The sequence below is a fragment of the Serratia rubidaea genome (assembly GCF_016026735.1).
GTDB lineage: Bacteria > Pseudomonadota > Gammaproteobacteria > Enterobacterales > Enterobacteriaceae > Serratia_B > Serratia_B rubidaea.
This window is the reverse complement of record NZ_CP065640.1, coordinates 1,602,100-1,832,785: the sequence shown is the minus strand read 5'-3', so window position 1 is coordinate 1,832,785 and position 230,686 is coordinate 1,602,100. Positions and strand designations below refer to the sequence as shown.

Here is a 230,686-nt window from a genome sequence, read left to right as displayed (position 1 = left end):
CCAAAACCGCTGCGGAGGCCGTATTCGCCGCCCGGCTGGCGCGCGAAGCCCTTGGCACCCACTGGGTGAAACTGGAAATCCACCCGGACGTGAAATACCTGCTGCCCGACCCGATCGAAACCTTGAAAGCCGCAGAAACGCTGGTCAAAGAGGGCTTCGTAGTACTGCCCTACTGCGGCGCCGACCCGGTGCTCTGCAAACGGCTGGAGGAGGCAGGCTGCGCCGCGGTGATGCCGCTGGGCGCGCCGATCGGCTCCAACCGCGGGCTGCGCACCCGCGATTTTCTGGAGATCATCATCGAGCAGGCCAAAGTGCCGGTGGTGGTCGACGCCGGCATCGGCGCGCCGAGCCACGCGCTGGAAGCCATGGAGCTGGGCGCCGACGCGGTGCTGGTGAATACCGCAATTGCCGTCGCCCGCGATCCGGTACAGATGGCGCAGGCTTTCCGCCTGGCGCTGGAAGCCGGCGAGCTGGCGCGCCAGGCAGGCCTCGGCCACAGCCAGCGCGGCGCGGTCGCCTCCAGTCCGCTGACCGCATTTCTCAGCCAATCGGCGGAGGTGGGCTAATGACGGAAGATTTCTCGCAACGCTGGCAAACGTTTGACTGGGACGATATTACCCTGCGCATCAACGGTAAAACGGCGCACGATGTGGAGCGGGCGCTGAACGCGGAGAAACTGACGCGGGACGATTTTATGGCGCTGATTTCGCCGGCGGCGGCCCCCTATCTTGAGCCGCTGGCGCAGCGCGCCCAGCAGCTGACCCGCCAGCGCTTTGGCAACGTGGTCAGTTTCTACGTACCGCTCTATTTATCCAACCTGTGCGCCAATGACTGTACTTACTGCGGCTTTTCCATGAGCAACCGCATTAAGCGCAAGACGCTGGATGCCGACGAAATTGCCCGTGAATGCCGCGCCATCAAGGCGCTGGGTTTCGAACACCTGCTGCTGGTCACCGGCGAGCACCAGACCAAGGTCGGCATGGACTATTTTCGCCGCCACCTGCCGCAGATCCGCCCTCAGTTCAGTTCGCTGATGATGGAGGTGCAGCCGATGTCACAGGAGGAGTATGCGGAGCTGAAAACGTTAGGATTGGACGGGGTGCTGGTTTACCAGGAAACCTATCATCCGGCGGCCTATCAGCAGCATCATCTGCGCGGACAGAAACAGGATTTCCACTGGCGGCTGGCCACGCCGGATCGTCTGGCGCGCGCCGGGATCGACAAGATCGGGCTGGGTGCGCTGATCGGCCTGTCCAACAGCTGGCGCACCGACTGCTATCTGTTGGCGGAGCATCTGGCCTACCTGCAACAGACCTATTGGCAGAGCCGCTATTCAATTTCGTTCCCGCGTCTGCGGCCGTGCGCCGGCGGTATCGAGCCGGCGTCGCTGATGGATGAAGCCCAGCTGGTGCAGCTGATTTGCGCCTTCCGGCTGTTTGCTCCTGACGTAGAGCTTTCGCTGTCGACGCGCGAATCACCGCACTTCCGCGACCACGTGATCCCGCTCGCCATCAACAGCGTCAGCGCCGGCTCCAAAACGCAGCCGGGCGGCTATGCCGATGACGTACCGCCCGAGCTGGAACAGTTTGAACCGCACGATGGCCGCACTCCGCAGCAGGTCGCTCAGGCGATCGACAAGGCCGGGCTGCAGCCGGTGTGGAAAGACTGGGACAGCTATCTGGGACGCGCGCCGCAATAGCCGGCAACGTTTTCAACCGCCGCAAGAAAGTGCCGGAAGCGACGCGCAGTCTCGGCCAACAGCGCTGGCCGGCGCCAGATATCGGCGTAGAGTGGCGACGTTGGCTATCACTCCCGAAGCCAACCGGGGTTATCTTCCCCTCTTGATAACCCCGCCTTACCAACCCCGGAGCGTATGGCCAGCGCGCCATGCGTCTCCGGCTCCTTAATAATCCCACGCCGATCGACAGGCAAAAAAAAACCGCCCCCGAAGGAGCGGCTTATCAATACTGGCCCGGCGTACCGGGCCGCGGCATTAACGCGATTACTCGTCGTCGCTGCCGTTGAGGCCTGCATTCAGCAATTCAGCCAGGTTGGCAGTCGCTTCTTCCGCGCTCACCTGCGGAACAACCGGTGCTTCGCCCTGTGCACGACGACGCATGCGATCCTGGTGATAAGCGTAACCGGTACCGGCTGGGATCAGACGGCCCACGATGACGTTCTCTTTCAGGCCACGCAGTTCATCACGCTTGCCGGCAACCGCCGCTTCGGTGAGAACGCGCGTCGTTTCCTGGAACGATGCGGCAGAGATGAAGGACTCGGTCGCCAAGGAAGCCTTGGTGATACCCAGCAGGTCGCGTGCGAAGGTTGCCCCAATCTTGCCGTCAGCTTCCAGCTGGCGGTTGGCAATCTTGACGCGGGACACTTCAGCCTGTTCGCCTTCCAGGAACTCAGAGCCACCAGCGCTAACGATGGTGCCTTTACGCAGCATCTGACGAACGATAACTTCGATGTGCTTATCGTTAATCTTAACGCCTTGCAGACGGTAAACTTCCTGCACTTCGTTGGTGATGTAACGGGTAACCGCATGCACACCACGCAGACGCAGAATGTCGTGCGGCGACTCTGGACCATCGGAAACCACATCACCACGTTCGACGCGTTCGCCTTCAAACACGTTGAGCTGACGCCATTTCGGAATCATCTCTTCGTAGGCATCGCTGCCGTCCAGTGGGGTGATAACCAGGCGGCGTTTGCCTTTGGTCTCTTTACCGAACGAGATAATGCCGCTGATCTCAGCCAGGATTGCCGGCTCTTTCGGACGACGGGCTTCGAACAGATCCGCAACGCGCGGCAGACCACCGGTAATATCCTTGGTACCGCCGGATTCCTGCGGAATACGCGCCAGGGTGTCACCGGAACCGATCTGCACGCCGTCTTCCAGCTGAACAATCGCTTTACCCGGCAGGAAGTACTGAGCCGGCATATCGGTGCCCGGGATCAGAACGTCGTCGCCATTGGCGTCCACAACTTTCAGCGCCGGACGCAGATCTTTACCGCCCGCGGTACGTTCTGCAGAATCCAGAACCACCAGTGATGACAGGCCGGTCAGTTCGTCGGTCTGACGAGTAATCGTCTGGCCGTCGATCATATCGGCGAAGCGAATGAAACCGCTCACTTCACTGACAACCGGCATGGTGTGCGGATCCCAGTTCGCAACGGTTTCACCGCCGGTCACTTCCGCGTTGTCGCCTTTCGCCATCACGGCGCCGTAAGGCACCTTGTAGCTCTCTTTGGTACGGCCGAATTCGTCGATCAGCTTCAGCTCGGTGTTACGCGAGGTGATAACCAGCTTATCACTGCTGTTGACAACAAACTTGGCGTTGCTCAGCTTGATGCTACCGCTGTTTTTCACCTGGATGCTGGATTCAGCAGCCGCACGCGATGCCGCACCACCGATGTGGAAGGTACGCATCGTCAGCTGGGTACCCGGCTCACCGATGGACTGTGCTGCGATAACGCCGATGGCTTCACCCTTGTTGATGATGTGGCCACGCGCCAGGTCACGACCATAGCAGTTGGCACACACGCCGAAGTCGGTTTCACAGCTAACGACGGAGCGAACCTTCACGCTGTCAACGGAGTTCTCTTCTAACAGATCACACCATTTCTCGTTCAGCAGGGTGTTACGCGGCACCAGAATGTCCGCCGTACCCGGCTTCAGGACTTCTTCCGCGGTCACACGACCCAGTACGCGCTCACGCAGCGGCTCTTTCACGTCGCCGCCTTCGATGACCGGAGTCATCAGGATGCCGTCGTGCGTGCCACAGTCGTCTTCGGTCACTACCAGATCCTGCGCAACGTCAACCAGACGACGCGTCAGATAACCGGAGTTTGCGGTTTTCAGTGCGGTATCCGCCAGACCTTTACGCGCACCGTGCGTGGAGATGAAGTACTGGAGTACGTTCAGACCTTCACGGAAGTTCGCGGTGATCGGCGTTTCGATGATGGAGCCGTCCGGCTTCGCCATCAGACCACGCATACCGGCCAGCTGACGAATCTGAGCGGCGGAACCACGCGCACCGGAGTCGGCCATCATAAAGATGCTGTTGAAGGAAACCTGCTGTTCCACTTCGCCGTCACGGTTAACCACGTCTTCTACCGACAGGTTTTCCATCATCGCTTTAGCAACGCGTTCGTTGGCCGCAGCCCAGATATCGATAACCTTGTTGTAGCGTTCGCCGGCGGTAACCAGACCCGATTGGAACTGCTCCTGGATCTCGGCAACTTCGGTTTCCGCTTCTTCGATGATCTCGGCTTTCTTCGCCGGGATAACCATGTCGTCGATACCTACGGAAGCACCTGAACGGGCTGCGTAAGCAAAACCGGTGTACATGATCTGGTCAGCAAAGATAACGGTCGGCTTCAGGCCCAGGATGCGGTAACAGGTGTTCAGCATCTTGGAGATCGCTTTCTTGCCCAGCGGCTGGTTAACGATAGCGTACGGCAGGCCCTTCGGCACGATCATCCACAGGATGGCGCGGCCGATGGTGGTGTCCACCAGGCTGGTCTGCGTCGTCCACTCGCCTTCCGCATCTTTCACTTCTTCAGTGATACGCACTTTAACGCGCGCGTGCAGAGAGGCCAGGCCAGCGCGGTAAATACGCTCGGCTTCTTTAGGACCGTTCAGCACCATGCCTTCGCCTTTGGCGTTAACACAGTCACGGGTCATGTAGTACAGACCCAATACAACGTCCTGAGACGGAACGATGATTGGCTCGCCGTTCGCTGGAGACAGGATGTTGTTGGTCGACATCATCAGCGCACGCGCTTCCAGCTGGGCTTCCAGCGTCAGCGGTACGTGAACAGCCATCTGGTCACCATCGAAGTCGGCGTTATACGCCGCACAAACCAGCGGGTGCAGCTGGATGGCTTTACCTTCGATCAGTACCGGTTCAAAAGCCTGGATACCCAAACGGTGCAGGGTTGGTGCACGGTTCAGCAGTACCGGGTGTTCGCGGATCACTTCATCCAGGATATCCCAGACGACGGCTTCTTCGCGCTCAACCATTTTCTTGGCGGCTTTGATGGTGGTGGCCAGGCCACGCAGCTCCAGCTTGCCGTAGATGAACGGTTTGAACAGTTCCAGCGCCATTTTCTTCGGCAGGCCACACTGGTGCAGACGCAGGTATGGACCAACGGTGATAACGGAACGGCCGGAGTAGTCAACACGCTTACCGAGCAGGTTCTGACGGAAACGACCCTGCTTACCTTTGATCATGTCGGCCAAAGATTTCAGAGGACGTTTGTTGGAACCGGTGATCGCACGACCGCGACGGCCGTTATCCAGCAGCGCATCTACCGCTTCTTGCAGCATACGCTTTTCGTTGCGCACGATAATGTCCGGCGCGGCCAGATCCAGCAGGCGCTTCAAACGGTTGTTACGGTTGATAACGCGACGATACAGATCGTTCAGATCGCTGGTCGCGAAACGACCGCCATCCAGCGGAACCAGCGGACGCAGATCCGGCGGCAGTACCGGCAGCACGGTCAGGATCATCCACTCCGGCTTGTTGCCGGACTGTACGAACGCTTCCAGCAGCTTGATACGCTTGGTCAGCTTCTTACGCTTGGTTTCGGAGTTGGTTTCGTTCAGCTCTTCGCGCAGAGTTTCACACTCTTGCTCCAGATCCATGTTTTTCAACAGGGCCTGGATCGCTTCCGCACCCATCTTGGCGTCGAATTCGTCACCGAACTCTTCCAGCGCGTCCAGATACTGCTCTTCAGTCAGGATCTGACGACGCTCGAGGTTGGTCATACCGCCTTCAACCACCACGTAGGATTCGAAGTACAGTACGCGTTCGATGTCACGCAGCGGCATATCCAGCAGCAAACCGATGCGGGACGGCAGCGATTTCAGGAACCAGATGTGCGCAGTCGGAGAAGCCAGTTCGATGTGGCCCATGCGCTCACGACGCACTTTGGTCTGGGTCACTTCAACGCCGCACTTCTCACAGATGACGCCGCGGTGCTTCAAGCGCTTGTACTTACCGCACAGGCACTCGTAATCTTTTACCGGCCCGAAGATACGGGCGCAGAACAAACCGTCACGCTCTGGTTTGAACGTACGGTAGTTAATGGTTTCCGGCTTTTTAACTTCACCGAACGACCACGAACGGATCATGTCTGGCGATGCCAGAGCAATCTTGATCGCATCAAACTCTTCGGTCTTAGTTTGCGCTTTCAGAAACTTCAATAAGTCTTTCACGGATTGGCTCCTGTCGGAGTTAAACCTGTTGGGAAGAGGCAAACATCGCCTCTTCCCGTGTGACCTGAACAACCACGCTCAGGCTCCTAGGCGAGGAGCCTGAGGCTGAAAGCCGATTACTCGTCTTCCAGTTCGATGTTGATACCCAGCGAGCGGATCTCTTTCAACAGTACGTTGAAGGATTCCGGCATGCCCGGTTCCATACGGTGGTCGCCATCCACGATGTTTTTGTACATCTTGGTACGGCCGTTAACGTCATCCGACTTAACGGTAAGCATTTCCTGCAGGGTATAAGCTGCGCCGTATGCTTCCAGCGCCCACACTTCCATCTCACCGAAGCGTTGGCCACCGAACTGCGCTTTACCACCCAGAGGCTGCTGCGTAACCAGACTGTAAGAACCGGTTGAACGAGCGTGCATTTTATCGTCGACCAGGTGGTTCAGCTTCAGCATGTACATATAGCCTACGGTTACCTGACGCTCAAATTGCTCGCCGGTACGGCCATCGAACAGCGTGATCTGACCGGAGGTCGGGATACCGCCCATTTCCAGCAGTTTCTTGATTTCAGTCTCTTTCGCACCATCGAACACCGGCGTTGCGATCGGCATACCTTTTTTCAGGTTCTCCGCCAGGCGCAGCACTTCTTCATCGCTGAAGGTGTTCAGGTCAACTTTCTGGCAAACGTCGTCACCCAGGTCGTACGCTTTCTGGATGAATTCACGCAGTTTGGCCACTTCCTGCTGCTGCTTGAGCATCTGGTTGATCTTCTCACCAATGCCTTTCGCCGCCATACCCAGGTGGGTTTCCAGGATCTGACCGATGTTCATACGTGATGGTACGCCCAGCGGGTTCAGTACGATGTCTACCGGCGTGCCGTTTTCATCGTAAGGCATATCTTCGATCGGGTTGATCTTGGAGATAACACCTTTGTTACCGTGGCGACCTGCCATTTTATCACCCGGCTGGATCTGACGTTTAACCGCCAGGTACACCTTGACGATTTTCAGCACGCCAGGTGCCAGATCGTCGCCTTGGGTGATCTTACGACGCTTGGCTTCCAGTTTCTTCTCGAAGTCGGCTTTCAGTTCGTCGTACTGCTCGGCCAGCTGTTCCAGCTGGTTTTGCTTCTCTTCGTCGGTCAGGCCCAGTTCCAGCCAGCGATCGCGCGGCAGTTGGCTCAGCTTGTCAGCTTCAATGCCGCCGGCAACCAGCACCGCGTGGATACGCGCAAACAGACCGGCTTCCAGGATCTGCAGTTCTTCAGTCAGGTCTTTCTTCGCCTGCTTCAGCTGCATCTCTTCGATTTCGAGCGCACGCTTGTCTTTTTCCACGCCATCGCGGGTGAAGACCTGCACATCGATAACGGTACCGGAAACGCCGTTCGGCACACGCAGAGAAGAGTCTTTCACATCGGACGCTTTCTCACCGAAGATCGCGCGCAGCAGTTTCTCTTCCGGCGTCAGCTGGGTTTCACCTTTCGGCGTCACCTTACCTACCAGAATGTCGCCGCCGGTCACTTCCGCACCGATGTAGACGATACCTGACTCATCCAGTTTAGAGAGCGCTGCTTCACCCACGTTCGGGATATCGGCGGTGATCTCTTCAGGCCCCAGTTTGGTGTCGCGCGACACGCAAGCCAGTTCCTGGATGTGGATGGTGGTGAAGCGATCTTCCTGGACGACGCGTTCGGACACCAAGATGGAGTCTTCGAAGTTGTAGCCGTTCCAAGGCATGAACGCCACACGCATGTTCTGACCCAGCGCCAGCTCACCCAGATCGGTAGACGGACCGTCTGCCAGCACGTCGCCGCGCTCGATTGGTTCGCCCAGGTTCACACACGGCATCTGGTTGATGCAGGTGTTCTGGTTGGAACGGGTGTACTTGGTCAGGTTATAAATGTCGATGCCTGCTTCGCCCGGGTACATCTCGTCTTCGTTAACTTTGATAACGATACGGGAAGCATCCACGTACTGGATCACACCGCCGCGTTTGGCAACGGCGGTAACGCCGGAGTCAACCGCTACTGCGCGTTCCATACCGGTACCGACCAGCGGCTTGTCAGCACGCAGGGTTGGCACCGCCTGACGTTGCATGTTCGCACCCATCAATGCACGGTTGGCGTCATCGTGTTCCAGGAATGGAATCAGAGAGGCACCAACGGAAACAACCTGCTGGGTGGATACGTCCATATAGTCAACCTGATCGCGGCTGAACAGGCTGGATTCGCCTTTGCTGCGGCAGGTGACCAGGTCTTCCACGAAGCGGCCGTCATCATCCAGGTTGGAGTTAGCCTGGGCGATAACGAAGTTGCCTTCTTCAATGGCAGACAGGTAGTTGATTTCATCGGTAACCACGCCGTCACGCACGCGGCGGTACGGGGTTTCCAGGAAGCCATACTCGTTAGTCTGTGCGTACACGGACAGGGAGTTGATCAGACCGATGTTCGGACCTTCCGGGGTTTCGATTGGACATACACGACCGTAGTGGGTTGGGTGTACGTCACGCACTTCGAAGCCGGCGCGCTCACGGGTCAGACCGCCCGGACCCAGTGCGGAGATACGACGCTTGTGCGTAATCTCGGACAGCGGGTTGTTCTGGTCCATAAACTGGGACAGCTGGCTTGAGCCGAAGAACTCTTTCACCGCCGCCGAAATCGGCTTGGCGTTGATCATGTCCTGAGGCATCAGGGTGTCCAGATCGCCCAGAGACAGACGCTCTTTCACCGCACGCTCAACGCGCACCAGACCTACGCGGAACTGGTTCTCAGCCATTTCGCCCACGGAGCGGATGCGACGGTTGCCGAGGTGGTCGATATCGTCCACTTCGCCTTTACCGTTACGGATGTCGATGAGCTTCTTCATCACGTCGATGATGTCTTCCTGGCTCAGGATGCCTGAACCTTCGATGTCATCGCGCAGCAGAGAGCGGTTGAACTTCATACGGCCGACCGCGGACAGATCGTAGCGGTCTTCGGAGAAGAACAGGTTCTCGAACAGGCTTTCCGCCGCTTCACGCGTCGGTGGCTCGCCAGGACGCATCATGCGGTAGATCTCAACCAGCGCGCTCAGGCGGTCATTGGTCGGGTCGACACGCAGCGTCTCGGAGATGTAGGCGCCGTGATCCAGATCGTTGGTGAACAGCGTTTCGATACGCTTGTGGCCAGACTGGCTCAGCTTCGCCAGCAGATCCAGCGACAGCTCCATGTTGGCGGCGCAGATCAGTTCACCGGTATTGGTATCGATGTAGTCTTTGGCGACCACTTTGCCCGCGATGTACTCAACCGGCACTTCGATGCTCTGGATATCGTCTTTTTCAAGCTGACGGATATGACGAGCGGTGATGCGACGGCCTTTCTCAACGTAGATTTTGCCGTTGGCTTCAATATCGAACGACGCGGTCTCACCACGCAGACGCTCTGGAACCAGCTCCATCTGCAGCTTGTTGTCGCGGATTTCGAAAACAACTTTCTCGAAGAACAGGTCAAGGATCTGCTCTGAGGTGTAGTTCAGCGCGCGCAGAATGATCGAGGCCGGCAGTTTACGACGGCGGTCGATACGCACGAACAGGTTGTCTTTCGGGTCAAACTCGAAGTCCAGCCAGGAACCACGGTAAGGGATGATGCGTGCGTTATACAGCACTTTACCCGACGAGTGGGTTTTACCCTTATCGCTGTCGAAGAATACGCCAGGACTACGGTGCAGCTGGGATACGATAACCCTCTCAGTACCGTTAATAACAAAGGTACCGTTTTCGGTCATGAGCGGAATTTCGCCCATGTAGACTTCTTGTTCCTTGATGTCTTTGACCGTACCTTCTGGTGCTTCTCGCTCATAGATAACCAGGCGCAGTTTGACGCGCAGCGGTGCGGAGAACGTCACACCACGGATCTGGCACTCTTTGACGTCGAACACCGGCTCACCAAGACGGTAGCTAACGTATTGCAGCTCCGAATTGCCACTGTAGCTCTGGATTGGGAACACAGAACGGAATGCGGCTTCAAGGCCGTACTGCCCTTCTGGATCTTGCTCGATAAACTTCTGGAACGAGTCAAGCTGGATAGAAAGGAGATATGGTACATCCAACACTTGTGGACGCTTACCAAAATCCTTACGAATACGTTTTTTCTCGGTATAGGAGTAAACCATAGGGTTCCTCAGCTCGCTGAAAAGTAGAACCTCTCTGTCCGTCCGATTAGGACAGTTCATGCAACACTATTTTGTCGACCGGAAAGCGGGAACACTTTCCGCAATACCTCTTGCTATCACTCTTAAACCATTTCATTGCCACTGCCCCCAGAACTCCTGGAGCGCACAGCCGCAGTATATTAAGTCGTCGATAGAAACAAATATTGGGAGGCAAATCCAGCAGCCAAACAGTGTGAAACGCTACTGGCGCCCTACAGCGCAAAAAGGCTGGTGACTAAAAAGTCACCAGCCATCAGCCTAATCGCTTAGGCTGCAACCGGAAGGGTTGGCTTATTTAACTTCAACTTCAGCGCCAGCTTCTTCCAGAGATTTTTTCAGAGCTTCAGCGTCATCTTTGCTCACGCCTTCTTTCAGAGCGGCTGGAGCAGATTCAACCAGGTCTTTAGCTTCTTTCAGACCCAGGCCGGTAGCGCCACGTACTGCTTTGATAACAGCAACTTTGTTAGCGCCTGCAGCTTTCAGGATAACGTCGAATTCAGTTTTCTCTTCAGCAGCTTCAGCAGCACCGCCAGCAGCAACAGCTACAGCAGCAGCAGCAGAAACACCGAATTTTTCTTCCATAGCGGAAACCAGCTCAACAACGTCCATTACGGACATAGCAGCTACTGCTTCCAGGATTTGGTCTTTAGTGATAGACATAACAATTGTTCCTAAGATTCAGAAATAGTTTAAATACGTTAGCAAAGGCTAAGAAAGAGCGGCTTATGCAGCTTCTTTCTGATCGCGCACAGCAGCCAGAGTACGAACCAGTTTGCCGGCAGCGGCTTCTTTCATGGTCGACATCAGGCGTGCGATTGCTTCTTCGTAAGTTGGCAGCGTTGCCAGGCGGTCGATTTGCGCCGCAGGGATCAGCTCACCTTCAAAGGCCGCAGCTTTAACCTCGAACTCTGCATTCGCTTTCGCGAACTCTTTGAACAGACGAGCAGCAGCGCCCGGGTGTTCAGTAGAGAATGCAATCAAGGTTGGACCGACAAACGTGTCTTTCAGGCATTCGAATGGAGTGCCTTCAACAACGCGACGCATCAGGGTGTTGCGAACAACACGCATGTAAACGCCAGCTTCACGACCTGCTTTACGCAGTTCAGTCATTTTACCTACGGTAACGCCGCGGGAATCCGCAACAACCGCAGACAGCGCGCCTTTGGCTACTTCGTTGACTTCAGCAACAATCGCTTGTTTGTCTTGAAGATTTAATGCCATTAGCTTTTTGCTCCTGGATTAGCCGGGGAACATTCCCCGGAACTCACTTCACTTAACCGCTGCCGAAACAGCAGGTTAAGCGGCTTAACACGGTGAGCAGAATCCAGCAAAGACATTCTTTTATAAAAAATTTCTTTAGGCTCTGTCACCGTCTACGCAGGAAAATTAAGTATCTTACGATACACCTGCGGTCTTGGACGGAGGCCTGGATTAGGCCAGGCTCCAACCGAAAATTCTTCTGTTCCGCCGAACATACGGCAGAACCTTGGGGCATAAGATTCTAGGCGAAAATATACCCCAAGTCAAAGCGATTAATCGTCTAAACGATTAGCTCGCTACAGCAGTCAGGCCGCTCTGATCGATAGCAACGCCAGCACCCATGGTGGTGGAGAGGCTAACTTTCTTGATGTAAACGCCTTTAGCCTGAGATGGTTTCGCTTTTTTCAGCGCGACCAGCAGGGCTTCCAGGTTTTCTTTCAGCTGAGCTGCATCGAAATCAACCTTACCGATAGTGGTATGGATGATGCCGTTTTTGTCGTTACGGTAACGAATCTGACCTGCTTTAGCGTTTTTCACTGCTTCAGCAACGTTCGGAGTAACGGTACCCACTTTCGGGTTTGGCATCAGGCCGCGTGGACCCAGAACCTGGCCCAGCTGGCCAACAACGCGCATTGCATCTGGAGATGCGATAACAACGTCAAAGTTCATTTCGCCTTTTTTGATCTGATCGGCCAGATCTTCCATGCCTACCAGCTCTGCGCCAGCTGCTTTAGCAGCTTCAGCGTTAGGGCCTTGAGCGAAGACGGCAACGCGTACGCTGCGACCGGTGCCGTGTGGCAGAACGGTAGCGCCGCGAACGTTTTGGTCAGATTTACGCGCGTCGATGCCCAGGTTAACGGCAACGTCTACGCTTTCTACGAATTTAGCGGTGGCCAGCTCTTTCAGCAGAGCAACAGCTTCGGTGATGTCATACTGTTTAGTAGCATCAACTTTGTCACGGATCACGCGCATGCGCTTGGTCAGCTTAGCCATCTATTAATCCTCCACTACCAGGCCCATGGAACGAGCAGTACCTTCGATGGAGCGAATCATCGCTTCAACGTCGGAACCAGTCATGTCCGCAGCTTTGGTTTCTGCGATTTCACGTACCTGAGCACTGGTCACTTTACCGACTTTGTCTTTGTTCGGCTTGCCAGAACCAGACTTGATACCAGCCGCTTTCTTCAGCAGTACTGCTGCTGGCGGAGTTTTGGTAACGAAGGTGAAGGAGCGATCAGAATAAACGGTAATAACAACCGGGATCGGCAGGCCTTTTTCAATGCTGTCAGTCTTAGCATTGAACGCCTTACAGAATTCCATGATGTTAACACCTTGCTGACCCAGAGCTGGACCGACTGGCGGGCTCGGGTTAGCCATACCAGCTGCAACCTGCAGCTTAACGTAGGCTTGTACTTTCTTGGCCATTGAAATTTCCTCGTATGGGTAGTATCGCCTCGTCAGAGGCTCCCCGTGTTTTACCTCGCTCAAGCCAATGAGCAAGGCCTCTAAAAACAAAAGGCGCGAAATTATAGTTTAATTTCGCGCCTCATACAAGACGTAAAGCCGGGATAGCTGATGATTAAACGATCAGCCTTTCTCCACCTGGCTGAAGTCCAGTTCTACCGGCGTTGCACGGCCGAAGATGGATACGGAAACCTTCAGGCGGCTCTTTTCGTAATCCACTTCTTCCACCACGCCGTTAAAGTCAGCGAACGGACCGTCGTTAACGCGCACCAGTTCACCCGGCTCGAACAGCGTTTTCGGACGCGGTTTGTCGCCAACCTGCTGCAGACGGTTCATGATGGCATCAACTTCTTTGTCGCTGATTGGCGCCGGACGATCCGACGTACCACCGATAAAGCCCATCACGCGCGGAACGCTGCGTACCAGGTGCCAGCTCGCATCGTTCATCACCATTTGAACCAGCACGTAGCCCGGGAAGAATTTACGCTCGCTCTTGCGACGCTGGCCGCCACGGATCTCAACCACTTCTTCCGTAGGCACCATGACGTCGCCGAACAGCTCTTCCATATCGTGCAGTTTGATATGCTCGCGCAGCGATTGCGCTACGCGACCTTCAAAACCAGAAAACGCCTGAACGACGTACCAACGTTTTTTTGGAGCTTCAGACATTTTAGAACCTCAGGCCAGTAATAAACGATACCAGACGGACCAGAACGCCATCCAGCCCCCACAGAATCAATGACATCACGGCAGTTACCGCGGCAACGATCAACGTGGTGTGTAGCGTTTCCTGGCGCGTTGGCCAAATCACTTTACGTACTTCGGTACGCGCTTCGCGCGCGAACGCTACGGTAGCTTTACCTTTGGCCGTCATCAGGGCGATGGCGCCCGCAATAGCAATCACCACAACCACAGCCAGCGCACGCAGCGGCAGGCTGAAATCGCGGTAATAATAGTTACCGACAATAGCCACAACCAACAGAACGGCGACGATTAGCCACTTCATCACTTCCAGGCCGCGCCCGCTCCCTTGAGCCTCGGTATTCGCACTCATAAACCAACCTGTCACTTATGATTCAGAACAAACAACTTTGCCTCGCATTGCGAGGCAAACCAAACCGATTAGATGCTCTTCAAACAGCATTCGGTGTTTTACGCGATGACGTACCCTGTCAATACGCTTTTAAGAGCCCATCTCACCAATGATTATGAACGTAAAATCGCTGATGAGATAGGTTCTAGTTCACAGCGTAGAAAAAGGGCATCAAATGATGCCCTTTTACCGCGTGTCGCGTCAAATGTTATCAGCGATTAAGCGATAACTTTAGCAACAACACCCGCGCCTACGGTACGGCCGCCTTCACGGATTGCGAAACGCAGACCGTCGTCCATTGCGATTGGGTGAATCAGAGTAACTTTCATGTTCACGTTGTCGCCTGGCATTACCATCTCTACGCCTTCTGGCAGTTCGATGGTACCGGTCACGTCAGTTGTACGGAAGTAGAACTGTGGACGGTAGCCTTTGAAGAACGGAGTATGACGGCCGCCTTCGTCTTTGGACAGAATGTACACTTCAGATTCGAACTGGGTGTGCGGCTTGATTGAACCTGGCTTCGCCAGTACCTGACCACGTTCGATTTCTTCACGCTTGATACCACGCAGCAGAACACCTACGTTCTCACCAGCACGGCCTTCGTCCAGCAGTTTGCGGAACATTTCTACGCCAGTACAGGTAGACTTAACGGTGTCTTTGATACCTACGATTTCTACTTCTTCACCAACTTTGATGATACCGCGCTCTACACGACCGGTAACAACGGTACCACGACCGGAGATGGAGAATACGTCTTCGATTGGCAGCAGGAACGGCTTGTCTACAGCACGCTCTGGCTCTGGGATGTAGCTGTCCAGCGCTTCTGCCAGCTCAACGATTTTCGCTTCCCACTCGGCTTCGCCTTCCAGCGCTTTCAGCGCGGAACCACGGATTACCGGCAGGTCGTCGCCTGGGAAGTCGTAAGCAGACAGCAGTTCGCGAACTTCCATCTCTACCAGTTCCAGCAGCTCTTCATCATCTACCATGTCGCATTTGTTCATGAATACGATGATGTAAGGTACGCCTACCTGGCGGCCCAGCAGGATGTGCTCACGGGTCTGAGGCATTGGGCCGTCAGTCGCTGCTACTACCAGGATTGCGCCGTCCATCTGCGCTGCACCGGTGATCATGTTTTTCACGTAGTCGGCGTGCCCTGGGCAGTCAACGTGCGCGTAGTGACGAGTCGGGGTGTCATACTCAACGTGAGAAGTGTTGATGGTGATACCACGAGCTTTTTCTTCTGGCGCGTTATCGATCTGGTCGAATGCGCGAGCAGCACCGCCGTAGGTTTTAGCCAGTACGGTAGTGATTGCAGCGGTCAGCGTTGTTTTACCATGGTCAACGTGGCCGATAGTACCGACGTTAACGTGCGGTTTTGTACGTTCAAACTTTTCTTTAGACATCGATTGTCCCTCTAAGACACGGATAAATCGGTGGTATCACCACATCAACCAAGCTTAATGCTTGCTGAATTCAGAACAGAAAGAGAATCAGGGGACGAGAAAATAAGAAGTGGTGCTGATAGGCAGATTCGAACTGCCGACCTCACCCTTACCAAGGGTGCGCTCTACCAACTGAGCTATATCAGCACATCTTGGAGCGGGCAGTGGGAATCGAACCCACATCATCAGCTTGGAAGGCTGAGGTAATAGCCATTATACGATGCCCGCATCCTGGAACTCGGCTACCTGATTTTTCTGTAGATATTTGGGATGGGGAAAGGACGGTTGGTCGCTGGCTTCCTCACCCTTCGTTTTGTACAGCCTGTAAACATGCTGTGCAAACCGGTTTTCCTTCCTCGCCCGGCATTCATACTGCCTGCCGTGCGGTTTAACCTTGTTGCCAAGGTTAAATATGGTGGTGGGGGAAGGATTCGAACCTTCGAAGTCTGTGACGGCAGATTTACAGTCTGCTCCCTTTGGCCGCTCGGGAACCCCACCAGATTTTTAAACTACAAGGTACTTGATGGTGCCGGCTACCGGAATCGAACTGGTGACCTACTGATTACAAGTCAGTTGCTCTACCTACTGAGCTAAGCCGGCATCAAGTGCAGCGCATTCTAGGTAGAGAGCGCGGGCTATGCAACAAAAAAATTGCGTTCTGCGTACTTTCGCTCACAAAACAGCCGATTTTTGCATTTTGCAGCGGATTCAGCTCGCTCCGCGCGCAAATAACCATCAAGTGCCATGACCATTCTCTATAATTTTATCCGTTTTTTGCAAGCCTTGAGCCGATATTTCTGCCTGTCGGCCGTTTCAGTGCGATCAACAGGCAGCACCTCCCCGCCCTTCGATACTTGCACCACCAAGGGTCACGCCGCCCCATAATGATGCAAGCGCGCAAACGCCTGCGGCCCCGCGAAGGTATCAGCGATGACTCCATTGGGTTGGCGCGCTTATTGCTTGCATGTTTTACCCGCATTAACCAAGGAGTTGTTGATGAAAATCGTACCGATAAATGCCAGTACGCTGCCGGTCTATCGCAGTGAGTTGGCAGCTCTACTGCTGGATGCCGTAAAAGGGGGCGCATCAATCGGCTATACCGAGGACATTACGCCAGAAGAGGCAGCCAACTACTTTCACGGCCTGCGCCCGGCTCTGGCAAAAGGCGATCTGCTGTTATGGATTGCCAGAGACGAAAGCGGCGTTACCGGCTGCGTGCAGCTGGAACTGTGCCAAAAACCTAATGGACGCAACCGTGCAGAGGTCCAAAAACTCCTGGTGCACAGCCAGGCGCGTCGTAAAGGCATCGGCCGTACCCTGATGAAGACCGTGGAAAATACGGCGCTGCAGCAGCAGCGTGGCCTGCTCTATCTCGATACGCAAGCCGGCAGCGTAGCCGAATCGCTGTATCGCGCCATGGGATATCACTGCCTCGGAGAACTGCCGGACTACGCCGCCACGCCCGACGGTTATTACCATCCTACCGTGATTTATTATAAGCGCCTGTTCGCGGTCAATCCTGCCTCCCGCTCCCTGGCCAGCTGAGCCTCACGCGGTATCATTGCCTGATGATACCGCCATGCAACGCACGCATTCACAAGTGCGCGCCCGTTCGCACAATTACCATTCTCTCAGCGTAATCGGCAACAAAGTTGAAAAAAGTCTACGCCAAAAACGAAGCTGTCTATAATATGCAGCTTGTTTATTATCTGGAGTTGGCGTCCGGCGCCTTTCCCAACCTGCGTTAACAGGCAGAATTTGGCTTATGATAAAAAGAGAGCAGTCTTTAGCAACGCCGTATCTACAGTTCGATCGTACCCAATGGGCTGCGTTGCGAGATTCAGTGCCGCTGACGTTATCAGAAGAAGAAATTGTTAAGCTAAAAGGGATTAACGAAGATCTCTCTTTAGAGGAAGTGGCGCAGATCTACCTCCCCCTGTCGCGACTGTTGAACTTTTACATCAGTTCCAATCTGCGCCGCCAGGCCGTTCTGGAGCAGTTCCTTGGCACCGACGGGCAGAAAATCCCCTATGTGATCGGCATCGCCGGCAGCGTCGCCGTAGGTAAAAGCACCACCGCCCGCTTACTGCAGGCGCTGCTTAGCAGCTGGCCGGAACACCGCAGCGTTGAACTGGTCACCACCGATGGCTTCCTGCACCCTAACAAAGTGCTGAACGAACGCGGTCTGATGAAGAAGAAAGGCTTCCCGCAGTCTTACGATATGCATAGCCTGGTGAAGTTTGTCTCAGAAGTGAAATCAGGCGCTAAACGCGTCACCGCACCGGTTTATTCACACCTGATTTATGACGTCGTACCCGACGGTAATAAAGTCATTGAACAGCCGGATATTCTGATTCTGGAAGGTCTGAACGTACTGCAGAGCGGTATGGACTACCCGCACGATCCACACCACGTCTTTGTCTCGGATTTTGTCGATTTCTCTATCTATGTCGACGCGTCTGCCGAACTGCTGCAAACCTGGTATATCAACCGCTTCCTGAAGTTCCGCCAAGGGGCGTTCTCTAATCCAGACTCTTATTTCCATAACTATGCCAAACTCTCCGAGAGTGAAGCGGTGAAAATCGCGACTCAGCTATGGAATGAGATTAATGGACTGAATTTACAGCAGAACATTTTACCGACCCGCGAGCGCGCCAGTCTGATTATGACGAAAAGCGCGAATCACGCCGTCGAGCATGTGCGCCTCAGGAAATAGCCTGTTTGCAGGGGGCAGCCTTGTCCCCTGCAAACAACAGCATTACTCGGCGCTGCGTAATGAGATCTCACCGCCGATAAAGGGTTTAATCACCCCATCTTGCTCAAGCAACAGCGCCCCCTGCTGATCGATGCCGCGTGCGATGCCAAAGATCTGCTGCTCGCCGATCAGGAGTTTTACCGGACGATCGATAAAGTTATCCAGCTCACGCCAACGTGTAATGAAAGGTGCCAGCCCCTCGCTTTCGAACTGCCGTAATGACTGACGCATCTCGTTAAGCAACGTGGCGGCAAGCTCGTTGCGGTCGATAGCGATCCCGGCCTCCTGCAGGTTAATCCAGCCCTGATTAATACTGTCGCTATGCGTATCGCGCATTGCCAGGTTGATGCCGGCGCCGATAACGATCTGCGCCGCATCGCCGGTTTTACCGGTCAGTTCGACAAGGATGCCGGCCAGTTTACGATCGTTCAGGTAAAGGTCATTCGGCCATTTCACCCGAACTTTTTCTGCGCCCAAACGCTGTAGCACCTCGGTCATCACGATACCGATCACCAGGCTCAGACCAATCGCCGCCGCCGGGCCCTGCTCCAAACGCCAAAACATCGACAAATAGAGATTGGCGCCAAACGGAGATACCCACTGGCGCCCGCGCCGACCTCGTCCCGCCTGTTGATATTCAGCCACGCAGGCATCGCCGGATTGCAGACTGCCGATACGATCGAGCAAATACTGGTTGGTTGAGTCCACCACCGGCAGTACGGTCACCTGCTTTTCATCCAGCAACGCAGCAATACGCTGCGCTTCCAGGAGTTGAATCGGCGCCGGCAGGCTGTAGCCTTTCCCCGGGACGGTAAACACGTCTACGCCCCACTCTCTGACGGTTTGAATGTGCTTGTTAACCGCGGCACGGCTCATGCCCAGATATTCACCCAGCTGTTCACCCGAATGGAAATCTCCATCGGCCAGCATGGCGATGAGCTTTAATGGAACCGTCGTGTCTCTCATGAAATAGCCTCTACGGCGTCTACTTCTCCCGTCGCCGCAATAAAGCGCACTTCAGGTTCAAGCCAGACGCTAAACGTCTCTGCAACCGTGTTGCGTACATGACGCGCCAGCGCAACGATATCCTGGCTGACGGCATTATCCTGGTTAATCAATACCAGCGCCTGCTTGCTATGCACTGCAGCGCCGCCAATACGATAACCTTTTAACGCACACTGGTCGATCAGCCACCCCGCCGCCAACTTCACCCGGCCATCCGCCTGCGGGAAGTGCGGCATGCCAGGATGAACGGCTAACAGCTCTGCCGCATGCTCCTTCTCCACCACCGGATTCTTGAAAAAGCTGCCGGCGTTGCCGGTTTCTCGCGGGTCGGGCAGTTTACTGCGACGCATCGCGCAAACCGCATCAAATACCTGGCGCGGCGTTACCGTCTCTTTATCCAGCTTGGTCAGATCGCCATAGCTCAATAGCGGTTGCCATTGCTTATTCAGCCGTATACCCACGCCAACAATGATATGGCCGGTTTTGAACTGATGTTTGAAAATACTTTCCCGGTAGCCGAAGTTGCAGCGTTCGGGCACCATCCTGTCAATCTCGCCGGTCGTCAGATTAAGCAGGTCGACGTATTCACAGACATCTTTCCATTCAACGCCATAAGCGCCGATATTTTGAATAGGCGCAGAACCAACACAGCCAGGTATCAGGGCCAGATTTTCCAAACCGTGCATGCCACCGTCGAGCGTTCTTTTTACCAGTTCATGCCAGCTTTCACCGGCACTGACATGGAGATGCCAGCTATCCTCTTCTTCCCTGACCTTAATGCCGTGCAGGCGGTTAATCATGACCGTACCAGCAAAATCTTCTAAAAACAGGACATTACTGCCCTCTCCAAGAACCAGCAGCGGCTCTTGACGTTTTTTCGTCTTCTGCCAGACCTTAATCATTAGCTCAATGTTTTCAGCAATGACCAATTGCGCTGCGTTAACCGGGAGCGCAAAGGTATTGTGATTTTTTAAAGACGCGCTTTCACTAGACATGATATTGAATACCCATTCCGGAATAAATTGTACTTAGTCTACTCGAATAAAATCTTGTGGCTATTATTTGTTTTTTAACAATGCGTGCCGCATCGCCAAAATCATGAAACCGAATGCAGCAACGGGCAGGCTATCTGGATGAAAGATCGCAATAAATTCAATGATGCGGCGATGGGAAATGCGTTTGATCGTAAGAGAAGAAATAACAAAAACACAGGGAAACATATAAATACATTGCTTATTAGCATAGTAATTTATTGCAGGTTTATATGTTACCCCAATAGATGAACATCTAATGAATAAACAATAACCCAACCATATGTATTATTACTAAGTCGTCATAAGGGATATTATCGGATATTTATTGATGCCAAACGCAAAAAGCCTCATGCTTTCGCATGAGGCTTTCTACTTTATTTGATGCCTGGCAGTGTCCTACTCTCGCATGGGGAGACCCCACACTACCATCGGCGCTACGGCGTTTCACTTCTGAGTTCGGCATGGGGTCAGGTGGGACCACCGCGCTATTGCCGCCAGGCAAATTCTGTTTTATCCCGACCGCTACTCCGTAGCCATCAGAACCAATCTCGGAACTTCACTGAAAATTCAAACCAATCTCTCTAAAACACCTTCGGTGTTGTAAGGTTAAGCCTCACGGTTCATTAGTACTGGTTAGCTCAATGCATCGCTGCACTTACACACCCAGCCTATCAACGTCTTAGTCTTAAACGTTCCTTCAGGGGACTCAAGGTCCCAGGGAAGACTCATCTTGAGGCAAGTTTCGCGCTTAGATGCTTTCAGCGCTTATCTTTTCCGCACTTAGCTACCGGGCAGTGCCATTGGCATGACAACCCGAACACCAGTGGTGCGTTCACTCCGGTCCTCTCGTACTAGGAGCAACCCCTCTCAATCTTCCAACGCCCACGGCAGATAGGGACCGAACTGTCTCACGACGTTCTAAACCCAGCTCGCGTACCACTTTAAATGGCGAACAGCCATACCCTTGGGACCTACTTCAGCCCCAGGATGTGATGAGCCGACATCGAGGTGCCAAACACCGCCGTCGATATGAACTCTTGGGCGGTATCAGCCTGTTATCCCCGGAGTACCTTTTATCCGTTGAGCGATGGCCCTTCCATTCAGAACCACCGGATCACTAAGACCTGCTTTCGCACCTGCTCGAGCCGTCACTCTCGCAGTCAAGCTAGCTTATGCCTTTGCACTAACCTCACGATGTCCGACCGTGATTAGCTAACCTTCGTGCTCCTCCGTTACTCTTTGGGAGGAGACCGCCCCAGTCAAACTACCCACCAGACACTGTCCTCACCCCGGATCACGGGGCCGAGTTAGAACATCAAACATTAAAGGGTGGTATTTCAAGGATGGCTCCATGCAGACTGGCGTCCACACTTCAAAGCCTCCCACCTATCCTACACATCAAGGCTCAATGTTCAGTGTCAAGCTATAGTAAAGGTTCACGGGGTCTTTCCGTCTTGCCGCGGGTACACTGCATCTTCACAGCGAGTTCAATTTCACTGAGTCTCGGGTGGAGACAGCCTGGCCATCATTACGCCATTCGTGCAGGTCGGAACTTACCCGACAAGGAATTTCGCTACCTTAGGACCGTTATAGTTACGGCCGCCGTTTACCGGGGCTTCGATCAAGAGCTTCTCCTTACGGATAACCCCATCAATTAACCTTCCGGCACCGGGCAGGCGTCACACCGTATACGTCCACTTTCGTGTTTGCACAGTGCTGTGTTTTTATTAAACAGTTGCAGCCAGCTGGTATCTGCGACTGGCTTCAGCTCCATCCGCAAGGGACTTCACCTACGCGCCAGCGTGCCTTCTCCCGAAGTTACGGCACCATTTTGCCTAGTTCCTTCACCCGAGTTCTCTCAAGCGCCTTGGTATTCTCTACCTGACCACCTGTGTCGGTTTGGGGTACGATTTCGTGTTACCTGGAGCTTAGAGGCTTTTCCTGGAAGCTTGGCATCAACTACTTCTGCACCGTAGTGCATCGTCATCACGCCTCAGGGTTAACAAGCGACCGGATTTACCAGGTCACTCCCCCTACACGCTTAAACCGAGACAACCGTCGCTCGGCTAGCCTAGCCTTCTCCGTCCCCCTTCGCAGTAACACCAAGTACAGGAATATTAACCTGTTTCCCATCGACTACGCTTTTCAGCCTCGCCTTAGGGGTCGACTCACCCTGCCCCGATTAACGTTGGACAGGAACCCTTGGTCTTCCGGCGAGCGGGTTTTTCACCCGCTTTATCGTTACTTATGTCAGCATTCGCACTTCTGATACCTCCAGCAACCCTCGCAGGCCACCTTCAACGGCTTACAGAACGCTCCCCTACCCAACAACGCCTAAGCGTCGCTGCCGCAGCTTCGGTGCATGGTTTAGCCCCGTTACATCTTCCGCGCAGGCCGACTCGACCAGTGAGCTATTACGCTTTCTTTAAATGATGGCTGCTTCTAAGCCAACATCCTGGCTGTCTGTGCCTTCCCACATCGTTTCCCACTTAACCATGACTTTGGGACCTTAGCTGGCGGTCTGGGTTGTTTCCCTCTTCACGACGGACGTTAGCACCCGCCGTGTGTCTCCCGTGATAACATTCTTCGGTATTCGGAGTTTGCATCGGTTTGGTAAGCCGGGATGGCCCCCTAGCCGAAACAGTGCTCTACCCCCGAAGATGAGTTCACGAGGCGCTACCTAAATAGCTTTCGGGGAGAACCAGCTATCTCCCGGTTTGATTGGCCTTTCACCCCCAGCCACAAGTCATCCGCTAATTTTTCAACATTAGTCGGTTCGGTCCTCCAGTTAGTGTTACCCAACCTTCAACCTGCCCATGGCTAGATCACCGGGTTTCGGGTCTATACCTTGCAACTAGACGCCCAGTTAAGACTCGGTTTCCCTACGGCTCCCCTATTCGGTTAACCTTGCTACAAAATATAAGTCGCTGACCCATTATACAAAAGGTACGCAGTCACACCCCGAAGGATGCTCCCACTGCTTGTACGTACACGGTTTCAGGTTCTATTTCACTCCCCTCGCCGGGGTTCTTTTCGCCTTTCCCTCACGGTACTGGTTCACTATCGGTCAGTCAGGAGTATTTAGCCTTGGAGGATGGTCCCCCCATATTCAGACAGGATAACACGTGTCCCGCCCTACTCATCGAACTCACGACCTGTGCATCTTCGTGTACGGGACTATCACCCTTTACTGTGCGACTTTCCAGACGCTTCCACTGACACACAAGCCGATTCAGGTTCTGGGCTGTTCCCCGTTCGCTCGCCGCTACTGGGGGAATCTCGGTTGATTTCTTTTCCTCGGGGTACTTAGATGTTTCAGTTCCCCCGGTTCGCCTCCTGCCACTATGTATTCATGACAGGATAGTGTGTCGAAACACACTGGGTTTCCCCATTCGGGTATCGTCGGTTGTAACGGTTCATATCACCTTACCGACGCTTTTCGCAGATTAGCACGCCCTTCATCGCCTCTGACTGCCTAGGCATCCACCGTGTACGCTTAGTCACTTAACCTCACAACCCGAAGATGTTTCACTTCGCGCTGCAAACATTTGAGAGACTCTATGACAGGTTACTCCTTATCCCAAACTTCTACGGAGGGACAAGTTTCAGCCGTCATGTTTCAATTTTCAGCTTGTTCCAGATTGTTAAAGAGCAAAATACTTCGCAGCATACTGTCGCCAATATACTCTGAAGTATTGATATTCGGACTTATATGGTGGAGCTAAGCGGGATCGAACCGCTGACCTCCTGCGTGCAAGGCAGGCGCTCTCCCAGCTGAGCTATAGCCCCATATAATCGCGTGCAATACCTTTGTTATTACCAACTCGCAAAGAGTTAATTCTTTCTTAGGCAAGGCATGCGACCGGGAAGTTTACGTCGGTAAACGACCGGGAGCATAACGCAGCATAAGGAAGAATTTGGTAGGCCTGAGTGGACTTGAACCACCGACCTCACCCTTATCAGGGGTGCGCTCTAACCACCTGAGCTACAAGCCTATAAAGGTATTTCTGCTCGTTACTTTTTCATCAGACAATCTGTGTGGACACTGCACAGTCAGGATATCTTTAGGTAAGGAGGTGATCCAACCGCAGGTTCCCCTACGGTTACCTTGTTACGACTTCACCCCAGTCATGAATCACAAAGTGGTAAGCGCCCTCCCGAAGGTTAAGCTACCTACTTCTTTTGCAACCCACTCCCATGGTGTGACGGGCGGTGTGTACAAGGCCCGGGAACGTATTCACCGTAGCATTCTGATCTACGATTACTAGCGATTCCGACTTCATGGAGTCGAGTTGCAGACTCCAATCCGGACTACGACGTACTTTATGAGGTCCGCTTGCCTTCGCAGGTTCGCTTCTCTTTGTATACGCCATTGTAGCACGTGTGTAGCCCTACTCGTAAGGGCCATGATGACTTGACGTCATCCCCACCTTCCTCCAGTTTATCACTGGCAGTCTCCTTTGAGTTCCCGGCCGAACCGCTGGCAACAAAGGATAAGGGTTGCGCTCGTTGCGGGACTTAACCCAACATTTCACAACACGAGCTGACGACAGCCATGCAGCACCTGTCTCAGAGTTCCCGAAGGCACCAATCCATCTCTGGAAAGTTCTCTGGATGTCAAGAGTAGGTAAGGTTCTTCGCGTTGCATCGAATTAAACCACATGCTCCACCGCTTGTGCGGGCCCCCGTCAATTCATTTGAGTTTTAACCTTGCGGCCGTACTCCCCAGGCGGTCGATTTAACGCGTTAGCTCCGGAAGCCACGCCTCAAGGGCACAACCTCCAAATCGACATCGTTTACGGCGTGGACTACCAGGGTATCTAATCCTGTTTGCTCCCCACGCTTTCGCACCTGAGCGTCAGTCTTCGTCCAGGGGGCCGCCTTCGCCACCGGTATTCCTCCAGATCTCTACGCATTTCACCGCTACACCTGGAATTCTACCCCCCTCTACGAGACTCTAGCTTGCCAGTTTCAAATGCAGTTCCCAAGTTAAGCTCGGGGATTTCACATCTGACTTAACAAACCGCCTGCGTGCGCTTTACGCCCAGTAATTCCGATTAACGCTTGCACCCTCCGTATTACCGCGGCTGCTGGCACGGAGTTAGCCGGTGCTTCTTCTGCGAGTAACGTCAATTGATGAGCGTATTAAGCTCACCACCTTCCTCCTCGCTGAAAGTGCTTTACAACCCGAAGGCCTTCTTCACACACGCGGCATGGCTGCATCAGGCTTGCGCCCATTGTGCAATATTCCCCACTGCTGCCTCCCGTAGGAGTCTGGACCGTGTCTCAGTTCCAGTGTGGCTGGTCATCCTCTCAGACCAGCTAGGGATCGTCGCCTAGGTGAGCCATTACCCCACCTACTAGCTAATCCCATCTGGGTTCATCCGATGGTGTGAGGCCCTAAGGTCCCCCACTTTGGTCTTTCGACGTTATGCGGTATTAGCCACCGTTTCCAGTGGTTATCCCCCTCCATCGGGCAGATCCCCAGACATTACTCACCCGTCCGCCGCTCGCCGGCGAGGAAGCAAGCTTCCTCCCGCTGCCGCTCGACTTGCATGTGTTAGGCCTGCCGCCAGCGTTCAATCTGAGCCATGATCAAACTCTTCAATTAAAAGCTTGATTCGCTAAGTTAATAGCTGTTGCTCAAAGATTTACTGCATGAATTTTACTTCAGTTAGTCACTCTTCAAGACTTGATATTTTTTTGCATCCAAAGATGCTGGATATCGTCTTGTGAGTGCCCACACAGATTGTCTGATAAATTGTTAAAGAGCATCGCCAGAGATAATTCTCATCGGCGCGGGCTGCGTATACTACGCCTTTCGCCCGGAGAGTCAAGCGTTTATTTCGCTTTCCTCTCGCTGACCCGGCGGCTTGTCAGTCGTTGTTCCCGGTCAGTGGAGGCGCATTATAGGGAGTTCTCAGAACGCCGCAACCCCTAATTTAAAAAAACTTTTCAACTGCCTTCTTTTTCAACAAAACGCTGCTCAAGGCAGCGTTTTTGTCGCTTTTCATACTAAAGCTGGCGGAATTCCTGGGCAAAACGTTCGACCTCACGCCAATCTGTATACTCTACTTCTTTACTGCTATCCGTTTCTCCCCCCGTCATACGCATAATGAACTGAATCATAATACGGTCGAACCAGCGGTAACGCGGATAACGCAGCGCACCGGCAAAGACTGCGCACTGTTTGGGTTGCCACGGCGAAGCGAGCAGGAACTTACGCGTATAAGGGTTAGTTTGCGGCGAACGTTTGTCCGGCTTGCGCGCCGTCAGATTGACGGAGAAGAAAGCGCTCGACATATGGTTCAAACGTTCGGCATGGCGTTTTACAAACTTATCCAACGCAGGATGAAAATGCCCGTAGCGAATCGAGGCGCCAATCATGATGCGTTGATACTGCCCAAGGTCGATGCTTTCCGCCTGAAGCAGGTCAACCACATCGCAGCACATCGCCTCTTGCAGCTTACTCGCAATATAAGAGGCAATGGCGTGAGTCTGCCCATCGCGACTCGAATAGAGAATCAGTGCCTTCATGGCGTTACTCCTTATCCAGGATCATTCACGCCAGAAGGTCGGCGTAAACAGAACCAGCAGTGTGAAAACTTCAAGGCGCCCGAACAGCATCGTCAACACCAGTATCCACTTCGCCGGCGGCGGCATGGTCGTAAAGTTATCGGCGACAACTCCCAGGCCGGGGCCCAGGTTGTTCAGCGTAGCGGTCACGGCAGCAAAGGCGGAGAAATCATCCACGCCGGTGGCGATAATCGCCAGCATGCTGACAATAAACACCAGCGCGTAAGCAGAGAAGAAACCCCATACTGCTTCTAATATACGTTCGGGCAACGCGCGGTTACCCAGCTTAATGGTATACACCGCATTGGGGTGCACCAGTCTTTTTAGTTCTCGCGAGCCCTGTAGATACAGCAGCAAGATACGGATCACCTTCAGGCCGCCGCCGGTGGAACCGGCGCAGCCGCCGATAAAGGCGGAGCACAGCAGCAGCATCGGCAGGAACAACGGCCATTTGGCAATGCTGTCGGTGGTAAAGCCTGCCGTCGTCGCCATGGAAACTACCTGGAAAAACGCCTGATTGATCGTTTCCATACCCGACTGATAGACGCCGTGTCCCCACAGGATCACCGAACACACCACCACCAGCGTCAATTGCACAAAGATAAACATGCGGAATTCAGGATCGCGCCAATAGACCTTCAGGCTGCGGCCGCTCAATAGCGCAAAGTGCAGGCCGTAGTTACAGCCGGAGATCAACAGGAATACGGCGATAATGGTGTTAATCGTCGGACTGGCGTAATAGCCGATGCTGGCGTCGTGGGTAGAGAAACCGCCAATGGCGATGGTGGAAAAGCTGTGGCCAATGGCGTCAAACGCCGACATCCCTGCTCCCCACAGCGCCAGCGCACAGGCCACGGTCAGCAGCACATAAATCAGCCATAGGGTTTTCGCCGTTTCCGCAATCCTTGGGCGCATTTTATTGTCTTTCAGCGGCCCAGGCATTTCTGCACGGTACAGCTGCATCCCGCCGACGCCGAGGATAGGCAAAATAGCCACCGCCAGCACGATGATCCCCATCCCGCCCATCCACTGCAGCATCTGCCGGTAGAACAAAATGGCTTTAGGCAGCGAATCCAGCCCCACCAGCGTGGTGGCGCCGGTGGTGGTCAGGCCGGAAAAGGATTCGAAAAACGCATCGGTAAGCGAAAGATTGGGCCGCTCGGAGAACAGAAATGGCAACGCCCCCACGCTGCCCAGCACCGTCCAGAACAGCACCACGATCAGAAACCCTTCGCGCGGCTTCAGCTCATGCTTTTGCTTACGGTTCGGCCACCACAGCAGCAGGCCGATAGTTAGGGCAACAAAGAAGGTCTGCGTAAATGCCCGCCCCGCGCCATCGCGGTAAATCAACGCCACCAGTCCGGGGAGGAACATTGTCCCGGAGAATAAGATGACCAATACACCTACGATACGGGTTATGGCGCGAAAATGCATTTCACACGATCCTTAGCAATTTAATTGGAGGGAATTATTGCGAAATGGGGGTTAATTGCAAATTACCGCGACTCAGATCACGTAATTTATTCCCAAAGGCCACGGTTTCCGTTGCCGGCAGGGCCAGATGCAGTATGACATCCGCACCGTATTCGCCGTGCAGAATCCGTCCTTCCATTTGCTGCAGCAGATTCTCAACCAACGCCAGCTGCGCATAGTCGCATTGCAAAGTATATTCCAACTGCGGCACTTTGCTGACCAGCGGCAGCTGCTTTAACGCCTGCTGCACCCCGCTGCCATAGGCTTTGACCAAACCGCCGGTGCCTAATTTGATCCCGCCGTAGTAGCGGACCACCACCGCGGTAATTTCCCCCACGCCGCTGCCCATCAACTGGGCCAGGATCGGCTTACCCGCCGTGCCGGAGGGCTCGCCGTCGTCAGAAAAACCCAGCTGCTGCGAATCCCCCGGCGCACCGGCGACAAAGGCCCAGCAGTGATGCCGGGCCGTGGGATGTTCCTCTTTGACCTGCTGAATAAATGCTTTGGCAGCATCAACACCGCAGGTCGGCGCCAGTATCGTAATAAAGCGGCTTTTCTTTATCTCCTCACTGACGCTGACGCCGTCGGCAGGAACCGGGTATGCCTCCATCACGCCAAATGAAGATCGCGCGTCATGTTTTCCACCCGCTTGTCATGAATCACGACGTTATCTTCAATACGGATGCCGCCGTAAGCCTTCATCATATCAATGCGCTCCCAGGCAAAGTGCTTGGCGAACTCGCCGCTACGCCACGGCGCCAGCAGAGACTCGATAAAATACAGCCCCGGCTCAATGGTCAGCACCATGCCCGGTTGCAACACCCGCGTACAGCGCAGGAACGGATACTTGGCCGGCGCCGCCAGGTGGGTGCCGTTTTCATCCTGCATAAAGCCGGCGGCGTCATGCACCTGCAAACCCAGCGGGTGACCCAAACCGTGCGGCAGGAACGGGCAGGTAAGACCCTGCTCAACCATCGCCTCTTCGCTGATGTCATTCACCAGACGGTGTTTCTTCAACAGGCCGGCCAAACGCTGGTGCATCTGCACATGGTAATCGGTATAACGCACGCCGGGCTTCAGCGTATCGATCAACGCCAGCTGTTCAGCGTTGAGATCCTTAATCAGCGCGGCGAAGTCGCTGTCTCCGTCCGCCGCATAGGTTCGCGTCAAATCCGCCGCGTAGCCGTTATATTCCGCCCCGGCATCGATCAGGAAGCTGCGCATGTCGGACGGCGGCTGATGGTCAAGCGTGGTGTAATGCAGTACGGCGGCGTGTTCATTCAGCGCCACGATATTGCCGTAAGGCACGTCGGTGTCGCGGTGGCCGGTCGCGGTCAGGTAGGCCTGATTGATATCGAACTCGCTCATGCCGGACAGGAAGGCTTCACGTGCGGCCTTATGCCCCGTCACCGCCGTTTTCTGCGCGGCGCGCATGCAGGCCTGCTCATAACCGGTTTTAATCGACCGGTGGAAATCAAGGTAGTTCAGCACCGCCTGCGGATTGATATTGTCTGCGGCAATGCCCAGTTCCCGCGCCCGCTGCTGAGCGTAGCCAATATAGCCGACGCGCTCGCGCTGCGCGGGCAGAAGCTGGCCGATATCGCCGGCATTGGCCAACGGTATCAACTCGACAGACTGCGTCCAGAAACTATTCGGTAAAGGCTCGACGCTGTGCCAATAGTCTACCGGCGAGTAGAACCACAGCTTCGGCTTGTTAACGCCATCAATCCACAACCAGCAGTTCGGCACCGACGTCACCGGCACCCACGCTTTAAAATGCGCGTTGACCTTGAACGGATAGTGGTGATCATCCTGAAATACCCGCAACAACTCACCGGAATGAATCAGCAGCGCGTCCAGTTTATTGCGCGCCAACACGTCGCGCGCGCGGTTTTGCAGTTCATTCAGATGTTCGTTATACAAAGAAGCCAGCGTTTCCATCACAGTACCTTTATGCCCTTAGAACGGAATACGCCATCTTAACACACTGATTACGCACTCCAACCCCGCCACCTCAGGCATGCGAAACGCCTCGCAAACTGTTAACCATGCCGATCCGGCCAGATAAACCATCGCTATGGCCATCGGTGAAAAAACGATACTGCATCAGCCAGATGCACTAAAGCACATAAAATATAATAACTATAAAAATCAATTAAATATGATTATTCCTTGTGATCGGCGCAGCAAAAAATCAATTTCTGATTTGCATATTTTTAACATTAAAACCACACTCACTTTCATCTGGTCATACCAGATCATACGCGCTGATTCAGGAGATAGACATGCTCTACCAAGGCGAAACATTACAACTGCACGAGCTCGAGAACGGTATCGCCGAGCTGGTGTTTGATGCCCCAGGCTCGGTCAACAAGCTGGATACCCGTACCGTTGCCGCGCTGGGCGAAGCGCTCGACGTCCTGGAGAAACATGCCGGGCTGAAAGGGCTGCTGCTGCGTTCCAACAAAAACGCATTTATCGTCGGTGCCGATATCACCGAATTCCTGTCACTGTTCGCCGCCCCGGCGGAAAAACTGCAGCATTGGCTGGCCTACGCCAATTCTATTTTCAACCGCCTGGAAGATTTACCGGTGCCGACCATTTCCGCTATTAACGGCTATGCGCTGGGCGGCGGTTGCGAATGCGTGCTGGCGACAGACTTCCGCGTGGCAACGCCGGATGCGCGCATTGGCCTGCCGGAAACCAAACTCGGCATCATGCCGGGCTTCGGCGGCTCAGTACGTCTACCGCGTCTGCTCGGCAACGACAGCGCATTGGAAATTATTGCCGCCGGTAAAGACATCGGCGCTAAAGAGGCGCTGAAAGTCGGCCTGGTCGATGCGGTCGTCGCGCCGGAAAAACTGGCGGACGCCGCGCGGCAGATGTTGCAGCAGGCCATCGACGGACAGTTGGACTGGCGCGCCAGCCGCCAGCCGAAGCTGGAGCCGCTGAAGCTCAGCCCGATTGAAGCAGCGATGAGCTTTACCACCGCCAAAGGCATGGTGCTGCAAACCGCCGGCAAACACTACCCGGCGCCGATGACCGCGGTGAAAACCATTGAAGCCGCCGCCAAACTGGGGCGCGATGAAGCCCTGAAGCTGGAGACCGCCAGCTTTGTGCCGCTGGCGCGTTCCAATGAAGCGCGGGCCTTGGTCGGCATCTTCCTCAACGACCAGTTTGTGAAAGGTCAGGCGAAAAAACTGGCGAAAGACCATGCCGCGCCGAAGCAGGCCGCAGTGCTGGGCGCCGGCATTATGGGCGGCGGCATCGCCTATCAGTCCGCATTAAAAGGCGTGCCGGTGCTGATGAAGGATATCAGTGAGAAATCGCTGACGCTCGGCATGGGCGAAGCCGCCAAACTGCTGAACAAACAGCTGGAGCGCGGCAAGCTCGACGGCATGAAAATGGCCGGCGTGCTGGCAACCATTCAGCCAACGCTGGACTACGCCGGGATCGAACGCGCCCAGGTGATCGTCGAAGCGGTGGTGGAGAATCCGAAGGTCAAAGCCGCGGTGCTGAGCGAAGTGGAAAGCCTGATCGGCGAAGAAACGGTGCTGGCCTCCAACACCTCGACCATTCCGATCAATGAGCTGGCAAAATCGCTGCAGCGCCCGCAAAACTTTTGCGGTATGCACTTCTTTAACCCGGTGCACCGTATGCCGCTGGTAGAAATTATCCGCGGCGAGCGCACCAGCGACGACACCATTGCCGCCGTAGTGGCCTACGCGTCACGCATGGGGAAAACGCCGATCGTGGTCAATGACTGCCCGGGCTTCTTCGTCAACCGCGTGCTGTTCCCTTACTTTGCCGGCTTCAGCCTGCTGCTGCGGGACGGCGCCGATTTCCGTCAGGTCGATAAAGTGATGGAAAAACAGTTCGGCTGGCCAATGGGCCCGGCCTATCTGCTGGACGTGGTCGGCATCGATACCGCACATCACGCCCAGGCGGTGATGGCCGCCGGCTTCCCTGAACGCATGGGCAAAGATTACCGTGACGCGGTCGACGTGATGTTCGACAACCAGCGTTTCGGCCAGAAAAATCAGCTGGGGTTCTACCGCTATAGCCAGGATAACAAAGGCAGACCGCGTAAAGAGAACGATGAACAAACCGATACGCTGCTGGCGGAAGTCAGCCAGCCGCGGCAAAACATCAGCGCCGAAGAAACCATCGCGCGCATGATGATTCCGATGATTAACGAAGTGGTGCGCTGTCTGGAAGAAGGCATCATCGCCAGCCCGGCGGAAGCCGATATGGCGCTGGTTTACGGCATCGGTTTCCCGCCGTTCCACGGCGGCGTATTCCGCTACCTGGATACCATGGGCACGGCCCATTACGTTGAAATGGCGCAGCGTTACGCACATCTGGGCGCGCTGTACCAGGTCCCGGCCGGCCTGCGCGCCAAAGCCGAACGTAATGAAAGCTACTACCCGGTGACGGCGCCGATCGCGGATGTCTCCACTGGCCAACCGGCATGAGGTCATAAAGATGGAAAACGTAGTTATTGTTGACGCCGTCCGTACGCCGATGGGCCGCTCAAAAGGCGGCGCCTTCCGTCAGGTACGCGCCGAGGATCTGTCCGCCCACCTGATGCGTACGCTGCTCAGCCGCAATCCGGCGCTGGAACCCAGCGCGATTGATGATATTTACTGGGGCTGCGTACAGCAGACGCTGGAACAGGGCTTTAACGTGGCGCGCAACGCCGCGCTGCTGGCGGAAATTCCCCATACGGTGCCCGCCGTTACCGTTAACCGCCTGTGCGGTTCCTCCATGCAGGCGCTGCACGACGCCGCACGCGCCATTATGGTCGGCGATGCGCAGGTCAGCCTGATCGGCGGCGTCGAACATATGGGCCACGTGCCGATGAACCACGGCGTGGACTTCCACCCCGGCCTCAGCCGCTCGGTCGCCAAGGCTGCCGGCATGATGGGGCTGACCGCAGAAATGCTGGCCAAGATGCATGATATCAGCCGCCAGATGCAGGATGAGTTCGCCGCACGCTCACACCAGCGCGCCTATGCCGCCACGCAGGCCGGCCATTTTAAAGCGGAGATCGTCGCCACCACCGGTCACGATGCCGATGGCGTCCTGACGCGCTACGACTTTGATGAAGTGATCCGTCCGGAAACCACGGTGGAAAGCCTGGCCGCACTGCGTCCGGCCTTCGATCCACTGAACGGCACGGTGACCGCCGGCAGTTCCTCCGCCCTGTCGGACGGCGCTTCCGCCATGCTGCTGATGAGCGAATCGCACGCCAAGGCCTTGGGGCTGAAAGCGCGTGCACGCATCCGCTCGATGGCGGTAGTGGGCTGCGATCCGTCCATCATGGGCTACGGCCCGGTGCCTGCCAGCCGACTGGCGCTCAAGCGCGCCGGGTTGACCACGCAGGACATCGATCTGTTCGAACTGAATGAGGCCTTCGCCGCGCAGTCGCTGCCCTGCATCAAGGATCTGGGGCTGCTGGATAGCCTGGACGATAAGGTCAACCTGAACGGCGGCGCCATTGCGCTTGGTCACCCGCTGGGCTGCTCCGGTTCACGTATCTCCACTACCCTGCTGAACCTGATGGAACGGCGCGACGCGCAGTTTGGCCTGGCCACCATGTGCATCGGCCTGGGCCAAGGCATCGCCACCGTGTTCGAACGCGTATAACACACCCTTTGCCGGCCCGCCGGGCCGGCAGCTCAGTTTAGTTGCCGTGTTTCCCGCCTGTCAGGGGCGGGTTTTTTCTTCCCGTCGTTTCACCGGCAAAAAAATAGGGCGACTTACGCCACCCCTGGTTACGACCCGTACCGCATCCCGCTTAGATAAACGAGAAAGCATCGCCAAACATGCGCGAGGCCTGCGCACCGCGCTCTGCGCAGAAGCGCTCGCGGGCGATTTTCGCCATCTCGAAACGCCCGGCGATATAAATATCGTGCTCGGCCAGCGAACCGTAATCCTGCAGCACCGCACTCAATACCGTGCCGCTGCGGCCGCGCCATTCAGGGTCCGGCTGCTCCACCACCGGGATCACCTTCAGATTCGGATGCTGCAGCGACAGCGCTTCCAGCTCACTCAGATCGTACAGATGCTGCAGTTCACGGCCGCCCCAGTAAATCGCAATATCGCGATCCGGCTGCTGTTCCAGCGCGGTCAGCAAAATGGAACGTGCGTACGAGAAGCCGGTTCCGCCGGCGATCAGCACCAGCGGACGGCTGCCGTCCTCACGCAGCCAGGCGTCGCCATGCGGCACATCGACGGTAATCGCCTGCTCTTTCAAAATACGGTCCATCACCGCCATGGCGTACAGGTTCAGCTCAGAAGCGCCAATGTGCAGCTCAATATATTCCTGCTGCGACGGCGTGGAGGCCAGTGAGAACGGACGCTTGTCGCGCTCGTCCATCACCACCATCAAATATTGTCCGGCCTTGAATGAAAACGGTGCTTCCGGCACCAAACGTACCCGATAAACGGTATCGGTAATGGCCTCTACGGAGGTCACTTTACAGCTCAATATTGTCATGCGTTCCCTCTGTCGGGTCATCAATGCAAAACTGAGAACAGGGCGCTGACGCTACAACGTCGGCTCCCTGTCACTGAAGATTGCGAGTTCGTCCCAGATCTCATCGATGCGCGCACGCACCTTTTCATCCATCACGATCGGACGACCCCACTCGCGCTGGGTTTCCCCCGGCCATTTATTGGTGGCGTCCAGCCCCATCTTCGAACCCAGCCCGGAAACCGGCGAGGCGAAGTCCAGATAGTCGATCGGCGTATTTTCCACCATCACGGTATCCCTTGCCGGATCCATGCGTGTGGTAATCGCCCAAATCACATCATTCCAGTCACGCGCGTTGACGTCGTCATCGCAAACAATCACGAACTTGGTGTACATAAACTGACGCAGGAACGACCAAACGCCCATCATCACACGTTTGGCATGGCCCGGATACTGCTTCTTGATGGTGACTACCGCCAGGCGGTAGGAGCAGCCTTCCGGCGGCAGATAGAAGTCGACGATTTCCGGGAACTGTTTTTGCAGAATCGGCACAAAGACTTCATTCAACGCCACGCCCAACACCGCCGGCTCATCCGGCGGACGGCCAGTATAGGTGGAATGGTAAATGGCGTCACGACGCTGCGTCACATGTGTAACGGTGAATACCGGGAAATGGTCGATTTCATTGTAGTAACCGGTATGGTCGCCGTATGGCCCTTCCGGCGCCATTTCTCCCGGCTCAATATAGCCTTCGAGCACGATTTCCGCGCTGGCGGGCACTTCCAGATCGTTGGAAATACATTTGACGACTTCGGTTTTATTACCACGCAGCAGCCCGGCGAAGGCGTATTCGGACAGTGTATCCGGCACCGGCGTCACCGCGCCAAGGATGGTGGCTGGGTCAGCCCCCAGCGCCACGGATACCGGGAAGCGCTCGCCGGGGTGCGCCTGACACCACTCCTGGTAATCCAGCGCGCCGCCGCGGTGCGACAGCCAGCGCATAATCACCTTGTTCTTGCCCAGCACCTGCTGACGGTAAATCCCCAGGTTCTGACGCTCTTTCTCCGGCCCGCGGGTCACGGTCAGCCCCCAGGTAATCAGCGGTGCGGCGTCTTCCGGCCAGCAATGCATCACCGGAATGCGGCCAAGATCGACATCCTCACCCTGCCACACCTGTTCCTGACAGGGCGCCGATCCCAGGACTTTGGTCGGCATGTTCAGCACCTGCTTGAACTTCGGCATCTTGTCGAACAGATCGCGGAAGCCCTTCGGCGGCTCAGGCTCTTTCAGAAACGCCAGCAGCTTGCCCACGTCGCGCAACGCGCTGACGTCTTCCTGGCCCATGCCCATCGCCACACGGTTTGCCGTGCCGAACAGATTGCACAGCACCGGCATGTCATAGCCTTTCGGGTTTTCAAACAGCAGCGCCGGGCCGCCCGCACGCAGGGTGCGATCGGCAATTTCCGTCATTTCCAGATAGGGATCGATAGGCTGGCTGATGCGTTTTAGTTCCCCTCTCTTTTCCAGCAACGAGAGGAAATCGCGTAAGTCACGGTATTTCATACTGTTCATTATAACGGCCAGTGAGGCGGGCATTATAAGCCCTCTTCACGGTTGATGCTGCAATTTTGTTAAACAGCGCCGCGGCGCTGTCAGTGACAGTCGAACGGCACCAGCGCCTGCAGCGCCAGCGTATCCTGATGTTCCTGCGTCGCCGTGTTATGGCGAAACAGCTTGTACCCTTGGCCGCGCGCGCTGATATAGCTCAGCGTATTGTCGCGGACGTGCAGCAGACTGCCTTCGCGCAGCGCCACGACGGATTCGCTCGGGTTGACCGCACAGAACTCGGCCAGGCGTTCATCGCGCGTTTCCCCCATATGGCCGCTGATATGCGCATCGATATAGTGCGGATTAATCTGCAGCGGGAACAGCCCTAACGACGGCAGCACGACGCTGTTGCGTACCGGCATATCATTGGTGGTACGAATACTCGGCGTCGCAACATTGCAGCCAGCGCTCCAGCCGACGTACGGCACATGACGTTCACGCACCGCGCGCTGAATGGGGACGATCAGGCCATTTTCATGCAGCAGCTGGTTCAACAGCCAGCTGTTGCCGCCGCTGATCAGAATGCACTCCGCCTGTTCAACCGCTGCCGCCGGCGAAGCCGCGTGGTGAATGCTGGAGACGGGAATGCCCAGCGTCTGCGTCAGCTCCCGCGCGCGTTCATCGTAATCGCTGCGGATCAGCGCGTAAGGGATCAGCAGCGCAGAGGTGAGACGCCGGCGGGCAACCATCTCCAGCAGAGGCTCTTTGGCGTAGCCCAGCAGTTCCGCCTCGCCGGAAAGCTTACCGTTGCTCAGTAGAAATAGTTCCATTGCTGTCCCTTATCTTCAGAAGGATGAATAACATCACATAGACGCTCGCTGCGCTTTGCCATACTGCTCACGGTAACAAATTTTGTGCCCCCAGTTATACCCGGGCACGGCAGATATGTGTATGACAGCACGCCAAATGCTGCCGATTAAGCACGATCTGCGCCAGCGAGACTGGGTTTTCTCCGATTAACCCCGTTTCACTATTGTGGGGCTTGGCCTAGGTATCCGTAATGGCTTTTGCTATGCTTAACGGCTGACAGAAAGGCATGTGAAATTATGGAATCTTGGTATTTACTCTATTGTAAACGCGGCCAGCTCTTGCGGGCACAGGAACACCTGGAACGGCAGGCGGTGGGCTGTTTTAGCCCGATCATCGCGCTGGAAAAGATTGTGCGCGGCAAGCGCACCACGGTGAATGAACCGCTGTTTCCCAACTACCTGTTTGTGGCGTTCGATCCTGAGCGGATCCACACCACGACCATCAGCGCGACGCGCGGCGTCAGCCACTTTGTCCGCTTTGGTTCGCTGCCAACAACCATTCCACATACGGTTATCGAAGAGCTGCGCACCCATACCAGCGACACCTATGTTGACCCGGAAACGCCGCAGCCGGGCGATACCGTGCTGATTACCGACGGCGTGTTCGAAGGTCTGCAGGCCATTTATACCGAGCCGGACGGCGAAGCACGCTCGATGCTGCTGCTGAACCTGATTAACAAACAGGTGACGCAAAGCCTGGATAACAAGCAGTTTGAAAAGATGTAAACAAGGCGCCTGAGGTTGATGACAAAGTGGTCTGAGAGTCCGAGATACTCGGGCCTAGCGTAACGAGGGGTACTATGGGACACATCCCTGCGTCCCACTCTACGAGCCAACCTTACGGTTGTTCAAATTTGCTCCCGGCAAATTTGTCCGGCGGCTTCCGCCGCTACGACCCCATCACCACGCTCTCCCTAATAACAGGCTTTGTCAGCAGTCTGAGGCGCCGCAGGGCGCCTTTTTATCTTCCATCGGGCAGCCAATCAGCGCCGCATTGCTTCATCATGCAGCCACTGGGCCACGCGCTTGGCGAAATAGGTCAGCACGCCATCGGCGCCGGCGCGTTTGAAGCACATCAGCGACTCCATAATCGCCGGTTGCTCCTGCAGCCAACCGTTCTGGATCGCCGCCATATGCATCGCATACTCGCCGGACACCTGATAGGCGAACGTCGGCACGCCAAAGTTATCCTTCACGCGGCGCACCACGTCCAGATACGGCATACCCGGCTTCACCATCACCATATCCGCCCCTTCCTGCAGATCCTGCGCAATTTCCTGCAGCGCTTCGTCGCTATTGGCCGGATCCATCTGATAGGTTTTCTTGTTGCCGCCCTTCAGGTTGCCGCTGGAACCCAGCGCATCGCGGAACGGGCCGTAATAGCAGGAAGCATACTTGGCAGAGTAGGCCATAATCTGCGTATTGATCAGCCCCTGCTGCTCCAGGCTGTCGCGAATGGCGCCGATGCGCCCGTCCATCATATCGCTCGGGGCGACAATTTCCGCGCCGGCTTCCGCATGCGACAGCGCCTGACGCACCAAAATCTCTTTGGTGACGTCGTTAATCACATAGCCGTCGTTATCAATCACGCCGTCCTGACCGTGCGTGGTATAGGGATCCAGCGCCACATCGGTCAGGATGCCCAGCTCAGGCACCGCATCCTTCAGCGCGCGCACCGTGCGCTGCACCAGACCATCAGGGTTATAGGCTTCTTCCGCATGCAGGGATTTCTGCGCGGAATCAATCACCGGGAACAGCGAAATCACCGGCACGCCAAGTTTGGCAATGGCTTCCGCCTCTTTAACCAGCAGGTCGATGGACATCCGCGCCACGCCCGGCATGGAGCTGACCTCCTCCCGACGTTGGCTGCCTTCCATCACGAAAACCGGATAAATCAAATCGTTAACGCTCAGCTGGTTTTCAGCCACCAGGCGACGGCTGAAATCATGGCGACGCACGCGACGCATGCGACGCCCCGGGAAAGTGCCCGGAAACGCATAGCTCATACTCTTCTCCTGACTCATGCCAGCCGGAATAACCGGCGGGCGTTACGATCGGTTTCCTGCGCCAGCCACTGCGGATCTTCCTGGCGCCAGGTAGCCACCTGACGGACGATGTGGGGCAGAAAACAGGGTTCATTACGACGCGAAGCAGGTTTGGGCTGCAAATCCCGCGGCAACAGATACGGCGCGTCGGTTTCCAGCAGCAGCCGGTCGGCAGGAATGTTCGGCAGCAGCGCGCGCAGTTCCAGGCCGCGACGCTCATCGCAGACCCAGCCGGTAATGCCGACGGACAACCCCAGCGACAGACAGCTCGCCAGCTCCTCCGCATTACCGGTAAAGCAGTGCACGACGGCGGCGGGCAGTTTATCCAGCCAGGGTTTCAGCAACGCGACAAAGCGTTCATGCGCATCCCGGCAGTGTAAAAATACCGGCAGCTCCAGCTCTGCCGCCAGCGCCAGCTGCGCGCTGAACGCCGCCTCCTGCTCCTGCGGCGTAGAAAAGTTGCGGTTAAAATCCAGCCCGCACTCGCCGATGGCCACGACTTCCTCTCTAGCGGCCAACGCGCCTATCTGCTGCGCAACCTCGTCGCTCCAGCCGCTGGCCTGATGCGGATGCACGCCCGCGGTGGACCAGCAGAACCCGCGGTGATGCTGCGCCAGCGCGCTGGCCGCCTCACTCTCCGACAGGTCGGTGCCGGTAATCAGCATCCCCGTGACGCCGGCTTCTCGGGCGCGCTCAACCACCTGAGCGGCATCTTTGGCAAACTGCGAACTGGTCAGGTTAACACCGATATCAAACATGGCTTTTCCAAAACAGAAGCCGCCCATCTGGGCGGCTTGGCGATAACGATAAGGAGAACTCAGGACGTCGGGTGCTCTTCACCCTCATCCTCTTCTTCCGGCTGCGGCCGCCGCTTACCAACGTAGAAGCGGGCAAAGAAGATGCCGACTTCAAACAGCAGGTACATCGGGATAGCCAGCAGCGTCTGCGAGAACACATCCGGCGGCGTCAGCAGCATCCCCACCACAAAGGCGCCAACCAGCACGTAGGGACGCTTCTTCTTCAGGTCTTCCGGCGAGGTGACGCCGCTCCAGCACAGCAGAATAATCGCGACCGGCACCTCAAACGCCACGCCAAACGCCATAAACAGCGCCATGACAAAATCGAGATAGTTATTGATGTCGGTAGCAATCAGTACGCCGGCCGGCGCGGTTTTGGCAAAGAAGCCGAACGCCAGCGGGAACACGATAAAGTAGGCAAACGCCATCCCCAGATAGAACAGGACGCTGCTGGAAAACAGCAGCGGCATCATCAGACGGCGCTCATGCTTATACAGCGCCGGCGCGATAAAGGCCCAGACCTGGTACAGGATGACCGGCGCCGATACGAACACCGAGACAATCATCGTCAGTTTGATCGGGGTAAAGAAAGGCGAGGCCACGTCGGTGGCGATCATGCTTGCCCCGGCCGGCAGCTGCTTGATGAGCGGTGCAGAAACCAGCTGATAAATATCATTGGCAAAAAATACCAACGCAATAAAGATCACCAGCACGCTGATGATGGAGTTCAACAGCCGCTTACGCAGTTCAATCAGATGGCTGATAAGCGGTTGGGTATCTTCCACTGCCATGTTTTAACGGTCGCCATTAGGTGAGTGAGACGCTGGGGTATGCTCCGCAGCGGACGTGACGGGAGCCTTAGCTACGCTCGGCGCCGCGGCGACAGGCTCCTGCGCCGGTGCTTCCGCGGCCGGCGGCGTGGTTTTCGCGACGGCTGCCGGCGCGACGCCGTTCGCCGCCTCGCCGGTGATCACGTCGTCGTGCGCCGCCTCGGGTTCGTCGGTCCGTGGATTATGGATAGTGTTGGCATCGGCATCGGGCTGATACGAACGCTTCAGCGAGTCGGCCGCCTCTTTCAGCTCGTCCATCGACGCCTTCAGCTCCGGCGTCAGGTTCTGCAGGCCGGCCTTCTCCGCTTTCTTCAGGCTGTCCTGCAGCTCCTGCAGCTTCAGCTCCTGAGAAAGTTCGTTTTGCACCGACGCCGCCAGAGAGCGCAGCGCACGGATCCAGCCCGCAACCGTTCTTACCGCGACCGGCAACCGTTTCGGCCCCAGCACCACCAGACCAATCACCAGTACCAGCAGCAGCTCACTAAACCCAATGTCAAACACGGTTTATACCTGCTCTTTGTTCTTCGACTCTTCAGTTTTCGCTTCCGGCTGCTTATCCGCGATAGGCTTAGCCGTAAAGTCAGCGTCATGGCTGGTTTTTTCTGTCGTGTTGGTTGGCGAGGTGTTGTTGTCGTCGCCAATCGCCTTTTTGAAGCCCTTGATGGATGCGCCGAGATCGGAGCCCAGCGTACGGAGCTTATTGGTGCCAAACAGCAGCACCACGATCACCGCGATGATCAACAATTGCCAAATACTAATACCGCCCATTCCAATTACCTCTAGATTTACAGGGGTTATTCAACGTTGCCGCATTATACGGCAACTGTTAACCGGGTTACGAGTTCCCCGTCGACTTTTACATTGCGCTGACAGACGCCTATGAGGCCGACGAAAAACAGATTCAACTCGCGCGCTTCCAGCCCACGATCCAGGCGACGATCCCTCCGGCCATCATCCAGGCCGGCAGTACCTCGGTACCGCCCAGCAACAGAACGGAGCCGCCTACTAACAGTGTAGCGCCAACGCCGAACAAATACCGCGACTGCCCTTGCCGAACGCGCTGCGCCTGCATCTGATGGGTCAGCTTATCAACGCTTTGTTGCAACAGTTTATGCTGCTGCAGGCTATCATAAAATAATTCCGGCAGTTCAGGCAGCTTCTCCGCCCAGAACGGCGCCTTGTCTTTCAGGGCGCGGATCACCGCAGGAATGCCGACCTGGTCGCGCAGCCAGCTTTCCAGGAAGGGTTTCGCCGTGGTCCACAGGTCCAGCTGCGGATAAAGCTGCCGCCCCAGGCCTTCAACGTACAGCAGGGTCTTCTGCAACAGCACCAGCTGCGGCTGCACTTCCATATTGAAACGGCGCGCGGTGTTAAACAAGTTCAACAGCACGTTGCCGAATGAAATCTCCGCCAGCGGCTTTTCAAAAATCGGCTCGCACACGGTGCGGATGGCAAATTCAAAGTCTTCCACGTTGGTATCGCGCGGCACCCAGCCGGAATCAACGTGCAGCTCCGCCACCTTGCGGTAATCGCGATTGAAGAAGGCGATAAAGTTTTCCGCCAGATAACGTTTGTCGTCTTTGTTCAGCGAGCCGACGATCCCGCAGTCAATGCCGATATAGCGGGGATCTTCCGGATGCTCATAGCTGACAAAGATATTGCCCGGGTGCATATCGGCATGGAAGAAGCTATCGCGGAACACCTGAGTGAAGAACACCTGCACGCCGCGCTCGGCCAGCAGTTTCATATTGGTGCCCTGCGCTTCCAGCGTCGGAATATCCGACACCGGTATACCGTAGATACGCTCCATCACCAGCAGGCTCTCGCGGCAGTAATCGGAATAGACCTCCGGCACGTACAGCATCGGGCTGCCGTCGAAATTACGCCGCAGCTGAATGGCGTTCGCCGCTTCACGCAGCAGGTTCAGCTCGTCCAGCAGGGTCTTCTCGTACTCGCGCACCACTTCACGCGGGCGCAGACGGCGGCCGTCCGGCAACAGCTTCGGCACCCAGCCGGCCAGGCGGTACATCAGGCGCACGTCGGCCTTGATAATCGGTCCGATATCCGGCCGGATCACCTTCAGCACCACTTCCTTCCCGGTGGTTTTCAGGCGGGCGGTATGCACCTGCGCAATCGATGCCGAGGCCAGAGGTTGTTGTTCAAAGTCGTCAAACCACTCTTCCAGCGGCCCGCCCAGCGCCAGCTCGATATGCTTGCGCGCCAGCGCGCCGTCAAACGGCGCGACGCGGTCCTGCAACAGCGTCAGCTGGTCGGCAATGTGCGGTGGAAACAGATCGCGGCGCGTCGACATCATCTGGCCGAACTTGATCCATACCGGGCCCAGCTCCTGCAATGCCAGACGCAGACGCTCGCCCAGCGGCTGATCCTTGTGCTTGTTCGGCATCCAGAACAGCAGACGCCGGCCAAAGCGCAGCGGCAGGGTCAGACGCATTTTAGGGATCAACTCATCCAGGCCGTAGCTAAGAAAAACGCGAACGATAAAGTACAGGCGGCGTAATTCGCCAGGGGTCATCGCTTACCCTCCAACTTGTCCATGCGAGCCAACAGGGATTCCAGACTGCGGGCTGCGGCGTCCACCTCTTCGTTGAACCACACCACTTCCAGCGGCCCCGGCGCAACGCGCCACTCTTCGGTCAGCGTTTCCGCCACGTAGCGCTGCTGACGCTGCAGGCCGGACTTCAGCAGACAGGCGCCTTTGCCCATCACCTGAGTAATGCCCTGTGCGGCAATATCGCCGACGTAGGGCGCCAGCCACTCCGCCGGATCCCACTCCGCCAAATCAAGCAGCCCAACCAGCTGTTGCACCACCTGGATATCGCCCTCGACAATCAGCTCGCCGCTGCGCATCAACGGCGACAGCTGCTGGCGATCGCGCAGCTTGAGCAGCACCGGGATGCGCGTCTGCACCGTGCAATCGGCATCGTCTTCGGATTGCCCCAGCACGTCGACCCGCTGTTCGCTGAAAATCAGCACCAGCGGCGCAGAAAACTCCTGCAGCTCAATCCGCAGCACCTTGCCGGCCAAGCGCTGACGCGCGGCCTTCATGCTGCGATCACGGAACAGCAGGCTATTGAGCGACGTTTCCAACACGCCGGTCAGCAGCGGGGTTAACAGCATCGGCATGTCCATATCAGAACTTAAAGCCCCGGTGCAGCGCGACGATGCCGCCGGTCAGGTTGAAGTAGCTGACGTTGTCAAAGCCGGCATTCTGCATCATGCCTTTCAGGGTGTCCTGATCGGGATGCATGCGGATGGACTCCGCCAGATAGCGGTAGCTATCCGGGTCTTTCACCACCAGCTCGCCGATTTTTGGCAGCACGTGGAAGGAGTAGGCGTCGTAGGCCTTGCTCAGCGGCGCCAGCAGCGGCTTGGAAAACTCCAGCACCAGCAGACGGCCGCCCGGCTTCAGCACGCGAAACATCGAACGCAGCGCCTTGTCCTTATCGGTGACGTTGCGCAGGCCGAAAGAGATGGTGATGCAGTCGAAATAGTTATCCGGGAACGGCAGCGCTTCAGCATTGGCCTGCACGTAGTTGATGTTGCCGACGATGCCGCGGTCACGCAGCTTATCGCGCCCCATCTTCAGCATAGATTCGTTGATATCCGCCAGCACCACCTGCCCCTGTTCCCCGACCATGCGAGAGAACTTGGCGGCCAGATCGCCGGTGCCGCCGGCCAGATCCAGAACGCGCTGACCGCGGCGTACGCCGCTGCAATCAATGGTAAAACGCTTCCAGACCCGATGAATGCCGAATGACATCAGGTCATTCATTACGTCATATTTGGCCGCTACCGAGTGAAAAACATCGGCCACCATGGCCTGTTTTTCTTCACGCGCTACGGTACGAAAACCGAAATCTGTGGTTTCCTGCGATTGATCTGCCATTGTCTTGCCTGCTATTCAGTCAATTTTGTAGTTGTGGAGTGTACCAGAACCCCACGAAATACCCCACCTCGCCGCAGTGTTCATCCCTGCGACGCCGGGTCGGTAGCATCTTTTGCCTCTGCCCCCGGCAGCGCGCCGGCGGCGTCATCGGCCGCCTGAGCGTCTTGCCGCTCCTGCTCGCTGGCCTGCTGCGCCAGCTGCGGATTTATCGGCCGTTTCACCTCAACCCCCAAGGCGCGGAAGCCTTCGGTCTGACCGATAAGATTACCACGCCCTTCGCTGAGTTTGTTCATCGCCTGTCGATAGCTGCCCTGCGCCTTATCCAGACTTTGCCCCAGCGCCGACATATCATCGACAAACAGGCGCATCTTGTCGTACAACCGCGCCGCGCGGTCGGCAATGCGCTGGGCGTTCTGGCTCTGGTGCTCATAACGCCACAGGTTGGTGATGGTACGCAGCGCCACCAGCAGCGTCGTCGGGCTGACCAGCATGATATTGTGCTTCAGGGCCTCGCTGATAAGCTCCGGCTCGCGGTCAATGGCCAGCAGGAACGCCGGCTCCACCGGAATAAACATCAGGACGTAGTCCAGCGAGCGCAGCCCCGGCAGCTGCTGGTAATCTTTCCGCCCCAGCAGCCGGATATGCCCGCGCAGGGAGGCGATATGCTCGCTCAGCGCGGCCTCGCGCTCCGCCTCATCCTCGCTGTTGAAGTAACGCTCGTAGGCCACCAGCGACATTTTGGCGTCGATCACCACGTCCTTCCCCTGAGGGAGACGCACGATCACGTCGGGCTGCATGCGGCTCTGATGATCCAGCCGCACGTTCACCTGCGTTTCGTATTCATGCCCTTCCCGCAGGCCGGAGGCCTCCAGCACCCGGCTGAGCACCACCTCACCCCAGTTGCCCTGCGTTTTGTTATCGCCTTTCAGCGCCTTGGTCAGGTTGATCGCCTCACGCGCCATCTGCGCATTCAGCTGCTGCAGATTGCGTATTTCGTGAGTCAGGGTGTGGCGCTCCCGCGCTTCCTGGCCAAAGCTGTCCTGCACCTGGCGGCGGAAACCGTCCAGCTGTTCGCGCAGCGGCAGCAGCAGCCGGTCCAGGCTCTGCCGGTTCTGCTCATCCACCTTGCGGCCGCTGTGCTCGAAGATGCGGTTCGCCAGGTTTTCGAACTGGGTGGTCAGCCGCTGCTCGCTGTTGATCAGCAAGCGCTGCTTCTCTTCGGCCGCCATACGCGTCTCCTCCAGGCGAATCGTCACCTCGCGCAGCTCGGCCTCCTGCATGCTGTTGACTTCGCGCTGGGCGCGCAGCTCCTGATTGAGCTGCTCGCACTCGCCGCGCCAGTGTTCAAGCTGCTGCAGCTTTTCCCGCGCAGCGGCGAACTGCCCATGCAGATTACGCAGCTCCAAATCGTTTTGCCGCAGCTGCTGCTCCTGACGCTGCGCCGCCTCCTGACGCGCAGCAAGCTCCTGTTGCGCCTGCTGCAGCGACTGCTCCAGCAATCGCAGCTCCGTTTCGTGGTGCGCCTGGTTCTGCTGCAGCCGCAAATTGGCGATCAACCACCCCAGCAGCATGCCGATCACCACGCCGCCAATACCGTACACCAAGCTGGTATCCACCCTGCCTCCCGTTAAACCGTACCGTCCGGCGCATCGCGCCCGCTGCCCGTCACGTTAAGGGGAGACTGTATGGATGTCCAGTCAGAATTTTATCTGGCGCGCAATTATGCGCAACGCTGCGCAAACTAGGCAAACCACTGGCTTAACCACTTGATACCGAACGCGCCCGGCGCAAGAATGCCGAACGCCCAGATCATCGCCGACGTCAGGTTAGCCAGTTGGAAATAGCGCTGCGGCATGGCGCAGATGCCGCCGACCAGCGGCACCACCGCCCGCAGCGGGCCGAAAAAACGGCCGAAGAAAATGCCCAGCACGCCCCAGCGCTCAAAGAACGCGTGGCCGCGCACCAGCAGCTGCGGGTTGCGCGACAGCGGCCACATATGGGCCACGCGATCCTGATAGTGGTAGCCGACCCAGTAAGAGAGCCAGTCGCCAAAGAATGCGCCGGCCGCCGCCGCCGCCCAGATCGGCCAGAAAGCGATGCCGCTTTCCCCGATCAGCGCGCCCAGCGCCAGCAGGATCACCGTTGCCGGCAGCAGCAGGGAAAGAAATGCCAGCGATTCGCCGAAGGCCAGGAAGAAAATGATGGGGATGGCCCAGCCCTCGTGCTGCCGCACGACGTCGCTGACCCAGTGAATAACGTCGTTGAGACTCAAAGACGGGCTCCTTTACGGCGCAGTGTTAACATTCAGCCTTATGCTCGCCGGCGCAGGTTAAACCCCGGCTAAACGCGGCGATGATTGCCGCCGTCTCACAACGGCGGGCCACCGATATCGCTCCGGGCCGGCGTCACTCGAGGTAGCGCGCCTGCAGCGCGGCGCGCTGGTCGGCGCCCAGGCCATACTCTGCCTCCAGCCAGCGGTCGGTGCTGCCGTACTGTTCACGGATGCGGCCCAGCGCCGTCATCAGAAACTCTTCGCGGGCGCTCAGCACATAGGCGAACTGCGCCAGCGCAGACTCGTTCAGGCGCACCGACAGCTGATCCAGCATCTGTTCGCGGAAGGCGGCCAGCGTAGTTTCCGTCAGCAGGTAGTCTTCCACCACCGTGGCCTCGTCCGCCCCCAGTGCAAACAGCACCAGCGCGGAGCCGACCCCGGTACGGTCCTTGCCGACCGCACAGTGCTGCACAATGGCGCCTTCCGCCGGGTTGCTCAGCAGATCCGTCAGTTGCCTGTAAGCAGCGTTGCCAAACGGCAGGCGGCGATACAGCTCCAGCATAAAGGCGCGCGCATCGAACGTCGCCAGCGTCTCGCTGGTGAGCTTTTCCAGATTGGCGTTCACTTCATTGCTCAGCGGGTTGGCGGGAAAATGATGATACTGCGCGCCCTGCCACAGGATGTCAGGCTTGGCCTGCACCTCGTCGGTATCGCGGTAGTCCAGCACCGAGCGCACCGGGACGCCCGCCAGATAGGTGCAGTCGTTTTCCGTCAGGCGCTCCAGCGAACCGGAGCGGAACAGCAAGCCGCGCTTGATGCGGCGTCCGTCGGCAGCGCTGTTGCCGCCTAAGTCACGAAAGTTGATGCCGCCATCCAGGGGCGCAAGCGAGGGGTGGAGCAGAATTTGGGCGGTCATAGACATCCTCTTGATTATTGTCTGAGAAAGCGCCAACGCAGCGTGTAGACAAAGCGGGCGGACGCTGAAAGCTATACCCTAAATAATTCAAGTTGCGGCAACAGACAAGAGAGGATCGCCGAAAATGCGCAAAACTTTTCACCGCCGGCTGCGCCGCAGCTTGCTGGCTGACGGGGCGTTGAACAGGTAGCCAGGGGGAAACGGGCCGCGCGGCGGCCCGTAAAAAAACAGCGGATTACAGCAGGCGACGCGCCGCATCCACCACGATCTGCACCGCTTTGCTTTCGGTCTGTTTCATGGTTTCTGCATCAGGGATTTCCTGCTGGGTGCGGTTAACGATGACCCCGGCCACCATACCGGCGCGCAGGCCCTGGCTGGCGCACATGGTCAGCAGCGTGGCGGATTCCATTTCATAGTTCATCACGCCCATTGCCTGCCACTCTTCCATCGAGCCTTTAAAGCGGCTGACCACGCGGCCTGAATAAGTGTCGTAACGCTCCTGCCCCGGGTAAAAGGTATCGGAAGAAGCGGTGACGCCGATATGGGTCACGGCGCCGTTGTCCTTGGCCGCATCCACCAGCGCGGTGGTGCAGGCAAAATCGGCCACGGCCGGGAACTCCATCGGTGCAAAATGCAGGCTGGCGCCATCCAGGCGCACCGCCGCGGTGGTCACCAGCACGTCGCCGACGTTGATATCAGGCTGAATGGCGCCGGTGGTGCCGATACGCAGAAACGTACGGATCCCCAGCTGCGCCAGCTCTTCCACGGCGATGGAAGTCGACGGCCCGCCGATACCGGTGGAACACACGATCACCGCTTTGCCATCCAGCTCCGCGCGCCAGCTGGTAAACTCACGATGGGACGCCAGATGCACCGGGTTCTCCATCAGTTTGGCAATTTTTTCTACGCGCTGCGGGTCGCCGGGAACAATTGCCAGCTGAGCCCCTTGTAAATCGTTTTTGGTGAGGCCGAGATGAAAAACATCAGACTGAGACATACGAGACTCCTCATAAATTCAGGATTATTGGGAGGAACAAAAAAGCACTCTACTGAAAATTCTTGCCATTTTTAGTGACCAACATCACTACGAAAGAAGAAACAATTGTCGATCTACATATTTTATGTGATTCAAATCACACTAACGACCCCAAATAGCCACGTTTTCACTGGCTCAAGCATAGCCGACAAACGCCACAAAACGGCGATGACAAGCGGCCGTCTTGTTATCTATAGTTAATCTTTGCTCCGCTTCTCTCTTGGATGGAGACCGCCATGAAAACCGAACACGCAATGACACTCGCACCGGTGCAGGGAGGCTTCGCCCCTGCCGCCGAGCCGTTGGCCGAGACAACCATTTATACTGATGACCAGGGCATTCACGCCGGAGAAACCACCATTCCTTCTCAGGGCGACGACCTGCCGGCCTACATCGCCAAACCGGCCAACCATCAGGGACCTTTCCCGGTGGTGCTGGTGGTGCAGGAAATTTTCGGCGTCCATCAGCATATTCAGGATCTCTGCCGCCGGCTGGCGAAAGAAGGTTACCTGGCGATTGCCCCGGAGCTGTACTTCCGTCAGGGCGACGCTGCCGACCACAGCGAGATCGACGATCTGCTGAAAAATCTGGTCAGCAAAGTGCCGGACAATCAGGTGCTGGCGGATCTGGATCACGTCGCCCACTGGGCCACCCGACACGGCGGCGATGCCAGCAAGCTGGCCATCACCGGTTTTTGCTGGGGCGGACGCATTACCTGGCTGTACGCCGCGCACAATCCGCAACTGAAGGCCGCGGTCGCCTGGTACGGCAAGCTGGTGGGTGAGAAGACGCTGAATTCGCCCAAGCACCCGGTGGATATCGCCAGCCATCTGTCGACGCCGGTGCTGGGGCTGTACGGCGGTCAGGACAGCGGTATCCCGCTGGAGAGCGTGGAAAGCATGCGCCAGGCGATCCGCGCCGCCAACGCCGATGCGGAAATCGTGGTTTACCCGGAGGCCGGCCACGCCTTTAACGCAGACTATCGCCCCAGCTATAACGCCGAGGCCGCGCAGGACGGCTGGCAGCGCATGCTGGCGTGGTTTATTCAGCATGGCGTGGTGGGGGTGAAGTAAACGCCGTACAGACGCCTCCTTCACGCCAACAGCGGCAACAAAAAAGGGCGCCGCAGCGCCCTGAATCCTGTAGCCCGCAGGCTCAGGCGTTTTCACGCAGGCGTTGCGCCGCCAGCACCATATTCGCCAGCGACTGACGGGTTTCCGGCCAGCCGCGGGTTTTCAGGCCGCAGTCCGGGTTCACCCACAGACGCTCCGCCGGGATGTTCTGCGCCGCTTTGCGCAGCAGCGCCTCAATCCACTCCACGCTCGGTACGTTAGGCGAGTGAATGTCATACACGCCCGGCCCGATTTCGTTCGGGTATGCGAACTCTTTGAAGGCTTCCAGCAGATCCATATCGGAACGTGAGGTTTCGATGGTGATCACATCCGCGTCCAGCGCCGCAATGGAGTCCATGATGTCGTTAAACTCGCAGTAACACATATGGGTGTGGATCTGCGTGTCGTCGCTCGCCACCGCGGCGTTCAGTTTGAAGGCGTCCACCGCCCAGTTCAGATATGCCGCCCAGTCGGAGCGGCGCAGCGGCAGCCCTTCGCGCAGCGCCGGTTCGTCAATCTGGATGATGCCGATGCCGGCTTTTTCCAGGTCGGCCACTTCGTCGCGCAGCGCCAGCGCAATCTGTTTGGCGATGGTTTCCCGCGTAACGTCTTCGCGCGGGAACGACCAGCACAGAATAGTCACCGGCCCGGTCAGCATGCCTTTAACCGGCTTGTCGGTCAGCGACTGGGCGAATTTGGCCCACTCGACGGTAATGGCTTGCGGACGGCTGACATCGCCGATAATCACCGGCGGCTTCACGCAGCGAGAACCGTAACTCTGCACCCAGCCGTTTTGCGTAAACACAAAGCCGTCGAGGTTTTCACCAAAGTATTCCACCATATCGTTACGCTCGGCTTCGCCGTGCACCAGCACGTCCAGGCCCAGGCGCTCCTGCTCGACAATCGCCTGTTTGATGTGTTCACCGATGCTGGTGCGGTAGTTGCTGCCGTCCAGCCGCCCCTGTTTGAAATCAAGACGCAGGCCGCGGATCTCGGTGGTCTGCGGGAACGAGCCGATGGTGGTGGTCGGCCAGGCCGGCAGGTTGAAGCGTTGACGCTGCGCGTCGGCGCGCTGCGGATAAGGGCTGTTACGCTCGCTGTCCTGCGCAGTGACCGCCGCCAGACGCTGTTCTACCTGCGCATTATGCACCCGGCTGGAGTGACGACGGGCGCGGATTGGCGCGCTGTAGGCATCCAGCTGCGCCTGCTTGTCCGCATCCGGAGCGTTCAGCGCAGCGCTCAGCAGCGCCAGCTCCGCACATTTCTGCAGGGCGAAGGCAAACCAGCTTTTCACTTCGTCGTCGAGGCGCGTTTCCACGCTCAGGTCGATGGGGCTGTGCAGCAGTGAGCAAGAGGAGCCGATCCACAGCGGACGGCGGCCTGCCAGCGGCCGCAGGCTCTCGAACCAGCGGCTCAGATCGGCGCGCCATACGTTGCGGCCGTTAATCACCCCCAGCGACAGCAGCCATTCCTGCGGCAATGCGTCGTTCAGCGCCGCGATATCGTCATTGCCCGCCACCAGATCGACATGCAGCCCCTGTACCGGCAGCGCGCGGATGGTGTCCAGATTGTGGCCGACGCTGTCGAAATAGGTGGTCAGCAGCAGCTTTACCTGGCCCTGCAGCGCCTGATACGCCGGCTGGTAGGCGTCCAACCACGCCTGCGGCAGTTCCAGCACCAGCGCAGGTTCGTCGATTTGCACCCACTCCACGCCGCGCTTGGCCAGTTCCGCCAGCACCTGCTGATAAACCGGCAGAATAGCCGGCAGCAGCGTCAGGCGGTCAAACGCCTCGCCCTTCACTTTACCCAGCCACAGATAGGTCAGCGGCCCCAGCAGCACCGGTTTGATGTTATGCCCCAGCGCCAGCGCCTCGTCCACCTCGTCCAGCAGCTGCGTCCAGCCCAGTTGGAACTGCTGGCCCTGGTGGAATTCCGGCACGATGTAGTGATAGTTGGTGTTAAACCATTTGGTCATTTCCCCCGCCGCCGCCGGCTCGCCGGTGGGCGCACGGCCGCGGGCGATGCGGAACAGCGTATCCAGATCGACGGTACCATCCTGGTTGTGATGACGCGCCGGCACGTTGCCCAGCAGCAGGCTGGTGGTCAGTACGTGATCGTACCAGGCGAAGTCGCCGACCGGCAGCAAATCCACGCCGGCCTGTTGTTGCTGCTGCCAGTGACGCGCGCGCAGCTCACGGCCCACGGCCAGCAGCTCTTCCTGCGTCGAATTACCTGCCCAGTAGCTTTCCTGCGCTTTTTTCAGCTCGCGACGTAGCCCAACGCGTGGAAAACCCAGAGTGTGATTCAAAATTGTCATCGTCTTTTCCCCATTGTGGCCCAGACAAATGGGCACTTAGCCGTCTAGATGTTTACACATCCATAATCAACAGGTACTGTAGTCACCACAAGCGCAAATTATTCACTGTCACTGTGAAGGACTCTCATGATCGAACTTAAACACTTACGGACGCTGCAGGCACTGCGTAATACCGGCTCGTTAGCCGCCGCGGCCGCCCAACTCCATCAGACTCAGTCTGCCCTGTCGCATCAGTTCAGCGATTTGGAACAGCGTCTGGGCTTTAAGCTGTTTGTTCGCAAAAGCCAGCCGCTGCGCTTTACCGCCCAGGGGGAGATCCTGTTGCAGCTGGCGGAGCAGGTGCTGCCGCAGATCCAGCAGGCGCTGCAGGCCTGTCATGAGCCGCATCAGACCACGCTGCGCATCGCCATTGAATGCCACAGCTGCATCCAGTGGCTGACGCCGGCGCTGGACAACTTCCGCCTGCGCTACCCGCAGGTAGTGATGGATTTTAAATCCGGCGTCACCTTCGACCCGCAGCCGGCCCTGCAGCAGGGCGAGCTGGATCTGGTGATGACCTCCGATATTCTGCCGCGCAGCGGCCTGCACTATTCGCCGATGTTTGATTTTGAGGTGCGTCTGGTCCTGGCGCCGGATCACCCGCTGGCCGGTAAACCGCAGATCACGCCGGAGGATTTAAGCGATGAAACGCTGATGATTTATCCGGTGCAGCGTCAGCGGCTGGATATCTGGCGCAACTTCCTGCAGCCGGCCGGCATCAGCCCGGCGTTGAAAAACGTCGATAATACGCTGCTGCTGATTCAGATGGTGGCGGCGCGCATGGGCATCGCCGCGCTGCCGCACTGGGTGGTGGAGAGTTTTGAGCGTCAGGGGCTGGTGATTACCAAAACCCTGGGCGACGGCCTGTGGAGCCGGCTGTACGCCGCGGTGCGCGACGGCGAACAGCGCCAGGCGATCACCGAAGCGTTTATCCGTTCCGCCCGTCAGCACGCCTGCGATCATCTGCCGTTCGTGCGCGACGCCGCGCGCCCTAATGCCGTACCGCCCGTCGCCAAACCGCTGGCGCCGCAACCGTGAACGGCATAAAAAAACCCCGGCGATATCGTCCGGGGCGTTCAATCGTTAAAACTGCGCTTTGGGCGCCACCCAGCGGCGGTGCACCCACAGCGAAGCGCAAATCACCGCGCCGCCGATAATAAAGCTAGGCCAGTGCGGCTGCTGCTGCCAGATGGCCAGATTAACCAGCAGCCCGGCCGGCACATGCATGTTGTTCATGATGCCAAGGGTGCCGGCATCCACCTGCGTCGCGCCGTAGTTCCACATAAAATAGCCCAGCCCCGATGCCACGACGCCCAGCCAGAACAGAATGCCCCACTGCAGGCCGGTGGTCGGCAGCTGTTGCGGGTTGCCCCACAGCAGCCAGGCCGCAACGGCCACCACCAGCGCCCCCAGATAGAACCAGGAAAACGCGGTGTGCTGCGGCAGCGGATGCACTTCCATCAGGCGCTTATAGCCGACGATGCCAATGGCGAAGCTGATATTGGCCGCCTGCACCAGCAGCAGCCCCAGCCAGAAATGCTCACTCAGCTGGTGATAGCGGATAATCGCCGCCCCCAGCACCGCCAGCAGGGCGCTGAACATATATCCCCAGCGCAGGCGCCGACGGCTGAGCAGATCGTAGATCAGCGTGATATACAGCGGCGTCAGCACGGTAAACAGCAGGAACTCCGGCACCGTCAGATATAAAAAGGCGCGGAAGCTGAACAGGTACATAATGCCCAGCTGGCAGGCGCCCACCAGCATATACAGCAGGATCACCCGCCCCTTGATGTTGCGCCAGCGCAGAAACGGCAGGAACACCACGGCCGCAAGGCCGATACGAATCAGCACTGAAAACCAGCTGTCCACCTGACCCGCGAGATATTCGCCAATCAGGCTAAAAGAGAATGCCCATAAAATGGTAGTAATAACCAGCAATAGCACGACGGGAACTTCCTATGCACGGTAAAAACAGCGATTGTAACGGATGGCAGCGCCCAATGCGGCACGAATAAGGTTTACGTGTGAGCAATAATCCATCACGCGGCAATTTTACCGCTTTGCGTTAAGCTTAAACCAACGGGAGGAGTGAATGATGAAAGACAAACTCTGGGGCATCGTGCTCCTGCTGCTGGCGGCCGCACCGGCGGCGGCGGAAAACGGCGTCACAACGCTGAGCGGGCAGCAGCAGTTCCTCAATCAGCGTACGCAACAACAGCAGCAGCAACGGGTGCTGAACAATCAGCAGTTGGATCAGCGCCGCCTGCAGCAGCAGCGACAGTTTGACAACAATCAGCAGCGCCTGCGGCAAATGACGCCGAACGGCAGCCAGACGTTGCCGAACGGCAATCAGCCCCGCAATCCGTTCGACCGCACTACGCCGGCGGTGCCCACCGCCCCGCAGCCGGCCGGCGCGCGTTAATTAAAAATCTGCGCCGATCAGATCGATTCGGTCGGTGCAGATGCAATCCACGCCCCAGTCCAGCAGCTGCCGCGCCCGGTCAGGACGGTTGACGGTATACGCCAGAATCCGCAGCCCGGCCTGCTTCAGCGCCTGCACCCGCTCGGCGGTCAGCGCCCGATGCGCGATATGCAGCGACACGCAGCCCAGTTGATCGGTCAGTGCGCGCCAGTCATCTTGCCAGCGTTCCAGCAGCAACCCGCGCGGCAGCGTCGGCTCTGCCGCCTGCGCCGCCGCCAACGCCGCCACGGAGAAAGACGAAAGCAGCGGATCGGTCTGCCCCTGCCACAGCTGGCGCGCCGCCTGCGCCACCCGCCGTCCGGTTTCCTCATCCGCACCGTGGGTAGGTTTAATTTCAATATTGGCCATCATGCCGTACAGCCGGCAGCGCTGCGCCACCTCGGCCAGCAGCGGCAGCCGTTCGCCCTTAAACGCCGCGCCGTACCAGTTGCCAGCATCCAGCTGAGCCAGTTTGTCCCACGGCAGATCGCCCGCCACGCCCCAGCCGTTGCTGGTTCTGTCCAGCGTGTCGTCGTGCAGCAGGAAGACCTGCCCGTCCTGCGCCAGTTTGGCGTCAAACTCAATCATCTTATGACCGTGGCGCGCGCCGACGTCGATCGCCGCCAGGGTGTTTTCCGGCGCCAGAGAACCGCCGCCGCGGTGGGCGACAATGGGAGGGTAAGGCCAGGCTTGGGTCATCATTCCATCCGTAATCCGCGTTGAGTATCAAAAAGTGCCGCGCCTGCGCTGGCAGCTGTCAATATAACGCGCTGCCCGGCGCCGGCAAGTGCTGATGCGCCGGACGCACAATCGCCACCGCGTTTTTCATGCCCTGTTCCGAAAAACGGGTGTCACAAAATGGGCGATGACCCGGTTGCGGGCATTGATACACCGATGGCGTATTGCTATCGGCGGCGCGGGCTGCGCGCACCGCCGGCTGGGTTACAGCGAACGGCGCAGACGCGCCACCGCTTCCTGCATCTCCTGTTCGCTGGCGGTGGCGAACGACAGGCGGAACGTGGCGCGATCCGGACGGTTGGCGAAGAAGTATTCCCCCGGCACAAACACCACGCCGTTGGCCAGCGTGGCGTTCAGCCATTCGGTGGCGTTAAACGGCTGGCGGAAACGCGCCCACAGGAACATGCCGCCTTTCGGCATATCGAAGTCAATGACGTCGCCCAGCTCGCTGCGCACCAGCCCGGCCAGCAGTTCGCCTTTTTGCTGGTAGGCGCGACGAATGGTGTCAATCTGCGCCGGCAGGCGGCCAAGGCCCAGATAGCATTCGACGATGCTCTGCGACAGCGCGCTGGCGTGCAGATCCGCCGCCTGCTTGATAATCGCTACCTTCTGCAGCAGCAACGGCGGCAGGATCGCCCACCCCAGACGCAGGCCCGGCGCCAGAATTTTCGAGAAGGTCGAGGTGTAAATCACGTTGTCGGTATGCCCCAGCAGCTGCTGCGCCAGCTGATACAGTGTGGCGTTGCGTTCCTCGGTAAAGCGCAGCTCACCATAAGGGTCATCCTCAATAATCAGGAAGTTATGCTCCGCCGCCAGCCTGACCAGCTGTTCACGGCGCGCGGCGCTCAGCGTCAGGCCGCTCGGGTTGCCGAAGGTCGGCACCACGTACACCCCTTTGATGCGCTGCGTCTTCAGCAGCTCGGCCAGCTCATCCACCACCATGCCGTCGCTGTCGGACGATACCGACATCACCGTCGCTTCCGCCAGCTCCAGCGTCTGCAGCGCCGCCAGATAGGTCGGGCTCTCCACCACAAACACATCGCCCGGGTTAACCACGGTGCGCATCACCAGATCCAGCGCCTGCTGCGAGCCGGCGGTGACCATCACGTCTTCCGGCCGCGCCTGCACGCCGCGTTCAGCGCACAGCGTACAGATGCGCTCGCGCAGCAGCGGGCTGCCTTCGGTCAGGCCGTACTGGAAGGCGCTTTTCGGCTGTTCGGTAATCGCCTGTTGAGTGGCGATGCTCAGCCCTTCAAAATCAAACAGCGCGTCGGAAGGAATGCCGCCCGCCAGCGAGATGACGCCCGGCATTTTGCTTTGTTTGAGTAATTCACGGATAGCGGAGCTTTTGACGTTGATAATACGTTGGGCGAGAAGTCCTTCAGTGTTCATGATTTATCTTTTTATCTCGTAATCGGTAAGAAAAGGGGGCGCGCGACAGGCGCCCCGACGCCCCGGACAGTACCGGGGTCAGCCCCCCAGATAGGCGGAGCGAACGGCTTCGTTTGCTAACAATGCGGCTCCCGTATCTTCCAACACCACGCGGCCGTTTTCCAGTACATAACCGCGATCCGCCAGCTTTAACGCCTGATTGGCGTTCTGCTCCACCAGGAAGATGGTCATCCCCTCGGCGCGCAGCTGCTCAATGGTGTCGAAAATCTGCTGGATAACGATCGGCGCCAGCCCGAGCGACGGTTCATCCAGCAGCAGCAGTTTCGGCTGGCTCATCAGCGCCCGGCCGATGGCCAGCATCTGCTGCTCGCCGCCGGACATGGTGCCGGCGCGCTGTCCGCGGCGTTCCCGCAGGCGCGGGAACAGCTGGAACACCCGCTCCAGCCGCTGCAGATACTGCGGGCGGGCGGCGAAAAAGCCGCCCATCGCCAGGTTCTCCTCCACCGTCATGCGCGCGAACACCCGCCGCCCTTCCGGCACGATAGCCACCGCCTCGCGCATTATGCGCGACGTCGGCCAGCGGGTAATGTCCTGATCCAGCAGCGTGATCGTTCCCTCGCTGGCGCGCGGTTCGCCGCACAGCGTGCCCAATAAAGTGGTCTTGCCGGCGCCGTTGGCGCCAATCAGCGTAACGATCTCCCCCTGCCGGATGGTCAGGCTGACCTGATGCAGCGCCTGAATCTTTCCGTAATGGGCGCTGACCTGATTAAACGACAGCATCATGATTATGCTTCCCCTAGATACGCCCGGATCACATCCGGGTTATGGCGAATTTGTTCCGGTGTGCCCTGCGCCAACGGCGCGCCCTGATTCACCACATAGATCCGGTCGGAAATCCCCATCACCAGTTTCATATCATGCTCAATCAGCAGCACCGAGACCTGATGCTGAGTGCGCAGTTCGACAATCAGCCGATCCAGCTCGGCGGTCTCCTTTGGGTTCAGCCCCGCCGCCGGCTCATCCAGCATCAGCAGTTCAGGGCGCGTCACCATACAGCGGGCGATCTCCAACCGGCGCTGCTGACCGTAGGCCAGATTGCCCGCCGAGCGATTGGCCATCTCCAGCAGGCCGACGCGCTCCAGCCACAGCGCCGCCCGCTCGCGCGCGTCGGCCTCGGCGCGGCGAAAAGATGGGGTTTTCAGCAGCCCGGCGAACACGCCGCTCTGCAAATGCTGATGCTGCGCCACCAACAGGTTTTCCACCACCGTCATTTCGCGGAACAGACGCACGTGCTGGAAGGTGCGCACCACGCCCAACCGGGCGATCGCCTGGCCGGACAGCCCCGCCAGCTGGCGTTCCCGCAGGCGAATCGCGCCGCTGGTCGGGCGGTAAAAACCGGTCAGGCAGTTGAAGATGGTGGTTTTGCCTGCGCCGTTCGGGCCGATCAGCGAGACGATCTCTCCCTGATTCAGCGTCAGGCCGACATTGTTTACCGCCAGCAGGCCGCCGAAACGCATCGACAGCCCCTCGACCGTCAGCAAAGGTTGTGCGCTCATGGCTGCTCCTCCTTCGCCGCCTGGATATCCGCCGCCTTCAGCTTCATCTGCGGACGTTTCATCGGCAGCAGCCCCTGCGGACGCCAGATCATCATCAGCACCATTAGCGCCCCCAGCAGCAGCATGCTGTACTCGTTTAAATCCCTCATCATCTCCCGCGACACCACCAGCAGAATCGCCGCCAGAATCACCGCAAACTGCGAGCCCATGCCGCCCAGCACCACGATCGCCAGCACAAACGCCGATTCGGCGAAGGTGAAGGACTCCGGGCTGACAAACCCCTGCCGAGCGGCAAACAGCGTACCGGCAAAGCCGGCAAAGGCGGCGCTGATGGTAAACGCCGTCAGCTTGATTCTGGTCGGGCTCAGCCCCAGCGAACGGCAGGCGATCTCATCCTCGCGCAGCGCCTCCCAGGCGCGCCCCAGCGGCATGCGCAGCAGGCGGTTGATGACAAACAGCGTCAGCACCACCAGCAGCAGCGCCACCAGATAGAGGAAGATAATGCGGTCGCTCGGGTCATATTTCAGGCCGAAGAAGTTGTGGAAGGTATCCCAGCCGCCGTCGCGCGCGCTGCGGCTGAACTCCAGTCCGAACAGGGTCGGTTTCGGGATCTGGCTGATGCCGTTCGGCCCGCCGGTAATCTCGGTATTGTTCAGCAGCAGAATGCGCACGATCTCGCCGAAGCCCAGCGTGACGATCGCCAGATAGTCGCCGCGCAGGCGCAACACCGGGAAGCCCAGCAAAAAGCCGAACGCCGCGGTCACCATCCCCGCCAGCGGCAAGCTTTCCCAGAACCCCAGGCCGTAGTAGTGGTTCAGCAGCGCATAGGTGTAGGCGCCGATGGCGTAAAAACCGCCGTAGCCCAGCACCAGCAGGCCGGACAGCCCCACCACCACGTTCAGCCCCAGCCCCAGCATCACGTAGATCAGCGTCAGGGTGGCGATATCCACCGTGCCGCGCGACACCAGAAACGGCCAGGCGACGGCGGCGACAATCAGCAACGCCGCCAGCAGTTTCTGTCGCGGCGTGGTGCCGTCAAAACTCGGCAACACCCAAGACGGGCCGCTGACTTTACTCAGCCCCTGCTGCAACAGCGGGCGCAGCAGTTGGAAGACAAACACCAGCGCACAGCCGATGCCGATCCACATCCAGCGCACTTCCGCCGCGCCGCGCACCACCAGTTTGGTGCCGTCGAGGCCCAGCTGCATCCCCATCAGAAAAGCGGCCATCACAAACAGCACCGCCGCGGCGATCAGGGCGTTAAGCAGATTGAGTTTCATACCTTCTCAACCTCCGGACGGCCCAGAATGCCGGTCGGCATCACCAGCAGCACCACGATCAGCAGGGCGAATGACACCACGTCTTTATATTCGGTGCTCAGGTAAGCCGAGGTCAGCGCTTCGGCCACGCCCAGCACCAGGCCACCGATCATCGCGCCGGGAATGCTGCCGATGCCGCCCAGCACCGCGGCGGTAAAGGCCTTCATCCCGGCCATAAAGCCGATATACGGGTTAATCACGCCGTAGAACTGCCCCAGCAGCACGCCGGCCACCGCCGCCATCACCGCGCCGATCACAAAGGTCAGCGAGATCACCCGATCGGTGTTAATGCCCAGCAGGCTGGCCATTTTTAAATCTTCCGCACAGGCGCGGCAGGCGCGCCCCATGCGCGAATAGCGGATAAACAGCGTCAGCGCCAGCATCGCCACCAAGGTGACCAGCCAGATAGTGAGCTGCATGGTGCTGACGGTGGCGGCAAAGCCGTTGCTCTCCCCCAGAACCCAGCGGCCGGTCACCAGGCTCGGCAGGGCCAGATCGCGCGAACCCTGGGTCAGGCTGACGTAGTTTTGCAGGAAGATCGACATGCCGATGGCGGAGATCAGCGCGATCAGACGTTTGGAATAGCGCACCGGCTTATAGGCCACCCGCTCGATGCTCCAGCCGTAGGCGCTGGCGATGACGATCGACACCAGAAACGCCGCGCCGATCAGCAGCCAGCCGGCGTCAATGCCGAACATCATCAGCGCGGCGATGACGATAAACGAGACATAGCTGCCGATCATGTACACTTCGCCGTGGGCGAAGTTAATCATGCCGATGATGCCGTACACCATGGTGTAGCCGATGGCGATCAGGGCATAGGTGCTGCCCAGCGTCACCCCGTTGAACATTTGCTGCAGGAAGTAGAGAAACTGCTCAGACATACGCGGACCCTCGACTGCGCGTTGAGTGCAGGGCGCGGCAGGCCGCGCCCACGCTTGCCGGGATGCGCCTTCCCCCGGCAAGGCTGCAACGTGAAAGACGAAAGGTCGGTTATTTCACCGGCGTCGAGGTGCCGTCGGCGTGCCATTCGAAGACGCCGAACTCGAAGCCTTTCAGATCGCCCTTCTCATCCCAGCTCAGCGGCCCCATCACGGTATCCACCGACTTGGCTTTCAGATCCTTGACGATCTCCTCCGGCTCCCGGCTGCCGCTGCGCTCCATGCCGGTGGTCAGCGCCTGCAGCGCTGCGTAGGTGGTCCAGACGAACGGGCCGGTCGGATCCTGCTTTTTGGCCTTCAGCGCATCGACCACCGCTTTGTTGGCCGGCACCTGATCGTAACGCTTCGGCAGCGTCACCAGCATGCCTTCCGACGCCGCGCCGGCGATGTTCGACAGCGAAGAGTTGCCCACCCCTTCCGGACCCATAAAGCGGGTCTTCAGCCCGGCCTGTTTAGCCTGGCGCAGAATCTGCCCCATTTCCGGGTAGTAGCCGCCGAAGTAGACAAAGTCCACGTTCTCTTTTTTCAACCGGGCGACCAGCGTGGAGAAGTCTTTATCGCCGGCGGTGATGCCTTCGAACATTACCGGCTTCACGCCCGCTTTCTGCAGGCTGTCGCGCACCGCGCGCGCCAGGCCTTCCCCGTACTGCTGTTTATCGTGCACCACGGCAATCCGCTGCGGCTTCAGGGTTGCCATAATATATTTGGCGGCGGTCGGCCCCTGATCGGAGTCCAGCCCAGTAGTGCGCATGATCATCTGGTAACCGCGGGTGGTCAGATCGGCATTGGTGGCCGCCGGAGTAATCATGATCACCCCTTCGTCTTCATAGATATCCGACGCCGGTTGGGTGGAGGAGGAACACAGATGGCCGATCACATAGCGGATGCCGTCGTTGATCACTTTGTTGGCGACCGCCACCGCCTGCTTCGGATCGCAGGCGTCGTCATATTCGACCGCCACCAGCTTGTCGCCCTTGATGCCGCCCTTGGCGTTGATATCGGCGATCGCCTGACGCGCGCCGGTAAACTCCATATCGCCGTACTGCGCCACCGGGCCGGACATCGCCCCGACGACCGCCACTTTAATCTCTTCCGCCAGCGCGCCGTGGCTGATCGCCATGGCGATACCCGCGGCCAACCATGCCTTACCCTTGGTTACTTTCATCCGCATAATCCCCGTCTGTTGTTGTGTGTGAAGCTATCCGTTGTGTTGCCATGCCGACGCATTAGCGCTTTATTCATAAGTAATAATGACTTAGGCATTTAAACGGCAAGATATTGTTATAAGACCTTATTTTTCATGCCATTAAACAGGAATTTTCTTCTGCAAATCAACTTGACCATTCAGAAACAAGCGATGTAAACAGGATAAAGTATGGATGAAATGTGAGCTATTTCCTCCCTTATGCAGTGCGTTAAACCAGTTAACAATCTGTTTACTAATTTTTTACTCGGAAAATCACCGCGCTGAAAAACATTCTGCGAACCCGTCGTACAGAAAAAGTTACACATCGTGACCAGCAAGATCTATTACACTGACGCCATCGCTAATTTGTCCGGAAATGTTGCATGAAACTCACTATCGAACGGTTAACCGCGCTGTCCGCACAGGACCTGATCGACCTTGGAAAAATCTGGCCGCATCAAACGCCAGAGCAGTGGCAATCCTGGTTAAGCGACGGGCGGGCGTTGTTCGGCGCGCGTTTTAACGAACGCCTGTTAGGGGCGGTCAAGGTTTCGCTGGATGGCGACACGGCGCAGCTGCACGACCTGCTGGTGCGCGATGTTACCCGCCGCCGCGGCGTCGGCCTCTACCTGGTGCAGGATATGCAGCGCCAGCTGCCGCAGGCGACCCGCTGGCAGCTCTCCACCGCCGATCTCGCCGCCCGTGAACGCGGCGAGGTGGAAAACTTTATGCGCGCCTGCGGCTTCAGCGCGCAAGGCGATATCTGGCAGAAATGAAACGCTGGGCGGCGGCGCTGCTGCTGATTCTGCTGGCCCTTTGCGCCTGGTTCACCGGGCGCTATCAGGCGCTGTCCGCACCGCCGGTCTGGGATCAGCAGGCTTATCTGTGGCAACGGGTCTGGAGCGCGCAGCACGCGCCGGCGCTGGCCGCCAGCCGCGATCTGTTTTCCAGCCTGCGTATCCTCGCCCTGCAGCTGCATCCGCGCGAAGGGCTGCGGGTGATGCCGCTTGATAGTGCGCTGCTGAAACAGGACGGCCGCCCGCTGTGGCTGGTGGCGCGTCTGGACGGCTCGCAGCCGCAGTGGGATGAAGAACGATTGAATCACCGGTTGCTGCAGCTGTTGCAGCAATACCGCGCCGCCGGGCTGTCCGTAACCGGTATTGAGATCGATCACGACGCCGCCACCGCCCGCCTGCCGCAGTACCGCGATGCCCTCCAGCGCCTGCGCCGGCAGCTGCCGGCGGACGTACAGCTGAGCATCACCGCCCTGCCGGCCTGGCTTGCATCGCCGCAGCTGCCGTCCCTGCTGCAACAGGTCGACAGTTCGGTACTGCAGTTGCACGCCGTGCTCTCCCCGCAGCAGGGACTGTTCGACAGCCGGCTGGCGCTGCGCTGGACGCAGCGTTACGCTCAGGTGACCAGTAAACCGTTCCGCATTGCCCTGCCGGCCTACGGCATGGGGCTGGTCGGCGTGGATGCGCAGGGCGCGCAGGTGGAGAGCGAGGCCCCGCTGCGCGTCGTCGGCAGCCTGCGGGAACTGACGGTCGCGCCGCAGCGCATCGCCGATTTTCTACAGCAGCTGTCCGCACGCCCGCTGCCGCATCTGCAGGGCATCGTCTGGTTCCGCCTGCCGCTGGCCGGCGACCGCCGCGCCTGGTCGATGAAGACCCTGCGCAGGGTGATCCGCCAGCAGCCGCTAACCAGCCACTGGCAGGTAAAAATGCGCCCGCAGCCACAGCAAGATGGCCTGTATGATCTGATAATTGCCAATGACGGGCCGGCCGATGCGCCGTTGCCCGCGGCGATTACGCTGGCGGCCAGCGACTGTCTGGCCGCCGACGCGGTCGGCCATTACCGGCTGGACTCGACGGCCACGCAGCTGCGCTTTACCCGCACCGGGGACGATTTGGTGCGCGCCGGGCAATCACGCCCGCTAGGTTGGCTACGCTGCCAACATCTGACGCCAGGAGGCTTTCGTGTTACACCTTAATCTTCAGCGCATCCGGCCGCTGACGCTGAGCATCACCATCGCCGCCACGCTGGGCGCGCCGCTGGCGCAGGCCTGCGGCCCGGATTTCCCCAATCGCCTGCTGCTCGATCGCAACGGCACGCTGCTCTCAATGCCGGAAGGCAACTTCACCTTTGAAACCAGCCGGCTGACGCCAGTCGACCCTCAGCTGCCGCGCTGGCAGGCGCCGCCGCCGCCCGGCCCGATGAAGCCGATGCCCCTGTCGCCGGAAACCGTCGCCATTAAGCAGATGCGCGCTGCCAAAACCGTGGAAGAAGCCGACGCCGTCAATAGCCAGGCGCTATCCGCCGCCGCGCGCCAGTACACGCTGGGCGCCGTCGCCTTTGCCGCCCGCGATCCGCGCGCCGCAGACTATTTCCATCAGGTGCTGGCCCTGCCGGATACCGAGCAGGGAGCATGGGGGCTGCGCGCGCGCTACTCCCTCGGACGGCTGCTGATGAATGACTACGGCACGCCGGAAGATGCCAATGCTTCCGTCACGCCTGCGCGTCCGGACGCGGCGCGGCTGCAGCAGGCGCTGACCGCCTTTCAGCAGGTGATCGACCGCGTGAAAAGCGGCGGCGACGATCCGGACCAGTTGGCGCTCAGCAGCCTCGGGCAGCAGGCGCGCATCCATTTCTGGCTGGGGGATATCAAACGCGCCGCGCATCTCTATGCGCAGCAGGCGGCGCAGGGCGATGCGCAAGGCGGACAGTCACTGCAGTATGTCGCCAGCTATCTGGTCGACCCGCAGCACTTCGAGCAGTTAAAAACGATCGCCGCCGATCCGCTGGTGCAGCAGCTGGTTACCGTCGAGCTGTTTGCCCGCAGCAGCAACCTGCAGGCGCAGGATGACGGCAGCACTCCGCCGCGTTCGCAGCAGGTCACCCAGCGTTTACTGACGCTGCTGGACAGCGAGACCAAGAGCGGCTTCAACGGCAGCGACCGCCTGGCGGCGCTGGCCTACCGCGCCGGCAACTACCCGCTCGCCGCCAGCCTGTTGCGCCACGCCGGCGACTCCGGCCTCGCCTGGTGGCTGCGCGCCAAAATGGCGCTGCGCAGCGGCAGCCTGCAGGATGCCGCCGCCGCCTATGCTAAAGCGGCGGCCGCCTTCCCGGCGGATGAAAGCTGGGGCGAACAGCGCGGCGAAAATTATGCACAGGAAACCATCATCCCCGACTGCCGCATCGCCGGTGAACAGGCGATCCTGGCGCTGAACCGCGGCGACTATCTGCAGGCGCTGACGCTGCTGTACCGCAGCAAGGATCTGTATTGGGCCGACGTAGCCGACGTGGCCGAGCGGGTGCTGACGATTGATGAACTGAAGGCGTTTGTCGATAAACAGGTGCCGCCGCCCAGCCAGCCGATCAAGCCGGTGGAGCCGGACGTGTATAACGGTCAGGTGCTGACGCCTGATATCCAGCTGCGCGAACTGCTGGCCCGGCGTCTGATGCGCGCCGGGCGCTATCAGGAAGCGCAGAACTACTTCGCCGTGCCAAACTTCCGCGCCGCCGCCCAGCAGCTGGCGCAGCAGTTCAACATGGCGCGCCAGAGCAGCAACGCCAGGCTGGCGCGGGCGCAGGCTTACTATCAGGCCGCAACGCTGCTGCGCGAACAGGGGCTGGAGCTGACCGGTTATGAAATGACGCCGGATTACGCCATTTACGGCGCCGGCTACTCTTACCTGGGCGATGCCTTCGACACCCGTGAATTGACGCATAAAAGCTGGATCGGCGCGGCAGAAGCCGCCCGCGCCGCCAAGGCGTTGCCGCCGCAGGACAACCGCTTCCTGCACTATCGCTGGCAGGCGGTGGCGGCGGCGCAGAAGGCCGCGGATTTACTGCCGCCGAAAAGCCAGGCGTACGGCGCGGTGCTGTGCAACGCCGCCAGCTGGGTGATCAAGCGCGATGCCAAGACCGGCCGCGCGCTGTATAAGCGTTACCTGGCCAACGGCAAGCCGGATGCCGCCCTGAGTCAGTTTGGCGAGCATTGCCCGGCGCCGGACTTCAAGGCGTTAACCGCCAAATCCTGACCCGCGCCGGATTACAGGCATAAAAAAACCCGGCTTTGCCGGGTTTTTTGGCTGCATTAGCCGTTATGCTTCGATCGCCATTTTCAGTTTTTTCATGGCGTTCTTTTCTAACTGACGCACACGCTCTGCGGAAACGCCGTAGCGGTCAGCCAGTTCCTGCAGGGTGGACTTGTTCTCATCGTCCAGCCAGCGGGCGCGAATAATGTGTTGGCTACGCTCATCCAGACCTTCCAGCGCATAGGCCAGTTTATCGGCGGCGTTGCTCTCCCAGTTGTCTTCTTCGATGCCTTCGGCAAAATCAGACGTTTTGTCCTGCAGGTACAGCACCGGCGCCATCGCCTGGCCGTCGCGCGCTTCGTCGTCCGGCGTCGGGTCAAAGGTCATGTCCTGCGCCGCCATGCGGGATTCCATCTCGCGCACGTCTTTGCTGGATACGCCCAGCTCACGCGCCACTAGCTCGACTTCATCCTGATTGAACCAGCCCAGACGCTGCTTGGTTTTACGCAGGTTAAAGAACAGCTTGCGCTGCGCCTTGGTGGTCGCAACTTTGACGATACGCCAGTTACGCAGCACGTATTCGTGAATTTCTGCCTTGATCCAATGCACCGCAAAGGAAACCAGACGCACGCCGACTTCCGGGTTGAAACGGCGCACTGCTTTCATCAGGCCGATATTACCTTCCTGGATCAGGTCCGCCTGCGGCAGGCCGTAACCCGAGTAATTACGGGCAATATGAGCGACAAAGCGCAGGTGAGACAGGATCAGCTGCTTGGCCGCATCCAAATCGCCCTGGTAATGCAGCCGTTCAGCCAGCTCCCGCTCTTCCTCTGCTGTAAGCATCGGATAGGCGTTGGCGGCCCGAACATAGGCTTCCAAGCTGCCTTGGGGTACTAAGGCTAAAGTTTGCATTTCTTTGGTCATTCAAACCCTCTCTCTAATAAAACCGATCGTACAGGTGACGATACTGCTGCTGCAAACCACAACGCTGTTGCTGCCAAGCCTCTGCAAGGAGGTTTGTCGGTTGCCGATTGAGCCTGGTGAGTATCTGTTTGGCGGGGAGTCAGTGATTTACGGTGATCATTGCAAAACGGTTCCACACGCCGGGCACCTTAACATTTGCTGCAATATTTGACCGTGTTCTTCCCTAAAAGTTCACCGTTTTTTCGATCGCAATGTTCATGACAATACGCGATGAACTGACGGCCGGATAGGGAATTCGTGCGCTTGAGCAGAGGCGGGATCTTTGAAGATCCGAAGCGGCTCTTCTCCTGCGGCACGGCAAACGCAGCAGGAGAAGAGTATATCAAAAAATTTTTTACTGTGGTGTAAATCGGCGTAAATGTTGCACTGTGGCCAACCAGGCGGCAATCCAGCCGATCATCGCGGCGATGATCAACAGCAGCAGCGCCTCATCCCAGCCCAGCCCGTGCAGGGTAAAGGTCGTGCCGAACACCTTCGCCACGCCGGCCACCACCGACTCCAGCTGCCACACCAGCGCGCCGGACAAAATCAGCGACAGCAGCGCGCCGAAGAAGCCCAGCATCGCGCCGCCGTTCAGGAACGGCCGCAGAATAAAGCCGTCGGTCGCGCCGATCAGCTTCATCACGTTGATGGTGTCGCGCCGGCTGAAGATGCTCAGACGCACGCTGTTGCCGATCACCAGGAACACCGCCACCACCATCAGAATGCCGATAATCGCCGCTACTTGCCCCACCAGCCCGGTCAGCGCCGCCAGGCGGGCGAACCAGCTGTCGTCCATACGCACTTCATCCACGCCCTGCACCGCCGTCACGCGCTCGCGCAGCGTATTCAGGGTTTCCGAACTCTGGAAGTCCATTTTCGGCGTGATAATCGCCACCGCCGGCAGCGGGTTCTCTTCCAGCATATCCAGCGCCCCGCCGAAGCCGGACCAGTTGCGGAACTCGCCGAGCGCTTCTTCACGCGACAGATAATTGACCTTCTCAACGCCCGCTTCAGCCTTGATGGCGTCCAGCACCTTGACCGCGGCGTCATCGTCGAGCGATTTGTCGAGATACACCGTCAGCTGCGGCGTCGGATACCACTGGGTCGCCGCCGTGCTGACGTTCTTCCACACGATGTAGCACACGCTCGGCAGCGTCAGGGAGATGGCGATCACCATCACCGTCAGCAGGGTCGCCAGCGGCTGACGCAGCATATCCTTAATCGCATTCATCCACGCATAACGCCACTGTTCACGCCAGCCGCCGCGCAGCGCCTTGCTCTTGGCGGTTTTTTTACTGTTCGCCATGCTGCACTCCTCCTATCATACGGCCCTGGCTGAGCGTCAGAATGCGGTAATTACGGCGGGCGATAAGCCCGGTGTCGTGGGTCGCCATCAGGACGGTCACCCCGACGCGGTTAAACTCTTCAAACAGGCGCAGGATGCCTTCCGACAGCGCGTCGTCCAGGTTGCCGGTCGGTTCATCCGCCAGCAGCACCGCAGGTTTGTTCACCACCGCACGGGCGATGCCCACGCGCTGCTGCTCACCGCCGGACAGCTGGATCGGGAAGTTCTTCGCTTTGTCCAGCAGCCCGACCTTGTCCAGCGCCGCCGACACCCGACGACGGATATCTTCGCTGCTGGCGCCGGCGATAATCAGCGGCATCGCCACGTTGTCATACACCGTACGGTCCAGCAGCAGATGGTGATCCTGGAAAATCATGCCGATCTGGCGGCGCAGGAACGGCACCTCGCTGTTTCTCAGCCGGCTGATGTCATGACCGGCGAACCAGATGTGGCCGGCGCTCGGCCGTTCGATACCGCATATCAGTTTCAGCAGGGTACTCTTACCCGCCCCGGAATGGCCGGTCAGAAACGCCATTTCTGCCGGGCGCAGATGAAAATCCACCCCCTGCAACGCCTGACGCCCGCCCAGATAAGCTTTACTGACCTGTTCAAAGCGAATCATCCGTATTAATCCTCTCGGGCAAAAAGTGCCTCAATAAAATCGTCAGCCTTAAACGGCCGCAAATCTTCGATGCCTTCGCCAACGCCGATATAGCGAATCGGAATGCCGAACTGATCGGCAATGGCGAAGATCACCCCGCCCTTGGCGGTACCGTCCAGTTTAGTCAGCGTGATGCCGGTTAACCCTACGGCTTCATTAAATAATTTCGCCTGGCTGACCGCATTTTGACCGGTACTGGCGTCCAGCGTCAGCATAACCTCATGGGGGGCGTCCTCGTCCAGTTTTTTCATTACCCGGACGATCTTCTTCAGCTCTTCCATCAGGTGGGCCTTATTCTGCAGACGCCCGGCGGTATCGGCGATCAGCACGTCGACGCCGCGCGCCTTGGCCGCCTGCACCGCATCGAAGATCACCGAAGCGGAATCGGCGCCGGTATGCTGCGCCACTACCGGAATGTGGTTGCGCTCGCCCCACACCTGCAGCTGCTCAACCGCCGCCGCGCGGAAGGTATCCCCCGCCGCCAGCATCACCGATTTGCCTTCGGCCTGGAACTGACGCGCCAGTTTACCGATGGTGGTGGTTTTGCCGACGCCGTTAACCCCGACCATCAGAATGACATACGGCGTTTTACCGCTGACATCTAGCGGCCGATCGACCTTGGCCAGAATTTCGGACATTTCTTCCTTCAGCTTGCCGTACAGCGCTTCAGCGTCTTTCAGCTGTTTGCGGCTGGCGTGCTGGGTGAGGGAAGTGATGATTTTACTGGTGGTTTCAACGCCAACGTCGGCGATCAGCAGCTGTTCTTCCAGCTCTTCAAACAGATCGTCGTCGATCTTCTTGCCGCGGAACAGGCCGACAAAGCCGGAGCCCAGGTTCTGCTTGGTTTTTACCAGGCTGCGTTTCAGGCGCGCGAAGAAGCCCTCTTTGGTCGGCCGCTCCTGTTCCTGAGACGCCGCAGGCGCTACCGCCGCCACATCCGGCTCAGCCTCTTCCTGCTCAGCCTCGGCAACGGCTTCCGCCGCCGTGGGTTCAACCTCTATCACCGGCTCAGCTTCTGCAACCGGTTCAGCCTCTGCGACAGGTTCAGCTTCGACAACCGGCTCAACCTCTGCGACAGGTTCAGCTTCGACAACCGGTTCGGCTTCTGCGACCGGCTCAACCTCGACAACCGGTTCGGCTTCTGCAACCGGCTCAGCCTCGACAACCGGTTCGGCTTCTGCCACCGGTTCAGCCTCAACAACGGTTTCCGCTTCCGGCGCCGCATCCTTCTCCACCAGCAGTTCAGCGATGGCCGGCGCGGCCGCATCAACGCTCTCAACCGGTTTGGCATCGCTGGCTGCAGCGTCGTCGGCCGGCGCGTCCGGCTGAGGCATCACCGCTTCGACGATCTCGTCCTGCGTGTACACCGGCGCCGCCTCGGCGTCCTGTTCCTGCTGTTCTGCCGCCGGCGCGGCGTGCGCCGCAATCTCCGGCACATTTTCGGCAACCTGTTCGGTGCTGCCGTCCCACTCGCCCGGCAGATCGACGGAGGCGGCAGGTTCAGATTCCTGTGCGGGGAGCTTATCGTCCAGCGTGGTCGCCGGCGCAGGCGCTACCGCCGGCGCTTCAGATTCGGCCTGTTCAGCCTGCGGTTCCGGCTGTTTCTCTTCCTTCTGGCCGAAACCCAGCCAGGAGAAAAACCCACGTTTTTTTTCTTTTGCCATGCTGTGACCCTAACTCCGTACCAATGGCTGAATAACGAAAATAATTTAACCCCCGAGTCTATCACTTTCCCTCGCGGAGCAACACGCATCCGGCAGCTGAAAATCCGCCAACGGCCGTTGTTCGAAGCATCTTCACCGCCGCATCCCGCGGCATAAACCGCAAATTGCCAGACGGCGCGCTATTTCCCCGCGGCGCTCTCCCCGTTAGAATAGCGTTAACTTTTCTCGATCTGCGAAATTCATTAAGACTTTTTATGGCAAGACTATCGTCGCGGCCCGCGCCCCGCAAAGCGCAGACGGCCGCTGCCGGACAAATCCGCATTATCGGCGGCCAGTGGCGCGGACGTAAATTACCGGTGCCGAACAGCGCCGGGCTTCGCCCCACTACCGATCGGGTGCGTGAAACGCTGTTTAACTGGCTGGCGCCGGTGATCCAGGGCGCGCGCTGTCTGGACTGTTTTGCCGGTAGCGGCGCGCTGGGGCTGGAGGCGCTGTCGCGCTACGCCGGCAGCGCCACGCTGCTGGAGTATGAACGCCCGGTTGCCCAGCAGCTGGAAAAAAACCTGGCGTTGCTTAACGGCAACGGCCAGGTAATCAACACCAATGCATTGAGCTGGCTGGCAAACGCCGGTGAGGCCTATGATGTGGTGTTCCTCGATCCGCCGTTCCGCAAGGGGCTGCTGGCGCAGACCGTCGATCTGCTGGAGCAGCAGGGCTGGCTGGCCGATGAGGCCTGGGTGTACGTGGAGGCCGAAGCCGAAAGCGCCGCCGCCGACGTGCCGGCCAACTGGGCACTGTATCGAGAAAAGGTCGCCGGACAGGTGGCCTACCGTCTTTATATCCGTTCCGCCAAAGAGAAAACTGAAAATGCTGATTAATATGGGTCGCCTGCTGATGCTGTGCGTATGGGGCTTCCTGCTGACCAACCTGATCCACCCGTTCCCCAAGCCGCTGAAGTACTTTATCGACGTGGCGCTGTTCTTTATGGTGGTGATGCACGGGCTGCAGGTGGTATTGCTGAAATCCACCCAGCCGAAGGATCAGCCCATCAGCTACTGGCAGGAAGCCAAAATCTTTATCTTCGGCGTGTTTGAGCTGCTGGCCTGGCAGAAAAAACAGCCGCCGCTGAAGAAGAAGTAACTCCCCGCCTTTACTGCTCCGCGGTAAATGAAATAAAGCGCGTACCCTGCATCTTCAGGGTGCCGCGCGCACCGGGCGTTATCGGCTCATACTGTGGCTGCTTCAGCCGCACCACCAGGCTCTCGCCGCCGCGCTGCGGCTGGAAGGTCACCTCATAACGCATCGCCTCATTGACGATATGCTCGCGCTGGCGTGAACGGTTGGTGCTGGCCGCAAAGGCGCGTTTGTCGCTCACCACAACCTGCGTGGCGCGCACCGGCTCGCGATCGTTCGCCGCCTCCTGCTTACGCTGGCTGAAGTAACGCTGCGTCGCCAGTACGGCGATCAACGCCACCACGGCGATAAAAATCAGCGGAGGTTTACTCATCTCTTTCCCATTTCCTTTACCGCTAAAAGCGGGTAAACATAGCACTCAGTGGAAAACCTTAGCGCACAGCAACGTGCTTCTCTATAGCCGGACAAATAACGTCGCACGCCTGATTCAGGTATACACTGAAGAAGTGACGCAGGTGACATTTTTTGCGCCGCCCGATGGCGGCGCTGATGACTAAAAGGAAGATATATGAGTTGGCCATTCCTTGCCGTATTCTTTTCCGGTTGGTTATACGTTGACGCCGCCTATCGCGGTCCGAGCTGGCAGCGCTGGCTGTTCAAACCCATCACGCTGCTGCTGTTGCTGCTGCTCGCCTGGCAGGCGCCGGTGCTCGGCGCCGCCGGCTATCTGATCGTCTTTGGCCTGCTGGCCACCCTGGCGGGTGATGCCCTGCTGCAACTGCCCCGCCAGCAGATGCTGTACGCCCTCGGCGCATTCTTCCTTGCCCATCTGCTGTATGCCCTCAGCTTCGCCAGCCAGATGACCTTCAGCCTGTTCTGGCCGCTGCCGCTGGCGTTGCTGATTATCGGCGTACTGCTGCTGGCGACGCTGTGGACGCGCATTAGCGAACAGCGCTGGGCGGTCGTGGCCTACGTCGGCATGACGCTGCTGATGGTCTGGCTGGCCGGCGAGCAGTACTTCCTGCGCAGCACCGACTACGGTTTCTCGCTGCTGGCCGGCACCTCTCTGCTGTTGCTGGCAAGCATTGTCTGGCTGGTGAGCCACTACCGCAGCCGATTCCGCGCCGCCGACGCCATCGTCGCCTTCTGCTACTTTGCCGGTCACTTCCTGATCGTGCGTTCGCTGTATCTGTAAGCCTGCGGGTTCGCGCCGGCGACCCCGTGACTCAGTCCAGCGCCTTCAGGGTCAGGCCGTCCTCATCGCCGATGCGGTGGCGATAAACGTCGCCGTCACGTGAAAAGAACGCCAGCGTGGCGCCATCCGCCTGCAGCAGCGCGATGCCGTCCGGTGCGGGACGCCAGCCGGCCGCCGGTGCAGTCAGCAGCGTCTGCAGACACTGCTGCTCATCCTGCAGCTGATAGCCATTGGCGGCCGGCTGTTTGTCAGCCCGCAACGCGACCCGGCACTGCGTGTCGCCCCTGGCGACCTGCCATTCACCCGCCAGAGACTGCGCGGAAGGAAGAACCAGACTGCTGGCCATAGCGGCTCCTGTTGTTATGCAATATGTCATTATCGCGGCCACCACCGGGGTGACGCGCCTCCTGCGTTTGCTCATGCTCTGCTCACCGTAAACGTGGCGGGCGCGCCGACAAGGCCGCGCCCGCCTGCCGGTCAACCGGCAATGGCCAAATAACGGCCTAGACGATAAAGTCGGTGGCGACGTCCGCCTGCCCGACAATTTTCACCAGGAAGTCCGGCGTGCTATGTCCGCCAAAGTCCACCGCCAGATCGCTGACGTTGCTGGCGGCATCATAGGTTAACAGGGCTTCGCCCGCCGCGCCGCTGAAGTGGTCGACAAAATGAACCCCCTCGCCGCCTTTGTTAAAGTATGACAGATCGATTTTATCGATACCCTTCTGGAAGTCACGGATCCAGTCCGGCGCGCCCGGCGTGGAGTCGCTGACGGCGGAGAACACAAAGGTGTCGCTGCCGGCGCCGCCCCACAGTTCATCGGCGCCGCCGCCGCCGAACAGTACGTCGTTGCCCGCGCCGCCCTTGAGCACGTTATCCGCCTGGTTGCCGACCAGCACGTCATTGCCGGAACCGCCGATGGCGTTCTCAATGGTCACGCCCGCCGCTATCGACACATTGCCCTTCAGGCCGCCGACGTCGGAGAATGACTTCTCGTTCAGGTTGATACGCTGGTCGGCGCTATAGCCGGAAAAATCAAAGGTATCGTTGCCGCCGGCATCCCACACGGAGAAGATCACTTTTTCCGCGTTGCTGCTGGTGCTGAAGAAGTCGCGGTCGGTATTGGAGTTAAAGCCGTATACCGTATCGCCGGTGCGGGTGCTCATGTTGGCACCGTACAGGTGCTGGATCGCCGAAATGTCATCCAGCAGCGGGCCGGCGGCATAATGACCGCCGTTGTCGCCGCCGGTGTTGCTTTCGCTCCAGTAGCTCATCAGGCTGAACATGCGGGTATCTTCCGCATAGCTGGCGTCGCGATAGGAAGGGTTGCCCTGGCCGGCGTTGTAATCACCGGGGTGGCTCAGGCCCAGAGCATGGCCGATTTCATGGGTAAAGGTCTGGCGGCCGTAATCTTCAGACGCCGGGTGCTGAATATTGGACTGGTTGATGTTGTACCAGCTTTGGCCGGAGACGCTGCCGGAGCCCGGCAGCCAGGCATACGCCTGCGTGTCATAGTCGGTCTGGCCGTACTGATCCTGGCTGTAGTTGCCAAAGGTGATATTGGCTTTTTGCGTGCCGGACACCTCGGTAAAGGTGATATTGGCGACGTCAGACCAGGACTGCAGCGACAGTTTGGCCTGCTGCTGCTGTTCAGTGCTGAACTTGCTTAACCCGCGATCGCCGCCGCCGTTGGCGGAATTGAACTGGTAGTCGGGGAAAGAGAACGTCAATTTTACCGGCGTATCAAATACGCCTTTTCCATTCCAGGTTTGGTTAGTACGGGTAATATATAACCCGGCATCTTCCGTAGAAAATGAGTCCTTGCCATTAACTTGAATCCCATTACCGCGTTGGTGATAATGCAGTAAGTCATTCACCGCATCATAACCGGATTTGGCAGCGGCCAGGCTGGATTCATTTGTTTCTATCGCTTTTTTCTTCGATTGCATTGGTTCGATTCCACGCATTATTTGATCGTTAACGATCAAATAGATAAACATAACCTTCCCTGTTACTGCGTAATGACATCACGCAGATCCCTGGGAAGACGCGTACGCGCCAGTGATGGCTTGAATGTAGACGGAATTAATACATAACAATCAGTAAATAAGATCACCATCCCAAATGGTAATCGTTTCCAAGTATAGATAGCGATATTAAAAGGATCTCAGAATTAAAAACTTTTTAAATTCCATATGAAAGTGTTTTTATCTGGAAAAACAGGAAAACCACACATATGAAACATGAAAATCATGACAAGAAAGCGACAAAGGCCAATAAGAACGCCATATCGAGCGGCGAGTGTTTCATGCTGGTACTTTTCAGATCGCCTGAGTTTTTATTTACTCAAATGATGAATTGATCACAAATATTATTTCGCACACAAATTAATTAAACGCAAAATGGTCAATTAATACGATAAGAAATAAATATAGAAAGCAAAATAACGTCTAAGGAAATAATAAAAACTTCTGGATTGATCTGCATATTATTAGCATGCTAAATAAAATCATCTGATTAATTAACCACTCGCCGATGTGATTCCCCTTGACTCTGGAGTTGGCTCCAGGGTGTAGAGTCAGCCACGATAATGATCGTTAACTGCCTGGGGGCGTTATGCATACTCATCAAGACCATCAACACCACGAACATAACCATCATGACGGCGACTGCGGCTGCAACCACAGCCACGCCAAAAACCAACACGGCTGCAGCAGTGAAAAACCCGCGGACGCCGCAGGCCACGCCTGCAGCGACGGCCATCAACACACGCATCAGCACGGCGCAAGCTGCTGCGACAGCGGCGACCCGGATGAGGAAAGCGACAGGTTAAGCGCCGCTCCCCCAGCCGGCAGCCAACGTTTTAGCTGGAAGGTCAACGGCATGGATTGCCCAAGCTGTGCCAAAAAAATCGAAAACGCCGTCACCGCCGTGCCCGGCGTCGATAGCGCGCGCGTGCTGTTCGCCACCGAAAAACTGGTGGTGGATGCGCAGAACGATATCAGCCAGCGCGTGCAGGATGCGGTCGCGCAGGCCGGCTTTACCCTGCTGGGCATCGGCGGCCAGCCGCAGCCGGCGCCGGAGAGCGCATCGCGTTTTGCGCCCTACGCGCCTTTATTACTGCTGACGGCGCTGATGATCCTCAGCTGGGCGCTTGACCGCATCAACCCGCAATGGGGCAGCGTCGCCTTTATCGCCACCACGCTGGTCGGGCTGGCGCCGATCGCGCGCAAGGCGCTGCGTTTAATCCGTTCCGGCACGCCGTTCGCCATTGAAACCCTGATGAGCGTCGCCGCTATCGGCGCGCTGTTTATCGGCGCCACCGCTGAGGCGGCGATGGTGCTGCTGCTGTTTATGGTGGGTGAACTGCTGGAATCCTACGCCGCCAACCGGGCGCGCCGCGGCATCACCGCGCTGATGGCGCTGGTGCCGGAAGAGGCGGTGCTGCTGAACGGCAGCCAGCGCCGGCGCGTGCCGGTCGGCAGTCTGCGGCCGGGCGATGTGATCGAAATCGCCCCCGGCGCCCGGCTGCCGGCCGATGCCGAGCTGATTAACCCGTTCGCCAGCTTCGACGAAAGCGCGCTGACCGGCGAGTCCGTGCCGGTGGAGCGTCAGCAGGGTGAAAAAGTGGCGGCGGGCAGCCTGTCGGTCGACCAGTCCGTGCAGATGAAGGTAGTCTCCGAGCCGGGCAAAAACGCCATTGACCGCATCCTGCAGCTGATTGAAGAGGCGGAAGAGCGCCGCGCGCCGATTGAGCGTTTCCTTGACCGCTTCAGCCGCTACTACACGCCGGCCATCATGCTGCTGTCGCTGGCCGTGATTCTGCTGCCGCCGCTGCTGTTCTCCCAGCCGTGGGAAACCTGGATTTACCGCGGCCTGACGCTGCTGCTGATCGGTTGTCCGTGCGCGCTGGTGATTTCAACGCCGGCGGCCATCACCTCCGGCCTGGCGGCGGCCACCCGGCGCGGTTCGCTGATTAAAGGCGGCGCCGCCCTCGAGCAGCTGGGACAGGTGCAAACCATCGCATTTGATAAAACCGGCACCCTGACCGAAGGCAAGCCGACGGTCACCGACGCGCTGCCGATCGGCGCGCTGAGCGAACAGCAGCTGCTGACGCTGGCGGCGGCGGTCGAGGCCGGTTCGCACCATCCGCTGGCGCAGGCGATCGTTCGCCGCGCCGAACAATATGGCGCGCCGCTGCCGCTGGCCGATAACCGTCGCGCGCTGGCCGGCGTCGGCATCGAAGGGCAGCTTGACGGCAAAACGGTGCGCATCAGCGCGCCGGCCAAACTGGCGCCGGGGCTGCTGGATGCCACCTGGCAAACCCGTCTGGAACAGCTGGAAAATGAAGGGAAAACCGTGGTGGTGGCGTTGGAGGATAATCAGCCCGTCGGCCTGCTGGCCCTGCGCGATACGCTGCGCAGCGACGCACGACAGGCGATCGACGCGCTCGGTCAGCTGGGTATCAACGGCGTAATGCTGACCGGCGACAACCCGCGCGCCGCGGCCGCCATCGCCCGTGAACTGGGCATCGATTACCGCGCCGGACTGCTGCCGGAAGATAAGGTCACGGCGGTGACGGAATTGAGCCGGCAACGGCCGACGGCGATGCTCGGCGACGGCATCAACGACGCGCCGGCGATGAAAGCCGCCAGCATCGGCATCGCCATGGGCAGCGGTACCGACGTCGCGCTGGAGACCGCCGATGCGGCGCTGACGCACAACCGCCTGCTGGGCATTGCCGAGATGGTGCGCATCTCACGCGCCACCCACGCCAATATCCGGCAGAACATCACCATTGCGCTGGGGCTGAAAGGGATTTTCCTGGTCACCAGCCTGCTGGGCATCACCGGGCTGTGGCTGGCGGTGCTGGCCGACTCCGGCGCCACCGCGCTGGTGACGCTCAATGCAATCCGGCTGTTAAAAACCCGTCAGTGATCTTATTGTGCTCTGCGCTACGCGCGGAGCACAATAGCCGCATTAAATGTACGTACATACATGCTTTATTTATTATACCCTTGCGCTCTTACCATCAGAATACTCCGCTTTATTTCGCGTATTCCCATGCAAAGAGCCTGAACTATGAAACCCTTCAACTATAAAAACGTTATCTTCGTTCCCGTTGCTCTGTTTTCAGCTGTAACATTTGCGCAACAAACCACCCCTGAAGACACTGAACGGCTGATCGACAACGCCCAGCGTCCCGCCTTTGCCCAAGGCCCATTGCCGACGGCCAGCCGGCAGGACGCCACGCCGTCAGCCCAGCCGGCCGCCGCGCCTCTGCAGTCCACGTCGCAGCGGCACACGCTGCCTTTCTGGGGGGATGAAGCCCGCGCCCGCGGCTACGACCTGCCGGAAACCTTCGGTATCGGCATCAACCATATGAATATGCGGCAGAATATCGAGGTCAGCAGCATCAGTTTCTCCGGGCTGGGCTTGGGCTCCTTCCAGATTCCGGGCGACCTGTTTAACATCAAGGCCGAAAACAGCCGCGAAAAAAGTAAAACCGACACGATGCGCCTCGACGCCTGGGTGCTACCGTTCCTCAACGTTTACGGCATCGTCGGCCATACCCGCGGCAGCTCCCACTCGATCGTCTCCGTCGATGCCGACCCGAGCAAATACACCAATCCGATGGAAAGGATCATTGCCTCCAACGTGCACCGGATGAATAAGAGCGGCCAACTGAAAGATCTCGATTTCAACCTGGATTTTAAAGGCACCACCTACGGCGCCGGCTTTACGCTGGCCGGCGGTTACGAGAACTGGTTCACCACGCTGGACACCAACTACACCCGCACCGACTTCAATATTCTTGATGGGCAAATCTCGGCGCTCACCGTAACGCCGCGCGTCGGCTACCGTTTCCAGATGCCGGGCATCAGCGGCCCCAGCCATCTGAACCTGTGGGTCGGCAGTATGTATCAGGACGTGCAGCAAGAGTTTAAAGGCAGCCTGGGAGATCTGAGTATGCCGGCCGCCCTGCAGCCGCTGATCGAAATCGCCAACCAGCGCGGCGAAGGCCGCTTCCGCGTCAAGCAGCATCTGCAGTCGCCGTGGAACGTGCTGGTCGGCGCACAATATGAGATCACCAGAAACTTCAACGTGATGACGGAAGTCGGCTTTAGCGAGCGCAACAGCGCGATGGTTTCCGCTGAATACCGCTTCTGATGTGGCGCTGGCTTCCCCTTCTGCTGCTGGCGGCGCACACGGCGACCCACGCCGCACTGCCCAGCCGGCAGCAGATTGACGATTTATTGCGCCCGCTGGGCGCAGACAACCAGTTTGACCACCGGAAAGCCATCGACTGGGGCGTGCTGCCCGGGCCGTTTTATACCCCAGAGCTGGGCCTGGGCATCGGCACCGCCGTGGTCGGCATGTATCGCCCGGACAGCAGCGACAGCGTCAGCCAGAACTCCACGCTGGCGCTGAAAGGCTTTTTCAGTTCAACCGGCGCGTTCGGCATCGGGTTTGAAAACTACAGCTTCTTCGCCAACGACCAGTGGCGTTTTTTCACCACCGGCAGCATGAAAAATATGCCCACCTATTACTGGGGCACCGGCTATCAGGCCGGCCGGCGTGACGGCAACAAGGAAAAATATACCCAGCAGTCGCTGCAGGTCGCGCCTGCCGTGATGTACCGCATTGCCGACGCCACTTATCTGGGCCTCGGCTGGGACTTCTCCTCCACCCACGCCGACGATCCGGACAACGGCGACCATAGCCTGTTTCTGGCGGAAGCCGCCGGGCCGTCTTCGGTCAGCTCCGGCGTCAGCGCGCGTTTCAGCTACGACACGCGGGACTTTGTCGCCAACGCCAGCCGCGGGCAGTACTTCAACCTGACCTATACCCATTTCGCGCCCGAGCTGGGCAGCGACAGCCGCTTCGAAACGCTGGAATCCCAGTACAATCTGTACCATAGTCTGAGCGCCAAAAGCGTGCTGGCGCTCGACCTCTACGGCCGTTTCGCCAGCGGCGAGGTGCCGTGGGATCGCCTGTCGGAACTGGGTAATGACAACCGCATGCGCGGCTACTATCAGGGGCGCTACCGCGATCGCAACGCCTTCAGCGGTCAGCTGGAGTACCGCCGCAAACTCAACTGGCGGCACGGCTATGTACTGTGGGCCGGCACCGGCACCATGAGCCGCGACGCCGGCGATCTGGGACGCGGAAACTGGCTGCCGACCGTCGGCGCCGGCTACCGTTTCGAGTTTAAACCGCGGATGAACGTACGCCTCGACTTCGGCGTCGGACGTCAGAGCAGCGGGTTCTATTTTCAGGTGGGAGAAGCTTTTTAATGCGTTATTGCGCGCTGATATTCATCATATTTCTGAATATGGCACAGGCCAGCGCGGCGATGGAGACCATTGTCACGGCGCAGCCGACCCGCGTCACGCGTATCGACTGGCCGGTGGCGCCCCCGCTGTCCGCGCCGGACGGACTACGCCCGTGCTGCGCCTTCGGCTTCAATCTCAACGTGCAGGCGCTGGGCATCCCGGTGCCCTTTTACCAGTTGGACAATGTGGTGGAGGCCGGCCGGCTCGGTCATCACCGCTATAACGACAGCGCCTTCGGCGCCGTCAGCAATGTGCTGGGGCTGAGCAGCGAGCGGGACGGTCTGCTGTACACCCGCCGCGGCGGGTTTATCGATATCGCCCACGTGCGCGACACCGCTGACAATACCCTGTACCTGTTCAGCCAGATACTGCCGCGCCTCGGCCAGCGCTGGCACATTTCCCTGGGGGAAGAGCTGGCGCAGCGGCGGATTCAGCTCAACGCCTTTACGCCGCCGGATGACGCGGCGCAGCGCTATACGCTGGCGGCCTACCTGGCGGGGAAACTGGCGTATCAGCTGGCCGCCTGGCATGAAATCGCCCAGTGGTATGGCTACCAGTCCGTACCCGGTTTTTCCGAGGAGATTTCCGCCTTTTCGCCGGAGGATCTCTACTCCAATCTGCTGGGCGCGCGGCTGGCGATCGATGTGATTTTGCAGGGCGGCGCGGTGTCGGTCGGCAGCTATAACCGCGCGATGGAAACGCTGCTGCCTGCGGCGCTCAATCAGCTCGGGGCGGTATCCGCCACGCAGACCCGGCGACAGCTGGCCGGCATTGACGGCGACTGGTGGGACAGCCACCGGCGGGTGCCGGAGAAGTTTTTGGTACTGAAACGCAACTACGATACCGGCGACAACCGCCTGCCGACGCCGGTGCCGTTCGAACGCACCGCGCCGCAGCGCCTGATGCTGCCGCAGCAGCTCTACGGCATCTCATTGAGCGATATCGGGGAGTTACAGCTCTGGCCGGGCAGCGCCCCGCGTCATCTGCCGCCGCCGTCGCCGTACTATACGGCGGCAGACTTCAGCGACCTGGCGCTGCACGCCCGGGCGGAGGATGCGCGGCAGATACTGGAAAAGCGCTGACGGGCGGCACACCGGCCTCAGGCGGCGGTGCCTTTACGCAGCAGGTAGCGGTAAGGGGTCTGCTCCGTTTCCTGCGCCACCAGCGTATGCTCCATAAAACGGCAGAAGCCGGGAATATCGCGGGTGGTGGCCGGATCGTCGGCAATGATCAGCAGCGTTTGGCCATTGTCCATATGGCGCACGGTTTTACGCACCATCATGACCGGTTCAGGGCAGCGCAGGCCAAGCGCATCGAGCGTTTGGTCAGCCTGGGAAAAGATGTCACTCATGTTATTTATCTCGATCAACTACGATCGGCGAACGCTCGCCGGATCTCATAGCGCCATAGTTTACGCCGGTAGTTTTTCTGTGCAACATGCGTTAACGTTTGCGTGTATTTTAACCGCATTGTTGATTGCATTGGTTGCGCAAACGCGTATCATGCGGCGCGCGGCCGACAAAAAACGGCGGCGGCAATCCTTATTTATCCCCTCGCGCCGCGCGGGGTGAACATCGTTGGTATGGGTTCCCTCACCCCATTCATTCAAAAAGGTCAATTATGTACGCTTTTACTCCGCAACAGCGCACCGCCGCGTTGCTTTGGCTGTCGCTGTTCCACATCATCATCATTACCTCCAGCAACTATCTGGTGCAGCTGCCGATTACCATTTTCGGCTTCCATACCACCTGGGGCGCCTTTACCTTCCCGTTTATTTTTCTGGCTACCGACCTGACCGTGCGTATTTTCGGCGCGCCGCTGGCGAGAAAGATCATTCTGGCGGTGATGGTGCCGGCGCTGTTTATCTCCTACGTGATTTCCACCGTGACGTATCAGGGCGAGTGGCAGGGGCTGGCGGCGCTGGGACAGTTCAACCTGTTTGTCGCGCGCATCGCCGTCGCCAGCTTTATGGCCTACGTGCTCGGCCAGATCCTCGATGTGCACGTGTTTAACCGCCTGCGCCAGCGCAGCGCCTGGTGGGTCGCGCCCGCCGCCGCGATGTTCCTCGGCAATATCAGCGATACGCTGTCGTTCTTCTTTATCGCCTTCTACCAGAGCAGCGATCCGTTTATGGCCGCCAACTGGGTGGAGATCGCCCTGGTGGACTACAGCTTCAAGGTGATGATCTGCCTGCTGTTCTTCCTGCCGATGTACGGCGTGCTGCTGAATATGCTGCTGAAACGCCTCGCCGGCCGTCAGCAGGCGGGTGCGCTGCAGGCCAGTTAAGTTATGATGGCGGCCTGCGCAACGACGGAGGCCGCCAAGATGTTAACCACCCGCACTGCCACACTGGCTGAGATCCAGCAGCTCTATCAGCACATCCCTGAATTTAACGCCGCCCACCGCCTGCAGGATCTGCAGCTGCGCATCGGCGACGCGATGCATTACGCGCTGATTGCCGAGCTGGACGGTCAGCCGGCCGGTTTTAAACTGGGCTATCAAACCAGTGACGACACCTTCTACAGCTGGCTGGGCGGCGTGCTGCCCGCCTTTCGCCGCCGCGGCGTCGCCGGGCGGCTGCTGGAGGAGCAGGAGCGCTGGGCGCACACGCAGGGGTTCCGCCGGCTGACGGTGAAAACGCGCAACCAGTTCCGCGGCATGCTGATGCTGCTGATCGCTCGTCACTATCAGATTATTACGCTGGAAAAGAAGGGCGAAGTGGCTGATTATCGGCTATTACTGGAAAAAACGCTGTGACACAATCTGCCTTGCATTTTGCTGATGAATAGGTTGCGATCAAGCAAAGAGACACGCTATCCGTCATACTTCAGGTAACAGGAATTTTAGCGTTATGCGCTGCCCTGCATTTGCATGATTCAGGGTATAACCCGTGAAGAAAAGGAAGAAAGCCCAATGCGTAAAGTAGCAAAATTAATGGGTATCAGCCTGCTGGTACTTGGCCTGGCAGCCTGCGACGGCGACAGCAAAGACGCGGCGGCACCGGCCGGCGATGCCGCCAGCAGCAGCGCGGCCGCACAACAGGTGAGCCTGCTGGACGGTAAGCTGGCCTTTACCCTGCCGACCGGCATGTCCGATCAAAGCGGCAAGCTGGGCAACCAGGCCAACAATATGCACGTGTATGCCGACAGCACCGGCCAGCGCGCGGTGATCGTCATTCTGGGCGATAAAACCAGCGAGAGCCTGGAAACCCTGGCGCAGCGTCTGGAAACCACGCAGCGCGCGCGCGACGCCAACCTGCAGGTGGTGACCAATAAAGCCATCGACGTCGACGGCGTACCGCTGCGTCAGCTGGACAGCATCCTCAGCAGCGGCGGCGAGAAAGCCTATTCATCCATCCTGATCGGCTCGCTGGACAACCATCTGCTGACCATCCAGGTGACGCTGCCGGCGGATAATCAGCAGCAGGCGCAGACCGACGCCTCGGCAATTATCAGCACGCTGAAGCTCAAACCGTAATCCTCCGCGGGCCGGCAACGCCGGCCCCGTTTCCCTCAGGCTTACGCCAGCGCCTGCGCCAGCAGCGTAATCGGGTGTTCACAGCGCTTGCTGGTCGACATCTCAATCTGCCATTTGCAGGTTTCACAATCGGTCACCACCAAATCCACGCCGCTCTGCTCAATCTGCCGGAACAGCGACGCGCCGATACCCTGTGAAGTAGCGTAATTCTCCGATTTAAAGCCGTACGTACCGGCAATGCCGCAGCACTGGGAATCCAGCACCACCAGCTCCACGCCGGGGATCTGCCGCAGCAGCTCCAGGGTGTAGGCCGTCCAGCCCATTTTCTCCATATGACACGGCGTATGGTAGGCCACGCGCAGCGGCGTAGAGCGCAGCGGCAGCGTCCGGCCCTCGCTCAGCAGGCGGTAGAGATAGCGCGTCGCCAGCTCCACGCGGTCGCGCACCGCCGTGGTATCCACCCCCAGCAGGTGCGGATACTCGTCACGCAGAGTAAAGGTGCAGCTCGACGAGGTGGCCACCACCGGAATGCCCTGCTCCAGCACCGTCTGACGCAGCGATTCGGCGTTTACGGCGGCCTGCTTTTTCGCCTGATCGATAAAGCCGTTGGCGATCAGCGGCACGCCGCAGCATTTTTCCCGCTGCAGCAGCTGCACGCCGATCTCCATGGCGTTAAAGACGCGGATCAGATCCTTGCCCAGCTGCGGATGGTTATAGTTGACGAAGCAACCGTGGAAAAACGCCACCTGCTCGCCATAGCGCCGCTGCTGCTGCGCCTGCTGACGATACCAGCGGCGGAAGGTGCCGAACGAGTACTTCGGCAGCGTGCGGCGATGGTCGATTTTCAGCGCCTTGTCCAGCAGCTTGCGCACCGGCTTCAGGCCGGTGGCGGCGTTGACGATCGGCGCGAACGGCGTCGACAGCGAGCCCATGATATCGGTGTGACTGAGGATGGCGTCGCGCAGGCTCGGCGTGCTCTGGCTCAGCTCGGCGCGCGCCCGCTGGATAATATCGCCGATTTTCACCTCCGACGGGCAGGCCACTTCGCAGCGTTTGCAGTTGGTGCAGTACTTCAGCGCTTCGTCATACAGCGCCGGGTCCTTCAGCCGCAGGCGCTCGCCGTCCGGCCCCGCCTGCTTCGGCCCCGGATAGAGCGGATTGACCTTGGCCACCGGGCAATAGGTGGTGCAGACGGTGCACTTGATGCAGCTTTCAAAGCTGTTGTCGCTCGTCAGGCTCATGCGCCCTCCCCCTGTTCAACAATATTCCGGGCGGCATGCAGCGCCCCCAACAGCGATACGCCGGCGCCGCAGCCCTGCTGCAACGGGTCGTAGCCGCCGGTCACCGCGCCGATGGCGTACAGATTGTCCAGCGCCTGCCCCTGTCTGATGGCGCGCAGCCGCGCATCGGTGCGTACGCCAAACTGCAGGTAAGGCTGCGGTGCGAATAGATCGCGCCGGCACCAGTCGGCGCGTTCGGCGCTGTCGTAGACATCCAGCCCGAATACCGGCTCGCGGATGCCGTTGCTATCCGAACTCAGGCCGTTGCTGAAGAAACTGCCGCCGGCCAGCACCAGCTGCGACGCCCGCAGCGGAATATCGCCGTGGTTGCGGGTATACAGCGCCGTCACCCGTCCGCCGTCAAACTCGGCGCGCAGCGCGCGATCGCCGGGCATCAGCACGCCGCCCAGCTGCACCAGACGCTGGCGCAGCGCCTGATGCAGACGCATGCCCAACACCGAAGGCGGCAGGGTCGGCAGCAGATGCACCGGCTTACCCAACCTCTGCTGCAGCGTCTGCAGCGCCTGATCGTCTTCCAGCCCCAGACAGGCCGGCAGGAACACCGCCTCCGCCTCGTCCGCCAGCCGCCGGATCTCCTCCGCCAGCGCGGCGCCCTGTGCCGGCATGTCCAGCACGCGGGCGATATTGACCGCGCGAAATTCGCTGGGGTTATTGCGCAGACGGTCGAGCGCCGGCAGATGCAGCTGGCCAATGCGGACGTCAACGCCCTGCTGATTCTGCAGCGAACTGGCCGCCATCTGCGGCTGAAAATCCAGAAACCCTTCAATGCCCAGCACCGCAATGCTGCGCCACGGCAGCGGCGCGTCCAGCGGCGTGGTCGGCACCGCCTGCGGGCTGAGCCAGGTCGCCCGCCGCGTACCCAGCGGCGTAATGCGCAGGTGGTTCATCCGGCAGTCGCCCTGCATCGCCAGGCCGCAGCGCTGCAGCAGCTGCTGCGCTTCATCCGCCAGCGCCGCCACCTGCGGCGCTCCCATCAAAGAGTAAGGGTGCTGCGGCGCCTGCCGCGCCAGGGCCGGCAGCGCATCAAGCGGCGCCGCCACCGGCGTGCCGTCCGGCAGCTGCGCCAGTAAATCCAGCGAGCCGGAGGCGAAATAGAGCGCGTTCTGGCCGTTGCTCACCACCGCGCAGCGCTTGCCCAGCTCGCTCAGCCGCAGCGCACAGCTTAAGCCCGCCAGTCCGCCGCCGATCACCACCACGTCAAATTGCATCATCCGCCTCCTGTTTAACGTCGCCGCACGCGTCCAGCCCGCACAGCCCCTGATAGACCCAGCTGGTGAACTCGCTTTCGCGCAGCGCATCGCCCCAGGCGATGGGCCGCACGCCCTTCCAGCGTTCGTTCAGGAAGTGGGAGAGCTGGGCGATGGACTGCTGCGGCGTCGTGACGTTAAAGCGGGACAGCAGGCCGGCGGCGCGACAGGCGCACAGCTCACCCTGACAGGTGCCCATCCCCACGCGGGTGCGGCGGCGTAAATCCACCAGGTTATTCACCGTCAGCGACTCCACCGCGTAGCGCACCTCACCGGCGGTTACCGCTTCGCATTCACACACCAGGCTGGTATCAAGACGGTTTTCGGCCGGCACCAGAGCGGCGCGGTCGCCGTGACGATACACCGCCGAACCGCGGATGCTGGCCGGCAGCGACACCACGCGGCGCACGGTCTCCTCCGCCGACTGGCGCGAGCCGGGCAGCGCCTGTTCGGCGGTGGTGCAGCGGGCGCTGACGCCGAGTTTTTCGCACACCAGATCGGTGGCCCACTCCGCCATCAGCCGGTAGGTCATCAGTTTGCCGCCGGTGATGGTGATAAAGCCTTCCAGGCCGTCGCGCTGCGCGTGATCGAGCAGCACGATGCCGCGGCTGACGTTGCGCCCGGACGGGTCGTCGTCGCTGGCCACCAGCGGCCGCACGCCGGCGTAGGCGCGCAGAATGCGGGTTTGCGCCATCGCGGGCGCCAGCAGCGCCCCTTCGCGCATCAGCGTATCCACTTCCTGCGGCGTCACCAGCATGTTGTCGATCTGGTCGTAATCAATGTGCGTCGAGGTGGTGCCGATCAGCGAGATGGTATCGCCCGGCACCAGAATGTCGGCGTCCGCCGGTTTGCGGCAGCGGTTGATCACCATGTTATTGATGCGGTGGCCGAGGATCAGCAGCGCCCCCTTTGCCGGGAACATGCGCACGCGCAGATCGGCGTATTCGGCGATCTGCTGGCCCCAGATGCCGGCGGCGTTGACCACCACCTCAGCGCGAATTTCATACTGCCGCCGCTGCTGATGGTCGTAAACGCGCACGCCGCGCACGCGATCGCCCACGCGCAGCAGCCCCACCACCTGATGGTAGGTCAGGATCTGCGCGCCCTGTTCGCGCGCATCCAGCATGTTGGCCGCGGTCAGCCGGAAGGGATCCACCGTGCCGTCCGGCACCCGCACTGCGCCGATCAGCGCCGGGTTGGCCGCCGGCTCCAGGCTTAGCGCCAGCTGCGGGTCGATCGCCTGGGCGTCAATGCCGGCCTGCTGACAGGCCTGAATAAACTGCTGCTGATACGCCAGCGAATCCTGCGGCAGCGTAATGAACAGGCCATCGCTGCGTTCAATGCAGTGATGCGCAATACGCTTCAGGATACGGTTTTCTTCAATGCATTCGCGGGCGGACTCGCCGTCGGTCACCGCATAGCGCGCGCCGCTGTGCAGCAGGCCGTGGTTGCGCCCGGTGGCGCCGGTGGCGATATCGTGACGTTCCAGCAGCAGGCAGCGTATGCCGCGGCGCGCGCAGTCGCGGGCAATACCGGCGCCGGTCGCGCCGCCGCCTATAATGATGACATCCGTTTCAGTTACCGGTGCAGCGTGGCTCATTTCCACCCCCAATGACGCTGATGATGGGGCTATTGATCCACAGTTCGTGCGGGCTTTGTTTGATAAGGAACAATAACGAACATAAAACGAAAGAGAAATGTCCATAAAAGTCCACTTATGTGATCGCTATCACGACTTTTTTGCTTTTCTCTATTTCATAACGTTAACGAATCGCTCAAAATTCGCCGTTGTTTTATAAAAGTGTAACAAATGCGCCATCCATCACAGAGCCAACCAGGGGTTTTGTCTAGCATGGCGCTCGTTATAGAACAAAAAGCAACACCCAAACATCCGCTCAAACACGACTCAGAACGCCTGCTCTGAGCGTGTCATAACTGATAAAGCCATCGGAGGCGCTCATGTTGAGTATTTTTAAGCCAGCCGCACACATTGCTCGTGTGCCGGTCGACAAGGTAGATCCGCTCTATCGCCGACTGCGCTGGCAAATTTTTATGGGAATTTTCTTCGGCTACGCCGCGTACTATCTGGTGCGTAAGAACTTCACCCTGGCGATGCCTTATCTGATCGAAGAAGGCTTCAGCCGCGGCGATCTGGGCTTCGCCCTGTCAGGGATCTCCATCGCTTACGGTTTTTCCAAATTTATCATGGGCTCGGTGTCCGACCGCTCTAACCCGCGCGTCTTCCTGCCCGCCGGTCTGATCCTGGCCGCCTGCGTCATGCTGTTTATGGGCTTCGTTCCGTGGGCCACCTCCAGCATCGCCGTGATGTTCGTGCTGCTGTTCCTGTGCGGCTGGTTCCAGGGCATGGGCTGGCCGCCGTGCGGCCGCACCATGGTGCACTGGTGGTCGCAGAAAGAACGCGGCCAGATCGTCTCCGTCTGGAACTGCGCCCACAACGTCGGCGGCGGTCTGCCGCCGCTGCTGTTCCTGCTCGGCATGGCCTGGTTCAACGACTGGCACGCCGCGCTGTATATGCCGGCCTTCGGCGCCATTCTGGTGGCCCTGATCGCCTTCGGCCTGATGCGCGATACGCCGCAGTCCTGCGGCCTGCCGCCGGTGGAAGAGTATAAAAACGACTACCCGGACGATTACAGCGAGAAAGCGGAAGAAGAGCTGACCGCCAAGCAGATCTTTATGCAGTACATCCTGCCGAACAAGCTGCTGTGGTATATCGCGGTCGCCAACGTGTTCGTTTACCTGCTGCGCTACGGCATTCTGGACTGGTCGCCGACCTACCTGAAAGAGGTGAAGCACTTCGCGCTGGATAAGTCCTCCTGGGCCTACTTCCTGTACGAATATGCCGGTATTCCGGGCACCCTGCTGTGCGGTTGGATGTCGGATAAAGTGTTTAAAGGCAACCGCGGCGCCACCGGCGTCTTCTTTATGACGCTGGTGACCATCGCCACCATCGTCTTCTGGATGAACCCGGCGGGCAACCCGACGATCGACATGATCTGTATGCTGGTTATCGGCTTCCTGATTTACGGCCCGGTGATGCTGATCGGCCTGCACGCGCTGGAACTGGCGCCGAAGAAAGCCGCAGGCACCGCCGCCGGCTTCACCGGCCTGTTCGGTTACCTGGGCGGCTCGGTCGCCGCCAGCGCCATCGTCGGCTACACCGTGGACTTCTTCGGTTGGGACGGCGGCTTTATGGTGATGATCGGCGGCAGCATCGCCGCAGTCATCCTGCTGCTGCTGACCATGCTGAACGAGAAGAAACATCACGCAGAAGTTGCGGCCAAACGCGACTAATCGTCACGAAAATCATGCACTATCCTAAAAGGCCGCCGCACCGCGGCCTTTTTATTCCCACTCACTGGCAACGATGCCGCCCACGGCTACCCTGCCACTTAAGGAGAAGACTATGCGGACTCACGTTAAAGCCCTGCTGTCAGGGATTATTCTGGCGACAACCATGAGCAGCGCCGCCTTTGCCGCCGACAAGGTGGTGATCGCCCACCGCGGCGCCAGCGGCTACCTGCCGGAGCACACGCTGCCGGCCAAGGCCATGGCCTACGCACAGGGTGCAGATTTCCTCGAGCAGGACCTGGTGATGACTAAGGATGACGAACTGGTGGTGCTGCACGATCACTACCTGGACCGCGTGACCGACGTCGCCAAACGCTTCCCGGACCGCGCGCGCAAAGACGGGCGCTACTACGCCATCGACTTTACCCTGGCCGAAATCAAATCGCTGAAGTTCACCGAAGGCTTTGATATCAAAGACGGCAAGCAGGTGCAGAGCTACCCGGGCCGCTTCCCGATGGGTAAATCCGACTTCCGCGTCCACACCTTCCAGGAAGAGATTGAATTCGTGCAGGGCCTGAACCACTCAACCGGCAAGAACATCGGCATCTATCCGGAAATCAAGGCGCCGTGGTTCCACCAGCAGGAAGGGAAAGACATCTCCAGCAAAGTGCTGGCGGTGCTGAAGCAGTACGGCTACACCGGTAAGAACGATAACGTCTACCTGCAGTGCTTCGACGCCAACGAGCTGAAACGCATCAAAACCGAGCTGGAGCCGAAGCTGGGCATGGATCTGAAGCTGGTGCAGCTGATCGCCTATAACGACTGGAATGAAACCTACGAGCAGAACGCCGACGGCAAGTGGGTCAACTACGACTATGACTGGATGTTCAAGCCGGGCGCGATGAAGCAGATCGCCCAGTATGCCGACGGCATCGGGCCTGACTACCACATGCTGGTGGAAGCAGAGAAGTCCAAACCGGGCCATATCGTACTGACCGACATGGTGAAAGAGGCGCACGCCAACAAGCTGGCAGTGCATCCGTTCACCATCCGCGCCGACGCGCTGCCGAAGTACGTCACCGACGTCAACCAGCTGTACGACGTGATTTATAACCAGGCCGGCGTTGACGGGGTATTCACCGACTTCCCGGACAAAGGCGTGCAGTTCCTGCAAAAACAGGGACAACACCGGTAAAACGCAGGCTGGCCGACAGGTCAGCCATGCTATCGATGCCGGCCGGGGCGCGCCCCGGCCGCATCACTCAGGAGAGAAACATCTCGCGCAGATAGTGCGGCACCGCGTTATCCACGTTGGAGCCAATCACCTCCAGCTCCGGCAGCTTATCCTTCAGGCGCTGATGCGCGTCGCGCATAATGCAGCCTTTGCCCGCCATCGCCAGCATCTCCAGATCGTTCATGCCGTCGCCGAACGCGATGCACTCTTTCAGCGTGTAGCCGATAATCTTCGCCACTTCTTCCAGCGCATGCCCCTTCGACACGCCGCCGGCCATCACTTCCAGACAGGTCGGGAACGAGAAGCTGACGTTCACCCGGTCGCCCCAGCGCGCGTTAATCGCCGCTTCCAGCGGCAGCAGTTTCTCGTGGTCGTCACAGGTGAAGTACACCTTGCAGACGCCGTCGGTTTCCAGCAGGCCTGGCTCAAACAGCTGATATTTGAACACCGACTCGCGGAAGAACTCTTCCTGCTCCGGGCTGTTGCGGTTGATAAACCAGTCGTCGTTACGGTAGACGTTGGTGGTGATATCCGGGCTGTTATGCACGATGCCGTACAGATCGCGGGCGATATCGCCGTCCAGATTGTGGCTGAAGATCAGCTCGCCGGCGGTGTTGTGCACCCGCGCGCCGTTGGAGGTGATCATAAACGCGCTGATGCCGAGGTTATCGCGGATTTGCCCCACGTCGATATGGTGACGGCCGGTGGCAAACACAAAATGCACCCCGCGCTGCGTCAGCAGCTGCAGCGTCTCTTTGGCATAAGGTGACAACGTATGGTCAGGGGACAGCAGGGTGCCATCCAGGTCGGAAGCAACAACATGATACATAAATAGGTCAACCTCTAATGGAGTTGTCGGCGGCATCGGCGCCGCTGAAAGCGTGTTGAGCATAAAAACGCAGGATTGCGTTTAGTGCTTCGGCGCGCATAGCGTCCCGCTCAAACAGGATCTCATGGCGTGCGCCCTGGATAACCCGCGGTTTTCCCCCTTCGCAAGGGTGTCCCGCGTCTGACAGTGCCTGACAAAAAGCCTGGTGCGAACGGTTGTCGACCACCCGTTCCTCACCGGCCTGCAATAACAAGATTGGCGTGGCGATCTCTGCGGCCTCGGCAATCGCCTGTTGCCCGGCCTGAATACTTTCCCGCACCCAGTGGTAAGTCGGCCCGCCCACCTGCAGCTCCGGGTAGTCGGCATAGTAACGCACCGCGCGCCGGTAGCGCTCGCGGCTGTGGGTCAGCACGTTGACCATATACGGCAGCGGCCGCCACTGGCCGGTGCCCACCGCATAGTAATCGCGCACGTTCGGCCGTTTCTCCGCCCAGTTCAGGATGCGGTGCGCCATCCAGTCGGGCATCGGCAGGTAGATGCCGAACATCGGCGCGCACAGCGCAGCGGCGACGAACGCCTGCGACTGGCGGGCGAGGAACTGCGCCAGAATCGCGCCGCCCATCGAGTGCGCCAGGGCGAAATGCTGGCGATAGCCCAGCGGCTGCACCGCCTGCTGATAAAAGCGCGTAAAATCTTCGACGTAATCGGCAAAGTTCACCACGTGGCCGCGGTGGCTGTCCGCCAGCAGACGCCCGGATCGCCCCTGCCCGCGGTGGTCGATAATCATCACGTCGTAGCCGCACTGAAACAGATCGTAGGCGACTTCCGGGTACTTCACATAGCTTTCGATGCGGCCGGGGCTGATCACCACCACCCGCTGATGCTGCGGCGCGCTAAAGCGTACGTAACGAATCGGCACCTCGTCGACGCCGCTGAACTCACCCTCCTGGCGCGTGCGCCAGAAATCCAGCAGCGGGCCGGTGGCAAAGGCCGCAAACTGGGTTTCACGCGTGAGCCATTCATCGGGGCTGAGTATAGACGCCGTCATGACATGCCTTCCTTTCCGCTAGCGCCGCCCGCTCAGCGGGTAAAAATCAGGTGTAAACCGAAACCGGTGAACAGAACGCCCGCCAGCCCGTCGATCCATTTCGCCAGCCGCTGATAGCCGCGGCGCATCGCCGGCAGGGCGAAAATCATCGCCACCAGGCTGAACCAGGCGAAGGTTTCCGCCACGATCAGCAGAAACAGTCCCCAGCGCGCGCCGGCGCCGACGCTGTCGCCGACAAACAGCGAAAACACGCTGCCGAAGTAGATCACCGCTTTCGGGTTGGACAGGTTGGTGAGAAACCCGCGGATAAAGCTGCGGCCCGGTTTGGCCAGCGTCACGCTCGCCTCGTCCGGCAGCGCCGCCGGCTGCCCGCGCCTGGCGCGCGCCGAACGCAGCAGCTGCCAGCCCATCCAGCACAGATAGATGCCGCCGCCGACCATGATAATCTGATGCAGCCAGGCCATCTTCGCCAGAATCAGGTGCAGCCCCATCAGCGCCACGCCGGCCCACACCACGATCCCGAGGGCGATACCCAGCACGCCCATCATCGCCTCGCGGCGCGAGCGGCTGGCGGCAGTCTGCGAAACAAAGAAGAAGTCCGGCCCCGGACTCATCAGGGCAATCAGGTGCACCAGCGCGACCGTCAGAAACAGCATCAGCATGATTACTCCTCGTCGTTATCCATATGGTCGCGGATCATCGCCATAAACGGCGTGCCGAAACGTTCGAGCTTGCGCTGGCCGACGCCGTTGACGCTCAGCAGCTCGCTGGCCCGGGTCGGCATCTGCTCCGCCATTTCCAGCAGCGTCGAGTCGTTAAACACCACGTACGGCGGGATATTCTCTTCATCGGCAATCGACTTGCGCAGCTTACGCAGCTTGGCGAACAGCTTGCGGTCGTAGTTGCCGCCGTAGGATTTCTGCGCCGAACCGCCGCGCGGCTTCAGGCTCTGAATGCGCGGCACCGCCAGCTGCAGTTCGACTTCGCCGCGCAGTACCGGACGCGCGGCTTCGGTCAGCTGCAGCGCCGAGTGCATGGCGACGTTCTGGGTAATAAAGCCCAGGTGGATCAGCTGACGCAGCACGCTGATCCAGTGTTCGGTGGTGTGATCGCGGCCGATGCCGTACACCGGCAGTTTGTCATGGCCGAATTCGCGGATGCGCTGATTATTGGAGCCGCGCAGCACTTCCACCACGTAGCCGATGCCGAAACGCTGGCCGACGCGGCCGATCGCCGACAGCGCCTTGCGCGCGTCCTCCAGCCCGTCGTAGCGCTTCGGCGGGTCGAGGCAGATATCGCAGTTGCCGCAGGCTTCCTGTTTACCTTCGCCAAAGTAGTTGAGCAGCACCAGGCGGCGGCAGGTCTGCGCCTCGGCAAAGGCGCCCATGGCGTTGAGCTTATGGCGCTCAATATCCAGCTGCTGCCCGGCGGGCTTCTCCTCCAGACAGCGGCGCAGCCAGGCCATATCGGCCGGGTCATACAGCAGGATCGCCTCCGCCGGCAGGCCGTCACGGCCGGCGCGGCCGGTTTCCTGGTAGTAGGATTCAATGTTGCGCGGGATGTCGAAGTGCACCACGAAGCGCACGTTGGGTTTGTTGATGCCCATACCGAACGCCACCGTCGCCACCACCACCTGCAGGTCGTCGCGCTGGAAACCCTCCTGCACCTGCGCGCGCCGCGCGTTGTCGAGACCAGCATGATAGGCCGCCACGCTCAGGCCGCGGCTCTGCAGACGGGCGGCGGTGTCTTCCACCTTGGCGCGGCTGTTGCAGTAAATAATGCCGCTTTTACCGCGCTGGTCCTGCACAAAGCGCCACAGCTGATCGAGCGGTTTGAATTTTTCCACCAGCGTATAGCGGATGTTAGGCCGGTCGAAACTGCTGACCTGAATCAGCGGGTCCTGCAGCGCCAGCAGGCGCGTAATGTCGTTGCGCGTCGTCTCATCGGCGGTGGCCGTCAGCGCGACCACCGGCATCGCCGGGAAGCGCTGCTTCAGCTGGCCGAGCGCGCGGTACTCCGGCCGGAAGTCATGGCCCCACTGGGAAATACAGTGCGCCTCATCCACCGCCAGCATCGCCGGCGGGCAGCTGTCGAGCAGCGACAGGAAACTGTCCATCATCAGGCGTTCAGGGGCGATATACAGCATTTTAATCGCGCCGCTGCGGCAGCCGGCCATCACTTCCAGCTGCTGTTCGCGCGTTTGCGTCGAGTTATAGCAGGCCGCCGCCACGCCGTTGGCCAGCAGCTGGTCCACCTGATCCTTCATCAGGGAGATCAGCGGGGAGACCACCAGGGTCAGGCCCTCCAGCATCAGCGCCGGGATTTGATAGCACAACGATTTGCCGCCGCCGGTCGGCATCACCACCAGGCAGTCCTGGCCGCGGGTTACCGCATCGATAATCGTTTGTTGCCCCGGACGGAATTGTTGATAGCCAAAGGTGTCGCGTAACACCTGCTCTGCCAGCAATTCGCTGTTTATCACTGCTGCGGTAGACACACACTTCCCCATGTTAAATTCTGAGTACCCCGATAAGTAAGGCCGCCGCCGTATGTGCGGCGGCCTCTGGGACGCGGGGCTATGATTACATAATATCGTTCAGCATGACACCAACGCCGATGCGTGTCTGCCGGAAGTTGTAATCAATCATCGATTCGCCGTAGCCGCTGAATACCTGAGTATAGAAGCGCACGTGCTTGGTGATCGGATAGCTCCAGCCCAGCTCCGCCCCGCCGAAACCGCTGTTCCAGTTGTAGTGGCCGTCTACGCTGAACACGCTCTCGCCCCAGGTATAACCGACTTTCAGGCGGTAGTAGCCCATGTACTTGGTGATATCCGGGTTGTCGTCGCTGCTGGCGCTTTCGGAGAAACGCAGCCAGGGTTTGACGTCCACCTGCCAGTTGCCATTCTGCGCCATCAGGCGCGCGTAGGCGCGGTTCCAGCTGCGCGACGTCGGCTCCGAGCGGCCGTTCGACTGGTGGTTAAGCCCCACCTCAACATCGCGCAGCGTCCAGCCGGCAAAGGTGTAATCCGTCGCCCAGCCGAGGAAAATCTGCGGCTCGTAGTTGGTTTCGCGGAACGGCGAGGACTGACCGCTGTTAGACAGCTGCCACCAGGAGCGTTGAGTATAGGACGCGCCGAGCACCGAGTTTTCACCAACAATGCCGCGCCACAGCGGGAAGGCCAGACTGAGCTGGAATTTCACCTCGTCTTTGCGCGCGTGATCCGCCCAGCTGTAGCTGTCGATCGCCTCTTTATTGAGATCGCTGGTGTAGCTATACAGTATGTAGTTAGGTTCGTACGGGTAGAGCGTAAACGGGTTATCGTGGGATTGCAGCATATTGGCGATAATGCTGCCGTTCACCGCCGGTTTATCATGTATTTCTTGTTGTTTCGCTTCTTCGGCCTGAACCAGCGCCGGGGCCAGCAGCATTGCCATTACGGCCCCTGACAGAATACGCATAATTCTCATCACTCCAGCAAATAAAAACACACCCTGAAATAAAAACAGGCCATTTTACACACAAAGCGACGTTTACAGCAGTCCGGGGCGCTTTTATTGGAATAGTCTGGAAAGCAACAAAGGTTAAGCATAAAATCAACAAACCATTAACCTGGACTGACCAGTATCCTAAACCCATTTATCAATAAGAAGAATCACCGCTATGTCGACCCTGCCTCTCACAACAGAAGCCGCTCGCCAGAAGATTGGCGAGATCTTTGTTTATCACATGCCGTTTAACCGCGAACTGGGCCTGGAGCTGCGCCACTTCGACGACGACGGCGTCGAGCTGACCTTTACCAATCAGCACAAGCTGGTGGGCAACGCCGCGCAGAAGATCCTGCACGGCGGCGTGATCGCCTCGGTGCTGGACGTCGCCGCCGGGCTGGCGTGCGTCGGCAGCGTGCTGATGCGTCAGGAGTCGCTGGTTGAAGAGGAGCTGGCGGCGCGCCTGTCGCGCATGGGCACCATCGACCTGCGCGTCGACTATCTGCGTCCCGGCCGCGGCGAACATTTTATCGCCTCCGCCTCGGTGCTGCGCAGCGGCAACAAGGTGGCGGTCGCCCGCGTCGAACTGCATAACAACGACGGCCTGCATATCGCCAGCGCCACCGCCACCTACCTGGTTGGCTGATTGTGCCCGGTGAGCGTCTTCAGTACACTCACCGTATCGACTCTCTTACCTCCAGGTCACGTCATGGACGCACAGCAAACGCGTCAGGGCATCTTCTTTGCCCTGGCCGCCTATTTTATTTGGGGCATCGCCCCGGCCTATTTCAAACTGATTCAGCAGGTGCCGGCCGATGAGATCCTGACCCACCGGATCATCTGGTCGTTTTTCTTTATGCTGGCGCTGGTGACGCTGGGGCGTAACTGGCCAAAGGTGCGCGCCGCCTGCGCCAACCGCAAGCGCCTGCTGCTGCTGGCGCTCACCGCGCTGCTGGTCGGCGGCAACTGGCTGCTGTTTATCTGGGCGGTGAATAATCACCATATGCTGGAAGCCAGCCTGGGCTACTTTATCAACCCGCTGGTGAACGTGCTGCTGGGGGTGCTGTTTCTCGGCGAGCGTTTCCGCCGCATGCAGTGGGTGGCGGTCGCCCTGGCGTTTACCGGCGTGCTGGTGCAGCTGTGGCAGTTCGGCTCCCTGCCGATTATCGGGCTGGGGCTGGCGTTCAGCTTTGCCTTCTACGGCCTGCTGCGCAAGAAGATCGCCATCGACGCGCAGACCGGCATGCTGATTGAGACGCTGTGGCTGTTGCCGGTCGCCGCCGTCTATCTGTTCTTTATTGCCGACAGCGCCACCAGCCACCTCGGCGCCAACCCCTGGTCGCTGAACCTGCTGCTGGTGGCCGCCGGTATCGTCACCACCGTGCCGCTGCTGTTCTTCACCGCCGCCGCCACCCGTTTGCGCCTGTCGACGCTGGGCTTTTTCCAGTATCTCGGCCCGACGCTGATGTTCCTGCTGGCGGTCACCTTCTACGGGGAAACCGTCGGCCAGGATAAACTGGTGACCTTCGGCTTTATCTGGGCGGCGCTGGTGCTGTTCACCCTCGACGCCCTGTACACCCAGCGCAAGCTACGATGAGCTGGAGGCCGGCGTCGCGTGGTTGGAAATAAAACGCGCGATCGCCGGCCCGGTCAGCAGGATGGTAAACAGCCGCAGCGTCTGCAGCGCCATCACAAATGACATATCCACCCGGCTGCCGGCGGCGATAATCGCCACCGTGTCCAGCCCGCCGGGGCTGGTGGCCAGATAAGCGGTCATCATGTCTACCGGCAGGAAGCAGGTCAGCATCCACGCCAGCAGGCCGCAAAACAGCATCAGCGCGGCGATGGACACCAGCATCTGCGGCAGCGTGCGCAGCGCCAGCAGCAAGATCGGCCGGGTGAAGCGCAGCCCCACGCTCCAGCCAATCAGCGTATAGGCCAGCGCCAGCAGCCATTCCGGCACCTGCAGAGCCATCGCGCCGCTGGAGTGCAGCGCGGCGCCGATAATCATCGGCAGCAGCAGCGCTCCCGACGGTATGCGCAGGCGCGGCCCCAGCCAGGCGCCGGCGGCCGCCACCGCCAGCGTCGCCAGAAAGCGCCAGTCCAGCGGCGGAAACCAGTTCAGCGCCGCGCTGCCCTGCCCCGCTTCATCGCCCAGACCGATACGCGCTACCGCCGCCGCCGCGGTGGCGACAAACAGCACGCGCAGATACTGCATAAACGCCACCAGACGCACGTCGGCGCCAAAGTCGCCGGCCATGGCGACCATCGCCGACGCGCCGCCGGGTGAGGCGCCCCAGGCGCCGGTCGGGCCGGGCAGATCGCTAAAGCGCACCAGGCACCAGCCGGAGATGCCGCTGGCCAGCAGCGTCGCCAGCAGCACCAGCAGGATCAGCGGCCAGTCGGCCAGCAGCGGCGTCAGCATGGAAGGAGACAGGCTTTGGGCGATCATGCAGCCCAGCACCGCCTGCGCGCCGATAAACAGCGGCTTGGGAATGCGCACCGACGCGCCCAGCAGCCCCAGGGTAACGCCAACGATCATCGGCCCCAGCAACAGGGCGGCGGGAATATGGAACGCCAGCAGGCCGAACCCCAGCGCCAGCGACGCCAGCAGCAGGATCAGCCATTGCAGTACCGCGGGGAACCTCTCCATCGGAAGGATTGCCTTCAAATAATTTTGCAGGGAATTATCTTAGCAGGCTAACGGCGTGAAATCACGATGCGGCAGGCGCCGCACCGCTCCGGCCCGTGGCTTACAGCCAGTTTTTGCGTTTGAAGTACAGGTACGGCGCCAGGCCGGCCAGAATCATCAGGCTGATCGCGCCCGGATAACCGAACGACCACTTCAGCTCCGGCATAAATTCAAAGTTCATGCCGTAGCTGGAGGCCACCAGCGTCGGCGGCAGGAACACCACCGACACCACCGAGAAGATCTTGATGATGCGGTTCTGTTCGATATTGATAAAGCCCATCGCCGCCTGCATCAGGAAGTTCACCTTCTGGAACAGCGACTCATTGTGCGGCAGCAGGGATTCAATATCGCGCAGCACCTCGCGCGCCTGCTCCAACTGACCGGTCGGCAACCGCGCCTTGCGCACCAGGAAGTTCAGCGCGCGCTGGGTATCCATCAGACACAGGCGCACCTTCCAGCCGATATCTTCCAGCTCCGCCAGCGTCGACAGCGCTTCGTCATATTCATCGCCCTGATGGCCTTCCATAATGACCCGGCTGAGTTTTTCCAGATCGCTGTAAATATTCTCGATTTCGTCCGCCAGCTGTTCAATTTTGGTTTCGAACAGGTCCAGCAGCAGCTCATAGGCGTTGCCGTCCACCATCATCTGGTTGCGGGCGCGCATGCGGTACAGGCGGAACGCCGGCAGCTCGCGCTCGCGCAGCGTATACAGCCGGCCGTCGCGGATGGTGAACGCCACGGTGGAGTTGCCGGCGTGATCCTCCGCATCTTCAAAATAGAAGAAGGAGTGGATGTGCAGGCCGTCTTCGTCTTCAAAGAAGCGCGCCGAGGCCTCGATATCGTCCAGTTCCGGACGGGTGGCCAGGCTTTGCCCCAGCTCATGTTGCACACGGTCGCGCTCGCTTTCTTCCGGCTCGACCAGGTCAACCCACAGCGAGGTGGTCAGGTCTTCGGCCTCATCCAGCTCGAGGCGGGACAAGCGGCTGTTATCTAATTTGAAAGCGCTCAGCATGTGCTAAAACTCCCTAATGGTGAGGGGATACCCTGCATTCATCGGAATTACATCATCCCGGGCGCAGACGCGCCCAAACCCACAGATGCAATTCACATCATTTTAGGCGGACAACGCGTTGAAGCACAGAAACGGAGGGGCACGCAGGCCATGCTCGTTTCAGACCATAAAGAGATCTGACTCAGAGCGACGCACAGAGGGGTCGCCGACAACCACGAAGGCTATCAGCGTAATGGGATAGCCTTAGAAGTTGTACCTGTTGGGATCCAGGTCAGTGAGCCAGCATCTACTGGGTGTGTCCAAGGCGAATGTCCTCATTGATAATCGTGCGCGCATGTTACGCCGAGAGGAAAAAGCCTGTCAACACGTTAAACAGGATAAATCCCCAACAATTCACCGCGATGACAGAGCGATAAAAATCCGCGCGCCGGCGCAAAGAAATGACCGCGCGCAACGCCCCGCGCCGGGAAAGTTGCTAGACTCTCTCTACCGATAGCTTGCGGATTTCCTTAATGAAATTGATAACCCTGCAACAGATGAACCTCATGGGCGAGCAGGCCGCCCAGCTGCCGCGCCTGCGCACCCACCACCTACTGCATGACGATACGCGCGAACCGGTGCAGCGCATGACCATCGCCATGGAGCCGGGCACCTATATCCGCCCGCACCGCCACCCGCACGGCTGGGAGCTGTTGACGCCTCTGCGCGGCCGCTTTGTGGTGCTGCAGTTTGACGATCGCGGCGCGGTAACCCGGCGCATTATGCTGGGCGAAGAGAACCGGCTGCTGGAAATGCCCGCCAACGTCTGGCATACCGTGCTGTCGGTTGATGCCGGCGGGGTGCTGTTTGAGGTGAAACCGGGGCCGTATCAGCCGCTGGCGGCAGAAGACTGCATGACCTGGGCGCCGCCCGAAGGCGGCGACGGGATTGACGCCGTGCTGCGCTGGTACGCCACCGCGCAGGAAGGCGACCGCTACCCGGGCTAATAGCGCGCCGGGGTTACGGCGTCTCCAGCTTGGCGTAGGCCGCCACCAGCCATTTGATGCCCTCGCCCTGGAAGGCAATCTGCAGCCGGCTGTGTTCGCCGCTGCCTTCCAGATTGACGATGGTACCTTCGCCAAACTTCGGATGACGCACCCGCTGGCCCAGCTTGTAGCCGGTGTCGTTCTCGGCGATCGGCGTCCCCATGCGCTGGTGCTTCACCGGGCGCGACACGCTGGCGCGCAGCCGCACCTCTTCCACGCACTCCTCCGGGATCTCGCCGATAAAGCGCGACGGCCGGTGGTAGACTTCCTTGCCGTACAGCCGGCGGGTTTCGGCGTAGGTCAGCGTCAGCTTTTCCATCGCCCGCGTCAGGCCGACGTAGGCCAGACGGCGCTCCTCCTCCAGCCGACCGCCCTCTTCCAGCGACATCTGGCTGGGGAACATGCCCTCTTCCACGCCGACGATAAACACCTGGCGGAACTCCAGCCCTTTCGCCGAGTGCAGCGTCATCAGCTGCACCGCGTCCTGATAGGCGTCGGCCTGCCCTTCGCCGGCCTCCAGCGCCGCATGCGACAGAAACGCCTGCAGCGGCATTAAATCCTGATCTTCTTCCTGATAGCTGAACTGGCGCGTCGCCGTCACCAGTTCCTCCAGGTTTTCGATCCGCGCCTGGCCTTTTTCACCCTTTTCCTGCTCGTACATCAGGAACAGGCCGGAATCACGGATCACCCGGTCGGTCTGTACGTGCAGCGGCATATCTGCGGTTTCATGCGCCAGCGAGTCCACCAGCTCGGTGAAGCGCTGCAGGGCGGAGGCGGCGCGTCCGGCCAGCACCTTGTCCTGCAGCAGCGCGCGCGTGGCCTGCCACAGCGTCAGCTGACGGTCGCGCGCCGTCTGGCGCACCACGTCCAGCGTGCGGTCGCCGATGCCGCGCGTCGGCGTATTCACCACGCGCTCAAACGCCGCGTCGTCGTTGCGGTTGGCGATCAGGCGCAGGTAGGCCAGCGCATCCTTGATCTCCTGCCGTTCGAAGAAGCGCATGCCGCCGTAAATGCGGTACGGCATCGCGCTCTGCAGCAGCGCCTCTTCCAGCACGCGCGACTGGGCGTTGCTGCGGTAGAGGATAGCGCAGTCGTTCAGCGCGCCGCCGTTCTCCTGCCAGGTTTTGATGCGGTTAACCACAAAGCGGGCTTCATCCAGCTCGTTGAACGCGCAGTACAGCGAAATCGGCTCCCCTTCCGCCCCTTCGGTCCACAGGTTTTTCCCCATGCGGCCGTCGTTATTGGCAATCAGCGTGTTGGCGGCCTTGAGGATATTGCTGGTCGAGCGGTAGTTCTGCTCCAGGCGGACGGTTTCCGCCCCCGGGAAGTCCTTCAGGAAGCGCTGAATATTCTCCACCTGCGCGCCGCGCCAGCCATAGATCGACTGGTCGTCGTCGCCGACGATCATCACATTGGCGCTGTCGCCCGCCAGCAGGCGGATCCAGGCGTACTGAATGCGGTTGGTATCCTGGAATTCATCCACCAGGATATTGCTGAAACGCTCGCGGTAATGGTTGAGGATGTGCGGCTTGTTCAGCCACAGCTCATGGGCGCGCAGCAGCAGCTCGGCGAAGTCCACCAGCCCGGCGCGGTCGCAGGCCTCCTGATAGGCCTGGTAGATGCGCAGCCAGGTGGCCTCCACCGGGTTGCCGTAGCTTTCAATATGCTGCGGACGCAGGCCGTCGTCCTTTTTGCCGTTGATGTACCACATCGCCTGGCGCGGCGGCCACTGTTTCTCGTCCACGTTCAGCGCGCGGATAATGCGCTTGAGCAGCCGCAGCTGGTCCTCGCTGTCGAGGATCTGGAAGTCCTGCGGCAGATTGGCGTCCATATGGTGGGCGCGCAGCAGGCGGTGCGCCAGGCCGTGGAAGGTGCCGATCCACATGCCGCCCTGGCTGGTGCCGATCAGCTGTTCGATACGGTGGCGCATCTCCGCCGCCGCCTTGTTGGTGAAGGTGACCGCCATGATCGAGTACGGCGAGCAGTTCTCCACCGCCAGCAGCCAGGCGATGCGATGCACCAGCACCCGGGTTTTGCCGCTTCCCGCGCCTGCCAGCACCAACAGGTTGCTGCGTGGCGCCGCCACGGCTTCACGTTGTTTGTCATTCATGCTGTTGAGCAGATCGGAAACGTCCATAGGCACCATTACGTGGTAAGGGAAAACCGCGCCGGCGCGGCTTTCACTGTGAATTTATACAGAGTTATGGGGGGGATTATAACAACGCTGTCAGCGATGCCAACTGCGAAACCTCAATATGCGGCAGTAAACGGCCGTCGGCGGCCTGCATCAGGCTACCCTGACGGTCGTTGATCCAGCAGGCCTGAAAACCGGCGCGCAGCGCGCCCGCCACGTCGGTCGTCAGATCGTCCCCCACGTGCAGAATATGCGCAGGCGCGATCGCCAGCCGCTCGGCGGCCAGCTGATACATATCCTGATAGGGCTTGGCGCGGCCGTCCGGCCCGGAGCGCAGCACAAAGCGGAAGTACCCCTCCAGCCCGCAGCGCGCCGGCTCGACGTTGCCGTTGGTGATCGCCACCAGCGGATAGCGCGCCCCCAGCGCCTTCAGCGTGGCGTGGGTGGCAGCCGGCACCTCAATGCGGCTGCGCCAGTCGGCAAAGTGCCGCATGGCGGCGTCGGCCCCCGCCGTCGCGTCGCCGTCCGTCAGTCCCTGCCGGCTCAGCGCCAGGTGAATGGCCCGCCAGCGCCAGCGGGTGACGTCATGGTAAATCTCCGGCTCACGCGCGCGCAGCTCCTGCCGCAGGCGGTGAAAATCCGCCGACTGAAAATCCTTCAGCCCCGGATGGTAATCTTGTAAAAAGGCCACCGACTGCCGCTCGGTCTCGGCAATCACCGGGCGGTTATCGTACAGCGTATCGTCCAGATCGAACGTTAGCGCCGCCAGCGGGCGCAACGGCCGGTAAAAATGCATCAGGATTTCCCCCGTTTGGCGCGTGGATGCGCCGCATCGTACACGTTGGCCAGGTGTTGAAAGTCGAGGTGGGTATAGATTTGCGTGGTGGTCAGGTTGGCATGCCCCAGCAGCTCCTGCACCGCGCGCAGATCGCCGCTGGATTCCAGCACGTGGGTGGCGAACGAGTGGCGCAGCTTGTGCGGATGGATATGGCTGCTGACGCCCTGTTTGACGCCCCACTCGGCAAAGCGCTTTTGCACATTGCGCGTGGAGATGCGCCGGCCCTGATTGGAGAGAAATACCGCGTCGTCGTCCGGCGCGAACAGATCGCGCATCGCCAGCCAGCGCTCCAGCCAGGTGACGGCGGTGCGGCCGATCGGCAACTTACGCTCTTTACTGCCTTTACCCATCACCCAGATCTCGCCGGCGGCCAGATCGAGATGCCGGCAGTCCAGCCCCACCAGCTCCGCCAGACGCAGCCCGGCGCCGTACATCACTTCCAGCATCGCGCGGTCGCGCACCGCCAGCGGATCGTTAACGTCGATCTCCAGCAGCTGGCTCACTTCGTCAACGTCGATATTTTTCGGCAGATGGCGGCCGCTGCGCGGCGTGCGGATGCCCTTGGCGGGGTTAGCGGGCAGTTCTCCCCGGCTCACCTGCCAGTCGAGAAAACTGCGCAGCGCGGAGAGCCGCAGCGCCAGGCTGGCGGCGTGCAGCCCCGCCCGCTTGCTGCGGGCCACCAGCTGCCGCACCAGCGCCGCATCCAGCTGCGACCAGGCGCTGACGCCCAGCGCGCCGGCCAGCGCGCACAGCGCCTGCAGCTGACGGGAATAGTTAAGCTGGGTCAGCGGGCTGAGCTGGCGCTCCACCTTCAGATAACGCAGAAAAGCGTCCACCGGCGGCTGCAGGCCGGCCGCTGACGCCGTCATGCGCGTTCGATCCAGCGTTCCAGCAGTTCCGGCAGCATACGCGCCAGCTGGGCCAGCATCACGGTGCCCATGCCCGGCTGATAGTGCTGCGTATCGCGGCTGCTGAAGATCACCATGCCCAGATCGCCGTCCTCACCCAGCAGCGACAGCGCCACCGAGCCGACCTGTTTGGCCTGCGGCAACAGCAGCAGCAGTTCCGGGCCGTTCAGGCTGCCGAGGAAGTGGTGATCATCCCCCAGGCGCTGAATGCGCAGCGGCTCAAACGCCGAACGCGCAATGCCGAGGTGGGTAAAGTCCGACGGCGCACCGATCTGCCAGCGGTCGCTGAACAGGCGAATATTGGCGCCGGCCAGCCCGAAGCCGCGCGCCCAGCGCTGCAGGCGGTTCAGCATATCCTGCAGGCTGTCGGCGGTGGCCAGGTTGGCCTGCAGATGCAGCAGCCGGCCAAACAGCCCTTCATTGGCGCTGGCCTGCTCCATCAGCAGCGTGATCTCTTCTTCCAGCCGGTCGATATGGTTGCGCTGCCGCGCCAGATGCCACTCCACCAGCGAGACGGTGCCGCGCACCGGATGGGGAACGCGCATCTGCTCAACCTGGCGCGCATTGCGCATAAAGAAATCCGGGTTCTGCTGCAGGTACTGCATTACGGCGTCGTCATCAAGCGCAATGGCTGCGACGGCCTGGTCCTCAACGCTTTTCATAGATGAATAAATCCGTCATAAACATGGGTTGCCGGGCCGGTCATAAACAGCGGCGTACCCGGTCCTTTCCAGCGTATGTGCAGACTGCCGCCCGGCAGCTCCACATGCACCTCTTCTGACAGCAATTCCTGTTGAATCCCTACTGCCACGGCGGCGCAGGCGCCGCTGCCGCAGGCCTGCGTTTCACCGGCGCCGCGCTCGTAAACGCGCAGCTTGATATGGTCGCGGCTGACCACCTGCATAAAGCCGATGTTGGCGCGCTCCGGAAAACGTTCATGGCTTTCCAGCACCGGGCCAAGCAGTTCCACTTTGGCGGTTTTTACATCATCCACCTGCAAAACACAATGCGGGTTGCCCATCGACACCACGCCGGCCAGCACCGTGTGCTCGGCCGCGCGCATGATATAGGTCTTCTCCGCCTTGGCGGCGCGGAACGGCACCGCCTGCGGCTCAAAGTTGGGTTCGCCCATGTTGACGCACACCCGATCGTCGTCGGTGACGCTGAGCACCATGCGCCCGGTCTGGGTGCTGACGCGAATATCGCGCTTGTTGGTCAGCCCTTTCAGCCGCACAAAGCGGGCGAAACAGCGCGCGCCGTTGCCGCACTGCGCCACTTCGCTGCCGTCGGCGTTGAAGATGCGGTAATGGAAATCCAGCTCCGGATCGTAAGGCGGCTCCACCACCAGCATCTGGTCAAAACCGATGCCCAGATGCCGGTCAGACAGCCGACGAATCAGCTCCGGGGAAAAATAGACATTCTGCGTCACGGCATCGACCACCATAAAGTCGTTGCCCAGACCGTGCATTTTGGAGAACTGCATATCATACTCCGCTTTCTGGACGCGCCCGTCGTCGGTTATTCACAACGGCGAGCGCCTCCGCCGAAGAGCGCGTTATTGCGCGGTCATCGACGGTTTTTGCTGAGAGCCGGCGGCTTCCTGCTGATTTTTCTGCACCTGATCGCCGGTTTGTACCGGCTGCGCCGCTTTCTCGCCCTTCGCTTCATCAGCGGGGAAGTACAGCGGGCCTTTCAGACCGCACCCAGAGAGACCGGCGACCAGCACCGCCAGCAGCGCATAGCGTAGTTGTTTTTTCATTTGCATTAATGCCTGTTATTTATGCGTCCGAACCTGCCCTGGCCAAAATAATCGGCGTTGCAGCAAGGCGGCAAGTATGAAGGGTATATAATCGCAGGTGGATCATGAAAAGCAATAGGAATCGAATATGAACGACAGTGAGTTTCACCGGTTGGCTGACCAGCTGATGCTGGATATTGAACAAACGTTGGATAATTTTGACGGCGATGCGGACATCGATTACGAAACCAACGGCGGCGTGATGACGCTGACCTTTGAGAACGGCAGCAAGATCGTGATCAACCGTCAAGAGCCGCTGCATCAGGTCTGGCTGGCCACCAAGTCCGGCGGCTACCACTTCGACTACCGCGACGGCGCCTGGGTGTGCGACCGCAGCGGCTGGTCATTCTCCCAGCTGCTGAGCGAGTCGGCAACGCAGCAGGCCGGCGAAACCATCGAGTTCGCCTGAGCGCCGTCGCGGGCGCCTGCGTGAATCAGTGCAGTTGGTATTGTTGCTTCAGCGGCTGCGCGGCAGCGCCGTCGCTGACGGTAACGCACAGGTTGGACAGCGCGTTGCTGCGAAACGGGATCACCTGCGTGCGGTCATCGATCTGCACGATCTGATAGAACTGCGGCAGGTTGAAGTTGATAAAGCTGGAGCCGTAGGTAAAGCGGTCGTGCGAGGAGGAGTAGAAGCGGCTGACGTCGCGCACCAGCTCTTCCTTGCTGCCTTCGCAATGGTGATACACCTCGACGCGGTTCGACTCGTCCAGAATGTAGATATTAAAGCCCTGATCGTCCTTGGCGTCCTCAAAGAAGAACTGAATAATCCCTTCGCTGGCGAAGCCGTCCACCACCGGCGGCAGATGCACCTGATCGGTTTCCACCTTGATCGACAGGCCGTGCAGCTTGTTGTTGGAAATCGCGCCGTAAAATTCCACCGCATTTTCCAGCTTCTGCACCGAGACGCTCAGACGCTCGAAGAACAGCCCCCAGGTCTGGCCGGCCACGCGCACCGCCTTGAAGCGGCCCGGCTCCAGCCGCGTGCTGGACAGGCGCAGTTCGATGCATTCCGACACCAGCTGCTGAATGCGGGTGCGGATCAGCCCGCGCAGGTGCTGGCTGTAGCAGAATACTTCCACCGACTCCGGCGGCGACGCATCCTGGTGCATTTTGCCCAGAATGGTTTTCAGCGCTTCCAGCACCGACTGTTCACCGCTGAAATGCAGCGTCCGCACCTCGTTCCACGAGTTGCGGTACAGCAGGTCGATACTGCCGACCAGACACTGCTGCTGCTGGCCGAAGCTGAACACGTCCAGCTTGCGGAAGTCAAAGTGCACCACCTGATTACGGAAGGCGGCGGTCGGGTCGTTTTCCAGGTTGACGATAATCGCCAGGTGGCGGATTTCACACGGGCTGTACAACGCCTTCGGGGTCGGCGCCGGCAGGCGCAGCGGGAAGCTGTGCGATACGTCGGCCACCAGCTCCTGCAGTTTTTCACTGTCGCACAGGTTGGCGCTCTTGATGTGCAGCCGCGTGCGCGACGTCAGCAGGCCGTTGAAATAGGCCCAGGCCACCAGCTTGTTCAGATAGCGGTTATATTCCAGCGGCTGGTGGCTGACGATGGAGTCCATCGCCGGCGCCTGATTGTACAGGTACCAGCCGGCGCGGTTGGCGCGGCCGATCGGCACGTGAATAAAGGTGAGATCGCCTTCCGACAGGTCCGGTGAAATCTGCGGGTTGACCAGCGTCACCTTGCCCGGCAGCGCCTCAAAGGCGGCGTACAGCTTACGCGTCAGCACGCCGATGTCCTGCGGACTGGCGCTGACGCTGAGGTTATTGCGGCGCGCAAAGCGGATCAGGTTGCGGTAGCTCTGCATCATCGCATCCAGCAGTTCGTTATGCGCCTCGCGCACCCGCTCGATTTTCCAGTTGGCGCGGTTATCCAGCATCGCCAGCCGCTCTTGATCCCAGCCCCACTCGCTCACCAGCTGGCTGAGGATCTCCCGCCGCCAGCCGACGCTGGCCTGTGGGTGGGACAGTTTTTCGCACACTTTCAGGTAGAAGCAGCGGCGCACCAGATCGAGCCGGGTGGTGTCGTTAATCTGCGTCAGATAATGGGTAACGCGCTCGAGCATCATGCAGTAGGCGTCCAGACCGAAACAGACGATCTCGCCCGCATGCAGACGCTGTTTAATGCTGGTCGCCAGCAGCTGCGTGTTGGGGTATTCCCAGGAGTAAGCCTCCAGCAGCAGGGTCTTCAGCACCGCCTTGTACGGCGAGTCGATGCTCTTATACAGCTGCCACAGGCTGGCGCCGAAGTACTCTTCCGCCGACAGCGTGCCCAGCCCGCCGAGATCCAGCCACTCGTTCGGCGTCAGCGCCCCCTGCGCATACAGCGACAGCACATATTCGTCGTAATGCGCTTCTTCTTCGCACGGCACCATATTCCACAGGATACGTTTGCCGGCCAGGCGCACCGCGGTGCGGTAAAACTCGTCCAGCAACAGGATATGCTGCGTGGAACCGCAGTCTTCGCCGCCCAGGCTGCCGCTTTCGTTATGGCGGAAGCGGTTTTCGTCGATCAGGAAGAAACTGACCTCCACGCCCATCGACGCCGCCCACTTCTCCAGCAGGCTGCATTTCTGCTGCAGGCGATTGCGCTCTTCGTTATCGAGCCAGGATTGGTGGCAAACCCAGATATCCAGATCCGAACTGCAGCTCTGCCCGATCGACGAGGTGCTGCCCATGGAGTAAACGCCGGTGATCGGCAGTTCGCCGCTGGCCAGCGTTTCAAACGGGCTGCCCCACTTGTCTTCCAGATCGTGCAGATAAGATTGTTGGTTTTCATCAGGCGTGTAGAGGCAGATGCCATGGGGAACGTTACCATTGAGGTAACCCGGCATCAGCGGGTGGTGGTGGTGCAGTAAGGTAGGCAGCAGACTGTATACCCGTTGAAAGGCAGGTTTCATGGCCGCCAGGGCGCGATCGACACGTAGTTGATTGATCGCATCCAGTCTCTGCTTCAATGTCTCGATATAAAGGTACAAGACGTCTCGCCTGATTATCCCGGTGCTTAGAAAAAAACCCGTATTCCGTAAGCGTCGTTAAGAGGAAGAGTATTTGACGACTTATTGCTGGAAACGTGATCAATTTAACACCTTGCCGATTGACCGTAAAGGAAGTAACGCGACACACTTATTATCGCCTCACCCTAAACGACGTATCTGCAGTGTTAACTGCCCAAAACACATCACACGTCCTGTTGATTCCGTTGTCCTTTTCCTGACCACCTCCTTCTTGCACTGACAGTTTTCGTCCTCAGTGGTAGGATGGCTGGCGAAATATAAAAACGGTAACAAGCATGTTAGACAAAATTATTCGAATTGCCACCCGACAAAGCCCTCTGGCGCTCTGGCAGGCACACTATGTGCAGCAGCGTCTGATGGACAGCCACCCCGGCCTGCGGGTGGAGCTGGTGCCGATGGTGACGCGCGGCGACATCATTCTGGATACGCCGCTGGCGAAGGTCGGCGGTAAGGGCTTGTTTGTCAAAGAACTTGAGCTGGCGCTGCTGGAAGGCCGCGCCGATATCGCCGTGCACTCGATGAAAGACGTGCCGGTAGAATTTCCGCAGGGGCTGGGTTTGGTGACCATTTGCGAGCGTGACGATCCGCGCGACGCATTTGTATCAAACCGTTTCGCATCCCTCGATCAACTGCCGCAGGGCAGCGTGGTCGGCACCTCTAGCCTGCGTCGTCAGTGCCAGCTGCGCCAGCGTCGCCCCGATCTGATCGTGCGCGATCTGCGCGGCAACGTCGGCACCCGCCTGTCCAAACTGGATAACGGCGAGTATGACGCCATTATTCTGGCGGTCGCCGGCCTGAAGCGGCTGGGGCTGGAGCAGCGCATCCGCAGCGCCATGAGCCCGGAAGAGTCCCTGCCGGCCGTCGGCCAGGGCGCCGTCGGCATCGAATGCCGGCTGGACGACGAGGTGACCCGCACGCTGCTGGCGCCGCTGAACGATGAGGCGACCGCCCTGCGCGTCAGCGCCGAACGCGCCATGAACACCCGTCTGGAAGGCGGCTGTCAGGTGCCGATCGGCAGCTATGCCGAGCTGGACGGCGACACGCTGTGGCTGCGCGCGCTGGTCGGCGCGCCGGACGGCAGCCAGATGGTGCGCGGCGAACGCCGCGGCCCGGCCGCACAGGCGCAGCAAATGGGCGTCTCGCTGGCGGAGGAGCTGCTGGCCAACGGCGCGCGTGAAATTCTGCAGGACGTGTATCAGGGAGATCCGCCGGCATGACGATTCTGGTAACCCGCCCTTCCCCGTCCGGGGAGCAACTGGTCAGCCGGCTGCGCGCGCTCGGCCGGGTTGCCTATCATGCTCCGCTGATTGATTTCGCTCCCGGCGCCGATCTGCCGCGCCTGGCGTCGGCGCTGCAGGGGCTGCACGCCGACGATCTGGTGTTCGTCCTGTCGCAGAATGCGGTGAACTACGCCGACTCGGTGATGGGGCGCGCGGGCTTCACCTGGCCGGCCCAGGCCGCCTATTATGCCATCGGGCGCAGCACCGCGCTGGCGCTGCACCGCATCACCAGCCTGCCGGTCGATTATCCGCACGAGCGCGAAATCAGCGAAACGCTACTATTATTACCCGCGCTGCAAAAACTGGCCGGCAAGCAGGCGCTGATCCTGCGCGGCAACGGCGGACGCGAGCTGCTGGGCGAAACGCTGCGCGAGCGCGGCGCCAACGTCAGCTATTATGAATGTTACCAGCGCAGTCCCGTCCATTACGACGGCGCGGAGCAAAGCGCCCACTGGCAGCGCGTGGGCATTGATACGCTGGTGGTCACCAGCGGTGAAATGTTACAACAGTTGTATACTTTAGTTCCTGATTACTACCGTTCTTTATGGCTGCTGCGTTGCCGCCTGGTGGTGGTCAGCGAACGTCTGGCTACCCTGGCCCGGGAACTGGGCTGGAGCAGCATTCGGGTAGCTGAAAATGCCGATAATGACGCGCTGCTACGCGCGCTACAATAAACCTGACAATGGGATGCGCCACTATGACGGAACAAAATACCCCATCCGCACCGGTTGAAGAGAGCAACCAGGCGGTTGAGAGTCCCCAACAGCCAGAGACCGGCAGCCGTAAAAGCAAAAACAGCGGCCCGGTGCTCGGCGCGATCGCCATCGTGCTGGTTATTGCACTGGGCGCCGGCGGTTACTACCACACGCACCGACAGGCGCAGCAGCTGATTGCGGCGAACCAGTCCCTGCAGCAGCAGCTGGCGGAGCTCAAGCAGAGCCAGCAGCAGGAAAAAAGCGCGCTGGAAGGCCTGCTGCAGCAGCAGGGGAAAACCCTCGACGCCGCTGACCGCGAACAGACCTCGCTGGCGCGTCAGCTCAGCGAGCTGCAGGAAAAAGTCGCCACCATTTCCGGCAGCGACGCCAAAACCTGGCTGCTGGCTCAGGCCGACTTCCTGGTTAAAATGGCCGGCCGCAAGCTGTGGAGCGATCAGGACGTCACCACCGCCGCCACCCTGCTGAAAAGCGCCGACGCCAGCCTGGCGGATATGAACGATCCGAGCCTGATGACCGTACGCCGCGCCATTACCGAAGATATCAGCGGGTTGTCCACCCTGTCTCAGGTCGACTTTGACGGCATCATTCTGAAAGTGAACCAGCTGTCTAACCAGGTTGATAACCTGCGCCTGGCGGATAACGACAGCGATGAAGCGCCAATGGACGAAGACAGCGGCGAGCTGTCCGCCTCGCTCGGCGAATGGCGGCAGAACCTGACCAAGTCCTGGCATAACTTTATGGCCAACTTTATCACCATCCGCCGCCGCGACACCGGCGCCGAGCCGCTGCTGGCGCCGAATCAGGACATCTATCTGCGCGAAAACATCCGCTCCCGCCTGCTGGTCGCCGCCCAGGCGGTACCGCGCCATCAGAACGAGGTGTATAAGCAGTCGCTGGAAACCATCTCCACCTGGGTGCGCGCCTATTTCGATACCAGCGATCCGGCCACCAAAGCCTTCCTGGAAGAGCTGGACGGCCTGAGCCAGCAGTCCGTGACGATGGACGTGCCGGACCAGTTGAAGAGCCAGCCGCTGCTGGAAAAACTGATGCAGACCCGGGTACGCAATCTGCTGGCGCAAGGCGCTGCCGCCACTCACCAGGAGGGATAAGCCATGTTACGCGTGTTATTCCTGTTTCTGGTGCTGATCGCCAGCGTGGTGCTCGGGCCGATGCTGGCCGGGCATCAGGGCTACGTCCTGATCCAGACCGACAACTACAATATCGAAACCAGCGTCACCGGCCTGGTGATTATGGGTATCTTGCTGTTTGTAGCGCTGTTTATCATCGAATGGATCCTGCGCCGCATTTTCCGTACCGGCGCCCGCACCCGCGGCTGGTTCCTTGGCCGTAAACGCAGCCGTGCGCGCGCACAAACCAAGGCGGCGCTGATTAAGCTGGCGGAAGGCGACCATAAACAGGTCGAACAGCTGCTGACGCGCAATGCCGACCATGCCGAACAGCCGGTGGTGAACTACCTGCTGGCGGCGGAAGCGGCACAGCAGCGCGGCGACGAGTTCCGCACCAATCAGTATCTGGAGCGCGCCGCTGAAGCGGCGGACACCGATCAGCTGCCGGTCGACATTACCCGCGTACGCATTCAGCTGGCGCAGGGTGAAGTACATGCCGCGCGCCACGGGGTCGATCGCCTGCTGAACCAGGCGCCGCGCCATCCGGAAGTGCTGCGTCTGGCGGAGCAGGCCTACCTGCGCACCGGCGCTTACGCCTCCCTGCTGGAAATTCTGCCGTCAATGAGCAAAATCAAGCTGCACGACGAGGAGAAACTGCAGGCGCTGCAACAGCAAGCCTATCTCGGCCTGATGAATCAGGCGATGGCGGAGGAAGGCAGCGACGGCCTGAAACGCTGGTGGAAGAATCAAAGCCGTAAAGTACGCCATGAAGTGCCGCTGCAGATCGCCATGGTGGAGCACCTGATCGAATGCGACGATCATGAAATGGCGCAGGAGATCGTGCTGGACAGCCTGAAACGCCAGTATGACGAACGCCTGGTGCTGCTGATCCCGCGCATCAAATCCGGCAACCCGGAGCAGTTGGAAAAAGCGCTGCGTCAGCAGATCAAACAGCATGGCGCCACGCCGCTGCTTAACAGCACGCTGGGCCAGCTGCTGATGAAGCACGGTGAATGGCAACAGGCCAACGACGCCTTCAAGGAAGCCCTGAAGCAACGTCCGGACGCCTATGACTACGCCTGGCTGGCCGACGTACTGGAAAAGCTGCACCGCTCCGAAGAGGCGGCGCAGATGCGACGTGAAGGCCTGATGCTGACCCTGCGGCAAAATGGTGAATAACGCCGGATAAACTGCTTATCAGAGCGTGGCCACGGCCACGCTTTTTTTTCGCCTGCATCCCTCTACACGGCAATATCCTCTAAATCATTCGATCCGCAGGAAGGCGGTAAGAGAAGGAATCCCGCTGAGCTGATACGGGTAAGTGATTCGGGTGACTGAGCGCAGCCAACGCATCTGCGGTTTAAGGTATGACGGGTAGATACCCTAAATAATTCAAGTTGCAGGAAGGCGGCAAGGGAAGGAATCCCGATGAGCTGATACGGGTAAGTGATTCGGGTGACTGAGCGCAGCCAACGCATCTGCGGTTTAAGGTATGACGGGTAGATACCCTAAATAATTCAAGTTGCAGGAAGGCGGCAAGGGAAGGAATCCCGATGAGCTTACACAGGTAAGTGATTCGGGTGACTGAGCGCAGCCAACGCATCTGCAGCTTGAAGTATGACGGGTATTAGGCAAAAAAAAACACTTGCCAGTCTGGCAAGTGCATAAAGAAGCAATCAGGTCTAGGACAACAGGGGCGGTGCCTCACTCAACGTTGTGCCCGCAGTGTGATGTCGGCGTCGCAAGCGAGGCTTTCATCGTTCTGGTGGGCAATAGGCACCCTAAATCGGCTCTGCGTCATTCCCAGGGTTTATGAGGCCTAAGGCGAACATAAGAAGTGGAATGAGCATCTACGCTATAGATATTGCACTTCGCGTGCCAACTTTTGCCACCCAACGACAACCCAGACAAAAATAAATTTAATTTACTGAATTTTAAAGGTTTATTTTTTACCCGCATCGTTAACCTACCGCCGGAGGCCATCCGCCCCGCCGCTGCCGACCGCCAACCAGCCTGTCGCTGAAAAACGACGACTTAAGGTAAAGTTATTTTTACCCTTATATTTCAATTGATTATATGTCTCTTACCAGCGACAGCGCGCCACCGCCTTGTCGCCAAAGAGCAACAGCGGGCGGATAGCAGCTATAACCGGCAAGCTTAACAGCAGCGTATGGTATGCGGAGGGGGAAGAATGTCAGGCGGAGGATGCCGGCGGATAAACTACAGACGAAAAAAAACCTGCTTTAAAAAGCAGGTTTTTCGAATGGTGGTCGGCGAGAGAGGATTCGAACCTCCGACCCACTGGTCCCAAACCAGTTGCGCTACCAAGCTGCGCTACTCGCCGATTCTGTGGTGCTGATACTACAAGATTTTAAAGCCCATGTCTATGTAATCGCTAAGATTTACATGACGTTTTGTGTGGTGCGAAGAGAGGGACTTGAACCCTCACGTCCGTAAGAACACTAACACCTGAAGCTAGCGCGTCTACCAATTCCGCCACCTTCGCACGGTCACAAAACAGCTTTTTATCTCTTACTCTACCCCTGGGGTAAAGTGGGGTGGCTAATGGGACTCGAACCCACGACAACTGGAATCACAATCCAGGGCTCTACCAACTGAGCTATAGCCACCATTTCTTTACTTACTTCACGCGGTAATCATACCACCGCAGCTCTTGCGCACAAACTAAATGGCGCGCCCGACAGGATTCGAACCTGAGACCTCTGCCTCCGGAGGGCAGCGCTCTATCCAGCTGAGCTACGGGCGCGTAGCGCCGTTGCGGGTGGGGATACTACGGATTTAAAGCAATCCTGTCTAGTGCTTTTTCGCAGAAATGTTGCGTTTGATTACGCTTTGCTCACTCCTGCGCATAAAAGCACAATCCGCAGCCCCTTTCTCAGCTTTGCTGCTGGTTTTTTATCCCAATTTCAGCCTGATGCCGTTTTTTGTGCATGCCGAAGGCAAAGTAGCACAGGCTAACCGCCGCCAGGAAAATCGCCCCGACCAGCAGAGAAATACGCGTATCCGGGTTAATGCCCATGCCAACCAGCACGCAGGCCAGGAAAGCAATGGTCAGGTAGTTCACATACGGGAACATTATCGATTTAAAACCGTGGCTTTTGATCGCCGCTTTATGTTCACGCCGGAAGTAGAGCTGGCTGATCAGCACCACAAACCACGGCACCATGCCCGGCAGCACGCTGGCGCTGTAAACATACACAAATACCTGCTGCGGATTAGGAATGATGTAATTCAGCACCGATCCCGCCAGCAGGCAGACAATGGTAACGGCGATGCAGTTTACCGGCACGCCGCTGGCGGAGAGCCGGGTGAACGCGGACGGCAGCTGGCGGTTCTTCGCCAGCGCATACAGCATGCGTCCGCCGCTGTACATGCCGCTGTTGCAGCCGGACAGCGCCGCGGTCAGCACCACAAAGTTAATGATGCCGGCAGCGGCCACGATGCCGATTTTGGCAAAGGTCAGCACAAACGGGCTGCCCGCGGTGCCGATGCCGTCCCACGGGAAGATGGTGACGATCACGAAAATGGCGCCGACGTAGAAAATCAGGATGCGCCACAGAATATTGTTGATGGCGCGCTTCAGGGTGACTTGCGGGTTCTTCGCTTCGCCGGCGGTAATACCCACCAGCTCCACGCCCTGATAAGAGGCCACCACGATGCACAGCGCAAACAGGAAGCCCTTCCAGCCGCCGGCGAAGAAGCCGCCGTGCTGGGTCAGGTTGGCGAAGCCGGTCGGCGCGCCGCCGTTGCCGAAGCCGAAGAAGATCACCCCCAGCCCCACCAAAATCATCACGATAATGGTGGTCACCTTAATCATCGCAAACCAGAACTCCAGCTCGCCGTACAGCCGCACCGCCGCCAGGTTGGCCACCGCCACCATCGCCACCGCCAGCAGCGCCGGCAGCCACTGCGGGATCTCCGGGAACCAGAACTGCACGTACACGCCAATGGCGGTGATTTCCGAAATCCCGACCGCAATCCACATAAACCAGTAGCCCCAGGCCGTCAGGTAGCCGAAGTAAGGGCCCATATACTTGTGGGCATAAACCGCAAACGAACCGGCCACCGGCTCCAGGAACAGCATCTCGCCCATCGAGCGCATAATAAAGAACACAAACAGCCCGGCGATAATGTATGCCAGCAGCACCGAAGGCCCCGCCCATTTCAGGGTGCTGGCCGAGCCCATAAACAGGCCGACGCCGATCGTGCCGCCGAGCGCAATCAGTTCGATGTGCCGGGCTTCCAGCCCGCGATGTAGTCCTTGCGGTTTATCTTTAGTTGGCATAAATCCTCAGTCGTTATGTCTGCGTCGTGCGTGCATTGACCAGCAACGGTCTTATTGTTTTCTACCCGTCATTCTTCCAGCTGCAGCGGGGTTAGCTGCAAATCACCGACCCGTATCAGCGCAGCGGAACTTCTTCCCTGGCCGCCTGCCCGCACCCCAAATTATTGGGATCTACACGGCAAGCGGCATCACTCCCGCCGGCGCGACCGATCGCCAGTAAGGATGAGGGCAAATTGACAGCGGGAAAGGATATTCAGCACTGCGATTAGCGGCATCGGCGGCCTGGGATGATTTCCGGGCGGTATCGTTCCGTATTTTGCTGCTATAAGCAAACCGCGGATTAAAACTTTATGGAATAAAAGGCGGGATAATTCTTAGATGAGGTTATAGTTGTACGGCAATGTTCGACCATCGCCGCACAACTACGTCAGCCAACCCTGCCGGAGCAACAGAAACTCCGGCCGGCGCATTTACAGCTTGCCGCCGTAATAGTAGCCGACGAACCGCAGCAGTTTGATCTGCCGCCGGATACGGCTTGGCTGCGACAGCAGGCGATAGAGCCACTCCAGCCCGAGGTTCTGCCACACCTTCGGCGCCCGCTTCACGTGGCCGGTAAACACGTCATAGGTGCCGCCGACGCCCATATACAGCGCCTGCGGGTGCACCTGGCGGCAGTCGCGCATCAGGACTTCCTGCTTCGGCGAGCCCATCGCCACGGTGACGATCGCCGCGCCGCTGGCATGAATCCGTTCAAACAGCGCTTCCCGCTGTTCCGGCGTGAAGTAACCATCCTGGCTGCCGACGATGTTGACGTTCCACTGACGGCGCAGTTTCTCTTCGGTTTCCGCCAACACCGACGCCTTACCACCGACCAAAAAGACCGGCGTGCCTTCCTGCCCGGCGCGCTGCATCAGCGCCTCCCACAGATCGGCGCCCGCCACGCGCGAAACATCGGCGCCGGGATACTTGCGCCGCATCGCACGCACCATGCTGATGCCGTCGGCGTATTTAAATTCACAGCCGTCCAGCAGCGCCCGCAGCGTGGCGTCCTGCTCTGCCGCCAGCATTTTCTCGGCGTTCATCGCCACCAGCGTTCCCTGTTTCATCTTGCCGCCGTCAAACAGGAAGTCCAGGCAGTGCGACATATTGCGAAATCCCCACAGCTTGATGCCGCGCAGCGTGTATTCGGGAGCCGAAACCTTTGTATCCATTATTCTCATTACCTTTGCAGTAGGCTGTCGGACTCTGAAGCGGCGGCCGGCTGCGTCGCGGGCAGGCGGCCGCCCATACGCGTCTTGATCAGGCCCGCCGTATCAAACAGCCAGTACAGCAACTTCGCCAGCACCAGGCAGGCGCCAAAAATCAAACAGAAAAACACCACGCGCGACACGAAAGAATCCAGCCCTTCACGCGTCAAAACAATGATGTTGAACACCGCGCCAAAACAAAACCCCTGCAGAATGGCCGCCTTATAGCGGTTCGGCTCATGGCGTCCCAGCTCATACAGCCAGTCGAACCATTTGATGATAAGCCCGACCACCACCGCGCCAAGCGGAATAAACAGCGCGCCGCCCATCACCACCAGCGAGCCGATCAGCGTCGGCGAAATCGCCAGCCCGGAATTATTCTCCAGCACTTCCCAGGTAAAGTAGTTGGCGGTATTCAGCACCACGTCCGGCCGCCCTGGCCACAGCCAGCTGGGGATAAAGACGTAGAAGTCGCGCACGATCGGCGCCAGCCCCTGGAAGTCGATCTTGTCGTAATTCTGCAGCAGCAGCGCCAGGTTCTCCCAGGGGGAGAAGGTGTCGCGGGTTAAATACAGGAAGGTGTAAAACGCCTCATCGCCGCTGACGTCCAGGCCATAGCGCTTCAGCGCCAGCCAGAACATGCCGACAATGCTCATTACGCCCGCCGCCGCCAGCATCCACAGCGTGATCCAGCCGCGCACGATGCCGATAAACAAGAACAGGGCGAACGCGATAATAATATTGGCGCGCGTGCCGCCGACGATCACATAGGTCAGCAGGCCAAACGACACCGTCGCCACCAGGAAGAAGAACCAGGCGCGCAGACTCTGCCGCAGGAAGAACACCACCAGCATCGCCGGGATAAAGAAGTAGAAGAAGCGCTTAAGCGCCACGCCGGACACGTCGCTGGAAAAGATCTGGCTGTAGGAGTGCAGTTTGAACAGCAGGAAGCCGTTCTGCATAAAGAACAGCCCCACCGTGCCTATCGCCACCAGCGCCAGCAGCACCCAGGTCAGGTTGGTTTCCACCCGGTTCATGTCAAACAGCGGCTGGCGCGGCTCGGCGCTGCGCTTGCGCAGCCGGGTCTTATAGGTGACGTAATAGATGGCATAGAAACAGGTGGCGGAGAGCATGGCGTACAGCAGGAACTCCACCGGCACGATAGCCACGTCAAACCGGAACACCAGCAGACAGCTGAGCGGAAAGCCGAAGTAAAACGTCAGCAGGAACAGCAGCGAAAAGAAGACGTTAAAGTTAAACCGCACGCGCCGGAACTCCTGATAGGTCACCGTCAGAATAAACGTGACGCTAATCAGGTACACCACCAGCAAACCGCCAAATTGGGCCAGCGTCATGCCGTTTCTCCCGCCGCCAGCGCCAACGCCTGCCGCCAGCCGTCAATATAGTTCGGGTTAAAGAAGGCGATATCCTGCTTGTCCACCGACGCCAGCTGGCGCTGCGCTTCGCGCACCACCGCCTCATCCAGCGTATCACCGTAAAACAGCACCGGCAGGCGCTGTTCGGCCAGATCCTGCCAGAACGGGTTCTGCCGGCTGAGCACAAACGGCACGCCGAACTGAATCAGCAGGCAGAGCGTGCCGATGCCCTGCTGGCGGTCGAAGATAAAGTAGCCGAGATCGCACTCGCGCAGAATATTCAGGTAATCGTCAAACGCTACCTGCTGGGTGAGCAGCTGCAGATTTCTTTCGCCGAACAGCTGCAGGCCGGCGCTGCGCACCTGCCCGATATAGTCGTCGTTATTGGCCGGATAGCCCATCGGCACAATCACCCGCACATTATCGCCGAACTGCTGATGAATCGCGTGCAGCGCTTCGATATGGCGGTTGGTGCGGTCGCCGGAGTTGCCGACCAGAATGGTCATCGGCCCGGCGACGTTCTTCTCGACCTCAACGCCGGTCAGCGCCGGATCCATCCGCGTCGGGAAGTAGAGCAACGACGCCGGCACCCGCGCATGGCGCTGCTGATAGTGAATCAGATCGCCGCGCGTGGCGAACACGTGTCCCACCCGCCCCTGCGCCACCCGGCGCAGCAGATAGAACAGCCGGAATTTCCAGCTGGTGGCATTTTCATACAGATCGGCCCCCCAGATATGCCAGCTGACCTGCTGCGGCTTGATTTTGCCGCTCAGCAGCGCCAGCCACAGCGTCGGGTTAAACTGCCCGTGCCAGAAAAAACGGCGGCTGCGGTCGGCCTTGGCGCAGGCGATCACCGCCTCCGCCAGGCTTTTCTTATCCGGATAGCTGTCAATCGTCAACGCCGGGAACTCGCCCAGCGCGGCCACATCTTTGGCGGCGACCATAAACCGGTTTACCTGCGGCGACGGCAGCTGAGTGGCCAGCACGTCGTTAAAAAAGCGCAGCACCGTCTGATTATGGTGCGGGATATCAGATCCCAATACGTGAATCAGTGTGGTCATACTCGTCTACGGTAAAGAATAAATACGCAGCTACACAGCGTGAAATAGACTATGTAGGTTGCCATGTAGGCCTGAGCCGCCCCCAGCGCCCCGTGCAGCGGGATCAGCCAGTGCGAGAACAGCGTCAGCAGCAGGAACTGGCTGACTTCAGTCATAATATAAAAGCGCAGCGACGCCTTGGCGATCACCAGGTAGCCGAACACATAGGCGCCCACCTTCAGCACATCGCCCACCAGCTGCCAGGCGAACAGATCGCGCATGGCGACGAACTTGTCCGAGAACAGCAGCCAGATGGCAAAATCGCGCAGCAGCCACACGGTAAAGCTGGCCGCCGCCACCGCCGGCAGCACGAACTTCAGCGCGCGGACGATTTCGCGGCTAATCGCCGCCTTATCGCTCAGGCGCGACAGCGTCGGCAGCAGGTACACGGTGAACGAGGCGGTAATAAACTGCAGATAGGCGTCGGAAATGCTGCTGACGCCCTGCCAGATCCCCACCTCATCCCAGCTATAGTGCGCCGCCAGCAGGTTACGCATCATGACATACGCCACCGGCAAGGTCACGGAGGTGATCAGCGCCATAATGGTGAACTTGCCCAGATGGCTGGCCAGCGCCTTGTCCCACGCCAGCGCCAGATAGCGCAGCGGCAGCGTTTTACGCCGCCACAGCAGCGCGCCGGCCGGCAGCGCCACCAGCGCCGGCACCAACGCCAGCCCCGCCAGCGCGCCCTCATAGCCGCCCAGTTTAAAGCACGCGACAAAGGCCACCAGGCCAATCAGGCTGCCGCCGATCACCGCCAGCGCATTGCCCATCGCGTCGCGGTAGCCTTTCAGGATTGCCAGAAACAGGTTGGCGTAGGCGATGCCCATCTGCATAAACGCCAGTGCGCGCACCACGTTGACATAGCGCGTATGGCCGAACAACCCCTGACTGATCGGCGCGGCGGCAAACAGAAACACCAGCGCCAGCAGGGTCGAGAAGCCCAGCACAATGCTGGAACCGGTACCGACCGCCAGGCGCAGGCGCTGCGGATCCTGATGATACTCCGCGACATACTTGGTGATGCCGTTGAAGATGCCGGCGCCGGACAGCACGCCCAACACGGTGATCAGCTGGCGGAAGTTACCCGCCTGCCCCACGCCGCTCGGCCCGAAGGCCACCGCCAGCAGTTTCACCACCAGCAGCCCCACGCCGATTTTGATCAGCGTGGAGCCGGCGGTCCAGACGGATGCTTTTGCCAGCGACATATCAGGCGAGGAAGCTCAAAATGGTGTGAATCACCGTGCGCTGGTTAACATCGGACATGTTGTAATACAGCGGCAGCCGCACCAGGCGCGCGCTCTCGCTGCTGGTGAAGCGGTCTTCGCCGGCAAAGCGGCCGAACTTCTCGCCCGCCGGGCACGCATGCAACGGAATATAGTGGAACACCGCCATAATTTCCGCTTCTTTCAGGTAGTTGATAAACGCCGTACGATCCTGCACGTCTTTCAGCTTGATGTAGAACATATGGGCGTTCTGACGGCAGTCTTTCGGCACCACCGGCAGCTCGATACGCCCGGCGTCGGCCTGCGGCTTCAGCGCGTCGTAATAGTTCTGCCACAGCTTCAGCCGCCGTTGGTTGATGCGTTCCGCCGCTTCCAGCTGCGCCCACAGGTAGGCGGCCTGCAAGTCGGCCATCAGGTAGCTGGAGCCGATATCGCGCCAGGTGTATTTATCCACCTGGCCGCGGAAAAACTGGCTGCGGTTGGTGCCCTTCTCGCGGATGATTTCGGCGCGGTCAATCAGCGCCGGATCGTTGATCAGCGTCGCGCCGCCTTCGCCGCCTGCGGTGTAGTTCTTGGTTTCATGGAAGCTGAACGCGCCGATATGGCCGATGGTGCCCAGCGCCTTACCCTTGTAGGTCGACATCACGCCCTGCGCGGCGTCTTCCACCACGAACAGGTTGTACTTTTTCGCCAGCGCCATAATGGCGTCCATTTCACAGGCGACGCCGGCGTAGTGCACCGGCACGATCGCACGGGTTTTGTCGGTAATCGCCGCCTCGATTTTGCTTTCATCGATATTCATGGTGTCCGGACGCACGTCGACAAACACGATGGTGGCGCCGCGCAGTACAAAGGCGTTGGCGGTGGAGACAAAGGTAAAGCTCGGCATGATCACTTCGTCGCCCGGCTGGATGTTCAGCAAAATCGCCGCCATCTCCAGCGACGCGGTGCAGGACGGCGTCAGCAGCACCTTGTGCGCGCCGAAGTGCTGCTCCATCCACTGCTGACAGCGGCGGGTAAAGCCGCCGTCGCCGCACAGCTTCCCGCTGCTCATGGCAGCCTGCATATAGTCGATTTCCGTGCCAACAACCGGTGGTGCGTTAAATGGAATCATGTGAACCTCTGTATAACCAATACGCGGTGCTGTCGATAACGGCACCGTGCCGTTGATAGAGCCGTAGCGCGGCGCTATTACTTATCTGTGTCGCCACCCGCAGGCGCTGTAATTGCTGCTGCTGACACCAGCCTACCGCCGCGGCCATCAGCCGGGCGCCGATACCCCTGCCGCCGGCGCCGGGAAACGCGGCCAGCAGACCGATGCGCGCCTCGCCGCTGCCGATATCGCGCAGGCTGACAAAGCCTTCCGGCTGCCCGTGGCCATCCAGCGCCAGCAGGCAAAGGTGGTCGAAGGTGCCAAGCACCGCCTTCTCAATCCAGGTGGCATAAAACCGTCCGCTGTCCGCCGGCTGATACCAGGGCGCACGAAAACGGCTGGCGGCGAACGCCTGCCCGGCCGCCGTCTGTAACACGGCAATATCGGCCGCCGTCGCCGGGCGTATATCAGACGCCGGAGTATAAGCACATTTCGTGCCAATATTGATAACCAGATCGACCTCACCCTCCGCCAGCAGAAAATCAAACGCGGCCAGCGCATCGGCAAGATCGAGACGGTGAGCGGGGATTTTGGCCTGAACCAGCGCAAAACGATCCAGCGCGGCGGCGGTCAGCGGCGGCGCCGAGTCGGCAATATTCAGCCTGGCGCTGTTAATGCGGAAATAGTCGCTTTCCCAGGTTAGCGGGTCGACGGTAGCGCGGAGAATCATAGCGTTATCCATTCAGTTGATGACCGACGTCTGCGCCAGAGTATGGGGGAACAGGCTCCGCCCCGGCGACCAGCAGGCCGGCGGGGCGGGTCGGCGCTTAACGCCAGACGCCTTTGGTATCGACAATCCAGTTCTGCTTGACGGCTTCCGGCGCGATGGCCTTGAACTCGTTGTGATCCACCAGCATTACCAGCACGTCGGCCTGCTGCAGCGCCTCGCCGATGCTTTTCAAAGTGACCTGACCGGCCAGCGCTTTCGGCAGTTGCTCCACGTTCGGCTCTACCGCCAGCGTTTCACCCTGATGCCACTCGGCGATCAGCTGCGTGACTTCGACCGCCGGGCTTTCGCGCAGGTCATCGATATTGGGTTTGAAGGCCAGGCCGAAACAGGCGATCTTCAGCTCGGAGGCCCGCTTGTCGGTCGCCGCCAGGCAATCGGCCACCGCCGCTTTCACCCGGTCGACCACCCACAGCGGCTTGCCGTCGTTGACCAGCCGCGCCGTATGGATCAAACGCGCCTGCTGCGGGTTCTGCGCCACGATAAACCATGGGTCGACGGCGATACAGTGGCCGCCGACGCCCGGGCCGGGCTGCAGGATATTGACGCGCGGATGGCGGTTGGCCAGGCGAATCAGCTCCCAGACGTTGATACCCTGATCGGCGCAGATCAACGACAGCTCGTTCGCGAAGGCGATGTTGACGTCGCGGTAGCTGTTTTCCGTCAGCTTGCACATTTCCGCCGTGCGCGAGTTGGTGATCACGCATTCGCCTTCCAGGAAAATTTTATACAGCGCGCTGGCGCGCTCGGAGCATTTTGGCGTCATGCCGCCGATCACGCGGTCGTTCTGAATCAGCTCGACCATCACCTGCCCCGGCAGCACACGCTCCGGGCAGTAGGCGATGTTGATATCCGCCGCTTCGCCGGCGTCCTGCGGGAAGCTCAGGTCGCTGCGCGCCTGCGCCAGCCACGCGGCCATCTGCTCGGTGGCGCCGACCGGCGACGTCGACTCCAGAATCACCAGGTCGCCCTTTTTCAGCACCGGCGCCAGCGATTTGGCGGCGGACTCCACAAAGGCCAGATCCGGCTCATGGTCGCCCTTGAACGGCGTCGGCACCGCGATCAGGAAGGCATCCGCTGCTACGGGTTTGCTCACCGCCTGCAGATAGCCGCCGTCGACCGCTTCTTTCACCACTTTGTCCAGATCCGGCTCAACGATGTGAATTTCACCGCGATTAATGGTTGCCACCGCATGCGCATTCACATCGACGCCAATGACTTTTTTCTTGCGTGAGGCAAACGCCGCCGCCGTCGGCAGGCCGATATAACCCAGGCCGATAACTGAAATCGTATCAAAACTCATAATGTCACCTGATAATTCTTTAACGCTTCGAGGATTCGCTGGCAGGCATGACCATCGCCGTAAGGGTTATGCGCCCGGCTCATGGCATGATATTCGTTTTCATCCGTCAGCAGGCGGCTCACCGCAGCGACAATGGTCGCCACGTCGGTGCCCACCAGACGTACAGTGCCGGCGTCAACCGCTTCCGGCCGCTCGGTGGTTTCACGCATCACCAATACCGGTTTGCCCAGCGACGGCGCTTCCTCTTGAATACCGCCGGAGTCCGTCAGAATAATGGTCGATTTGGCCATCAGATAAACAAACGGCAGATAATCCTGCGGGTCGATCAGCATGATGTTATCGATGCCCTTCAGAATGCGGTTAACCGGTTCGCTGACGTTCGGGTTCAGGTGCACCGGATACACCACCTGCACATCGGGGTGCTGGCGGGCGATTTCCGCCAGCGCGCTGCAGATACGCTCAAAGCCGCCGCCGAAACTCTCGCGGCGGTGGCCGGTAACCAGGATCAGCTTCTTGTCTTCGTCCAGGAAAGGATAACGCTGCGCCAGCGCATCACGCTGCCGCGCATCGCTCATCACGCGATCGCGCACCCAGAATAACGCGTCAATCACCGAGTTGCCGGTGACAAAAATCTGGCTGTCAGGCACCTGTTCACGCAGCAGGTTCTGGCGTGAATTCTCCGTCGGCGCAAAATGGAACATCGCCAGATGGCCGGTCAGCGTGCGGTTGGCCTCTTCCGGCCAGGGGGAATAGAGATCGCCGGTACGCAGCCCCGCTTCAACATGGCCAACCGGAATGCGCTGATAAAACGCCGCCAGGCTGGTAGCCAGCGTGGTGGTGGTATCACCATGCACCAGCACCACGTCCGGTTTAAACTCCTCCAGAACGCTCTTCATCCCTTCCAGAATGCGGCAGGTGATTTCGGTCAGCCCCTGCCCCGGCTGCATGATATTGAGATCGTAATCGGGAACAATTTCGAATAATCGCAAGACCTGGTCCAACATCTCACGATGCTGCGCGGTCACACAAACTCTTGCTTCAAAGGCTTCGTCCTGAGCCAAGGCATGTACCAACGGCGCCATCTTGATGGCTTCAGGTCGGGTGCCGAACACGGTCAACACTTTCACAGCGGATCTCTTTTGGTCAGTTAGTCGCAGACAAACCTGCAAAGAGGGCGCTTACGCGCCCATCAACGAATTATTATAATATTTTCAATCGCGTGCACGACGAACCAAGGCTACCCCTGCGCCGGCCATCGCACCGATAGCGCCCCACAGGATCAGCCAAAATACTCTTCTTGGGCTATCACGTTTTACCGGTTCTTCCGGCGTACGCAAATAGCGGTAAGTCTGAAACTGCTTGTCCAGCGTCGGGCCGACGTTCAGCGTCGCCAGCATGGCGCGGTTTTGATCATAGTCCAAATCATAGTTCGGTCCGGAGGCTTGTAAACCTTCCAGACGCGCCTGCAGCATCGGCTTACCCAGCAGGAACAGGTCTGAATCCGGCAGCTGTTCGGCCGGCGTATCGGTCTGCGTACGGCCAATGCCCTGTTTCTCGGCGATTTTCAGCGCCTGCTGCACCGAATTCAGCTGACGCTTATAAATCGCGTCCGCCACCGCCTCCTGGCGTTTAACCTGCGCTTTCATTGAGGTGGTGCGCGCCGCCCAGGCGCCCTGAATCTCTTCGTTCAGATGCAGCGCCGCGCGATGGCTGGCGAACAGCACATACTCGCGGAGTAAACGATTGGCATCCGAGGCCGTTTCAGCCGTCAGTCTAACGCCGTCGTTCGGCGCTTTTTTGTCATCCCGCGGCGTAAATTGAATATTGGCGATCAGTTCGTCGAGTAAAGCAGCATCGGCGCGCTCATCACCTTCCTGCCGCTGCTTGTAGTAATCACTCTGCAGCCAGAAATCACGCCGGGTATCGTAGGCCGCCAGCTGCATAATGAACTCTTGGTAAGCTTCATCAGCAATACTCGGCTGGTCGGCAGGCACCGCCGGCGTGGTGCGAACATCCAGGTTACGCAGGAACTGCTGCTGGGAATAATAACCACCCAGCGCATTTACCGTCGGCCGATCGGTAATCGCCGTGGCGCTCCACTCCTGCTTGACCAGGTAGGAGACCGCCAGCGCGACCGCCGCAAACAAGACGGCGATACCGATAATCCAGACCTTGCCGCGCCACAAAGTACGACACAGTCCACGAATATCGAGTTCATTATCAACCGCCGGGTGGTTCTTGTCTGACGTTGTATCTGGAATCATCACTGCCCAAAAGCCTCTGGTTTAAGGTACTTGCTTATTATCCATCGAGCGGCGCATACGGCGTTTGATGCGCTTGATGTAGCGCGCAACGCGCCAGGCCCGCTTAATGCAATAACCGTAGAACAGAAATGCAAGCAAGAACAATGCCAACATAAACCATTCCGGGATAAATGTTAGCCATTCGCCCAGCACGCCAACCGCCGCCAGCAGTGCGGCAGCCAGGGTAATCAGCACAAACGCCTGACGCGGCGTAAAGCCGGCGCGCATAATCAGGTGGTGAATATGCTGCCGATCCGGTGAGAACGGACTCATCCCCTTGCGCAAACGGCGATACATAATGGCGATCATATCCATCAGCGGAATCGCGATAATCCACAGCGCGGTTACCGGGCGAATCGCCGCCGCCTGACCTTGTGAACCTTGCAGCAGCAACCAGATAGCGGTAAAGCCAATCAGCGTACTACCGGCATCGCCCATAAACACTTTATAACGGCGGCCAAGAATACCCAGGTTCAGCAAGATATAGGGAACGATGGCGGCAATCATGGCAAAACACCAGAACGCCAGCTCAGCATGCCCGCTGAAGTACAGCAGCACGCCCAACGCGCCGAACGACACGCAGGACAAACCGCCCAGCAGGCCGTCGATACCGTCCACCATGTTGAAGGCGTTAATCGCCGCCCATACCGCAAACAGCGTCAACAGATAACCGAACGGCCCCAGCTGCATTTCCCATCCGCCCAGGATATAGCCAAAGCTGTGCAGATACAGGCCGGCAAACACCATCATCACCACGCCAACCAGCGCCTGAACAAAGGCGCGGATTTTTACGCTGATGTCAAAACGGTCGTCCAGGGCGCCGACAAATACCAGCAGGCCGGCGCAGGCGAGATATAACTGACTGTGTGCAATCGTTTGGTCAGAGATCAGGAAGGCAAAACACAACCCGGCATAAACCGAAATCCCTCCGACCAACGGAATTAACCCTTGATGCCGTTTACGGTAATTAGGCTTATCAACCAAACCAACCCGCTTTGCCACCTTGCGGGCAACAAATAAAAACGCCAAGGAGAATAAAAAAACAAATAGAATTTCAGTACTCATGTGAGTAGTTCACTGTTAACAGATCTCTGAGAAGATAGGGCAGCTTAACACTGGATAAACCTAGCGCCAGATGTCATCGCTTCCTTTCAGTCATTTCCTATGACAAACGCGATTGAGTTTCATTACACGATTTGCCATTCCCCACTTTGGACCTCAAGCATCCCCCATGGACAAGGGTACAAATCCGATCAAACACGCCGCAGCCGAAAAAGTAAATTAAATTTCTATTTCTGCCGCGTATCCTATCTGCCAAAAGCAAAAAACGCCACGACTTGGCGTGGCGTTAGTTAAATTTTTTGCGTAATTATGAGCGCTTCATCATATCGAAGAACTCATCATTGGTTTTCGTCATCGCCAATTTATTAATGAGGAACTCCATCGCATCGATCTCCCCCATCGGGTGGATAATCTTGCGCAGGATCCACATTTTCTGCAGCTCTTCAGAGCTGGTGAGCAGCTCTTCCTTACGGGTACCGGAGCGGTTGTAATCGATAGCCGGGAAGACGCGTTTTTCCGCAATTTTACGTGACAGGTGCAGCTCCATGTTACCGGTGCCCTTGAACTCTTCGTAAATCACTTCATCCATCTTCGAACCGGTGTCTACCAGCGCGGTGGCGATAATGGTCAGGCTGCCGCCCTCTTCCACGTTACGCGCCGCGCCGAAGAAACGCTTCGGACGGTGCAGGGCATTGGCGTCCACACCACCGGTCAGCACCTTGCCAGAAGCCGGCACCACGGTGTTGTAGGCACGCGCCAGACGGGTGATGGAGTCAAGCAGGATAATCACGTCCTTCTTGTGCTCAACCAGACGTTTGGCTTTTTCAATCACCATTTCCGCAACCTGCACGTGGCGGGAAGCCGGCTCGTCGAAGGTGGAGGCGATCACTTCGCCCTTCACCAGACGCTGCATCTCGGTCACTTCTTCTGGACGCTCGTCGATCAGCAGCACCATCAGCACGCAGTCCGGATGGTTGTAGGCGATACTCTGGGCAATGTTCTGCAGCAGCATGGTCTTACCGGCTTTCGGCGGTGCGACAATCAGGCCGCGCTGGCCGCGACCGATCGGCGATGCCAGATCCAGTACGCGTGCGGTCAAATCTTCGGTGGAGCCGTTGCCGCGTTCCATACGCAGACGCGAGTTGGCATGCAGCGGCGTCAGGTTTTCGAACAGGATTTTGCTGCGGGCGTTTTCCGGTTTGTCGTAGTTGACTTCGTTAACCTTCAGCAGGGCAAAGTAACGTTCGCCTTCTTTTGGCGGACGAATCTTACCGGAAATGGTGTCACCTGTGCGGAGGTTAAAGCGGCGGATTTGGCTAGGGGATACGTAGATGTCGTCGGGGCCTGCGAGGTAGGAACTGTCTCCGGAGCGGAGGAAACCAAATCCATCCTGCAATATCTCCAGCACGCCGTCACCGAAAATATCTTCTCCGCTTTTCGCATGCTGCTTGAGAATGGAAAAGATAATGTCCTGCTTACGCATACGGGCCAGGTTTTCCAGCCCCATATTTTCGCCGAGTGTGATCAGGTCAGAAACCGGCGTGTTCTTTAATTCGGTAAGATTCATAGTGGTGGGTTCTTAAAATCGGGGTATGTCTCGAACTGTAACGTGAATAGTATGGCAGCGTGATGTTCCCGCATCGGGATTTTCGTGCCTGTTTACTGGACGTTCAATCACCGGGCCGCTGAGCCGTCGTGGTAAGAGATGGCTTACATTGGACGCGCGCGCTGGCGGTTTAGGATCGAAGGTGCCTTAAAACTGATTTTTGCAAAACCATTGATTGTCAACGCGCGGGCTGAGTCCAGGTATGAAGACGGCGCCGATGCTATGACACAGAGTAACGCTTTAGATTCAAACTCTTTAGACTTAAAACTTCGGGCAAGTTCTATATGCAGTGTGATTAAACTTAACACGCTTCTCGGCGGCCGTCTATAGGCGCCGCAAGCAAACTGCATCTTTAGTCGCAGGCGGGCCATGTTTACCCACATTGCCGCGCAGAGCCTGCCTGGCGAGCCGCGGCCATCGCCGCCGCACACCGGAAAAATTGGGCCGGCGCCGATGCGAAGAGCCGCAACCGAACGCCAGACCCGGGGCATCCCGCCCGGTTACAGATTAGCGGTCAGGAAATCTTTCAGCTGACCTTTGGACAGTGCGCCCACTTTGGTCGCCGCCACATTACCGTCCTTGAACAGCAACAGCGTTGGGATGCCGCGGATACCGTACTTAGGCGCGGTAGCCGGGTTCTCGTCGATGTTCAGTTTGCTGATAGTCAATTTGCCGTCGAACTCTTCGGCAATTTCATTAAGAATCGGAGCAATCATCTTGCACGGACCACACCACTCAGCCCAGAAGTCGACCAGGATTGGCCCTTCGGCATTCAGCACCTCTGCAGCGAAGCTGTCGTCAGTCAGGTGAATAATTTTATCGCTCATGTTCTACTCCACAGGATTATGTCTACCTTGTTGGTGTAGCATTAACCAACTCAAGGTGATTTTATTTCACCGCGTTTATTTCAACGGATGTGCTTTCGTAAAGCAATAGTTAGCTGATATTCTACCACACTATGAGCAAAACACACTTGACTGAACAGAAGTTTTCCGACTTCGCCCTGCACCCGTTAGTCCTTGAAGCCCTTGAGAAAAAAGGGTTTCACAACTGCACGCCTATCCAGGCGCTGGCATTACCGCTCGCGCTCTCCGGGCGTGACGTTGCAGGTCAGGCGCAAACCGGTACCGGAAAGACGTTGGCATTTCTGACGTCTACTTTTCACTATTTACTTACCCACCCGGCGAAACAGGATCGCCAGACCAACCAACCGCGCGCCTTGATCATGGCGCCTACGCGCGAGCTGGCGGTGCAGATCCACGCCGATGCGGAAATGCTGTCGCAGTCCACCGGGATGAAGCTGGGCCTGGCCTACGGCGGCGACGGTTATGACAAACAGCTGAAAGTGCTGGAAAAGGGCGTAGACATTCTGATCGGCACCACCGGCCGTCTGATCGACTACGCAAAACAAAACTATATCGACCTGAGCGCCATTCAGGTGGTGGTGCTGGATGAAGCCGATCGCATGTACGATCTGGGCTTTATCAAAGATATCCGCTGGCTGTTCCGCCGCATGCCGACGGCCGATCAGCGCCTCAACATGCTGTTCTCCGCTACCCTTTCCTACCGCGTACGCGAGCTGGCGTTCGAACAGATGAACAATGCCGAGTATGTGGAAGTCGAACCGGAACAGAAAACCGGCCACCGCATCAAAGAAGAGCTGTTCTACCCGTCTAACGAAGAGAAGATGCGCCTGCTGCAGACGCTGATCGAAGAAGAGTGGCCGGACCGCGCCATCGTCTTCGCCAACACCAAGCACCGCTGCGAGGACATCTGGGGCCACCTGGCCGCCGACGGCCACCGCGTCGGCCTGCTGACCGGCGACGTCGCCCAGAAAAAGCGCCTGCGCATTCTGGAAGACTTCACCAAAGGCAACCTGGACATTCTGGTGGCCACCGACGTGGCGGCGCGCGGTCTGCACATTCCTGCGGTGACCCACGTCTTCAACTACGATCTGCCTGACGACTGCGAGGACTACGTCCACCGCATCGGCCGTACCGGCCGCGCCGGCGCCAGCGGGCACTCCATCAGCCTGGCCTGTGAAGAGTACGCGCTTAACCTGCCGGCGATCGAAGCCTATACCGGCCACAGCATCCCGGTCAGCAAGTACAACAGCGATGCGCTGCTGGACGGTTTGCCGGCGCCGAAACGCCTGTCGCGCCCGCGCGGCGGCAATAACTCGCGCCGTAATTCATCGCAACGCCGCAGCGGCGGCGCGCCGCGCAACAACCGTAAACGTTCAGGCTGAGATAATCCCATGAATTTCACATTGCATCCCGACAGCCAAGGTTACCTTCCCGACACGCCGACGCCGCACGGCGACGGCCGGTTGACCGCCATGATGCGATGTGAAATTTCAGGGAGATAAATCATGCTCAGTTCCAGCACGCTGTATGCCGCCATCGATCTGGGGTCCAACAGTTTCCATATGTTGGTGGTGCGCGAAGTTGCCGGCAGTATTCAGACGCTGGCACGCATCAAGCGTAAAGTCCGGCTGGCGGCCGGGCTGGATCAGGACAATAACCTGTCGCACGACGCCATGCAGCGCGGCTGGCAATGCCTGCGGCTGTTTTCCGAACGCCTGCAGGATATCCCGCGCGAACAGATCCGCGTGGTGGCGACCGCCACGCTGCGCCTGGCGCAGAACGCCGATGAATTCCTGCATACCGCGCAGCAGATTTTGGGCTGCCCGGTACAGGTGATCAGCGGCGAAGAAGAGGCGCGCCTGATTTATCACGGCGTGGCGCACACCACCGGCGGCCCCGACCGGCGTCTGGTGGTCGATATCGGCGGCGGCAGCACCGAGCTGGTGACCGGCACCGGCGCCCAGGCCGCGCAGCTGTACAGCCTGTCGATGGGCTGCGTCACCTGGCTGGAGCGCTTTTTCAGCGACCGCAACCTCGGCCGCGACAACTTTGACCGCGCCGAACTGGCGGCGCGCGAAATGGTGCGGCCGATTGCGCCCGCCCTGCGCGAGCACGGCTGGCAGATCTGCGTCGGCGCCTCCGGCACCGTGCAGGCGCTGCAGGAAATCATGGTGGCGCAGGGCATGGACGAACGCATTACCCTGCCGAAGCTGCGCCAGCTCAAACAGCGCGCCATCCAGTGCGGCAAGCTGGAAGAGCTGGAAATTGAAGGCCTGACGCTGGAGCGCGCGCTGGTGTTCCCCAGCGGGCTGTCGATTCTGCTGGCGATCTTCCAGGAGCTGGGCATCGAGAGTATGACGCTGGCCGGCGGCGCACTGCGCGAAGGGCTGGTGTACGGCATGCTGCACCTGCCGGTGGAGCAGGATATCCGCCACCGCACGCTGCGCAATCTGCAGCGCCGCTATCTGCTGGATACTGAGCAGGCCTCCCGCGTCGCGCAGCTGGCCGTCAACTTTTCACAACAGGTGGCCAATGAGTGGCAGCTGGATAGCCGCAGCCGCGAACTGCTGCACGCCGCCTGCCTGATTCATGAAATCGGCCTGAGCGTCGACTTCAAACAGGCGCCGCAGCACGCCGCCTATCTGATTCGCCATCTGGCGCTGCCCGGTTTTACCCCGGCGCAGAAAAAGCTGCTGGCCGCCCTGCTGCAAAACCAGAGCAACACGCTCGATCTGACGCTGCTCAGCCAGCAAAACGCCGTGCCGCCGCGCATCGCCCAGCATTTATGCCGTCTGCTGCGGCTGGCGATCATCTTCGCCAGCCGCCGCCGCGACGACACGCTGCCGGCGGTCAGGCTGCGCGCCCACCAGAACGACGATGCGCTGCGCGTGATTGTGCCGCACGGCTGGCTGGAACAGCATCCGCTGCGCGGCGAAGAGCTGGAGCAGGAGAGCCACTGGCAAAGCTACGTCCACTGGCCGCTGATGCTGGAAGAGCAGGCATAACCCAACGCGGGTTCGCCCGGCCGAACCCGTTTTTTCCCCGCGACTCAGCCGCCGCCCTTGGCCTTCGCCAGCATGGCGCGAATATTGGCGACGTTGCTCTGCCCCTTCTGCATCCGCTCCTGCGGGCTAATCACCTTCCGCTCCGTTTCCCACGCCAAATCGTCCTGCGGCAGCTCCAGCAGGAAGCGGCTCGGCTCCGGTCGCACCAACTCGCCGTACTGCCGGCGTTCGCGGCAAAGGGTGAAAATCAGCTCTTTTTGGGCGCGGGTTATCCCCACATAGGCCAGACGTCGCTCTTCTTCGACATTATCTTCATCAATACTGCTCTGATGCGGCAGCAAACCCTCCTCCATCCCCACCAGGAACACATAGGGGAACTCCAGCCCCTTGGAGGCGTGCAGCGTCATCAGCTGCACCTGGTCCAGCTCTTCCTCGCTTTCGCCGCGCTCCATCATGTCGCGCAGCGTAAAGCGGGTCACCACCTGCGTCAGCGTCATCGGCTCTTCCAGATCGCTGCCTTCCAGCATTTCCGTCATCCAGCCGAACAGCGTATTGACGTTTTTCATGCGCATTTCCGCCGCCTTCGGGCTGGCGGAGGTTTCAAACAGCCAGCTCTCGTAGTCGACGCCGCGAATCAGATCGCGCACCGCCGCCACCGGCTCGCGCTCGGCCTGCTGGGCGATGCCGTCCATCCAGTGGGTAAAGCGCTGCAGCGACTCCAGGCCGCGGCCTGTCAGGTGCTGGCTCAACCCCACGTCGAAGCTGGCGGCAAACAGGCTCTTATTGCGCAGGTTGGCCCACTCGCCCAGCTTCTGCAGCGTCGCCGGGCCGATTTCCCGCTTCGGCGTATTGACGATGCGCAGAAACGCGCTGTCGTCGTCCTGATTGGTCAGCACCCGCAGGTAGGCCAGCAGATCCTTGATTTCCGGCCGGGAGAAGAACGACGTACCGCCGGAAATCTTGTACGGGATGCGGTTCTGCATCAGCATTTTTTCAAACACCCGCGACTGGTGGTTGCCGCGGTATAAAATGGCGTAATCGCCGTAGTTGGTCTTTTTCACAAAGTGGTGGGCGATCAGTTCGCCGACCACCCGTTCAGCCTCGTGGTCTTCATTATTGGCGGTCACCACTTTCAGCTCTTCACCGTAACCCAGCTCGGAAAACAGCCGTTTTTCAAACACGTGCGGGTTATTGGCGATCAAGATATTGGCTGCCTTCAGAATGCGCTCGCTGGAGCGGTAGTTCTGCTCCAGCTTGATCACCTGCAGCGCCGGGAAGTCCTCTTTCAGCAGCACCAGGTTCTGCGGCCGCGCGCCGCGCCAGGAGTAGATCGACTGGTCATCGTCGCCCACCACGGTAAAGCGGGCGCGGTTGCCCACCAGCAGCTTCACCAGCTCATACTGGCTGGTGTTGGTGTCCTGATACTCATCCACCAGCAGATAGCGCAGGCGGTTTTGCCAGCGCTCGCGCACCTCTTCGTTACGCTGCAGCAGCAGCGTCGGCAGCAGGATCAAATCGTCGAAATCCAGCACGTTGCAGGCGCGCATATGCGCATGGTACAGGCCGTAACAGTGAGCAAACAGCTTGTCGCGCTCGGAGCGCGCCAGCTCGGCCGCACGCTGCGGGTCGACCAGATCGTTCTTCCAGTTGGAAATGGTGGAGATCAGCTGCGCCACCAGCGTCTTGTCATTTTCCAGCCATTTTTCCGTCAGCTCTTTCAGCAGCGCCAGCTGGTCCTGGTCGTCAAACAGCGAGAAGTTGGACTTCATCTCCAGCGCTTTATATTCACGCTTGATGATCTCCAGCCCCAGCGTGTGGAAGGTCGAAATCATCAGGCCGCGCGCCTCTTTCCGCCCCAGCGTCTGCGAGACGCGCTCTTTCATCTCGCGCGCCGCCTTGTTGGTAAAGGTCACCGCGGCGATATGCCGCGCCTGATAGCCGCAATGGTGGATCAGGTGGGCGATTTTATTGGTGATGACGCGCGTCTTGCCCGAGCCGGCGCCGGCCAGAACCAGGCAGGGACCGGTAACGAATTCAACGGCTTGTTGTTGGCTGGGGTTTAATCGCATGGGGCTTTCTGGCTCGACAATCTTAACGTGGGACAGGCAGTGTAGCAGAAAGCGCCGGCAAGATTGATAGCCGTCGCGTCAATGCCGCCCTGTCCGGACAAAACGGGTATAATGCGCCCTCCACAGTAAGCACACAGGGTAATACCATGGCGAAGAGCGCATGCGCACTGCATATTTTGGTTGATAACGAGAAGCTGGCCAATGAGCTGCTGGCCAAACTCAAGCGCGGCGTCAGCTTCGACACGCTGGCGCGCAAATATTCGACCTGCCCGTCGAAACGCAACGGCGGCTCACTGGGCGAATTCAACAAGGGCACGATGGTGCCGGCGTTTGATAAAGCGGTGTTCAGCATTCCGCTGCTCAAGCCGTACGGGCCGGTGAAGACCCAATTCGGCTACCACATTATCAAGGTGCTGTACCGCAACTGACCGGCGGCGCCCGCAGCGAGGGCGCCGCCCGTGCGTTACTGCGCGCTGCCGTCCGGCGTCGCCGCATCGCCTTCCGGCTTCGGCGCGTCGCTCACCACCGCCGGCGCCGGACTCATAATGCCGTCATAGACGTCCTGCAGCTGCTTCATGTTGGTTTCCGCTTCGCCTTTCGGCTGCTGCAGCACCAGCGTGGCGTCCTGCGACAGCTGCAGTTTCAGCGCCTGATGCAACGACTCCGGCGTCAGCGACGCCAGGAACGCCTGACGCAGCTTCTGGTACATCTCCGGCGAGATATCCACCACGCCGCTCTGCTGCGAACGCAGACGCTGGCTCATCAGCACGTCGGTGTCGGTACGGGCGTAGGTGGCGAACAGCTTGCTCAGCTGATCGTGCTTCTGCGCCAGTAAATCATCAAACTCCTGCTGGCTCAGCCCGTTATCGCGCACCGCGGCCATCTCCGTCGCCACAAACTCCAGCGCGGACTTCAGGTTGGCGTTGCCGGTGTTGAGATGAATGGCGCACTGCGAACGCTGATACTGCACCCGGCAGTCAAAGCCCAGTTGCGCATCCTTCTGCGGGCTCTTTTCCAGCGCGCGCTGCAGATGCCAGAACAGCGCTTCACGCGCCAGATCGCTGCGCCAGTAGCGGCTCAGCTGCTGCGAGTCGCGAATCGGCTGCCACGGCGTGTCCCACATAATGGACAGCATATCCTGCTGAATCGCCTCATTCATCAGGCTGACCGGCTGCGGCGCCAGCGGCGCCAGGGTCGGCATGGTGGCCGGCGTTTCCCGCTTGCCGCTCAGCGGCGAGAAGGTTTTGTTAATTTGCTCGCTCAGGCTGCGGCTGTCTACCCGGCCGACCACGTACAGGGTCATCATGTCCGGGGTGTACCACTGCCGGTAGAAATCCTTCAGCTGTTCCAGGTTGACCGGCCGCTTCACCGCCTGGCCGGGGTCGTGCGCCAGCAGGGTGGAGCCTTTCAGCCGGTAACGCCACCAGGCGTCCTGCGTATTGGCCGGGAACAGGCCGATCGGATCGGTGCCGGCATTGACCACCTGATGCACCGTCTGCTCGTCGATCGGCAGCTTGCCGCCGGTTTCCGCCAGCCAGCTCAGCGCCTCTTTCAGCAGATCCGGACGGTTATTCGGTAAGCTCAGGTTATAGAGGGTGAAATCATACGAACTGATCGCCGGCGGCAACGGCCGCTCGTCATCCACGCTCTGCTGCCACAGCGAACGCAGTTGCGGCGAGCTTTCGGTCCTCGCCATCGCCAGGCGCGGCAGCAGGTGGGCAAAGCCGATCTGCTGGGCAGATTCGACCAACGAGCCGGTATTCACCAGCAGCCGCAGTTCGATGCGGTCGCTCGGCCGCTGCGGCGTATCCAGCACCTGCCAGGAAAACCCGTTATCCAGTTTTCCCTGCTGCCAGGCGGGATCGGGTTGCAGCGCCTCAGCCTGCACGCCGCCGGCGGCCGCCAACAACAACCCCCCCACAAGAAGATGAATTCTGGTGCCCTGCATGTGAACCCCTACTTAATGGCTATCCAATTTATATTTGATACACGTATTCCATTCACTGGAATCATAAAAGCACGCCCTGAGTTTCACAGTGGGGCGGAAAGTAGAAGAAAGTGTACCATTGTGTTCGACCGCGCGCCTTGCTCGATGTTACCCAATGCGGCGAAAAATAGTCGTTGGCGAGGTGTTACCGGCGGGGAAAGGTGGAAAAACGCCATCGGCTGCCGCGGCAGCCGATGGTTTTACTGCAAAGCGCCCGTTACGCCGAGCGCTGGCTCTCGTCCGCCGCGCCGGCGGGACGTCTGTTATTCAGCGTATCTCTCAGCTGCTGTCTGTCCAGTTGGTTGCACCATTTGGCCACCACCACCGTCGCCACGCCGTTGCCCACCAGATTGGTCAGCGCGCGCGCTTCCGACATAAAGCGGTCGATGCCCAGAATCAGCGCCAGTCCGGCCACCGGCAGGTGCCCCACGGCGGACAGGGTGGCCGCCAGTACGATAAAGCCGCTGCCGGTCACCCCGGCCGCCCCTTTCGAGGAGAGCAGCAGCACCACCAGCAGCGTAATCTGGTGCATGATATCCATATGGGCGTTGGTGGCCTGGGCGATAAACACCGCCGCCATGGTCAGATAAATCGAGGTGCCGTCCAGGTTGAAGGAGTAGCCGGTCGGGATCACCAGCCCCACCACCGATTTTTTGCAGCCCAGACGCTCCATCTTGTCCAGCATGCGCGGCAGCGCAGATTCGGACGACGAGGTGCCCAGCACAATCAGCAGTTCCTCTTTGATGTAGTTAACAAACTTAAAGATGCTGAAGCCGTTGGCGCGGGCAATCGTCCCCAGCACCACCACCACGAACAGAATACAGGTGAGGTAGAAGCACAGAATCAGCTGCCCCAGCTGCACCAGCGTGCCCACGCCGTATTTGCCGATGGTGAAGGCCATCGCGCCGAACGCGCCCAGCGGCGCCAGACGCATAATCATATTGATGATGCCGAAAATCACGTTGGAGAAGCTTTCGATCACATTAAAGATCAGCTGCCCCTTTTCGCCCAGGCGGTGCAGCGCAAAGCCGAACAGCACCGCAAACAGCAGCACCTGCAGGATATTGCCGCTGGCGAAGGCGCCGATCACGCTGCCGGGAATAATATCCAGCAGGAACGGAATAATCCCCTGCTGCGAAGCCTGTTCGGCATAGACCGCCACGGCTTTGGCATCCAGCGAGGCCGGGTCGACGTTCATGCCCGCCCCCGGCTGCACCACGTTCACCACCACCAGGCCGATAATCAGCGCGATGGTGCTGACGATCTCAAAGTACAGCAGCGCAATGGCGCCGGTACGGCCGACGGCCTTCATGCTTTCCATGCCCGCGATGCCGGTCACCACGGTACAGAAGATCACCGGCGCGATAATCATTTTGATTAACTTAACAAATCCATCGCCCAGAGGTTTCATCTGGGCGCCGAGGTCAGGGTAGAAATGGCCGAGCAGCACGCCCAGCGTAATTGCCATAAGCACCTGGAAATAAAGGCTCTTAAAGATATTTTTTTTCATATGAACATCCTTTGAAGGGGACGCGGACAGGCGGTTATCGGTACTTTTCATGCCTGCTCAACGCCTGCGCGAAAATAACACCCGACTAACAGGATGGAAACAATTTGCTCAGATCTCGCCTATTGTTGATATGAATTTAAGAGCTGAAACGGTACAGCAAAAATGCAACGAAAAAACAGCGTAAAACCTGCTTTACGCGCGCTTTTTACAGAAGATTATATTGGGGATGGGCGTCCGGCCACGCGGGCCGGCACGCAGAGCTAGGCAGCCTGCCGGCGGCAATAACGCCGCCGACAGCAGGGGGTCAGCGCCAGATAAACCAGGCGAACAGCGACACCACCAACACGCAGAGAATGTTCAGCCAGAACCCGACCTTGACCATCTCGCTCTGGCGAATCTCGCCGGTGCCGTAAACAATGGCGTTCGGCGGCGTCGCCACCGGCAGCATAAAGGCGCAGGAGGCGCCGATGCCGATCACAATGGTCAGCAGCGCTGGCGGCATGCCCAGGGCCTCCGCCACCGTGGCGAACACCGGCACCAGCAGCGCGGCGCTGGCGGTATTGCTGGTAAACTCGGTGAGGAAAATAATGAACGCCGCCACCGCCAGAATAATCACAAACCAGTGGCTGGCGCCGAACAGCGACGCCATGCCCTCGGCCATCACCGCGCTGGCGCCGGAGTCTTTCAGGATCACGCTCAGCGTCAGGCCGCCGCCGAACAGCATCAGCACGCCCCATTCGGTGTTCTGCTGAATCTGCGCCCAGCTGGCCACGCCGCTGATGCCGATCAGCACCGCCGCGCCTACCGCCACCAGCGTATCGAACTGCTTCACGCCGCCGAGCAGCGCGCTGATCTGGCTGCTGAGGATCCAGCAGAACACCGTCAGCAGGAAAATGCCCAGCGTGATCCAGCGCGGCCGCGTCCACGGGAAGTTTTCCAGCTCAATGTTGAACCGGTGCTTCAGGTTCGGCCGCATCATCAGGTACAGCGTGCCGACCATCAGCGGCATCAGCACGATCATCACCGGCACGCCGAACTTCATCCAGCCGATGAAGTCCAGCCCCAGCTGCGCCGCGGCAATGGCGTTCGGCGGGCTGCCGACCATGGTGCCCAGGCCGCCGATGCTGGCGCTGTAGGCGATGCCCAGCAGCAGGAAGACGTAGGTATTGTGATCGCGTTCGCGGTCGAGGTTGCTCAAAATCCCCATCGCCAGCGGCAGCATCATCGCCGCCGTCGCGGTATTGCTGATCCACATCGACAGCACCGCCGTCGCGCCGAACAGCATCAGCGCCGCCAGCAGCATTTTGCCGCCGGCCAGCAGCAGCAGCCGGTTGGCGATCAGCCGGTCCAGCTTCTGGATATGCAGCGCCGTCGCCAGCGCAAAACCGCCGAAGAACAAGAAGATGGTCGGGTTGGCGAACGACGCCAGCGCCTTATCGACGTTCATCATGCCGAGCGCCACCGCCATCACCGGCACCAGCAGCGCCGTCACGGTGACGTGAATCGCCTCGGTCAGCCAGAGAATACCGATAAACGCCAGCAGCGCCAGGCCGGTATTTTCCTTCGGGGAGAAAGGCAGCGTGTAGAGCAAAACCGCAAACAGCACGCAGTCGGCGGCGAGGATCAGCAGCCCGCGGCGCGTCGCCGGCGAAGAGGTAGACGGAGTCAGAGGAGTATCAGCCATGAATTTCGCATCCCTTGGTCATCAAATGTGGCAGGTTGTAACAAGATGTGCCAACCAAGACGCCAGCATAAGGGTTGTTTACGGCCTTGTTGAGAAAAAGTTTCTATTTATGCGAGCAGTAACACACCGATAACCGCCAACGGGCGCAATAGCGGCCTATTTGTCGTCATCTGCGATAAAGCGGCGCTCAAATTCGTCGCGCGGCAGCGGCGCTGAGAACAGGAAGCCCTGACCGTGCTCAATGCCGTGTTGCAGCAGCCAGTCGCGCTGCGCCGCGGTCTCCACCCCTTCCGCCAGCACCGGCAGCTGCAGCACCTGCGAAATCTGGCCGATGATGCGCGCCATCGCGTCATCCGCCGGCAGGCTGCTGATAAAGCTTTTGTCGATTTTGATCTGATCGACCGGCAGGCTCTTCAAGCGGTTGAGGTAGTGCAGGTTGGAATAACCCATGCCGAAATCATCCAGCGCGATGGACAGCCCCAGCTCATGCAGCTCGCGCAGCTTCGCCAGCAGGTGGTCAAAATCGTCGATACGCACCGTCTCGGTGATTTCCAGCTGCAGCTGACGCGGGTCGATTTGATGCTGCGCCAGCAGCTGTTTCAGGTGGGGAATAAATCCGGCGTCGCGCATCTGCAGCGGCGAGATATTCACCGCCAGCGGCAGGCGGATGCCCCGCGCCCGCCAGTCGGCCACGATGCGGCAGGCCTCTTCCAGCACCCAGTTGCCCAGCGGCACCATCACCCCCAGCTCCTCCGCCAGCGGAATGACATCCGCCGGCAGGCTGAAGCTGCCGTCATACTGCTGCCAGCGCAGCAGGGCCTCCGCGCCGATCGGCGCGTTGCTGCGCATCGCCATCTGCGGCTGCAGGAACAGGGCAAACTGGTTATGTTCGATGCCGTGCAGAATTTCGCTTTCCTGCGTCAGGCGTTTTTGCGTGCGCTCCGTCAGCCGCGGCTCAAAGAACAGGATGCGGTTCTTGCCGTCGCGGTGGGCCGACATCATCGCCGACATGGCGCTGCGCAGCAGCTGCTCGGCGTTTTCGCCCGGCTGGAGATAATGGGCGATGCCGATGCTGGCGCTCGGCCGCAGCGACAGCGACTCGACCTCCAGCGGCGCGTTGATCTGCCGCATGATGCGCTGCGCCAACTGCATGGCGTGAAACGGCCGTTCAACGCCCTTCGCCAGAATGGCGAACTCGGCATTGCTCAGCTGCGCCAGCAGCGAATCCTTATCCAGGCACTGACGCAGCTTTTCCGTCAGCGCCAGCAGCAGGCTTTCCCGCTGCCGCAGCGACAGGATGCCGGTCGCCTCATGCAGCGTTTCAATACCGATCACCAGCAGGTTAAAGCGCTGGGGACGCAGGCCCGAGGCGATGTGCTGCTCCAGCAGGGCGGTCAGCAGCACCTGATTCGGCAGCCCTGTGACCGAGTTGCGCGTGCTGAGGCGGCTCATATCCGCATACGCTCGCGCCAGCCGCTGCTGATTGCGGTTGTAGTTGCGCACCAGCAGACCCAGTTCGTCATCCTGATGCAGCGTCGGCAGCATCAGCTGGTGATACGGCGCATCCTCTTCAGAGATATTTTCCAGCTCTTTCGCCATCGCCCGCAGCGGGTAGACCATCAGCCGGTTCATGCACCAGGTAATGGCGACCGACAGGATCAGCGCCAGCAGCAGATAGGTCGACAGCATGGTCGACAGCGCGCTGAGGATAAATTTGTACATGCGGTAGGAGTCGGCCTGCAGCACCAGATAGGCCAGCGGCTGCGGGTTGGCCGGCACCCGCTCCAGCGAATAGAGCGGCACCGAGATGCGCACCGGCAGGTCGAACAGCCGCGCGATCGCCGCCGGCACCGGACGCTCCGGCGGGAAGTTGGCGTGCAGCGCCTGCAGCTCATTCGGCAGGACGATATCCGCCTGCGTCAGGATGCCGACCGGCAGCAGCGAGTTCAGCACGCGCTTGCTTTCCTGCATATCCATGCGCAGCACCGCGTCCGCCAAAGGCTGACGCACCGAATGGGCGATATTCTCCAGTTGCTGGGCGTAGTCATCCCTGCGCTGATGCACAAAATGGAATAACTGAATCACGATAAAAATACAGATCGTCACCAGCGCCACGCCGGACACCGTTGCCATCTGCTTAATCGTTAATGAACGCCTGACGCGCAAATCTGCTCTCCGTTAATCGGACTGAAAGAATAATCAGGGACGAGAGTCACGCCACGCCCTTTTGAACCGGTTCGAGTATACGCGATCGCTGCGTGTTTTTATCTTGCCATTGTTATGGAAGAACTTAGAAATACGCGGGTTTCAGTCTTTTCCTAACCTGCACACAGGGTAGCAAAACTCCCCTGCGGGCGACACTCTGAATCTTTCTGATTCTTTCCGGCTCCGGACGGAGATTGAGAAAGGGCCGGCGCGGCGTTTAGCCAGCGGTAACGCCGCGCGGCCGGCCGCGCTACTTGAAGTCGGCGTACGGCGTTAACGGCTGCGGCGGCAGATCCAGATCGCCCTGCCAGCCGCCCAGCGAATAGCGCAGATAAAGCAGCGCATGGCTTGGCGTATAGTCCTTCGCCTGCTGAATATCCACGCCGGCGCCGAGCGTCCAGTGCGACGTCAGGCGGCGCTCGACGATGGCGCGCAGCGTATAGCCCACGCCGGTGGAGGAGCTGCCGCTTTCGATGGCCTGCTTGTCCGGCAGCGAGTCCGGGATCAGCCCCTGCAGCGGGTAGCGCCGCTGGCTGTCGGTTTTCGAGTGGGACAGCGATACCGAGCCGCCCACCTCAAACGACCAGTTTTCGGTGCGCTGACGGTAGTTGACCGGCAGCGCCAGCGACATGTAGCGCTGCGGGCTATAATAGCCGCCCTGCCCCAGCGAATAACCGCTCAGATCCTTCTGGTAGTGCCACAGCATGGTATTGAGGCCGATCGTCGCCCGCCGGTTATCCTCGTTGATCAGCTTGTAGTAATAGCCGGCCATCAGGCGTTCGCGCTGGTTATCCGCCACGTTTTTGCCGGTCAGCTGATGGGCGCTGAGGTCGGCCCAGACGCCGTGCGCCTCGCCCCGGTCGTAGCTGGCGCTCAGGCTGACGCCGGTGGCGCGTACGCCGCCCCAGGTTTTGCCGGTATGCGGATCGCGGGTGCCGCCGAAGGCCAGCAGCGAGCTGGAGATCGGCCGCCGCGAGGCGCCGAGCGTCCAGCCGATATGCCGCCAGTCGCCGCTGTAGGCCAGGCCGCCGACCCAGTCGACCACCTCAAAGCCCATCGGCGTGGTGCCGATATCCGCCTGCCAGCGGTCGTTCTGCCAGCCCGCCGCCACGCTGGTGCCGCGGGTTTTCTGCCGCTCATCGCCGCTGCAGCCCACGTCGTGGCAGGTGCCGAAGGTTTCGTAGGATTTACCGTCGCGGGTGGAGAAGCGCCCGGCGCTCAGTTGGACGGTATCGGTGCGCAGGAAGGCGCGCCCGTCATACAGCGGCAGGTCCGCCTGCAGCATGGTGTCATGCGCCTGATAGTCGGACACGCCGCCGGTGCCGCTGGAGCCCCAGTAGTCGTGGTCCAGCGTCAGGTTCACGTCCTGCTGACGGTACAGATCCGCCGCGTCGGCGCGAATGCCGCGCCTGAGCCAGTCATCGCCCGGCGTATTGCGCGTCAGCAGGGTGTAATCGTCGTTACTCTGCGGCGCCGCCGGCGCGATGCCGCCGGCGACCATCGCCTGCTGATAATCCTGCCGCGCCAGCCCTGGCTGCCGCTGTTCGCGCTCCAACCGGGCCGCGTCGCGGTAGATCAGCGCCTTGCCCTGGCCGTTTTCTTCCTGCGCCGCCGCCGTCTTCAGCCGGCTGAAAATCTCGCCCGCCTTCTGCCGTTCGCCCACCGCGCGCCAGGCGTTGGCCTCGCGCCGCCGGCTGTTGAGCGAAGCATCCTGCTCCGGCGCGGCGTCTTGCAGCCGCTGACGCGCCGCCGGCAGATCGCCCTGCGCCACATAGGCTTCAATCTCGCCCAGCCGCGCGTCCGGGTTATGCGGTTCGCGCGCCCGCACGCGCCGGTAGTCCGCCAGCGCGCTCTGGTAGTCGCCGTTCGCCAGCGCCCAGTCCGCCAGCGTCAGATCGATCCGCGTCGCCGCCGGCTGCCGCTTCAGGTAGGCGACCGCCGCCGCCTCATCGCCGCCGCTGCGCAGCTGTTCGGCATGGTCCAGCGTCGCCTGCAGCCGCAGCCGCTGCGCCAGCTGGCGGATATCGTCGTTCCAGCGCGCCCTGGGCAGCGTATCCAGCTGCGCCAGCGCCTGCCGGTCGCGATCGCTGGCGGAGAGGTACAGGCCGTAGGCGTACGCCTGCTGCGGGTTATCGGGCTGGCGCTGCGCCAGCGTGCGGAACAGGGCGTCGGCCTGCTGCGGCTGCCCGGCCTGACGCAGCGCCTGCGCATAGCGGTAGGTCAGCCAGACGTCGTCCGGATCCTGCTGCTGCGCCTGACGGTATTTCTCCGCCGCCTGATGCCACTGCTGCCGCTGCGCCAGCGCCTCGGCCTCCTGTTTCAGCATATCGAGCCGCAGGCGATCGAGCGTGCCACGCATTTGCTGCTGCTGCGCGCGCGGCAGGCCGTTGAGATAGGCCAGCGCCTTCTGCGGCGACTGGCGCTGGTAGATATTCGCCAGCCCGCGCACCGCGCTGCCGCTGCTGCGGTCGAGGCGCAGCGCCTGCTGGTAATAGCGCTCCGCCGCCGCATCGTCGTTGCGCGCCACCGCCACGTCGGCGAGGCCGATCAGCGCATCGCTGTCGTCGGCGTCGATCTGCCGCGCCCGCTGATACTGCTGCTGCGCCCGCGTCAGATTGCCCGCCTTCAGCGCCCGGTCGCCTTCGGCAATCGCCAGCCAGTAGCTGTTGGTTTTAATCAGACTCTGCCATTTGCCGCCGTCATAGCCGCTCTTGTCGGCCTGCTGCGCCTGACGAAACAGCGCGATGGCCTGTGCGCGGTTGCCGGCGCGCGCATAGGCCAGCCCCAGCGCTCCCAGCACTTCCGGGTCGTCCGGCGCGGCGGCCAGCGCCTTTTTCAGTTCCGGGATCGCGGCGCGGCCGCCGCCCTTACCCACCTGCGCCAGTCCGCGCGCCCGCGCCTGATAGGCCGGATCCGCCAGCAGCGTCTGCTGCCGCGCCAGCTCCTGACGGGCGCTGTCGGCCTGCTCGCCGCTGGTGAACACGCCGAGAAAACGGTTCAGCGCCGCCACGCTGTCACTGCTGACCGGCATCGCCTTCACCTTATCCAGCCACAGGTCGGCGGCTTCGCCACGTCCGGCGCTGTCCGCCGCCACCCGCTGCAGCTGCGCATAGGCCTGCGCGTCCTTGTCCTGGCTGAACAGCATGCGCGCCAGCGCCATACGCAGCGGCACGCTGCCGGGATACTGCTTATCCAGCGCCTGCAGCTTGCTCGTCGCCGCCGGCTCCTGTCCCGGCAGCCGGGCCACCAGCCGCCAGTATTCGATCGCCAGATCGAGCGTCGGCGGCTCGCCCTTGAACAGCGCGTCGTAGGCCGCCTTCGCCTCCGGCAGCCGTCCCGCGGTCGCCATCAGCCGCGCCTGCTGCAGCTGCTGCCGCGTTTCCGGCTGGGTCAGCAGCATATTCATCTGCGCCTGTCGGTAGGCGCTCGACTGCGGCGCGACGCCCTTCAATTTTTCCAGCTGCTGCTGCGCCAGCACTTGATTGCCCTGACGCAGCGCCAGACGCATGCGCGCGGCAATCACCTCGGGGTTATTCGGGTCCATCAGCTCCAGCCGGTGCAGCGACTGGCGCACCAGCTCATCTTTATGGCTGGCTTCACCAACCCGCACCTGCTCCAGCAGCCACTGTTCAGGCGGTACGGCGTCCGCCCCCAGCGCCGGCGGCAGCAGGGCCAGACTCAGGGGAAACAGCCCCAGCCAATTTATTCTGAAGTTGCGCATTGGCGATCCCAGGAAGGTTGCAGTTCACCCTGACGGTTAAAACGGTAACGTTGTTCATCCCAGCCCTGGCCGAACAGCGTCAGCGACGCGCTGAAGTAGGCGTCGTTGCCCGGCGGGTGGTCGATAATTTTCTGTCGCTGCGCCGCCAGCGCCTCAGGCTGGTGCGCCAGCAGCGGCAGCAGGGCGGCGGAAAAGCCCACCGGGCCGTTGCCGCTGGTTTTACCGCTGGCGGTATCGGTTTTTTCCGGCGGCACGCCCTGCTGCGCGGTCAGCTGCGCCATCGGCTGGAAACGCCGCACCAGCGCAGCTTTGTGCGCATCGTCATCCGCCAGCATGCCCGCCCACAGATAGACGCGGATGGCGTCATAGCTGCCGACGTTCGGCTTGGCCGCGTCGGCCCGCCATCCCTGCGTCTTGCGCCATACCACCCAGTCCGGCGAGAAGCCGTGCGGCGCGGTCTCCAGCCACAGCCGCTGATTCGACTGCTGCATCGCCCGCCACGGCCCGCGCAGCGCGGCAAAGCGCGCCAGCAGCTGCGGCGGCAGGTAGCTCGGGTTGAGCCGCCAGCCGTCGTCCTTCACAAAGCCGACCTTGCCGGGCAGCAGCATCGGCCCCAGCCCGGGGATATCCGCCACTTCTTCGCGCGCAATGCGCTGTAGCAGCAGGGTGCCCAGCGTTTGGTAGCGGCGGCTGTCCCACAGGCGGCCGGCTTCCAGCAGGCTGTAGGCGATCCACAGATCGGAATCGGACGCCGAATTATCATCCAGCACCGTCCACTGCTTGTTCTCATTTTCCCCCCACAGCCAGGCCGGCAGGCGGGCGCTGAGATCGCCCTGCGCCAGATTGTCTTCGGTCCAGCTCAGCAGTCGGTCAAAGGCCGGACGATCGCCGGCCACCAGCGCGAAGAACAGGCCGTAGCTCTGCCCTTCCGAGGTGGTGATGCGGTTGGGCGTGCTCGGGTCGATCACCCGGCCGCCCGCGCTGATGTAGTCCTGCTTATAGCGCTGCCAGGCCGGCCAGTCGCAGCCGGCCGCCGCGCCGAACGCGCACAGCAGCAGCAGGCTCAGGGAGTATTTCAACAGCACGCCCACGGCGTTAATCCCGATCTTCCGGCGACAGTCGGCGACGGCTGTAGGCCTTCAGGGCGCGCCACAGCATCAGCGCCAGGATCACCACCACCACCACCGCCAGCACCGCCAGCAGCACCGGATGGGTCGACAGCGCATGCCAGACGCGCTCCCACCACGGCAGATGGCCGACGTAATAGATATCGCCCACCCGCAGGCTGTTGACGCCGGATTCGCGGATCACCGCCACCGAGCCGAACACCGCGGCGCGCTTGCCGCTGTCCAGCAGCGCATTGTTCAGCAGCTCATAGCCGCGCGGGCTGTCGGCCAGCAGCGCCACCATGCTGCGCTGTTTGTCGAACGGCGACTGCACGCCGATAATCGCCGACATCGCCCCTTCCGAACGTATGCTGGTTTTGCTGTCGGCCTGCGTATCCTCCGCCTGCGCCTCCGTCACCGGCAGCGCCGGCTGGCGACGCGGCTGTTTCACCCAGCTCTGCGTCGCATCCACCAGCAGGCTGACTTTCTTATCGTCGCGCAGCTCCGGCGGGATGGCGCCGATCAGCAGCAGATCGCTGTCCGCCTGTTTGGCCTGCGACCAGTCGTCGCTCAGTTTAACCGCCAGCGCCGGATAGCCGGTCTGCGCGCCGATATTGCCCAGCGCGTTCAGCAGCGCGCTGACCTGCGCCGGCTGCTGCTGTTTGTTAACCAGCACCAGCGTCTGCGACAGATCCGCCAGGCGGCTGAACGGGAATGCGGCGTTGGCGAAGGCGCGCAGGTCCGGCATCGCCATAAAGTGGCGGTAGCCGGAGAAGTCGATGGTCGAACTGCCGTCGATCACCGCGTGGTTTTGCGTAAAGGAGTACGTCTCGCAGCGCCCTTCCGCGCCGCTGGCCAGCAGCGTGGTGTAATCGAAATCGAAGCGCAGCTGGTTGATCGCTCCCAGCCGCAGCGCCGGGATATTGATGTTCTTATCCGAATCGATCAGCCCCTGCGTCAGCGGCAGGCGCAGCAGCTGCGCGCCCTGCTCGCGCTCCGGCAGCAGCGAGTACGCCTGCATAAACTGGTTGTTCAGGCTGACGTTCAGCCGCGAGCCGTCCTGAATGCGCGGCGGGGTGTAGCGATATTTCAGGTGCATATCGATGCCGGTGCTGCGGATCAGATACAGGTCCGGCGGCAGGTTCATGGTCAGCGAAATCGGACCGGGCTGAATGCCGCTGGTCTGCAGCTGTTCGGCATACTGCTGCAGCTCGGTAAAGGTCATCGGCCGGTCGGTGCGCACCCAGTTCGGCGCGTCGTACGGCTGGCGCGGCTGCAGCTGCTCCACCTTCTCCACCAGCACGTTCTGGCCGCGGAACAGGATATTGCCCTGGGCGATGCCCTTCACCGCCGTCACCAGATCGTTGTCGTCGCGCCCCTGGATCAGCAGCAGCTTGACGTAGGGATTATCCGGGTGGCTGATCATCTCCACCGTCGGGCCTTTCACGTCCGGGTAGTCGCGCAGGAAGTCCGGCCGCCGGGTATTGGTGGCGAACACCACCGCATGGCGTTCCGGCAGCTGATTAAACAGCGTCGGGAAGGATTGTCCGCGCCACTGCGCCTTGCTGCCGAACCAGGAAGCGAGGATGCCGGCGGCGCGCTGCTGGGTGATATCCGGCTGGCCGGCGAACACCATCGGCAGCGTCAGCGGACGGTTGTCGCGGCTGTCGAAGAACGGTTCCGGAAAGTGCGACAGATCGTTTTTCAGCGGCAGCGTCTGATAGCGCAGCTTCAGCGAGCTGCCCTTGCCGATGTCAAGCCACAGCGCGGTGCTGGCCGGGTTCTCACAGATGTTCTGATAGTGGCCGACAAATACCAGCTTCACGCGGTTAAAATCGCTGATATAGCGCGGATCGATGGCCATCTGGACGCGATTGGGCTTGCCCATCTGCTCTTTGCCCAGGGTGGTGACGCCCATCAGTTCGTCGTTGAGATACACTTTGACGTGCGACTCCACCGGGATCAGCGCCGGCGACGGCGTAAACTCCAGGTCCAGCTGCGCCTGCGACACCACCTCGTCGCTGCGCACGCCGAACTCAATCTGTCCGTCCGGGCGGGTGCCGCGCAGGGTAAAGGCGCCCGGCGGCGGCGCAATCTGCGCGAACGGCAGCTGCACGTCGCGCACCGGCGCGTTCGGGTCCTGCGGCACGGCCGGGCTGAGCTGCGCATCGGCATTCGCCGCCGGCGGCGTCACGTCCGGGGCGGTGGCGGGTGCGGCCTGCGACAACGTACTGATGCCTAAGGCCAGCGCGGTTAACCAGGTAATTTTTCTCGTCATCGTATCATCATCAAAGTTAGCGCCGGCGCGGAAGCCCGCCGGCTGTTGTTACACGGCCTACACCACGGTTTCTTTCTGGCTGAACGTCGCGCTGCGCCCGACGCCGTGCGGGATAAACGACAGCAGCCAGCTCAGCAGCGACATCGCGCCGACCAGCACGCCGCGCACCCGCGGCGGCGCATAGTCCGCCATCCGCAGGTAGCCGCGGAAACCCAGCGCCAGCACGTCGCGCAGGCTGTCGATCGGCTTGTCCTCAGGGAATCCGTCCTGCCACAGCGCCCAGGTATCGGCGCGGGCAAACGTGCACTGAATAAAATCAATATGCTGACGGGTGGTCAGCGCCACCATCCGCAGCCCGACCTTGGCGCCGAAGGCGCGCGTCACCACGCAGGGGAAGCTGTACTCCTGCCGGCCGCGCCGCAGCAGCAGCCCGACCTTGTCGCCCTCTTTCAGCCGATCCGGCAGGCGCATCTCCACGCCGACGCCGCCGTCGGAGTAATCGCGCAGCGTGCAGGGATACAGGTGGCCGTCCTCACACGACAGCGCGGCCGGCATGGCGATTTCCACCCGGTGCGACTGACGCACCTGCTTGGCTTCCACCGCCACCGCCACTGCCCCGCCGAGAATGGTCATGTTGTACAGCACCCACACCAGGCTGACGATTACCGTCATCACCTCGTCCGCCGGGCCGTACATCATGCGCCAGATGCCGAAGCACAGGCCGGCCAGGTTCAACAGCACCAGCGCCATATACGGCCGGGTGATCACCCAGTCGACGTGCTCCTCGGCCACCAGTCCGCCCTTGGCGGTGACGTTGAACTTGCCCTTGTGCGGGTTAAACAGCGCCACGGTGGTCGGCCGGGCGATATACCACGCCAGCACCGTTTCGTAGATTTCGCTCCAGAACGAGTGGCGGTATTTGCCCTGAATACGCGAGTTGGTCAGGCTGGAGTGGATCATATGCGGCAGCACGTACAGCGCGATGGCCAGCGCCGGGGCGAAAATGATATAGGCGTGCAGCAGCAGAAACGCCAGCGGCGCGGTCAGGAAGATCAGCCGCGGAATGCCCGACAGGAAGTGCAGCATAGCGTTGGCGTAACACAGGCGCTGCGCCAGCTTCAGCCCCTTGCCGAACAGCGGATTATCCAGCCGGAAGATTTGCACCATGCCGCGCGCCCAGCGGATGCGCTGGCCGATATGCGCCGACAGGCTTTCGGTCGCCAGCCCGGCCGCCTGCGGAATGCGGATATAGGCCGAGGTGTAGCCCAGACGGTGCAGACGCAGCGAGGTGTGGGCGTCCTCCGTGACGGTTTCCACCGCGATGCCGCCGATCTCATCCAGCGCCGTACGCCGCAAAATGGCGCAGGAGCCACAGAAGAAGGTGGCGTCCCACATATCGTTGCCGTCCTGCACCAGCCCGTAAAACAGCGTGCCTTCGTTCGGCGTCTGGCGGAACCGTCCCAGGTTGCGCTCAAACGGATCCGGCGAGAAGAAGTGGTGCGGCGTCTGCAGCATCGCCAGCTTGCTGTCTTTAAAGAACCAGCCCATGGTCAGCTGCAGGAAAGAGCGCGTCGGCACGTGGTCGCAGTCGAAAATCGCCACGAATTCGCCGTCGGCGTGCTGCAGCGCGTGGTTGATATTACCGGCCTTGGCATGCTCGTGCGTCGCGCGCGCAATGTATTTCACCCCCACCTCCTCGGCGAAGGCGCGGAACTCCGGACGGTTGCCGTCGTCCAGAATAAAGATATTCAGCTTGTCACGCGGCCAGTCGATGCCTAGCGCGGCGTAGATGGTCGGCTTCACCACGCTGAGATCTTCGTTGTAGGTCGGCACCATCAGGTCGACCGTCGGCCAGCGGCTACTGTCCGGCGGCATCTCGACCGGCTGACGGTTCAGCGGCCACACGGTCTGGAAATAGCCCAGCACCAGCACCACCCAGGCGTAGGTTTCCGCCACCAGCAGCAGCAGGCCGCAGGTCAGGCTGAGCGGGTCATCCCAGTTCAGCGTGGCGGTATAGCGCCACCACAGATAGCGGCAGGAGACGGTCAGCGACAGCACGATCAGCATCAGCGCCGGCAGACGCCCCGGCACCCGCCGCACCACCAGCGCAATCCCCCACAGCAGCAGCACAAACACAAACTGCGCCGACAGGTCGAACGGCTGGGAGATGCACAGCAGCGCCAGCAGCGCCGCCAGCACGCCGGCCAAGATAAACAGGATGCGGCGCACATGGCGGTTCATCCGCCCCAGGCGCGCCGTGGTCCGCTGCTCGACGCCGGCCTCCGCCAGCCGGTGCGGCAGGCGCTGCATCGCATTGAGGTAGCGCAGGCGCAGGCTGCGCCAGCCGCTGAAGGTAAACCGCGTGCGCGGACCGCGTCCGCTGCGAAACAGCAGCAGCCACAGCGCCTGCAGCAGATAGCGCAGCGCGTCGGCCGGACGCGGCCGGCTGGGGGACAGGTGCGGGAACCAGTAAGCCCGGCCGGCGCGGATGCGCTGCCAGGCCGGCGACTCAAAGCGCAGCAGCGTCCAGCCGCAGACCACCAGCAGCGTGGTCAGCAGGGCGGTCAGCGCCGATGAACCGCTGCGCCGGTAGCCGCGATAGCGCGCCTGCACCGCCTGATAGACCGGCGGCATCAACAGCAGGTTCATCACCCGGCTCATGCGGCGCCGTCCTGCAGGTGCAGCAGGCACCAGTTGGCCAGCGTCAGAATTTCATCCGCCGCCAGGCTTTCCGGGCGGTACTCTCCCAGCGGCTGTTTCATCGCCAGCGCCTCCGCCAGCGCCTCGTCGCGGTGCACCATCACCGGCAGCAGGTTAGGCAGGCTCTGCAGCCACAGCTGATGCAGATCCTGCTGCAGCTGGCTGTGCGGGTTGTAATGATTAATCAGAAAATGGCCGTGCGCCGGCAGCGGCTGCTGATGCAGGCGCGTGTGGCAGTTGGCGTCAGGCGTCAGCAGCACCAGCGCCCGGTCGGCGGCGTCAAGCGCCTGTCGCGCCGGCGCATCGTCGCCCGCCGGCACGTCCAGCAGGATCCAGCGATAGCGCCCGGCCGCCTGCAGCTGACGGATCTTTTCCCGCCACGAGGCCGGCGGCAGGTTACGCCGCTCGGCGGCGTCCAGCCGGCCGAACGGCAGAAAGTCGAGGTTTTCGCTATAGCGCATCGCCCCCTGCCGCCAGTCGTCGCCGTCCAGCTCCGCACGCGCCCAGCCGCGCGCCAGCGCGAACGGCGTGTTGAAATGCAGGCGCAGTAAATTATCCGCCGAGCAGTCAATCGCCAGCACCGATTCGCCCAATTGCTGAAATGCCCAGGCCAGCGCCGCCGTTACCGACGTCGTTCCTATTCCGCCCCGCATCCCCTGCAGCGCAATTACCGGCATAAATTAGTGACTCCCTGATTCTTTGGACAATTCATCCAGCAGCGGCCAATGCGCCATCGTTTGCATTAAACGTTCCTGCTGCAAAATATCGATATAACGTAATGGGGGTAAGGAGAAAGCGTGACGCAGCGCCTGCAGGTCATCCGGCATTTCCGGCGATAAATCCGCATCGGTGCGTATTAATTGATTATCCATCCTGCGCTCTCTGAAAATAGGCTAAGATTACATAACTATAGCAATGATATGGAAAGAAATGCCCAATAAGATGAATCCTAACGGACATTATTGATCGGGTGGTGAATTTGTTATTATTGATGGCAATGTTACAATCGTTTATTAGTTTAATCCAGTTGCCAGTTATTGACCCGCGACGCTTTCAACGAAAGTAGAAAAACCTATGGCGCACTCTTTCTCATTAGGAATACGACAGATTTGGGAAGAACTTTCTGTCATGCAGTCCCCTGGATTTTATTGGATTAATAGCGACCGCCAACTCGACGCCAACCTGCTTTGCCGTCAGATCATCGCCGCGCAATCCGCCGACAGCCGCGCCGCCTTAATCTGCAGCGGCGAGCGACCCGACGCGCTGCTGAATGACCTGGCGTCGCCGGCGCTGCACAAGCTGCCGCTGTACACCCTGCCGGAAAAAAAAGCCGCGCTGCTGAGCCTCAGCGACGATCTGACGCGCGCGCTGAAACCGCGCAACCGCCTGCTGATCCTGCTGGCCCACGCCAGCCTGTGGCAGACCTTCACCCGCGACGAAATTCACGCCTGGCTGCGCGAACTGGGCCACTGGCTGCGCCGCCGCCAGTGCACCCTGGTGGTGCTCAGCCACGGCAACGGCGTGAATAAACTGCGTGGCCAGCTGGCGGCGCAGCACCGCGTGCTGGACGGGCTGGCCAACCTGCAGTGGCAGCAGGACAGCGCGCAATACCTGGTGAACTGGTGGGGGACGGCAAGCGGCGTCAACGCCAACCAGCTGCTGACGCTGTACGCCGCACAGCAGGGCTGGCAGGGGGAAGACGACCAAAAACCCGTTCCCAGCGCCGCGCGCAACGACGACCACCTCTATCTGGCGGAGCAGCGCGTGCTGGAAGGCGCGCCGCCGCTGTCAGCCAACTGGCAGCTGCTGGCAAACAACGCCCAGCTGGCGCAGCAGGGCATGCTGATGCTGTCCGCCACGCTGGTGTTCGCCCTGTACCACAGCGAAGAGATTGAGACGCTGGCGCAGCAGATCCACAGCCTGCGCCGGCAGCGCGGCAACGGGTTGAAAATCGTGGTGCGCGAAATGCGCGCCAGCCTGCGCTACAGCGACGAACGCCTGCTGCTGGCCTGCGGCGCCAACCTGATCGTACCGCACGTCGCGCCGCTGTCGCGTTTTCTCACCATGCTGGAAGGCATCCAGGGGCAGCGCTTCTCGCGCCACGTGCCGACGGATATCGACGTGCTGCTGTCCGGCCTGCGTCCGCTGCAGTTGAAGGGCTACCTGCGTCCCGATGACTTCACCGCGGCGGTGCATTCGCTGATGGGCAATACCCTGCTGCCGGAAGACGGCAAAGGCGTGATGGTGGCGCTGCGTCCGGCGCCGGGGCTGCGCGCCGAGCAGGCGATGACGCTGTGTCAGCTGCGCCGCTTCGGCGACGTGATGACCGTAGCGCAGGGACGGCTGCTGCTGTTCCTTTCCACCTGCCGCATCAACGACCTGGACACCGCGCTGCGGCATATCCTGCGCCTGCCGGTGGAGGAAGCCTTCAGCAACCGCGTGGTGTGGTATCAGGACGCCGATATCAACTCGGAAATCAAACGCATGGCGCAGGGCATCGCCGCCCCCGCCCGGCAGGAAACGCCGATCGTCGCCGGCGCGGCGGCGAAAAGCGCGGACGCCGCGCCGCCCGAGCGCCGCCGGCCGGTCGCCATCACCCTGTCCGCCGCTCAGGAGAAACCGGCATGATCAATCTGGACGACATTGTGCAGCTGGTGCTGCTGTGCGCCATTATCTTTCTTCCCCTGGGCTATGCGCTGCGCCGCCGCTTTCCCCACGGCTGGCGGAATATGAAAAACCGTGTTCTTTCACCGCGTTACCTGCAGTCGGCCGGACTGTGGTCGCGCGACGGTTCCACCTCTCAGATTAAGCGTAAGAAACCGCAATGAACGATAAAAACACGACGCACACCACGCACGCGCTGTGGCGCTACTGGCGCGGTCTCGGCGGCTGGAACTACTATTTTCTGATTAAATTCGGCCTGCTGTGGTTCGGCTATCTGAACTTCCACCCGCTGGCCAACCTGGTGTTTATGGCCTTCCTGCTGATGCCGATCCCCTCACTGCGGCTGCACCGCTGGCGTCACTGGCTGGCGGTGCCGATCGGCATCGCGCTGTTTTATCACGACACCTGGCTGCCGGGCCTCAGCAGCATTCTCAGCCAGGGCTCGCAGCTGGCCGGCTTCAGCGCCGACTACCTGCTGGAACTGGTAACGCGCTTTATCAACTGGCAGATGGTCGGCGCGGCCTTTGTGGCGCTGATCGGCTACCTGTTCCTATCGCAGTGGGTCCGCGTGACGGTGTTTACCGTCGCGGCGCTGGTGTGGCTCAATCTGCTGGCGGTCGGCGGCCCGGCGTTTTCGCTGCTGCCATCCGCTCCCAGCACCGCCGCCACGCCGCCGCCTTCAGCCACGCCGACACCCGGTGCCGGCGAGGCCGACGGTCAGCAGCCCGTCGCCAGCGGGCCGCCGACCAGCGCCAATCTGACGGCCTACCTCGACCAGTTCTATCAGCTGGAGAAAAAGCGCGCCACCGCCTTCCCGGCGTCGCTGCCGGCCGATGCCCAGCCGTTCGACCTGCTGGTGATCAATATCTGCTCGCTGGCCTGGTCAGACATTGAGGCCTCCGGGCTGCAGAACCACCCGCTGTGGTCCAAAATGGACATCATGTTCGACAACTTCAACTCGGCGACCGCCTACAGCGGCCCGGCGTCGATTCGTCTGCTGCGCGCCAGCTGCGGCCAGACGTCGCACCGCGACCTGTACCAGCCGGTGAATCAGCAGTGCTATCTGTTTGATAATCTGGCGAAACTTGGCTTCAAAGAGCAGCTGATGATGGACCACTCCGGCGTGTTCGGCAACTACCTGAAAGAGCTGCGCGAGCAGGGCGATATGCAGGCGCCGCTGATGTCGCAGGCCGGCATCGGCAATGAGCTGGCCTCGTTTGACGGCGAACCGATTTACAACGACCTGCAGCTGCTGAACCGCTGGCTGGAGCAGCAGCAAAACGGCGGCGAGGCGCGCACCGCGACCTTCTTCAACCTGATTCCGCTGCACGACGGCAACCGCGCCGTCGGCTCGAAAAAGACCGCCGAATACGCGCCGCGCGCGCAGCAGCTGTTCGATCAGCTGAACACCTTCCTCGACCAGCTGGAGAAATCCGGCCGTAAAGTGATGGTGGTTATCGTGCCGGAGCACGGCGCGGCGCTGGTCGGCGACAAAATGCAGATGTCCGGCCTGCGCGATATCCCCAGCCCGAGCATCACCCATATTCCGGTCGGCATTAAGCTGGTCGGCATGAGCGCGGCGCACCCCGGCAGCCCGCTGCAGGTGAAAACGCCAAGCAGCTATCTGGCGATTTCCGAACTGGTGGCGCGCCTGGTCGACGGCAAAGCCTTCAGCGCCGATCGGGTGGACTGGCAGACGCTGACCCAGGGCCTGCCGCAGACCGCGCCCATTTCAGAAAATGATAATGCGGTGGTGATGGAGTATCAGGGAAAAATCTATATTCGCCTTAACGGCGGCGACTGGGTGCCTTACCCGCAATAACGCGAGTCTTAAATAACAAACGGGCGCATACAATATGCGCCCGTTTTATTTTCACGAGGGTAAAAACACGGTTAGGAACATTCTGAATATAAATACTATTTTGCTCTTTGATCGCGTTAAAAAAATAATTACCCTGCTAGCTATCCTGCATGGTTTCGCTATTTATTAACATAAACAGGCGAGGTTATTTAACGTTTCCGCGAGCCGTCAACGTGGCCGCCTCCTTTCTCCGTCCACCGCCGACGGTCTTATTTAACCAGCAGAAGCCGCCGAGGCGGCCCCTGCCTTTTTACGCGGATTAGCCGCGCTCCTCATCCTGATCGACGGCAAAACACGCCACCATCTGCTCGCCATACTGCCGCAGCTGCGGCTGACGCTGCGTGCAGGCGCCGAACGCCCGGCGGCAGCGGGCGTTGAACGCGCAGCCCGGCGGCGGGTTCATCGGGCTGGGCAGCTCGCCGCTCAGCTTGATGCGCTCCCGACGCATGTCCGGGTTCAGGCGCGGCGTCGCCGACAGCAGCGCCTGCGTATACGGATGGCGCGGATTGTTGAAAATGGCGTCCTTACTGCCCTTCTCCACGCAGCGCCCCAGGTACATCACCATCACCTCGTCGGCGATATGCTCCACCACCGACAGGTCGTGCGAAATAAACACGTAGGACAGCCCCAGCTCCTGCTGCAGGTCCATCATCAGGTTCAGCACCTGCGCCCGCACCGACACGTCCAGCGCGGAGACCGGCTCATCGGCGATCACCACGTCCGGGTTCAGCATCAGCCCGCGGGCGATGGCGATACGCTGCCGCTGACCGCCGGAGAACATGTGCGGGTAGCGGTCGTAATGCTCGGTCTTCAGCCCGACCTTGGCCATCATCGCCAACGCTTTCTCCCGCCGTTCGGCGGCGCTGAGCGGCGTGTTGATCAGCAGCGGCTCCTCCAGGATCTGCCCGACCTTTTTACGCGGGTTGAGCGATCCGTAAGGATTCTGGAACACAATCTGGATCTTCTGCCGGCGCAGCTTTTCCGCCGTGGCGTCCGGCTGCAGCAGATCCTGCCCCTGATAAAACAGCTCGCCGTCGGTCGGCGTTTCGATCATCGTCAGCAGGCGGCCCAGCGTGGATTTGCCACAGCCGGACTCCCCCACCACTGCCAGCGTCTTGCCGCGCTCCAGCGTAAAGGAGACGCCGTCCAGCGCTTTCACCAGCTGTTCCGGCGCAAACAGGCCCTTTTTCACCGGGTAGTACTTCTTCAGATCGGTGGCCTGCAGTAAAGGTTGATTCTGGCTCATACGGTCGGCCTCCCCGCATCATCCAGCGGCGTGTGACATTTTACCTGGCGGCCGGGAATGCTGCGCAGTTCCGGCTCCTCATTGCGGCAGCGCTCGTTGGCATACGGGCAGCGCGGGTTGAGCAGACAGCCGCTCGGCCGGTCATACTTGCCCGGCACCACGCCCGGCAACGAAGCCAGCCGCGCCTTGTCGGCGGCGAACTCCGGCAGCGCGCGCAGCAGCGCCTGAGTATACGGATGACGCGGCGCGCGGAAGATTTCCGACGCCTTGCCGGACTCCACCACCTGACCGGCGTACATCACGATAATGTGCTGCGCCGCTTCCGCCACCAGCGCCAGATCGTGGGTAATCAGCACCAGCGCCATATTTTCACGCTGCTGCAGCTCCAGCAGCAGCTCGATGATCTGCGCCTGGATGGTGACGTCCAGCGCGGTGGTCGGCTCATCGGCAATCAGCAGCTTGGGCCGGCAGGCGATCGCCATCGCGATCATCACGCGCTGGCTCATCCCGCCGGACAGCTGATGCGGGTAAACGTCCAGCCGCGACGCCGGGTCGGGGATGCCCACCTGCGTCAGCAAATCGATCGCGCGCTGACGGCGGGTGCGGCGGCTGCCGCCCTGATGCACCTTCAGCGCTTCCATAATCTGAAAACCGACGGTGTAGCACGGGTTCAGACTGGTCATCGGGTCCTGGAAAATCATCGCCACTTCGGCGCCCACCAGCTGGCGGCGCTCTTTCTCGGACAGCTTCTGCAAATCCTGGCCGTTGAACGCCAGGTTATCCGCCATAACGCGGCCGGGGTAGTCAATCAGCCCCATGATCGCCAGCGAGCTGACGGACTTGCCGGAGCCGGACTCGCCGACAATGCCGACGACCTGCCCCTGCTCCACGCTGTAGCTGATGCGATCAACCGCGCGGAACGGCGTGCCTTCGTCACCAAAGTGCACCGAAAGCTTATCTACATTTAATAACGCCATGATCGATTCCTCAGTTACTGCTTGAGTTTGGGGTCGAGAGCATCGCGCAAACCGTCCCCCATCAGGTTAAACGCCAGCACCGTCAGCAGAATCGCCAGCCCTGGGAAGGTCACGACCCACCAGGCGCTTTGCGCAAACTGCAGCACGTCGGAGAGCATCGTGCCCCATTCCGGCGTCGGCGGCTGTGCGCCCATACCGAGGAAACCCAGCGCGGCCATATCGAGAATGGCATTGGAAAAACCGAGCGACGCCTGCACAATCAGCGGCGCCAGACAGTTAGGCAGAATATTGACGAACATCTGGCGCAACGCGCCGGCGCCCGCCACCCGCGACGCGGTGACGTAGTCGCGGTTGACCTCCACCAGCACCGCCGCGCGGGTCAGACGCACGTAGTGCGGCAGGGCGACAAAGGTCAGCGCCAGCGAGGCGTTGACGATCGACGGCCCGAACACCGCCACCAGCACCAACGCCAGCAGCAGGCTCGGCAGCGCCAGCATGATATCGACGATGCGCATGATGACGGCATCCACCACGCCGCCGAAGTAGCCGGCCAGCAGGCCGAACACCACGCCCATGATTAACGACATCACCACCACCAGACAGCCGACCAGCAGCGACAGGCGCGCGCCGTACATCAGGCGCGACAGCACGTCGCGGCCCACGTCGTCGGTGCCGAGGATAAACTGCCAGCTGCCGCCGTCCTGCCAGACCGGCGGCCGGAGCAACGCGTCGCGGAACTGTTCCGCCGGCGTATGCGGCGCCAGGAAACCGGCGCCCAACGCCACCACCAGCATAATGATGATATAGACCAGGCCGACTACGGCCCCTTTATTGCGCTTGAAGTAGTGCCAAAACTCCTGGAAAGGCGTCATGGGCTTCGGCGCGCCGGTTGCTACCGGCTCAGTCACTTGAGTCATTACGGCGCCCCTTATTTCTTGTGTCGGATACGTGGGTTAACCACGCCGTAGAGCACATCTACCAGCAGGTTAACCAGGATGATCATACAGGCGACCAGCAGCACCCCGCCCTGCACCACCGGGTAGTCGCGCCGCTGCAGCGCTTCAATCAGCCAGCGGCCGAGTCCCGGCCAGGAGAAGATGGTTTCGGTCAGAATGGCGCCCGCCAGCATCGTGCCGACCTGCAGGCCGATTACCGTCACCACCGGCAGCAGCGCGTTGCGCAGCGCGTGCACCACAATCACCCGCATGCGGCTGACGCCCTTGGCGCGCGCGGTGCGGATATAGTCTTCCCCCAGCACTTCCAGCATCGACGAACGAGTCATACGCACGATCACCGCCAGCGGGATGGTGCCCAGCACCACCGCCGGCAGGATCATATGCATCACCGCATCGACAAAGTCGCCGGGCTCGCCCCAGAACAGGGTGTCGATCAGCATAAAGCCGGTCAGCGGCATAGTATCGTCAAGGAACACCGTATCGCTGATCCTGCCGGAGACCGGCGTCAGGTTCAGCTGCACCGACACCAGCATGATCAGCATCATGCCCCACCAGAAAATCGGCATCGAATAGCCGGTCAGCGAGATGCCCACCGCGGTATGGTCAAAGATCGATCCCCGCCTCACCGCCGCCAGCACGCCGACCGGAATGCCCACCAGCACGGCGAAAATCATCGCGCAGATGCCCAGCTCCAGCGTCGCCTTAAAGCGCGGCACGAACTCGTCCCAGACGGAAATACGGCTCTTGAGGGAAGTACCCAAATCGCCCTGCAGCACATTGGATACGTAAGTGAAATATTGCTGATAAAGCGGCTTGTCCAGCCCCATTTCCGCCATGATCTGCGCATGGCGCTCCGCGGAGATCCCGCGCTCCCCGGCCATGATCGTCACCGGATCGCCGGGGATCATGTGCACAAAAACAAACGTCAGCAAGGTAATGCCGATAAACGTTGGGATAACTAACCCCAAACGTCGGAGTATGAACTGCAACATATCCCGAACTCTCTGTATAGGCGCCCGACGGCTCATGGTCCGCCGGGCTTATTAAGCTCACAGCTTCTGAAAAGATCCTGGCGGGGACGGGCAGCCGGAACGCAACGCACTGCGCCCCGGCTGATACGCCATCCCCGGCTTAACGGGCCGGATACGTCCGGCCCGCTGCGGCATTAATCCAGGGATACGTTCTCGAAGTGATGTTTACCCAGCGGATCCACCACGTAGCCTTTAACTTCTTTACGCACAGGCTCGAACACGGTGGAGTGGGCGATAATCAGCGCCGGCGCCTGGTCGTGCATCACCACCTGCGCCTGCTTGTAGAGTTCGATACGCTTGTTATGGTCAGAGGCGGCGCGCGCCGGCTGAATCAGCGCTTCGAACGACTTATCGCACCAGCGCGAGTAGTTGGAGCCGTCTTTCGCCGCAGCGCAGCTGAACAGGGTGGCGAAGAAGTTATCCGGGTCCCCGTTGTCGCCGGTCCAGCCCATCATCACCGTCTGGTGCTCACCGTCTTTGGCGCGCTTGAGGTATTCGCCCCACTCATAGGAAACGATTTTCGCCTTCACGCCGATCTTCGCCCAGTCGGACTGAATCATCTCCGCCATGCGGCGGGCGTTCGGGTTGTACGGACGCTGTACCGGCATCGCCCACAGGTCAATGGTGAAGCCGTCGGCCATACCGGCCTCTTTCAGCAGCGCCTTGGCCTTTTCCGGGTCGTAGGCGTAGTCTTTCACCGCGTCGTTATAGCCCCACATGGTCGGCGGGATCAGGTTCTTCGCCGCCTGACCGGCGCCCTGATAGACCGCATCGATAATGGCCTGCTTGTTGACCGCCATGGTCAGCGCCTGACGCACCTTCACGTTATCCAGCGGCTTTTTCTCGACGTTGAACGACACGTAGCCGACGTTCAGCCCCGGCTGTTCCATCAGGTTGATCGATTTGTCCTGCTTCATGCGCGCCAGGTCAGCCGGGTTCGGGTACGGCATCACCTGACATTCGTTTTTCTGCAGCTTGGCGTAACGCACCGAGGCGTCCGGGGTGATGGAGAACACCAGGCGGTCGATCTTCGGCTTGGTGCCCCAGTAGCCGTCGAACGCCTTATACAGGATGCGCGAGTCTTTCTGGTACTGCATCATCTGGAACGGGCCGGTGCCGACCGGGTTGAGGTCGACCTTTTCCGGCGTGCCGGCTTTCATCATGTTGTCCGCATATTCCGCCGACAGAATGGAGGCGAAGTCCATCCCCAGGTCGGCCAGGAACGGCGCTTCCGGACGGGTCAGCACAAAGCGCACGGTGTGATCGTCCACCTTTTCCACCTTGGCGATCAGATCCTGCATGCCCATGCCCTGGAAGTACTCATAGCTGCCGCCGGAGACTTTATGGTACGGATGTTTTGCATCCAGCTGGCGTTCGAAGGAGTAAACCACGTCGTCGGCGTTAAACTCGCGCGTCGGCTTGAAGAGCTTGCTGCTTTGCCACTTCACGCCTTTACGCAGATGGAAGGTGTAGGTTTTGCCGTCTTCGCTGACGTCCCATTTTTCGGCCAGGCCCGGCTCGATTTCGGTGGTGCCGAGCTTGAACTCCACCAGGCGGTTATAGATCGGCACCGAGCTGGCGTCATAGGTGGTGCCGGAGGTGAACAGCTGCGGGTTAAAGCCTTCCGGCGAACCTTCAGAACAGTAAACCAGCGTTTTTGCCTGTACGCTGGCGGCGACGGTCAGCGCCACCAGTCCTATACCGAATTTCAGCATCCCCGATTTGGTCAAGGAACTCGTCATCGTTAGTGCTCCATTTGTGATGTGATGTGTGTATACCCGTCACGTTTTCGCTGGCCGGTACGGCGGCGGCTCTTACCCGGCCCACTGCCTGGGCAGTGCGCCGTTCTGAGGTGCCGCGATCCTGCAGCATGAAAGCGTGGGGGGTTAATGTCCGCCAGACCTGTATTTTTTTATTGCGCGGTCTGTGCGGCGGTCAGGGTCAGAGATGAGCCGGATGGAACGCATCCGGACATAGGCGTCTAAGCGGGTGGTCGCCACTCAAACAGCTCTCGCTCTAACCCCTAAGGCTATCAAATTACCAACTGTTGAGGGTGGCGTCAATATAACCAGTGGGGTTTTACGCAGACTGTGAGAAACAGCAAACAAACATAAAAAAAACCATTTCTTAACAAATACAGCATGAAACTTGTGCTACCCGTCAATTTACAGTGTGATTCCCTAGGTAACAAAATTTAACCAGCGTTAAACTCCGGGAAAAAACTAAAAAAGTTTGTAGCTAAATGCTGAAAATATGAACGGTTATTTTTACGATTGTCTGCAAAAGCAGAATGAAATGCTGGAAATTACCTCAAAAGGGTGAGTCCGATACGCGCTTTTTTCGCGCCGCGCGGCAACCTCCAGGGTGGGGAAAGGCGGGCAGAACCGGATCGACAGACGAAAAAAAACCTGCTTTAAAAAGCAGGTTTTTCGAATGGTGGTCGGCGAGAGAGGATTATGCGCATCAAAGATGCGCCCCCTTCGGGCGTTGCTGCGCAACGTGGTCTCGCTACGCTCGGCTCAAACCTCCTTCGGAGGTTCTCATCCTCTTCAAGCTACAGACGAAAAAAAACCTGCTTTAAAAAAGCAGGTTTTTCGAATGGTGGTCGGCGAGAGAGGATTCGAACCTCCGACCCACTGGTCCCAAACCAGTTGCGCTACCAAGCTGCGCTACTCGCCGATGCGGGGCGCATCTTACTGCTGGCACACAGGGGCGTCAATCACTTTTTTACCCCGCCGGTGCGAACGGCGATAAAAGCGCCGAATCAGCCAAAAAAGCGCCGAAAGCCGCCGCCGTCAGGCCTGTGCGTCCTGTAGCCGCGGCGACTGCGCGCGCAGGAACGGCAGCAGGAACAGCGCCGACAGGCAGGCCGCCACCGAAATCACCACGAAGAAGCCGTTCCAGTGCCACACTTCCATCACCCGGGCGATCGGGTAGCCGGACAGCGCCGCGCCCAGATAGGCGAACAGGCCGACAAAGCCGGTGGCGGCGCCGGCGGCGTCCTTGTGCGAGCACTCCGCCGCCGCCATGCCGATCAGCATCTGCGGGCCGAAGATAAAGAAGCCGATAGCGAAGAAACAGGCGGCCTGCAGCAGGTAGGTCACCCCCGGCATCAGCCACAGCGCGGCGACGGACAGGAAAATGCCGATGGCGAAAATCAGGTTCATCGGGCCGCGGTTGCCGCGGAACAGCTTATCCGAGCCCCAGCCGGCCACCAGCGAGCCGATAAAGCCCCCCACCTCAAACAGCGCGATCGCCGAGTTGGCGGTCATCAGCGAGTAGCCCTTTTCCTGGGTCAGGTACAGGTTGCCCCAGTCATTGATCGCCGTACGCACGATATACACCAGCACATAGGAAGCCGCCAGCAGCCAGATATATTTATTGGTCAGCACATAGCGCTTGATGATTTCCCGGCCGCTCAACCCCTGCCCTTCGGATTCCTGCACCAGCTCCATCGCGTCGTTGCGCCATTTACCGACGCTCGGCAGCCCCATGCTGCTCGGCTTATCGCGCAGCCGCCAGCACATCAGCAGGCCCAGCGCCACGCCGATAATGCCGGGAATGATCATGCCGTAACGCCAGCTGAAGTGCAGCGAGATAAAGCCCACCAGCAGCGGGATCAGCGCGCCGCCGAAGTTATGCGAGGTGTTCCACACCGCCCACCAGCCGCCGCGTTCGGAGCGGGAGTACCAGCTGGTAAGAATTTTCGAGCACGGCGGCCAACCCCAGCCCTGGAAGAAGGCGTTGAGGATCCACAGCGTCCCCAGCATCAGCAGGGAAGAGCTGAGGCCGAAGAAGATATTCAGCACGCCGGTCATAATCAGCCCCAGCCCCATAAAATAGCGCGGGTTGGAGCGGTCGCTGAGCATGCCGGAGATAAATTTGGAGCAGCCGTAGGTGATATAGAACAGCGTGCCCAGAATGCCGACGTCCGACATGGTCAGGCCCAGGTCGCTGAGCATCGCCGGCATGATAAAGTTGAAGCTTTTGCGCGTGAAGTAAAAGGCCGCGTAGCCAATGTACATCGTCCACATCAGCTGGATACGCCAGTATTTATAGGTGGCGTCGACCTGTTGCCGATCGCTGACCTGCGGCGCGTCCGGGCTGCTTTTTAAAAAAGACCACATGTAAAACCTCAGAGAGTCTGAAAAGGGAGAGCAATCCCCGCGGGATCCCAGCCCGGCGGCGCCTCTGGCCGCAGCCGGAAAGATACCGCCACAGAATGCGCCGCGCGCGCGCAAATCCCTTACGCCAAATTCCCGGTTAAACCACGACTATTTCCTAGTTTTGCCGCTTCTCCGGCGAAACTGTGGGTAAGATCACATGCAGGCAGAGGCCCTGCTCCACCGTCAGCCGCAGCGTGCCGCCCAGCGCGCTGACGCGCTCCCGCATGCCGCGCAGGCCATAGCCCGGCTCATGACGCGCCAGATCGATACCGACGCCGTTGTCGCGCAGCGTCAGTTCAACCTGCGCCTGTCCGTCCGCCGGCGTATGCAGCCGCGCCGTCAGCTCGATGCGGCTGGCGTCGGCGTGGCGGCGCACGTTGGTCACCCCCTCCTGGCAGATGCGGTACAGGGTGATTTTCAGCGTGTCGTCCAGCGCCGGTTCCGGCACCTGCCACAGCAGTACGCCGGTCACCGAGTCGTCCTGCGGCAGCTGATCGCGCAGCATCGCCGCCACCGCCGCCGACAGCGGCAGGTTGTTCAGCGCCGCCGGCCACAGCTGGGTCAGCACGTCATGAACGCCGTCGTACACCCGCAGCGCCAACGCATCGATAGTGTCTGCGCAGGCCTGCACCTGCGGCTGCGGCGCCAGCCGCTTCACAATGCTGGCCTGGGTGCGGATCACGGTAACGTTTTGCCCCACTTCGTCATGCAGCTCGCGCGCCACCTCGCGCCTGGTCCGTTCTTCGGCAGTCACCAGCGCCCGCGCCAGCTGCCGGTTTTCCGCCAGCCGCCGCCGCAGCTGCTGATTCAGCTCCCGCTGACGCTGAATGCCGGCCCCCAGCAGCAGGCCGGTCAGGCTCTGCGCCAGCAGCGACAGCAGTAAATCGCGGTGGGCGTCCGGGCGCGGCGGTTCGCCGGCCATCAGCACCACGCCGTTCAGCAGCGTTGCCAGCAATGCGCCCTGCCAGCCGTAGCGGTAGGCCATAAACACGATGGGGATCGCCAGACAGAACGGCGCAAACCGCCGCAGCTCGGCGACGTTCACCTGCTGCTGCAGCCAGATGCTCAGGGCAAACAGCAGCAGATACATCGCCAGATGGCGCAGCCGCAGCCGCACCGGCTTATGGATCAGCCCCGGCTCCAGCGGCACCCAGATCTGACGCGCCAGATAGTGCCACAGCAGCAGGCAGGTCGGCGCGATGGTGAAGCCGCCCGTCAGCCCCAGCAGCAGCGCCCGCGCGCCGTCGCCGCTAAACAGCTGCCACACCGCCGCCTGCAGCACGGCGGCCAACGCCAGCACCGCGCCCTGCTGCAGCGGCCAGCGCCACTCGCTGTCGCTCTGCTGATGGCGCAATAGCCAGGGAGAGGCCGCACAGCTCAGCAGCACCGTCAGCGCCAGTACCGTCAGCGACGCCCACAGCGCCCGCGTCGCGCCGAACTGATCCGCCAGCAGCAGTATCAGCAGCACGTCGGCCAGCAGAATGCCCGGCCAGTAGCGGCGCGGGCTTTGCAGCAGAATGCCCATCCGCAGGCCGAACGGAAACAGCAGCAGCGCCTGCCACGGCGGGTCAATCAGCGCGGCGCCGATGCCCCACAGGCAAAAGACGCTGGCGGCGTAAATAAAAAACAGCGCGGCGCCGGCGATCACCGGTTCAGCATCCGTTGCGCCAGCTCTACGTTGTTGCTGACGCCGAGCTTGGCAAACAGGTTGGCGCGGTGCGCATGCACGGTTTTCGGCGACAGCCCCAGCGCGGCGGCAATCTCGCGCACCGTCTGCCCCTGCGCCAGCAGCAGCGCGATTTCACGCTCGCGCCGCGTCAGCGGATCGACGCTTTGCCGCGCCAGCTGGCGGGCGATGTCCGGCGTCAGGTAGACGCCGCCGCCGGCCACGGTGCGCACGGCGGTGATCAAATCTTCCGGCTTGCAGCGTTTGGATAAAAAGCCGCTGGCGCCGCGCGACAGCGCCAGCTCCACCAGCGCCGGGTTGTCATGCATCGACAGCATCACCACCCGGATGCCGGAAGGGATGTCCGCCAGCAGATCCAGCCCGCTGCCGTCCGGCATTGAGATATCGCAGATACAGACGTCGGCCTCCAGCCCCGGCAGGCCGCCGCGCGCCTGCGCCGCGCTGCTGAACTCGCCGACCACCTGGATATCCGCCTCCAGCGACAGCAACTGAACAAAGCCCGAGCGCACGATGTCATGATCGTCGATAAACGCCACGCGTAGGGTCATGGGGAAGCTCCGGTCCAAAAGGGAAAGGGCGCAGTATAACGCAAGCGCAGGCCGGATTAATTGACGGAGGAAAGGTATTCACGCCAACCAAACCGGGCGCAGCGCGCCCGGTCAGGCAGGTTACGGCTTGGCGACCGCGCCGGCGGCCGGCGCCGATGGCGCAGGCGCGGCCTTGGCCGCCAGCGGCGGCGCGTCAGGATTGTTGCACCAGTTATTTTTGGCGACGATGCCGCCGTCCGGTGAGGTATAGCCCAGACAGCCGAGAATGGTGTCAAACAGCTCGACGTGGCGGTGAGACTTACCGACCCGCTGCTGCGCCTGTAAACGCTCAAACGCGCTGCGGTTGTGGTCGTCCGCCAGATATTTATCCGACGCCCAGACCATCATCGGCACGCGGAACTGCTCCGGCGGCGCCATTTCGCGCGGCGTGCCGTGCAGGTGCGAGTTCTCGCCGATCGATTCGCCGTGGTCGGCGGCATAGAACACGATGGCTTTCTTATCGCGCACCTGGTCGATCACCTTATCGATAAAGCTGTCGGTATACAGCACGGTGTTGTCATAGGCGTTGATCAGCTGCTGCTTGGAACAGAAATCATCCACCCCCATGCACTCCGGCTGATAGCGCGCGTAGCTGCGCGGATAGCGCTGCGAGTACAGGTAGTGCGAGCCTTTGGTGTGCAGCACCACCAGGTGCTTACCTTTCGGATAGCGCGCCAGCGACTCTTTCATCTCATCCACCAGCAGCATATCGTCGACCGACTTACCGTCGTTGCGCTTCTCGGAGGCGATCATCTCGCGGAAGGAGTAGTTATTCACGTCGGTGTTGTTGTAGAACCACACTTCGCTCTGCATGGCGAACAGCTCGGAGGTAAAGCCCAGCTCTTTCAGCACCGCAAAGATATTCTGCTCTTTCAGCGTGCGCTGCGGGTTGTCCGACGTGCCGCCTTCGCGCACAAACATGCAGCGCAGCGACAGCTTGGTCGAGGTATCGCAGGACTCGCCGCGGAACGCCACCAGGTTTTTCTCCTTCGACAGCTTCGGCGTGGTGTCGCGCTCATAGCCCAGCATGCCCATATGGTCCCAGCGGGTGGTTTCGCCGATGATAAACACCACATAGGTATCGTCGATGCCGTCCGGCGCGACGTAGGTAAAGTGCTGCGCCGGATCGAACATATTGGCGGCATCCTGGCTCTCATCGTAGCGGGTATAGGCAAACAGCCCCAGCGCCGACAGCCAGTTGGACGGCAGGTAAGAGTGCGCGACTACGCCGCCGTAGCTCGGCAGGTCGACGTTGGTGATTTTCTCCTGCGCGGTCTGCTCTTTATCCAGCGTGCGCAGCGGCAGCCACACCAGCGCCACCACCGCCAGCAGCACCAGCAGCGGCTTCAGCCGCCGGCCCGGCGTTTTCAGCTGTTCAATCAGCGTATCGCGCAGATCGTTGCGCCAGATCAGCAGCAGCGGCAGCGCGCTGACCACCAGCATCCACACCACAAAGTGCATGCCGACCACTTCTTTCGACAGGTCGATATCCGTGGTCATCACCGACACGATAATGCCGTAGCCGATCACCACGTTGAAGAAGGTCATGTAATAGCTGGCCGCCACCGAAATCAGCACCAGCAGCGAGGCGACGATGCGGTAAAACAACCGACCGCCCAGCGATATCAGACGCATGATAAAGAAGGTGAACAGAACGATAGCAACAACTTCCGTTATTGCGGAAACAACCTTAATCCCCTGAATGCCGTGCGCAAATGAATCGAAACGACGATAAAAAACGGAAAGGTTTAAAAAGATGCCGATATAGATCGCTAACAATAACGATAAATTCTGCTGTGATAGCGATTTAACTTTGTTCATGCAACGCGGTAACTCCGGGGGACTTTTAAACTGTTCTGAAACCATTCAGACACTCAATGCGTCGGCAGGTTCAGCCGATCGGCAATAAGCCCTATTTTTTGCTCGATAATCAGGACGATTCTCAAACAATGGGCGTGTTGCCGCTTCAGACGCAGGGCGAGGCGGGAGAAACAAACAAAAAAATGGAGGGTTTCCCCTCCATTGTCAGCGCTCGAACGCGTTATTTCACGTTCAATATAACATCAATGTTGCCGCGGGTGGCATTGGAATATGGGCAAACGACGTGCGCTTTCTGCACCAGCGCTTCCGCCACGCTGCGCTCAACCCCCGGCAGGCTGATATCCAGCTGCACTTCAATGCCGAAACCGTTCGGAATTTCCCCGATGCCCACCGTGCCCTCAATGGCGGCGTCGGCAGGAATTTTGACCTTTTCCTTCGCGGCGACAAACTTCAGCGCGCCAAGGAAGCAGGCGGAATAGCCCGCGGCAAACAGCTGTTCCGGGTTGGTGACGTCACCGCCGGCGCCGCCCATCTCCTTCGGCACGCCCAGTTTTACGTCCAACACGCCGTCGGATGAGGTGGCGCGGCCGTCACGGCCGCCGGTGGCTTTCGCATGAGCACGGTACACAACTTTTTCAATAGACATCTTGGTTTCCTTCTTTCGGGTTGACCAACGGGCATCGCCCGCCAAACAGCTGGCGCGACGCTGTTAAGTTCACTATTAAATCGTGCACTACATAAATGCCGGACTACTTTTCAGTGTAGCGCACGATCGGCGATCGTGCGTGTTGCCTATCGCCCGGCGTTATACCTGGCCGAGCAGCTTGCCGCGCAGTTTTTCCAACTGCTGCTTCAGGCTCTGTACTTCTTCCAGACCGCAGTCCGACGCACACATCACCGCTTCCGGCACCGACTGCGCCTTGGCGCGCAGCGCGCGACCGGCCTCGGTCAGCGCGATGATCACCTGCCGTTCGTCGGCGGCGGCGCGATAGCGCACCAGCAGCCCGGCGGCCTCCAGACGCTTCAGCAGCGGCGTCAGCGTGGCGGAATCCAGAAACAGCCGCTCGCCGATATCGGATACGGTGATCTCATCCCGCTCCCACAGCACCAGCATCACCAGATATTGCGGATAGGTCAGCTCCAGCTGGCTGAGCAGCTTGCGATACACCTTATGCAGCGCCAGGTTTGCCGAATACAGCGCGAAACACATCTGTTGATCGAGCTGCAGCGCGTTCTTTTCGTTAAATGCGTGATTATCTTTCATGGTTTAAACATATATAGCACACGATAAAATAGCAAGCTATCGCGCGACAATTGTGCTATTTTTTTCTGTATGGGAACGCCGTCCGGGGAGAACAGGCCATGACAGCCACGCTGGTAGAACGCGCGCGTCGCTATGCGACCAAAGCGCATGCGGCCATCGATCAACGCCGTAAATACACCAATGACCCCTATATTGTGCACCCGCAGGCGGTGATGGAGCTGGTCCGCAGCGTCCCCCATACCGACGAGATGCTGGCGGCGGCCTGGCTGCACGACACGGTGGAGGACACCCCGACCACGCTGGCCGATCTTGAAAGCCATTTCGGCCCGCAGGTGGCGCAGCTGGTCGGTATGCTGACCAACGTCAGCACCCCCGGCAGCGGCAACCGCTATCAGCGTAAGAATGACGACCGCCGCCACAGCGCGCAAGCCTCGCCGCAGGCCAAAACCATCAAGCTGGCGGACCTGATCGACAACACCCGCTCGCTGCTGACCTACGACAGCCACTTCGCCCGCACCTACCTGATAGAGAAACAGCGCCTGCTGGAAGTGCTCACCGAAGGGGACAGCCGGCTCTGGCGGCAGGCCCACCATATTGTCGAGCAGGGGCTGGCCGCCCTGCTGCTGCCGCCGCACAGCGTGCCCGCCAGCTGGTTTGAGCATGCGCGCCAGCGCTACCGCGACAGCGAGCGATCATCCGCCTGAATGCGTCTAACATATAAGATAAAATTATCAAACCATCCCCTGCCGAACGTTTGACCATAGGCGTCTTCCGCAGCAATGCCGGGTAAAATGCGCTATTTGTCGCCATTTCCTGACAAATGTTGGCATTATTTCCGTCCATAAGTATGTGAAATATTTTACACCCACGCATCATCTGTCCCCGCTGACGATCTTATCGATAACATACATCAGTATTGTTAATATTATTCTGGACAAAAATACTTCATGGGATTATTACTGAGCCAACGTAATTTGCTTTAGGGATAAAAAGCCATGACGTTGCGTAATGAGATGGGACGCATCCTGATAACCGGCGCCGGAGGCCGGGTAGCCACTGTTTATCGTCTGGCCGTGGCCGGACGCCATGCGCTGCGGCTGGCGGAGCGCGATACCGCCCGCCTGACCGATATCGGCGCACATGATGAAATCGTCGCCTGCGACGTCCGGGATCTGCAGGCCTGCCGCCGCGCCTGCGACGGCATCGACACCGTGCTGCACCTGGCCGCCGACCCCTCGCCCAACGCCGATTTCTGCGGCTCGCTCAAAGACAACAATATCCTAGGTACCTTTAATATTTTCCGCGCCGCCAAAGACGCCGGCTGCCGGCGCGTGGTGTTCGCCAGCAGCGCGCAGGCGGTGGAGGGTTATCCGCTGGATTATCAGGTGCGCCCGGACGACGCGCCGCGGCCGAAAAACCTGTACGGCGCCAGTAAGGCGTTCGGTGAAGGCATCGCCGCCTATTTTGCTCATCAGGAAGGGCTGTCTGCGCTGTCGGTGCGCCTGGCCAACTTCTGTGCGCTGGAAGCGGGCCGCCAGATCAGCGCCCGCGCCATGAGCGCCTTTCTCAGCCACCGCGACGCCGCCGACCTGCTGGACCGCTGCATTCGCGTGACCAACGTGCACCATGCGGTGGTGCACGGCATCTCCGACAACCGCTACAAACGGCTGTCGCTGGAGGAGACCTCGCGGCTGCTGGGCTATCACCCGCAGGATGACGCGTTTCGTTTATCGGGTTTTGTCTGAACGCCGTTCAGATCGGCGAGCGCCGCAGCGCGCGTAAATGGCTGGCGATGCCCCAGTGCTGCAGCGTCAGCCCCTGGTTGCCGGCGTCAATAATCGAATAGCTGCCGCTCAGATGGCTGTACTTACTGGTTTCTTCCCCCGGGTTCGCGCCCTGCAGCTGCCAGATCAAAGCCTGAATGGCATGGCCGTGCGTCACCACGCCGGCGGTGCCGCAGGAGCCGGCGGGAAAACTGCGGAAAAAGGACATCAGTCGCTGCACCACCTGCAGCGCCGACTCGCCCTGCGGCGCCGTCGCCGTCGGTTCGCCGGCGAAGATACGGGCAAAGCCGCCCGGGTTACTGGAGATGGCCTGATGGTAGGACTGGCCCTGATAACAGCCGAAATGCTGTTCGTAGAGGCGCTCATCGCTGCGCACCACGCACTTGCAGTGCGCCGCCAGCGCCTGCGCGGTGGTCATCGCCCGGCCGGAAGGAGAACTAAAAATCTGCGTCAGCGTGGTGTCTTTCAGCGCCGCCATCAGCGCCGCAATCTGGCGATAGCCGTCGGCCGTCACCGGGCTGTCATGCTGTCCCTGAATGATCCCTTCGCGATTTCCCTGTGATTCTGCATGCCTGATGACGATAAAGCGCATAGCTCCCCCTCCGTGATGAAGGTTAACTATAGTTCATCGTGATGAAAGTGCTGGTTCACATATCGCCAAATGTTTTACAAGAGGTAAACAGCGGGGACGACAGCGGCCATCGCGGCCGCTGTCGTGCTATCAGGTTACTGATAAATATGGCGTTCCATCACCGTCATGGTGAACACCAGCGCATCCTCGCCCTGGTTGCGGTATGCGTGCGGCACATCGGTTTTGGCGACGGCGGAGCTGCCTGCCGGCACCAGCAGCGACACATCGCCGACCTGCACGGTCAGGCTGCCGCTTTCCACATGCAGCAGTTCCGTGGTGCCTGCCGGGTGGCCCTCTGAAGAGAAGTGCTCGCCGGGCTGCATCTCCCAACGCCAAAGCTCCAGCATATCCGGGCCGCTGGTGCCGGCCAACAGCCGGGCGCTGCCGCCCTGCGGCCCGCGCCACAGCGTGGGAATATCCTGCTGTGGGATCAGGTGCGCCTGCGGTTTACTGGCGACGTCGACAATATCGGCGACGGACAGCCCCATCGCGGCGGCGATTTTGCACAGAATGGCGATGCTGGGGTTAGCCTGCGCTTTCTCCACCTCCACCAGCATGCCTTTACTGATGCCGGCGCGGCGCGACAGTTCATCGAGCGACAGCTTCTGCTGGCGGCGAAATTCCCGGATGCGCCCGGCGACGGCGGCGCTTACCGAAACGACATCGGCGCCCGCATCGGTCGTTTTATTGACTTTTTTGGTCATTGGTCGCTAGTATGCAATAAATTGGTCATTACAGGATTATTCTATGCCTACCGTCACCCCGTCAATCGATCCCCGGATTACCCACCTGGCACCGGGCTTCCGGGCGCTGAGCATCCTGGTGGAACCCGCGCCGGTGCGCCATCCCGAGATCGGGGAAGCCGCGTTGCAACAGGCCTGTCAGGCGGTGACGGCCGGCGGCCCGGCATGGGCTGACGCGCATCTGGCGGCCTGGGATAACGTGTTCAAGGCATTCGGCACCAAGCCCAAACGCACCCCTTGCTCGGCGCAGGCGCTGCGCAAACGCGTGCTGCGCGACGGCGCAATGCCCGCCATTGACCCGGTGGTGGATCTCTACAACGCGGTCAGCCTGCGCTACGCGGTGCCGGTTGGCGGCGAGAATTTGGCTGCCTACGCCGGTCAGCCGCGGCTGACCCTTGCCGACGGCACGGAGCTGTTCGACACCATAAAAGAGGGGTTGCCGGCCCACGAAACGCCGGAGGCGGGCGAAGTGGTCTGGCGCGACGACACCGGCGTCACCTGCCGGCGCTGGAACTGGCGCCAGGGCGTCAGAACCCGCCTGAGCGTGGAAAGCCCGCTGATGTGGTTTATCCTCGAAAGCCTGCCGGAAATGCCGCCCGAAGCGCTGCAGCAGGCCGGCGACGCGCTGATCCAGGGGTTGGCGGCGATGATGCCCGGCGCGACGATCCAGTGGCAGTTGATTGGCACCGAACAATAGGAAAAATTTTCCACAGTTTTGCTGCTCTCGAATATCTGATGCGCCAGTTGAAATTCAACCTTTCAAGTGGCGATCAGATAATTTTTCTCAGAAGAACAAGTGATTAAATACCATTACAGAGTTACAAATATTCTTTTTTACCCAGCATTGTTACGTCATAAGCGCACTCTTTAATTTCGACGCTGGGTGCTTCTTTTCCTTCCGAAACATCGTATATAACGATATCATTACCTTTTGTTTTAATCTCATAGGTATGTCCATCTTTAGCCATAAAGCTATTTGAAAATGTCCGACCAAGATCTATACCATACATACTTCTTTCATCGTGACGCCACCATATTTTATATGCTTTTCCACCTTGGATAGAGTACTCAAGATAGCCTCTATTCAAAAATGATTGAGAAGGTGGCGCAGCTCCATCTACTCTTTTAGAATAACTGCTTTTAATGCCCATAACAGCAACTTTTGATGTTAATCCGTATACACCTTCAGATTTCATACACCTTTCATCAGACAACATTTTCTCCAATCGAAAAGGCGTTGGCTGGAAAGAGTTGTCTACTCGAATGAAAGCTTTATCTCTCCCCAAATAATCAGGCATAGAACTGCTTACATCTACTGAGCATCCAGTAAGAAAAAAAGCAGGCAACATAAAAATTAAACCATATTTCATATAAACATCCTTATCATTTAATTTTAAATCAAAACATTTTGATTTTTACTGACACTTCCACAAAAAAAACTTCAGCCTGCGCAATTTCTGCCGCCGAGGCACCATTTTGCGCCATATACTGCCCCAGCATAGAAGCAGCCTGACCAGCATTTATCATCCCATTCGGCAGGCTTAAGTGGTTATTGTCTACAACAACTCGGTGTTACAATCTTTTCTACCTGCTGAATTTTCGGTGTGTCAACTTTTTGCTCAGACGTGCTTTTTCAGCCCGTTACGCCATTTTCCCCTACGCTGTTAAAGAGCAACCAACGCCCTATCATCACAGCACTTTCCCCCCCTGCCATTACCACTGCGGGGGTGTAGCTTAAAGGTATTGTAAAAAGCAAAGTCCCGCCGCTGAAAGCGGGATTATTCTTAACTTAAATATTCCGATAGTGAAAAAACCACAAAATAAAACCTATCAATATCCCAGAAATAGCCACTTTAAAATAAGTAAATAACTTACCAATAAAAAACGAAATTATATCTTCTCCCCCTACAATCCAGTAACCAAGCAAACTGAACGATATTGTGATGATGAACAACATGATAAAAAGAGCAAAACATAGATAAAGCAACACAATGAAAGATCTACATCTGCTATTCATCATTGTTTTACCTCTTTGTTTTTCAGAGCTTCACTCATCCTCTCTGTAAATGTTCCAGAACCCGCCCCGCAGCTTACCCTCACCGGTAAATGGCTCGAGCCGCTGGGCTTTACCAACGGCCAAAAGATAGAGGTGCTCGCCGCACCGGGGCAGCTGCTCGTCCGGCTGGCGGAAGATACGTAACTAACTGATCTGTAAAAAACACCATCCGCAAGGGCTGGAATTTTTTATTAGTCGTCGTATTTAAAATCAATATTAATCTTTAAGGTCTCTACATTTACCGTTACTTCACAACCATGCCAGAACGGCTTCTCTTGAGACTTAAAATTATCTACAAAATAATCCCTTAACTCTACAAGCAAATCAAATAAATCACCATTCGCCTGCGCTCCAGCCGAAAACCAATCCGTATCACCCGTAGTTGCGTTCACATAGTCAAATTCACATTTACAATGGTCATTTTCAGGAGAAAGTTCTGCCCTCATTATAACTTTAGATGCGATATCAGGCGCAATAGCGAACAGGATCGAACCGATATCATTATAAATTTCTTGATCAGTTCTCATTACTTACCTCCTGGCGCATTCTTAAACGTTTCAGATATTGGCCTTCCACCATTTATAGAATACTCAACATAGAACTTATCCGGCCTGACGCTGTTACCTGTATAAGATGGTTGAATATTAACCTTAACATCTTTACCTTCGCTTAATGCCTTCGCCCAAGTGTTTTCCATCTGTTTCCAAGCACCTTTGTTCAGGTTTCCATCCATCGGTAACAGGTTCAATTTTTCACCAGGCCCATTAAAAATACTGGCGATTAGATGTCCCCCCTTTGCCACACTTACCCGCCTTACATTGCTGATAACCATTCCGGTCTTTCGCACTAGCGCTAAGAGTTGCTTCAACCTGAGTTGGTCTGGCCAGGTTGTCAGTATGATAAGTCTTATCACCATCCACCTTATAAACCGTATTCGGTTCCGGCTTGTTCATCGCTTTGTTCCAGGCACCTTTCTTACCCGAGTCTACAACAACGATGTTTTTACCTGCTTCAGGTTTACCACCTTTACCCATTCCACCGGTAACAGCACCTAAAACAGCACCAGCCAAAAGTTCGGCCTGCTGGCTGTCTATTCCGTATCGGTTTTTAAGCTGATTCGCAAACTCTGTGCTCGATACTACGCCTTCGGCTTCCATCTGCTGGGACCAGAATGAAGATATATCATTCTTCATCTGTGAAGGCACATCAGCATCATACAACCGATCCAGTGCTTCCCGAACCAGCATACCGTTAGCTGGAATATCACCGTACTTCTCTTTACAAGCTACAGCAATCCCAGCCGATTGGCTGGGTTTTTTATCAAGGACCTTGCCATAACAACTTAGATTTTAAACTATCAGGCACCATTTTGAATAAGGCTCTAATATATTCGACGTGTTGGTTATAATTAGGTGATATATCCTCGTTACATTTTTCAAAATAATATTTAGCCTGATTATTTAAGAACCATAAATCATGCTCAACAAATTCCGAAATTAGTAATGTATGCATTATATTATGCACTAGTTCAGCTTCAAAATAGCACGATATATCTCGACCTTTATCCTTTTTATCTAACGACTGGACATTCCTGATGTAAGGCAAGGAAAGAGATAACATTTTTACATATATCTCATTTTTTTTCATAGGGATAGCATTCTCCATAAGATCCTCACTTCCTTGTCGGCATTGGTTCAGCCCCCGCTGGGGCATTCTTTGTCTGAGTCCATGAGCCGTTTTGTAGTAATTGCTCTACGTAAGATCTATCCCCCGTCTTTTTATATATTTCCTGAGCTGCTACCATTCGATGGTTACCTTCCGATATATAATAATTACCCTTGCTATCTACATAGCCAGCAATACGCCCCTCAGGTGAAGTAAATCTATAATTTCCTGATGTCATATCATTTTTTATTTGATCTATTTGCTGTGGGTTTCTTAGCCCTACCTGCATGCTTTTTATACCGGTTGATGCGCCACCCTGAACGAGATTTGATACAGTTGTTTTAGCAAGATTGATTAGATCTTTACCCAACAGGCCCAGTGACGCTACTGTTGCCTGATTCTCCGGATCTGATGCAAACGCTGCAAACTTCGTCCAGTCAGGACTGTTTACATCAATATTCGCCAGATCCTGGCCGTTCCACTCCCGAACGTAAGCCTTTGCCTCATCGCTGGTCATTACGTCCACGCCAGGGATCTTACCCAGCCAGCCCGGACGCTCTGCCATATCAACACCGCCCTGAGCCACTTCCTTATCAACAACCTGTGCTTCAAGTGGGTTATCTTTCAGCTTCTGATCGGTTTCAGCACTTTGCTTATCACTGATGTTCTTCCATTTATCAATGACGCCCTGACAGTTACCCCCACCTTTCCGGCATTCCGACAGTTCTTTATCGAAGGCTAGCGATTGATCCGCATTCAGCGCATTATTCTCAACAACAACTTTATCCGGTGCAACACCAGCCAGCGAACAGCACTTTTCCCAGCACACTCAGCAGCTTGCAGCCACTTTTTCCCTGTGCATTCTGACGTCCCGGCATTTTTGCCCCGACGCGCTTTTTCCCACTGTTAAAGAGCAGCCAACAACCCATCATAGCCAGCACCGTCCCCCCTGTCATTACCGCCCTTACTCCGGCGGGAGGCGGGTCACAGCTTGCTGTGACACGCTGAACCGCCTGCCGGGCGCGGGCTGGCGAGGCCCGCAAGCGACGGTACGGCGCTCTGTCGATATGAGGGGAGCATGAACATCACCGTTACAACTTACGCTCCGGCATTATAGCCTATGGATCATCACTATCACCGATGAGGCCATCTCAAGGAGTAGAAGCAAAGATCCTGGCCAGTTGACCGGGATCTTTTTATCTAACTAAAGAGCTACTGCTTACTGATATATATGGCCTTACACGTATTACGACTTTCGTAATTAACTCATCGGTAATAATTTCAGAGTATAGATACTCGCCTGTAGCATCCTTTTGCAACTTTATCTCGCTAACATTTTCGGAAAGGTACCTAGACACTTCTTCCCCATTAAACGAGATGATCGTTTGTATCCAGCCAGCCGTGGCGCAGAATGAAAAAATAATCTCTAGCCCATTATCATCATTGGTTTGATATGCAAAATGTAAATCAGCAACTTCACTAGTTGCCATGGGTAGTGACTCAAAAAAACCCAATAAATCAATTTCATCTGGGAATGATTTAATAAACATTACTTTTTACCATCTTTAGGAATAGTTGTGACAAATCTACGAGAGCCATCAGGCATGATCTCAAAAGCAGTTTCTAATTTAGCCGCCTTTCCTGAAGGACCAAAAAGCAATGACTCCCGCACTTCAAAGGCTTGATTTCCTTTTGTATAGGTATCTACAACATTACCCTTCGTATTCACTACCTGCTTTAAGTGTTCGGTAAGTACACTTGCCCCTTTCTCATTGGTTTCTAATCCCAAGCGGTTCATTGTCTGAGCCAATTGGGTAGAGCGATCAGCGTTATGCTCACTACTTTTCACATTACCAAAGAGATAATCAAACTTCTTGGAATCAATAACTGTTTTGGTCGCATTTTCAGCGGCATTTGTAGAGCCCGTACTTAATGTCTTCGTTACCGTCAGAACAGCTTTCGCCGCCACATACTGAACTAACTTAGCTTCACTCGTCGGCACACCACTTGCCACGATCTCCGCCGCTCTTTGCGGCGTCATTTCTCCATCAGCAGTTAATGCACTGACCGGCACCCCGAAGAACTCGCCCCAGGCGCTCAACAGACCTTTAACTGCATCCTGACCTTCTGGCATATCTCCTTGGGCGTTCTTGACCAGAGCTGCTGCGATTTCATCCGGTGAAGCGCCACTTTGCAACATGGAAGCACCGAGTGAGGTTTGTGACATCCCTATGTCCGCCATGCCCTTACCGAAGTCGTTCGGGTTCAGCGCATTATTCTCAACAACAACTTTATCCGGTGCAACACCAGCCAGCGAACAGCACTTTTCCCAGCACACTCAGCAGCTTGCAGCCACTTTTTCCCTGTGCATTCTGACGTCCCGGCATTTTTGCCCCGACGCGCTTTTTCCCACTGTTAAAGAGCAGCCAACAACCCATCATAGCCAGCACCGTCACCCCTGTCATTACCGCCCTTACTCCGGCGGGAGGCGGGTCACAGCTTGCTGTGACCCGCTGAACCGCCTGCCGGGCGCGGGCTGGCGAGGCCCGCAAGCGACGGCACGGCGCTCTGTCGCACACCTGCATGACCGGGGTTGGCCTTTGCATGACCGCACCGGACCGGGGCGGGCTGCGGACGCTGGCGAACGGGGAAGGAGCAACGCAGCGAAGCGCAGTGCGACCCCGTGCAGCCAGACGACGCCGGGCGGGCATCAACGCCCTTCAGCGGAGGCCGTCAGGCCGACTTCCTTTGGGGTTTTCTCACAGACGATGATGCGGCCGACGCCGCCAGGGACGGCGGCCACTCCCGATGCCCCACGCGGGGCGCACGCCATAATGCAGATTATACGCATACGAGCGCATAGCGAGGTTTATGGGGGTTCCGAGGCTGACCGCGAGAGTGCGTATAATCTCCCGCATTATGGTTAATGGCCGGACAGCGGCCGCCTCTGCCTGCCATGTTGTGTGTTGCCCGTGCCGCTGACCGGTCATTGACCCCGCGCAGCACCGGCGCTGATGAAGGCAGATCGCCGCAGGGACGCGGCGCTCTGCCGCACCGCCAACAACCCCGCTCACAGAGGGCTTACGCCCTGTCCGGCGGCTCCGCAGCGGCGTCCGGCTCCGGCCTCTCCCGCTGCTCCGCCGGATGCGTACTCGCATGCACCGCCTGCAGCGCACGGATGCTCACCTGCGTGTAAAGCTGCGTGCTCTCCACGCTCCGGTGTCCCAGCATCGCCTGTATCCACCGCAGATCCGCCCCGTTCTCCAGCATCTGCGTCGCCATCGCGTGCCGGAACAGGTGGCAGCTTCCCCTGTCGATGCCCGCCGCCCGCAGGTACGGCGCCACTGCGCCGGTTATGCCGTTCGCCGTCAGCCCCGCCACACCGTCCATCGCCACGAACAGCGCCTTACAGTCCGGGCTGACCAGTATTTCCGGCCTGACGTCAACGATATAGCGTTCCAGCCACCACAACGCCCGCTCACCCACCGGCACCACCCGGTCCTGCTTTCCCTTGCCCTGCACCACGGTCAGTATCTGCCGCCCGAAGTCCGCGCTGTATATCTCAAGCCCTGCCGCCTCACCCCGCCGGATACCCGTTGACCACAGCAGCTCCATCAGCGCACGGTCGCGTATCCCCTGAGCCGTCGTCAGGTCGCACCGGCTCAGGATATCTTCCACCTGCTCCACGCTCAGGAGGGTACGCGGCAGCCGTTTCTCCAGCCTCGGCAGCTCAAGGTCCGCCGCCGGGTTCGCCAGTATCACTCCCTGTTTCGTCATCCAGCTGAACCACACCTGCAGCGGCTGCAGCGTCGTGCGTTGCGTCCGCGTGGTCAGCGGCTCGCCGTTCGCTTTCCGGTAGCCGTACAGGTAACGCTGGTAGCTCTCCAGCACCGGCCGGCTGATGTCCCCCGCATGGTGCAGCCCGCGCTCCGCCGCCCAGCAGATAAAGCGGTAGCTGTGATGCGTCTGCACCTTCAGCGTCGTTTCCGACCAGTTACGCCCCCGCAGCTCACCCTCACCGGTAAATGGCTCGAGCCGCTGGGCTTTACCACCGGCCAGAAGATCGAGGTGATCACCGAACCTGGTCAGTTGATCATCCGCATAGCGCCAACCACGGAGGGGGACGTATGAACATCATTTTCACCCTCCCACTGATCCTTTCAATAACGTAACTGTTATTACAACGCAACAGCCCCGACTTGAAGCCGGGGCTGTTGTTTAATTCAGTATAATATTACGCTGCATCCAGTCCATTCAGTAAATCCCTGAACTTCGCCTCAAGCTCTGCCCACTTTTCATTGCTCAACGGTTTATCCTTGTATGCATGATGAACTAGAGTCAAGAAGGTCTCTGTAACTCCACCGTGATTCTTGAGTAAATCATCAAGTTTCTTCTGTTTCCTCATCCATTCTTTGGAAGAAAGATCTTTTCGTTGCTCCCTGAGCACAGGTTCTGGATCTGATTGCAGCCGAGCGATTACATCTTTATCCATGTCGTAATACATCTGATTGGTTTTTTTGCCGCCAGCAACAACAGATACCGTACTTACATTGCGATGTTGGATTGGAATAAAATACTTTTTCTCCAGATCTTCGATGGCAGCAGAGAGACGTAATACTTCATAGTCAGCCGGAACATTATTACCCGCAGTCGTCAGCCGATCTCCACGCAGCAAGGAACACAGAACCACTACGAGTGAGTCCCGCATAGCGTTAATCTGCAACAACATGGCAGGATTTGAAGAGAACATGTTGCCTAATTCTGTACGGGCAACGGAGGGAGGGATTTCTAAAAGAGCCATATGGACACCTATTATCTATTGATTTTAAACAATAAGACATTCAGGATGACCATTCGCAACACCCATGACAGCACCATGGTTAAAATTACTTAACCTGAAAATGCTAGCCAGAAGTACACTGTTGAGCCTAATATTAGGCACAACCTTTCGTACTACCTTTCTGGTATTACGATGGTCAGAGAAGGCAGGGTTCAGAGCAAGTCGCCAAACTATAGATCTGTTCCCTGCCTTTGCTTCCTTACATTGCCTTCCTACTCATCACCCAGCCTGAAGATAATCTGACCTTTCTCCATCTGCGTGTCTGAATCCTGTGAAAACTGTTTTTCTGATGCATCATCATCGTCCGACAGACGCGGGAAGCCAGGGCGCATTGTCAGGCGGATGGCACAAGATGAGTACTCTCCCGCTTTATTTTTCTGACCAGCCACAGCGAAACCACCGTCAGTAACTTTTTTTATCATCCATAACGAAGATTCTGCATCGTGAAGGATGTCAACGCGGTCACCAATGTTGATACCCGCTGCGTCCATCGCTGAACGGCTGAGACGGAAGCCCAGTTCAACAGCACCTGTCTTCGCCCGTTTGTTTTGTGTGACCGTGACGTGATTGCTCTGAGCGATACGCCCGGTCTTCGCTGCAATATTAGATAAAGAGACAAAGGCCATTTTCAATCACTCTCTTTTGGTTGCTAAATTTTTTATGTGTTTGGATTATAGATCGATCAATTTCACCGTTCAAGCGATTAGTTTGTAAGGTTTCGTTGTATTCATTTTTGAATAAACTCCTCACCGAGATTGTAATCATTTTTTGATTACATGACATTTCTCTGTCGACTGACTTGCATAAAAAAGCCCGGCTCAATGGCCGGGCTGCTATGACAGGAAGTGAACGCGTTTAGGTAACATTAACTCCAGTCACTTGCCGGAGATAATGTTACTTACTGATTGATATTGAAGGACTAATGGAGGCTAAGATATCTATAACATCGTCCACCGTCGAGAGCATATAATGAACGATTCCATCGTGCACATTACCATTTTGCTCATTAAACCATTCTAGATACTTAGATTTTTCAACGCGATAAAGCCCAGTAAGCATCTCCCCTTTCTGCTCTTCCTGCATTTTCAATAGGTCGCCTTCATCAGTCACTCGGAAGGAATAAATCCAATCGAACAACACCTTAACTTTGCTGCCTTCTGCATTATTCTCAGAAGAGAGAATCAGCTCAAGGGAACCAGAGGAATAGTGAAAATCCTCTAGTTGGCTATCTTGAAGAGAACCCTCAGAAAGGGGGATTTTAATCAATTTTTCAGTCATATATCGCTACTCGTCATACCTAAACTTGATCCTATTCTTCCCTGATTGGATCTCCAATGTTGGACGACCATCAGTGCTACGCTCACGTACTATAACCATTCGCCCATCAGGTAGCTTACCGACTCTTCCACCTGGTATGTCTTTAATTTCTGTAGGAGATAAGGCATCGAACTCCTTATTAGCAGCGTTACTACCGCCTGTTCTTTCAAAGAGTTTTGAACGACCTGTAGTCTCATTACCTTTCGATGATGTCGAGGTTAAATCCTCAACGGTAATATTCTGCTTTTCACTGTTCCGCGCATTCTCTTCATCCTCCGGCCCATGACCGCCCGGAGTTCCAGATCCTGCTCCACCCAGCTCTGCTTTCTCTTCATCCGTCAGATCCTGCGCCACATTCGGTTGCCGCGCATTCTCTTCACGAGATTTGCTTGGGTCATAGCTCCCATCGTCAGCATCCCAGGCTTCATCAGCGTTGTTTGACGATTGACTACCATGGCCAACACCGCCCGTAACCACTGCGCCCTCTGCAACACCGCCGGCAATCGCACCCAGCAAGTTATTCTCAACCGCATTCTTCCCGGTCTGCGCCGCCGTCACGCCACCTGCAGTATCGCCTGTCGCCAGTCCTCCTGCAAGCCCCGATGCCAGCTGGCTCAGCGCGCTCACCTGCTGCTTCTCGTTTTCGCTCAATTCACTCAGTTTCTTGCCCGGGAACAGCTGATCGGCGATATACCGCGCAGCCAGTTCGCCGCCACCGGCCCCCAACCCGCCGGCTACCGCCGACTGGTTGTTCAGTTGAGCGGTCACCGCCCCCAGCACCGCGTGCGCCATCGCATTCGCCGTAACATTCACCTCACCGGTCTGCTGATTGGTCGTCAGCTTCTTGATTTCCGTTGCCAGGTACGGCGACGCGCCGCTTGCCAGCGCCCCTGCCAGGTTGTTACCCGCCAGCGCCGTCAGCGCGCCGGTCAACGCCTGCGCCGCCTTATGCAGATCGCTGCCCGTGCCGTACTCCTTCATCGCCGCCTGGTACTCTTTCGTCTCCCGCAGCTTATCCGCACTCCATCCCGGATGTTTCTCCTTCGCCGCCTTCAGGCCGTTAAGATCGCCCTGCGTGCTGATGACGTCCATCGCCATACCGCCAATCTCGCCAATCAGCTGCGCTTCCCGCAGCCGGTTCTGCTCCTTCTCTTTATCAAAGATCGGCCCGATGCTGCCGTTGGCATTCTCCGTATCCCGGCTCAGTTCCGCCACGTCCTGCTGCTGTTTATCCTGCTCGCGAATGGCAATCGTCCCCTCGCTCACCGCCGCCTTGGTGGTGCCTTCCGCATGACCGCTGTTATTAGCACCCGACAGCATGCCGCCCGCCATGTTGGTCAGCAAATCTTTACCCACCGGGCCGCCGGTGCTCAGCGAACCGCCGCTGTGCTCGGCCTTAAAGTCCGCCTTGTTGTGGATGTCGCTCCACCCCAGCGTCCCCGTCTCCAGACGATTCTTTTCCTTGTCCGCCGTACTGGCTAACACTGCCCCGTCCAGCTGGGTGTGCTCGCCCACCTTGACATCAAAACCGCCCTTGCCGGCAAAGATCCCCGTCTGTTCCTGCACGCTGTCGTAATTGCTGTGCAGTTTGTCGCGGCTGGCGCTCAGGTTCACTGAACCACTGCCCGCACCGATCGGCACACTCACCCCGCCGCTGACGCTGGTCTGCTTCGCGTCATAGCGATCGCTGTCCTGCTGGCTCTGCAACGTCAGGTTGCGCCCGACGTCCGCACTCACTTGCTCGCCGCTCACCTGCGCGCCCTTCAGCGTGGTGTCGCGCCCGCTGTGCAACGTGACCTTGTTGCCGCTGTCTATAGTGGTCTCGTTCCAGCTTGTGCCATCTCCGTGTTCCGAACCCTTGCTCGAGTTGGCGTTGGCGAAGATGCTCAGGCCGCTGTTCTTGCCCACGCCCAGGCTCATCCCAACGCTGCCGCCGCTGCTCTTGTTGCTGCCCTCGGTCTTCTGCATGTTCGCCGCGCCGCTCAGCAGCAGGTCGCGCTGGGCGTCCAGCGTTACATCGCCCCCGGCTTTCAGCTGACTGCCGCCGATAGCAATATCGCCGCTGCCCGCCTCGCCGTGTTTGCCCGTGGCGGTCACCTTCAGATTATTGCCGGCGTTCAGCGTTGAACCGCTGGCCATGCTCTGTTCCTGCTTCTGCGTCGATGAAGACTTCTGGCTGCCGAGCGATACGCTCACCGCAAAGCCGCTGCCTTTTTCACCGTCTTCCAGTCCGACCCGCTCATTGGCCTGCATCGCCTGTACGCCGGACAGCGCCGCCTTGGTGCCCTGCAGCGCCTGCAGGCGGCCGCTGCTCTCCTTGCGCGCCTGCTGGGCGGTGCTGACCGCGGTATTCAGCGCGCTGCCCACCGCGCCCGACAGCGCCACGCTCAGCCCGCTCTGCTTGGTCTCAAAGGTTTCCGTACGGGTGCGCTGGTCGTAGCCCGGGTCGATCTGCACGCTGTCGCCGCTCAGGGTCATATCCTTGCCGGCCACCAGATCGGCGCCGCCGATATGCAGCTGCTTGCCCGCGCTGATGGTCACGTTGCCCTGATTGCTGCCCACCGTGCTGACGCTCTGGCTCTGGGTGGTGCCCTTCTCGTCAATCTGATGCCGGCTGGACTGGCTGCCGATGGTGAAGCCCAGTCCGCCGCCGCTGAGCAGACCTTTCTTTTTCTTCTCTTCCAACAGGTAGTGCGCATCGGTCTCGGTGGCGGCGGAAATATCGACGTTGTTGCCCGCCTGCAGATTGACGTCATGGTCGGCGGCAATCGCCGAACCGCTCACCGTCAGATCGTTGCCGGCGCTGATGCTGACGCTGTCGCCGCTCAGCAGGCTGCCCTTCTCGCGCGTCACCCGGTCGTTTTTCACCGTGCGGCTGCTTTGCTTCTTCAGGAAGCCTTTCTTCTCGGAACGCTCCTCCGAGTACGTCGCCTCGCTTTCGGTGGCGCTGTTCAGCGTAACGTCATTTTTCGCCTGCAGGGCGATCGCCCCGTCCTCGCTGTGCAGTGTGCTGCCGGTGACCGTCACGTCCCCTTCGCGCGCCACCACCGTCACGCCGCTCTGGCCGCTGAAGGTGCTGCCCACCGCGTCGCTGCGCGAACTCTCTTCCTCGCGCCGGCTCTTGGTCTTGCCGACCCGTTTGTTCTCGCTGTCGCGGTCGTTAACCTGCTGCCGCGCCTCTTTGATGGTCACGTTCTGCCCGCTCAGGCCGATGCCTCCTTCCTGGCTGTCAACCTGCGCGCCCTCCGCCAGCAGGTTGTTGCCCGCCGTCAGCGTCACGCCCTGGTCGCCGCTCAGGGTGCTGAGCTGCAGGCGCTCTTCCTCACGGCTGTTCTTCACCGAGGAGGTGCGGCTGTTGGCCGTCAGCTGCGTGCTGTTGGTGGTGCTCTCCGCCAGCAGTTTAACGTCGCCGCCCGCCTGCACGCCGAGCTGGCCGCCGGCCTTGGCCTGGCTGCCCTGCAGCGTAATATCCCGCCCGGCCTTCAGCGTCAGGTTGTTGCCGGCGCTGAGCGTGCTGCCCTGCGCCTGCTGCCACTCGCCGCTGACCTGCGCCATCCGCGAGCCGGCCTCTTCCATCCCGCCGCTGGTGCGGTTGCCCATCGCGCCGGAAATCACCTGCAGGTCCGCCGTGTGGCTGCTTCTGGCGGCGCCGATCTCCAGATTATTGCGTGCGCTCAGGCTCAGGTTCTGCGTTGCGTCCAGCTTCGCCCCCTGCAGGCGGATATCGCCGCCGCTCAGGCTGATGTCATTGGCGCTCATCGACGCCTGACGCAGCGCGTCCTGCAGGTTGGTGCTCATGGTCAGGCTGTCCGCCTGCACGTTGATGCTGTCGGCGCGGATATCGCCGCTCTGATGCATAAACTGACCGGCGTCGATGGTCAGCGCCTTATCGGCAAACAGATTGCCGGCGTTGTTGATGCTGCCCGCCGACAGCTGCAGCTCGCCGCCGGCGATCAGCGCGCCGTCGCCGTTCAGGCGCAGCGTGTCATTGGCCAGATAGACCTTCGGCACCCATACCGTCTGCGGGCCATTGGCGGTCTGCACCGTTTCACTCACCAGCCAGACGATATCCTGCGTCAGCGCCGCAATCTGCTCAGGGCGCAGCGCCACGCCCGGCACCAGCTGGAAGTCCTGCGCCACCTTGATGCCGTTGTTCATCAGGCGCTGGTACTGCGCCATCGCGTCTTCGCCGCGCACCGACGGCCGGCCGGTCAGCTTCAGCATCTGCTCGCGCACCAGGCGCTGCTCATAGAAGCCGTCGCCCAGGCGCTTATGCACCTGCGCCGGGTCGTAGCCCACCCGCTGCAGCATATAGTCGCTGCTGATAAATTTGCTGCGGCTGGTGAAACGCTCGTCGGTCACCACCAGATACGGGCTGTCCGCTTCCAGATGCTGACGGAACAGGCCGTTGTCCGGGATCGCGGTCGCCACGTCGCCCAGATGCTGCTTGTCGGTCAGCGCCAGCTCGCCCGGCGTCAGCGGCCGGCCGCCGGGGGTCAGCTGCGTATCGCCGGACTGCCACTCCACGCCGTCGACCGTCACCGCCAGCGGATTGCGCTCCAGCTCCGCACGCTCGGCCTCCGCCGCCTTCTGCGCCGCCTCCACGCTGCCAATCTGCGCCTGGTTGACCGTGGTGTTCTCAATGCTTGCGCCGCGAATGGCGACGCTGCCGTTGCCGCTGATAATGCCGTCAATGGTGGTCAGCGCCGTGGTCTCGTCGCGGTTAAACGTCGGGTACCAGTGGTGGGTGTCCTTGTCATAGTGATCGACGATATATTCCTGACGCCGCTCATTGACCGAATAGCCGCGGTTGATCACCTTGCCGTCGCCGTCAATCGTCAGGTTGCCGTTGGCGGCGATGGTGCTGGCGTCGTTCAACAGCTGGCTGGCAATGCGCAGCACCATATTGCCGCCCGCCAGGATCTGCCCGCCGATGCCGGCGGAAACCAGCCGGTCGCGCGTGACCGTGCCGGTGGTGGTGCGCTCGCGGAAGTTGCTGTAATCGGTAACAAAAGGCGCGTTGATGATATCGAGGTGCTTTTCCGGGTCCCACTGTTCCAGACGTCCGCGATCGTGCTCGCGCCACACCGTATTGTGGTACGGCGTCGGCACGCTGTTCTGCCGGAAGCCGCGCGTCTCGTAGAAGGTCATGGCGTAGCCGCCGTCGTCGTTCGGCTTCAGCGCCAGGTAGTTTACCCAGACCTCCAGCATCTCTCCCTGCGCGCTTTTTACCCGCACCTGCGCGCGTTTGCCCGCCGGGTCAATCGCCAGCAGAGTGCCGTAAGGGTTGCTGTCCGCCGCCGCGTCATCACGGAACGTCAGGTTCTGCGTGGTCGGCGCCATGGTCTCTTTGTCGGGGTTGACCTTGGAGCCGTAAGAACGCCAGTAGTAGTTGTAACGGTGCCACTTGTAGTCGCTGCTTTCCGCCTCGCGCTCAATCTCCAGCCCTTCACGCAGGTTGTCCAGCCGCTTGGCCTCCACCGTCACGTCGCCGTCCGCCTCGATATTGCTCGCCCGGTTCTCAATCAGATCGCCGCTGCCCAAATGCAGGCTGCCGGCGCTGTAGATCAGGCTGCCGTCGCGGTTGGTCAGGCGTTCGCCGGCCTGCAGATGCAGCCGCTCGGTGGCGGCGATCACCGCATCGCGACCATGGTTGTCGATCGTTTTAGCGCGCAGCGTAATGTCATCGCCCATCACCGTCGCCAGGTTATCCAGCGTGTCGGCGTCGACCGTCATGCTGTCAGCCTCCAGCCGCCCCTTGTTCAGCAGCGCGCCGGTCGTCAGCCGCAGCGTTTTGCCCACCAGCGAGCCAAGGTTGGTGATATGCGTGCCGTTGACGGTCAGGCTGCCCGGCAGCAGCCACTCCGTCAGGTTGGTCAGGCCGCCGGCCAGCGTCAGCGTCAGCGCTTCGTTGCTGCTGAGCGTATCGCCGGCGCGCTGGGTGTAATCCTGCTGCAGCGACAGCGTCAGCGCCTGCTGGCTCAGCAGCGTGCCGCCCTGGTTGTCCAGCGTGCCGGCGTCCACCGCCAGCGTGGCGCCGCTCTGGATCAGCCCGCCCTGGTTCAGCAGCTGCAGAGCGGAGACGGCGCGCTGCTGGCCGTTAATCGCCAGCGCGCCGTTGGCCACTACGCGTCCCTGCTGGTTGTTCAGCGTATCCAGCAGCGACAGCGTCAGCGAACCGGCGCTTTGCAGGCGGCCGCCGCCGTTATCCAGCGTCTGCGCGCTTACGTCGGTGTGCGTCGTGCCCATCAGCAGGCCGCCGTCGCGGTTGTTCAGGCCGCTGCTCTGCAGCGACAGCCGATCCTGGCTGGTGACGGCGCCGCCGCGGTTATCGATCTGCGCCACCTCCAGCCGTTGGGCGCCGGTGGAAACCAGCTGCCCGCCCTGGTTGTTCAACTGCTGGCCGCGCAGCGTCAGCGCCTGACCGCTGTGGATCTTGCCCTGCTGGTTATTCAGCAGGTCGATACGGTAGTCGCCGTCGCCCTGACCAATCAGCGTGCCGTTCAGGTTATCCAGCCGCCCGGCGCTCAGCGCCAGCGAGCCACGGCTGCTGAACACCCCTTCGCGGTTCTCGACCTGCTGCGCGCTAACCTGCTGCGCGCCGTTGCTTCTGATCGCGCCGCGGGTATTGTCCAGCAGCCCCAGGATCCGCAATGCCACCTGCTGCTGGCCATCCAGCGCGCCGCCCTCGTTAAGCAGCGACTGTGCGTCGAGCTGCAGCTGCTCCCCGCTCTGCAGCCGCCCCCGGCGGTTATCCAGCGCGCCGTTCAGGTTCAGCCGCATCGCCCGCTGGCTGTAAAGCAGGCCGCCCTGCTGGTTGTCCAGGCTCTGCGCCGCCACGCTGAGCGCATCGCCGGCCAGCAGCTGACCCGCCGCGTTGTGCAGCGTGCCGGCGGCCTCACCCGCGTTCGCGCCGCGCAGCGCCAGCTGCCCCTGCGCGCTGAGCTTACCGCCGCGGTTATCCACATCCTGGCCGATATGCAGCGCCAGCGCCCCGGCCGACTGAATGCTGCCGCCCTGATTGTCCAGCCCGGCGCTCGCCAGCTGCGCATCCTGCTGGCTTTGGACGCTGCCGCCCCGGTTGTCAAAACGCCGGGCGACGGCGGACCAGCCGCCCTGGCTGCCCATCCAGCCCTGATGGTTCAGCAGATCTTCCGCCCGCAGGGTCTGTGACAGCTTGCTGAAAATCTTGCCGTCGCCGTTATCCAGCTGGCGGGTAAACTGCATATCCAGCGCGTCCAGCGACTGCACCGCGCCGCCGGTGTTCAGCAGGCTGTCGGCGCGCACCCGGGTCGCTCCGCCGCCGAGCAGCGTGCCGTCCCGGTTATCCCAGCCGCCGTCCAGAGCCAGCGTCAGCGCCTGCCGGCTCTGCACCAGCCCCTGCTGCCGGTTGCTCAGGCTGCCGCCCTGCAGCGACAGATCGCCGTCGCTGAGCACCTTGCCGCCGTCGTTGTTCAGCCGGCTGCCTGCAGCGCCCTGCCAGCTCAGCCCCTGCTGCGCCGTTAACAGCCCGCCCTGGTTGCTGACGTTGCCGGCGCTGTTGAGCGTCAGCGCGCCGCCGGACTGCAGCCTGCCGCCGTCGTTATTGATCTGGCGGGCGGTAACGGTCGCCCGCCGGCCGCCGGTGGCGCGCCCGCCGCGGTTATCCCAGTCGCCCGCGCTGTTAATCGTTAATTCATCGCCCGCTTCCAGCAGCCCCTGCCGGTTGTCCAGCCCTGTGTGCGCCGTCAGCTGCAGCCCACTCTGGCTGACCAGCCGGCCCTGCGCGTTGTCCAGGCTGTGCGCCGCCAGCTGCAGCCCTGTGCCGTTGATATCACCGTCGCGGTTGGTCAGCGCGCCGCCGGCGTTCAGCGTCAGCTGCCGGCCGGCCAGCAGTTGGCCGCGATCGTTGTCGATCCCCGCCGCCGAGCGAAGATCCAGCGCCGACTGGCTCTGCACCACGCCGCTCTGGTTGTGCAGCTCGCCGGCCGTCAGCGTCAGGCTGCCGTTGCCGCCCAGTACGCCGCCGCGATTATCCAGCAGGCCGCCGACCCGCCAGCGCTGCGCCGCACCGTCCAGCGCCACCAGACGCCCGCGCTGGTTGTTCAGCGAGGCGGTATCCAGCTGCAGTCCCCGGGCCTCAATGCTGCCGTCGCTGTTGTCAAACAGGCCGTTCAGCGCAAAACGGCTGTCGCCGTCGCCGCTCTGCGACCAGATCGCCCCTTGGCCGAACAGGCTGTTGCCGCTGACGTCCCAGCGCCCGGCCTTGATGCGCGCCTGCTGCGCGTCGATATCGCCCGTCGCGCTGAGCGCCAGCTCCCGGCTGTCCAGCGTGACCTGCCGCAGCGCTACGCCGCCTGCCGCGGCGCTGACCTCAGTGCGGCGCGCGCTGAGCGTCGCCTGGCTGAGGTCGGCCTGCCGGCCGCTGACCTTCAGCGTTTTTTTACTCAGTAATTTGCCGCTGGCCTGCACTTCGCCCTGGCTGGCCAGGGTCAGATCCGCCTCGCGCACCAGTTGGCTGTTAACATCGCTGCCGGCCAGCAGGTTGCCGCTGCTGCGGATGCCGCGCGCGGCGTTAAGCCGCACGTCGCCGGCCGCCGCCAGCGTGCCGGACTGGCGCAGCTCGCCGTCACGGCTCTGCACCGAGAGCGTGCCGCCGCTGTGCAGCTTGCCGTGGTAGTCAATGTCGTCGCGGGCGGCCAGTTGGATATCGCCGCCGGCCTGGGTGACCGCCTCCTGTTTTGCCGGCTGCCAGCTCAGTTTGCCTTCGCTGCTGACGGTCAGCGTTTTGCCCGCCTGCAGATGGCCGCCCTGATTACGCACGCCGACGCCCGCTTCGGTGCCGATCATCTGGATATAGCCGCTGTACATGCCGCCCATCTGGCCCATATCGATCGCCAGTTCCGGTTTTTTATCGTCGGCGGCCAGCGGCGTTACCGCGCTGCCGTCGGCGCTGACGCGGTTGCGCCCGGCCACCACCTTCAGCCCCTGTTTGGCCCAGACGCCGGCGTTCACTTCCACCGCGCGCGCCAGAATATCGACATATTCGGTGTCGTGGCGGGCGTCGCCGTTCAGGCCGCCGCCTTCGATGCGCACCATGCCGCGCTCCACCTGATAACCGCCCAGGCTGCCGTCGGCGTTCAGCTGCGGCTTACCGGTGGTCAGCGTCATGCGCCCGGCGTTGATGGTGCCGCAGCCGTTACAGACAATCCCCGCCGGGTTGGCGACGATCACCTGCGCCCGGCCGCCCGCCACTTCTAAAAAGCCGCGCAGCTGGCTAGGGTTGTTGCTGTTGACTTCGTTCAGGATCACCCGCGCCGGCGCGCCGTTGGGGTTCAGGTTCGGGTTGCCCTGGATCATGCCCCCCAGCTGGGTTGAGGTCATCGTCGCCGAGTTATTGAGGATCGCCCCCTGCCGGTCGACGTCGAACTGCTTATATTTGTTATGCGACACCCCGGCCTGGTTGGGCGCGGTGATATTGATCTGCGGCAGCCCGTTCTGGGTGGCGATCACCTCAGGACGCTGCCCCGCCGGACCGTCGGCGACGATGCCGCCCGCCAGCGCCGGGCCGGCGAACAGCGCCAGCCCCAACAGCCACACCGCACGGCGCACCGTCACCCACAGGCGCGGCGCATGCCCGCCGCGGCTTTGGCCCGGTTCGGTGCTGCAGCTGCGCGCCAGCTCGGAAACCACCCGCAGCTCCCCGTGAGTGCGGCTAAAGATCAGGCGATAGCAATGTTTATTCATGAATCACGTCCGTGTAAAAGATCTATCCCGTGAACGGCCCGCGGCCGTCCGGCAGATTAAATTTCCAGGTTTACGCTGAAGCCGGCGGTGGCGCCGGAGGTGTGGAACGCGTCCGGCTTGCTCAGCGGTACGCCGGCGAACAGGTCATAGCTGAAGCGCCGCCACAGCGCGCCGCGCACGCCCAGCGCCGCGCCCGTCAGCTGTTTGCCGACCAGACTGCGCGCGCTGGGGCCGCCCACGCGGCCATAGTCCAGCGCGGTGTACAGTTCATGGCCGCGAGACTGTACATTCCACGCCAGTTCATTGCGCCACACCATGCCGCGCTCGCCGGACAGCGACATTTCGCCATCGAAGCCGCGCACGGTGTAGCGGCCGCCGATCGCCAGCCGCTCCTGCGGCGTCAGCGCGTTGGCGCTCCACTGGCCGCGCAGGCTGGTGTAATAGCGCCAGGGCTGCTGCCCCAGAGCAAACGGCTGGTTCAGGCTGACGTCCCCCATGGCGATGCCGACGCGGGCGCTGCCGCTGTGCGTCGCCTCTTCCGGCGCCGGTTTGGCGCCGAATGCTCCGGTGCCGCGGTGCCAGTTGAGGTTGGCGTCCAGCGTGGCGCTGCCGAGATAGCTGCGCTGGTTAAGGCCCAGCTCCCAGCCGGCGGTGCGGCGCTCCTGGTTATCAATGTTGTAGCCGTCGACCGCGTTGGTGGCGTGGCGACGGTAAGCGCGCATATTGAGCGTCAGCTTATGGGACTGGTTGCGGAACAGCAGGCGGGACAGCGTCAGCTGCAGGTTTTCACTTTTACCGCTGTAGCTCAGCACCTCGTTGGCGTTGGGGATATTCTGGTGGTAGGTGTAATCGCTGTAGTTGGCGGCCAGGCTCCAGTAGCCGATCGGGAAGACGTAGTTCAGCGTATGCGAACGGTTGCCGAACGGCCCGTGTTCAAACAGGTTTTTGCCGATATTGGCATAGAACAGATCGTTCTGGGCAAAGGGCGCGTCAATCGCCAGCGTGGCGGAACCCAGATAGCGGCCGGTGCTTTTCGAACCGCTGTCGTCCAGCCCCAGGCTCAGGCGCACCGGACGCCCCTCTTTCCAGCTCACCAGCAGATCGCTGGTCGCCTCCTGCTCACCGGGGGCGATTTTAATATCGGCCTCGACGCTGGGCACACGCTTAAAGTTCTCCAGCCCCTGCTCAATCGCGCGCAGGTTGAGAATATCGCCGCTCGACGCCGGCAGCGCATTCCACAGCCGCCCGCGCCAGGAGGTCCCCTCTTCAAAACGTACATGGTCGATACGACCGGGCTGCAGCGTCAGCGTCAGCACACCGCGGGTCAGATCCTGCTCCTGCGCCATCACCCGGGTGGTGACATAGCCTGCGGCCAGAATGCGGTTCTGCACTTTATTGATTGCCAGCACGATGCCCTGCTGGCCCAGACAGCGGCCTTTGGCGTCTTCCGCGGCGTCCAGCGCCCACTGAAAGCGTTCCGCCGCTTCGCCGACCAGCTGCAGGCTGTTGATGGTAAAACAGGGGTGTTCGTCAGACGGGTAGTCAGGCAGCGCGACCTCGGGACGGCTCAGGCGCACGTCGCTGTGCGGCGCATTCTGCTGCTGCAGCGCGCGTTCACGTTCCTGCTGGCGCTGCTGCTCCTGCGCATCTCGTGCGGCGGCGTTTTGCAATACGCCGTCCACCACCGGCGCACCATATATCGGCAAAGAGTGTGTGAATAATAAGCCGGCGGCCAGCGAAGCAGGCAGCGTCCTCCGCCATAACAGCGAGGATAAATTCCCTTTCATGCTATGAATTCCGTTTCATAAATTTATATTCGACGCATTATCCACCCGGCTTATCAAAAAGCAAGCTATGCCTGAGTAATAGTAATGATTTTAGAAATTCCTGCTTTTATTCCTTACGACTTCAGTTAATTAGCGCACTCTCGCCCCCCAACGCCAGGCAGATAAATGATATGAATAATCTTAAGTTTTATTCCCCACTTCGACGTTAAATAAAATAATTTGCCAATTAATTATTCCATTTATTTACTATTAGGCACTATTTATTTTTGTTTATTAAAGCCCGCAATTATGACAAACCCGCTTACGCTTTCCTGGCAAAAAGCATAAGCGGGCCGTTTTTATGTACTGATTTTTCAACGCGCCGCAGGCAGGCAAAAAAGACGCCGATTAGCCTCACTCATTCATGTAATGAATGTTCTGAGGCGTGTTCTCCCGCGGCGTCAGCGCCCACCCGGCCAGCATCGCCGCTATCACCACGAACAGGTGCCCTTCGGAGGAGTCCAGCAGGAACGAGTTGAACAGGTGGCAGGCCATATAGCTACACAGCACCGCCACCAGCAGGTTGCGGCGCGCCGTCGGCTGCCGCCAGGCGACGCGGTAGCAGCACCACATCCAGGCAAGAAATAGCGTCAGGCCCAGCAGGCCGTTTTGCACCGTTGCCAGCAGATACTCATTGTGTGGATTATGCACGCTGTAGCCGGTCTGCGCATTGCCGTACCAGAAACTGCCGGCGCCGTTGCCCAGCAGCGGCGCCTGTTGAATCAACCGCCACGATTCGCGCGCAAAGGCGGTGCGCTGCCCCATCGAGTTATCGCAGGCTTGATAAGCCGTTGCTGCGGGGGCCAGCACGCAATGCCGCACCTGCTGCACCCCCAGCGTCAGCCGCTCCATCGCCAGATTAGGGATCAGCGCCAGCATGGCGACGGCCACGACGCCGCAGGCGATAACCGCCATCCGCTGGCGGCGGCGCAGCGTCAACAGCAGCCAGACGCCCGCACCAACCACCAGCGCCACATAGCCCGTGCGGCCCTGCACCATCAGCAGCACATTGGCCGCCGCCAGCAGCGTCAGCGCGCCGTACTGCCAGCGCCGTGCGCCATGGCCGGCAACGGCGCGCGTCAGCCAGACCAGCGCGGCCAGCGCCATAAAGACGTTCTGGGTAATTTGCAGCTTAAACACCGTCGGGTTGTCAGGGCTGATGCCCCAGCGCGTCGCCAGCCCGGCGCCGCCGGCCAGGCTGATGGCCAGTATCAGCGCGTTGGCCCACAAAAAGCCGCGGAGAAACTGCGCCGGCAGGCGGCGATCGGCCAGAAAAAACAGCGCCAGCGGCAGCACATACAGCAGCTTTTTATACTTGCCGACCATCGCCGTTCCGTACGCATAGTCGTGCGTCAGCAGCGACAGCGCCAACAGCGCAACGATCAGCGCCGGCAGCCATACCAGGGGCTGCCTCGCCACGGCCTGCCACTGCCGGCCATCCCGTTGCCACAGCAGGCAAACCAGCGTCAGGCCCAGAGCGACGTTCATCAGAAAGTTGGAGGTCGGCAGCGACGCGCCGAGCAACAGGGCCGTCAGGGCGAATAATCGTTGTCGGATCAACGGGGCGGGACTCGCAGGAACAGAAACCATTGTGGAATACTCATCGCAGGAAATAAAAAATGCGGCGCAAGCGCCATGGAGAAACGATCGACGCGCAGGCGTCGTCAGCCCACAGAAGCGGGCGCCAGCCACCGGTCGACCGCTCGTATCACATCGTCGGGCGGGATCGCCGCCAGGTAGCGTTCCGCCGTTGCGGTGTCCACCGCCTGCGGCGGCGGCAGCGGCCGGTAATCACCGGCCCACAGCCGCGTATGCGGCGCCTGCCAGGGCGACCACTGCGTCAGGTTGCTGGGGCCGAACAGCACCACGGACGGCGTCTGCAGGGCCGCCGCCATATGCATCGGCACCGAATCCACGCCGATAAACAGCCTGGCGCGGGCGATCAGCACCGCCAGTTCCGGCAGTTCCAGACGCCCCGCCAGATTGATCACCCGCTGCGGCGAGATGCAGCCGGCCAGAATGGCGCTAATCATCGCCGCCTCTTCGGCCGAACGCCCGCCGGTGAGCACCACCGTCTCCCCCCTGGCGGTTAGGTGATTGATCACCTCGCTGAAGCCGGCCGCCGTCCAGGTTTTAAACGCCCAGCGCGCCGCCGGCTGGATCAGCACAAAGTCCCGTAGCCGGTAGTGGCGGCTCAGCCGCTCCACCTCATCGAGATCGCACTGCCGCCAGGTTTGCGTCACGCGCGTGATCAGCGTCGGCAGCGCCAGCGGCGCCAGAATGCTGAGGTTATTGAGCACGGTATGTTGCCGCTCATGCCCCTCGGTAGACACCAGCAGCGAATGGCAACGCCGCCACAGCCGGTTATTGCGCTTCGGATAGCAGAATCCCAGGCTGAAGGTGGGTTTGAGCAAACGGCAGTACAGCGCCGCGCGCCACTGGTCGGAGAGATTGATCGCCAAATCATAGTGGCCGGTGCGCAGGCTGTTCCACAGGGCATGTTCGCCGCGGTATTGCGCCTTCAGCCCCTGATGCTTGAGGCTGCGGTCCACGGTATAGGTCAGGTAAACATCGCGGTTGCCCGCCAGCATGGCCTCCGTACCGCCATACACCAGCACGTCGATCAGCGCGTTGGGATAATTCGCCCGCAGCGTACTGAGCAGCGGCGTCGTCAGTAATACGTCGCCAAAGTGGCGCAGTTTAATCACCAATATGCGCTGCACCCGCTCGCGGTGTAATAACACGTTGGGGAGACGACTGTCGGGCAATAATCCCCGGCGGAAGGCGTTAAATACGGCGTGTGGATGACTGCTCATAATTCATCGTCTCAGGAAAATGCCACGGCTTTGCTTTCGCACCCGGGTCGAAGAGCGAATACATAAAGAAAACTTGCACCGAATAAAACGCGGTACCGGCCGCCGGAAAGGATCGTCAGCAGCATAAAATAATGGCAGCCCGCTAAAGCAGCGAGCCGCTACGATCTTAACGAGGTAAAAAGCGCAAAGATAATTGGTTGTGCAGATCAATAAGATCTTATTGATCGCTGAAAACGATCAAACCAGGACAAAAAGAAAGGTTATTACTTTGTGTTATTATTAAATTAACCAATTAATATTGTGAATGCCATTTGGTATTGATGGACCATATTTAAATAAAACAGGCTATTCCGTGACCAACGCCTCAGCGCCGGATTAAGGCGGGCAGCGTAAATTCCGATGAGAATATATACAATAACTCTGTGATTTTAGGTTTTATTATCCATCATATATATAAGAAAAAACTTATAAAATGACGCCTTAAGAAAAACAGACGTCATTAGCGATGGAGACCATTGACCGGCTACTGTCGTCCGGCGATAGCGCTCAGCGCCTGCTGCAGCTGGCGGTACAGTTCGCGAATCGCCGGTGAGAACTGCCGCCGGTGCGGGCAGATAAAGTTCAGCGGCGCCGCCTGCCCCGGGATCTGCGGCAGCAGCACCTCCAGCCTGCCGGCGGCGATGTCCGGATAGAGATCGATCCACGATTTATAGACAATGCCCATGCCGTCCACCGCCCAGCGCCGGGCAACATCGGCGTCATCGCTGATCAGCCGCCCGTGAATCTTCAGCTCCCGGCGTCCCTCCTCGGGATAAAACGGCCAGCGGTCCCAGGCGTGACCGTTGATGGTAAACAAAATGCAGTGGTGATCCGCCAGCGCATCCAGCGTCTCGGGCCGGCCGTGGCGCGCCAGATAGTCCGGCGAGGCGGCCAGCACCCGGCGGTTAGTGTCCGCCAGCGGCAGCGCCACGTAGCTGCTGTCGTTCAGCACACCGTAGCGAATCGCCACGTCCACCGGATCGCGGAAGACATCGCTCACCTGATCGGAGAGCGACAGGCGCAGCGTCAGCTTCGGGTGCTGCCAGCAGAATGCGTTGAGCATCGGCAACAGCAGATTGCGGCCGGTGTCGGAGGGCAGCGCGATTTTCAGCTCGCCGCTGAATTCATTATCCGCGTTGCGCAGGCTGTCCGCCCCCGCCTGCACGATCGCCAGCATCTCCAGCGCGTAGGGCAGATATTTTTCCCCCTCCGCCGTCAGACGCAGGCTGCGGGTGGAGCGGGCAAATAGCCGCTTATCCAGATCCCGTTCCAGGCGCTGCACCGCCGCGCTGACCTGGCCGGGCAGCAGATCCGCCTCTCTGGCGGCGTTGGAAAAACTGCCGAGCGCGGCGGAGCGGACAAACAGCGTCACGTCTTCCAGACGAATCATCACCTTACCCCTGATTTAAAGTCTACTGTTATCACTGTAAATGATTTTCACTGCAGGAGTGAAAGTCCTGCTCTCTATTCGGCATTTTTCGCCCGCCGGACGGCGTTTAACATGCGTTTTATTATTCGCCGTCTTAAAGAAGGAACCGCATAATGAAAGCCATTGTTTACCGCCAGAACGGTTTGCCCATCGCCGATCCGCAGTCGCTGTACGAAACCGATCTGCCCAAGCCGCAGCCCGGCCCGCGCGACCTGCTGGTAAAAATCCGCGCCATCTCCGTCAACCCGGTAGATACCAAGGTGCGCAACGGCGCGCCAACCGATGAACCGCGCATTCTGGGCTGGGACGCCGTCGGCGAAGTAGAGGCCGTCGGCGCAGAGGTCAGCCTGTTCCAACCGGGCGACGAGGTGTTTTACGCCGGCTCCATCGTACGCCCTGGATCTTATGCCGAATACAGCCTGGTGGATGAGCGCATCGCCGGCCGCAAGCCGCAGTCGCTGAGCGATGCCGACGCGGCGGCGCTGCCGTTAACCTCGCTGACCGCCTGGGAGCTGCTGTTTGACCGCCTGGAAGTAAAACCGGACGAAGACGCGGCGCTGCTGATCGTCGGCGCCGGCGGCGGCGTCGGCTCCATCATGACCCAGCTGGCGCGCAAGCTGACCGGGCTGACGGTGATCGGCACCGCCTCACGGCCGGAAACCGCCAAGTGGGTGAAATCCCTCGGCGCGCACCATGTGATCGACCACAGCCGTCCGCTGGCGGACGAGCTGAAAAAAATCGGCATCGAACAGGTGCGCTACGCCGCCAGCCTGACCCACACCGACCAACACTTTGACCAGATTGTCGAGGTGCTGGCGCCGCAGGGGCGCATGGGGGTGATTGACGATCCGCAGGTCCTCGACGTGATGCCGCTCAAGCGCAAGGCCATCTCGCTGCACTGGGAGCTGATGTTTACCCGCGCCATCTTCCAGACCGCCGATATGCAGCGCCAGCACGACATTCTGCAGCACGTCAGCCGCCTGATTGACGACGGCACCCTGCGCTCAACGCTGGGCGATCACTACGGGCCGATCACCGCAGACAACCTGCGCAAGGCGCATGCCCTGATCGAAAGCGGCAAGGCACGCGGCAAAATCGTGCTGGCCGGGTTTTAACACGCTATTTTGGGCTTTATGGTAAGGATCACAGGCAGAGCGGCGCGGTAAGGACCAGCGCCAGAAGCCTGATGCGCTGATGTGCGTGCGCATCGACGCCGCCCCGGCGCCCATGCGTTAACCCTTATCCCCCGTGGCGCGATACCGCGGGGGATAGACCTGCGCCGGGCAGACGCACGGCCTGGTTGATAAAGAGAAGTAAAATAGCGTATTCATCCACGTGGAAAGATCGCCAACGCCCAACCCGATAGAGTAAGCCTTAATAATTCACTGCCATAAAATAAGTAAGTCTGGACGTATAGCGGCAATAACAGTGATGGCGTTTATTAACTTTTGACTATAAATTCGCATCAGGAAAATCACCGCAACGCACAATAAACACCCCCGATAAAAAACCGCAGAGGCTCGACTTGCCTAATAATATCCCTATAATGTTTTATGGCTTTTTTATTACCTAAATAATTTTAATATATTATGCCACAAACGATTAAAGCAAAAAGTCATGTACTTGCTGTCTTTGACTTTGACGGTACCTTGACCAGACATGATAGTTTTCTGCCATTTCTACGCTTCGCATTTGGCAAACGACGCTTTATCAAAAACATGACCAAGCTCGTTATCCCAACGCTCAGATGCATGCGGCGAAAACTCACCCGTGATGAGCTTAAAGAAGTGCTGATCACCCTGTTTCTTACCGACGTTGATGAGGCATGGTTAAAGGCCAAAGCCGAAGAATACTGCGATCGGTATTGGACACACCTTATGCGCCCAAAAGGTTTGATGGCCGTCGCCGCCGAGGTCTCCGCCGGCGCCGAAGTCACACTATGTTCGGCATCGCCAATGCTCGTCCTCCAGCCTTTTGCCAACCGCCTAGGCATCAAACTTATCGGTACGCAGCTGGAGAGCGTTAACGGCGTACTTACCGGCCGTATTGTTGGCCATAACTGTCGCTGTATTCAGAAAATCCGCCGGCTTGAATCAATCTATGGTTCTCTCAGCAACTTTCACCTTAAGGCATGGGGCGACTCACGCGGGGATTATGAATTGTTGGCCGCCGCAAAGGATGCCCACTGGCGGCATTTCCATCCCGTCTGGCGCTCCAGGAAACGTCCGCTCGCCCCGCTGCATACCAAACATCTTGGTGACCAGCGATAACATCTGCACCAAGGTGTTATGCCAAGGGTGGCAGGGAAAGCAGAAAGAAAATATTCACACAGTGAATTTTTAATAAAAATCCGCCAAGCAGGATGGCCGCATAAAAAAGTCCGCAACAAACTCATATTATTGCGGACCTTCGTTTATTCGGCCGATAGGTGCGGCTTTAGTCTGTCTGTTATTGCGGTAATAGAGTCATCAAACAGCAAGAACCAATAACTCCGTTAGTGGTTAATCCCCGCGAATGACAAACGGCAGCCCTATCAGGATGCGTTAATGCCGTATTGAGCACAAACGGATGCCAGCCCGCCGGTATAACCCTGACCGACGGCACGGAATTTCCACTCACTGCCGTGACGATAAAGTTCACCGAACAGCATCGCGGTCTCGGTAGAGGCGTCTTCCGACAGATCGTAACGTGCAACTTCAGTCTGGGTATCGTCATTGACCAGGCGGATAAATGCGCCGGAAACCTGACCAAAGCTCTGACGACGCGCCTGCGCATCGTGGATGGTGACCACAAAAATCACTTTATCTACATCCGCAGGAACGGCATCCAGTTTAATCTTCAGGGATTCATCATCGCCGTCACCTTCACCGGTGCGGTTATCACCGGTATGGGTTATCGAGCCGTCGGTTGATGTCAGGTTGTTATAGAAAATAAAGTCGGCGTCGCCGCGCACTTTGCCATTCGCCGCCAACAGGAAAGCAGACGCGTCCAGGTCAAAGTCCTGACCATCGGTAGAGCGAGCATCCCAGCCCAGGCCAATCAACACATTTTTCATGGTTGGCGCCGTTTTGGTCAGAGAAACGTTACCGCCTTTCGAAAGAGAAACACTCATTAGTTAACCTCATTATTAATTATGGATTTTAGTCGGGAGGCCTGGAGATTAATTCCCCTTAACCTCGGGTTCAGCCTTTGCCGGGAATAAGACGCTGGCCAGAATACCCAACGCCAGAACACCCAGAACAATATAAAGACTGGTGGTCGCAGCAATGCTGTATCCGTGGTGCCAGATATGATCTGTCGCATTGAGCCCCAGCTTTATCGCGATAAAGAACAGCAGCACGATCACCGCTTTCTCCAGGTGAACCAGGTACTGCTTCAACGCTTCCAGCACGAAATAGAGCGTGCGCAGGCCCAGAATGGCGAACATCATCGCGCTGTAGACGATCAGCGGTTCACGGCTGACCGCAATCACCGCCGGCACCGAATCAAAGGCAAACATCACATCAGAGAGTTCGACCACGGCCACGCACAGCATCAGCGGCGTGGCGTAGAGCGCGGCCTTTCTGCCGCGTCCGACGGTGACATCGCGGTTTTCCGCCTTCTTTAGCTCCTCATCGACATCCTTCTGGGTCAGCAGGAACGCGTGGCCGCTCAGCTTCGGCCAAATAGGGAAAAAGCGTTTTACCATGCGGTAGGCCAGATGCTGTGAGTAATCCTCAATGTCGTCATCATCGTCTCCGCTCTTGAGCATCATCACCGCCGTCCACGCCACCACGAGCGCAAAGACAATTTCAACGTACGGCCCGAGACTCAGCAGGCCGGTGCCCAGCGCAACGAAAAGCCCGCGGAAGACGATGGCGCCGATAATGCCCCAGTAAAGAACCCGGTGACGGTAGCGATCCGGCACGGCAAACCAGGAGAAAATCGCCATCATGACAAACAGGTTGTCGACGGACAGCACTTTCTCCAGCGCATAACCCGTCACAAAGAGGCTAGCAACCTCCGCGCCGTGATGAAGATAGAGAAAACCGGCAAAGGCCAGTGCGACAACGATCCAGAAGACGGACCAGAGGGCGGCGCTCTTCAGTGAGATCGGCTTGTCGTGGCGATGCATAAACAAGTCAATAAAAATGGCGCCGACCGCTAACGTGACAAAAACGATAACGGTTTCAGCCGGAAAGCCGATATGTGTTGTAACCATGATGAACCCTTAACGATCAGAGGCCAAATTCTGCCGGGGAGAAGCCCAACGCAACGGCGATTTCACGCACGGCCGTTTGCTCATCCCGATCAAAATTGCCGTCGCTTTTGGCAACGGCGATGCCGACACGCAGCGCCAGCTGCGCCGCCTCTGGCTGATCTTTAAGTGCAAGGGCATACTTCATGGTTTCCCCTTTGCCGATCTCCATATCGAAATCGAAGCTGGAGACCAATTTATTGAAAAATTCGATCACTTCGTTGGTGTCGAAAACTTGCAGTTCTTCGGAGGAACGCAGAAAACCCATCATTTTCTGTTTTTCTTCAGCGCTTACGCCGTCACTCGCCACGGCAATGCGTGCACAAATGGCAACCGTGCCCTGCATAAACTTTTTGTTCTTATAGCGGCCAACCTGACGCGTCAATTCTTCACGACCCGAATTGAATACGCCTTTTACTTTGCCAATAAAGCCCATACCGTAATCCTTCACTCTGCTGTTATTTAGAACCGGCGGTCCAACGAAACCCCCAGTTAAACGCCCTGTCCATCTCCTGCTGCCCTTTAAAATACTGATTGATGCGCTCAACTCTGATGGAACCCTGCTCATTAACGAGTCTGGCAATCGCGCACAGGGTGCGACGGTTTTCACCTTCGGTGAGCCGGGTTTCGATCGGCGGCTGATCCGGCACATGAATCGTGACGACGCCATCGGTCTTATCCCAGCTGGGAACGCCCTCATAGATAAAGGCGTAAATCAGTACTTCATGAATGTGTTTCCACTCGTGGCCGTTGATATGCAGCCATTCGCCGTCAGAAACGTCTCCGGTGCGGTCATCCCCCTGTAACTGCACGTAGGGTTCGCCGTGGTAGCTGCCAAATGCGTTGCCCAATGCCTGAATGACGGTCTTATAGCCGTCCTGGAGCTTCACGAACGCCCCTAAATCCAGGTCAATGCCTTTGGCGCCAAATATCCCGGCCAAACCAGACCGGCTGCTTCCCCGGTGCCAGTTCAGGTTGATGCGGATCTCACCGAAATTGTCGCGCTTGGTCAGGCTGATCGCCGGTTTTTCTTTGGTCAGAGAGACTTTACTCAGGCTGATTGTATTTTCTGGCGGCGTCGCGGCGGCGGGGGGAGCAGCGGGCGCCGGAGTCGGCTCATCAGCGATATCCACGCCATAGTGCTCGGCAAGCGGTTTCAACCCGCCGTTAAACCCTTGGGCGACAAAGCGGAATTTCCATTCATTGTTGCGCCGATAGAACTCACCCAGTATCAGCGCCGCCTCCTGGCGCCCCGCAAGCTCGACCTGCCCGCCGGCAAGGCATGAAGCGCCCTGCTCAACGTCGATACGCAGACTACGCAGCGCCGCAACGGTCTGCTGGCCGTCACAGGTGACCGTAAACGCCACTTTCTGCACATCGGCATGCAGCTGGTTTAACGATACGGTGAACAGGGTGCTCTGGCCTTCATTCACCAGGCTGATTGAGTCGTCATCGTTGCGGGGCTGACCGTAAAACACCATGTCGGCATCGCCCCTGACCTTGCCGTCAGCAAACAAACGGAAGGCGGAGGCGTCGACAGAGCCTCCGGCGGTGATCCGGACACACAGCGTCTGCGAAGGGACGGGGACGTTACCCCCTGGAGTCAGCATCATGATTAGCGCACCACGGTGGCGACGATGTCATCGTGCATATCGTCAATCGTGCGGCCGCGGCTGGCGTTGCCGTGGGCGGTGAAGTCCCAGCTATTGTTATTACGGCGTAATGACGCAATCACAATCCCGGTATGCGATCCCTGCTCGGTCAGTGCATAACGAGCCAGTTCGGTATCGGACTGATCGACGACGCGGCAAAAAGCGTTGTCGACGTCATTGAAGGTTTGTCCGCGGAAGCTGTTGACGGTGAAGGCAAGATATTCAACCTTGGCGGGAAGCTTGCTCAGATTCACCTTAATCACTTCATCGTCGCCATCCCCCTCCCCGGTCAGATTATCTCCGCCATGAATGACAGAACCGCAGCTGGATTTAAGCTTGCCAAACCAGATGGTGTCAATTTTATTGCCTGCGCTGTCCATAAGAACACAGCTGGCGTCCAAATCAATCTCATCGTTCTTGCCAAAAAGGCTTGCAAGCAATCCTTTTTTCTTAACCGGATCCCAACCGAGTCCGAATTGTAAACGGCTTAACGAAGATGATTGTTTACTGAGTGACACAGTCTGATTCTTGCTTAACGAAACCATATTTCATTCCTTGGAGAGGTTTAATTATCACAATAAAGTTAGCTATCAGCAGGCTGGGTAAAAATCATATCATGATGCACAACCCTTACAAGGGAAAGTTTATATCCCTTATTGATTAAAGATAACAAAGTAATAAATAATAGATAAAAAACATGTAGTTAATAAAACACAGTCATATGGATATGTATCACAAATGCAAGAAAACTTATCATCAGCCTATAATTGACATTATCTCCATCCATTCATAGACTGGCCTACTCGTTTTTTCCGTGCCTTTACCTTGTGTCGTTATGCATTCATGAATGAAAAATTTAACTTATGGGAACGCGCTAATCCCAACGGGCATCACGAAACACGCTCGGTACTTTCTTAAAAATTGTAAATTAAATGTTACTATCAATAGTTACGCATTACTAATTAAAATAGAATATTCTTAAAACAAATAAATCAAATAATAGAAAATTCTTAATTCTTAGTTGTTTCTTAATTTAGTAAAGCAGGATTAATGAAAGCGGGTGCGGTTTATTTTTTTGACGCTAACGCCCAGCCGGAAAGGCCCGCTGCCCGCGTGACGGCGAGATCGATAATGATGCGGCCCCGCCCCCCTGCTCAACGTACTAACTATCTTAATTGAGGCCGTATTATGTCTTTAATCACTGAGGGTACCGTTTATCGCCGGGCACTGCATAGCGGTACGATTCAGGTTATCCCCCAGCGCGGCGATTATGCGCTTGAGACGCTGTTTGAGATTGCCGAAAGACGAAATCCGAAACGGGCCTTTCTGTTCGTCAGCAAGGTGCTGGGGAGGCATATCCCGGTGGCGCCGCGGGTAATGCGTCAGGTCTACCGTCAGCTCGCCGGCCAGTTCCCCGCTTCACTCCCTGAGCCTGTGCTGTTCATCGGGATGGCGGAAACGGCCGTCGGCCTGGGGGCCGGCGTATTTGATGAAGTCAGACGGCAATACCGCCATAGCGTTTACCTCACCTCCACGCGTCACCCTGTCGAGGGAGAGCTGCTGTGTGAATTTAAGGAAGAGCACAGCCACGCCACCGACCATCTTATTTATCTGCCCGAATCCCCTGAAATGCGTCGCAGGGTAGCGGCCGCACGCACCCTGGTGCTGATCGACGACGAAGCCACGACCGGCAACACCTTTATCAACCTGCTGACCGCGTTACGCGCCACGGGAAAGCTTGCCCAGTTGGAGCAGATTGTCGCAGTAACGCTTACCGACTGGAGCAACGACGCATTACGCCAACGTAGCCCGCTCCCCGTCAGCGCCGTATCACTGGTCAGTGGCCAGTGGCGCTGGGAACCCGCGCGGGATGCAGCGGTGCCGGTTATGCCCTCGGTGAATGTCACCTCCCGCGGCGCCTGGAACATTGTGGGAAAACAGTCCTGGGGCCGTCTGGGCATGACCGAGCCTGCCGGCGATTTCGGGCGCAATATTACGGCGTCATCCGCGGAACGTATCCTGGTGCTGGGAACCGGCGAGTTTGTCTGGGAACCCTACCTGCTTGCAGAACGGCTGGAACAGGCAGGCGCCGCCGTTGTTTACAGTTCAACCACCCGTTCTCCCATCGCTACCGGCTTTGCCATTAAGTCAGCGATTGCCTTCACGGACAACTATGGCCTGGGCATCGCCAATTTTGTTTACAACGTGGCTCACCAGCGCTTTGACCGCATCCTGCTTTGCATCGAGACGCCTGCGCAAAGTGTGGACAGCCTGCTGTTAACAGCGCTGGCCGACGTGGCTCCCGTGGTGGAGGTTGTGACCTATGAATAAACCGGTTGTTCTCAGCGATCTCGACGACACGCTTTTCCAGACCCGGCGCAAAATGGTTGGCGAGCTGGCGCAGCAGCCTTTTCGCACCGCGGCACTCGACAAGGATCTGCACCCGCGCAGCTTTATGAATGAAGAACAGTCCATGCTGGTGGACTGGTTACTGGCGCAGGCGGAGCTCATTCCGGTGACGGCCCGTGGCACAGAAGAAATCAGCAGGGTTACCATCCCCTTCCGCTCGTGGTCCATCACGACACACGGCGCTGTCATTCTGGCGCCGGACGGGGCGCCGGACCAGGAGTGGCAGGCAATGATGCTGCAGAATCTGGCGCCCTACCGGGAAAGGTTGCTGTCAATGCAACAGTCCATCACCCGGATGATGGCAACCGCGGGCATTAACGCCTGGGCCAGACTCAACGTCGAATATGACAACACGCCCATCTACCTGGTGATGAAACACCGGGACAGCAGCCGTCTCGATGAGCTGTATTCCATGGCTGATGACCTCGCTCAGCGCTTCTCTACCGAGGGATTTTACATTCACCGTAACGGCAATAACGTCGCCTGGGTGCCTCAGCCCGTTGAGAAAGGGCTGGCCGCCACCTGGCTGTTGGACAAACTCAGAGCGGAACGCGGCGTTTTCCCGGTTATCGGCCTTGGCGACAGCCTCAGCGATCATCGGTTTATGAAACTGTGTAGCTGGTTCGCGATCCCTCACCAGAGCCAGTTCGCCGATGCCATTGCACGGCGTATTTTCGGGGAAAAATAATATGCGGCACATTACACCTTTTTCCGGCTCTTATTTACCTGATGACGTACAGTTTTTGTTAAAACCGCTGGTGATGGAGATGACGCCGGTAGAAAGGAAAGAGGAGCTGATCCAGTCAGGCCAAAAGCATTACTCGGATATGCTGAGCCAGGAGCCGGCCCCGACGCCCTGGCATCTTGATCTCTTCTCCCAGGCCCTGAAGCGGGGCGCCGACAGGCTGGCGAGAGAAGTCACGCAAATCGCCATCGAACTGGCACACCGATTCGGTGATGAACCCATTGTTTTAGTCAGCCTGGTCAGGGCCGGTGTCCCGCTCGGCGTCATGCTGCACCAGACGCTGCGGGAGATGGGCAAGACATCCTATCACTATGGCATCAGCATTATTCGCGACCGGGGGATTGATTCATCAGCTCTGGGAATGATTGAAGGCCGTCACGGCACGCAGGGAATAGTATTCGTCGACGGCTGGACGGGAAAAGGCGCCATCACGGGTGAACTGATCCGGACTTTGGCTGGACGGGCGGGCTATCCGCAGCAGCCTCGCCTCGTGGTGCTGGCCGACCCTTGCGGCTGTTCATGGCTGGCGGCCAGCGATGATGACTGGCTGATACCGTTCGGCATTATGGGCGCGCCGGTCTCCGGGCTTATCTCACGCTCGGTATGGTCCGCCAGCGGGTTACACGGCTGCGTCATTTGCGACCATCTGCAGGAATATGAGTGCAGCCGCATGCTGGTGGACACCGTCGCCCGCCACCGTAAACAGCTTGCCCTATCCTCGCTTGCGCCACTGCGCTGGCGCAGGGAAAACAATGCCGCGCTCTGGCAGACCAGCCGCGATGTTATCGCCCATCTTGCCGACGCCTACGCCGTCGACAGCGTAAATCGCATCAAGCCCGGCATCGCCGAGGCCACCAGGGCCGTGCTGCGCCGCGTTCCGGACCACGTTTTTGTCCGCACGATAGACGATCCTGACGTTGCCCTGCTGGTCGCTCTTGCCCGGGATAAAGGGATCGCCGTGACTGAAATGGGCAACGCCATTGGCCAGTACAGAGCCGTCACCATCATAAAAAAGGTTCTTTGATGATACATCGTCTCTCTCCGTGGAATCTCGGCGCGACGCTCTATATGCCCGCCACCCGGACTGATATCGCCGACGCCGTGATACGCGGCAAAATCCCCGGCCTGCGTTCGCTGATTATCTGCCTTGAAGATGCGGTCAGCGATGCGGATATCCCGCTCGCTCTGCAAAACCTTAAACAGCTGATGCAGGAGCTGAATGCGGCCAAGGCCGCCAAGGGGAATGACGGCTGGCCGCTGGTGTTTATCCGCCCCCGGCATGCGGAAATGGGAAAACGGCTGATCGAGCAGTTTGATTTAACCGCCGCCGACGGAATGGTGCTGCCCAAGTTCACGCTTGCCTCACTGCCGGCCTGGTGGACGCTGATATCAGATACGCATTTGTGCCTGATGCCGACGCTGGAAACCGCAGACGTCTTTGATATCGTGCAAATGCGTGAGCTGGCGACAACGCTGGTTTCACACCCCTGCCGCGGCAGGATTATTGCGCTGCGCATTGGCGGCAACGATCTGATGAACGTCATCTCATTACGCCGGCCGCGCAACCTGACTCTCTATGACGGCCCGATGGGCTACGTGATCAAAATGCTGGTTGCCGTGTTTGGCCCGCAGGGTTTTTCGCTGACCGCACCCGTCTGCGAACATATTGACGATTATGCGGTCATGGCCAAAGAGTTATCCCTGGATATCTCGCACGGGCTGGTGGGTAAAACAGCGATTCATCCGGAACAGATCGGCATTATTGAGCAAGCGCTGATGGTCTCTGCAGACGAGCACGCGGATGCATTGCGCATCCTCAATACCACACAGGCCGTATTTAAATCTCAGGGCGCGATGTGCGAGCCGGCCACGCATCGCCGCTGGGCGGCCGGAATCCTGAAGCGCGCCGGCATTTATGGGCTCTACGGCGAGCAGGGCGGGAGCGCAACGGCCGTTGACACCTCCGCCCTGACAGCTCACAGACAACAGCCCGTCAGCGTGACGTCCTGACGGGCCGGCCCGATGAAGTAAGAAGGCGCCGTACTTCATTATTTTTGCGGCGCTCCGACAGCGGCAAGCGGCCGTCTGCGGCCCGAAAACGTCAGCCAGATAAGCAGCGCCATGACGGCAATGCCGGCGAGGCTCATAAAGGCATCCCGCCACGAATAGTGCGTGGCGATCGCGCCCGCAACGGCGGGGCTGAGCGCCGCGCCGAACCCCTGCACCAGCATCACCAGCGCCTGCCCGGCATTAACGTGTCCGGTGCCATTGAGCAGCGAGGCGATAAATCCCGGCACCGCGACCCCCAGGATACCGGCGCTCAGCCCGTCAAAAATCTGCACGGGTATCGCCGCCCAGGGCGACGGCCATAGCGCGGCCGTCATAGCACGTACCGGGAGCACCATTAATGCCAGCAGGATCAGCTTTTGATAGCCATATTTCCGCACGTAGCGGGGCACCAGCAAGGCGACGGGGATCATCACGCACTGGGCGATGACCACCGTCATCGCGGCGTACAGCCCCGGATTAAAGGCGCGGGCCTGTTCCCCGGAGGCGACCTGCATACTCAGCATGGGAAGCTGCGCCGCATTGGAGAGATGAAACAGCAGCAGCGTCAGCCCGGTTAACATCAGGGCCGGCATTTTCACCAGCGTCGCCAGCGACGGCATCTGCGCCGGCGTTTCATCGGGCTTCAGGCCGCGGGCGACCCGGTGATCGATATCTTGCTCACGGATGGCAAACGCCGCCATCAGCGCGCCGCAGGTCATGACGATCATCAGTAAAAAGACAGCCCCTAACCCCCAGAACCAGCTTGCCGCGCCCGCCAGCAGCGCCGACAGCATATTGCCGCCGTGATTGTAGGCCTCGTTACGCCCGAGCTGATGGGCAAACAGCCGCTGTCCGACCAGGCCCAGCGTCAACCCGGCCATCAGCGGGCCGATCAGCGCCGCCGACACCCCGGCCGTCACCTGGCTGGCGTACACCATCAGCGGATGGGGGAAGAACCACAGCAGCAGCGTACCGCTCATAATCAGCAGCGCCGCCAGTGAAACGAGAAGCCGTTTACGCGCGGAGGCATCGGCCAGAATCCCCGCCGGCAGCGTCGCCACCAGCCCCGCAATACCGCCCGCGGTCATGACGTAGCCAATATCTTCGGCGCTCCAGCGGTCGTTAATCAAAAAAACGCCCAAAAAGGGGCCTAATCCATCACGAACATCCGACATAAAGAAACTGAGCAAACACAGCGCCTGCACTGAGCTTAATGGCATGTTACCTATCTCTTATCACTGGGGGACGGGATCAACAGCGCAGGTAGGTCGTTCTTGTCCGTGAACGGTGGCATAGCCCGCGACGAGGCGCTGGTTTTGACAGGGTTTCAGGCAGGGACCGCCGCGGGCGCCGCGACAACGCCACCAAGTGTAGCCGCACTTTGAAATAATGCGACACGGTGGCGTCAAGATTTTACCGCAGGCAAGATATTAGGCGGCCTGTTGTTACTGCGGCAAGGCGGAACGATCTGTTTCCTCCGCCGTTGCTGTCTGCGGTCGCGTCGTACAGACCATCCAATAATAATTGTTATTGTTAAAGGTAAACTCACTCAGCACCTCTAGCCCCAATTTACGGCTATGTGCAGCGTAAGAGCGCGGATTTATTTTATTCACAAAGGTGACCAATATATCGAAACGCTGCGCCATGCATTCACGGGCAAACGCAAATAATGCTTCCAGCACCCCGCTGCCCCGCACCGAGACATCGATGCAAATCGGCCCGTATTGGTAAGAGTTATCGACGGTTAACCGCTGGCCGGCGAATTCATATTCCCCCAGCCGACCGATCATATGCTGGAATAACGGCCAGGGAGACCAAAACGACCAGGACGCCGCCATCACAAACGCCACCACTTTGCCCGCCTGTTTGGCGACGAACAGCCCGCGCTCCTGTTCAATCAGCGCCACCAGCTGCGCTTCTGTCAGCCTGGTGGTGACAAACCCGTCCTTCCTGTCCTCGTCGCTGATGGTGTCTACCTGATAGCGACGGAGCAGCGCCGTAACCTGTTCAATATCCGCCACCTTGGCCACACAATATTCCATCTCTGTCTCCCCTCTCAAACGTGATATTTGCCATGCTCACCCCCGCGGGTGAACTCAATCAGGGCTGCTGGTACGCACGCCGGCGGGAGGTCAGCAGACCGCCGAAAACATTCACCAACAGGCCGATAATGATCACCAGGGCGCCGGCCAGCTGCGGGGCCGACAACCTTTCATCCAGAATGAATGCCGCGCTCAGGATCCCGACCACCGGCACCAGCAAGGTCAGCGGTGCAATACGCCAGGTCTCATAGCGGCTTAACAGCCGTCCCCAGATGGCGTAACCGAAGATAGTGGCAATAAATGCCAGATAGATCAGCGCCAGCAGCGTCGTCCCCTGCATATGCAGCAGGCTGTCCGTTATCGCGGCCTGGCCCTCAAACAGCCAGGAGGCAGCAAGAAAGGGCGCCACCGGCACCCACGCGCTCCAGACCACCAGCGACATCACCGGCACCGGGTGATTACGCATAATCACCTTGTTGGTAATATTGCCCAGCCCCCACGACAGCGCCGCCGCCAGGGTAAGCATCATGGTGGTGAGCGTGACGCCCCCTCCCATGCCCGCGCCGGCCAGCAGGAACAGGCCAATCGCGGCGATCGCGATACCGGCAATATGGTTCCAGCGCAATGACTCGCCCAGCATCAGGGCGCCCAGCAAGAGGGTGAAAAAAGCCTGCGCCTGCAGCACCAGTGACGCCAGCCCCGCCGGCATACCCAGTTTGATAGCCAGAAACAAAAAGGCGAACTGGCCAAAGCTGATGGTCATGCCATACGCCACCAGCCAGCGGAGCGGTACCCGGGGCGGTTTAACCAACAGGATGGCCGGAAACGCCACCAGCATAAAACGCAGCCCGGCCAGTAAAAACGGCGGCATGCCCTGCAGCCCCAGTTTTATCACCACGAAATTAAATCCCCAGGCCACAATCACACCGAGGGCCAACAGCATATCTTTCACCGACATGAAACCTTTCCTCCATTACGCATGGCTTAGCGTTTGGGCAATATCGGCCTGACGCACGAAAATAACGATCACCACACGGCGTTACCCACGGCAACGTTTGGTTTTCTATTAATACGCACGTTCACTCAGGCATTATTTGGGGCAAAAAAAACGACGAAGGGGCATATCTGCCGGCCCTGCTTATCCGCGTGAAATACACGTCGCCCTTTAACCTTAATATGTCAGGTCATTTACCCTCGCGCTAATCCAGACTTAATGATTAACGTAATGGGAAATAAAAAATCTTTGTTATCAATATGGTGATGGCATAATTTCCAAACCGTGATAATTAAATTACTATCAAACGGAATCATTTTACACATACAGTTCAGATCGAAATGGAGCAGAACAGATGCCTGTTGAAGAGGTGCCACCCGGCAAGCCGCTCAGCCGATATCGCCAGCTTACCGAGCAGATAAAGCAGGCGATTGACGCCGGTCTGTTGCCTCCCGATACGCGTTTGCCGTCGGTCAGAACCCTCGCCACGCAGTACAACATCAGCCTGACCACCGCGCTAAAGGCCTTGCGCACGCTGGAGGATGAGCATTACGCCGTGGCAAAACCCAAATCCGGCTTTTTTGTCGCGCCGCGGCAACGGCGGCAGCCAAAACCGCCGGCCGTTATCGAGCAGCCCCGCGAGATCGCGCCGCTTGATGAACAAACAGAACTGCATATGGCGATGGTCGGCGAGAATTGCCGCGTGCGTCTGGATCTGGCCAACGGCGACAGCGCGCTGTATCCCATCAGGAAGCTGGGGTTGATCATGCGGCAGCTGGGCTACAGCCAGCCCTCCCTGCTCGGGGATACGGTCAAAGGCACCGGCTATGGGCCGTTAAAAGCGGAAATCGCCCGGCGGGCGATCGACTACGGCTGCACGCTCACCCCGGAGACGATTTTAGTGACCAACGGCTGCATCGAGGCGCTGTCACTCGCGCTGCGCGCGACGGTCAACCCCGGGGATGCGGTCGCCGTTGAATCGCCCTGCTATTTTGTTTTATTGCAGATGCTGCGCAACCTCAACTTACGCGTGGTTGAAGTCGATGCCTGCCCGGCAGGCTATGTCGACAGTGAAAAGCTGGTGGCGCTTTTCCAAAGCAAAACCGTTAAGGTCTTTATTACCCTGGCCAATATTAATAACCCGCTGGGGAAAACCATACCGAACGAGGAAAAGGCCTATATCACCCGGCAGGCGGATGAAAACGGCGTAATTATTATTGAAGATGATACGTTTGGTGATACGGCCTTTGGCGGGCAGCGGCCTTTTCCCATGAGGGCCTTTAGCCCGCACGTCATTTTGTGCAGCGGTTTTTCTAAAACCGTGGCGCCCGGCATTCGCATCGGCTGGGTGCACAGTAACCATTACATCCGCAAAATCACCTCGCTGAAATATACCTCGACCATGGGCTCGCCCCTGCTATCGCAGGCGGCAATCAGCGAGCTGCTGCGAAACGGCGGCTATGACGCCCACCTGCGCAAGCTCAGGCGTGAGCTCGCCGGCCAGATCGGCAAGCTCCGCCAGCAGGTGCTGCAAACCTTCCCGCCGGGGACCAGGGTTTCCCAGCCGCAGGGCGGCTATGTGCTGTGGGTCGAGATGCCGTCGGACGCCCTGAATGTGCGCAGCCTGTTTATCAAGGCGCGCAACGCCGGGATCGGCATTGCCCCCGGGCATATTTTTGCCACCGACAACCGTTACGATCGCTGCTTCCGGCTGAATGCCGGGTTTGGTTACAACGCCGACGTCGAACAGGCGATAGCGCAGCTGGCGCAATGGTGTATTCAGTCGCAGCAGCAGGACGAGTCAGGCCAGAACGGACGTTGAAACCAAAATCGCACAAACAAAAAACCGGCTTACGCCGGTTTTTGGGAAATCATCGGAAATATTGCGCCCTCACACTGCGCTATCTCTAGGCAGACCCTGCATTTTCATCAATCTTTCCTGTCGACTCACGCAGCAGGTTTACCTCGGCGCGGTTGCTCACCCAGTAATCCGCCCGTTCGATGCCAAGCTTCTCGGGATGAAAGACGGGATCGACGCCTTCCGCCAGCTGCTTTTCATAGTCCTTCAGGCAGGTGAACGCCGTCTTGCGCAGCAGTAAAATGGCGATGATGTTCAGCCAGGCCATCAGCCCCACGCCAATATCGCCCATCCCCCACGCCAGGTCCGCCGTCTTCACCGTGCCGTAGACGGCCGAGGCCATCAGGCCGATTTTCAGCACCAGGGTAAGCCATGGGCGATGTATTTTACGGTTGAGATACGCAACGTTGGTTTCAGCGATGTAGTAGTAAGCCACGATGGTGGTGAAGGCAAAGAAGAACAGCGCGATGGCGACGAAGTAGCTGCCAAAACCGGGCATCATGCTTTCCATCGCGGTTTGCACATAGCCGGGACCGGCGGCAACGCCGGCAATCCCGGTATAAATTGCGGCTCCGTCCGGCCCCTGGACGTTGTACAGGCCGGTAATCAGCAGCATAAATCCGGTGGCGGAACACACGAACAGGGTGTCGATATACACCGAGAACGCCTGCACCAGCCCCTGCTTGGCCGGATGGCTGACGGCGGCGGCGGAAGACGCGTGCGGGCCGGTTCCCTGCGCAGCTTCGTTGGAATATACGCCGCGCTTCACGCCCCACATAATAGCCAGCCCTAAAATCGCGCCGAATCCGGCCTCAAGGCCGAACGCACTCTTCCAAACCAGCAAAATGATGCCTGGCAGCTGGTCAATATTGAGCGCCACGATCACGCAGGCTACGATGATGTAACCCAGCGCCATAAACGGCACCACGGTACTGGCGAAGCTCGCAATGCGCTTCACGCCGCCAAAGATGATAAAGCCCAGCAGCACGGCAATGATTGCCGCCGTCACATTCGGGCTGATGCCGAACGCGATATCCAGGCTGGCGCCGATGGAGTTGGCCTGCACGCCCGGCAATAACACGCCGCAGGAGAAGATGGTGGCGATGGCAAAAATCCAGGCGTACCACTTCATGCCCAGACCTTTCTCGATATAGAAGGCCGGGCCGCCGCGGTACTCGCCGTCCAGCTTCTCCTTATAAACCTGCCCCAACGTCGACTCCACAAAGGCCGAGCTGGAACCGAGAAACGCGACCACCCACATCCAGAACAGCGCCCCGGGGCCACCGAAGGTGATGGCGGTCGCCACCCCGGCAATGTTACCGGTGCCGACCCGTCCGGCCAGCGTCATGGACAGCGCCTGGAAGGAAGAGACCCCGGCGGCATTCGCCTTACCCTTGAAGATCAGACGCACCATCCCTTTCAGGTGGCGCAGCTGCAAAAATCGGCTACGTAAAGAAAAATACAGGCCGGTGCCGAGGCAGAGATAAATGAGCGCCTCGCTCCAGATCACGCCGTTGACGGCATTGACAAATTCATTCATGCAATCCAACCCCTTAGTTGATACCCTGGTAACGTTTGCAGTTGCCTGCTTAACACCAGGCGGTGCCGTCGAGCGTGAGATATCTGTTTTGCGCAGTGGGATAGTTACACCGTGCAACTAATTAACACATGTGTAACCTGTCGTAAAAAACGGCTTTTGGCAAGCGTCCCTATGTGGGGTACTTCCCATATTTAAACAATTTATTTGAGCGGCAAAGCCGGCGGAAAAGTAAGAAAAAACCGACATATCGCCTGCACAATATGTCGGTTAATCAATAGGTAACCTTCCAAGTGGCGTGAACCGCCAACGCATTGCACATGCGGCCGCGACTGCCTGATAAATATGCGTAAAAAATTCGTTATCACACTGATTTATAATGATATATCAGCACCCTTATTAACCACGTCATACTGTTTCCGAATGGAACGGGATTTTGGGGCTGGGCAGCGCGCTTTCCGCGCAAAGCCGCCGACATGATGATTCCTGTTTTGCGCTCGCGTGCCGCATGTTCCTACTGATGCAGCGGCCGGCCGACCGCCGCGAGAATCGACTCATGCATGGCCTCAGACAGCGTCGGATGCGCAAAGATCGCCGACAGCAGGCTCTCGTCCGTGGCCTCCAGATGATGGGCGATACCGAAGCCCTGGATCTGTTCGGTGACCTGTGCGCCCACCATATGCGCCCCCAGCAGCTCGCCGGTTTCGGCATCGAAAATCGTCTTGACGAAGCCCTCTGCCTCCGCGCTGGCCAGCGCCTTGCCATTGCCCTGATAGGCGAACTTACCGACCTTGATCGACCGCCCGGCGGCACGCGCCGCCGCCTCGGTCAGCCCCAGGCTGGCCACCTGCGGCCGGGCATAGGTGCAGCCGGGCACATAACCACGGTCAAGCCGGTGTACGCCTGCGACGCCGGCCAGCGTCTCGACGCAGATCGTCCCTTCATGGCTGGCCTTGTGCGCCAGGCACGGCGGGCCGGCCACGTCGCCGATCGCGTACAGGCCGAAGACGTTGGTGCGGCAAGCATCATCCGTCTTGATAAAACCGCGATCCAGCTCAACCCCCAGCGCCTCCAGCCCGAGCCCTTCAACGTTAGGCTGAACGCCGGCCGCCAGCAGCACATGCTCGGCCTCCAGCACCTGCCCGGCAGCGGCGTTCTGCAACGTGCAGCGCACGCCCGCCGCCGTGATCTGCACCTGCGTCACCTGGGTCTGGGTATGCACCTGAATACCGCGCCGCTCGAACGATTTACGCACCGCCGCCGAAACCTCGGCGTCCTCAACCGGCAAGATTTGTGCGGCCAGCTCCACCAGCGTCACTGTGCTGCCAAGGTCGTTGTAAAGGCTGGCGAATTCAACGCCGATGGCGCCGGAACCGATGATCAACAGGGATTTCGGTAACTTTGGCGGCTGCAGCGCCTCGAAGTAGGTCCAGATCCGCTCGCCGTCCGGCTCAATCCCCGGCAGCGTGCGCGGACGCGCGCCGGTAGCCAGGATCACGTGGTCGGCGCGGTAGTCGTTCTCGTCGCCTTTGGCATCGACCACCGTCACCTGCCCCTTGCCACGCAGGCGGGCGGCGCCGTCCAATACCGTGACGCCATTCTTCTTCAACAGGTACTCGACCCCGCCGGTCAACTGTTGCGACACCGAGCGGCTGAACTGCACCAGTTTTTGCAGATCGAAACTCACCTCGCCGACGCTGAACCCCAGCTGATCGGCATGGGCGATACTGTGCGCCACCTCGGCGCCGTGCAGCAGCGCCTTGGTTGGGATGCAGCCCCAGTTCAGGCAGATGCCCCCCAAATGCTGTTTCTCCACCAGCGCCGTACGCAGCCCGAGCTGTCCGGCGCGGATGGCGGCGACATAGCCTCCCGGCCCGCCGCCGATCACCAGTACATCGTATTTATCGTGCATCGCTCATCTCCTAAACAAATATCAGGCTTGGTGTTTCAACCCGTAGCTTGAGTTGCTGGAGAAAAGCCGCGCCCAGCGCCCCGTCGATCACCCGGTGATCGCAGGACAGCGACACCGTCAGCTGATGGCGTGCGACGATCTGCCCGTCACGCGCCACCGCCCGCATCTCGCCGGCGCCGATCGCCAGGATCGCGCCCTGGGGCGGGTTGATGATGGCGTCAAACTGACGTACGCCGAGCATGCCCAGATTTGACACGCTGAAGGTGCCGCCCTGGAACTCTTCGGGCTTGAGCGTACCGGCCTTCGCCCGGGTCACCATAGAATGGATGTCGTGTGAAATCTCGCTGAGCGACTTGCGGTTGGCGGCGCGCACGATGGGGGTAATCAGCCCGGCCGGCAGCGCAACGGCCACCGAAATATCGGCATCGGCAAAGCGCCGGATGCTCTGGCTGGCCTCGTCGAACTGTACGTTAACATCCGGCACCGCCACCAGCGCCTGCGCGCAGGCTTTGACCAGCAGGTCGTTAACCGAAACCTTGACGCCGGGCGCGCCCAGGTTGATTTCCTTGCGCAGCGCCAACAGGCGCTCCAGATCAAGATCGGCGGTCAGACGAAAATGCGGCGCATGCTGCTTGGAGGCCTGCAGGCGGCTGGCGATCGCCCGGCGCATGCCCGACATCGGCAGCGCTTCAAAAGCCGCCGGCGGCGCCTCCTGCGCAGGAGCGGCCGGCGGCTGCCCGTCGAGCAGCAGCGCCGCCGCCTGCACATCCTCACGGCTGACCCGCCCGCGTGAACCGCTGCGACGGCAGTCGTGCAGGTTGATCCCCAGTTTGCCGGCCAGACGGCGCGCCAGCGGGGTTGCCGCCACCTGGCTGTCGTCGGCGTGCGAGCGCGGCGCTTTACCCGAGCGCGCGGGCGGCGTCGCCGATGCGATACGGCCCCCGGCGGCAACGACGGCGTTCTCCAGATCGGCCACGGAGATACGTGCTTCACGTCCGCTGCCGCGCACCTTGCTCAAATCGATCCCCAGTTTGGCGGCCAGGCGCAGCGCGCGGGGCGTGGCATTGACCTGCGCGGCATCGGTGCTGCCCTGCAGGCCGCCCGGCACCTCGGTCTGTCCCGTGGCGGGCGCCGCGTTGCCCGACGGGGCGGCGGCTGCCGGCAGAGGCTTATCGGCCGCCGGCGCGGCCTGCGGAGATGCGGAAGGCGATACGACCGGCGCAGCCGCTGCTGTCGTCGTCAGGCTGGCGGCGAAGGCGTCCAGTTCGGCATCGCCAACCGCGGCCTCGGCCACCAGCGCCAGCACCGCCCCCACCTGCAGGGTATCGCCCTCGCGGGCTAACACCCGGCGCAGAGTGCCGCCAAAGGGGGCCTCAAGCACGTTGACGATTTTGCTGGTCTCGATCTCGCAGATTTCCTGCCCCTTGGTGAAACTGTCGCCCTCCCGGATATACCACTGCGCGAGCGAGCCTTCTTCCATCGACAGCCCCCACTTGGGCATTTCAAGCGTCTTGATATCACTCATGGCTCAATCCTCCAGCACTTGGCGAACCGCGGCCTCGATACGCTCGACGCTGGGGATCCACAGTTTTTCGAGGGCGGGAGAGAACGGCACCGGGGTATGCGGCGGCGTGACCAGCGCAATCGGCGCTTTGAGAAAATGGTGCGCCTGGGACGCGATCAGTGCCGCGACATCATGGGCAAAGCCGAAGCGCGCCGCCGATTCGTCGACGATCACCACGCGGCCGGTGGAAACCACCGACTCCAGGATCCCTTCCTCATCCAGCGGGGAAATCGTCCGCGGGTCGACCACCTCCACCGAGATGCCCTCTTTAGCCAGTTTGTCGGCCACCTGGTTGGCTTTATGCACCATTGCCGACAGCGCGATAATGGTGACGTCCTCCCCTTCGCGGGTGTAGTTGGCCACGCCCAGCGGGATGGCGTACGCCTCTTCCGGCACTTCGCCCTTGAGGTCGTAAAGCATTTTGTGTTCGCAGAACACCACCGGGTCGTCGTCGCGTATCGCCTGAATCAGCAGGCCCTTGACGTCATAAGGCGTGGACGGCACCACCACCTTCAGGCCCGGCGTGGTGGCGAAGATATTGTAGGGCGACTGCGAATGCTGGGCCGCCGCCGAGAAGCCGGCGCCGATCATGCCGCGCAGCACCATCGGCGCCTTGGCCTTGCCGCCAAACATGTAGCGGAACTTGGCGGCCTGGTTGTACAGCGCATCGTGGCTGACGCCGAAAAAGTCCATAAACATCAGCTCGGCCACCGGCCGCAGACCGGTCGCCGCCGCGCCGGCGGCCATGCCGACGATCGCCGACTCGGTAATCGGCGTGTCGATCACGCGCTCAGAGCCGAACTGCGTCCACAGCCCTTTGGTCACGCCCAGCACGCCGCCGAAGGCCTCGATCTTCGCCTCCTCCGGCGCATTGCCGCCATGCCCGCCACGCAGGTCTTCGCCAATCAACACCACGCGCTCGTCACGCTCCATTTCCTGGGCCAACGCTTCCTTGACCGCTTCACGATAGGTTTTTATAGCCATGGTTATCACCCTCAATAGGAAACGTAGACGTCGGTCAGCAGATCTTCCGGAGCCGGATAGGCGGCCGCGCGGGCTTGCGTCACGGCATCGTCGACCAGCGCCTCAACGTCCGCGTCGATCGCCGCCAGCTCCTCCGCACTGATCTGCTGTTTGACCTGCTCCGTGAAGATCGTCAGCGGGTCGTGCTGTTCACGCAGGCGCTGGACTTCCCCCTCTGCGCGGTACAGCGCCGGGTCGCCTTCGAAGTGGCCGTGCCAGCGGGAGGCCTTGGCCTCGATCACGCTGGGGCCGCCGCCCTCGCGAGCACGCTTGACCGCCTCTGCGGTGGCGGCATAGACAGCAAAGAAATCGGTGCCGTCCACCGTCACCGCCGGCAGGCCGAAGCCGGCCGCACGCCTGGCGATATCGCGACCGCCGACGGCGTAGTCATGCCCGGTACCTTCGCCATAGCCGTTGTTCTCGAAAATAAATACCGCCGGCAGTTGCAGCACCACGGCCATGTTGATGGCTTCAAAAACCAGCCCCTGATTGGAGCCGCCGTCGCCGGTGAAGGACACGCCGACGTTGCCGGTCTTCAGGGTTTTGGCCGTCAGCGCGGCGCCGATGGCCAACGGCGGAGCGCCGCCGACGATAGCGTTCGCGCCCAGCATGCCTTTTGACAGATCGGCAATGTGCATGGAGCCGCCCTTGCCGCGGCACAAACCGCTGTCCTTACCAAAAATCTCGGCCATCATGCCGTGAATATCGCAGCCTTTGGCAATGCAGTGGCCATGCCCGCGGTGCGTAGAACCAATGAAATCGGCATCGGTCAAGTTTTCGCAGACCCCCACCGCAATGGCTTCCTCACCGGTATAAAGGTGAATGAAGCCCGGAATGTCACCGCTGGTGTTTTCCTGATGCAGACGCTCCTCGAATGTCCTGATCTCGCGCATCTTACGGTAGGCCTGCAGCAAAGCCTGTTTGCTCAGCATCATCTGATTCTCCTCAATAAGGGTCGGACAGGCGGGCTACTTGACAGGGCGCGCACGCCCTAACCACACCAATACAAAAAATGTACGGGTGTTTCGGCAGGCTGCGAAGCCACCCGAATGGGTGGGTAAGTGGGGGTTTTCATGTTTGAGGTCAAATTTTCTGAATTTTATTAAGCTCTCCGGAACGACGGCGCCCTTTCCTCCCGAGCTCTGACATACACTTGAAAAAAACAGCATGCGGACAGACAACTACGGATGAAGCAATCGGACGTTACGGGTTCCCAATCTACATCGTTGGTCTCGGGGCCTTTACGGCTGACGCGAGGCTTGCCGCTCATCCTGACAAAATTCGTTCCGCCGCGCTCTTCCGCCCAGTTGCTGCCGCGCCCGCGCCTGCTCGAGTGCCTCGATCAAGTACGCCTGCGGCGTCTGGCCATCGTTTGTGCCGGCGCGGGCTTCGGCAAAACCACGCTGCTGGCGCAGTGGCACCGGCAGTTGGTCGACCAGGGTGAGCACATCGCCTGGCTCAGCCTTGATGAGGATGACGATGACGTCTGGCAGTTCATCCCCTATCTGCTGCATGCGCTGCGGCCGCTCTACGCCGGTTGGGACGCCGATTTTTGGCAGAACATCAAAGACCACGCGCCATCGAGTTCCCAGCAGCTGCTGGCCGGGCTGATTAACCAGCTGCACGCCTGTCCGCACGACCTGTACCTGATCATCGACGATTTCCATATGATCAATAACGCCGGCGTGCATGAGGCGCTGAGCTATCTGCTGCGGCATGCGCCTGCGGCGCTGCATCTGATCGTCGGCAGCCGGTTTCACCCGAGCCTGTCGCTGCGCCGGCTGCAGGCCCAGGAGCAGCTGGTGGAAATTCACGATCGGGACCTGCAGTTCACGCTCGACGAAACCCGCAGCTATTTCAGCCAGACGGTCGCCGTACCGCTCAGCAATCAGGATGCCCTGCGGCTAGTTTCCGCGACCGAGGGCTGGATCGCCGGCATGAAGATCGCCTCACTGTCCCCTGAGCTGCGTGAAGACCCCGGGCAGCTGATCCACACGCTGCGCGGGGGAACGCGCTCTATCGCCCGCTATCTGCAGGAGGTGGTGCTCGACCCGTTGCCGGCGGAAGTGCTCGACTTCCTGCTGCAGACCGCGTTCCTTAACCGCTTAAATGCCGAGCTGTGCAACGCCGTCACCGGGCGCGACGACAGCGAAGCGATGCTGGAATGGATTGAGCGGCACAACCTGTTCCTGTCGGCTCTTGACGAGCAGGGCTATTGGTTCCGCTATCATCCCCTGCTGCAGGAAACCCTGAGCGCGGCATTGCGCCACCGCGCCGATATCAACCTTAAACAGCTGCACGAACGCGCCAGTCATTGGTTTGTCGAACGGCTGCTGTGGGCGGAAGCGGTGCGCCATGCGCTGGCCGCCGGCAAGCCGGTGCACAACCCCGGGCAAGATGGCGCGAGCGCCCAGTCGCTGGCCGAAGAGGGGGATATTGATACGCTGGTATCCTGGATGCGGCACCTGCCGGCGAGCGTCGATCCGTCGCGCATTGACCTGCAAACCAATCTGGCCTGGGCGCTGGCGCACCATTTCCGTTTCGATGAGTCGCGCCAGTTGCTCGACAGCCTCGACCAGATGGTGGCGAGCCACCGTGACGGGATGGCCCGCAGCGCCAGGATCAAGCTGCGGGTGGTGCGCGCCATCTGCGAAGCCTTTGCCGAAAACATCCCCGAGAGCCTGGCCATTGTCGAACCTTTGCTGGCGGAGGTGCCCTGCGGCGATACCTGGGTCGATGGCCTGATATGCAACATTCTTAGCTACTGCCACGTGATTGATCAGCGCTATACCGAGGCTCTGGCGGTCCAGCGCCATATGCCCAGCCCGGACACCCCGCTGGACAATCTGTTCGTCTCGGTTTACCGCGCCTTTATCATCGCCCAGTGCCATCTTCATCAGGGCGATCTGGAGAACGCCGAGCGGTATGCCGGCAATGCGCTGCGTCAGGCCGAGCGCTACACCGGCCCCCACTCGACCAGCGGCGCTACGCTCGCGCCGCTGCTGGCGGAAATCGCCTACGAGCGCCGGAGCCTTGAGTCGCTCGACCGTCTGCTGGCTGACCGGCTTGAGCTGATCGACCGCTTCAGCCCGCCCGACGCGCTGAGCCGCTGCTACACCTACCTTGCGCGTCAGGCCATGCATGGCGGCATGCCGCACGAGGCAGAGCGGCTGCTGGAACACGCGCAGCAGCTGGCGGTGTCCCGCGGCTGGCAACGGTTGCACGTTCTGCTGCTGGCCGAGCAGGTAAGAGTGCGTTTGCAGCATGCGGGCCGCCCCGGCGCAGAAGCGCTGCAGCGGCAGCTGGAACAGCTGGCGCGCCATACCGCGATTGATGCCGAACACCCTTGTCAACGCGCGATCGCCCAGCATGCGGCACTCAGCCGCAGCCGCCTGCTGTTGGCCGCCGGCCAGACGTCGCAGGCCTGCAAACTGCTGGCCGAACTGGTGAGCGCCCAGGAAAAACGACGCGACTGGCTCACCGCCGCGCGCCTGCGGGCGCTCTGGGCGGTCGCCCTGTGGAAGAGCGGTAAAAACGCGGCGGCCTGCACGACGCTGCAACCGGTGATGCAGCTGGCCGAACATCCGCATCTGATGCACAGCTTTCTTGAGGTCGGCGACAGCCTGCAGCCTTTGCTCAGCCACCTGCAGGCCGACCCCGCCGATAACCCGCAGGGCGCGCAGCTTAGCCCGGTTAATCAGGCCACGCAGAGCGGCGAACCACGGCAGCAGCACAACCATGACGTTTCTTCGGGACTCAGTGAGCGAGAGCTCCAGATATTACGCCTGATCGCCGAGGGCCAGACGAACAAGGACATCGCCCGCTCCCTGGCTATTTCCGCCCAGACCGTGAAGTGGCACCTGAAAAACGCCTACGCCAAGCTCAACGTCAACAGCCGCACCCAGGCCATGAGCCGTGCGCTGGAAATGAATCTGCTGGATTAAAAAGGGGGGCAGTTAGCGCATCCGTCAAAGCTTACGCCAACTCGGCTTTCTCTACGCCCTCAAGCACACGCAAAAGCAATCCCTTGCCATCCTCTGGCGCAAAAGAATTAAAATAACGCTCTTTAAATTCAGACTCGATGATACTGTCATCGTTCGACAGGAACGCTAACACCTCTTTTTTCAAATCTTGACGGTCTTGCGTTGTTAGCCCTTTTGTATAGATGTCGATGGCATCATCAATCGTCTCCGCCCCGGTAATATAATCAAAATCCTGATTAAGCGTACCTTCAATCATAAGGTCAATGTTGGTGGTTAAAAGCATCGGTTAACCCTCGGAGAGTACGGTTAAAACATAATATGGTTTACCATTGGCGGCGGGTAGTCGGCGGATAACGCAAAGATCTCCCGGCCCCACAAATATACTAACTATTCGCTGGCTCGGATATCACGAAGCCGTTCCAATAATCAGGCACCGCAGATGAACCCACGGGCAAAATCGAGTGCCTCAAGGTGAACGAATACGACAACCAACCGCAAGAATGACAGGCAATTGTAGTGAAGTCTGTTGTGGCTTACCTGACGGCTACCTTCCTGTTGAACTTGTAAGTAAGACTTACAGGTTGCATTTTGTTCAAGCTCGCCCTCTTCATAGATCGCTTTGATATGTCGCGTAATCGCTGGCGAACATAACGACCTCAGCAGCCGGGGTTGGGTTGAGCGTTTATCTGCATGCCACCTCCGCTTTAATCTGACTTACTGCGCCTGTTCCCGCGCATTTAGCATAAATGATGTATCCATGGGGAAATTTTTATCGGGGCATATCCTGCACGACCTTACCTTTCATCTTGGTCCCATCATGGGATGCAGGGTATGATCCGGGGTATTCACCGATTTTTACGCAACCTGAGCATCGAACCAGGTATCGCCGATTTTTGAGGTCTTAAATGGATAACGCAGAACAACAATTTTTGCACGATCTGGATACTAAGTTCTGGAAAGCCGCTGACAAGCTGCGCGCCAATATGGACGCGGCCAACTATAAGCATGTGGTGCTGGGGCTGATCTTTCTGAAGTATGTATCGGATGCCTTTGATGCACGCTGGAAAGAGCTGAAAGGCCTGTTTGAAGATAGCGCCAACCCGGACAATATTTACGCGCTGTCGCGCGAGGATTTTGACTCAGAGGAAGAGTATCAACAGGAGATTGCCGAAGAGCTGGAAGTCAAGGATTACTACACCGAGAAAAACGTCTTCTGGGTACCGAAGCTGGCCCGCTGGGAAACGCTGAAAAGCAACGCCGTACTACCTGTCGGCACGGTTATCGGCAAAGATGACAGCGGCAAGGCGATCACCATGACGTCAGTATCCAAGCTGATTGATATTGCGCTGGATACCATCGAGAACAGCAACCCGAAGCTGAAGAACGTCCTTAACCGTATCGGCCACTATCAGCTGGGTAACGAATTGCTGATTAGCCTGATTAACGTCTTTTCCGATACCAGTTTTAGCAACCCGGAACATAACGGGGTGAAACTTAACCTGAAGAGTAAGGATATTCTCGGGCATGTCTACGAGTACTTCCTTGGTCAGTTTGCCCTGGCGGAAGGGAAGCAGGGCGGGCAGTACTACACGCCTAAAAGCATCGTAACGCTGATCGTTGAAATGCTGCAACCTTACCAGGGGCGCGTCTACGATCCGGCGATGGGCTCCGGCGGTTTCTTTGTGTCGAGCGATCGCTTTATTGAAGCGCATGCCGACGAACAGCATTACAACGCGGCAGAGCAGAAGCGCAATATTTCTGTTTACGGGCAGGAATCTAACCCTACCACCTGGCGTCTGGCGGCGATGAACATGGTGATTCGCGGCATCGATTTTAACTTTGGTAAACAGAATGCCGACACATTCCTGAACGATCAGCACCCGGATCTGCGTGCTGATTTTGTGATGGCCAACCCGCCGTTCAATATGAAGGAATGGTGGCATGCGAAGCTGGAAGAGGACGTGCGCTGGCAGTACGGCACGCCGCCACAGGGCAATGCCAACTTTGCCTGGATGCAGCATATGATCCACCACCTGGCGCCGAAGGGGTCGATGGCGCTGCTGTTGGCCAACGGCTCGATGAGTTCCAATACCAACAGCGAAGGTGAAATTCGCCGGGCAATTGTTGAGGCGGATCTGGTGGAATGCATGGTGGCGCTGCCGGGGCAGCTATTTACCAACACCCAAATCCCGGCCTGTATCTGGCTACTGACCAAAAATAAATCGGGGGGTAACGGTAAGGCGCACCGTAAAGGTGAAGTGTTGTTCATCGACGCCCGGCAGATTGGCTATATGAAAGACCGCGTACTGCGCGATTTTACCCGCGAAGATATCGCTAAAATTGCTGACACCTTCCATGCCTGGCAGACGGACAAAGCGTATCAGGACGTCCCCGGCTTCTGCTTTGCCGCTACGCTGGAAGACATCCGGAAGAACGACTTTGTGCTGACTCCGGGGCGCTATGTGGGCGCGGTTGAGCAGGAAGAGGACGATGAGCCGTTTGCCGAGAAGATGACACGACTGACGACGCAGCTTAAAGAACAACTGGAAGAGAGTGCAAAGCTGGAAGCACAGATTAAGGCGAATCTGGGGGGGCTGGGTTATGAGATCTAATCTAATTTATTCTCTTTCCGAAATTGCAGAAATTTATGATGGCCCTCATGCAACACCCAAAAAATTAGAGGAAGGCGACGCTATTTTCTTAAGCATTTCTTCCATCGAGGATGGAAGATTAAACTTGGAAAAGTCATCCTTCATTTCCGAAGATGATTTTGTTAAATGGACGCGTAGAGTAACTCCGCAGGCAGGAGATGTTGTTTTTTCCTATGAAACAAAAATTGGCGAGGCATCAATTATTCCTGAGGGATTACGTTGCTGTTTAGGCAGACGCATGGGATTACTGAGGGCCAAACAAGATAAGGTGTTACCTCAGTATCTACTATATGCTTATCTATCTCCAGCATTTCAGGAGGTGATTAGAGAAAAAACTATCCACGGTAGTACTACTGATCGCATTTCAATTAAGGAGATGCCTTCATTCAACATTCAAATACCCGACATAACCACACAAAAAAAAGTAATTCAGGTTTTAAATTCAATTGATAGTAAATTATATAAAAACACTGAAATAAACCAAACATTAGAAAAAATATCACAAGCCCTATTCAAAAGCTGGTTTGTCGATTTTGAACCGGTTAAAGCCAAAATTGCGGTGCTGGAAGCAGGTGGTTCACAGGAAGAGGCTACGCTTGCCGCCATGACGGCTATTTCTGGGAAAAATGCGGATTCCCTAGTCGTTTTTGAACGTGAGCAGCCGGAAAAATATGCTGAGCTTAAGACTACGGCAGAGCTATTTCCTTCTGCAATGCAAGCAAGTGAATTGGGAGCAGTACCGGTCGGGTGGAGTTCGCAACGACTATCAAACATAGCAACGCTTCATTATGGGAAAGCATTAAAAAAAACAGAACGTATTGATGGGCCATATCCTGTTTATGGTTCTGGGGGGATTACGGGTTATCACAACAGCTACCTTGTCGAAGGGCCTAGTATTATCGTTGGCAGAAAAGGCTCAATTGGTACTGTTTATTGGGAGGATGGGGAGTTTCATCCAATTGACACTGTCTATTATGTGACTAAAAAAGAAGGCATTCCATTAAGTTATTTGTACTATTTAATAAAAACATTGAATCTGCCCAGCATGAACACCGACGCTGCAGTTCCTGGGCTAAATAGAGATAATGTTTATCGTCTTGAGGTATTGCAACCAACTCAATCTATCTTGAATAGATTCGACAATAACATATCAACCATCAGGAATGGGATTCAAAAAAATAATACTACAATAGTATCATTGGTTGATTTACGCGACACCCTGCTCCCCAAACTCCTTTCCGGCGAAATTACTCTCCCGG

182 protein-coding genes, 11 tRNA genes, 3 rRNA genes, 1 other RNA gene and 5 pseudogenes (2 of these 202 running past the window's edge) are annotated in these 230,686 nt (G+C 59.3%); 54 read left to right on the top strand and 148 right to left on the bottom strand.

The genetic code is table 11. From position 1 onward, the window contains the following. Together I6G83_RS08395 and thiH are read left to right on the top strand one after the other, a co-directional pair. A protein-coding gene (locus tag I6G83_RS08395; protein WP_054307180.1) for a thiazole synthase crosses the window boundary here: on the top strand, positions 1-566 show its 3' portion. The gene continues 214 nt to the left of window position 1, outside the view; only the last 566 of its 780 coding nucleotides appear in the window; its start codon lies off the left edge, out of view; its stop codon occupies positions 564-566. Then, positions 566-1,699, top strand: a complete 1,134-nt coding sequence (gene thiH / locus I6G83_RS08390) for a 2-iminoacetate synthase ThiH (protein ID WP_015344228.1) — start codon at positions 566-568, stop codon at positions 1,697-1,699. Before I6G83_RS08395 ends, thiH begins: the two co-directional genes overlap by 1 nt. A gap of 303 nt (positions 1,700-2,002) precedes the next feature. On the opposite strand, the gene rpoC is transcribed toward thiH, so the two are convergent. The 13 genes from rpoC to I6G83_RS08325 all read right to left on the bottom strand — a co-directional run bounded on the left by rpoC (position 2,003) and on the right by I6G83_RS08325 (position 16,269). Beyond that, a complete protein-coding gene (gene rpoC, locus I6G83_RS08385; RefSeq protein WP_054307181.1) occupies positions 2,003-6,226 on the bottom strand; it encodes a DNA-directed RNA polymerase subunit beta' in 4,224 nt (1,407 codons plus the stop codon). 116 nt (positions 6,227-6,342) lie between these two features. After that, positions 6,343-10,371 carry a DNA-directed RNA polymerase subunit beta gene (gene rpoB / locus I6G83_RS08380; RefSeq protein WP_015344226.1) on the bottom strand — a complete coding sequence of 1,343 codons (4,029 nt, stop codon included), beginning with the start codon at positions 10,369-10,371 and terminating at the stop codon, positions 6,343-6,345. 330 nt (positions 10,372-10,701) lie between these two features. Further along, positions 10,702-11,070, bottom strand: coding sequence for a 50S ribosomal protein L7/L12 (gene rplL, locus I6G83_RS08375; RefSeq protein WP_015344225.1), 369 nt, complete (start codon positions 11,068-11,070; stop codon positions 10,702-10,704). 63 nt (positions 11,071-11,133) lie between these two features. Then, complete coding sequence (gene rplJ / locus I6G83_RS08370; RefSeq protein WP_015344224.1) at positions 11,134-11,631, bottom strand: 50S ribosomal protein L10; 498 nt, start codon at positions 11,629-11,631, stop codon at positions 11,134-11,136. A 327-nt stretch (positions 11,632-11,958) separates the two neighbouring features. After that, the gene (gene rplA, locus I6G83_RS08365) at positions 11,959-12,663 is read right to left on the bottom strand and encodes a 50S ribosomal protein L1 (protein WP_015344223.1); all 705 of its coding nucleotides are present in this window, start codon (positions 12,661-12,663) and stop codon (positions 11,959-11,961) included. Positions 12,664-12,666: 3 nt separating this feature from the next. Continuing rightward, on the bottom strand, positions 12,667-13,095 hold the full coding sequence (gene rplK, locus I6G83_RS08360) for a 50S ribosomal protein L11 (protein ID WP_004089458.1): 429 nt from the start codon (positions 13,093-13,095) through the stop codon (positions 12,667-12,669). A gap of 162 nt (positions 13,096-13,257) precedes the next feature. Further along, complete coding sequence (gene nusG, locus I6G83_RS08355) at positions 13,258-13,803, bottom strand: transcription termination/antitermination protein NusG (RefSeq protein WP_015344222.1); 546 nt, start codon at positions 13,801-13,803, stop codon at positions 13,258-13,260. A 1-nt stretch (position 13,804) separates the two neighbouring features. After that, complete coding sequence (gene secE / locus I6G83_RS08350; protein WP_015344221.1) at positions 13,805-14,188, bottom strand: preprotein translocase subunit SecE; 384 nt, start codon at positions 14,186-14,188, stop codon at positions 13,805-13,807. A gap of 257 nt (positions 14,189-14,445) precedes the next feature. Next, a complete protein-coding gene (gene tuf, locus I6G83_RS08345; protein WP_015344220.1) occupies positions 14,446-15,630 on the bottom strand; it encodes an elongation factor Tu in 1,185 nt (394 codons plus the stop codon). Between the two features lie 110 nt (positions 15,631-15,740). Then, positions 15,741-15,816 (bottom strand) — tRNA-Thr (locus I6G83_RS08340). Positions 15,817-15,822: 6 nt separating this feature from the next. Beyond that, positions 15,823-15,897 (bottom strand) — tRNA-Gly (locus I6G83_RS08335). Between the two features lie 185 nt (positions 15,898-16,082). Beyond that, positions 16,083-16,167 (bottom strand) — tRNA-Tyr (locus I6G83_RS08330). A 26-nt stretch (positions 16,168-16,193) separates the two neighbouring features. Next, a tRNA-Thr gene (locus I6G83_RS08325) sits at positions 16,194-16,269 on the bottom strand. 396 nt (positions 16,270-16,665) lie between these two features. Between I6G83_RS08325 and I6G83_RS08320 the strand changes: the two genes are divergently transcribed. Next, the gene (locus tag I6G83_RS08320; RefSeq protein ID WP_015344219.1) at positions 16,666-17,214 is read left to right on the top strand and encodes a GNAT family N-acetyltransferase; all 549 of its coding nucleotides are present in this window, start codon (positions 16,666-16,668) and stop codon (positions 17,212-17,214) included. A 220-nt stretch (positions 17,215-17,434) separates the two neighbouring features. Next, complete coding sequence (coaA, locus tag I6G83_RS08315) at positions 17,435-18,385, top strand: type I pantothenate kinase (RefSeq protein ID WP_015344218.1); 951 nt, start codon at positions 17,435-17,437, stop codon at positions 18,383-18,385. Positions 18,386-18,427: 42 nt separating this feature from the next. Here the strand turns inward: coaA and birA are convergent, their stop codons facing one another. The 11 genes from birA to pepQ form a co-directional block, all read right to left on the bottom strand. After that, the gene (birA, locus tag I6G83_RS08310; RefSeq protein WP_054307933.1) at positions 18,428-19,390 is read right to left on the bottom strand and encodes a bifunctional biotin--[acetyl-CoA-carboxylase] ligase/biotin operon repressor BirA; all 963 of its coding nucleotides are present in this window, start codon (positions 19,388-19,390) and stop codon (positions 18,428-18,430) included. Continuing rightward, entirely contained in the window at positions 19,387-20,424 is a 1,038-nt protein-coding gene (gene murB / locus I6G83_RS08305; RefSeq protein ID WP_054307934.1) for a UDP-N-acetylmuramate dehydrogenase, read from the bottom strand. Before murB ends, birA begins: the two co-directional genes overlap by 4 nt. Before the next feature lie 422 nt (positions 20,425-20,846). Next, positions 20,847-20,962, bottom strand: a 5S ribosomal RNA gene (rrf, locus tag I6G83_RS08300). 103 nt (positions 20,963-21,065) lie between these two features. After that, positions 21,066-23,973, bottom strand: a 23S ribosomal RNA gene (locus tag I6G83_RS08295). Positions 23,974-24,176: 203 nt separating this feature from the next. Beyond that, positions 24,177-24,252 (bottom strand) — tRNA-Ala (locus I6G83_RS08290). A gap of 129 nt (positions 24,253-24,381) precedes the next feature. Then, positions 24,382-24,458, bottom strand: a tRNA-Ile gene (locus I6G83_RS08285). Between the two features lie 74 nt (positions 24,459-24,532). Next, a 16S ribosomal RNA gene (locus tag I6G83_RS08280) occupies positions 24,533-26,074 on the bottom strand. The 16S, 23S and 5S rRNA genes sit together here with 2 tRNA genes alongside, the layout of an rRNA operon. 404 nt (positions 26,075-26,478) lie before the next feature. Continuing rightward, on the bottom strand, positions 26,479-27,000 hold the full coding sequence (gene hemG, locus I6G83_RS08275; protein WP_054306811.1) for a menaquinone-dependent protoporphyrinogen IX dehydrogenase: 522 nt from the start codon (positions 26,998-27,000) through the stop codon (positions 26,479-26,481). Between the two features lie 21 nt (positions 27,001-27,021). Next, a complete protein-coding gene (gene trkH, locus I6G83_RS08270) occupies positions 27,022-28,473 on the bottom strand; it encodes a Trk system potassium transporter TrkH (protein WP_054306812.1) in 1,452 nt (483 codons plus the stop codon). 34 nt (positions 28,474-28,507) lie between these two features. Then, positions 28,508-29,122, bottom strand: coding sequence for an IMPACT family protein (locus I6G83_RS08265; RefSeq protein WP_054306813.1), 615 nt, complete (start codon positions 29,120-29,122; stop codon positions 28,508-28,510). Continuing rightward, positions 29,122-30,453, bottom strand: coding sequence for a Xaa-Pro dipeptidase (gene pepQ, locus I6G83_RS08260; protein WP_015344212.1), 1,332 nt, complete (start codon positions 30,451-30,453; stop codon positions 29,122-29,124). Before pepQ ends, I6G83_RS08265 begins: the two co-directional genes overlap by 1 nt. A gap of 344 nt (positions 30,454-30,797) precedes the next feature. On the opposite strand from pepQ, the gene fadB reads away from it, so the two are divergent. Further along, the gene (gene fadB, locus I6G83_RS08255) at positions 30,798-32,987 is read left to right on the top strand and encodes a fatty acid oxidation complex subunit alpha FadB (RefSeq protein WP_015344211.1); all 2,190 of its coding nucleotides are present in this window, start codon (positions 30,798-30,800) and stop codon (positions 32,985-32,987) included. Positions 32,988-32,997: 10 nt separating this feature from the next. Next, a complete protein-coding gene (gene fadA, locus I6G83_RS08250) occupies positions 32,998-34,161 on the top strand; it encodes an acetyl-CoA C-acyltransferase FadA (RefSeq protein WP_015344210.1) in 1,164 nt (387 codons plus the stop codon). Between the two features lie 151 nt (positions 34,162-34,312). Here fadA and fre read toward each other — a convergent pair whose 3' ends face one another. The 3 genes from fre to pepE all read right to left on the bottom strand — a co-directional run bounded on the left by fre (position 34,313) and on the right by pepE (position 37,368). Continuing rightward, complete coding sequence (gene fre / locus I6G83_RS08245) at positions 34,313-35,014, bottom strand: NAD(P)H-flavin reductase (protein ID WP_015344208.1); 702 nt, start codon at positions 35,012-35,014, stop codon at positions 34,313-34,315. A 51-nt stretch (positions 35,015-35,065) separates the two neighbouring features. Continuing rightward, positions 35,066-36,562, bottom strand: coding sequence for a 4-hydroxy-3-polyprenylbenzoate decarboxylase (gene ubiD / locus I6G83_RS08240; RefSeq protein ID WP_099050008.1), 1,497 nt, complete (start codon positions 36,560-36,562; stop codon positions 35,066-35,068). An 80-nt stretch (positions 36,563-36,642) separates the two neighbouring features. Further along, the gene (gene pepE, locus I6G83_RS08235) at positions 36,643-37,368 is read right to left on the bottom strand and encodes a dipeptidase PepE (RefSeq protein ID WP_054306815.1); all 726 of its coding nucleotides are present in this window, start codon (positions 37,366-37,368) and stop codon (positions 36,643-36,645) included. 276 nt (positions 37,369-37,644) lie between these two features. On the opposite strand from pepE, the gene rfaH reads away from it, so the two are divergent. Continuing rightward, positions 37,645-38,133: a transcription/translation regulatory transformer protein RfaH gene (rfaH, locus tag I6G83_RS08230; RefSeq protein WP_054306816.1), complete on the top strand. Its 489-nt coding sequence runs from the start codon at positions 37,645-37,647 to the stop codon at positions 38,131-38,133. A 257-nt stretch (positions 38,134-38,390) separates the two neighbouring features. Here the strand turns inward: rfaH and hemB are convergent, their stop codons facing one another. The 12 genes from hemB to udp form a co-directional block, all read right to left on the bottom strand. Then, positions 38,391-39,413 (bottom strand): porphobilinogen synthase, encoded by a 1,023-nt coding sequence (gene hemB / locus I6G83_RS08225; RefSeq protein ID WP_054306750.1) that lies wholly within the window; start codon positions 39,411-39,413, stop codon positions 38,391-38,393. A 14-nt stretch (positions 39,414-39,427) separates the two neighbouring features. Next, positions 39,428-40,210: a 3'-5' ssDNA/RNA exonuclease TatD gene (tatD, locus tag I6G83_RS08220; protein WP_054306763.1), complete on the bottom strand. Its 783-nt coding sequence runs from the start codon at positions 40,208-40,210 to the stop codon at positions 39,428-39,430. A 59-nt stretch (positions 40,211-40,269) separates the two neighbouring features. Further along, entirely contained in the window at positions 40,270-41,040 is a 771-nt protein-coding gene (gene tatC / locus I6G83_RS08215) for a Sec-independent protein translocase subunit TatC (RefSeq protein WP_015344202.1), read from the bottom strand. Positions 41,041-41,043: 3 nt separating this feature from the next. Then, positions 41,044-41,580, bottom strand: coding sequence for a Sec-independent protein translocase protein TatB (gene tatB / locus I6G83_RS08210; protein WP_054306751.1), 537 nt, complete (start codon positions 41,578-41,580; stop codon positions 41,044-41,046). Between the two features lie 3 nt (positions 41,581-41,583). Beyond that, entirely contained in the window at positions 41,584-41,847 is a 264-nt protein-coding gene (tatA, locus tag I6G83_RS08205; protein ID WP_015344200.1) for a Sec-independent protein translocase subunit TatA, read from the bottom strand. Between the two features lie 133 nt (positions 41,848-41,980). After that, a complete protein-coding gene (ubiB, locus tag I6G83_RS08200; RefSeq protein WP_015344199.1) occupies positions 41,981-43,612 on the bottom strand; it encodes a ubiquinone biosynthesis regulatory protein kinase UbiB in 1,632 nt (543 codons plus the stop codon). Next, a complete protein-coding gene (gene ubiJ, locus I6G83_RS08195) occupies positions 43,609-44,217 on the bottom strand; it encodes a ubiquinone biosynthesis protein UbiJ (RefSeq protein WP_015344198.1) in 609 nt (202 codons plus the stop codon). Before ubiJ ends, ubiB begins: the two co-directional genes overlap by 4 nt. Before the next feature lie 13 nt (positions 44,218-44,230). Further along, positions 44,231-44,986: a bifunctional demethylmenaquinone methyltransferase/2-methoxy-6-polyprenyl-1,4-benzoquinol methylase UbiE gene (gene ubiE, locus I6G83_RS08190; protein ID WP_015344197.1), complete on the bottom strand. Its 756-nt coding sequence runs from the start codon at positions 44,984-44,986 to the stop codon at positions 44,231-44,233. Positions 44,987-45,066: 80 nt separating this feature from the next. Further along, the gene (gene rmuC, locus I6G83_RS08185) at positions 45,067-46,602 is read right to left on the bottom strand and encodes a DNA recombination protein RmuC (RefSeq protein WP_054306752.1); all 1,536 of its coding nucleotides are present in this window, start codon (positions 46,600-46,602) and stop codon (positions 45,067-45,069) included. Positions 46,603-46,727: 125 nt separating this feature from the next. Further along, the gene (locus tag I6G83_RS08180; RefSeq protein ID WP_015344195.1) at positions 46,728-47,258 is read right to left on the bottom strand and encodes a DedA family protein; all 531 of its coding nucleotides are present in this window, start codon (positions 47,256-47,258) and stop codon (positions 46,728-46,730) included. A 133-nt stretch (positions 47,259-47,391) separates the two neighbouring features. Further along, on the bottom strand, positions 47,392-48,174 hold the full coding sequence (locus I6G83_RS08175) for a tyrosine-protein phosphatase (RefSeq protein WP_054306753.1): 783 nt from the start codon (positions 48,172-48,174) through the stop codon (positions 47,392-47,394). Between the two features lie 235 nt (positions 48,175-48,409). Further along, on the bottom strand, positions 48,410-49,171 hold the full coding sequence (udp, locus tag I6G83_RS08170; protein ID WP_015344193.1) for a uridine phosphorylase: 762 nt from the start codon (positions 49,169-49,171) through the stop codon (positions 48,410-48,412). 275 nt (positions 49,172-49,446) lie between these two features. Between udp and I6G83_RS08165 the strand changes: the two genes are divergently transcribed. Further along, complete coding sequence (locus I6G83_RS08165; RefSeq protein WP_054306754.1) at positions 49,447-50,283, top strand: dienelactone hydrolase family protein; 837 nt, start codon at positions 49,447-49,449, stop codon at positions 50,281-50,283. Positions 50,284-50,365: 82 nt separating this feature from the next. Here I6G83_RS08165 and metE read toward each other — a convergent pair whose 3' ends face one another. Then, positions 50,366-52,639, bottom strand: coding sequence for a 5-methyltetrahydropteroyltriglutamate--homocysteine S-methyltransferase (metE, locus tag I6G83_RS08160; RefSeq protein WP_054306755.1), 2,274 nt, complete (start codon positions 52,637-52,639; stop codon positions 50,366-50,368). A gap of 126 nt (positions 52,640-52,765) precedes the next feature. Between metE and metR the strand changes: the two genes are divergently transcribed. Next, positions 52,766-53,716, top strand: a complete 951-nt coding sequence (gene metR, locus I6G83_RS08155) for an HTH-type transcriptional regulator MetR (protein WP_054306756.1) — start codon at positions 52,766-52,768, stop codon at positions 53,714-53,716. 45 nt (positions 53,717-53,761) lie between these two features. On the opposite strand, the gene I6G83_RS08150 is transcribed toward metR, so the two are convergent. After that, positions 53,762-54,622 carry a carboxylate/amino acid/amine transporter gene (locus tag I6G83_RS08150; protein ID WP_054306757.1) on the bottom strand — a complete coding sequence of 287 codons (861 nt, stop codon included), beginning with the start codon at positions 54,620-54,622 and terminating at the stop codon, positions 53,762-53,764. A gap of 148 nt (positions 54,623-54,770) precedes the next feature. Here I6G83_RS08150 and I6G83_RS08145 point away from each other — a divergent pair, with 148 nt between their 5' ends. Further along, positions 54,771-55,100: a hypothetical protein gene (locus tag I6G83_RS08145; protein WP_232037702.1), complete on the top strand. Its 330-nt coding sequence runs from the start codon at positions 54,771-54,773 to the stop codon at positions 55,098-55,100. On the opposite strand, the gene ugpQ is transcribed toward I6G83_RS08145, so the two are convergent. The 7 genes from ugpQ to I6G83_RS08110 form a co-directional block, all read right to left on the bottom strand. Continuing rightward, positions 55,101-55,838, bottom strand: a complete 738-nt coding sequence (gene ugpQ, locus I6G83_RS08140) for a glycerophosphodiester phosphodiesterase (protein WP_054306759.1) — start codon at positions 55,836-55,838, stop codon at positions 55,101-55,103. A gap of 243 nt (positions 55,839-56,081) precedes the next feature. Beyond that, the gene (locus I6G83_RS08135; protein ID WP_054306760.1) at positions 56,082-57,269 is read right to left on the bottom strand and encodes an aminotransferase-like domain-containing protein; all 1,188 of its coding nucleotides are present in this window, start codon (positions 57,267-57,269) and stop codon (positions 56,082-56,084) included. A gap of 78 nt (positions 57,270-57,347) precedes the next feature. Then, positions 57,348-58,049 carry a high-affinity branched-chain amino acid ABC transporter ATP-binding protein LivF gene (gene livF, locus I6G83_RS08130; protein WP_041411956.1) on the bottom strand — a complete coding sequence of 234 codons (702 nt, stop codon included), beginning with the start codon at positions 58,047-58,049 and terminating at the stop codon, positions 57,348-57,350. Positions 58,050-58,054: 5 nt separating this feature from the next. Continuing rightward, complete coding sequence (gene livG / locus I6G83_RS08125) at positions 58,055-58,825, bottom strand: high-affinity branched-chain amino acid ABC transporter ATP-binding protein LivG (RefSeq protein ID WP_015344184.1); 771 nt, start codon at positions 58,823-58,825, stop codon at positions 58,055-58,057. Then, positions 58,822-60,105: a high-affinity branched-chain amino acid ABC transporter permease LivM gene (locus I6G83_RS08120; protein ID WP_054306761.1), complete on the bottom strand. Its 1,284-nt coding sequence runs from the start codon at positions 60,103-60,105 to the stop codon at positions 58,822-58,824. Before I6G83_RS08120 ends, livG begins: the two co-directional genes overlap by 4 nt. Continuing rightward, positions 60,102-61,028, bottom strand: a complete 927-nt coding sequence (livH, locus tag I6G83_RS08115) for a high-affinity branched-chain amino acid ABC transporter permease LivH (RefSeq protein ID WP_054306762.1) — start codon at positions 61,026-61,028, stop codon at positions 60,102-60,104. The genes I6G83_RS08120 and livH overlap by 4 nt, the downstream gene beginning before the upstream one ends. Before the next feature lie 109 nt (positions 61,029-61,137). Then, complete coding sequence (locus tag I6G83_RS08110) at positions 61,138-62,250, bottom strand: branched-chain amino acid ABC transporter substrate-binding protein (protein ID WP_054306764.1); 1,113 nt, start codon at positions 62,248-62,250, stop codon at positions 61,138-61,140. A gap of 404 nt (positions 62,251-62,654) precedes the next feature. Here I6G83_RS08110 and panM point away from each other — a divergent pair, with 404 nt between their 5' ends. Genes panM through I6G83_RS08095 form a run of 3 tightly spaced genes read left to right on the top strand, consistent with a single transcriptional unit; the run spans position 62,655 to position 66,311 of the window. After that, a complete protein-coding gene (gene panM / locus I6G83_RS08105; RefSeq protein ID WP_015344180.1) occupies positions 62,655-63,047 on the top strand; it encodes an aspartate 1-decarboxylase autocleavage activator PanM in 393 nt (130 codons plus the stop codon). Further along, complete coding sequence (locus I6G83_RS08100) at positions 63,044-64,261, top strand: DUF3142 domain-containing protein (RefSeq protein WP_062779103.1); 1,218 nt, start codon at positions 63,044-63,046, stop codon at positions 64,259-64,261. Before panM ends, I6G83_RS08100 begins: the two co-directional genes overlap by 4 nt. Further along, the gene (locus tag I6G83_RS08095; protein ID WP_054305756.1) at positions 64,248-66,311 is read left to right on the top strand and encodes a hypothetical protein; all 2,064 of its coding nucleotides are present in this window, start codon (positions 64,248-64,250) and stop codon (positions 66,309-66,311) included. The genes I6G83_RS08100 and I6G83_RS08095 overlap by 14 nt, the downstream gene beginning before the upstream one ends. Positions 66,312-66,374: 63 nt before the next feature. On the opposite strand, the gene rpoH is transcribed toward I6G83_RS08095, so the two are convergent. The 4 genes from rpoH to ftsY all read right to left on the bottom strand — a co-directional run bounded on the left by rpoH (position 66,375) and on the right by ftsY (position 70,944). Further along, a complete protein-coding gene (rpoH, locus tag I6G83_RS08090) occupies positions 66,375-67,232 on the bottom strand; it encodes an RNA polymerase sigma factor RpoH (RefSeq protein WP_015344177.1) in 858 nt (285 codons plus the stop codon). Positions 67,233-67,626: 394 nt separating this feature from the next. Further along, a complete protein-coding gene (ftsX, locus tag I6G83_RS08085) occupies positions 67,627-68,580 on the bottom strand; it encodes a permease-like cell division protein FtsX (protein ID WP_015344176.1) in 954 nt (317 codons plus the stop codon). Next, complete coding sequence (ftsE, locus tag I6G83_RS08080) at positions 68,567-69,241, bottom strand: cell division ATP-binding protein FtsE (protein WP_015344175.1); 675 nt, start codon at positions 69,239-69,241, stop codon at positions 68,567-68,569. The genes ftsX and ftsE overlap by 14 nt, the downstream gene beginning before the upstream one ends. Before the next feature lie 5 nt (positions 69,242-69,246). Beyond that, a complete protein-coding gene (gene ftsY, locus I6G83_RS08075) occupies positions 69,247-70,944 on the bottom strand; it encodes a signal recognition particle-docking protein FtsY (RefSeq protein ID WP_054305758.1) in 1,698 nt (565 codons plus the stop codon). A gap of 254 nt (positions 70,945-71,198) precedes the next feature. Between ftsY and rsmD the strand changes: the two genes are divergently transcribed. Then, complete coding sequence (gene rsmD, locus I6G83_RS08070) at positions 71,199-71,822, top strand: 16S rRNA (guanine(966)-N(2))-methyltransferase (RefSeq protein WP_054305759.1); 624 nt, start codon at positions 71,199-71,201, stop codon at positions 71,820-71,822. Then, positions 71,812-72,084, top strand: a complete 273-nt coding sequence (locus I6G83_RS08065) for a DUF1145 family protein (protein ID WP_015344172.1) — start codon at positions 71,812-71,814, stop codon at positions 72,082-72,084. Before rsmD ends, I6G83_RS08065 begins: the two co-directional genes overlap by 11 nt. 10 nt (positions 72,085-72,094) lie before the next feature. Here the strand turns inward: I6G83_RS08065 and I6G83_RS08060 are convergent, their stop codons facing one another. Then, positions 72,095-72,451: a DUF2500 domain-containing protein gene (locus I6G83_RS08060; protein WP_015344171.1), complete on the bottom strand. Its 357-nt coding sequence runs from the start codon at positions 72,449-72,451 to the stop codon at positions 72,095-72,097. Positions 72,452-72,646: 195 nt separating this feature from the next. On the opposite strand from I6G83_RS08060, the gene I6G83_RS08055 reads away from it, so the two are divergent. Next, entirely contained in the window at positions 72,647-73,273 is a 627-nt protein-coding gene (locus tag I6G83_RS08055; RefSeq protein WP_054305760.1) for a lysoplasmalogenase, read from the top strand. A 31-nt stretch (positions 73,274-73,304) separates the two neighbouring features. Here I6G83_RS08055 and I6G83_RS08050 read toward each other — a convergent pair whose 3' ends face one another. Then, the gene (locus I6G83_RS08050; protein WP_152972184.1) at positions 73,305-73,619 is read right to left on the bottom strand and encodes an AprI/Inh family metalloprotease inhibitor; all 315 of its coding nucleotides are present in this window, start codon (positions 73,617-73,619) and stop codon (positions 73,305-73,307) included. Positions 73,620-73,776: 157 nt separating this feature from the next. Beyond that, positions 73,777-75,219 (bottom strand): serralysin family metalloprotease, encoded by a 1,443-nt coding sequence (locus I6G83_RS08045; protein ID WP_054305762.1) that lies wholly within the window; start codon positions 75,217-75,219, stop codon positions 73,777-73,779. A 667-nt stretch (positions 75,220-75,886) separates the two neighbouring features. Between I6G83_RS08045 and I6G83_RS08040 the strand changes: the two genes are divergently transcribed. The 4 genes from I6G83_RS08040 (at position 75,887) to I6G83_RS08025 (ending at position 81,689) form a co-directional block, all read left to right on the top strand. Further along, positions 75,887-78,208, top strand: a complete 2,322-nt coding sequence (locus I6G83_RS08040) for a zinc/cadmium/mercury/lead-transporting ATPase (protein ID WP_054305763.1) — start codon at positions 75,887-75,889, stop codon at positions 78,206-78,208. 144 nt (positions 78,209-78,352) lie between these two features. Further along, the gene (locus I6G83_RS08035; protein ID WP_054305764.1) at positions 78,353-79,441 is read left to right on the top strand and encodes a porin family protein; all 1,089 of its coding nucleotides are present in this window, start codon (positions 78,353-78,355) and stop codon (positions 79,439-79,441) included. Further along, complete coding sequence (locus tag I6G83_RS08030; RefSeq protein ID WP_054305765.1) at positions 79,441-80,568, top strand: BamA/TamA family outer membrane protein; 1,128 nt, start codon at positions 79,441-79,443, stop codon at positions 80,566-80,568. The genes I6G83_RS08035 and I6G83_RS08030 overlap by 1 nt, the downstream gene beginning before the upstream one ends. Then, complete coding sequence (locus tag I6G83_RS08025; protein WP_054305766.1) at positions 80,568-81,689, top strand: DUF4056 domain-containing protein; 1,122 nt, start codon at positions 80,568-80,570, stop codon at positions 81,687-81,689. The genes I6G83_RS08030 and I6G83_RS08025 overlap by 1 nt, the downstream gene beginning before the upstream one ends. A 17-nt stretch (positions 81,690-81,706) precedes the next feature. Here I6G83_RS08025 and tusA read toward each other — a convergent pair whose 3' ends face one another. Continuing rightward, on the bottom strand, positions 81,707-81,958 hold the full coding sequence (gene tusA, locus I6G83_RS08020) for a sulfurtransferase TusA (protein WP_054305785.1): 252 nt from the start codon (positions 81,956-81,958) through the stop codon (positions 81,707-81,709). Positions 81,959-82,227: 269 nt separating this feature from the next. On the opposite strand from tusA, the gene I6G83_RS08015 reads away from it, so the two are divergent. The 3 genes from I6G83_RS08015 (at position 82,228) to I6G83_RS08005 (ending at position 84,084) form a co-directional block, all read left to right on the top strand. Next, positions 82,228-82,893 (top strand): 7-cyano-7-deazaguanine/7-aminomethyl-7-deazaguanine transporter, encoded by a 666-nt coding sequence (locus I6G83_RS08015; RefSeq protein ID WP_054305767.1) that lies wholly within the window; start codon positions 82,228-82,230, stop codon positions 82,891-82,893. 39 nt (positions 82,894-82,932) lie between these two features. After that, on the top strand, positions 82,933-83,364 hold the full coding sequence (locus I6G83_RS08010; RefSeq protein WP_054305786.1) for a GNAT family N-acetyltransferase: 432 nt from the start codon (positions 82,933-82,935) through the stop codon (positions 83,362-83,364). Between the two features lie 156 nt (positions 83,365-83,520). Then, on the top strand, positions 83,521-84,084 hold the full coding sequence (locus I6G83_RS08005) for a DcrB family lipoprotein (protein ID WP_054305768.1): 564 nt from the start codon (positions 83,521-83,523) through the stop codon (positions 84,082-84,084). A gap of 41 nt (positions 84,085-84,125) precedes the next feature. Here the strand turns inward: I6G83_RS08005 and glpC are convergent, their stop codons facing one another. From glpC to glpA, 3 genes are read right to left on the bottom strand one after another with little or no spacing between them, the layout of a single operon-like run. Continuing rightward, positions 84,126-85,325, bottom strand: a complete 1,200-nt coding sequence (glpC, locus tag I6G83_RS08000) for an anaerobic glycerol-3-phosphate dehydrogenase subunit GlpC (RefSeq protein ID WP_054305769.1) — start codon at positions 85,323-85,325, stop codon at positions 84,126-84,128. Next, positions 85,322-86,593 carry a glycerol-3-phosphate dehydrogenase subunit GlpB gene (glpB, locus tag I6G83_RS07995; RefSeq protein ID WP_054305770.1) on the bottom strand — a complete coding sequence of 424 codons (1,272 nt, stop codon included), beginning with the start codon at positions 86,591-86,593 and terminating at the stop codon, positions 85,322-85,324. Before glpB ends, glpC begins: the two co-directional genes overlap by 4 nt. Continuing rightward, positions 86,583-88,232: an anaerobic glycerol-3-phosphate dehydrogenase subunit A gene (glpA, locus tag I6G83_RS07990; protein WP_054305787.1), complete on the bottom strand. Its 1,650-nt coding sequence runs from the start codon at positions 88,230-88,232 to the stop codon at positions 86,583-86,585. Before glpA ends, glpB begins: the two co-directional genes overlap by 11 nt. Positions 88,233-88,591: 359 nt before the next feature. Between glpA and glpT the strand changes: the two genes are divergently transcribed. Together glpT and glpQ are read left to right on the top strand one after the other, a co-directional pair. Beyond that, positions 88,592-89,944 carry a glycerol-3-phosphate transporter gene (gene glpT / locus I6G83_RS07985; protein ID WP_015344156.1) on the top strand — a complete coding sequence of 451 codons (1,353 nt, stop codon included), beginning with the start codon at positions 88,592-88,594 and terminating at the stop codon, positions 89,942-89,944. A 112-nt stretch (positions 89,945-90,056) separates the two neighbouring features. Then, positions 90,057-91,136 (top strand): glycerophosphodiester phosphodiesterase, encoded by a 1,080-nt coding sequence (gene glpQ / locus I6G83_RS07980; protein ID WP_054305771.1) that lies wholly within the window; start codon positions 90,057-90,059, stop codon positions 91,134-91,136. Positions 91,137-91,203: 67 nt separating this feature from the next. On the opposite strand, the gene yigL is transcribed toward glpQ, so the two are convergent. The 5 genes from yigL to pldA all read right to left on the bottom strand — a co-directional run bounded on the left by yigL (position 91,204) and on the right by pldA (position 96,513). After that, positions 91,204-92,004, bottom strand: coding sequence for a sugar/pyridoxal phosphate phosphatase YigL (gene yigL / locus I6G83_RS07975; protein ID WP_015344154.1), 801 nt, complete (start codon positions 92,002-92,004; stop codon positions 91,204-91,206). 7 nt (positions 92,005-92,011) lie between these two features. Further along, positions 92,012-93,052 (bottom strand): lysophospholipase L2, encoded by a 1,041-nt coding sequence (gene pldB / locus I6G83_RS07970; protein WP_054305772.1) that lies wholly within the window; start codon positions 93,050-93,052, stop codon positions 92,012-92,014. Between the two features lie 32 nt (positions 93,053-93,084). After that, positions 93,085-93,714 carry a threonine export protein RhtC gene (gene rhtC, locus I6G83_RS07965; RefSeq protein ID WP_015344152.1) on the bottom strand — a complete coding sequence of 210 codons (630 nt, stop codon included), beginning with the start codon at positions 93,712-93,714 and terminating at the stop codon, positions 93,085-93,087. A gap of 2 nt (positions 93,715-93,716) precedes the next feature. After that, positions 93,717-95,549, bottom strand: coding sequence for an ATP-dependent DNA helicase RecQ (gene recQ / locus I6G83_RS07960; protein WP_041411688.1), 1,833 nt, complete (start codon positions 95,547-95,549; stop codon positions 93,717-93,719). An 85-nt stretch (positions 95,550-95,634) separates the two neighbouring features. Beyond that, positions 95,635-96,513 carry a phospholipase A gene (pldA, locus tag I6G83_RS07955; RefSeq protein ID WP_054305773.1) on the bottom strand — a complete coding sequence of 293 codons (879 nt, stop codon included), beginning with the start codon at positions 96,511-96,513 and terminating at the stop codon, positions 95,635-95,637. Between the two features lie 202 nt (positions 96,514-96,715). Here pldA and I6G83_RS07950 point away from each other — a divergent pair, with 202 nt between their 5' ends. Next, complete coding sequence (locus tag I6G83_RS07950; protein WP_015344149.1) at positions 96,716-97,186, top strand: thioesterase family protein; 471 nt, start codon at positions 96,716-96,718, stop codon at positions 97,184-97,186. A gap of 63 nt (positions 97,187-97,249) precedes the next feature. Next, positions 97,250-98,137, top strand: coding sequence for an EamA family transporter RarD (gene rarD / locus I6G83_RS07945; RefSeq protein ID WP_054305774.1), 888 nt, complete (start codon positions 97,250-97,252; stop codon positions 98,135-98,137). Here the strand turns inward: rarD and I6G83_RS07940 are convergent. Together I6G83_RS07940 and corA are read right to left on the bottom strand one after the other, a co-directional pair. Beyond that, entirely contained in the window at positions 98,129-99,193 is a 1,065-nt protein-coding gene (locus I6G83_RS07940; RefSeq protein ID WP_054305775.1) for an AbrB family transcriptional regulator, read from the bottom strand. The genes rarD and I6G83_RS07940 overlap by 9 nt on opposite strands. A gap of 100 nt (positions 99,194-99,293) precedes the next feature. Beyond that, positions 99,294-100,244, bottom strand: a complete 951-nt coding sequence (gene corA / locus I6G83_RS07935) for a magnesium/cobalt transporter CorA (protein WP_054305776.1) — start codon at positions 100,242-100,244, stop codon at positions 99,294-99,296. A 512-nt stretch (positions 100,245-100,756) separates the two neighbouring features. On the opposite strand from corA, the gene I6G83_RS07930 reads away from it, so the two are divergent. Beyond that, on the top strand, positions 100,757-101,230 hold the full coding sequence (locus I6G83_RS07930; protein ID WP_054305777.1) for a WbuC family cupin fold metalloprotein: 474 nt from the start codon (positions 100,757-100,759) through the stop codon (positions 101,228-101,230). Between the two features lie 13 nt (positions 101,231-101,243). Here the strand turns inward: I6G83_RS07930 and uvrD are convergent, their stop codons facing one another. The 6 genes from uvrD to lptM all read right to left on the bottom strand — a co-directional run bounded on the left by uvrD (position 101,244) and on the right by lptM (position 106,908). After that, positions 101,244-103,406 carry a DNA helicase II gene (gene uvrD / locus I6G83_RS07925; RefSeq protein WP_054305778.1) on the bottom strand — a complete coding sequence of 721 codons (2,163 nt, stop codon included), beginning with the start codon at positions 103,404-103,406 and terminating at the stop codon, positions 101,244-101,246. 76 nt (positions 103,407-103,482) lie between these two features. After that, positions 103,483-104,199, bottom strand: coding sequence for a 5-amino-6-(5-phospho-D-ribitylamino)uracil phosphatase YigB (gene yigB / locus I6G83_RS07920; RefSeq protein WP_015344143.1), 717 nt, complete (start codon positions 104,197-104,199; stop codon positions 103,483-103,485). Beyond that, positions 104,199-105,110, bottom strand: coding sequence for a tyrosine recombinase XerC (xerC, locus tag I6G83_RS07915; RefSeq protein ID WP_015344142.1), 912 nt, complete (start codon positions 105,108-105,110; stop codon positions 104,199-104,201). Before xerC (I6G83_RS07915) ends, yigB begins: the two co-directional genes overlap by 1 nt. Beyond that, positions 105,107-105,811, bottom strand: coding sequence for a DUF484 domain-containing protein (locus I6G83_RS07910; protein ID WP_054305779.1), 705 nt, complete (start codon positions 105,809-105,811; stop codon positions 105,107-105,109). The genes xerC (I6G83_RS07915) and I6G83_RS07910 overlap by 4 nt, the downstream gene beginning before the upstream one ends. Continuing rightward, positions 105,808-106,632 carry a diaminopimelate epimerase gene (gene dapF / locus I6G83_RS07905; protein WP_015344140.1) on the bottom strand — a complete coding sequence of 275 codons (825 nt, stop codon included), beginning with the start codon at positions 106,630-106,632 and terminating at the stop codon, positions 105,808-105,810. The genes I6G83_RS07910 and dapF overlap by 4 nt, the downstream gene beginning before the upstream one ends. A 72-nt stretch (positions 106,633-106,704) precedes the next feature. Further along, complete coding sequence (lptM, locus tag I6G83_RS07900) at positions 106,705-106,908, bottom strand: LPS translocon maturation chaperone LptM (protein ID WP_283093060.1); 204 nt, start codon at positions 106,906-106,908, stop codon at positions 106,705-106,707. A 127-nt stretch (positions 106,909-107,035) separates the two neighbouring features. Between lptM and cyaY the strand changes: the two genes are divergently transcribed. Next, on the top strand, positions 107,036-107,356 hold the full coding sequence (gene cyaY, locus I6G83_RS07895; protein ID WP_015344138.1) for an iron donor protein CyaY: 321 nt from the start codon (positions 107,036-107,038) through the stop codon (positions 107,354-107,356). 25 nt (positions 107,357-107,381) lie between these two features. On the opposite strand, the gene I6G83_RS07890 is transcribed toward cyaY, so the two are convergent. Next, complete coding sequence (locus tag I6G83_RS07890; RefSeq protein ID WP_054305780.1) at positions 107,382-109,937, bottom strand: class I adenylate cyclase; 2,556 nt, start codon at positions 109,935-109,937, stop codon at positions 107,382-107,384. 314 nt (positions 109,938-110,251) lie between these two features. Here I6G83_RS07890 and hemC point away from each other — a divergent pair, with 314 nt between their 5' ends. The 4 genes from hemC to hemY are packed head-to-tail and all read left to right on the top strand — an operon-like array spanning position 110,252 to position 114,278. Next, a complete protein-coding gene (gene hemC / locus I6G83_RS07885) occupies positions 110,252-111,193 on the top strand; it encodes a hydroxymethylbilane synthase (protein WP_054305781.1) in 942 nt (313 codons plus the stop codon). Then, positions 111,190-111,930 (top strand): uroporphyrinogen-III synthase, encoded by a 741-nt coding sequence (gene hemD, locus I6G83_RS07880; protein WP_054305782.1) that lies wholly within the window; start codon positions 111,190-111,192, stop codon positions 111,928-111,930. The genes hemC and hemD overlap by 4 nt, the downstream gene beginning before the upstream one ends. A gap of 23 nt (positions 111,931-111,953) precedes the next feature. After that, positions 111,954-113,081 (top strand): uroporphyrinogen-III C-methyltransferase, encoded by a 1,128-nt coding sequence (gene hemX, locus I6G83_RS07875; RefSeq protein ID WP_054305783.1) that lies wholly within the window; start codon positions 111,954-111,956, stop codon positions 113,079-113,081. Between the two features lie 3 nt (positions 113,082-113,084). Further along, positions 113,085-114,278, top strand: coding sequence for a protoheme IX biogenesis protein HemY (hemY, locus tag I6G83_RS07870; RefSeq protein WP_054305784.1), 1,194 nt, complete (start codon positions 113,085-113,087; stop codon positions 114,276-114,278). 1,088 nt (positions 114,279-115,366) lie between these two features. Here hemY and I6G83_RS07865 read toward each other — a convergent pair. From I6G83_RS07865 to trxA, 17 genes are all read right to left on the bottom strand, one after another. Beyond that, positions 115,367-115,443, bottom strand: a tRNA-Pro gene (locus tag I6G83_RS07865). A 75-nt stretch (positions 115,444-115,518) separates the two neighbouring features. Continuing rightward, positions 115,519-115,605 (bottom strand) — tRNA-Leu (locus I6G83_RS07860). A 48-nt stretch (positions 115,606-115,653) separates the two neighbouring features. After that, positions 115,654-115,729 (bottom strand) — tRNA-His (locus tag I6G83_RS07855). Between the two features lie 60 nt (positions 115,730-115,789). Then, positions 115,790-115,866, bottom strand: a tRNA-Arg gene (locus I6G83_RS07850). Between the two features lie 129 nt (positions 115,867-115,995). After that, entirely contained in the window at positions 115,996-117,405 is a 1,410-nt protein-coding gene (gene thrP, locus I6G83_RS07845) for a bifunctional threonine/serine APC transporter ThrP (RefSeq protein WP_054306226.1), read from the bottom strand. A 470-nt stretch (positions 117,406-117,875) separates the two neighbouring features. Beyond that, the gene (gene wecG, locus I6G83_RS07840; RefSeq protein ID WP_054306227.1) at positions 117,876-118,616 is read right to left on the bottom strand and encodes a lipopolysaccharide N-acetylmannosaminouronosyltransferase; all 741 of its coding nucleotides are present in this window, start codon (positions 118,614-118,616) and stop codon (positions 117,876-117,878) included. A gap of 8 nt (positions 118,617-118,624) precedes the next feature. Continuing rightward, the gene (wzyE, locus tag I6G83_RS07835) at positions 118,625-120,007 is read right to left on the bottom strand and encodes an ECA oligosaccharide polymerase (RefSeq protein WP_054306228.1); all 1,383 of its coding nucleotides are present in this window, start codon (positions 120,005-120,007) and stop codon (positions 118,625-118,627) included. Further along, a complete protein-coding gene (locus tag I6G83_RS07830) occupies positions 120,004-121,089 on the bottom strand; it encodes a TDP-N-acetylfucosamine:lipid II N-acetylfucosaminyltransferase (protein WP_054306229.1) in 1,086 nt (361 codons plus the stop codon). The genes wzyE and I6G83_RS07830 overlap by 4 nt, the downstream gene beginning before the upstream one ends. After that, the gene (gene wzxE, locus I6G83_RS07825) at positions 121,086-122,336 is read right to left on the bottom strand and encodes a lipid III flippase WzxE (protein WP_054306230.1); all 1,251 of its coding nucleotides are present in this window, start codon (positions 122,334-122,336) and stop codon (positions 121,086-121,088) included. Before wzxE ends, I6G83_RS07830 begins: the two co-directional genes overlap by 4 nt. 1 nt (position 122,337) lies before the next feature. Further along, entirely contained in the window at positions 122,338-123,468 is a 1,131-nt protein-coding gene (gene rffA, locus I6G83_RS07820) for a dTDP-4-amino-4,6-dideoxygalactose transaminase (protein ID WP_054306231.1), read from the bottom strand. Further along, on the bottom strand, positions 123,455-124,177 hold the full coding sequence (gene rffC, locus I6G83_RS07815) for a dTDP-4-amino-4,6-dideoxy-D-galactose acyltransferase (RefSeq protein WP_054306240.1): 723 nt from the start codon (positions 124,175-124,177) through the stop codon (positions 123,455-123,457). The genes rffA and rffC overlap by 14 nt, the downstream gene beginning before the upstream one ends. Positions 124,178-124,274: 97 nt before the next feature. Then, positions 124,275-125,537, bottom strand: a complete 1,263-nt coding sequence (gene wecC, locus I6G83_RS07810) for a UDP-N-acetyl-D-mannosamine dehydrogenase (protein ID WP_054306232.1) — start codon at positions 125,535-125,537, stop codon at positions 124,275-124,277. After that, the gene (gene wecB / locus I6G83_RS07805) at positions 125,534-126,664 is read right to left on the bottom strand and encodes a non-hydrolyzing UDP-N-acetylglucosamine 2-epimerase (RefSeq protein ID WP_054306233.1); all 1,131 of its coding nucleotides are present in this window, start codon (positions 126,662-126,664) and stop codon (positions 125,534-125,536) included. The genes wecC and wecB overlap by 4 nt, the downstream gene beginning before the upstream one ends. 84 nt (positions 126,665-126,748) lie before the next feature. Next, positions 126,749-127,801: an ECA polysaccharide chain length modulation protein gene (wzzE, locus tag I6G83_RS07800; protein WP_054306234.1), complete on the bottom strand. Its 1,053-nt coding sequence runs from the start codon at positions 127,799-127,801 to the stop codon at positions 126,749-126,751. Positions 127,802-127,822: 21 nt separating this feature from the next. Beyond that, positions 127,823-128,905, bottom strand: coding sequence for a UDP-N-acetylglucosamine--undecaprenyl-phosphate N-acetylglucosaminephosphotransferase (gene wecA / locus I6G83_RS07795; protein WP_054306235.1), 1,083 nt, complete (start codon positions 128,903-128,905; stop codon positions 127,823-127,825). Between the two features lie 304 nt (positions 128,906-129,209). Further along, positions 129,210-130,469: a transcription termination factor Rho gene (rho, locus tag I6G83_RS07790; RefSeq protein WP_015344121.1), complete on the bottom strand. Its 1,260-nt coding sequence runs from the start codon at positions 130,467-130,469 to the stop codon at positions 129,210-129,212. 539 nt (positions 130,470-131,008) lie between these two features. Continuing rightward, a complete protein-coding gene (trxA, locus tag I6G83_RS07785) occupies positions 131,009-131,335 on the bottom strand; it encodes a thioredoxin TrxA (RefSeq protein WP_015344120.1) in 327 nt (108 codons plus the stop codon). 131 nt (positions 131,336-131,466) lie between these two features. On the opposite strand from trxA, the gene rhlB reads away from it, so the two are divergent. Further along, positions 131,467-132,756 (top strand): ATP-dependent RNA helicase RhlB, encoded by a 1,290-nt coding sequence (rhlB, locus tag I6G83_RS07780; protein WP_054306236.1) that lies wholly within the window; start codon positions 131,467-131,469, stop codon positions 132,754-132,756. Positions 132,757-132,879: 123 nt separating this feature from the next. Beyond that, positions 132,880-134,379, top strand: coding sequence for an exopolyphosphatase (gene ppx / locus I6G83_RS07775; RefSeq protein WP_054306237.1), 1,500 nt, complete (start codon positions 132,880-132,882; stop codon positions 134,377-134,379). Between the two features lie 44 nt (positions 134,380-134,423). Here ppx and rep read toward each other — a convergent pair whose 3' ends face one another. After that, complete coding sequence (gene rep / locus I6G83_RS07770) at positions 134,424-136,448, bottom strand: DNA helicase Rep (protein WP_054306238.1); 2,025 nt, start codon at positions 136,446-136,448, stop codon at positions 134,424-134,426. A gap of 146 nt (positions 136,449-136,594) precedes the next feature. On the opposite strand from rep, the gene ppiC reads away from it, so the two are divergent. Then, on the top strand, positions 136,595-136,876 hold the full coding sequence (gene ppiC / locus I6G83_RS07765; protein WP_015344116.1) for a peptidylprolyl isomerase PpiC: 282 nt from the start codon (positions 136,595-136,597) through the stop codon (positions 136,874-136,876). 35 nt (positions 136,877-136,911) lie between these two features. On the opposite strand, the gene I6G83_RS07760 is transcribed toward ppiC, so the two are convergent. From I6G83_RS07760 to bcsR, 10 genes are all read right to left on the bottom strand, one after another. Next, a complete protein-coding gene (locus I6G83_RS07760) occupies positions 136,912-138,396 on the bottom strand; it encodes a M16 family metallopeptidase (protein ID WP_054306239.1) in 1,485 nt (494 codons plus the stop codon). A gap of 256 nt (positions 138,397-138,652) precedes the next feature. After that, positions 138,653-139,945: a dicarboxylate/amino acid:cation symporter gene (locus I6G83_RS07755; protein ID WP_054307891.1), complete on the bottom strand. Its 1,293-nt coding sequence runs from the start codon at positions 139,943-139,945 to the stop codon at positions 138,653-138,655. Positions 139,946-140,249: 304 nt separating this feature from the next. Beyond that, positions 140,250-141,629, bottom strand: a complete 1,380-nt coding sequence (locus I6G83_RS07750; RefSeq protein WP_015344113.1) for an SLC13 family permease — start codon at positions 141,627-141,629, stop codon at positions 140,250-140,252. Between the two features lie 156 nt (positions 141,630-141,785). Then, on the bottom strand, positions 141,786-143,795 hold the full coding sequence (hmsP, locus tag I6G83_RS07745; protein WP_062779106.1) for a biofilm formation regulator HmsP: 2,010 nt from the start codon (positions 143,793-143,795) through the stop codon (positions 141,786-141,788). Positions 143,796-144,084: 289 nt separating this feature from the next. Continuing rightward, positions 144,085-147,555: a cellulose synthase complex outer membrane protein BcsC gene (gene bcsC / locus I6G83_RS07740; RefSeq protein WP_054307937.1), complete on the bottom strand. Its 3,471-nt coding sequence runs from the start codon at positions 147,553-147,555 to the stop codon at positions 144,085-144,087. Next, complete coding sequence (bcsZ, locus tag I6G83_RS07735) at positions 147,537-148,646, bottom strand: cellulose synthase complex periplasmic endoglucanase BcsZ (RefSeq protein WP_371851009.1); 1,110 nt, start codon at positions 148,644-148,646, stop codon at positions 147,537-147,539. The genes bcsC and bcsZ overlap by 19 nt, the downstream gene beginning before the upstream one ends. 4 nt (positions 148,647-148,650) lie before the next feature. Then, the gene (bcsB, locus tag I6G83_RS07730) at positions 148,651-150,939 is read right to left on the bottom strand and encodes a cellulose biosynthesis cyclic di-GMP-binding regulatory protein BcsB (protein WP_062779108.1); all 2,289 of its coding nucleotides are present in this window, start codon (positions 150,937-150,939) and stop codon (positions 148,651-148,653) included. A 57-nt stretch (positions 150,940-150,996) separates the two neighbouring features. Further along, complete coding sequence (gene bcsA / locus I6G83_RS07725; protein WP_054307948.1) at positions 150,997-153,600, bottom strand: UDP-forming cellulose synthase catalytic subunit; 2,604 nt, start codon at positions 153,598-153,600, stop codon at positions 150,997-150,999. Next, on the bottom strand, positions 153,597-154,316 hold the full coding sequence (gene bcsQ, locus I6G83_RS07720) for a cellulose biosynthesis protein BcsQ (protein WP_054307949.1): 720 nt from the start codon (positions 154,314-154,316) through the stop codon (positions 153,597-153,599). Before bcsQ ends, bcsA begins: the two co-directional genes overlap by 4 nt. A gap of 3 nt (positions 154,317-154,319) precedes the next feature. Beyond that, a complete protein-coding gene (gene bcsR, locus I6G83_RS07715) occupies positions 154,320-154,511 on the bottom strand; it encodes a cellulose biosynthesis protein BcsR (RefSeq protein ID WP_054307950.1) in 192 nt (63 codons plus the stop codon). A 202-nt stretch (positions 154,512-154,713) separates the two neighbouring features. On the opposite strand from bcsR, the gene bcsE reads away from it, so the two are divergent. The 3 genes from bcsE to bcsG are packed head-to-tail and all read left to right on the top strand — an operon-like array spanning position 154,714 to position 158,125. Further along, a complete protein-coding gene (gene bcsE, locus I6G83_RS07710; protein WP_062779111.1) occupies positions 154,714-156,267 on the top strand; it encodes a cellulose biosynthesis protein BcsE in 1,554 nt (517 codons plus the stop codon). Then, positions 156,264-156,467 carry a cellulose biosynthesis protein BcsF gene (bcsF, locus tag I6G83_RS07705; RefSeq protein ID WP_054307108.1) on the top strand — a complete coding sequence of 68 codons (204 nt, stop codon included), beginning with the start codon at positions 156,264-156,266 and terminating at the stop codon, positions 156,465-156,467. Before bcsE ends, bcsF begins: the two co-directional genes overlap by 4 nt. Continuing rightward, positions 156,464-158,125 carry a cellulose biosynthesis protein BcsG gene (bcsG, locus tag I6G83_RS07700; protein ID WP_054307109.1) on the top strand — a complete coding sequence of 554 codons (1,662 nt, stop codon included), beginning with the start codon at positions 156,464-156,466 and terminating at the stop codon, positions 158,123-158,125. The genes bcsF and bcsG overlap by 4 nt, the downstream gene beginning before the upstream one ends. Before the next feature lie 298 nt (positions 158,126-158,423). Here the strand turns inward: bcsG and dppF are convergent, their stop codons facing one another. The 13 genes from dppF to I6G83_RS07635 form a co-directional block, all read right to left on the bottom strand. Continuing rightward, complete coding sequence (gene dppF / locus I6G83_RS07695) at positions 158,424-159,410, bottom strand: dipeptide ABC transporter ATP-binding subunit DppF (protein WP_015344102.1); 987 nt, start codon at positions 159,408-159,410, stop codon at positions 158,424-158,426. Beyond that, positions 159,407-160,387: a dipeptide ABC transporter ATP-binding protein gene (gene dppD, locus I6G83_RS07690; protein WP_054307110.1), complete on the bottom strand. Its 981-nt coding sequence runs from the start codon at positions 160,385-160,387 to the stop codon at positions 159,407-159,409. Before dppD ends, dppF begins: the two co-directional genes overlap by 4 nt. Positions 160,388-160,401: 14 nt before the next feature. Next, positions 160,402-161,304, bottom strand: coding sequence for a dipeptide ABC transporter permease DppC (gene dppC, locus I6G83_RS07685; RefSeq protein ID WP_015344100.1), 903 nt, complete (start codon positions 161,302-161,304; stop codon positions 160,402-160,404). 11 nt (positions 161,305-161,315) lie between these two features. Further along, positions 161,316-162,335 (bottom strand): dipeptide ABC transporter permease DppB, encoded by a 1,020-nt coding sequence (dppB, locus tag I6G83_RS07680; protein ID WP_054307111.1) that lies wholly within the window; start codon positions 162,333-162,335, stop codon positions 161,316-161,318. Between the two features lie 173 nt (positions 162,336-162,508). After that, positions 162,509-164,116 (bottom strand): dipeptide ABC transporter periplasmic-binding protein DppA, encoded by a 1,608-nt coding sequence (dppA, locus tag I6G83_RS07675; RefSeq protein WP_015344098.1) that lies wholly within the window; start codon positions 164,114-164,116, stop codon positions 162,509-162,511. A gap of 695 nt (positions 164,117-164,811) precedes the next feature. Continuing rightward, positions 164,812-164,939: non-coding RNA, RtT sRNA (locus I6G83_RS07670), on the bottom strand. Between the two features lie 37 nt (positions 164,940-164,976). Beyond that, positions 164,977-165,053, bottom strand: a tRNA-Pro gene (locus I6G83_RS07665). Between the two features lie 116 nt (positions 165,054-165,169). Beyond that, positions 165,170-166,501 (bottom strand): MFS transporter, encoded by a 1,332-nt coding sequence (gene uhpC, locus I6G83_RS07660; RefSeq protein WP_015344092.1) that lies wholly within the window; start codon positions 166,499-166,501, stop codon positions 165,170-165,172. Positions 166,502-166,655: 154 nt separating this feature from the next. Beyond that, complete coding sequence (uhpB, locus tag I6G83_RS07655) at positions 166,656-168,188, bottom strand: signal transduction histidine-protein kinase/phosphatase UhpB (RefSeq protein WP_054305114.1); 1,533 nt, start codon at positions 168,186-168,188, stop codon at positions 166,656-166,658. Then, on the bottom strand, positions 168,185-168,775 hold the full coding sequence (uhpA, locus tag I6G83_RS07650; protein ID WP_054305115.1) for a transcriptional regulator UhpA: 591 nt from the start codon (positions 168,773-168,775) through the stop codon (positions 168,185-168,187). Before uhpA ends, uhpB begins: the two co-directional genes overlap by 4 nt. 120 nt (positions 168,776-168,895) lie before the next feature. Continuing rightward, positions 168,896-170,635 (bottom strand): kdo(2)-lipid A phosphoethanolamine 7''-transferase, encoded by a 1,740-nt coding sequence (eptB, locus tag I6G83_RS07645; protein ID WP_054305116.1) that lies wholly within the window; start codon positions 170,633-170,635, stop codon positions 168,896-168,898. Positions 170,636-170,855: 220 nt separating this feature from the next. Beyond that, positions 170,856-171,281, bottom strand: a complete 426-nt coding sequence (locus I6G83_RS07640) for an organic hydroperoxide resistance protein (RefSeq protein ID WP_015344087.1) — start codon at positions 171,279-171,281, stop codon at positions 170,856-170,858. A gap of 159 nt (positions 171,282-171,440) precedes the next feature. Next, a complete protein-coding gene (locus I6G83_RS07635) occupies positions 171,441-171,899 on the bottom strand; it encodes a MarR family winged helix-turn-helix transcriptional regulator (protein ID WP_054305117.1) in 459 nt (152 codons plus the stop codon). 98 nt (positions 171,900-171,997) lie between these two features. Here I6G83_RS07635 and I6G83_RS07630 point away from each other — a divergent pair, with 98 nt between their 5' ends. Together I6G83_RS07630 and I6G83_RS07625 are read left to right on the top strand one after the other, a co-directional pair. After that, a complete protein-coding gene (locus I6G83_RS07630) occupies positions 171,998-172,603 on the top strand; it encodes an HD domain-containing protein (protein ID WP_015344085.1) in 606 nt (201 codons plus the stop codon). 291 nt (positions 172,604-172,894) lie between these two features. Beyond that, positions 172,895-173,644: an NAD-dependent epimerase/dehydratase family protein gene (locus I6G83_RS07625; protein ID WP_054305118.1), complete on the top strand. Its 750-nt coding sequence runs from the start codon at positions 172,895-172,897 to the stop codon at positions 173,642-173,644. Between the two features lie 7 nt (positions 173,645-173,651). On the opposite strand, the gene I6G83_RS07620 is transcribed toward I6G83_RS07625, so the two are convergent. Further along, positions 173,652-174,275, bottom strand: a complete 624-nt coding sequence (locus tag I6G83_RS07620) for a histidine phosphatase family protein (RefSeq protein WP_054305119.1) — start codon at positions 174,273-174,275, stop codon at positions 173,652-173,654. A gap of 134 nt (positions 174,276-174,409) precedes the next feature. Continuing rightward, positions 174,410-175,018, bottom strand: coding sequence for an XRE family transcriptional regulator (locus tag I6G83_RS07615; RefSeq protein WP_054305120.1), 609 nt, complete (start codon positions 175,016-175,018; stop codon positions 174,410-174,412). A 43-nt stretch (positions 175,019-175,061) separates the two neighbouring features. Here I6G83_RS07615 and I6G83_RS07610 point away from each other — a divergent pair, with 43 nt between their 5' ends. Continuing rightward, complete coding sequence (locus I6G83_RS07610; protein WP_054305121.1) at positions 175,062-175,754, top strand: B3/B4 domain-containing protein; 693 nt, start codon at positions 175,062-175,064, stop codon at positions 175,752-175,754. A 121-nt stretch (positions 175,755-175,875) separates the two neighbouring features. On the opposite strand, the gene I6G83_RS07605 is transcribed toward I6G83_RS07610, so the two are convergent. Continuing rightward, positions 175,876-176,427, bottom strand: a complete 552-nt coding sequence (locus I6G83_RS07605; RefSeq protein WP_138111285.1) for a hypothetical protein — start codon at positions 176,425-176,427, stop codon at positions 175,876-175,878. A 662-nt stretch (positions 176,428-177,089) separates the two neighbouring features. Here I6G83_RS07605 and I6G83_RS07600 point away from each other — a divergent pair. Further along, a complete protein-coding gene (locus tag I6G83_RS07600; protein ID WP_072186067.1) occupies positions 177,090-177,257 on the top strand; it encodes a SymE family type I addiction module toxin in 168 nt (55 codons plus the stop codon). Between the two features lie 47 nt (positions 177,258-177,304). On the opposite strand, the gene I6G83_RS07595 is transcribed toward I6G83_RS07600, so the two are convergent. The 7 genes and pseudogenes from I6G83_RS07595 to xerC (I6G83_RS07565) all read right to left on the bottom strand — a co-directional run. Next, entirely contained in the window at positions 177,305-177,640 is a 336-nt protein-coding gene (locus I6G83_RS07595) for a hypothetical protein (protein WP_054305123.1), read from the bottom strand. Beyond that, positions 177,640-178,066, bottom strand: a pseudogene (locus I6G83_RS23545) (DNA/RNA non-specific endonuclease). The gene I6G83_RS07595 and the pseudogene I6G83_RS23545 overlap by 1 nt, the downstream one beginning before the upstream one ends. A 367-nt stretch (positions 178,067-178,433) precedes the next feature. Continuing rightward, complete coding sequence (locus I6G83_RS07585; RefSeq protein ID WP_082394636.1) at positions 178,434-178,778, bottom strand: zinc ABC transporter substrate-binding protein; 345 nt, start codon at positions 178,776-178,778, stop codon at positions 178,434-178,436. A gap of 7 nt (positions 178,779-178,785) precedes the next feature. Beyond that, positions 178,786-179,607, bottom strand: a complete 822-nt coding sequence (locus tag I6G83_RS07580; RefSeq protein ID WP_232238951.1) for a ParB N-terminal domain-containing protein — start codon at positions 179,605-179,607, stop codon at positions 178,786-178,788. A gap of 367 nt (positions 179,608-179,974) precedes the next feature. After that, the gene (locus I6G83_RS07575; RefSeq protein ID WP_072186205.1) at positions 179,975-180,328 is read right to left on the bottom strand and encodes a hypothetical protein; all 354 of its coding nucleotides are present in this window, start codon (positions 180,326-180,328) and stop codon (positions 179,975-179,977) included. A 380-nt stretch (positions 180,329-180,708) separates the two neighbouring features. After that, positions 180,709-181,071: pseudogene (locus I6G83_RS23715) on the bottom strand (hemagglutinin repeat-containing protein); the annotation flags it as partial. A 788-nt stretch (positions 181,072-181,859) separates the two neighbouring features. Then, positions 181,860-182,783 (bottom strand): annotated as a pseudogene (gene xerC, locus I6G83_RS07565) (site-specific tyrosine recombinase XerC); the annotation flags it as partial. Between xerC (I6G83_RS07565) and I6G83_RS23540 the strand changes: the two are divergent. Continuing rightward, positions 182,739-182,909: a SymE family type I addiction module toxin gene (locus I6G83_RS23540; protein ID WP_072186110.1), complete on the top strand. Its 171-nt coding sequence runs from the start codon at positions 182,739-182,741 to the stop codon at positions 182,907-182,909. The pseudogene xerC (I6G83_RS07565) and the gene I6G83_RS23540 overlap by 45 nt on opposite strands. A 103-nt stretch (positions 182,910-183,012) precedes the next feature. On the opposite strand, the gene I6G83_RS07560 is transcribed toward I6G83_RS23540, so the two are convergent. The 8 genes from I6G83_RS07560 to I6G83_RS07525 all read right to left on the bottom strand — a co-directional run bounded on the left by I6G83_RS07560 (position 183,013) and on the right by I6G83_RS07525 (position 200,732). Next, positions 183,013-183,579, bottom strand: coding sequence for a hypothetical protein (locus tag I6G83_RS07560; RefSeq protein WP_054305990.1), 567 nt, complete (start codon positions 183,577-183,579; stop codon positions 183,013-183,015). Between the two features lie 251 nt (positions 183,580-183,830). Then, entirely contained in the window at positions 183,831-184,244 is a 414-nt protein-coding gene (locus I6G83_RS07555) for a hypothetical protein (protein ID WP_054305991.1), read from the bottom strand. A 268-nt stretch (positions 184,245-184,512) separates the two neighbouring features. Continuing rightward, on the bottom strand, positions 184,513-184,896 hold the full coding sequence (locus tag I6G83_RS07550) for a hypothetical protein (RefSeq protein WP_054305992.1): 384 nt from the start codon (positions 184,894-184,896) through the stop codon (positions 184,513-184,515). A gap of 6 nt (positions 184,897-184,902) precedes the next feature. Beyond that, on the bottom strand, positions 184,903-194,661 hold the full coding sequence (locus I6G83_RS07545; protein WP_054305993.1) for a hemagglutinin repeat-containing protein: 9,759 nt from the start codon (positions 194,659-194,661) through the stop codon (positions 184,903-184,905). 56 nt (positions 194,662-194,717) lie between these two features. Beyond that, the gene (locus I6G83_RS07540; RefSeq protein ID WP_054305994.1) at positions 194,718-196,448 is read right to left on the bottom strand and encodes a ShlB/FhaC/HecB family hemolysin secretion/activation protein; all 1,731 of its coding nucleotides are present in this window, start codon (positions 196,446-196,448) and stop codon (positions 194,718-194,720) included. Positions 196,449-196,841: 393 nt separating this feature from the next. Next, positions 196,842-198,077: an O-antigen ligase family protein gene (locus I6G83_RS07535; protein ID WP_054305995.1), complete on the bottom strand. Its 1,236-nt coding sequence runs from the start codon at positions 198,075-198,077 to the stop codon at positions 196,842-196,844. A 74-nt stretch (positions 198,078-198,151) separates the two neighbouring features. Further along, a complete protein-coding gene (rfaQ, locus tag I6G83_RS07530; protein WP_072186111.1) occupies positions 198,152-199,303 on the bottom strand; it encodes a putative lipopolysaccharide heptosyltransferase III in 1,152 nt (383 codons plus the stop codon). A gap of 523 nt (positions 199,304-199,826) precedes the next feature. Continuing rightward, positions 199,827-200,732: a LysR family transcriptional regulator gene (locus I6G83_RS07525; protein WP_054305996.1), complete on the bottom strand. Its 906-nt coding sequence runs from the start codon at positions 200,730-200,732 to the stop codon at positions 199,827-199,829. 152 nt (positions 200,733-200,884) lie between these two features. Between I6G83_RS07525 and I6G83_RS07520 the strand changes: the two genes are divergently transcribed. Further along, the gene (locus tag I6G83_RS07520) at positions 200,885-201,886 is read left to right on the top strand and encodes a zinc-binding alcohol dehydrogenase family protein (RefSeq protein ID WP_054305997.1); all 1,002 of its coding nucleotides are present in this window, start codon (positions 200,885-200,887) and stop codon (positions 201,884-201,886) included. Between the two features lie 474 nt (positions 201,887-202,360). Continuing rightward, positions 202,361-203,041: an HAD family hydrolase gene (locus tag I6G83_RS07515; RefSeq protein ID WP_054305998.1), complete on the top strand. Its 681-nt coding sequence runs from the start codon at positions 202,361-202,363 to the stop codon at positions 203,039-203,041. 263 nt (positions 203,042-203,304) lie between these two features. Here I6G83_RS07515 and terD read toward each other — a convergent pair whose 3' ends face one another. The 5 genes from terD to I6G83_RS07490 are packed head-to-tail and all read right to left on the bottom strand — an operon-like array spanning position 203,305 to position 207,205. Next, positions 203,305-203,883, bottom strand: a complete 579-nt coding sequence (gene terD, locus I6G83_RS07510; RefSeq protein WP_054305999.1) for a tellurium resistance membrane protein TerD — start codon at positions 203,881-203,883, stop codon at positions 203,305-203,307. Between the two features lie 48 nt (positions 203,884-203,931). Next, the gene (locus I6G83_RS07505) at positions 203,932-204,972 is read right to left on the bottom strand and encodes a TerC/Alx family metal homeostasis membrane protein (RefSeq protein ID WP_054306000.1); all 1,041 of its coding nucleotides are present in this window, start codon (positions 204,970-204,972) and stop codon (positions 203,932-203,934) included. Between the two features lie 16 nt (positions 204,973-204,988). Then, on the bottom strand, positions 204,989-205,444 hold the full coding sequence (locus I6G83_RS07500; RefSeq protein WP_054306001.1) for a tellurite resistance TerB family protein: 456 nt from the start codon (positions 205,442-205,444) through the stop codon (positions 204,989-204,991). A 22-nt stretch (positions 205,445-205,466) separates the two neighbouring features. Continuing rightward, positions 205,467-206,621, bottom strand: a complete 1,155-nt coding sequence (locus I6G83_RS07495; protein ID WP_054306002.1) for a TerD family protein — start codon at positions 206,619-206,621, stop codon at positions 205,467-205,469. 2 nt (positions 206,622-206,623) lie between these two features. Next, positions 206,624-207,205 (bottom strand): TerD family protein, encoded by a 582-nt coding sequence (locus I6G83_RS07490; protein WP_054306003.1) that lies wholly within the window; start codon positions 207,203-207,205, stop codon positions 206,624-206,626. 643 nt (positions 207,206-207,848) lie between these two features. Here I6G83_RS07490 and I6G83_RS07485 point away from each other — a divergent pair. Genes I6G83_RS07485 through I6G83_RS07470 form a run of 4 tightly spaced genes read left to right on the top strand, consistent with a single transcriptional unit; the run spans position 207,849 to position 211,824 of the window. Then, positions 207,849-208,991: a phosphoribosyltransferase domain-containing protein gene (locus I6G83_RS07485; RefSeq protein ID WP_054306004.1), complete on the top strand. Its 1,143-nt coding sequence runs from the start codon at positions 207,849-207,851 to the stop codon at positions 208,989-208,991. Continuing rightward, positions 208,984-209,757 (top strand): HAD family hydrolase, encoded by a 774-nt coding sequence (locus tag I6G83_RS07480; RefSeq protein ID WP_054306005.1) that lies wholly within the window; start codon positions 208,984-208,986, stop codon positions 209,755-209,757. The genes I6G83_RS07485 and I6G83_RS07480 overlap by 8 nt, the downstream gene beginning before the upstream one ends. A 1-nt stretch (position 209,758) precedes the next feature. Further along, positions 209,759-210,838, top strand: a complete 1,080-nt coding sequence (locus I6G83_RS07475; protein ID WP_054306006.1) for a cysteine protease StiP family protein — start codon at positions 209,759-209,761, stop codon at positions 210,836-210,838. Next, complete coding sequence (locus tag I6G83_RS07470) at positions 210,838-211,824, top strand: HpcH/HpaI aldolase/citrate lyase family protein (RefSeq protein WP_082394658.1); 987 nt, start codon at positions 210,838-210,840, stop codon at positions 211,822-211,824. The genes I6G83_RS07475 and I6G83_RS07470 overlap by 1 nt, the downstream gene beginning before the upstream one ends. A gap of 38 nt (positions 211,825-211,862) precedes the next feature. On the opposite strand, the gene I6G83_RS07465 is transcribed toward I6G83_RS07470, so the two are convergent. From I6G83_RS07465 to I6G83_RS07455, 3 genes are all read right to left on the bottom strand, one after another. Further along, on the bottom strand, positions 211,863-213,083 hold the full coding sequence (locus I6G83_RS07465) for an MFS transporter (RefSeq protein ID WP_054306007.1): 1,221 nt from the start codon (positions 213,081-213,083) through the stop codon (positions 211,863-211,865). Between the two features lie 225 nt (positions 213,084-213,308). Beyond that, complete coding sequence (locus tag I6G83_RS07460; RefSeq protein WP_054306008.1) at positions 213,309-213,905, bottom strand: GNAT family N-acetyltransferase; 597 nt, start codon at positions 213,903-213,905, stop codon at positions 213,309-213,311. A gap of 58 nt (positions 213,906-213,963) precedes the next feature. Continuing rightward, entirely contained in the window at positions 213,964-214,863 is a 900-nt protein-coding gene (locus I6G83_RS07455) for an EamA family transporter (RefSeq protein WP_054306009.1), read from the bottom strand. 391 nt (positions 214,864-215,254) lie between these two features. On the opposite strand from I6G83_RS07455, the gene I6G83_RS07450 reads away from it, so the two are divergent. Continuing rightward, entirely contained in the window at positions 215,255-216,721 is a 1,467-nt protein-coding gene (locus tag I6G83_RS07450; protein ID WP_054306010.1) for an aminotransferase-like domain-containing protein, read from the top strand. A gap of 85 nt (positions 216,722-216,806) precedes the next feature. Here the strand turns inward: I6G83_RS07450 and I6G83_RS07445 are convergent, their stop codons facing one another. From I6G83_RS07445 to I6G83_RS07425, 5 genes are all read right to left on the bottom strand, one after another. Further along, a complete protein-coding gene (locus I6G83_RS07445) occupies positions 216,807-218,297 on the bottom strand; it encodes an alanine/glycine:cation symporter family protein (protein WP_054306011.1) in 1,491 nt (496 codons plus the stop codon). A gap of 511 nt (positions 218,298-218,808) precedes the next feature. Further along, positions 218,809-220,206, bottom strand: coding sequence for a dihydrolipoyl dehydrogenase (gene lpdA, locus I6G83_RS07440; RefSeq protein ID WP_054306012.1), 1,398 nt, complete (start codon positions 220,204-220,206; stop codon positions 218,809-218,811). Between the two features lie 10 nt (positions 220,207-220,216). Continuing rightward, complete coding sequence (locus I6G83_RS07435; protein ID WP_054306013.1) at positions 220,217-221,731, bottom strand: 2-oxo acid dehydrogenase subunit E2; 1,515 nt, start codon at positions 221,729-221,731, stop codon at positions 220,217-220,219. Positions 221,732-221,734: 3 nt separating this feature from the next. After that, positions 221,735-222,754 carry an alpha-ketoacid dehydrogenase subunit beta gene (locus I6G83_RS07430; RefSeq protein WP_054306014.1) on the bottom strand — a complete coding sequence of 340 codons (1,020 nt, stop codon included), beginning with the start codon at positions 222,752-222,754 and terminating at the stop codon, positions 221,735-221,737. An 11-nt stretch (positions 222,755-222,765) separates the two neighbouring features. After that, positions 222,766-223,725 carry a thiamine pyrophosphate-dependent dehydrogenase E1 component subunit alpha gene (locus tag I6G83_RS07425; protein ID WP_161805782.1) on the bottom strand — a complete coding sequence of 320 codons (960 nt, stop codon included), beginning with the start codon at positions 223,723-223,725 and terminating at the stop codon, positions 222,766-222,768. 255 nt (positions 223,726-223,980) lie between these two features. Between I6G83_RS07425 and I6G83_RS07420 the strand changes: the two genes are divergently transcribed. Beyond that, entirely contained in the window at positions 223,981-226,737 is a 2,757-nt protein-coding gene (locus tag I6G83_RS07420; RefSeq protein ID WP_054306016.1) for a LuxR C-terminal-related transcriptional regulator, read from the top strand. A 31-nt stretch (positions 226,738-226,768) separates the two neighbouring features. On the opposite strand, the gene I6G83_RS07415 is transcribed toward I6G83_RS07420, so the two are convergent. The 3 genes and pseudogenes from I6G83_RS07415 to I6G83_RS23705 all read right to left on the bottom strand — a co-directional run. Continuing rightward, positions 226,769-227,059, bottom strand: coding sequence for a contact-dependent growth inhibition system immunity protein (locus I6G83_RS07415; RefSeq protein WP_054306017.1), 291 nt, complete (start codon positions 227,057-227,059; stop codon positions 226,769-226,771). A 26-nt stretch (positions 227,060-227,085) separates the two neighbouring features. Then, positions 227,086-227,228 (bottom strand): annotated as a pseudogene (locus I6G83_RS23710) (hydroxyacid dehydrogenase); the annotation flags it as partial. Positions 227,229-227,243: 15 nt separating this feature from the next. Beyond that, a pseudogene (locus I6G83_RS23705) lies at positions 227,244-227,415 on the bottom strand (hydroxyacid dehydrogenase); the annotation flags it as partial. 266 nt (positions 227,416-227,681) lie between these two features. Here I6G83_RS23705 and I6G83_RS07405 point away from each other — a divergent pair. After that, positions 227,682-229,388 (top strand): class I SAM-dependent DNA methyltransferase, encoded by a 1,707-nt coding sequence (locus tag I6G83_RS07405; RefSeq protein ID WP_054306018.1) that lies wholly within the window; start codon positions 227,682-227,684, stop codon positions 229,386-229,388. After that, on the top strand, positions 229,378-230,686 hold the 5' portion of the coding sequence (locus I6G83_RS07400; RefSeq protein ID WP_054306019.1) for a restriction endonuclease subunit S. The gene runs 38 nt beyond the window's last position; 1,309 of the gene's 1,347 nt are visible here — the first part of the coding sequence; it begins with the start codon at positions 229,378-229,380; its stop codon lies off the right edge, out of view. Before I6G83_RS07405 ends, I6G83_RS07400 begins: the two co-directional genes overlap by 11 nt.

What these genes read in the sequence shown, in the direction of transcription:
- thiH (WP_015344228.1), top strand. Translation starts at nt 566, where the DNA reads ATGACGGAAGATTTCTCGCAACGCTGGCAAACGTTTGACTGGGACGAT.
- rpoB (WP_015344226.1), bottom strand. Translation starts at nt 10,371, where the DNA reads ATGGTTTACTCCTATACCGAGAAAAAACGTATTCGTAAGGATTTTGGT.
- rplL (WP_015344225.1), bottom strand. Translation starts at nt 11,070, where the DNA reads ATGTCTATCACTAAAGACCAAATCCTGGAAGCAGTAGCTGCTATGTCC.
- rplJ (WP_015344224.1), bottom strand. Translation starts at nt 11,631, where the DNA reads ATGGCATTAAATCTTCAAGACAAACAAGCGATTGTTGCTGAAGTCAAC.
- rplA (WP_015344223.1), bottom strand. Translation starts at nt 12,663, where the DNA reads ATGGCTAAGCTGACCAAGCGCATGCGCGTGATCCGTGACAAAGTTGAT.
- rplK (WP_004089458.1), bottom strand. Translation starts at nt 13,095, where the DNA reads ATGGCCAAGAAAGTACAAGCCTACGTTAAGCTGCAGGTTGCAGCTGGT.
- nusG (WP_015344222.1), bottom strand. Translation starts at nt 13,803, where the DNA reads ATGTCTGAAGCTCCAAAAAAACGTTGGTACGTCGTTCAGGCGTTTTCT.
- secE (WP_015344221.1), bottom strand. Translation starts at nt 14,188, where the DNA reads ATGAGTGCGAATACCGAGGCTCAAGGGAGCGGGCGCGGCCTGGAAGTG.
- tuf (WP_015344220.1), bottom strand. Translation starts at nt 15,630, where the DNA reads ATGTCTAAAGAAAAGTTTGAACGTACAAAACCGCACGTTAACGTCGGT.
- I6G83_RS08320 (WP_015344219.1), top strand. Translation starts at nt 16,666, where the DNA reads ATGAAAATCGTACCGATAAATGCCAGTACGCTGCCGGTCTATCGCAGT.
- coaA (WP_015344218.1), top strand. Translation starts at nt 17,435, where the DNA reads ATGATAAAAAGAGAGCAGTCTTTAGCAACGCCGTATCTACAGTTCGAT.
- birA (WP_054307933.1), bottom strand. Translation starts at nt 19,390, where the DNA reads ATGAGAGACACGACGGTTCCATTAAAGCTCATCGCCATGCTGGCCGAT.
- murB (WP_054307934.1), bottom strand. Translation starts at nt 20,424, where the DNA reads ATGTCTAGTGAAAGCGCGTCTTTAAAAAATCACAATACCTTTGCGCTC.
- hemG (WP_054306811.1), bottom strand. Translation starts at nt 27,000, where the DNA reads ATGAAGGCACTGATTCTCTATTCGAGTCGCGATGGGCAGACTCACGCC.
- trkH (WP_054306812.1), bottom strand. Translation starts at nt 28,473, where the DNA reads ATGCATTTTCGCGCCATAACCCGTATCGTAGGTGTATTGGTCATCTTA.
- I6G83_RS08265 (WP_054306813.1), bottom strand. Translation starts at nt 29,122, where the DNA reads ATGGAGGCATACCCGGTTCCTGCCGACGGCGTCAGCGTCAGTGAGGAG.
- pepQ (WP_015344212.1), bottom strand. Translation starts at nt 30,453, where the DNA reads ATGGAAACGCTGGCTTCTTTGTATAACGAACATCTGAATGAACTGCAA.
- fadB (WP_015344211.1), top strand. Translation starts at nt 30,798, where the DNA reads ATGCTCTACCAAGGCGAAACATTACAACTGCACGAGCTCGAGAACGGT.
- fadA (WP_015344210.1), top strand. Translation starts at nt 32,998, where the DNA reads ATGGAAAACGTAGTTATTGTTGACGCCGTCCGTACGCCGATGGGCCGC.
- fre (WP_015344208.1), bottom strand. Translation starts at nt 35,014, where the DNA reads ATGACAATATTGAGCTGTAAAGTGACCTCCGTAGAGGCCATTACCGAT.
- ubiD (WP_099050008.1), bottom strand. Translation starts at nt 36,562, where the DNA reads ATGAACAGTATGAAATACCGTGACTTACGCGATTTCCTCTCGTTGCTG.
- pepE (WP_054306815.1), bottom strand. Translation starts at nt 37,368, where the DNA reads ATGGAACTATTTCTACTGAGCAACGGTAAGCTTTCCGGCGAGGCGGAA.
- rfaH (WP_054306816.1), top strand. Translation starts at nt 37,645, where the DNA reads ATGGAATCTTGGTATTTACTCTATTGTAAACGCGGCCAGCTCTTGCGG.
- hemB (WP_054306750.1), bottom strand. Translation starts at nt 39,413, where the DNA reads ATGAGCTATGCGTTTCCGGGCACTTTCCCGGGGCGTCGCATGCGTCGC.
- tatD (WP_054306763.1), bottom strand. Translation starts at nt 40,210, where the DNA reads ATGTTTGATATCGGTGTTAACCTGACCAGTTCGCAGTTTGCCAAAGAT.
- tatC (WP_015344202.1), bottom strand. Translation starts at nt 41,040, where the DNA reads ATGGCAGTGGAAGATACCCAACCGCTTATCAGCCATCTGATTGAACTG.
- tatA (WP_015344200.1), bottom strand. Translation starts at nt 41,847, where the DNA reads ATGGGCGGTATTAGTATTTGGCAATTGTTGATCATCGCGGTGATCGTG.
- ubiB (WP_015344199.1), bottom strand. Translation starts at nt 43,612, where the DNA reads ATGACCCCTGGCGAATTACGCCGCCTGTACTTTATCGTTCGCGTTTTT.
- ubiJ (WP_015344198.1), bottom strand. Translation starts at nt 44,217, where the DNA reads ATGCTGTTAACCCCGCTGCTGACCGGCGTGTTGGAAACGTCGCTCAAT.
- ubiE (WP_015344197.1), bottom strand. Translation starts at nt 44,986, where the DNA reads ATGGCAGATCAATCGCAGGAAACCACAGATTTCGGTTTTCGTACCGTA.
- I6G83_RS08175 (WP_054306753.1), bottom strand. Translation starts at nt 48,174, where the DNA reads ATGACCGCCCAAATTCTGCTCCACCCCTCGCTTGCGCCCCTGGATGGC.
- udp (WP_015344193.1), bottom strand. Translation starts at nt 49,171, where the DNA reads ATGTCTCAGTCTGATGTTTTTCATCTCGGCCTCACCAAAAACGATTTA.
- I6G83_RS08165 (WP_054306754.1), top strand. Translation starts at nt 49,447, where the DNA reads ATGAAAACCGAACACGCAATGACACTCGCACCGGTGCAGGGAGGCTTC.
- metE (WP_054306755.1), bottom strand. Translation starts at nt 52,639, where the DNA reads ATGACAATTTTGAATCACACTCTGGGTTTTCCACGCGTTGGGCTACGT.
- metR (WP_054306756.1), top strand. Translation starts at nt 52,766, where the DNA reads ATGATCGAACTTAAACACTTACGGACGCTGCAGGCACTGCGTAATACC.
- I6G83_RS08145 (WP_232037702.1), top strand. Translation starts at nt 54,771, where the DNA reads ATGATGAAAGACAAACTCTGGGGCATCGTGCTCCTGCTGCTGGCGGCC.
- ugpQ (WP_054306759.1), bottom strand. Translation starts at nt 55,838, where the DNA reads ATGACCCAAGCCTGGCCTTACCCTCCCATTGTCGCCCACCGCGGCGGC.
- I6G83_RS08135 (WP_054306760.1), bottom strand. Translation starts at nt 57,269, where the DNA reads ATGAACACTGAAGGACTTCTCGCCCAACGTATTATCAACGTCAAAAGC.
- livF (WP_041411956.1), bottom strand. Translation starts at nt 58,049, where the DNA reads ATGCTGTCGTTTAATCAGGTCAGCGCCCATTACGGAAAGATTCAGGCG.
- livG (WP_015344184.1), bottom strand. Translation starts at nt 58,825, where the DNA reads ATGAGCGCACAACCTTTGCTGACGGTCGAGGGGCTGTCGATGCGTTTC.
- I6G83_RS08120 (WP_054306761.1), bottom strand. Translation starts at nt 60,105, where the DNA reads ATGAAACTCAATCTGCTTAACGCCCTGATCGCCGCGGCGGTGCTGTTT.
- livH (WP_054306762.1), bottom strand. Translation starts at nt 61,028, where the DNA reads ATGTCTGAGCAGTTTCTCTACTTCCTGCAGCAAATGTTCAACGGGGTG.
- I6G83_RS08110 (WP_054306764.1), bottom strand. Translation starts at nt 62,250, where the DNA reads ATGAAAGTAACCAAGGGTAAGGCATGGTTGGCCGCGGGTATCGCCATG.
- panM (WP_015344180.1), top strand. Translation starts at nt 62,655, where the DNA reads ATGAAACTCACTATCGAACGGTTAACCGCGCTGTCCGCACAGGACCTG.
- I6G83_RS08100 (WP_062779103.1), top strand. Translation starts at nt 63,044, where the DNA reads ATGAAACGCTGGGCGGCGGCGCTGCTGCTGATTCTGCTGGCCCTTTGC.
- rpoH (WP_015344177.1), bottom strand. Translation starts at nt 67,232, where the DNA reads ATGACCAAAGAAATGCAAACTTTAGCCTTAGTACCCCAAGGCAGCTTG.
- ftsX (WP_015344176.1), bottom strand. Translation starts at nt 68,580, where the DNA reads ATGGCGAACAGTAAAAAAACCGCCAAGAGCAAGGCGCTGCGCGGCGGC.
- ftsE (WP_015344175.1), bottom strand. Translation starts at nt 69,241, where the DNA reads ATGATTCGCTTTGAACAGGTCAGTAAAGCTTATCTGGGCGGGCGTCAG.
- ftsY (WP_054305758.1), bottom strand. Translation starts at nt 70,944, where the DNA reads ATGGCAAAAGAAAAAAAACGTGGGTTTTTCTCCTGGCTGGGTTTCGGC.
- rsmD (WP_054305759.1), top strand. Translation starts at nt 71,199, where the DNA reads ATGGCAAGACTATCGTCGCGGCCCGCGCCCCGCAAAGCGCAGACGGCC.
- I6G83_RS08065 (WP_015344172.1), top strand. Translation starts at nt 71,812, where the DNA reads ATGCTGATTAATATGGGTCGCCTGCTGATGCTGTGCGTATGGGGCTTC.
- I6G83_RS08060 (WP_015344171.1), bottom strand. Translation starts at nt 72,451, where the DNA reads ATGAGTAAACCTCCGCTGATTTTTATCGCCGTGGTGGCGTTGATCGCC.
- I6G83_RS08055 (WP_054305760.1), top strand. Translation starts at nt 72,647, where the DNA reads ATGAGTTGGCCATTCCTTGCCGTATTCTTTTCCGGTTGGTTATACGTT.
- I6G83_RS08050 (WP_152972184.1), bottom strand. Translation starts at nt 73,619, where the DNA reads ATGGCCAGCAGTCTGGTTCTTCCTTCCGCGCAGTCTCTGGCGGGTGAA.
- I6G83_RS08045 (WP_054305762.1), bottom strand. Translation starts at nt 75,219, where the DNA reads ATGCAATCGAAGAAAAAAGCGATAGAAACAAATGAATCCAGCCTGGCC.
- I6G83_RS08040 (WP_054305763.1), top strand. Translation starts at nt 75,887, where the DNA reads ATGCATACTCATCAAGACCATCAACACCACGAACATAACCATCATGAC.
- I6G83_RS08035 (WP_054305764.1), top strand. Translation starts at nt 78,353, where the DNA reads ATGAAACCCTTCAACTATAAAAACGTTATCTTCGTTCCCGTTGCTCTG.
- I6G83_RS08030 (WP_054305765.1), top strand. Translation starts at nt 79,441, where the DNA reads ATGTGGCGCTGGCTTCCCCTTCTGCTGCTGGCGGCGCACACGGCGACC.
- I6G83_RS08025 (WP_054305766.1), top strand. Translation starts at nt 80,568, where the DNA reads ATGCGTTATTGCGCGCTGATATTCATCATATTTCTGAATATGGCACAG.
- tusA (WP_054305785.1), bottom strand. Translation starts at nt 81,958, where the DNA reads ATGAGTGACATCTTTTCCCAGGCTGACCAAACGCTCGATGCGCTTGGC.
- I6G83_RS08015 (WP_054305767.1), top strand. Translation starts at nt 82,228, where the DNA reads ATGTACGCTTTTACTCCGCAACAGCGCACCGCCGCGTTGCTTTGGCTG.
- I6G83_RS08010 (WP_054305786.1), top strand. Translation starts at nt 82,933, where the DNA reads ATGTTAACCACCCGCACTGCCACACTGGCTGAGATCCAGCAGCTCTAT.
- I6G83_RS08005 (WP_054305768.1), top strand. Translation starts at nt 83,521, where the DNA reads ATGCGTAAAGTAGCAAAATTAATGGGTATCAGCCTGCTGGTACTTGGC.
- glpC (WP_054305769.1), bottom strand. Translation starts at nt 85,325, where the DNA reads ATGAGCCTGACGAGCGACAACAGCTTTGAAAGCTGCATCAAGTGCACC.
- glpB (WP_054305770.1), bottom strand. Translation starts at nt 86,593, where the DNA reads ATGCAATTTGACGTGGTGGTGATCGGCGGCGGACTGGCGGGCTTAAGC.
- glpA (WP_054305787.1), bottom strand. Translation starts at nt 88,232, where the DNA reads ATGAGCCACGCTGCACCGGTAACTGAAACGGATGTCATCATTATAGGC.
- glpT (WP_015344156.1), top strand. Translation starts at nt 88,592, where the DNA reads ATGTTGAGTATTTTTAAGCCAGCCGCACACATTGCTCGTGTGCCGGTC.
- glpQ (WP_054305771.1), top strand. Translation starts at nt 90,057, where the DNA reads ATGCGGACTCACGTTAAAGCCCTGCTGTCAGGGATTATTCTGGCGACA.
- yigL (WP_015344154.1), bottom strand. Translation starts at nt 92,004, where the DNA reads ATGTATCATGTTGTTGCTTCCGACCTGGATGGCACCCTGCTGTCCCCT.
- pldB (WP_054305772.1), bottom strand. Translation starts at nt 93,052, where the DNA reads ATGACGGCGTCTATACTCAGCCCCGATGAATGGCTCACGCGTGAAACC.
- rhtC (WP_015344152.1), bottom strand. Translation starts at nt 93,714, where the DNA reads ATGCTGATGCTGTTTCTGACGGTCGCGCTGGTGCACCTGATTGCCCTG.
- pldA (WP_054305773.1), bottom strand. Translation starts at nt 96,513, where the DNA reads ATGCGTATTCTGTCAGGGGCCGTAATGGCAATGCTGCTGGCCCCGGCG.
- I6G83_RS07950 (WP_015344149.1), top strand. Translation starts at nt 96,716, where the DNA reads ATGTCGACCCTGCCTCTCACAACAGAAGCCGCTCGCCAGAAGATTGGC.
- rarD (WP_054305774.1), top strand. Translation starts at nt 97,250, where the DNA reads ATGGACGCACAGCAAACGCGTCAGGGCATCTTCTTTGCCCTGGCCGCC.
- I6G83_RS07940 (WP_054305775.1), bottom strand. Translation starts at nt 99,193, where the DNA reads ATGGAGAGGTTCCCCGCGGTACTGCAATGGCTGATCCTGCTGCTGGCG.
- corA (WP_054305776.1), bottom strand. Translation starts at nt 100,244, where the DNA reads ATGCTGAGCGCTTTCAAATTAGATAACAGCCGCTTGTCCCGCCTCGAG.
- I6G83_RS07930 (WP_054305777.1), top strand. Translation starts at nt 100,757, where the DNA reads ATGAAATTGATAACCCTGCAACAGATGAACCTCATGGGCGAGCAGGCC.
- uvrD (WP_054305778.1), bottom strand. Translation starts at nt 103,406, where the DNA reads ATGGACGTTTCCGATCTGCTCAACAGCATGAATGACAAACAACGTGAA.
- yigB (WP_015344143.1), bottom strand. Translation starts at nt 104,199, where the DNA reads ATGCATTTTTACCGGCCGTTGCGCCCGCTGGCGGCGCTAACGTTCGAT.
- xerC (WP_015344142.1), bottom strand. Translation starts at nt 105,110, where the DNA reads ATGACGGCGTCAGCGGCCGGCCTGCAGCCGCCGGTGGACGCTTTTCTG.
- I6G83_RS07910 (WP_054305779.1), bottom strand. Translation starts at nt 105,811, where the DNA reads ATGAAAAGCGTTGAGGACCAGGCCGTCGCAGCCATTGCGCTTGATGAC.
- dapF (WP_015344140.1), bottom strand. Translation starts at nt 106,632, where the DNA reads ATGCAGTTCTCCAAAATGCACGGTCTGGGCAACGACTTTATGGTGGTC.
- lptM (WP_283093060.1), bottom strand. Translation starts at nt 106,908, where the DNA reads ATGAAAAAACAACTACGCTATGCGCTGCTGGCGGTGCTGGTCGCCGGT.
- cyaY (WP_015344138.1), top strand. Translation starts at nt 107,036, where the DNA reads ATGAACGACAGTGAGTTTCACCGGTTGGCTGACCAGCTGATGCTGGAT.
- hemC (WP_054305781.1), top strand. Translation starts at nt 110,252, where the DNA reads ATGTTAGACAAAATTATTCGAATTGCCACCCGACAAAGCCCTCTGGCG.
- hemD (WP_054305782.1), top strand. Translation starts at nt 111,190, where the DNA reads ATGACGATTCTGGTAACCCGCCCTTCCCCGTCCGGGGAGCAACTGGTC.
- hemX (WP_054305783.1), top strand. Translation starts at nt 111,954, where the DNA reads ATGACGGAACAAAATACCCCATCCGCACCGGTTGAAGAGAGCAACCAG.
- hemY (WP_054305784.1), top strand. Translation starts at nt 113,085, where the DNA reads ATGTTACGCGTGTTATTCCTGTTTCTGGTGCTGATCGCCAGCGTGGTG.
- thrP (WP_054306226.1), bottom strand. Translation starts at nt 117,405, where the DNA reads ATGCCAACTAAAGATAAACCGCAAGGACTACATCGCGGGCTGGAAGCC.
- wecG (WP_054306227.1), bottom strand. Translation starts at nt 118,616, where the DNA reads ATGGATACAAAGGTTTCGGCTCCCGAATACACGCTGCGCGGCATCAAG.
- wzyE (WP_054306228.1), bottom strand. Translation starts at nt 120,007, where the DNA reads ATGACGCTGGCCCAATTTGGCGGTTTGCTGGTGGTGTACCTGATTAGC.
- I6G83_RS07830 (WP_054306229.1), bottom strand. Translation starts at nt 121,089, where the DNA reads ATGACCACACTGATTCACGTATTGGGATCTGATATCCCGCACCATAAT.
- wzxE (WP_054306230.1), bottom strand. Translation starts at nt 122,336, where the DNA reads ATGTCGCTGGCAAAAGCATCCGTCTGGACCGCCGGCTCCACGCTGATC.
- rffA (WP_054306231.1), bottom strand. Translation starts at nt 123,468, where the DNA reads ATGATTCCATTTAACGCACCACCGGTTGTTGGCACGGAAATCGACTAT.
- rffC (WP_054306240.1), bottom strand. Translation starts at nt 124,177, where the DNA reads ATGATTCTCCGCGCTACCGTCGACCCGCTAACCTGGGAAAGCGACTAT.
- wecC (WP_054306232.1), bottom strand. Translation starts at nt 125,537, where the DNA reads ATGAGTTTTGATACGATTTCAGTTATCGGCCTGGGTTATATCGGCCTG.
- wzzE (WP_054306234.1), bottom strand. Translation starts at nt 127,801, where the DNA reads ATGATTCCAGATACAACGTCAGACAAGAACCACCCGGCGGTTGATAAT.
- wecA (WP_054306235.1), bottom strand. Translation starts at nt 128,905, where the DNA reads ATGAGTACTGAAATTCTATTTGTTTTTTTATTCTCCTTGGCGTTTTTA.
- rho (WP_015344121.1), bottom strand. Translation starts at nt 130,469, where the DNA reads ATGAATCTTACCGAATTAAAGAACACGCCGGTTTCTGACCTGATCACA.
- trxA (WP_015344120.1), bottom strand. Translation starts at nt 131,335, where the DNA reads ATGAGCGATAAAATTATTCACCTGACTGACGACAGCTTCGCTGCAGAG.
- rhlB (WP_054306236.1), top strand. Translation starts at nt 131,467, where the DNA reads ATGAGCAAAACACACTTGACTGAACAGAAGTTTTCCGACTTCGCCCTG.
- ppx (WP_054306237.1), top strand. Translation starts at nt 132,880, where the DNA reads ATGCTCAGTTCCAGCACGCTGTATGCCGCCATCGATCTGGGGTCCAAC.
- rep (WP_054306238.1), bottom strand. Translation starts at nt 136,448, where the DNA reads ATGCGATTAAACCCCAGCCAACAACAAGCCGTTGAATTCGTTACCGGT.
- ppiC (WP_015344116.1), top strand. Translation starts at nt 136,595, where the DNA reads ATGGCGAAGAGCGCATGCGCACTGCATATTTTGGTTGATAACGAGAAG.
- I6G83_RS07760 (WP_054306239.1), bottom strand. Translation starts at nt 138,396, where the DNA reads ATGCAGGGCACCAGAATTCATCTTCTTGTGGGGGGGTTGTTGTTGGCG.
- I6G83_RS07755 (WP_054307891.1), bottom strand. Translation starts at nt 139,945, where the DNA reads ATGAAAAAAAATATCTTTAAGAGCCTTTATTTCCAGGTGCTTATGGCA.
- I6G83_RS07750 (WP_015344113.1), bottom strand. Translation starts at nt 141,629, where the DNA reads ATGGCTGATACTCCTCTGACTCCGTCTACCTCTTCGCCGGCGACGCGC.
- bcsC (WP_054307937.1), bottom strand. Translation starts at nt 147,555, where the DNA reads ATGCGCAACTTCAGAATAAATTGGCTGGGGCTGTTTCCCCTGAGTCTG.
- bcsB (WP_062779108.1), bottom strand. Translation starts at nt 150,939, where the DNA reads ATGACGAGAAAAATTACCTGGTTAACCGCGCTGGCCTTAGGCATCAGT.
- bcsA (WP_054307948.1), bottom strand. Translation starts at nt 153,600, where the DNA reads ATGAGCCGGGTGATGAACCTGCTGTTGATGCCGCCGGTCTATCAGGCG.
- bcsQ (WP_054307949.1), bottom strand. Translation starts at nt 154,316, where the DNA reads ATGCCGGTAATTGCGCTGCAGGGGATGCGGGGCGGAATAGGAACGACG.
- bcsR (WP_054307950.1), bottom strand. Translation starts at nt 154,511, where the DNA reads ATGGATAATCAATTAATACGCACCGATGCGGATTTATCGCCGGAAATG.
- bcsE (WP_062779111.1), top strand. Translation starts at nt 154,714, where the DNA reads ATGGCGCACTCTTTCTCATTAGGAATACGACAGATTTGGGAAGAACTT.
- bcsF (WP_054307108.1), top strand. Translation starts at nt 156,264, where the DNA reads ATGATCAATCTGGACGACATTGTGCAGCTGGTGCTGCTGTGCGCCATT.
- bcsG (WP_054307109.1), top strand. Translation starts at nt 156,464, where the DNA reads ATGAACGATAAAAACACGACGCACACCACGCACGCGCTGTGGCGCTAC.
- dppF (WP_015344102.1), bottom strand. Translation starts at nt 159,410, where the DNA reads ATGAGCCAGAATCAACCTTTACTGCAGGCCACCGATCTGAAGAAGTAC.
- dppD (WP_054307110.1), bottom strand. Translation starts at nt 160,387, where the DNA reads ATGGCGTTATTAAATGTAGATAAGCTTTCGGTGCACTTTGGTGACGAA.
- dppC (WP_015344100.1), bottom strand. Translation starts at nt 161,304, where the DNA reads ATGACTCAAGTGACTGAGCCGGTAGCAACCGGCGCGCCGAAGCCCATG.
- dppB (WP_054307111.1), bottom strand. Translation starts at nt 162,335, where the DNA reads ATGTTGCAGTTCATACTCCGACGTTTGGGGTTAGTTATCCCAACGTTT.
- dppA (WP_015344098.1), bottom strand. Translation starts at nt 164,116, where the DNA reads ATGACGAGTTCCTTGACCAAATCGGGGATGCTGAAATTCGGTATAGGA.
- uhpC (WP_015344092.1), bottom strand. Translation starts at nt 166,501, where the DNA reads ATGTGGTCTTTTTTAAAAAGCAGCCCGGACGCGCCGCAGGTCAGCGAT.
- uhpA (WP_054305115.1), bottom strand. Translation starts at nt 168,775, where the DNA reads ATGACCCTACGCGTGGCGTTTATCGACGATCATGACATCGTGCGCTCG.
- eptB (WP_054305116.1), bottom strand. Translation starts at nt 170,635, where the DNA reads ATGAACAAAGTTAAATCGCTATCACAGCAGAATTTATCGTTATTGTTA.
- I6G83_RS07640 (WP_015344087.1), bottom strand. Translation starts at nt 171,281, where the DNA reads ATGTCTATTGAAAAAGTTGTGTACCGTGCTCATGCGAAAGCCACCGGC.
- I6G83_RS07635 (WP_054305117.1), bottom strand. Translation starts at nt 171,899, where the DNA reads ATGAAAGATAATCACGCATTTAACGAAAAGAACGCGCTGCAGCTCGAT.
- I6G83_RS07630 (WP_015344085.1), top strand. Translation starts at nt 171,998, where the DNA reads ATGACAGCCACGCTGGTAGAACGCGCGCGTCGCTATGCGACCAAAGCG.
- I6G83_RS07625 (WP_054305118.1), top strand. Translation starts at nt 172,895, where the DNA reads ATGACGTTGCGTAATGAGATGGGACGCATCCTGATAACCGGCGCCGGA.
- I6G83_RS07620 (WP_054305119.1), bottom strand. Translation starts at nt 174,275, where the DNA reads ATGCGCTTTATCGTCATCAGGCATGCAGAATCACAGGGAAATCGCGAA.
- I6G83_RS07615 (WP_054305120.1), bottom strand. Translation starts at nt 175,018, where the DNA reads ATGACCAAAAAAGTCAATAAAACGACCGATGCGGGCGCCGATGTCGTT.
- I6G83_RS07610 (WP_054305121.1), top strand. Translation starts at nt 175,062, where the DNA reads ATGCCTACCGTCACCCCGTCAATCGATCCCCGGATTACCCACCTGGCA.
- I6G83_RS07605 (WP_138111285.1), bottom strand. Translation starts at nt 176,427, where the DNA reads ATGAAATATGGTTTAATTTTTATGTTGCCTGCTTTTTTTCTTACTGGA.
- I6G83_RS07595 (WP_054305123.1), bottom strand. Translation starts at nt 177,640, where the DNA reads ATGAGAACTGATCAAGAAATTTATAATGATATCGGTTCGATCCTGTTC.
- I6G83_RS07585 (WP_082394636.1), bottom strand. Translation starts at nt 178,778, where the DNA reads ATGGAGAATGCTATCCCTATGAAAAAAAATGAGATATATGTAAAAATG.
- I6G83_RS07575 (WP_072186205.1), bottom strand. Translation starts at nt 180,328, where the DNA reads ATGTTTATTAAATCATTCCCAGATGAAATTGATTTATTGGGTTTTTTT.
- I6G83_RS23540 (WP_072186110.1), top strand. Translation starts at nt 182,739, where the DNA reads ATGCGTCTGCACCTTCAGCGTCGTTTCCGACCAGTTACGCCCCCGCAG.
- I6G83_RS07560 (WP_054305990.1), bottom strand. Translation starts at nt 183,579, where the DNA reads ATGGCTCTTTTAGAAATCCCTCCCTCCGTTGCCCGTACAGAATTAGGC.
- I6G83_RS07555 (WP_054305991.1), bottom strand. Translation starts at nt 184,244, where the DNA reads ATGGCCTTTGTCTCTTTATCTAATATTGCAGCGAAGACCGGGCGTATC.
- I6G83_RS07550 (WP_054305992.1), bottom strand. Translation starts at nt 184,896, where the DNA reads ATGACTGAAAAATTGATTAAAATCCCCCTTTCTGAGGGTTCTCTTCAA.
- I6G83_RS07545 (WP_054305993.1), bottom strand. Translation starts at nt 194,661, where the DNA reads ATGAATAAACATTGCTATCGCCTGATCTTTAGCCGCACTCACGGGGAG.
- I6G83_RS07540 (WP_054305994.1), bottom strand. Translation starts at nt 196,448, where the DNA reads ATGAAAGGGAATTTATCCTCGCTGTTATGGCGGAGGACGCTGCCTGCT.
- I6G83_RS07535 (WP_054305995.1), bottom strand. Translation starts at nt 198,077, where the DNA reads ATGGTTTCTGTTCCTGCGAGTCCCGCCCCGTTGATCCGACAACGATTA.
- rfaQ (WP_072186111.1), bottom strand. Translation starts at nt 199,303, where the DNA reads ATGAGCAGTCATCCACACGCCGTATTTAACGCCTTCCGCCGGGGATTA.
- I6G83_RS07525 (WP_054305996.1), bottom strand. Translation starts at nt 200,732, where the DNA reads ATGATTCGTCTGGAAGACGTGACGCTGTTTGTCCGCTCCGCCGCGCTC.
- I6G83_RS07520 (WP_054305997.1), top strand. Translation starts at nt 200,885, where the DNA reads ATGAAAGCCATTGTTTACCGCCAGAACGGTTTGCCCATCGCCGATCCG.
- I6G83_RS07515 (WP_054305998.1), top strand. Translation starts at nt 202,361, where the DNA reads ATGCCACAAACGATTAAAGCAAAAAGTCATGTACTTGCTGTCTTTGAC.
- terD (WP_054305999.1), bottom strand. Translation starts at nt 203,883, where the DNA reads ATGAGTGTTTCTCTTTCGAAAGGCGGTAACGTTTCTCTGACCAAAACG.
- I6G83_RS07505 (WP_054306000.1), bottom strand. Translation starts at nt 204,972, where the DNA reads ATGGTTACAACACATATCGGCTTTCCGGCTGAAACCGTTATCGTTTTT.
- I6G83_RS07500 (WP_054306001.1), bottom strand. Translation starts at nt 205,444, where the DNA reads ATGGGCTTTATTGGCAAAGTAAAAGGCGTATTCAATTCGGGTCGTGAA.
- I6G83_RS07495 (WP_054306002.1), bottom strand. Translation starts at nt 206,621, where the DNA reads ATGATGCTGACTCCAGGGGGTAACGTCCCCGTCCCTTCGCAGACGCTG.
- I6G83_RS07490 (WP_054306003.1), bottom strand. Translation starts at nt 207,205, where the DNA reads ATGGTTTCGTTAAGCAAGAATCAGACTGTGTCACTCAGTAAACAATCA.
- I6G83_RS07485 (WP_054306004.1), top strand. Translation starts at nt 207,849, where the DNA reads ATGTCTTTAATCACTGAGGGTACCGTTTATCGCCGGGCACTGCATAGC.
- I6G83_RS07480 (WP_054306005.1), top strand. Translation starts at nt 208,984, where the DNA reads ATGAATAAACCGGTTGTTCTCAGCGATCTCGACGACACGCTTTTCCAG.
- I6G83_RS07475 (WP_054306006.1), top strand. Translation starts at nt 209,759, where the DNA reads ATGCGGCACATTACACCTTTTTCCGGCTCTTATTTACCTGATGACGTA.
- I6G83_RS07470 (WP_082394658.1), top strand. Translation starts at nt 210,838, where the DNA reads ATGATACATCGTCTCTCTCCGTGGAATCTCGGCGCGACGCTCTATATG.
- I6G83_RS07465 (WP_054306007.1), bottom strand. Translation starts at nt 213,083, where the DNA reads ATGCCATTAAGCTCAGTGCAGGCGCTGTGTTTGCTCAGTTTCTTTATG.
- I6G83_RS07460 (WP_054306008.1), bottom strand. Translation starts at nt 213,905, where the DNA reads ATGGAATATTGTGTGGCCAAGGTGGCGGATATTGAACAGGTTACGGCG.
- I6G83_RS07455 (WP_054306009.1), bottom strand. Translation starts at nt 214,863, where the DNA reads ATGTCGGTGAAAGATATGCTGTTGGCCCTCGGTGTGATTGTGGCCTGG.
- I6G83_RS07450 (WP_054306010.1), top strand. Translation starts at nt 215,255, where the DNA reads ATGCCTGTTGAAGAGGTGCCACCCGGCAAGCCGCTCAGCCGATATCGC.
- I6G83_RS07445 (WP_054306011.1), bottom strand. Translation starts at nt 218,297, where the DNA reads ATGAATGAATTTGTCAATGCCGTCAACGGCGTGATCTGGAGCGAGGCG.
- lpdA (WP_054306012.1), bottom strand. Translation starts at nt 220,206, where the DNA reads ATGCACGATAAATACGATGTACTGGTGATCGGCGGCGGGCCGGGAGGC.
- I6G83_RS07435 (WP_054306013.1), bottom strand. Translation starts at nt 221,731, where the DNA reads ATGAGTGATATCAAGACGCTTGAAATGCCCAAGTGGGGGCTGTCGATG.
- I6G83_RS07430 (WP_054306014.1), bottom strand. Translation starts at nt 222,754, where the DNA reads ATGGCTATAAAAACCTATCGTGAAGCGGTCAAGGAAGCGTTGGCCCAG.
- I6G83_RS07425 (WP_161805782.1), bottom strand. Translation starts at nt 223,725, where the DNA reads ATGCTGAGCAAACAGGCTTTGCTGCAGGCCTACCGTAAGATGCGCGAG.
- I6G83_RS07420 (WP_054306016.1), top strand. Translation starts at nt 223,981, where the DNA reads ATGAAGCAATCGGACGTTACGGGTTCCCAATCTACATCGTTGGTCTCG.
- I6G83_RS07415 (WP_054306017.1), bottom strand. Translation starts at nt 227,059, where the DNA reads ATGCTTTTAACCACCAACATTGACCTTATGATTGAAGGTACGCTTAAT.
- I6G83_RS07405 (WP_054306018.1), top strand. Translation starts at nt 227,682, where the DNA reads ATGGATAACGCAGAACAACAATTTTTGCACGATCTGGATACTAAGTTC.